The sequence below is a fragment of the Tabrizicola sp. genome (assembly GCF_022842145.1).
Lineage (GTDB): Bacteria > Pseudomonadota > Alphaproteobacteria > Rhodobacterales > Rhodobacteraceae > Tabrizicola.
Genome location: NZ_JALHQD010000003.1, coordinates 167795 through 391042 on the forward strand (window position 1 = coordinate 167795; position 223248 = coordinate 391042).

A 223248-nucleotide genomic window follows, 5' to 3' on the forward strand; every position below is an offset into this window, starting at 1 on the left:
GGCCTTAGGCGTGGTCGCGGGGTTGGGGCGGGATTGAAATTGAGCGCTGACGCGCGCCTTTTGTCTCGCCTCTGGCCTGCGGCCAACCGGCTCCGGAGAGCCTCCGGCGGGGATATTTGGGGCCAGGTGAAAGGCGGGGTTTTAGGGTACGGTGAACTGTGAGGTCTGAAGTGTGATGCGTATCCCAAAGCCGATCCTGTGGGCTGCAGGTCTTGTGCTTGGCGTCTGGTTTCTTTGGCGGATCGCCTATCCGGCATTCGACTGGCATCAGAAGCTGACGCTGGTCGTGGAAACGCCTTCGGGCGAAGTCACCGGGTCCTCGGTCAGTTCGATGCGGGTGACGATGAGGCCTGGTTTGTTCATGGACTCCCCCAGCATTGGCGTCGCGTTTTTCGGCGAGGCAGCTTTCGTCGAGGTCGCGGCGGGCCGCTATCTGTTTGCGCTGGTCAGCAATGGCGCCGGTTGGGCGAGCGACACCTTTGCGCCGATCGCAGTGGAGCGGAACTTCACTTCACGGATGCGCTTGATCGAGGCAAGCAGAGGCGATCCGGCGAAGGATATCCCCAGGGACCGGTGGCCGATGCTGGTGACGTTCGAGGACATTACCAAGCCGGAGACGGTGCGGGAGGTGGAACCGGAGGACCTTGCGGCGGTGTTTGGCGAGGGGGTGCGGTTGCAGGCGGTGAGGCTGGAGATCACGGAGGAGGCGGTGACGGAGGGGGCGTTGGATGCGCTTTTGCCGTGGCTTGAGACTTACCCGGAAGCCGCGCTGCTGCCAAAGATTGATCCGAATGACTGGTCTTTGAGGGCGACTTTACGCCACGGGGATTTCATCCGGCGACCGTAATTGGATGCGTTGGAATGGTGCGCTGTAGCGCACCCTACGATATCGCAGGGATTTCGGGGGCGAGGAGGTCGGCCAGGTCGAGGAGGATGTGCTCGTTCCCGCGGTCGGCGAGGGCCTGGATGCCGATGGGGTGCGTAGCGGTGCGGCTGGTGGTGAGGGCGAGGCCGGGTAGGCCCATGAAGGGCGGGGCGATCTGGGGCATTTGCGCCACGATCACCTTGGCGAAGGCGTTGGGGCTGCTGGTGTCGTAGTGATCGGGGAAGGGGAGTGCGCCCGAGACGGGGGTCAGGAGGACCGGCCAGTCGGTGAAGAAGGCGCGCCAGAGGCGGGCGAGGCGGGCGCGGGATTGAAGCGCGCGCATGAAGCTTTCGAGGGTGGGCGCGGGGGCGAGTCTGGTGAGTTCGCCGTGGACGAAGCTCGCGTCGGGGTCGGCCTCGCGGGCGATGGCGTCGGCGCCACCCAGGCCGAATTCGGAGAGCCAGAGGGTGAGTTGCAGCTCCATCGCCTCGCGAAAGGGCGGCAGGGTCGGGGTGCCGATGTCCCAGCCCTGGGCTTCTAGGGTCTTGGCGGCTTCGGTGAGGGCGGCCTGGATCGCGGGGTCGGTTTGCAACCCGTCGGGGGTAAGGGCAAGGGCGGCGCGTTTGGGGTAGGGCGCGGGGGAGTAGGCGGTGTGCCAGGGGTCGCGCGGGTCGGGCTGGGAGAGGGCCTGTAGCCCTAGGCGCAGGTCGGCGGCCGAGCGGGCGAGGGGGCCGGAGGTGGCCATGAGTTGCCCGCCGATCAACCTGTCACCGGCGGTGGCGTTGAAGGCGGGGACGCGGCCGAGGCCGGGGCGCAGGCCGTGGATGCCGCAGGCATAGGCCGGGTAGCGGATCGATCCTGCGATGTCGGTGCCGTGGGCGATGGCCCCGAGACCGGCGGCGGTGGCGGAGGCGGCGCCTCCGGACGATCCGCCGGGGGTGAGGGCGGGGAAGGCGGGGTTCTTCGTGGCACCGTGGAGCGCGTTGCGGGTGAACCAGCGCAAGCTGAAGGCGGGCGTGTTGGTGCGGCCGACGATCACCGCCCCGGCGCGGCGGAGGTTGGCGACGGGCGGGCTGTCCTCGGTGGCGACAAGGTCGGACTGGATGCGCAGGCCGTTCGTGGTGGCCTGGCCCTGCTGGTCGATGTTGACCTTCACGGTGACGGGGACGCCGGCGAGGGGGCCGGGGTCCTCACCGCGCGCAAGGGCTGCGTCGATGGACTGGGCGGCGGCCAGCGCTTGGTCATCCATGCGTTGCACGATGGCGTTGAGGCCGGGGTTCAGCCGGTCGATGCGGGCGAGGGTGGCCTGTGCAGCCTCGACTGCGGAAAGCTCGCGGTTGCGGATCAGGCGGGCGAGGGCTGAAGCGGTGAGGGTGGCGGGGTCCATGAACGCTCCTTCGTCAGGGCGCAGGGTGGACCGGATCGCCGGGCTTGGGAAGGGGGAGGGTGGGCGATGCGCCCACCCTACGCGGGTGCGGTGCAGGACGCCGCGCCGGCGGGTGGGCGCAAGGGTAGGGTGGGCAATGCGCCCACCGTCGCTAGCCGATCCGGTAGCTTGACGCGGTGACGCCGCCGAACAGGCCGGTGTCGTGATAGACCATCTCTGCCGTCTCGCCTTCGGCCGCGCCAAGGGCAGCGAAGAGGGGGACGAAGTGGTCTTCCTCCTTGTGGCAGGTGCGCGCGTAGGGGGCGTCCTCCCAGTGGATCAGGCGGTTGGTGCGGTCTTCCGGTGCGGCGGCCATCGTCTGGGCCAGCCAGGCGTCGAAGGCGTCGGAGGGGACCTTCGCCCCCGGTCCGAAGAGGCGCAGGTTGTGGTAGGAGAGGCCGGAGCCGACGATGAGGACACCCTCGTCGCGCAGGGGTGCGAGGGCTCGGCCAAGGGCGAAGTGTTCGGCGGGGGAGTAGCCCTTGCGGAGCGAAACCTGGAAGAGCGGCACGCTGGCGTCGGGGTACATGACGAAGGCGGGCACGAAAGTGCCATGATCATAGCCCTGTTCGGGGTCCAGCCGGACCGGCAGGCCCGCGGCGGCGATCAGGTCATGCGCCCTTTGCGCAAGGTCGGGCGCGCCGGGGGCCTTGTACTGGATCTGGAAGGTCTCGGGGGGAAAGCCGGAGTAGTCGTAGACCATCGGCGGGTGGGCCGAGGACATGACGGCGAATCTTGCGTCCTCCCAGTGACCCGAGATCATCAGGATCGCCTTGGGGCGTTCGGGCAGGTCCTTGACCATCTGGACGAAGCTGGCCTCCAGGTTTTTGAACATGGCGCGCCAGTCGGGCATCCAGGGCCAGGGGCCGCCGCCGTGGCTGATGAAATAGGTGGGCATGCGGGTCATTGCAGTCTCCATCGCCGGTTGGAAGGAAGATGGGGGATCGGGGCGGGCCGCGCAATTCCGCGCGCGGGGCGGGCTGGCGTGCGCGGATGCACAGGGCCGCGTCGCGCCTTGCATCGGCAGGGGACCGTGGCATAGTCGGGATTTGATCAATCAGCCCCGGAGACTGACCGATGAAACTGACCGCTGCTGCCCTGCTTGGCCTTGCTTCCCTGACCCTGCCTGCCCTGGCGCAGGACCTGCCGGACCTTGGCGGCCGCGAGGTCGTCGTCGTGACCGAGAACGCCTATCCGCCGCTGCAGTTCCTTGACAAGGATGGCGCCGCCGTGGGCTGGGAATATGACGCGATGGCCGAGATCGCCAAGCGGCTGAACATCACCGTGAAATATGAGAACACCAGCTGGGATGCGATGATCCCGGCGGTGTCGGAAGGCCAGTACGATCTTGGCATGACCGGGATCACCATCAAGGACGAGCGCAAGGAGAAAGTGGACTTCTCGGAGCCCTACATGCGGTCGGAAATGCTTATGATCGTGCGCGGCGACGAGGAACGCTTTACCGATGCGGCGTCCTTTGCGGCGATCCCGGAGCTGCTGGTCTCGGCCCAGCCCGGCACATCCCCCTTCTATGCGGCGATCTACAATATCCTGGACGGCAACGAGGAGAACCCTCGGGTCATCAAGTTCGAGACCTTCGGGGCCGGGCTTGAGGCGCTGAAGTCGGGCGATGTGGACCTGACGCTGTCGGATTCGACGGCGGCGAACGGCTATGTGCAGGCGTCGAATGGAGGGCTGAAGATCATCGGCGAGCCGCTGGCGTCCGAGGATTTCGGGTTCATCTTCCCCAAGGGGTCGGACCTGGTCGCGCCCGTGAACGCGGCGATTGCGTCGATGAAGGCGGACGGCACGCTGGACGGGCTGAACCAGAAGTGGTTCGTCGAGTACAAGATGGGTGAGTGAAGGGCGGCCCCCGGTCCCGAGGCCGGGGGCAACCTGATGGCCCCGAACGCCGATCCGGACAAGGACTTTCCCTGGTGGCTGGTGATCCTCGTGGTCAGCGGCCTTTGGCTTTTGTACGAGATGCTGGCGGATGAGGTCTATGCCTCGGCGCTGCGGGTGTTGTCGAAGGGGCTGGTCATCACGCTGACCGTCGCGGTGGTGGCCTACCTGGGCGCCTGCGCCATCGGGCTGGGGCTCGCGATGATGGGGCTGTCGCGGTATCTGGTCCTGCGGCAGGTGGCGCGGTTCTACATCGAGGTGATGCGGGGCGTGCCGATCATCGTCCTTCTGCTGTACGTGGCCTTCGTGCTGGTGCCGGGCGTGGTCGCGGGGGTGAATGCGCTGGCGGGCGACGAGATCATGCGGACCCGCGATGTGCCGTTGCTGTGGCGAGCGGTGCTGGCCCTGATGCTGGCCTATTCCGCTTTTCTGGCCGAGATCTTCCGGGCCGGGCTGCAGGCTGTGGACAAGGGCCAGATCGAGGCGGCGCAGTCCCTGGGTCTGAACGGCTGGCAAAGGTTCCGGCATGTTCGATTTCCACAGGCTTTTAGGCTGATCCTGCCGCCCTTGGGCAATGATTTTGTGGCAATGGTGAAAGACAGCTCGCTGGTGGCGGTGCTGGGAATCTCGGACGTCGCGCAACTGGCCAAGGTCACGGCGGCCGGAAACTTCCGATATTTCGAGACCTACAACGTGGCCGCATTCCTGTACCTGGTGATGACCATCGGACTGAGCCTGGTGTTGCGGCGGTTCGAGGCCCGGATGCGGTCGCGCGGGCGGGACGGTTCGTGAGCGGAGCGGCATTCGCCGCAAGTCCTTTGTCTCGTCGTCGGGCTTCGCCTCCTCCTCGGTCGCTGGGGGTTTTCCACCCCCAGACCCCCGGAGGATATTTGGGCAAATGTGAAAGGCCATGGGTGGACCTCGTCCGGACGCGCGCCTAGCTTGGCGGGCAAAGGAGATTTGCGATGAACGTGCTTCTGGAAAAGTGGGAAACTCCGTTCGGACTGCCTCCGTTTGCGGCGATCCGGGACGAGGACTTCGGTCCGGCCTTTGACGAGGCTTTGGCGCGGGCACGGGCGAACATCGCGGCAATTGCGGAGGGTCCGGGGACAACCTTCACTGAGGTGATCGAGGCGCTGGAGCTGGCCGAGGGCGACCTCGACCGGGTGGCCGGGGTGTTCTACAATCTGGCGGGTGCCGACAGTACCGAGGCGCGCGAGGCACTGATGCGGGAACTGGCGCCGAAAATGAGCGCTTTCTCCAGCGAGGTCACCAACAACAAGGCGCTTTGGGCGAAGATCGACGCCTTGTGGCAGGGGCGCGAAGCCTTGGGTCTGACGCCCGAACAGGGGCGGGTGCTGGAGCTATACCGGCAGATGTTCGTGCGGTCCGGCGCGGCGCTGGAGGGGGCGGCGGCAGAGCGGCTGACAGCGGTCAAGTCGCGGCTGGCGGTGCTGGGGACGGCGTTCGGGCAGAACCTGCTGGCCGATGAGCGGTCATGGTTCATGGAATTGGCGGAGGCCGATTTCACAGCCCTGCCGGGCTTCGTCCAGGACGCGGCCAAGGCGGCGGGAGCGGAAAAGGGCACCGGGCCGGTGGTGACGCTGAACCGGTCGCTGATCGTGCCGGTCCTGCAGTTTTCCCCGAACCGTGCCCTGCGCGAGAAGGCCTATGAGGCCTGGGTCGCGCGCGGGGCCAATGGGGGCGAGACGGACAACCGGGCGGTTGCGGCGGAAATCCTGGCTTTGCGGCACGAGCGGGCGCAGCTTCTCGGCTATGCCGACTTTGCCGCCTTCAAGCTGGAGCCGGAGATGGCGAAGACTCCGGCTGCGGTGCGCGACCTCTTGATGCGGGTCTGGCAGCCGGCGCGGGGCAAGGCGCTGGCGGATGCGGCGGTGCTGGAGGCGATGCTGAAAGCGGACGGGCATCCGGGGCCGCTGGAGCCCTGGGACTGGCGCTATTACAGCGAGAAGCGTCGCCGCGCCGAGCATGATCTGGATGAGGCGGTCCTGAAGCCATACCTGTCGCTGGACGCCATGCTGGGAGCGATGTTCGACTGTTCGACCCGGCTTTTCGGGCTGGAATTCCGCGAGATTGCGGGTCCGTTCTATCACCCCGACGTGCGGGGGTGGGAGGTGACCCGCGGCGGCAACCACGTCGCGGTCTTCCTGGGCGACTACTTCGCGCGGGGATCGAAGCGGTCGGGGGCCTGGTGTTCGGCGATGCGGTCGCAGCGCAAGCTGGGCGGCGAGCAGCGGCCCATCGTGGTGAACGTGTGCAACTTCGCCAAGGGCGATCCGTGCCTTCTGTCCTATGACGACGCGCGGACATTGTTCCACGAATTCGGCCATGCGCTGCATCAGATGCTGTCCGACGTGACGTATGGCTTCATCAGCGGGACCTCCGTGGCGCGCGATTTCGTGGAACTACCGAGCCAGCTTTACGAGCATTGGCTGGAGGTGCCCTCGGTCCTTGAGGCGCATGCGCGGCACCATGTGACCGGCGAGCCCATGCCCGCCGACATGCTGAAGCGGCTTCTGGATGCCGGGACCTACGACCAGGGCTTTGCCACGGTGGAGTTCGTCGCAAGCGCGATGGTGGACCTGGAGTTCCACACCGGCGCGCCGTCCGCGGATCCCTTGCAGAAGCAGGCGGAGGTGCTGGAGGCCCTGGGGATGCCGCGCGCGATCCGGATGCGCCATGCGACGCCGCATTTCGCGCATGTGTTCAGCGGCGACGGCTATTCCAGCGGGTACTACAGCTATATGTGGTCCGAAGTGATGGACGCCGACGCCTTCGCGGCCTTCGAGGAGGCGGGTGATGCGTTTGATCCGGCCACGGCGGCGCGGCTGGAGAAGTTCATCCTGTCGGCGGGCGGCTCTGAAGATGCCGAGGCTCTGTACCTGAAATTCCGGGGCCGGATGCCGGGCGTGGAACCGTTGCTGAAGGGCCGGGGTTTGCTTGAGCCGGCGTGACGCCGGGTGACGGGAGAGCTTGCTTGGACATCTTTCACAGCTGGGACCTCGATGCGGCCCTGTCGAACCTGATCACCCTGGGGGTGGCCTATCTGCTGGCGCTGCCCATCGGCTGGAACCGGGAGCGGGAGGAACGCAGCGCCGGGCTGCGGACCTTTCCCCTGGTTGCCATCGCATCCTGCGGCTTCGTCATGGTGGCGCTGGACGTGATCGGGCCGAACTCGGGCGAGCATTCGCGTATCCTGGAAGGCCTGATGACCGGGATCGGCTTCATTGGCGGGGGCGCCATCCTGAAGCAGGGCGACCAGGCCAGGGGTACGGCGACGGCGGCAAGCCTCTGGGCCACCGGGGCCATCGGCGCGGCCGTGGGGTATGGGCAACTGGACATTGCGGTGATCCTCAGCCTGGTCACGGTGCTGACGCTGATCCTGCTTACTCCGCTGCGCAGGGTCGTGCAGGACCGCGGCGAATTCGACCGGGAGGAGTCCTAGCGGCGCAGGCTGCCCGGCGGCTGGCCGAAGCGGGCGCGAAAGGCGCGGGACAGGGTGGATGGGCTGGAGAATCCGGTGCGGAGCGCGACCTCGGCGACGGGGTGGCGGGTGTCGGTCAGCATCCGGCGCGCGGCCTGCAAGCGAAGATCCAGGGCATGGGCGGCGGGCGTGGTTCCCAGCGCGGTCCGGAACAGCGTTTCCAGGCGGCGCGGGGAAACGCCGACCGCATTGGCAGTGGTGGCCGCAGGTTCCGGGGCGTCAATCCGCGCCTCCATCCGAGCAAGTGCCTGGGCCACGCGCGGGTCGAGGGTCGGGTCCTGTGCGTCCGCGATCTGCGGCTCGTGGCCGTGGCGGACCGTGGCCAGGAAGCTGGCGGCGACCTGACGCGCAAGGGCGGCACCGTGGCGGGCGCGGATCAGGTGCAGCATGAAATCGGCGGCCGGTGCTGCGCCTGCAATGGTCACCCGGTTGCGGTCGATGACGAAGCGGTCGGGCACGACATCGACATGCGGATGGGCGGCGGCGAGGTCCTCGAGATCCTCCCAGTGGACGGTGGCGCGGTGGCCGTCGAGGAGACCGGCGCGGGCCAGGACCCAGGGGGCGGCGTCGATGCCACCGACGAGCGCGAAGCGGGGCGCGATGCGGCGAAGGTCGCGGATCAGCGGGCGCGTCGCGACCTCGGCCAGACGGTAGCCGGCGATGACGATCAGGGCGTCGGCACCGGTGGCGTGGGAGAGGGGGCCGGAGGAAGGAAGCTCGATCCCGCAGGTCAGGGGCACGGGTGCGCCGTCGGGCGAGACGACGCGCCAGCGGTAAGCTTCGTGGCCGAGTTGGCGGTTGGCGTTGCGCAAGGGGTCAAGGGCCGAGGCGACCTCCAGTATCGAGGCCTGCGGCAGGACCAGAAGCGCGATGGTCAGGGGATCGCGCGCGGGTTGGAAGATGGCACTTTCCGTCATGAAGATTTCGTAAAACGCAAAGCGTGGGCTGGCAAGGGGGCTATGGTGTGGGGAAAGCCTTTGGAGGGAACCCGATGCCGCTCAACATGAACAAGGAAGTCTTCATCACCTGCGCGGTGACCGGTTCCGGTGGCACGCAGGACCGGTCCCCCCATGTTCCGCGCAGCCCCAAGCAGATCGCCGAAAGCGCCATCGCGGCGGCCAAGGCGGGCGCGGCGGTGGTGCATTGCCATGTGCGCGACCCCGAGACGGGCAAGCCGTCCCGCAAGCTGGAATACTACCGCGAGGTCACCGACCGCATCCGCGACAGCGACACCGACGTGGTGCTGAACCTGACCGCCGGGATGGGCGGCGACATGTATTTCGACGATACCGAAACGATGACGACGATGGCCGCAAGGTCCGACATGTGCGGTGCCGAAGAGCGGGTGGCGCATATCGTCGAATGCCGCCCGGAAATCTGCACGCTGGACTGCGGCACAATGAACTTCAACGAGGCCGACTACGTGATGGTCAACACGCCCGGCATGCTGCGCGACATGGCGAAGCGGATGACGGCGGCGGGTGTCAGGATCGAGATCGAGGCTTTCGACACTGGCCATCTGTGGCTGGCGAAAGAGCTGGTGAAGGAGGGCGTGATCCCGGAACCCGTGCTGGTGCAGCTTTGCATGGGCGTACCGTGGGGTGCCCCGGACGACCTGAACACCTTCATGGCGATGGTGAACAACGTCCCCGCCGGCTGGCATTTCAGCGCCTTTGGACTGGGCCGCAACGAGATGGCCTATGTCGCCGCGGCCACGATTGCGGGCGGCAACGTGCGGGTCGGGTTGGAGGACAACCTCTGGCTGGAAAAGGGCGTCCTTGCGACCAACGCCCAGCTGGTGGAACGTGCGGCGACCATCGTCGAGAACCTGGGTGCGCGGGTGATCACCCCCGCCGAGGTCCGGGCGCGGCTGAAGCTGGAAAAGCGGGCGCCGGTCACGAAATGATCGGCCTTGGACGTCCTGCTGACCGTGCTGGCGATCATGGCGGCTGGGTACGTCACCCCCGTCCTGATGCCCAACTGGCGCTGGCTGGCGGGGCTTGCGGCACTTGGGGCAGTGGCCGGACTTGCGCTGTGGTTCGGCTGGGTCGAACGTCAGACCGACGGGCTTGGGGCGGGGGTGGCGGCGCTGCTCGTCCTTTCGGTCGCGGGGGTTTTCACGCTGGGCCTTGCGGTCCGCGCGCTGGTGCTGTGGCGCGGATGGACCGGGGGCCGGGCAGCCGTGGCCACGGTGCTGGGGGCGCTTATCTGGTTGGGCGCGATCTTCTGGATGATCTGGACAAGCTAAGCCGCAAAGGCAGGGGGTAAGGATGGACAAGGTCAAGTTCACGGCGATGAAGGACGGCGATGCCGCCGATTACGCCATGCTGGACGTGCATGAGCGGGACTATGCCGCGGGGACGGCGGATCGGCTGCTGACGGCACTGGTCGAGCTGGATGAAAGCCTGTCGGGCTATCAGGTCACCCGGCTGGGCCATTCCTTGCAGGCGGCGACCCGCGCCTGGCGGGCAGGGGCGGATACCGACTGGGTGGTCGCGGCCCTGCTGCATGACATCGGCGACATCTATGCGCCCTACAATCACGACGAATACGCCGCCGCGATCCTGAAGCCCTTCGTCCGGGAACAGGTGACCTGGGTGGTGGAAAAGCACGGCGATTTCCAGCGGCTCTACTACGCCCACCACGTTGGCGGGAACCAGCATGCCCGCGACCGTTTCAAGGGCCATGCCTATTATGACGACTGCGCCCAGTTCTGCGAAGCCTGGGACCAGTCCAGCTTCGATCCCGCCTATCCGATGATGTCGGTCGCAGACTTCGCGCCCCTGGTGCGCGAGGTCTTTGCCCGCAAGGCCTATGATCCGGCCGTGATCCGGTCCGGTGAGCGGGTGCCGCTGACCGACCCCGCCCTTGCGGCCGGGCGGGCTGGATGAGGTCGTTCGCGCTGATCGCGGCGCTGGCGCTGTCGGCCTGTACCCCGGAGCCGGTCTGGGTCACGCCGGCCGGGGTGTCTTTGGGGGTGGTCGACTGCGACAGCCCGGCGCCTCTGGTGAGCGGCAAACGGGTTGAGGTGTGCCTCGCCCGTGCCATAGCCCAGACGCCGGTCGAGATCGCGCGGTGCGAAAGGGATGGCGGGCGGGTCGGACCGATCTCGCCCATCGATGACAGGTTTGCCTGCACCTACCGCAAGCCGGGGGCGGGGGTGTGAGGACATGATAGGGGACGGAAAGATGAACAGGAAAGCGGCAATCATCGGGGGCGGAGTGATCGGCGGCGGTTGGGCCGCGCGGTTCCTGCTGAACGGCTGGGATGTTGGCGTCTTCGACCCCGACCCCGAAGCCGAGCGGAAGATTGCGGCGGTGATGTCGAATGCACGGGCCGCGCTGCCTGCGCTGTCGGACGTCCCGATGCCGCCGGAGGGGAAGCTGACCTTCCACGGCACCATCGGCGAGGCGGTCGAGGGCGCGGAATATGTGCAGGAGTCGGTCAGCGAGCGGATCGAGCTGAAGCACAAGGTCTATGCCCAGTTGCAACAGGCCAATCCGGGCGTGCTGATCGGGTCCTCGACCAGCGGGTTCAAGGCCAGCGACCTGCAGAAAGGGTCGCCCGCGCCGCAGAACATCATCGTCGCGCATCCGTTCAACCCGGTCTACCTGCTTCCCTTGTCCGAGGTGTCGGGATCGGACCGGAACCCGGTCGAGGTGGTGGAAAAGACCGTGCAGATCATGAAGGACATCGGGATGTTCCCCCTGGTGATCCGGCACGAGATCGACGCCTTCATCGGCAACCGCTTTCTGGAAGCCGTCTGGCGCGAGGCGTTGTGGATGCTGAAGGACGGCATCGCCACCACCGAGGAGATCGACGAGGCGATCCGCATGGGCTTTGGCCTGCGCTGGGGGCAAATGGGCCTTTTCGAGACCTACCGAATTGCGGGCGGCGAGGCGGGGATGCGGCACTTCATGGCGCAGTTCGGCCCGGCGCTGAAATGGCCCTGGACCAAGCTGATGGATGTGCCCGAGTTCAACGAGGAACTGGTGGACCTGGTGGCCAACCAGTCCGACGCGCAGTCCGGGATGTACACGATCCGCGAGCTGGAGCGCATCCGCGACCGGAACCTCGTGGGGTTCTTGCGGTCGCTCAAGGATCGGAACTGGGGCGCGGGCAAGGTCCTGAAGGAACATGACGAACGCCGCGCCGCCGCCTTCCTCGCGCAGATGCAGACGGGCCTCGACACCTCGGCGAAGCCGGCGCCGCTGGTGATGTGGCAGGGCCAGGTCCTGCCGGGCTGGATCGACTACAATGGCCACATGACCGAGAGCCGCTACCTCTTCGCCTGCTCGGAAACCGTCGACAACTTCCTGCGGATGATCGGCGCAGGCATGGATTACGTCGAAGCCGGTCACAGCTACTACGCCGCCGAAACCCATATCCGCCACCTGGCCGAAGCCAAGCTCGGCGACCAGATCCGTGGCGAGTTGCAGATGATCAGCGCCGACGAGAAGCGCTTCCGCCACTCCGTGCGGCTCATGGTCGGCGACACCTGCGTCGCCACGGTGGAGCAGCTCTACCTCCACGTCGACATGAAGGTCGGCAAGTCCGTTCCGGCCGCGCCCGAGGTCTGGAAGAAACTGGAGACACTGGCGAATGCCCACGCCGAACTGCCCATGCCGGATGGCGCGGGCCGGGCGGTCGGGCAAAAGAAGGGATAAGCGATGGATTTCGGACTGACCGAAGAACAGCGGATGATCGTCGACACGACGCGGGCCTTCGTGGAGACCGAGCTTTATCCGCACGAACTTGCGGTGGAACGCACGGGCGTCCTGCCGGTCGAGCTGATCCGCGAGATCCAGCAAAAGGCCATCGCCGCGGGGCTTTACGCGGCCAACATGCCGGTCGAGGTCGGCGGCGCGGGGCTCGATACCTTGTCGTGGCTGCTTTACGAAAAGGAACTGGGCCGGGCGAACTATGCGCTGCACTGGACCTGCGTGGCGCGGCCGTCGAACATCCTGCTGGCGGGTAATGCCGAGCAGCGGGAGCGGTATCTGATGCCCTGCATCCGGGGAGAGACCTGGGATTGCCTGGCGATGACCGAACCCGGCGCGGGGTCGGATCTGCGGGGGATGAAGGCCTCGGCCCGCCCGGACGGCGGCGATTGGGTGCTGAACGGGACGAAGCATTTCATCAGCCACGCCGATCTGGCGGGGTTTGCGATCGTGTTCATGGCAACCGGAGAGGAACAGACGTCGCGCGGCCCGAAAAAGCTGATCACGGCGTTCTTCGTCGACAAGGGAACGCCCGGGTTCACTGTGCGCGAGGGGTATCGGAACGTCAGCCACCGGGGCTACACGAACGCGGTGCTGGAGTTCGACGATTGCCGGGTGCCTGCGGCGAACGTGCTGGGGGAGGTCCACAAGGGCTTCGAGGTGGCGAATTCCTGGCTGGGTGCGACCCGGTTGCAGGTGGCTTCGACCTGCCTTGGCCGGGCGGAGCGGGCCTTGGGTCACGCGATTGCCTATGCGGCAGAGCGCAAGCAGTTCGGGCAGGCGATCGGCAAGTTCCAGGGGGTGTCGTTCAAGCTGGCCGACATGGCGATGGAGCTGAAGGCGGCCGAGCTTCTAACGCGGGAAGCCGCGTGGAAATACGACCAGGGGACGGTGACCGAGGCCGACATGTCGATGGCCAAGCTGAAGGCGACCGAAGTGCTGGCCATGGTCGCGGATGAGGCGATCCAGATTCATGGCGGCATGGGGCTGATGGACGAGCTGCCTCTGGAGCGGATCTGGCGGGACTCACGCGTGGAGCGGATCTGGGAGGGTACCTCGGAAATCCAGCGGCACATCATCAGTCGCGAATTGCTGAGGGCGGTCGGGGGCTGAGCCGTCGGCAGCGGGGGTTTCACACCCCCGCACCCCCGTGGGATATTTGAGGACAGATGAAAGGGTTTGTTAACCTTGGCCTGCAAGAGTGATCGGGCGGTACAGGCGGGGACGCCGATGACCGCGACAGGTGAAATCCTGCCTCGGCCCGCCGGGGCAGGGAGCCATTCCCTCCATTTCATCTGTCTGAAAATATCCCGGGGGTCCGGGGGCAGCGCCCCCGGCGGATCCGGCCGGGCCGGAGGCCGCAAATGACGCGCCTTGACCGCCTGCTTCGCCCGCGCCACATCGCCGTACTTGGTGCCGGCTGGGCGCTGAATGTCATCGAGCAGTGCGCCAAGATGGGCTTCAAGGGCCCGGTCTGGCCGGTGCATCCGACCAAGTCCGAGATCGGCGGGCTGAGGGCTTATGCCTCGCTCGCCGACCTGCCAGAGCCACCCGACGCGGTCTTCATCGGGGTGAACCGCTTTGCCACCATTGATGTGGTGGCCGAGCTGGCCGCGATGGGGGCGGGGGGGGCGATCTGTTTCGCCTCGGGCTGGACCGAGGCGGGGGAGCCGGGGCTGCAGGACAAGCTGGTCGCTGCGGCGGGGGAGATGCCGATCCTCGGCCCGAACTGCTATGGGGTGATCAACTACCTTGACGGCGCGCTGCTCTGGCCGGATCAGCATGGCGGGGTTCCGGTTTCCAGCGGGGTGGCGCTGGTCAGCCAGTCGTCCAACATCGTGATCAATCTTGGCATGCAGCAGCGCGGCCTGCCGGTCGCCTATGTCGCCTGTCTGGGTAATGCGGCCGTGGTGGGTCTGGCCGAACTGACCGGCGCCCTGTTGGACGATCCGCGGGTTACGGCCGTCGGCCTATACATCGAGGGGATCGATGACGCCCCGGCCTTTGCCGCTTTGGCCGAGAAGGCGCGGGCGATGGGCAAGGGGGTTGTCGCGATCAAGTCCGGGAAGACCGAGCTTTCGCGGACCGCTGCGGCCTCGCACACGGCCTCGCTGGCGGGCGGGGGGGCGGCGTCCAGCGCCTTTCTGCGCCAGATCGGGGTGGCGGAAGTGGACAGCCCATCCGAACTGGTCGAGGCCCTGAAGATCTTTCATGTCCACGGGCCGCAGATCGGGCGGCGGCTGTGTTCGCTGTCCTGTTCCGGCGGCGAGGCGGGGCTGGTTGCGGATCTGGCCGCACCTTTCGGGCTCGCGTTTCCGCCGGTGCCGCAGGCGACGCATGACCGGTTGTTTGCCGTGCTGGGAGAGATCCCCACGATCTCCAACCCCTTGGATTACCATACCTTCATCTGGGGCGATGGCCCCAAGACCACCGAGGTTTTCACCGCGATGCTGGAGGCCTATGACGCCGGCATCTACATCATTGACGCCCCCCGGGACGATCGCTGCGATCCGTCGGGCTATGATCCCGCCTTCCGCGCCATCATCGATGCGCAGAAGGCGACCGGGAAAATCGCTTTTCCGGTCGCCTCGATGGCCGAGAACTTCGGCGAAGGCCGGGTGCAGTCTATGATGGCGGAAGGCGTCTGCGCGCTTCTGGGGCTGGAGACGGCGCTGGCGGCGATCCGTGCGGCCCAGACCGCTCCGGGTGTTGCGGGATGGCGGCCGGTGGTGGCGCTGCCCCCCCGCGAGACGCGGATGCTGTCGGAGGCGGAGGGGAAGGCTTTGCTTGCGGCGGCGGGTGTCGCGGTGCCGGGCTCTGTCACCGGGGCGACGATTGCCGAGGTCGCGGGGAGGGTGCGTTTCGGCGCGCCCTATGTGCTGAAGGGCCTTGGCTTTTCGCACAAGACCGAGGCCGGTGCGGTGCGTCTGGGGCTTGCCGCGCTGGAGGGGCAGGCCGAGATGCCGGGTGCGACCGGGTATCTGGTCGAGGAGATGGTGACCGGGGCGGTGGCCGAGGTGCTGATCGGCCTGCGGCGCGACCCGGTCTACGGGGTGACGCTGACGCTGGGCATGGGCGGGGTGACGGCCGAGGTGCTGGCGGACACGGTGACGATGGTGCTGCCGGTGAGCGAGGCTCATGTTCTGGAAGCGGCGCGGGGCTTGCGGCTTTGGCCCTTGCTGGATGGATACCGGGGGCGGGCGAAGGCGGACATGGTGGCGGTCGCGGCAATGGCGGTGCGGCTGGAGGCGCTGATGCTGGCGGACGAGGGTCTGGAAGAGATAGAAATCAATCCGGTCATGGTGCGCGAACAGGGCGCCGTGGCGGTGGATGCGTTGGTCAGGAGGATATGATGGCGATGCAAATGCGGTCCGAGGGGCCGATACTTACGCGGCGGGAAGGGGCGATCCTGGAAGTCACGCTCGACGCGCCGAAGGCGAATGCGATCAGCCTCAAGACCAGCCGTGTGATGGGGCTGGTGTTCCGGGATTTCCGCGATGACGACAGTTTGCGGGTCTGCATCCTGCGCGCGGCGGGGGAGAAGTTCTTCTGCCCCGGTTGGGACCTGAAGGCGGCGGCCGAGGGCGATGCGGTGGACGGCGACTACGGCGTAGGCGGTTTCGGCGGGTTGCAGGAGTTGCCGAACCTCAACAAGCCGGTGATTGCCGCGGTGCAGGGCATCTGCTGCGGTGGCGGGCTGGAACTGGCGCTGTCGGCGGACCTGATCCTGTGTTCCACCAACGCGACCTTCGCCTTGCCGGAAATCCGGTCTGGCACCGTGGCGGACGCGGCCAGCATCAAGCTGCCCAAGCGCATTCCGTATCACGTGGCGATGGACCTGCTTCTTACGGGGCGCTGGTTCGATGCCGAGGAGGCGCATCGCTGGGGCCTGATCAAGGAGATCTGCGCGCCGGACGAGTTGCTGGGCAAGGCCTGGGACCTGGCGCGGCTTTTGGAAAGCGGGCCGCCGCTGGTCTATGCGGCGATCAAGGAAGTGGTCCGCGAAGCGGAGGCTATGCGCTTCCAGGACGCGCTGAACCGGGTCACCAAGCGGCAGATGCCGACGGTGGACCGGCTTTATTCGTCCGAGGACCAGCTGGAGGGGGCGAAGGCGTTTGCGGAGAAGCGAGAGCCGGTCTGGAAGGGGAAGTAAAGCGGCGTGCTGGACACGCACACTTACCGTGCCTAGCCTATGAAAAGGCTGCGGAGAATGTCCGGAATGAAGAAAGTTGCTCTGGTCACGGGTGGTTCGCGTGGGATCGGGCGGGCAATTGCGCTTGATCTGGCGCGTGATCACCATGTGGCGATCACATGGCTGACGTCCGAACCTGCCGAGTTTTCGGACAGCATCCTGATAATCAGGGCCGATCTGACCAACGCCAACGTTGGGTCAGAAATCATGGAACAGGTTATGGCGCGGTTTGGCCGTCTTGACGTTATCATCAACAATGCCGGTGCCGTTGCCCCTTCTGCGCCTGACAGCTTTGATGTCAGTGCCTTGCGTGCCATGCTTGACATCAACCTGCTGGCCCCGGGAATGTTGCTTGCTGCCGCTCTGCCGCACCTGAGATCCGGTTCATCAATCGTCAACATCTCTTCAGGAAATGCAGTTTTGCCGCCACGCGGGGCCGCGATCTATGGCGCTAGCAAGGCAGCGCTGAACTTGTGGACGCGTGGGATGGCCAAAGAGCTTGGTCCTCGGGGAATTCGGGTGAATGCGGTGGCTCCGGGCGCCACCAACCTGCCTGAAGCGCCGCGTTCGCCTGAACTCACACAGCTTTTCGTCAATGACACTGCACTTGGTCGCATTGGAACACCGCTGGACGTTGCCCGCGCCGTCCGGTTCCTGGCTGGCGATGAGGCCGGATTCATCACTGGTCAAGTACTTGAGGTCTCGGGCGGATACCGCCTTTGACGCCCACCGAATTCGGGAGCCAACCATGCCCAACCACGACTACACTACCCGCATCCTTTGGACTGGCAACCGGGGCGAGGGGACGGCGCATTACAAGGGGTATGACCGGACCTGGGACATCGCGGTGCCGGGGAAGGCTGTCGTGCACTGCTCGAACGACCCGCTTCTGGGCGGTGATCCGGGCAAGATGAACCCGGAGGACCTTCTGTTGTCCGCGCTCTCGGCCTGCCACATGCTTTGGTACCTGCACTATGCCGCGGATGCGGGGATCGTGGTGACGTCCTACACCGATGCGCCGGTCGGGGTCGGCGAGGTCGGGCGCGGTGGGGCGGGGCGGTTCGTGAAGGTGACGCTGCGGCCGCATGTCGGGGTGGCTCCGGGAACTGATCTTGTGGCGGCGGAGGCGGTCCACCACCGGATCCACGAGGTCTGCTTCATCGCGCGGTCGGTGAATTTCCCGGTGGACTATGCTCCGACTTTCGAGATCGCGTCCTGAAACAGGCTGCGGTTATCAAATGGAGCGCCTTGCGGCGCGAAGTCCCTTTGTCTCGGCTTCGCGCGTGAAGGACGCGCGAAACCTCGGGCGGCCTCCGGCGGGGATATTTGCTGCCAGGTGAAAGGTTCTTGTGAGTTGGGCGACATCCCGTGTCGCGAACAAACATTCCGCCGCACTGAAGGCGCTTAGGTTGACGCTCAAAACGCCCGGGGGCCTGGATGGACGAGACCGATTACATCATCGTGGGCGCGGGGTCGGCGGGCTGCGTGCTGGCGGACCGCTTGACCGCCTCTGGCAGGCACAAGGTCACGGTGCTGGAGGCGGGCGGGTCGGATCGGCGGTTCTATGTGCAACTGCCGCTGGGCTATGGAAAGCTGTTCTACGACCCCTCGGTGAACTGGCTTTACAAGACCGAGCCGGACCCCGGGCTGGCGGGCGCGCGGGACCATTGGCCGCGGGGCAAGGTCCTGGGCGGGTCGTCCAGCATCAACGCGATGGTCTGGATCCGGGGCCACCGGGCAGATTACGAGGATTGGGGCCGCGACAATCCCGGTTGGGGCTGGGACGAGTGCCTCGCGGCCTACCGTGCGCTGGAGGACAACGAGGCGGGCGGCGATGAATGGCGCGGCGCGGGTGGGCCGCTTTTCATCTCGGCCAACCGCTCGGGTCTGCACCCGCTGGTGAAATCCTACGTCGCGGCCTGCGGCGAGAGCGGCTTGGCGGAGAACCCGGATTTCAATGGCGCCGTGCAGGAGGGTGCCGGGATCTACCAGATGACGATCCGGAATGCGCGGCGGAACTCGGCGGCGCGGGCCTTCCTGCGTCCGGCCATGAAACGGCCGAACCTGCGGGTGATCACCGGGGCGCTCGCGACGAAGGTGGTCATCGAGGGCGGTCGGGCGGTCGGCGTCGAATACCGGCAGGGCAACGCGATCCGGGTGCTGCGCGCGAGGGCCGAGGTGATCCTGGCAGGGGGGGCGATCAACTCGCCGCAGCTTTTGCAGCTTTCGGGGATCGGGCCGGGGGGGCTGTTGCAGGGGTTGGGCATTCCGGTCGTCCGGGACAACGCGAACGTCGGCGATCACCTCAGCGACCATCAGGGCATCAACTATACCTGGTCGATGAAAGTGCCGACCTACAATGACGAGCTTCGGCCTTGGTGGGGCAAGCTTCGGGCCGGTCTGCAGTACTTCATCGGCGGCGGGGGACCGCTGGCCAAGTCGATCAATCATGGCGGCGGCTTTTTCCGGACCCGGGCGGACATGGACCGGCCGAACATGCAATTGTACTTCCAGGCGTTCTCGACGCTGGTGCCGCGCGACGGAGAGCGGCCGATCCTGAACCCGGACCCCTGGTCGGGCATGTCGATCGGGCTGTCGAACTGCCGCCCGACCAGCCGGGGGCATATCCGGCTGCGAACCGCGCTGGCCGAGGATCATCCGGTGATCACGGCAAACGCGTTTTCCACCAACAACGACGTCGAAGAGATGCTGGCGGCGGTCAAGCACCTGCGCCACATCGCGGCCCAACCGGCGCTTTCGCGGCTTATCAAGGAAGAGTTGCGCCCCGGACCGGAGGTCGTGACCGACGAGGCGCTGATCGCCGACTTCCGCGCGCGGTCGGGAACGGTCTATCATCCAAGCTGCACCTGCCGGATGGGGCGGGATGCGGCAGGGTCGGTCGTGGACGCCGGCCTGAAGGTGCATGGGGTCGGCGGTCTGCGGGTGATCGACGCCAGCGCCTTCCCGAACATCATCGCCGGGAACACGAACGCTCCGGCGATGCTGATGGGCTGGAAGGGCGCGGAACAGGTGCTGGCCGACGCGCGGTGATCGTGGCGGCACCCTGATCCTGCGGGCGGTGGGCGAACCTGCCTTGCGGCAGAACCACCCACCCTACGCCCGTGCGTCAGGCCGAGCCGCCGATCAGGACGCCACGCGACTTCAGTGCGGCAAGCCAGCCGAGACCCTGGGCCGTGCCCTTGGCCGGGCGATATTCGGCGGCGATCCAGACCGGCGGGCCGCCATTGTCGATGGCATCGCAGAGGTCGGGCAGTGAGAACCCGCCGCCGCCCGGCTCGTTCCGGCCCGGAAAGCCCGCGATCTGGACGTGGTTGATGTGGTGGCGGTGGGCGGTCCAGACAGCGCCTGCATCGCCGTGGAGGCGCGCCGCGTGCCAGACGTCGTACTGGATGCCGATCCGGGGATCGGCGATGTCGTCCAGGATGCGGGCGGCCTGGTCGTAGTCGTTCAGGAAGTAGCCCGGCATGTCGTCAGGGTTCAGGGGTTCGAGGCAGAGCGTCAGATCCGGTGCCTCGGCCAAGGCCCAGGTCAGGTTTTCCGCGTAGCATTGTTCGGCCTGCGGGCCCTTGGCGACCCCGGCCATCACGTGCACGCGCGCCGCGCCCAGCCGGGTCGCGTACTCGGCCGCGCGCAGGAAACTGTCGCGGAACCGCAGTTCCATCCCCGGCACGGCAGCAAAACCCCGGTCGCCCGAGGCCCAGTCGCCGGGGGGTGTGTTGATCAGCGCCAGCGGCAGACCGTTCAGCGCCCGCTCCCAGTCGGCCATCGGCTGGTCATAGGGAAACAGCACCTCGACCCCGTCAAAGCCGCAGCGCGCCGCCCAGTCGGGGCGGTCAAGGGTGGGGACTTCGGTGAAGAGGAAGGTCAGGTTCGCGGCAAAGCGGGGCATGGGTGATCAGGGCAATTCCGACGAGGGGATAACCGGGAAAAACTGCCCCGAGGACCATATTCCGAACCACTTATGCCCGTCATGCACCTCATGGCAACCCAGATCGACCAGCCGGTAGAAGGATTTCCGGTCGATCAGCGCCCAAAGATTGCTGCGGACAAGGATATAGGGCGCAGGTTCGCCGCTGACCGGGTCCCGTTCGACCCGCAAGGGATGGTCGGGACCAAGGGTCGCCGTGTCCTCGGTCTTCGTGGTGAAGGTCAGGGTCTGGGCCTGGCCCTGGCCGGAGACGTCGAAGTCGGTGGCCAGAAGCGGGGCGTCATCGACGGTGATGCCGACCTTCTCGACCGGAGTGACCAGGAAGTAATCATCGCCTTCCCGTTTCAGGATCGAGGAGAACAGCTTGACCAGCGGTGCCCGGCCGATTGGCGTGCCGAGGTAGAACCAGGTCCCGTCGCGGGCGATGCGGATGTCGAGGTCGCCGCAGAAGGGCGGGTTCCACAGGTGGACGGGGGGAGGGCCCTTGGTGCCGGCTGCCTTGGCGGCGGCGGCAAGCGTGTCGGCATCTGGTTTCGGAGGTGTCTGCATGGGCGCGCACTCTAGCGGGGATGGGGGCTTGTGCAACGGTGGCTTTGGGGCCGAGGTTCCGACGCCGGGTTGACAGGGGTGCCTGCGCCCCGCCTGATGCCGCACATGGCCCCATTTCATCTGACGCCGCAAACTCTGGTCGGGCGCCGCTTCGGCCCCGACACCTTCGACGGCATCCGCATCGCGCTGATGGGCTTCTGCCCGCCCCCGGCAGCCTTCGGGCGCTATCCGCGCGACCGCACCCGGGACCAGCATTTCATCCATCTGGCGCCCGAAAGTGTCCGGATCGTCACGCATGGCGGGCTGCCGGTCCTGTCGCTGTCGCATGTCTACGGCGGGCCGGTCGCCTCGGCGACGGTGGAAGAGCTGGCCTGGTACGGGATCGAGCATGTGCTGGCCTACGGGCTGGCCGGGGGGCTTGGCGTGGGCGCCGCGACGGGCGAAACGCTGGGGATGGGTGCCTTTTATCTGGTGCAGGACGCGCTGGCACGGGACGGGACCACTCCGCATTATTCCGAGGCTTCGGTCATTCCGGCCGACCCGGGGCTTGTGGAACAGGTCCGCGTGGCCTGGACCGGGCCGGACCCGATCCTGCCGGTCCGCGCCGCGACCAATGACGCGATCTACCGGGAAAGCGATGCGATGCTGGACCGGTTTCGGGCAGGCGGCTGCCATGTGGTCAACCTCGACTCCGCGCATCTTTATGCGGCTAGTCTGGTGAACAGCGCCGGGCGGCGATTGCGGACCGTCCAGTGCGGGGTGGTGTCGGATGTGGTCGAACGCGACGGCAGTTTGCTAAGCGCGTTGGCCGAAATGCTGGCGAAGGGTGCGACGGGGGTGAACCCGCTGGACAAGACCGGCGAGATCGTCCGGTTCTACATCGAGACCCTGTCGCGCCGGCTGATCGACAAAATTCCTTGAGCAAGAAGCTTGGAAATCTCCTTGCTTCAGGAATTTGGCTCCCCGCTGACGCCGCTCTCACGATCATTTGTGTCAAGTCGCCTTTTGCCATTTGTGCCCGCCGGGATACTTCGCTTTAGTGGCGGGGATAGACCCTGAAGGGAGCTGAATTCATGGCCGACACCAAGGCGCTGGTCGCGGAAATCGAGACGCTGGGCGCGACGCTGGGACAGGCGAAGGCCTCGATCAACCGGCGGTTCATCGGGCAGGAGAAGGTCGTGGACCTTGTGCTGGCCTCGATGCTGTGTGGCGGCCACGCGCTGCTGGTCGGCCTGCCGGGACTGGGCAAGACGCGGCTGGTGGATACCCTGGGCACGGTGATGGGCCTGAAGGCCAACCGCATCCAGTTCACCCCGGACCTGATGCCCGCCGATATCCTGGGGTCCGAAGTGCTGGAAACCTCGGGCGAGGGGGGCCGCGCGTTCCGCTTCGTGGAAGGTCCGATCTTCTGCCAGCTTTTGATGGCCGACGAGATCAACCGCGCCTCGCCCCGGACGCAGTCGGCGCTTCTGCAGGCGATGCAGGAAAAAGAGGTCACCATCGCGGGCCAGCACCGGCCCCTGGGCCGGCCGTTCCACGTCCTTGCGACCCAGAACCCGATCGAACAGGAAGGCACCTATCCGCTGCCCGAAGCGCAGCTTGACCGCTTCCTGGTGCAGGTGGACGTCGAATACCCGACCCGCCAGACCGAGCGTGACATCCTGATCGCCACGACGGGTGCCGAAGAGGCCGAGGCGCATCAGGTCTTCACCACCGCCGAGCTGATCAACGCACAGGGCGTCATCCGCCGCATGCCGGTCGGCGAACAGGTGGTCGAGGCGATCCTTGACCTGGTGCGTGCCTGCCGTCCGGGGGAACCCGAGGGGCGGGACCTGGCCGACTCGCTCAGCTGGGGTCCCGGCCCCCGCGCCGCGCAGGCGCTGATGCTGACGGTCCGCGCGCGGGCGCTTCTGGACGGGCGGCTTGCGCCGTCGATCAGCGATGTGGCCGATCTGGCGCAGGCGGTGCTGGTGCACCGGATGGCGCTGTCCTTCGCCGCGCGCGCCCGGGGCGAGACGCTGGCCGGGATCATCTCTCGCGTGACGGCCAAGACCCTGCGTCTAGAGGCGGCGGCGTGAGTGTAGCCCCCCAGGCACGGGACGGCGACCTGCGCTCGCGCGCCGAGGCACTGGGTCAGACCCTGCCGCCCCTGCTGGCCGAGGCCGAGATGCTGGCCTCGACCGTGATGATGGGCGAACACGGGCGGCGCAGGGCAGGGCTGGGGGATGAGTTCTGGCAATACCGCCCGGCCCACCAGGGTGATTCCGCGCGGATGATCGACTGGCGGCGCTCGGCCCGGTCGGACGCCCATTTCGTGCGGGAACGCGAATGGCAGGCGGCGCAGTCGGTGACGATCTGGGTCGACCCGGCCAAGTCGATGAGCTTTACCGGCGACAAGTCCCGCGCGCCCAAGGCGGACCGGGCCAAGCTTCTGGGCCTCGCGCTGGCGGTCCTTCTCTTGCGCGGTGGCGAGAGGGTGGGCCTTGCGGGGCTGGCCGCGCCCCGCTCGGGGCGGGCGCAGCTGTTGCGGCTGGCCGCGCGGCTTTCGGGTGAGGCGGCGGATCAGGATTTCGGCGCGCCGGAAACCGAAGGCATGGTCAGCCACGGCCGCGGGGTGTTTCTGTCCGACTTCCTGGGCGACCTTTCTGGCATCGAGGCGGGCCTTGCCCGCGCCGCCGACCGTGGGGTGAAGGGGGTCCTGATCCAGGTCCTCGACCCGGCGGAAGAGGAGTTTCCCTTCGACGGCCGCACGATCTTTGAATCGATGGGTGGCACCATGCGCCACGAGACCCAGCAGGCCGGAGAGTTGCGGACCCGCTATCTGGCGCGTCTTGCCGAACGGAAGGACCGTCTGGCGACGCTGGCCCGCGCCGTGGGCTGGCACTTCTCCACGCACCACACCGGCGCGCCCGCGCAATCGGCGCTGCTTTGGGCCTATGTCGCGCTGCAGGGGGGGCGGTAGATGTTCACCCTCGGCCCTCTGGGTTTTGCGGCCCCCTGGCTGTTGGTGGCGCTGATCGCGCTGCCGGTGCTGTGGCTGCTGCTGCGCGCCGTGCCGCCCGCGCCGATCCGGCGTCGGTTTCCCGGCGTGGCGCTGCTTCTGGGCCTGAAGGACGAGGAGGCCGAGACCGACAAGACGCCGTGGTGGCTGCTTCTTCTGCGCACGCTGGCCATCGCGGCCGTCATCATCGGCTTTGCCGGGCCGGTCCTGAACCCAGACGACCGCGCACCGGGAACGGGGCCGATGCTCATCGTGGTCGACGGTGGCTGGGCCGATGCCCGCGACTGGCCGCAGCGCCTCGAGAAGATCGAGGCGCTGGTCGAAGAGGCCGGGGTGCAGGGCCGTCCCGTGGCGCTGTTGCGGCTGACCGACGCGCCGGGCGTGGTCGAGTTCCAGACCTCCGAGGCCTGGGCTGGCCGGGCCGCGGGTCTGCAGCCGCAGGCCTGGGCCCCCGCCGACTTTGCCGAGTGGGCCGAGGTCCTGCCGGACGGGGATTTCGAGACGACCTGGCTGTCCGACGGCTTGGACCATGACGGGCGCGACGCGCTTCTGTCGGCACTTCAGTCGCGCGGCGACGTGCGGGTGATCGAGAACATCCGCGCGGTTTATGGCCTGCACCCCGCACGCTTCGAGGACGGCAATGTGGTCGTCGCGGCCAGCCGGATGCCTGCGGGCGACGCGGGCTCGGTCGAGGTGGTGGCGCAAGGTCCGGACCCTTCGGGGATCGAGCGTGACCTGGGACGCGTGACGCTGGCCTTCGAAAGCGGCGCTGCACAAGCCGAAGCCGCGATGGACCTGCCGCCAGAACTGCGTAACCGGATCACGCGCTTCGTTCTGGAAGGCGCGCGGACGGCGGGGTCGGTCAGCCTGGCCGACGACAGCCTCAAGCGCCGGAAGATCGCGCTGATCCAAAGCGGCGCGGACGAGGAAACCCTGCAGCTTCTCTCGCCGCTGCACTACCTGCGCCAGGCGCTTGCACCGACGGCGGACATCATCGAGGGCAACCTGAAGGACACGCTGCTGGCCAACCCGGACGTGGTGGTCCTGGCCGATGTGGCCGAGATCGCCGGCCCGGAACGTGACGCCCTGCTGGAGTGGGTGGACAAGGGCGGCCTGCTCCTGCGTTTCGCCGGCCCGGTGCTGGCAGCCAGTGACGTGAGCCGCATCGACGAGGACCCGCTGCTGCCGGTCCGCCTGCGCGAAGGCGGCCGGACAGTGGGCGGCGCGATGAGCTGGGGTGAACCGAAGGCCCTGGCCCCGTTCCCCGAAGGCTCGCCCTTCTTCGGACTGACCGCGCCCCCCGATGTCGTGGTGCGCGAACAGGTGCTGGCGCAGCCCGACCCCGACCTGACCGAACGCACCATTGCCGCGCTGGACGACGGCACGCCCCTGATGACCCGCAAGGTGATCGGCGGCGGGCAGGTGGTGCTGGTGCACGTCACCGCCAACGCCGAATGGTCCTCGCTCCCCCTCTCGGGCCTGTTCGTGCAGATGCTGGAGCGGCTGGCAGTGTCGACCAAACCGGCCCAGCCGGAAGCCGCGGACCTGTCCGGCCAGACCTGGGTGCCGGAAGTGGTGCTGGACGCCTATGGCGCGGCGACGGACGCCGGCGAACTTCCGGGCGTCGAGGGCGAGGCGCTGGCCGAAGCCATCGCGCAGGGCCCGTCGCTGGCCTTCCAGCCCGGGCTTTATGCCGGGGCCGACCGCCGGGTGGCGCTGAACGTCCTGGGCGACGAGACGACGCTGGAGCCTGCGGTCTGGCCGCAAGGCGTCCCCGTCGACCGGCTGGAGGCGCGGGCCGTGCAGGCGCTGAAGGGCGACTTCCTGACCTTTGCGGCGGTCCTGCTGCTTCTGGACGTGCTGGCGGCGCTTTGGCTGGCGGGCCGGTTGCGCGGCCTTGCGCGCGGGACGGCCGCTGTCCTGGCGCTGGCGCTGCTGGTGGCCACCCCGCGCGAAGCGCAGGCGCAGGACACCCCCGGGCCGAACGACGACTTCGCCGTGCAGGCGACCTCCTCCGTTGTCCTTGCCTATGTGCAGACCGGCGACCCGCAGATCGACGAGCTGTCTCGGCAGGGTCTTCTGGGCCTTTCCGACAAGCTGTGGCAACGCACCTCGATCGAGCCGCTGATGCCGATGGCGGTGGACATCGAAAAGGACGAACTGGCGTTCTTCCCCTTCCTCTACTGGCCGATCTCGACCGCAGCCGCCGAACCTTCGGATGCAGCCTATGCCAAGCTGAACCAGTATCTGCGGACCGGGGGGATGATCCTCTTTGACACCCGCGACGCCGATCTTGCCGGTTTTGGCGGCGGCACCACACCTGAGGGGCAGACGCTTCAGGTGATCGCCTCTGGCCTGGACATCCCGCCGTTGGAGCAGATCCCGCTCGACCACGTCCTGACCCGCACCTTCTATCTTCTGCAGGACTTTCCCGGCCGCCATCAGGGCGGGCAGCTTTGGGTCGAGGCCGCACCGAATGCCGAGGCCGAGGCCGCCGAGGGGATGCCGTTCCGCAACCTCAACGACGGGGTGACGCCGGTGGTGATCGGCGGGGCGGACTGGGCCTCGGCCTGGGCGACGGATGACATGGGCGTGCCACTGGTCCCGATCGGGCGCGGCTTTGCCGGCGAACAGCAGCGCGAGATCGCCTACCGCTTTGGCATCAACCTCATCATGCATGTGCTGACCGGCAACTACAAATCCGACCAGGTCCATGTCCCGGCACTTCTGGAAAGGCTGGGCCAATGACCGCCTCTGTCGTCTTCGCGCCGCTGGTTTCGATGTGGCTGGTCTATGCCCTGGCCGCCGCTGCTGTGCTTGTGGTGGGTCTGGCGCTGTGGCGCGGGCTTTCGGGCTGGTGGATCCGCGCGCTGGCCCTTGGCGCGCTGGTCCTGGCCCTTGCAAACCCCGCCTTGCAGGAGGAGGAACGCCAGAACCTCTCGGACATCGTGATCCTGGTGGTCGACGAAAGCGCCAGCCAGTCGCTGGGTGACCGCGCCTCGCAGACCGAGGCTGCCATCGCTTCGGTCCAGGCCGAGATCGCGCAGATGCCGAACACGGAACTCCGCATCCACCGCGTCGGTGACGGGGACGAGGATGCCGGGACGCTGGCCATGACCGCCCTCGCCGAAGCCCTTGCCGAGGAACCCCGCGCGCGGGTGGCGGGCGCGATCCTTCTGACCGACGGTCGGGTCCACGACCTTGGCGTCGTCCCGAACCTGCCCGCGCCGCTGCAGGTCCTGCTGACGGGCCGCGAGGCCGATTGGGACCGCCGCATCGTCGTCAAGAACGCCCCCGCCTTCGCCATCATCGGCGAAGAGTTCCAGCTTGAGCTGCGCGTCGAGGACATCGGCGCCGCCCCGGCCCTGGGAGCCGAGGTCGAGCTGACCATCGCGATCGACACCGAGGAACCCGCGACCTACACCGTGCCCCTGAACGAGGATCTCGAACTGCCGGTGACGCTGCCGCATGGCGGGGCGAACGTGTTGCAATTCTCGGTCAAGCCGGTCGAAGGCGAGATCACCGACCGCAACAATGCCTCCGCCGTGCAGATCAACGGGGTGCGCGACCGGCTGCGGGTGCTTCTGATCAGTGGCGAACCCCACGCCGGGGAACGCGTCTGGCGCAACTTGTTGAAATCCGACGCGGCGGTGGATCTGGTCCACTTCACCATCCTGCGCCCCCCGGAAAAGCAGGACGGCGTGCCGGTCGACGAGCTTTCCCTCATCGCCTTCCCGACCCGCGAGCTGTTCGTCGAGAAGATCGAGGAATTCGACCTGATCATCTTCGACCGCTACCGGATGCGGGGCATCCTGCCGATGTCCTATATCGAGAATATTGTCACCTATGTCCGGGGTGGCGGCACCGTCCTTGTGGCAGCGGGGCCGGAGTTTGGCGCGGTGGACAGCCTTTACCGCTCGCCACTGGCCGAAATCCTGCCGGTCGCGCCGACCGCGCAGGTGATCGAAGAGGGGTACCGCCCTGCGCTGACCGAGCTTGGCCGCCGCCATCCCGTCACCGAGGGGCTTGAGGCCGAGGCCCCCGAAGGCGGCTGGGGCCGCTGGTTCCGGCTGATCGAGGTCGAGCAGGTCGATGGTCAGGTGCTGATGTCGGGTCCGGGTGACCGGCCGCTTCTGGTCCTGAACCGGGTCGATGCGGGTCGGGTCGCGGTGCTTGCCTCGGACCACGCCTGGCTTTGGGGCCGCGGGTATGAAGGTGGCGGCCCGCAGCTGGAACTGCTGCGCCGGCTGGCGCACTGGATGCTGAAGGAACCCGAGCTTGAGGAAGAGACGCTGACCGCCGAGGTCAAGGGCGAGGCGATGACCATCATCCGCCGGACCCTGGCCGAGGAAGACCCGGGCCCCGTCACGATCATCGGTCCTGACGGCACGACGAGCGAACTTGCCATGCCGCTGGCCGCGCCGGGCCGCTATGAGGCCGTTTTCCAGGCCCCGGTGCTGGGGCTTTATCGGCTGGAACAGGGCGCGTTGACCCGCGTGATCGCCGTTGGCCCCGCGCAGCCGCGCGAGTTTGTCGAGACCATCGCCTCGGGCGCCGACCTGGCACCCTTGGCTGATACGACCCGAGGCGGCGTCACCCGGCTGGAACCCGGCAACCCCGATATCCGCACGGTCGCCGAGGGCCGCCTTGCCGTCGGCCGCGGCTGGATCGGCATCACCCCGCGCGAGGCCTACCTTACGACTGAGGTGAACGTCGTGCCCTTCCTGCCCGCCTGGGCCTGGCTGCTGATCGCTGCCGGCCTCGCCGTGGTCGCCTGGCTGGTCGAGGGCCGCAAGGGCGCGAAGGCGGCCTGACCGGACGCTCGTCCCTTCCTTCGGTCGGCCCTCGCTGACGCCAGCGAAGAGCGACCGAAGGAAGCGATGAGCGTTGCCTGCAGAGCCCGGCCTTGGCGCGAATCGCTCCGCTTGCCATCCTGTCCGCATTTGAGAGCGGAGGGATTTGGGATGACGGACGTCGATGTCGTGATCGTGGGCGCTGGCTGCGCCGGTCTGGCCGCCGCCAAGCGGCTTCGGGCGGCGGGGCTGACCTTCCGTGTCGTCGAGGCGATGGACCGCATCGGCGGGCGCGCCCTGACCACCACCACCGACTTCGGCCTGCCCTTCGACATCGGCTGTGCCTGGCTGCATGCCGCCGACCGAAATCCCTTCTTCCCCGAAGCCGTCGCGGCAGACTGGACCCTCCAGCACCATGACATGGCCCTCGACCACCTCTGGTTCGGCCGCCGGAAAGCGACGGACGCCGAGATGGAGCGCGAGAAGCGTGCCGAGGCCGAGCTTGCCGCCTGCATCGAACGCCACAGGGGATCAAGCGACCGGCTCTCTGCCCTGGTCGAGGCCTGCCACGGTCTGCGGGTCAGCGCGACCTTTGCCGGGCCGATGGACTTCGGCGCGGATGATGACGAGATCAGCGTTACCGACTACCGCGCGGCGGCGGACCTTGATCCGAACTACTTCACCAGGGAAGGCTTCGGCGCGCTGATCCACCGCTGGGGCGCGGACGTGCCGGTCACGCTGGGCACGCCGGTCAAGCGCATCCGTTGGGATGGACCGGGGGTCGAGGTCGAAACGGCGCAGGGGACGATCCGGGCAGAGGCGGTCATCGTCACCGTCTCGACCGGGGTGCTGGCCTTCGAGGACATCGCCTTCACTCCCGACCTTCCCGACAGCCATCTGGAAGCGATCTGCGACCTGCCGATGGGGCTTCTGACCAAGATCCCGGTGAAGATCGAAGGCACGCGCCTCGGCCTGAAGCCTTTCGACGACGTGCTGATCGAACGCCACGCCCGCCACGACCTGTACTTCCTGGCCTTCCCCTTCGACACCGACCTCATGGTTGGTTTTGTCGGCGGCGACTTTGCCTGGGAGATGGAGGCGGCTGGACGTGCGGCAGCTGTCGATTTCGTCACCGACCGGCTGGTGGACATCTTCGGTTCGGATGTGCGCAAAGCCGTCGCTCATGGCAGCATGACCAACTGGTCGGCCGAACGTCATGTCCGGGGCGCCTATGCCGCCGCCCGTCCTGGGAAGGCCCATGCCCGTGAAGTGCTGAAGGATCCGGTGGGCGAAAGGATCTGGTTCGCGGGCGAAGCGCTGGCGGGTAGCCTGAAGCAGACCGCCGCCGGGGCGCGGTTGTCTGGCGAGGCGGTGGCGGGGCAGGTGGCGCTATGGCTCTCGCATCAGGATGACGCGGCGTGAGTGGCTGGCAAACTCGCGCCGTAGCAGGATGCCGGTGGCCAGTACCGTCCCCGTCAGGAGCCCCCAGGGGCCAAGCAGCCAGCCAAGCGCGGCGAGGGCGAAGTAGATCGACTTCAGGCCCCGGTTGAAGCTGCGCGCGGCCGTGATGTTGATCTCGGCCGCCTGGCCCGCGCGGTGAAAGGCGAGGCGGTCTTCCGGGTCGTTCGGGACGGCGGCCATCAGGATCGAACAATAGCCGAAGAGGCGATGCGCCCAGACGAACTTCAGCAGCGCATTGGCGAGAAACCCGATCACCGGCAGCATCTTGAGGGCCACGTCCGGCCCGGTCCCGGCCAGGGGCAGCTCGTCCGTCAGCCTTTGCACCGCCGCCGCATTGCCGATCAGCGCCACGCCACCCCCGATGGCGATCATGCAGGCACTGGCGAAGAACGCCGTCCCCTGCCGCAAGCTGTCGATCAGCGTCGCGTCGAAGATCCGGGGCTGTCGCGTGACGAAAGTCCGCATCCAGTCGCGGCGATACTCCTCCATCAGGACCGAGACCGAGGGCCGGCTTTGGGTCGGATGCTCGCTCAGCCAGCCCGAGATCAGCCAGGCCAGGACCAGCCCCGCCAACAGGAGGAGGTCAAATGTCGGAAGGCTGCCAAGGTCCATTGTCATGGCTGAACACTAGGGGCGGGGTTTTTCCTTGTCAGCAGGTGAAATTGGTTATATTTCTTTACCAGTCAGCGGGAGGTTGCCAATGGACATGCCAGCGCCGGACCTTGGGGTCATCTCGCGGAAAGCCCGCATCGTGGCGCGGTTGCGCGCGATCCTGCCCGCCGACGCGGTGATCGACGCGCTGGAGGAGTTGCGCGTCTACGAATGCGATGCGCTGACCGCCTACCGCTGCCCGCCTCTGGCCGCTGTCCTCCCGCGGACGACCGAAGAGGTCAGCGCCGTGCTGCGGGTCTGCTGGGAAGAAGGCGTGCCGGTGGTGCCGCGCGGATCGGGGACCAGCCTCGCCGGGGGCGCGATGCCGACGGCGGATTCGGTGATCCTGGGGGTCGCGCGGATGAATGCGGTGATCGAGACGGATTACGAGAACCGCTTCATCCGGGTGCAATCGGGCCGGACCAACCTGTCGGTCAGCGGCGCGGTGGAGGCGGAAGGGTTCTTCTACGCGCCCGATCCCTCCAGCCAGCTGGCCTGCGCCATTGCCGGAAACATCGCGATGAACTCCGGCGGGGCGCATTGCCTGAAATACGGCGTCACGACCAACAACCTGCTGGGCGTGACCCTGGTCAAGATGGACGGAACTGTAGTGACACTCGGCGGACCCTGGGGCGATCCGTCGGGGCTGGACCTGCTGGGCGTCGTCTGCGGGTCCGAGGGACAGCTTGGCGTGGTGACCGAGGCCTGGCTGCGCATCCTGCCGAAGCCCGAAGGCGCGCGGCCGGTGCTGGTGGGCTTCAACTCGAACGAGGTCGCCGGGGCCTGCGTGGCCGACATCATCCGGGCGGGAATCCTGCCTGTCGCCATCGAGTTCATGGACCGACCCTGCATCCGCGCCACCGAGGCCTTCGCCAAGGCCGGCTACCCGGATTGCGAGGCGCTTCTCATCATCGAGGTGGAGGGGTCGGACGCCGAGATCAGCGAACAGCTTGCCCGCATCCGTCAGATCGCCCTTGCGCATGAGCCGGTGGAGTTCCGCGAAGCCGCCGACGAGGACCAGGCCAAGCGCATCTGGCTGGGACGGAAATCGGCCTTCGGGGCGATGGGACAGATCAACGACTACATGTGCCTTGACGGCACGATCCCGGTCTCCTCGCTGGCGCATGTCCTGAAGCGGATCGGCGAGATGAGCCGCGAGTTCGGGCTGGATGTCGGCAACGTCTTCCACGCGGGCGACGGCAACATGCACCCGCTGATCCTGTTCGACGCGAACAAGCCCGGCGATCTGGAACGTTGCGAGGCCTTCGGGGCCGAAATCCTGAAGCTTTGCGTCGAAGTCGGGGGCTGCCTGACGGGCGAGCATGGCGTCGGGATCGAAAAGCGCGACCTGATGGCGGTGCAGTTCGCGCCCGAGGACATGGAAGCGCAGATGCGGGTGAAGGACGTGTTCGATCCGAAATGGCTGCTGAACCCGGCGAAGGTGTTTCCGCTGGGTATCAGTGCCGTAAGGCGCGCGGGTTGACCGCCGGGGGCCAGCCCCCGGACCCCCGGGATATTTGTGCAAAGATGAAAGGCAGGTCGATGCGGCCGACGAGCGAAGCGGAACTGGCGGAAGCCGTGGCAGGTGCCTCCGGGCCGCTTCTGGTGCGGGGCGGCGGCACGCGGACGCTGGGCCATGCCGTGGGCGAGGTGCTGGAAACCGGCGGCCTGTCGGGGGTGGAGCTTTACGAACCCGGAGCCCTGACGCTGGTGGTGAGGGCCGGGACGGCACTGGCCGAGGTGACGCAGGTGCTGGCAGGCGAACGCCAGCGGCTGGCGTTCGAGGTGCCGGACTTGCGCGGGCTTCTGGGCCGCGAGGGCGTGTCGACCATCGGGGGTGTGGTGGCGTCAAACGCCTCGGGCCCGCGGCGGGTGCAGGTCGGGGCCTGCCGGGATGCGCTTTTGGGCGTGCGCTTCGTCGACGGGGCCGGGACGGTGGTGAAGAATGGCGGGCGAGTGATGAAGAACGTCACCGGCTATGATCTGGTAAAGCTTCTGGCCGGCAGCCGGGGGACTCTGGGCGTGCTGAGCGAGGTCAGCTTCAAGGTGCAGGCCCAGCCCGAGGCCGAGGCGACGCTGATGGTCGAGGGGCTTGATGACGTGGCGGGGCTTGCGGCGCTGCGTGCGGCCCTGGGATCGCCGTTTGATGTCTCGGGGGCGGCGCGGCACGGGGGGCGGAGCCTGATCCGCGTCGAGGGGATGGCGGGATCGGTGGGGTATCGGGTTCGCGAATTGACAGCGCGGATCGGCGGCGAGATTTCGGTGGTCGAGGGCGAGGCTTCGGCGGCGCTTTGGCGGCAGGTGCGGGACGTGGTGCCCTTCCACACTCGCACGGGCGACGTCTGGCGGATTGCGACCCTTCCCACGGTGGCCGCCATGATCGTGGAGCAGCTGAAGGGCGAGGCAGTCTGGGACTGGGGCGGTGGGCTGATCTGGCTTTTGCTGGACCCCGGCCGGGGCGCTGACGTCGCGGCGGCCATCGCGGGGCGCGGACATGCCACGCTGGTCCGGGGGCAGGGCGCGCCCGCCTTCCCACCGGAGGCGCCGGAGGTTGCGGCGCTGGTCGCGGGCGTGAAGGCGAAGTTCGATCCGCGCGGAATACTCAATGCCGGGATGATGGGCTGATGCAGACGAACTTCACCGCCGAACAGTTGACCGACCCCGGCATCCAGCGGGCGAACGAGATCCTGCGCTCTTGCGTGCATTGCGGCTTCTGCACCGCGACCTGCCCGACCTATCAGGTGCTGGGCGACGAGCTCGACAGTCCCCGGGGCCGCATCTATCTGATCAAGGACATGCTGGAGGCGGGCCGCCCGGCGGATGAGAAGACCGTCAAGCACATCGACCGCTGCCTGTCCTGCCTCGCCTGCATGACCACCTGTCCCTCGGGCGTGCATTACATGCACCTCGTCGACCACGCCCGGGCGCATATCGAGAAGACCTACAAGCGCCCCCTGATGGACCGGGTCCTGCGCGCCGTTCTGGCGCGGGTGATCCCCTATCCGGGCCGCTTCAGGCTGGCGCTGCTGGCGGCCAAGATCGGCAGGCCCTTTGCCTGGATGATCCCCGACGCGCGGGTTCAGGCGATGCTGCGGATGGCCCCGAAGACGATCCCCCCGGTCAGCCGCAACGATGACCCGCAGGTCTTCCCGGCGCAAGGCGAACGGCGGATGCGAGTCGCGTTGATGACGGGCTGCGCTCAAAAGGCGCTGAACACCGACATCAACGACGCCACCATCCGGCTTTTGCGGCGGCTGGGCTGCGAGGTCGTCGTGGCGAAGGGCCAGGGCTGCTGCGGGGCCCTGACGCATCACATGGGCAAGGAGGACCTGTCCCATGCCTCCGCCGCCGCCAATATCCGCTCCTGGATAGCCGAGAAGCGGGCAGGGGGGCTGGATGCCATCGTCATCAACACCTCGGGCTGTGGGACGACGGTGAAGGACTACGGCCACATGTTCCGCACCGACCCCTTGGCCGAAGATGCAGCGACCGTGGCCGGATTGGCCAAGGATATCAGCGAAGTGCTGGTCACACTTGGCCTGCCGCAAGGTGCGCCCAAGGGGTTGCGGGTCGCCTATCATGCGGCCTGCAGCCTGCAGCACGGCCAGCAGATCAAGACCGCACCCAAAGACCTGCTGAAACGCGCCGGTTTCGAGGTGGTGGAGCCCGCCGACAGCCACCTCTGCTGTGGCAGCGCGGGCACGTACAACCTCCTCCAGCCCGAAATCAGCGCCGATCTCAAGCGCCGCAAGGTCCGGACGCTGGAGGCAAAAGCCCCCCAGGTCATCGCTGCGGGCAACATCGGCTGCATGATGCAGATCGGGTCCGGGACCACCGTTCCGGTCGTCCATACCGTCGAACTTCTCGATTGGGCCACAGGGGGGCCGAAACCGCGCGCGCTGGAGACGTGAGGGGCTTGCGCTGATCGCCGCAAATCCGCCAAAGTCCGCAGATAGCTCTGCACCCGCGCGGAAAGGGGAGGTTCCATGCGTCACCTGATCCCCGGACTTCTGGCGGCGGGGCTGGCCCTTGCAGGCATGGCCCAGGCGCAGGCTCTCGACGACGGCATGGTCAAGCTGGAAACGGCGGACGATTCGCGCGGTTGGGATGCCGTCGGCAAACTGGTCATGGGCAAGCAGGGGTTCTGCACCGGCGCCCTGATCGGCCCGCAACTGGTGCTGACCGCCGCGCATTGCCTTTACGACAAGACCACCGGGGTCCAGATGCGGCCCGAGGAGATGGAATTCCAGGCCGGCTTCCGAAATGGCCGCGCCGTGGCCTACCGCAGTGTCAGCCGCGCGGTGACGCATCCGGACTACCGCTATGGGGCGACGGACAAGATGGACCGGGTCAGCGGCGACCTGGCACTTCTGGAACTCAGCCAGCCGATCCGCCTGCCCTCGCTTGAACCTTTCGAGACCGGGGCCTCTCCGGTCCAGGGCGACGCGGTGGATGTCGTGTCCTATGCGCAATACCGCGAGGAAGCGCCGACGATCCAGCAAGCCTGCGAAGTCCTCGCCGACGAACGCAAGGCCCTGATCCTGACCTGCAGCGTTGATTTCGGCTCGTCCGGCGCGCCGGTCTTCACCTTCGTGGATGGGGTCGCCCGCGTGGTATCGGTGATCTCGGCCAAGGCCGAGGTCGATGGCCGCAAGGTCTCGGTCGCCGTTCCGCTGGCCGAGGCGCTGGTCGCCTTGCGCGCCGCGTTGGAAGACAGCCGGGCAGACTCCTTTGCGGGGGCCAAGAAGGTCACCGTGCTTTCGGGCGGCACCGGGGCGGGTGCCAAGTTCGTGCGGCCATGAGGGCGCTGCTGGCCGTGCTGCTGCTTGCCGGCCCTGCGGTGGCGCAAGAGAACTCCGGCCTGGCCGAACTGGTCACGCGGGAAGAGCTGCGCGGCTTCGAGCCCGTCGGTCGTGTCGACATCGAGAACGGCGGTTTCTGCACCGGAACGCTGATTGCCCCCGACCTGGTGCTGACCGCCGCGCATTGCGCGATGGAGCCGGGCGGCCCCATAGCCGCCGACCGGATCACCTTTCGTGCCGGACTTGCCTACGGGACTGCTCTGGTCGAAGCGCAGGTCCTGCGCACGGTCGTCGACCCGGCCTACCGCCCCGTCGATCCCGCGCCGCCCGAGATCATTGAGCGCGACGTGGCCCTGTTGCAACTGGCCGAACCGATCCCCAGCGCGCTGATCTCGCCCTATGCCGTGGCGCGGCCCACGTCCGGCGACGAGGTCAGCGTGGTGTCCTACGCCCAGGGCCGGGAAGAGGCGCTGTCCTGGCAGCGCGTCTGCCATGTGGTCGGGCGCGAAGGGCGGCTGATTGCCTTCGACTGCGAGGTCAGCTTCGGCTCGTCGGGGGCGCCGGTGCTGGATCGGTCCGGATACCGGCCAAGGATCGTCTCGATCGTCTCGGCCGGGGGCGAATATGAGGGCGAGGCGGTTTCTTTCGGCATGGAACTGCCCGCACAGGTGGACTGGCTGAAGGCCGCGCTCCGCCGGGGCGAGGTGACCAGCGAGGCAACGGCCCCAGCGGCTGCAGAGGGCGGGGCGTCCCCCTCGGCAATGCCGGGCAAGCCTGCAAAGCGCATCGTCCTTCAGGGCGAGGATGCAACCCGCCGCAGTGGCGCGCGCTTCGTCTCGCCCTAGGCGTCTTGAAACCGGATTTGCCGCTTCCTACCTGAGGGACATCCGGGTGCCATGACGGGCCCGGGCAACTGCCTTGCCCCGTTCCGGGGAAGGCCCCTGACATCGCTTCCAGGAGGATGACAATGCGCAACCTTGATTTCGCACCGCTGTACCGTGCCACCGTCGGCTTTGACCGGATCGCCGATCTGATGGACCGCGTTCTGACCACCGATGTGGCCCAGCCGACCTACCCGCCCTACAACATCGAAAAGACCGCCGAGGATGCCTATCGCATCTCGATCGCCGTTGCCGGGTTCACCCCCGACGATCTTTCGGTCGAGGTCAAGGACGGCTCGCTTTTCGTCACCGCCCGCAAGGCGGCGGAGGAGACCGGCCGCACTTACCTGCACCGCGGGATCGCCACCCGCGCGTTCGAGCGCCGCTTTGCCCTGGCCGACCACGTTCGCGTGGCGGGTGCCGTGCATGAGCATGGGATGCTTCACATCGACCTCGTCCGCGAAGTCCCCGAGGCGATGAAGCCCCGTCGGATCGAGATCGCCCGTACCCACGGCGCGACCAATGTGATCGAGGCGAAGCCCGAGCAGGTCAACTAGGACCGCGACAGCGGCAGCTTTTCCGAAGCCCGGGTTTGCGCCCGGGCTTCTTTCGTTTGTGCGCTTATGGGCCGACGGACTGCCACTGAACTGGCCGGTACTCGTGGCACTCGTCCGCTTCGCTTGGGCGCGGCTTCCAGAAAGAACGCGCTTTGAAGGTTGCGCACGCCTGTCCGGCGACGGATGAAGGGCCAAAGGAAAGGCCCGTCCCATGTCCGACCAGAAGTTGCCCCCCGACCAGATGCAGCCCGCCACTCGGGCGCTGGATGCGGGCCTGGCCCCCGATCCGGTCACCGGGGCCATCGCGCCGAACCTCGTCGCCTCTGTCAACAACACCTTCACCCCCGGCACCGCAGGCTTTTCCGCCGAAGGCGCCGACCTGACCGAACAGCCCTACCTCTACGCCCGCTGGACCAACCCCACTGTCCGGGCGCTGGAGGAACGGCTCGCGGGCCTGGAAGGGGCCGAGGATGCGCTGGCCACCGCGACCGGCGTCGCCGCTGCCGCCGCGGTCTTCCTGACCTTCCTCAACGCCGGAGACCACCTGATCGTCTCCGAGGTCTGCTATGCGGGGGTCTATGAACTCGCGACCCGCATCCTTCCCGATCTTGGCATCGCGGTCACCCCTTGCGATCTGACCGACCCCGCCGCCGTCCGCGCCGCAGTGCGCCCCACGACGCGGCTGATCCACGCCGAGACGCCCTGCAACCCGATCTTGCGGCTGACCGACCTTGCGGCCCTGAGCGCCGTCGCCCGCGAGGCCGGGGTCCTCCTCTCGGTCGACAGCACCCTCGCGACCCCGGTGATCACCCGCCCGCTGGACCACGGAGTCGACCTGGTGATCCACTCGCTGACCAAGTTCATGAACGGCCACGGCGATGCACTGGGCGGGGCCGTTATTGGCCGCAAGGACCTGATCTCCCGCATCCGCTCGCGCGCCGGGGTCTACCTGGGCGCGACGCTTTCGGCGCAGAACGCCTGGCTGATCCTGCGTGGCCTCGATACCCTTTACCCCCGGCTGCGGATGGCCAGTCAGACAGCTTCGGAACTGACCGGCTGGCTTGCCCGCCACCCCGCCATCGCCCGCGTCACCTGGCCGGGGGCCGATGATCACCCCCAGCGCGAGATTGCCCGGCGACAGATGGCCCTTGGCGGCGCGATGATCGCCTTCCAGACCCGGCAGGACCCCGCAACCCTCGCGGCCCGCATGGCCGACCGCTTCCGCATCATCCACTACGCCTTCTCGCTGGGCCACCAACGTTCGATCTGCGTGCATATCGGCACCGACGAGATCCAGCGCAGCACCTTCCGGATGGAGGGCGCTGCACTGTCGCGTTGGAAAGATTGGGCGGGCGAGGGCGTCTTCCGCCTCTCGGTCGGCCTGGAAGATCCCGCCGACCTGATTGCCGACCTCTCCCGCGTCCTCGACTGACCGCTCCTCGTTGACTTCGTCACTCGTCGCTGACCCGCGACGAGGAGACGAAGTCGAACGAGGAGCATTCCTTATAAGCCGTCAGTTCGCCGACAGGCTCTCGGCCAGCCGCATCAGGTTCACCGCCTCGATCCGGTAGCCGAAGGCATCCTCGCCCCGGTTCGCCACGGCCAGCTCAATCGCCTGATCCCAGCCCCAGTCGCCCAGGTAGACGGAACCCTGCAACAGCTGCCCGAAGCCCGCGACAGCCGCTGCAAACCGCGTCTCGGTAGAGGCCGCTTCCGCTCCGGTAATCGGCGTCTCGACCAGAGTGGACGCATCCTCACCCGGAGCCTTCCAGCGCAGCCGGAGGAAGCCAAGCTCGCTTGCCTTGCTTTTTTCCACGGCCCCGCCATAGCGCAGCGGGTCGTTCAGCAGCTCATCCGACCCCGGAGCGGTCACCTCGTAGATCGCCGTGACCTGCGTCCCGGCCCCGATCTCGCCCGCGTCCACGGCGTCGTTGTTGAAATCCTCACGCCGCAGCGCGCGGGTTTCATAGCCGATCAGCCGGTATTCCGCGACGGCGGCGGGGTTCCATTCGACCTGGATCTTCACATCGTCCGCGATGGGGAAGAGGGCTCCAGTCAACTGGTCGACCAGCACCTTCCGCGCCTCGGACAGGGTGTCGATATAGGCCGCCGTCCCGTTCCCGTTCTGCGCCAGCGACTGCATCACCGCGTCGTCCAGGTTCCCGCGTCCGAAGCCCAGCACCGACAGGTAGGTCCCGGTCTTGCGCTGCTTGGCCACGTAAGCCTCCAGCCCGTCGGGATCGCTGACCCCCACGTTGAAGTCCCCATCCGTCGCCAGCAGGATCCGCGTGACCTCGCCCTCGGCCTTCATCCCCTCGGCCACCCGATAGGCCAGTTCCAGCCCCTCGGCCCCCGCCGTGGACCCGCCCGCCATCAGGGCCTCCAGCGACGACAGGATCGCCGCGCGGTCCTTGGCAGCCGTCGGCGGCAGTACCAGCCCCGCCGATCCGGCATAGGTGACGATCGACACCTGATCCTCGGGCCGCAGTTCAGCCAGCATCAGCGACAGCGACTGCTTCAGAAGCGGCAGCTTGTTGGCATCCTCCATCGACCCCGAAGTGTCGATCAGGAACACCAGGTTCAACGGAGGCCTTGTGGCCACTTCGGGCAAGGCCCCCTGGATGCCGATGGTCACGAGCCGGGTGCCGGGGTTCCAGGGCGTCGGCATCACGGAAATCGTCGAGGCAAAGGCCGCCTCCCCCTCGGGCGCCGCATAGGCGTAGGGGAAATAGTTCACCATTTCCTCGATCCGCACCTGATCCGGCGTCGGCAGGAAGCCCCCGGTCAGCGAGGACCGCACCACGGCATAGGACGCGGTATCCACGTCGATGGAGAAGGTCGAGACCGGCTCTTCGGCCGTCACCGTCACCGGGTTTGGGGCCTCGTTGGCATAGGCTTCGGTGTTCTCGACCGGCGGCGCCAAGGCATCCGGGGCAGGGGCGGTGACATATCCCACCGTCCCGTCCAGCGCCGGTGCTTCGGCGCGCAACCGCATCTCTGTACTGGCCATCTCCTCGGCGGGCGACGCGGGCAGGGCTTCCATCTCGGCCATCGGGGCTTCGACCAGCGGTTCGGCCATTGCAGACGAGGCCGCGTCACCCTCGATTGTCCGGCCCACGTCGTCCGCCGCGACCTTGGCCTCGGGAGCCTGGGCGATCACCACCGCGCCGGGCTGGATACCGGCGTCTTCGGTCACGGCAGTGCCCTCTCCACCGGTCGGCGCGGCCGTGGTCGCGGGGGCGGCCTCGGGCGACACCACGGATTCGGTCTTCCGGGCCACCGGAGTTTCGACAACCACGGAGGGCTTGCCGATCCGCAGATCGGCGACCGGCAGGATCACCGCGACACCGATGATCAGCGCCGCGACCGAGGTGGTGGCAGCAAGGGCAGGGCGGGAGGTCAGGTAGTGGAACATGCGACGTACTCCGTTCAGGGGGGCCGCGCGGGGGCGGTCCTCACTGGAACGGGCGGGACCGGTCGATCCTTGGAAGGAGTCGTCCAGCCGGTCAAAATTTTCTATCGCAAGCTGCATCGCCCGCGCCTTCGCCTCCCCATCCGGGGCCGGTGCGGCCGTCAGCGCGCGGCGGAGGTCGTCAAGATCGTCGGTCATCTGGCGTCCTCCTTTGCCTTGGCCCGCAGGCGTTTCTTCACTTCGCTCATCCGCCAGGCGATTGTCCCTTCGGAGACACCCAGCACAACCCCCGCCTCGCCCTGGGTCATCTCTTCGCCCAGCACCAGCGCCACGGTATCCCGCAATTCCGGCGACAGCTGGGTCATCGCCTGTGCCAGCCAATCCGATGCCTCGGCCTGCACCGCGATCTCGTCCTGCCGCGCGATCTCCCAGTCACCCCAGCCCTGCGAGGCGCGCGCCCGGGTCGCTTGCCGCCGCCGCAGGTCATGCGCCGCGTTCACGACGACGCGGTAAAGCCAGGTGGTGAACTTCGCCTCGCCGCGCCAGTTTCGCAGCTTGGCGGGCAGGGCCGCACAGATGTCCTGCGTCAGATCCTCGGCCTCGGCTTTCGATCCCGTCAGCCGCCAGGCAAGCCCGTGGACGCGGTCGTAGTGCCGCCCGACCAACGTCGCAAAGGCCGCCCGGTCGCCCTGGGCAGCAGCATTGGCCAGCATCTCGTCGGGCGTGTCCATCAGCATCACTTACACAAGACGCGGGCCGAACGGCAATCCTTGGCCCCGGTCAGGAAAACCTGCATCGGGAAATCCTTTGCGCGGGTGCCGCCACCGGCTACCCTGCGGGAAATTCACTGTCCGGGTTCCCGATGCGTCTGTTTTCCCTGGTTCTGGCCCTTTGCCTTTTCGCCCCGCCGCTTGCCGCCCAGACCCTCGCGATCGCCGAGGACCCCGCCTGGGCCGACATCGAACCCATTCCCGAAGGCGACGCCTCCCTCCGCGCCGAAGTCGAGGAGGGGCAGTTCTTCCTGCTCTCCGACCACCAGATCCGCTGGGACGGCGAGGTGAAACAGTCCTGGAACCGCATCGCCACCGAGGTGACCGACCGCGCGGGGTTGGAGGAGCTGGCGACGATCCAGGTCGATTTCGATCCCGCCCGCGACGTAGCCAGCCTGACCCGGCTGAGGATCCACCGCGGCGGGCAGGTGATCGACCTCAAGCCCACCATCTCGCCCCAGGTCTACCGCCGCGAGACGCGGCTGGAGGAGGGGATCATCGACGGCACCCTTACCGCCGTTGTGCAGGTCCCGGACCTGCGGGTGGGTGACGTGCTGGAACAGGCGACGCTGCTGGAAAGCCGACCTCTCGTCGGCGGGTCCGAACGCAGCGGGTCGGTCTGGCTGGAATGGTCCACGCCCGTCGTTCTGTCGCGCACGCTTCTGACCTGGCCCAAGGACCTTGCGCTGGAACTGGGTCCCATGCCGGACCGAGTGGGCTACAGCACCACCGACATGGGCGACGGGACCATCCGCCACGAATGGCGACGGCAGAACCACATCCCGCCGCTGGAAGAAGAAGGCGTGCCGAACGAGGTCATCGGGGATGCGCTCCTTCGCTTCTCGGACAGCCGCGACTGGACGCATCTGACACAGGCCCTGGTGCCGCACTACACGCGCGACTACCCCCTGCCGCCGGATTGGGAGCCGAAGGTCGACGCCATCGCCCGCGATCACGCAACACCCGCCGACCGCGCCTATGCGGCGCTGCGCCTGGTGCAGGACGAGCTTCGCTATGTCTCGCTGTCGGTAGGTGCCGGGGGCTACTTCGCCCGCACCCCGGCCGAGGCGATTGCCGCGGGCTTCGGCGACTGCAAGGACAAGTCGCTCCTGTTGCGCGTGATCCTCTCGCGCCTCGGGATTGAGGCCGCCGTTGCGCTGACCGACCTGGATGCGGGCTACAGCCTGCCCGATGAGCTGCCGACGCCCTACGTTTTCAACCACATGATCCTGCGCGCCACGCTGGGCGGCAAGCCGGTCTGGATGGACCCGACCGGCTCGCACGAGGCCGGGGGACAGGACACTGCGACGACGCCCGACTACGGCTATGCGCTTGCCGTGACCGACGGCCCCGCGGCGCTGGAGCGGATGGCGGTCACCCCCGACGTCACCTGGGTGGTCGAGGTGCGCGAGGACTATGTCTTCTCGCTGTTTGGCGTGGTCCTCAAGGTCGAAACCCGCCACCGCAGGGGTTCAGCAGATTCGGCGCGGGCGCGCTGGGCGACGACGCCGGTCTCGCAGATCGGGCGCGATTTCCTGGGTTACTACGAAGACCGCTACCCCGGGCTTCAGATGGCAGACCCACCCCGGATGGTGGATGACCGGGAAGCGAATCTGGTGACGGTAAGTGAAAGCTATTTCCTGCCCTCTCTGGCGCTGAACCGGAACGGCCTCGGACAGGACTTCGTCTTTGCCCCCGAAGGTATGGCCGACGCTTTCCCCGACCGGATCGTCCAGCCACGCCGCCTGCCGCTTTACATCGGCGGCCCCTGGAGAGCGACGCATGAAGTGCGTGTCCAAAACGCCCCGATCGAGTTCATCGCACCCGACCCCGTGACGATCAGCAACCAGGCCTTCGACTTCGATCTGGCGACCAAGGCCGACGGCAGCGACATGGTCCTGCGCTGGAGCTACACGCCCAAGATGCGCTCGGTCCCACCGGAACAGGCGGCGGCGATCATGGCCGACATCCAGGCCCTGCGCGACGCCATCTGGTTCTCCTGGGACCTGACCCCCGAATAGATGAAAGATATCCGGCCCGGGTTGGGGGGAACCCGGGCCAGAGCCGACGACGGACCCCTTGGGGACTAGAACAGCAGCCCGTCGTAGACGCCGTAAGCCTTGGCCGTGGTCGACAGCGATGTGCCTTCGTCACGGGCATAGGCGGTGATCGCATTGTAGGTGCCGGGGCCGAACGACCCGTCGATCCCGCCGCGGTAGTAGCCCCAGGCGCGCAGGTTGCGCTGGATCGCCTTGCGCTCGCGGGCCGAATAACTTTGGAAAGCCCGCGCCGCCGGGGTCGCGTAGATCGAGGTCGTGTGCCGCGGCTCGACATAGGTGTGGCGCGGCTCGACGAAGGTCGGGGCCGGGGCGACATAGACCGGGGCCGCTCCCATCCGGGCACGGCGGTTCTTCAGAATTTCGTCGACGATCACCGCGGTGGCGACACCGGCGACAAAGCCCTGTTCCTTCTCACCCCAGGCCAGCGCAGGCGTGGCGGGAACGGCGGCGATGGTCAGCGCGGTCAGGCCGGCAATCACTGTGGCCTTGGCGTTCATGACAGAGAGCAGCATGTCGTGTCCTTTCGTGGCTCCCGGGGCAGTCCGGGGTTCGATGCCATTGGTTATGGGCACCGCGGCCACGCTAGGCAAAATCAGCCGTGCGTTAGGGGAAAACGCCGGTCTGCTATCGGATAGCTTTCGCAAGATCAGGGGGTTAGGTCAGATCGACCCACTGCGCAGCAGCGCGGAAAGGCGTCCTAAACCTTCCTCCAACCGAGCTTCCGGCCCGCCACCGGCCCCGATGCGGATATGCTGCGGCAGCCCGTAAGCCGATCCGGGCAAGAGGAAGGTCCGGTACGGCGGCTGCAGCAGGGCCCGCGCCAGCGATTCTCCGTCCGTCCCCGTGACGCGCGCAAGACCGATCAGCCCCGCCTCGGGCCGGTGCCAGCTTAACCGGGGTTCCCCTACGACAAAGGCCTCCAGCCGGTCCAGCGTGGCCGCGCCTTCGGCCCGCGCCCGGCCAAGAGCCTCGGCCAGCCGCTGGGGCCGCAGCGCCACTTCGGCGATGTGCTCACCCAGGACATTCATGATCTCCGACCCGTTCTCGCGCAGGATCATCGCGTCGCGGATCACCTCTGCCGACTGGCAGATCATCCATCCGGTCCGCAACCCTTGCAGCCCCAGCGCCTTCGAGACCGAGCCCGTGGTGATCCCGTAGGGCGTCATCCCGGCGATCGAGGGGGGCCGCGGACCCGCCCACTCCAGCCCGGCATAGACCTCGTCCACCACCAGCCAGATGCCGTGCCTGTCCGCCAAGGCAGCAAGCGCGCGCAGGTCCGCTTCGGGGATAAGCCGCCCGGTGGGGTTGTTCGGGTTGGTCAGGAAGATCATCCGCGTCTTTGGCGTGATCGCCTTTTCCACCGCCTCGGGGTCCAGCCACCAGCCGCGCGCCTCGTCCCGCGCCACCTCGACCAGCCGGACGCCGATGGCCTTGGCCATTACCCCGGCCTGCGGCCAGCCCGGCGCTTCCGTGATGATCTCGTCCCCGGCGGTCAAAATCTGGCGGAACAGAAGATAATTCGCCTCCGCCGCCCCCGCTGTGATCAACACGCTGTCCAGCGGCAGGTCCAAGCCCGCCTGCTCCAGCACCCGCTGCCGCAAAGCGGGCAAGCCAAGGAAACTCTTGCCATTCCAGTCCAGCGACAGTTCGGGGTCAAGGTCCGCCAGGAAGTCCTTCAGCCTCGGCGACCGCGCCAGCGAAAAGCCGATGAAACACTCCGGCGGTTCCTGCGCCGTCGTCTCCAAGAGGTAGTCGAACAGCTTGTGGATCGTGACCTTCATTGCCCCTCCCGGCACCCCGGACTTTTTGAAAAGTCCGCCCCGGAGCCTTCAAAGGCTCCGTCCCGATTTCTTTCAAGAAATCGGCCTCCTACCGCACGTCGCGCCCCTGGTTCAGGATGATCACGTTCCCCGATGACACATCCCCCGCAGGCGAGATCAGGAACCCCACCCAGTTCGCAATCTCCTCGGGCTGCATCGCCCGCCCATGCGGCATGGCGCTGATCGCCTTCGCCAGCACCTCCTCGGTCAGCACATTGAAAAGGGGCGTCTCGGTCATCGCCGGGGCAATCGAGTTAACCGCGATCTTCTCGCGCGCATAGCGCCGGGCGAGGTCCTTGGTCAGCGTGTCCATCGCCGCCTTCGAAGCGCGGTAGTGCGGCGGGTCGAAGACGTCGAAATTGTAGGCCCCATTGGACGAGATATTGACGATCTTCCGCACCCCCGGCCGCCCCGCCATCGCCTTCACCGCGCCCTGGCAGCAGTGGAAGCATGAAGAGAAGTTGATCGCCATCTGCCGATCCAGCTCGCTGGCCGGAATGTCCGGAAAGTCCGACATGAAACAGGTCCCGGCGTTGTTCACCAGCGCGTCCACGCCCCCGAACCGCGCGGTCAGCCGGTCGAAAAGGTCCGCAATGGCGTCGGCATCCGTCAGGTCCACCGCCTCGGCCACGAACCCGTCGCGGTCCGCCGCCATTGTCAGCAGTGCCGCCCCGTCGATGTCGACGCCCACCACCGTCAATCCGTCGGCCAGCAAACGGTCGGTGAAGGCGCGGCCCAGCCCGCCTGCGGCCCCGGTGACGACGGCGATACGGGTGGTCATGTCTGCGCTCCCTGCGATGAAGCGGCCAGCCTAGGCGAAGCCCGAGGCCGGCTCAATCCATCCCGGTGCGTTGTCAGGGTGCTTTCGGCAAAGCGTCGAAATCCGCGGCGGAGTGGCGCTCGGGAAGCTTCTCCCACTCCTCCCCCCAGGAGCGGTTGACCATCCGCCCGCGCACGACCCCCGGTCGCGCGTCGATGCGCTTGGCCCAGGCGAGAACGTGGGTGTAGCTCTCCACATCCAGGAACTCGGCCGCGTTGTAGGCCCGGCCCAGCACCAGGTTGCCGTACCAGGCAAAGATCGCCATGTCGGCCAGGGAATACTCCCCGGCCATCCATTCGTTCGTCGCCAGATGCTGGTCCAGCACGTCCAGCTGCCGCTTCGATTCCATCGCATAGCGGTTGATCGCGTATTCGATCTTCACCGGCGCATAAGCATAGAAATGCCCGAAGCCGCCGCCGAGGAAGGGGGCGGAGCCCATCTGCCAGAACAGCCAGCTGAACATCTCGGTCCGCTGCGAGGCATCCTTCGGGATGAACGCGCCCCCGAACTTTTCCGCCAGATACAGCATGATCGACGCGGACTCGAAGACCCGCTGCCCGGTGCCATGATCCATCAGCGCCGGGATCTTCGAATTCGGGTTCACCGCCACGAAGCCCGACCCGAACTGGTCGCCCTTGCCGATGTCGATCAGCCAGGCGTCGTATTCCGCATCAGAGCCCGCTTCCAGCAGCTCCTCCAGCAGGATGGTCGCCTTCACCCCGTTCGGAGTCGCCAGCGAGTAAAGCTGCAAGGGATGCTTGCCGACCGGCAATTCCTTGTCGTGCGTGGCGCCTGCGATCGGACGGTTGATGCTGGCGAAGGTACCGCCCGAGGGCTGCTCCCATTTCCAGACCTTCGGCGGGGTATAGTCATCGGACATCAGAAAACCCTTCGCGTTGCGGATCGAACAGCAAAGCTAGTGCATCCCCCCGCCCCCTGCCAGAGGTCCGGACCTGCGGGACAGGACTGCCGGAATGCACAGTGCATGAAAAAGGGCGACCCGAAGGCCGCCCTTTGCACCGATTCCCACCCGTCAGATCGACAGGCAGATGTACTTCAGCTCCATGTAGTCATCCAGCCCATGACGCGAGCCTTCGCGGCCCAGGCCCGATTGCTTGACGCCGCCGAACGGCGCCATTTCGTTCGAGATCAGGCCGGTGTTCACGCCCACCATCCCGTATTCCAGCGCCTCCTGGACCCGGGTGATCCGCCCGATGTCGCGCGCGTAGAAGTACGAGGCCAGCCCGAAGATCGTCGCGTTGGCAAGCTCGATCACCTCTTCCTCGGTGTCGAACTTGAAGAGGGGGGCCAGCGGGCCGAAGGTTTCCTCGTTGGCAACCTTCATGTCGGGTTTCACGCCGGTCACGACCGTCGGCTGGAAGAAGGTGCCGCCCAGTTCATGCCGCTTGCCGCCGGTCACGATCTTGCCGCCGCCCGCCAGTACGTCGGCGATATGCTCCTCGACCTTGTCCACCGCCGAGGCGTTGATCAGCGGGCCGGTGGTGACGCCGGCCTTGAGGCCATCGCCGATGGAAAGCTTCTCGACAGCCACCGCCAGCTTCTTGGCAAAGGCGTCATAGACCCCGGCCTGCACGTAGATCCGGTTCGCGCAGACGCAGGTCTGGCCGTTGTTGCGGAACTTCGAGATCATCGCACCCTCGACCGCCGCATCCAGATCGGCGTCGTCAAAGACGATGAAGGGCGCGTTGCCGCCCAGTTCCATGCTGCATTTCAGGATCTGGTCGGCGGCCTGCTTCAGAAGGATGCGTCCCACTTCGGTGGACCCGGTAAAGGTCAGCTTGCGGATCAGCGGGTTCTCGCAGAACTCCTTGCCGATGTCCGACGACCGCTTCGAGGTGATGACCGAGAACAGCCCCTTCGGAACCCCGGCGCGTTCTGCCAGCAAGGCCAGCGCCAAGGCCGACAGCGGAGTCTCGGCCGCTGGGCGCGCCACGAAGCCGCAGCCCGCAGCCAGTGCCGGGGCCACCTTCCGCGCGATCATCGCGTTGGGGAAGTTCCACGGCGTGATCGACGCCGCCACGCCAATCGGCTGCTTCAGCACCTGGATGCGCTTGTCGCGCTGGTGGCCGGGAATGATCTCGCCGTAGGTGCGCTTGGCTTCCTCGCCGTAGAACTCGATGTAGCTGGAGCCATAGGCGATCTCGCCCTTGGCTTCGGCCAGCGGCTTGCCCATCTCGGCGGTCAGGATCGTGGCCAGGTCATCCTGGTTCGCCATGCACATGTCGAACCACTTGCGCAGCACCTGCGCGCGTTCCTTGGCCGTGCGCGAAGCCCATTCGCGGTGCGCGGCATGGGCGGCCTTGATCGCCCGTGCCGTCTCGGCCCGGCCAAGGTTCGGCAGTTCGCAGATCACGTCGCCGCGGGCGGGGTTGGTCACCGGGAAGGTGGTGCCATCATCGGCGGCGACCCACTCACCGGCGACATAGGACTTGGTCACCAGAAGCGAGGGGTCTTTCAGAAGAGACGCAAGGTCGGTCACGGAATCGAGCATGGGGGCCTCCATTTGTTACCCGAAGGCCTGCCACGCGAGGGGGCGGATGTCCAGTTTTCCGGGCCGCGTCAGGCCAAGGTTTGATCAAATCCCCGGCAAGCTGGACTTGTCACCCCGGAGTTTTCGAAAACTCCGGACCGGAGCCTTCAAAGGCTCCGTCGCGATTTCTTCGAAGAAATCGCCTTTCCCTTACCCGTTGGCGTGCATCCGCTCGATATAGGCGCGCATTTCCTCGGCCTCGTGCCGGGCCTCGCGCAGGCCTTCCATCGCGGCTTTCAGCTCGGCCTCGGTCTGGCTGATGTGGTTCATCAACTCGGCCTCACGCTGCTCCAGATAGGCCAGGGCCTGATCCCGCAACTCTTCGGCCTCGTGCAGGGATTGCGCCAGCTTGTCCATCTCGGCCATGTCGCCGCCCTGGACCCGGGTGAAGCGGTGAAGGACCCAGTGGGTGAACCAGCCCATCGCAAAGGCGACCAGAAGGATGATGGCGGTGGCAACGACAAATTCGGTACGGTTCATTCTTCAGCCTTCAGGCCTTCAGGGCGCGCCTTGGGCGCAATGGTCTTTTCGGTCGGCGCAAGCGAGGGGCTGGTGTCCCCCGAGAAATCCGGGCCTTCAGCAGCCGCCGCCGGGGCGGAGGCGTCAGCCGGGGCAGGGCTGTTGTCCGCCGGGACAGGCTCGCCCTGGGCAGGCTCCACATCTGTTTCGGTCGCGGCAGTCCCGTCGGTTTCAGTCCCCGTTTCAGGCTCTGCCTGGGGCGCCGCTGTCGCGCCGATCAGCAGGAACTCGATCCGCCGGTTGGCCTCGCGACCCGTTTCCGACCCGTTGTCGGCAATCGGCTGGGCCTCGCCATAGCCCACCGCCGTCATGCCCGAGACATCGACGCGGCGGCCCTGCAAGGCCAGGAGCACGGCCTCGGCCCGCGCCTGGCTCAGCGCCTTGTTGCCGCCTTCCGAGCCTTGGCTGTCGGTATGCCCGCTGATCTCCATCCGCATCGCCGGGCAGTTCGACAGGATGCCCGCAAGCTCTTCCAGCACCGGGCGGGCTGTCGTGGCGATTTCGGCCGAGGCGGGCGTGAAGGTGATCTTCGTCCGCGCGATGACCGCGTTCACGTCCGCCGCACATTCCTCGGGGGTGGGCAGCGCGGCCAGCGGATCCAGCGCCTCGTCATAGCGGACATTGACGCGGAAGGTCTGCCCCTGGCCCAATGCGTCCGACAGGATCTGCGTGATCCGGCCCCGCGTCGCGGTGGACCCGGTCACGCCCGACACCTCGACCAGATCGGCGCGCACCAGAAGCTTGCCATGCTCGACCTGCGACAGCGCCTTCAGCCCGCCCAGCACCCGCACGGGCCAGCCGTCGGGCAGCGTTTCGTCCAGCCGCGTCGCGGTCAGGACCTGCGCGCCCGAAAAGGCCGACTTGGCAAAGGCATCCACGGCCTGGCGCTGCATCTCGTCGGTCAGCCGCCCGCGCAACTCGACCCGGCCGTCCTCAAGGTAGACCGCCGTGAACTCGGCCGGACCCTGCGTCGCGGTTTCCTTCTTTTCCAGCGTCGAGGTCAGCGAAAACACGTCGGGCAGCCCGGTCTCCAGCTCGCCCACCACCTTGTCGAAGGCGGCCTGCTCCACGTCGCTGCCCGCCAGCAGGGTGACATCCGCATCGGAAAAGGTGATCGATCCCGACCCCAGTTCCGTTACCGCGGCGATGCCCAGGCCCACGGCCTCGGCCCAGCGGGTGGTCGGCACGCCCAGGCCCACCTGGCAGACCGGAGCGCCCTCGACCTCTGCGGTTGCCGCTGCCCGCAGGATCTGCGCCCGCGCCCGGTCGGTGTCCGCCGAACAGCTGTCGAACCGCGCGCCCTCGGCATCCTTGACGAAGCGCAAGGTGAAGGGCGTGATGACCGGCCGCGGGGCCGAGATGTCCAGCACCAGTTGCACCCGCGCCGGAGCCAACCCGCGCAACTCGGTCTCCAGCCGCCGCTTCTGGGCCTCGCTGTCAGCGATGGCCTTGACCTCGACCCGGTCCGCCTTGACCGAGACCTTGGACAATTCCAGCCGCTCCAGCGCCGCCAGGCCGAAGGCCAGCGCCTCGTTCCAGTTCGCGGGGGCCGGGTAATCCGCCGTCTCCAGCATGTCGGGCAGTTCGGTGCCCTGCGCCAGCGCGGCCGCGGCCTCGGACAGACTGGCCTCAGTCATGCCGCCCTCGCCAGGGTTCTCCGGGATCAGGCCGCTCAGCTGCACCTCGTCCTCGGTGCGCAGCATCTCGACGGAAAACTTCGGCGCCTCGATGGCCGAGGTCGGCGCCACGTCCAGCCCATCGCGGATGCGCGAGGTATCGATCAGCGCGCCCACCATGTTCACCGCCCGAAACCGGTCTGCCTCCCGCGGTGCGGTTCCGGTCAGGCGGACCTGCAGGCCGTCGGTGGCGACGGTGATCCAGTCGATCCCGGCCTCGGCCAGCTTGGCGGTGACGACCTTCTGGGTCCGCGATTCGATCACCAGGGCCGCCCCATAGGCGACCGAGATCGTCACCCCCGCCGCCAGCAGGAATGCCAGAAGCGCAAGAGTGTTGGCGGACAGCTTGGCGATGCGGGTCAGCAACAGGACCTTCCGGAAGACTCGGGCGACCCCCGCTTCCTAGGGGTTTGACGTCAAAGGTTCAACCAAGCCATGCGGCGACGGCAAGAAACGGCAGGGGGATCAGCCCCGCATCGCGGTTCGCACGAAACACGAGGAGGCAGGACGCAGGATCGTCCAGGTCCAGCCGCCGCATCTGCCAGCCGATGTGCAAGCCCATCGCCCAGACGCCCCCCAGGGCCACGACGAAGGCCAGCGGCCGCTGCGCCTCGGCATGGGCGAGGACCACCGCCGTGGCGAAAAGGACCAGCGTCAGCGCGGCAAAGCCCCACAGCCAGCCCCGGCTCTTGTCGCCGAAAAGCCGTGCCGTCGACTTGACCCCGATCAGCGCATCGTCCTCGCGGTCCTGATGCGCATAGATCGTGTCGTAGTGGAGGGTCCAGGCGATCCCCGCGGCGTACAGCGCCACTGCTGCCGGAGGCACGGTCCCCGCATGGGCCGCCCAGGCCAGAAGCGCGCCCCAGTTGAACGCCAGCCCCAGGAAGACCTGCGGCCACCAGGTGAACCGCTTGGCAAAGGGGTAAACCGCCACCAGCGCAAGGCTTGCGACGCCCAACCCCACCGCCAGCCAGTTGTAACTGAACAGGATGCCAGCTGCCAAAAGCGCCTGCACCACCATCCATCCCAGAGCCGCCTTCACCGTCACCTGCCCCGAGGGGAGCGGGCGCGACCGCGTCCGCGCCACCTGCGCGTCGATGTCGCGGTCGGTGACATCGTTCCAGGTGCAACCCGCGCCCCGCATCAGGAACGCGCCCACACCGCAGGACAGCGCCAGCCACAGATCCCACCCCCGAAACCCGCTGACACCCCCCGCGAGGGCAATCGCCCAAAGACAGGGGATCAACAGCAGCCAGGTCCCGATCGGCCGGTCCGCTCGGCTCAGCCGCAGGTAGGGTCGCGCCGGGACCGGAGCATAAAGGTCCACCCAGTTCGCCTTTGGCGCGTCCGCCACCTGACCCACAGGTTCGGCCTCTGGCATTTCCGGCGCTTGGGTCATAGGTTCTGGCTCATGGATGCGAAGATCAGGCTCTATGTAGATCAGCCGCTTGCCCCGGGGCAAGCCGTGCGCCTTTCCCCGGACCAGGCCCACTACCTGACCGGAGTCATGCGCCTGACCGCCGGTGCCGCCATCCTCCTCTTCAACGGCCGCGACGGAGAATGGCGGGCCACCTTGGCCGACGCCAGCAAACGCGGCGCCGTTGCCCTCTGTGACATGCAGACCCGACCGCTCCGGCTTCCCCCCGACCTCTGGCTCCTCTTTGCACCGATCAAGAAGGCCCGCACCGATTTCATCGTGGAAAAGGCCGTCGAGCTTGGCGCGGCCCGCATCCTGCCCGTCCAGACCCGCCACACGAATGCCGACCGCATCCGCCAGGACCGCCTGCAAGCCCACGCCCTGGAAGCCGCCGAGCAATGCGGCGCGACCTGTGTCCCCGAGGTCGCCGAGCTGATCGCCCTCGACAAGCTCCTTGCGAAATGGCCCGAGGACCGCCGCCTTTACTGGTGCGACGAAACCGCCCTTGGCCAGCCCGCGACGATCACCCCCACCCAAGGCCCCGCTGCCATCCTCATCGGCCCCGAAGGCGGCTTCTCCGCGGACGAGGCCGCCAAGCTTCGCGCCCGCTCCAACGTCACGCCCCTGTCCCTCGGCCCCCGCATCCTGCGCGCCGACACCGCCGCCGTCGCCGCCCTCACCCTCTGGCAGGCCGCCTGCGGAGACTGGCGATGAGCTTCATCCGCCCCGAACTTCTGGACGCCGCCCACCGCTGGCGCGAGGTGATTGCGGGCGGGACCCTTGCCGCCCTCGGCACCTGGACGGCCTGGCAGGGCGGCTACTTCCTGACCCCCCTTGGCCTCTCTCTCCTTGCCCTCGGCACCGCCTGGGCGCTGACCGCCTGGCGTCGCCTCCGCTTCCAGCAGGACGGCGAAGCCCCCGGCATCGTGCGCGTCACCGAGGCCCAGGTGGCCTATTACGGCCCTCGCGTCGGCGGCTTTGTCGGCCTGCCCGAACTGTCAGAGATCCGTCTCCTCACCCTGCGCGGTCGCCGGATCTGGAAGCTGAAGCAGGGCGACGGCCAGCTTCTGCATATCCCGGTGGAATCTGATGGGGCCGAGGCGCTGTTTGACGCCTTTGCCACGCTCCCTGGCATCGACATGGCCGCCCTCGTCGCCGCCCTGGGTTCGGACGCGGCGCCCTCGGACAGCCGCGTCGTCGCTCTGGCCGAGGTCGACCGCCTGCTCTGGGCCCGCAAGGGCCCGGGCGTCGTGGTCCGCTAGTCCGGCGCACGCCAAGCAGGATTTCTGTTCAAATCCTAACAGTAGTTTAATCCGCCAGGCCAAGTGGTTGATTTCAAAGGGGATGGAATTCGCACCACGCTGGGCGGCCCCCGCCAGACCCCCCGTCAGACCCCGCGACCCCCCTTGACTTGGCCACCGCCCCGCGACACCTCTTGCCATCCGGATCCCCAGGGACCGGCCCAGCCGAAACAGCCAGAAGTCCCGGAGCCCGTCCCCATGTCCATCCCACAGTCCGGCGGCGGCCTCATCGAAAGCTTCGACCAGCTTGCTGCCTATATGGAGGCCGGCTGCAAACCCGCCGCCGACTGGCGCATCGGGGCCGAGCACGAGAAATTCGGCTGGCTGACCGACACCCGCCAGCCGCTGCCCTATGCCGGCGACCGCTCCATCTCGGCCATCTTCGCCGCCCTGGAGACCCGCTTCGGCTGGACCCCGGTCCGCGAGGGCGACAACGTGATCGGCCTGACCCGGAACGGCGCGAACGTCAGCCTGGAACCCGGCGGCCAGTTCGAGCTTTCCGGCGCGCCCCTCGCCTCCTCCCTCGACGTGGGGGCCGAACTGCAGAACCACCTCGACGAGGTCCGCCAGATCGCCGACCCGATGGGCGTCCGCTTCATGGGCATCGGTGCCGCGCCGGAATGGACGCATGACCAGATGCCGGTGATGCCCAAGGGCCGCTACCGGCTGATGACCGACTACATGGGCCGCGTCGGCACCCACGGCACGCAGATGATGTACCGGACCTGCACCGTGCAGGTGAACCTTGATTACGGCTCCGAGGCCGACTTCGTGAAGAAGATGCGCGTGGCGCTGGCCCTGCAGCCCGTGGCGACGGCGCTGTTCGCCTCATCGCCCTTCTTCGAGGGCAAGCCCAACCACCACCGCAGCTGGAGGAGCCGCATCTGGCGCGGGCTGGACGACAGCCGGACCGGGATGCTCCCCTTCGCCTTCGACCGCGAGATGGGCTTCCAGGCCTATGTCGATTGGGTCCTCGACGTGCCGATGTACTTCGTCTACCGCGACGGGAAATACATCAACGCACTCGGCCAGTCGTTCCGGGACTTCCTGAAGGGCCAGCTTCCCGCACTGCCGGGCGAGAAGCCCACGCTTTCGGACTGGGCCGACCACATGACCACCGTCTTCCCCGAAGCGCGGGCGAAGAAGTTCATCGAGATGCGCGGCGCGGACTGCGGCGACCAGGCCCATATCGCGGCTCTGCCCGCGTTCTGGGTGGGCCTGATGTACGACCAGACCGCACTGGATTCAGCTTGGGACCTGGTCAAGGGCCTCGACCAGGAAACCCGCGAGGGGCTGCGCGTCGCGGCCTCCGTCACGTCCCTGCAGGGCGAGGCGGGTGGCGTGAAGCTTCTGGACCTTGCCCGCGCCGCCGTGGGCCTGTCCCACGCCGGTCTGGTCACCCGTGGCCTGGGCGAGGAGGTGCAGCTTCTGCCTCTCGTCGAAAGCCTCAAGACAGGCCGTGTGCAGGCCGACAAATGGCTGGACCTTTACAACGGCGCCTGGGGCCAGAGCCTGACCCCGCTTTACGAGGCCGCCTCGCTTTAAGGAAGACCGATGCGCACCGAATACGACAGCGAATTGGAAGAGCGTCTGGTGCGCTACTGCGCCATCGACAGCCAAAGCGACGAGGACAGCAAGACCGCCCCCAGCACGGCGCGGCAGTTCGACATGCTGAACCTCCTGGTCGAGGAGTTGCGCGGGATCGGCGCGCAGGACGTCACGCTGACCGAGTATGGCACGGTCCTTGCGACAGTTCCGGCGACGGCGAATGGGCCGACCATCGGTTTTCTCGCCCACGTCGACACCGCGCCCGCCTTCAACGCCACCGGCGTCAAGCCGCGGGTGATCCGGGGTTACAACGGCGGGCCGATCCGCTTTCCCGACGCACACGACCTGGACCTGTCGCCTGAAGTCTCGCCCTATCTTGGCACGCGGCTTGGTCATGACATCGTGACCGCTTCGGGGACCACGCTGCTGGGTGCCGACGACAAGTCGGGGGTCGCCGTCATCATGACCGCTGCACGCCACCTGATCGCCAACTCCGACATCCCGCACGGGAAGATCCGGATCGCCTTCACCACGGACGAGGAGATCGGCCGCGGCGTCAATCCCCGGCTTGCCAAGGACATTGCCGCCGACTTCGCCTACACGCTGGATGGCGGGGCGGCGGGCGAAATCGAATATGAAAGCTTCTCGGCCGACGGCGCCGTGGTGCGGATCGAAGGCGTCTCTGTCCACCCGGGCACGGCCAAGGACAAGCTGGTCAACGCGCTGCATCTCGGTGCCAAGATCATCGCAACCCTGCCGCAGGTGCGGATGACGCCCGAGACGACCGAAGACCGCGAGGGCTTCATCATGGTCTACGAGATGCGCGGTACGGCGGCGGACTGCGAGGTTCGCCTGATCCTGCGCGATTTCGAACGCGACGGGCTGGAGGCCAAGGGGGCGCTTCTCCGTCAGGTCTGCGATGCGGTGGCCGCGACCGAACCGCGGGCCAAGCTCACCTGCGAGATCCGGCCGCAGTACCGCAACATGCGCTACTGGCTGGAAAAGGACATGGCCCCGGTCGAACTGGCGCAGGCCGCCTGCCGCGATCTGGGGGTGGAGCCGCGGTCGGTTCCGATCCGCGGTGGCACCGACGGCTCGCGCCTGACCGAGATGGGGGTGCCCTGTCCGAACCTCTTCACCGGCATGCAGGAACTGCACGGGCCGCGCGAATGGATCTCGGTGCAGGACATGGCGCTGTCGACGCGGCTGGTCCTGCGGCTTGTGGAACGCGCGGCCGAGAAGGGTTGACCGGCAAAGGTTGCTGAACGGTTAACGTCCGCAGCCAAGCCTTTGATTTCATTGGCGACCAAAACCGCGCTACGCGTGGCGGTCAGGCCTTCTTCTGCCCGATCCGCGGCTCGGTCCCGGCCTTGATCCGCTTCAGATTTTCGGAATGCCGGACATAGATCAGCACGGTCAGGACCAGCGACAGCAACAGAAGGCTGCCGTCGGTCAGCAGCGCGATCCACAGGCCCGAGCTTGCCGCTGCAACCAAGGCCGCGATTGAGGAGACCCGCCCGATGGCGGCCGTCACCAGCCAGGTCAGGCAGACCGCGGCCCCCACGACCCAGTTCAGGGCCAAGAGCAGCCCCAAGAAGGTCGCCACCCCCTTGCCGCCCTTGAAGCCCAACCAGACCGGAAAGAGGTGCCCCAGAAACGCCGCCAGTCCCGCCACCTGCGCCGCATCCTCGGCGATCAGCCAGCGGGCCAGCAGTACCGCCAGCGCGCCCTTGCCCCCATCCAGAAGCAGCGTTGCCAGGGCGGCCCGCTTGTTCCCGGTCCGCAGCACGTTCGTAGCCCCGATGTTCCCCGACCCGATCTGCCGCAGGTCGCCAAGGCCCATCCCCCGCGTCACGAGAATGCCGAACGGGATCGACCCCAGCAGGTAGCCCAGCACGGCGGTCAGCAGGAGCATCCCCTGCGAGGTCACAAGTTCAGGCATCGCTTACTCTTCGGCTGCAAAAACGCGGGTCCCGCCGACCCAGGTCGCAAGCACCTTACCCTCCATCCGCGCGCCGTCAAACGGGGTGTTCTTCGACTTCGAGCGCAGGCGGAAGCGGTCCATCAGGAAGGGCGCGTCGGGGTCGAAAAGCACAAGGTCGGCCGGCGCGCCCAGCGAGAGCCGACCTTGCGGCAGCCCAAGGCGGTTCGCGGGGTTCAGGGCCATCGCCCGGAAGAGGGCCGGCAAGTCCAGATGCCCGGCGTGGTAAAGCCGCATCGCGGCGGGCAGGAAGCTTTCCAGCGCCACAGCTCCGGGGGCCGCGTCCTCGAAAGGCAGGCGCTTGGACTCCTCGTCGGCCGGGGTGTGCATGGAACAGATGATGTCGATCGTCCCATCCGCCACCGCCGCGACCATCGCCAGCCGGTCCTGTTCCGACCGCAGGGGCGGCGTGAACTTGAAGAATGTCCGGTAGTCGCCCACGTCGAATTCGTTCAGCGTCAGGTGGTGGATCGAGGTCCCCGCCGTCACGTCCAGTCCCGAGGCCTTGGCGCGGGCCAGCGCGGGCAGCGACTTCGCCGTCGTGATCTGGTCGGCGTGGTAGCGCACGCCCGTCATCTCGACCAGCGCGAGGTCGCGTTCCAGCCCCATCCGCTCGGCCATCGGCGAAACCGCCGGGATGCCCCGCAAGGAGGCGAACTTGCCGGACGTCGCCGAGGCCCCCTGAGACAGGCCGGGGTCCTGCGGGTGGCCCACGACCAGCGCGCCCAGCGAACGGGCGTAGGTCATCGCGCGGGCCAGAGCCTTCGCTTCGGTCGAGACGCGGTAGACGTCGGAAAAGGCAATCGCGCCGGCATCGCGCAGAAAGCCGATCTCGGTCATCTCGCGCCCCTCGCGGGACTTCGTCAGCGCGGCCATGTGGCGGATGCGGACCGGAGCTTCGGTGGCGCGGCGCGTCACGAACTCCAGCACTTCGGGCGTGTCGATGGCGGGGTGTGTATCGGGCCGGGCGATGATGGTGGTGACGCCACCAGCTGCAGCAGCCGCCCCGGCCGAGCCAAAGCTTTCGCGGTGTCGCTCACCCGGCTCACCGATCTTGACGCCCAGATCGACGATCCCGGGTGCCAGGCATTTGCAGCCGCAGTCCACCACGTTGGCGCCTTTCGGGGCCTTCTCGTCGCGGGCCAGGATCAGCCCGTCCTTGACGGTCAGGCTGCCGAGGACATCCGTGCCCGCCTCCGGGTCGATCAGGCGGGCGTTGGTGAAATGGATCGTGGTCATGGGCTGTCCGTCCAGTGGTCCGGCCCGATATGCGACGGCACGGAGGGCTTGTCCACCGGAACTCACCCCAAGGCCAGCCAGAGCGCGACCAGCGCCACCAGCGCCAGCGCCAACCCCAGAAGGATGAACGCAGCCGTCGGGCGCTGCGGTGGCGGGGCGGGAAGCGGCGGCGGGGCCAGCACGCCTTCGCTGGTGGCGGTGGGCAGCGGTTCGAAATGCACCGGCGGGCGGTCTTCGCGGTAGGTCCCGATCAGCTGAAGCCGGGGATCAAGCGTCAGGACCACCTCGCGTCCGTGCAGCGCCTTGGACAGAAGGATCAGGACCGGGCCCTGGACGGCCTGAAGCCTGCCCCGATCAGCGGCGAGGGCCTCCTCCGGCACGCCCAACCCCTCGGTCAGGTATCCCGCGAGGCCGATATCCGAAAGGTCCGCCACGTCGAACAGTTCGACATGCGCGGGGTCGAGGTCGGGGTCTCCCAGAAGCGCCGGGACAAGCCGGGCCTTGTCGCGCTGAAGGTCTTCCTCGGTCAGCGCGGCCTGGAAGACGCGGACGCCCAGATGGTCGAGGGCGGGGACGGTCAGCCTGGTCACGTCCGGCCTCCGGTGATGCGGGTGGCGGTGGCGGTCGGGTCGGCCTGGTACTTGATGAGGTGGCGGTCGCCGGCAGAGGTGGTGACCTGCACAGCCCCCAGAAAGGCCCGCGCGCCCTTGATCTGCGCCCGCGGGATCGCCCGTCCCCCGGGACCTAGCAAGCGGCGGTCGGTCAGCCGCCAGGTCTCGGACAGCGCCTCGGACGCCAGGTAGGCCGCGCGGAGGCCGATGGCGATGACCGCGCCGAAGGGCCCGGCGACGGGGTAGGGGTTGCCCTGCCAGACCAGGAACAGGCCCGCGGCGGCCCCAAGGACCACGGCCATGATCAGATGCCCGCGCCAGTATGCCATGCGGTCGGCTTTGAACTCGGCCACCACCGTCTCGCCGTCTTGCAAGGGGGCGGCATGACCGTGGATGCTGTCAGGTTCGATCCGGGCCATCAGGCGATCCAGACGATGACGATGGTGAAGACGGCGATGAAGATCAGGACGGCGGTGGCCACCATGCCCCCCTGGCGCATCTCGGCTTTCGTGGGTTTGCGGTCGGGGTCGGGGGTCATGCGGTTTTGCCCTGCAGGTCGCGGATCATCCCGAACACCTTATCCGCCTCGGCGATGTTTTCGAAGCCCGCTTTCGTGGTGCCAAGGTCACCGTCCGAGTCGCGTTCCAGCCGTGCGTGCAGCCAGACGGTCCCGGCGCGTCGGCCCGGTTCCAGTTCCAGCGCGGTGGTGGGCAGGATCGGATAGACCTTGAGGCTGGGGAAGCGCCCTTGCCGGACGACGTAGGCCGCGCGGTTGGTCAGGGCATAGCGGACGTCGCGGAAGGCGGTGCGGGCTGCGATCAGCGGGCCGAAGACAAGGAAGGCCCCGAAGCTGCCAAAGGTCAGGGCAAAGGCAGCGGTGAAAAGTGCAAGGCCCGCGTCGGACATGGTTGCGGATTTGTGGAGTTGCATCAGGCCGTAAAAGAAGAGGCCAACGCCGATGATGAGGAACGGCAGGCCGAAGAGCATAAGAAAGACCGTCGCCCCGCGCCGGTGGAAGCCGGGGACTGGTGAGCCAACCCAGAGCACGGTTTCGCCGGGGTGGAGGGGGAGGGTGATCAAGGAAAGGATCCTTGGCTGTCTGCACGATCCAGACTGCGACCACCGTTGCTCTGCCAGCCTTTGGAGACGACGATCAGACGGGCGATATCATCGTCGCGCAAGGACAAGAACACGATCGGCCCAAAAGCGATCGAGCCGAACCACTTTTTGACGCCAAGTCTATGCTTCGGGAGACCTGATAACTTGGCGGACTGGAATCTGTCGAACGGATTGGAACGCAGCTTTAGCGCCTGCGACTCAGTCACGCCGTAGAACTCACGGAGCAGACCGGTCGCATGCAGAATGCAGCTCATCCAGAGAAGCGGAATGTAAAGGGCGGCAGCCACAAGCCCAAGCCAAGGCCAAAAATAGAACTTGCGGCAGAGTTTGCTCATCTGATTGCCGCACAGATCAGTGGGGGTGATGCCCTTGAAGAAGAAGTAGAGGCCTACCGAGCCGATCAAAAGCATCAGTCCAGTCCGAAACGAGTTTCGCAGGATCAGTCGCGAAAGCTGCGGTGAACCCGTCCAGATCAGCTGCTCGGTCTTGGGCAGAAACCGCTTCAAGTGCTCGCGCTGCACATCGGCATGCACGTCCCTGCCGTCAACCGGCGAAACGTTGCCCTCGCTCACGCCATCATCCCCACGATCTTCCTTCCCCGCTCGGCCCGTAGGTTCCGGGACAGCAGGTCCATGCAGGCCATGCGGACCGCCACACCCATCTCGACCTGATCCTGGATCACCGACCGGTTGATGTCGTCGGCGAGATCGCCGTCGATCTCCACCCCCCGGTTCATCGGGCCGGGGTGCATCACGATGGCCTCGGGCGAGGCGTAGGCCAGCTTTTCGGCGTCCAGACCGTAGCGGTGGTAGTATTCGCGTTCCGAGGGGATGAACCCCCCGTCCATCCGTTCCTTCTGCAGGCGCAGCATCATCACCACGTCCGCGCCCTTCAGCCCTTCGCGCATGTCGTCGAAAAGCTCGCAGCCAAAGTCCTCGACGCCCGAGGGCATCAGCGTCGGCGGCGCGATCAGGCGCAGGCGGTTTTCCATCTTGCCCAGGAGGATCAGGTTCGACCGGGCGACGCGCGAATGGGCGATGTCGCCGCAGATCGCAATCGTCAGCCGCTGGATGCGGCCCTTGGCGCGGCGGATGGTGAGCGCGTCAAGGAGGGCCTGGGTGGGGTGCTCATGCCGCCCGTCGCCCGCATTCAGGACGGCGCAATCCACCTTCTGGGCCAGCAGGTTGACGGCCCCGCTTGCCCCATGCCGGACAACCAGCAGGTCCGGGTGCATCGCGTTCAGCGTCATCGCGGTGTCGATCAGCGTCTCGCCCTTCTTCACCGACGAGTTCGCCACGGACATGTTCATCACGTCCGCCCCAAGCCGCTTTCCGGCCAGTTCGAAGGAGGACTGCGTGCGGGTCGAATTCTCGAAGAAGAGGTTGATCTGCGTCATTCCCGCCAGCACGTCGGACTGCTTCACCGTGCGGCGGTTCAGGTCGACATAGCGGTCGGCAAGGTCAAGGACGGTGGTGATCTCCAGGGGGGCAAGATGCTCGATCCCCAGAAGATGGCGGGCGCGGAAGGCCATGGTCGTCCCCTTGTCCGGTTTCCCCCTCTATCGCAAAGGCCGGGGGGCGGGGCAAGCTTCAGGATACGGGACAGGGCCCGCCGGCGTAGGAGTAATAGCTTCGGAACCCATTGGATCGGTAGGACCAGCGATAGTCGCGCTGGCCGCCGTCGTTCATCACGGTCAGGACAAGGTTTGGACGCCGCCACTCAGCCATTGGCAGGGTGAGAAGGCGCAGCTGGTCGGAGGTGGGGGTGCTGCCCTCGGGCGTGCGCAGGCAGCGGGACGCGCCGGGCAGGATTGTCTCGGCGCGGGAGAGGATGATCTGGGGATAGGTGACGCCTCCGACCAGCGTCAGGCACAGCAGCGTCGCGGAGGCAGTAACCGCCAGGCATCGCCGGCGAAGCGGCAGGCGCATGGCCGCATAGACCGCGACTGAGGCAAGGCCCGCCACGGCCAGGTGCAAGGCCAGACCCCCGGGAAGCCCGCGCAGTGCGGCGGCCAACAGGAGCGTGGCAACCACACCGGCCAGAAGCCCGTAGACCGCTGCGAGGATGTAGTCGGGTGCCAGGATGTCCCTGGAAAGGGCCGACCAGTCCAGGGGGGCCTTGGCCAGGGTCCAGAAGGCCCGGGCCGCGACACCAAGGGTGGCAAAGCCGAAGACCCACCAGAGCAGAAGGTCCTGCAGTCCATGAAAGATATCCTGGTCAAGATACGGGGTGATCGGCGTCAGCGCCTTGGACCAGACCAGTGGAAGCGCAGCCGCGGCCCAGGCGCGCAGGCCCCAGTTCAGCGGCATCAGGAAAACGGCAATCGCCAGCAGGACGAAGGGAAGAACGGTCACAGGCACGGTTCTTGATCACTTCCGCTTCAGATGTTCTTCCAGGCGCGGCATGATCTCGACGAAGTTGCAGGGGCGGTGGCGGCTGTCGAGTTGGGGTTTCAGGATCTCGTCCCAGGCATCGCGGCAGGCGCCGGGAGAGCCGGGAAGCGCGAAAAGATAGGTGCCGCCCGCAACGCCCCCGGTGGCCCGGCTTTGCACGGCGCTGGTGCCGATCTTCTGCATCGAGACGTTCGTGAAGACGGTGCCGAAGGCCTCGATTTCCTTCTCGTAGACCTCGCGGTGGGCTTCCACGGTGACATCGCGGCCGGTCAGGCCGGTGCCGCCGGTGGTCAGGATCACATCGACCTCGGGGTCGGCGATCCACTGGCGCAGGCGGGTGACGATGGCCGGTCGGTCGTCCTGGACGATGCCGCGGTCGGCCAGCACATGCCCGGCCTCTGTGAGGCGGGCGACCAGCGTATCGCCGGACTTGTCCGTCTCGGGCGTACGGGTGTCGCTGACGGTCAGGACAGCGATGCGGACCGGGTGGAAGAGCAGGGTGTCGTCGATCCGGGACATGTCAGCTCCTTGGCATCAGGGCCAGCCGCAAGGCCAGCGCGCCGAAGATGGTGGCGCTGATCCTTGCCAGCCATTTCGACAGGCCTGCGGATCGGGCGACGCGCTGGCCGATGGACCCGGCGAAAAGTCCGACCGCGCCGTTGACCACCAGGCCCCCGAACGAGAAGACGAGGCCCAGCGTCAGGAACTGCGGCGGGATCGGACGCGACGGATCGACGAACTGCGGCAGGAAGGCGAGGATGAAAAGGATCACCTTGGGGTTCAGGAGGTTGACCAGAAGCCCCTGCCAGAACGCCCGCCCGGCAGTGCTGGGGGAAACCTGGACCTTCGCCGCAAAGGGCGAGGCGCGGAGCGCCCCGACAGCAAGCCAGAGAAGATAGCCGACCCCCAACCAGCGGATCGCCTCGAAGGCCGCCGGGTGTGTCGCCAGCAGTGCGCCAAGGCCAAGCGCGGCCAGAAGGGTGTGCACCATCCCGCCAAGTGCGATGCCGAAGTTGGCAGCCATCGCGGCGCGGCGGCCGGATTTCAGACCCTGACCCAGGCAGAACATCATGTCCGCACCCGGTGTCAGGTTCAGCGCCAGACCGGCGGGGATGAAAGCCAGAAGGGTGAGCGTCTCGACCGGGAGCATCAGCGCAGCCGTGCCTGAAGCGACAGAAGGTCGGCCCAGGCCTCGCGCTTGGCGCTTGGGTTGCGCAAGAGATAGGCCGGGTGCGCCATGGGCAGGAGCGGCTTTCTTAGCGCTTGGGACCATGTACCTCGAGCGCGCAGGATCCCTTTGCCGCCGGTCAGGGCGAAGAGGGAGGTGTTGCCCACGACCACGATCACCTGCGGATCGACAAGGGCAATGTGACGCTCGACGAAGGGCAGCATCATCGCGATTTCCGCCGGTTCGGGATCGCGGTTGCCGGGGGGCCGCCAGGGCAGGACGTTGGTGATGTAGACGGCCGACCGCGCATCCGGGCTGGTGCGCGACAGGCCGATGGCCGCGAACATTCGGTCCAGAAGTTGCCCCGCACGCCCGACGAAGGGACGTCCCTCGCGGTCTTCTTCCGCGCCGGGAGCCTCACCCAGGATCAGCACCCGCGCCTTGGGATTGCCGTCCGCAAAGACGGTGTTCCGCGCGCCCTTCTTCAAATCGCACAGGTCGAAGGATGCCATCGCCGCGCTCAGATCCTCCAGGGTCGTCGACCGTTCGGCAGCGGCCCGAGCGGCGGCGACGGGGTCAGCTGCGGTGGTCGACGCCTGCGGGACAGCTGCCGCAGGAGCCTTTTGCGCCAATGGCTTGGGGGCCTCGGCTGCCAGATCGTAGCGGTTGACGGGGGCATCCAGGATTGTCTCGTCCGCGCCTGCCTCGACCTGCCAGGCAAGGGCGGCAAGGGCGGCGTGCCAGTCGTCTGCGATGTCCGCGGCGATTCCCATGCAAGGACACTAGGGCCGCACCGTCCCCGTCACAAGCCGACGGCTTAGGGAGCGGGGCAGCCCTTGACCTCGACCGCGCCGTTGGCGGCCAGGATCGTCAGGGTGATGCCCGAGCGGTCCAACGCGAAGGGCGCGCCGCTGGGCGGGACCAGTTCGGTCATGCTGATCAACTCGCCCCCACGCCGTTCGGTGACGGCCTCGGCAATCCAGACCTGACGGTCGGCCGTCTCGAAGGCGACGACTTCGGGTCGGCCCGGGTCCGGCATCCGGACGGTGGCCGTCAGGCGCAGGCCATCGGCAATCGGATCGACGGAACAGGTGACTTCGGTCACGCCGGCCTCGCCCGCTGTGGCGGCGCGCTTTGCCAGGGCTGTCCGGATTTCGGGGTCCGAAGCGCCGGGCGGGGCGAGGTCGGAGGTGAGCGAAAGGCTGGCCGGAAGGCAGATCTCGTCACAGACCCCAAGCTCGACCGCCACCGACAGACGCATCGGGCGCGCGGGGTCCTTCGGCATGATTTCCACTGGCAGAACAAGGTGATCGTGGTAGCCGATCGTCTGCATCCCGTTCAGCTCGAAGACGCTCGGGGCGGGCCAGTGGATGGTCACGGACTTGACGTTCTCGGACCTCGACCAATCGAAACTGGGGGGGATGCCTGCATCGCCGGGGCTGCGCCAGTAGGTCTTCCAGCCGGGAGCAAGCTGCATCTCCACCGCCGCCATGTGCGCGCCGTTTTCCATTTGCCATCCGGGCCTTAGCTGGGCCGACAGGACGTCGTCCTGCGTGGTGGCAAGGGCGGGGGCGGCAAGGAGGGCAAGGGTGGCGGTGTATCTGATCATGTGGGAACAATAGGAAAAGCCGGGCGGTTGGGAAATCACTTTGCGGCGAAGCGGCGTGAGCGTGACGTTTTCGCCATTGTCTCGGCGCGGCGCGGCGTTATCTTTCAATGACTTGCACAGGGGGTTCCGATGGACCTTTCCGGACAGATCCTGATTGCCATGCCCGGCATGGCCGACCCCCGGTTCGAACGGAGCGTGGTGCTGATCTGCGCGCATTCGGACGAGGGGGCGATGGGGTTGATCGTCAACAAGCCATTGGAAGAACTCAGTTTTTCCGGGCTTCTGGAGCATCTGAACATTCCCGTTGCACCCATGGGCCGCGAGATCAGCGTGCATTTCGGCGGGCCGGTGGAGCGGGGGCGGGGGTTCGTCCTGCACTCCACCGACTGGGAGCGGGGCGGGGCCGAGGGCACCATGGCGGTGCCGGGGGGTCTGGAGATGACCGCGACGATCAACGTGCTGGAGGCTTTGGCTGCGGGCGGCGGGCCGGGCAAGGCCTTGCTGGCGCTGGGATATTCCGGCTGGGGGCCGGGGCAGCTGGAGGCCGAGATCGGGCGGAACGACTGGCTGACCTGTGACGCCGCAGAGGGGTTGCTGTTTGCCGCGGACGACGCGACCAAATGGTCGGCGGCGCTGCGGGGGATGGGGATCGATCCTTTGACCCTGAGTGCGGCGGCGGGGCGAGCCTGAGGCTAGCCAAGGGACGCCGGTAAGGGGTTGGGAACGCTGGGTTAATCCGGGGATTTGGGGTGGGACGGGGGTATTCATCCCGTATTCTTTGCGTATGCATTCCGTGCATACGCGCGGGCATGGGGTGCGGCGTTAACCTTGGGGGCGAATCGGGTGTGGACTGCTTGTATTAAGCAATTGAATGCTCGATGGGTGGCTGCTTTAATTCGGCTCACGCAGGCGGTTGAGAATCGTGGAAGTTAGCTCAGCTATCGAGTCAGTGTCGAATGACTCCTTAGAGGCAAACGAGAAATCATCAAAGAATGCCAGCGTCAGCAGGAAGCATTTCTTGTCAATGTCCAATGGACCATTGTTTGGTTCATTCAACCCCAAGACAAAGGTTCTGCCAGCAGAGGTTGTGAAGCTCTGGACGAAGCACTCATCAGAATCGGAGGGGAACGCCGTTATGTCGTTTCTGACACCCTCGGAAAACATGTCTAATAGACGCGGATCAATCTTTTTGTCCTTTATCAATCCGGAGATCGAAACAAATACAAAATTGGCTTTGTTAGCATCCTGCAAGAAAAATGCTTCGAGATTCCGCAGCGCATATGTGTAGCCAATTGCTGAAGAAAATCCCGCGAGTTCTTCGTCTTCAACATAGAATACAGGCTGGAAGACTTTCACTTGGTCCGCCAGGCACTGTGTCCCACAAAGTAAAAGTCCGGCAAGATATGCGGTTTGCTTCGCCCAACTGAGTACAAATGACGGGATCACGCAATCACTCCCATTTAGCCCAAGCAGCGTAGGGTGCGCTACAGCGCACCGTCGGATGGGCGGAACGGTGCGCTGTAGCGCACCGTACAGTCACAACGGCTTCGTGTCTTTCGCACGATCGGACTTCGGCGTTCTTGCGCGTTCTCGATAGGTATCAAAGATCGTTGCGACCACGATCAGGGCCGGAGCAATGTAGAGAAGTAGGTTAAATCGCTGTGCTAGAAATCCATCCCGAGAAGCTGGCCAGAGGAAGTTGAGCAATACAACCAACACATAGAGTGCCGATGCAAAGGCGAAGGCTTTTGCGGATTTGGATCTAATCCACGACCGCATTATTTGGTCCAATCGTGCGATTTTGGCTCGTAGGGTGCGCTACAGCGCACCGTCGGGTGGTGCGCTGTAGCGCACCCTACGATGGGGGTGGCGGCGGCTCTGTCACTCCCCATAGGGCACCCAGACTGTCTTGATCTCCGTCGCCTGGGCCAGGAACGAGCGGCCTTCGGAGGTGGGGGAGAGCCAGTCGCGCGCCCTGCCGTGGTTGACCCAGGTGCGTTTGAGGTTTCCGGCGGCCTCGCGCTCGATCAGGGCGGATAGGGGGTGGGAGGAGAAGCTCCACACGGCATCCACGTCCATGTGGCCGGCGAGGGATTTGGCGAGGTCGGGTGCGGGGCCGGTGACGATGTTGACGACCCCTGCCGGGACGTCGGAGGTGTCGAGGACCTGGTAGAAGTCGTTGGCGGAGAGGGGGGCGGCACCGGGGACGAGGACGCAGGTGTTGCCCATCGCGATGGCGGGGGCCATGAGGGAGATGAGGCCGAGGAGGGGGGCCTCATCCGGGAGCAGCGCGCCGATCACGCCGACGGGTTCGTTCATCGCAAGGGCGATGCCGCGGATGGGGACGGATTTGGCGGACCCGTCGTATTTGTCGGCCCAGGCGGCGTAGGTGAAGAGGCGCTGTATGGAGGCGTCGACTTCCTGTTGGCCGGGTTTGCCGGTGAGGTCTTGGAGGCGTTGGGCGAACTCGGTGGCCCGGGCGGAGAGGTTTTCGGCGATGAAGTAGAGGACCTGGGCGCGGTTGTAGGCGGTGGTTTTCGCCCAGCCTTTGGCGGCGTGGGCGGCCTCGACCGCGTTGCGGATGTCTTTGCGGTTTCCGATGCCGACATGGCCGAGGAGTTTGCCCTTGGGGCCGTAGATGGGCTGGGAGTAGCCGGAGTCGGGGCGGGCCTGTTTGCCGCCGATGTACATCTTGGCGGTGCGGTCGAGGGTGTCGGTTTGGGGGTCTTGCGGCACCGGGATGGGTTGCGCGGGTTTCAGGGCGGCGGGTTTGAGGCTGGGTTTGAGGTAGGCCATCAGACCCTCCCATCCGCCTTCGCGCCCGAAGCCGGATTCGCGGACGCCGCCGAAGCCTGCGGCGGCGTCGAAGAGGTTGGTGGCGTTGACCCAGACGACCCCGGCTTTCAGTTTCGGGGCGATGTCGAGGGCGAGGTTGATGTTCTCGGTCCAGAGCGTCGCGGCGAGGCCGTATTTGGTGTTGTTGGCGAGTTGGACGGCTTCTTCGGGCGTGCGGAAGGTCATGGCGACGAGGACGGGGCCAAAGATTTCCTCTTGCATGAGGGGGGAAGCGGTGCCGAGGCCGGTGATGAGGGTGGGGCGGTAGAAGGAGCCTGTGCTGGGGAGGGGGCAGGGGGCCTGGTAGTGGTCGCCCTCGGGGTTTTCTTTGACCAGTCGCGTGATGGTGTCGAGCTGGATCGGGTCGACGATGGCGCCGATGTCGATGGCCTTGTCGAGGGGGTCTCCGACGCGGAGGCCGTCCATTCGGCGTTTGAGTTTGTCGTAGAAGCGGGGGGCGATGCCTTCCTGGACGAGGAGGCGGGAGCCGGCGCAGCAGACCTGGCCCTGGTTGAACCAGATCGCGTCGACGAGGCCTTCGATGGCGCTGTCGAGGTCGGCGTCGTCGAAGACGATGTAGGGGGATTTGCCGCCGAGTTCCAAGGTGAGGGCCTTGCCGGTGCCTGCTGTCGCCTCGCGGATGCGTTTGCCGACGGAGGTGGAGCCGGTGAAGGCGATCTTGTCGACTTGGGCGTCCACGAGGGCCGCGCCGGTGGTGCCGTCGCCGGTGACGATGTTGAGGACGCCTTTCGGGAGGCCCGCCTCGCGGGAGATGTCGGCGAAGAGGAGGGCGGTGAGGGGGGTGTACTCGGCGGGTTTGAGGACGACGGTGTTTCCGGCGGCGAGGGCCGGGGCGACCTTCCAGGCGAGCATGAGGAGGGGGAAGTTCCAGGGGATGATCGCGCCGCAAACGCCGAGGGGCGTGAGGTCGGGGTGTTCGGAGGGGAGCAGTTGCGCTAGGCCGGCGTGATAGGAGAAGTGGCGGGCGACGAGGGGGATGTCGATGTCGCGGGATTCGCGGATGGGTTTGCCGTTGTCGAGGGTTTCGAGTGTGGCGAGGAGGCGGGAGTGTTTTTGCGTCAGTCTTGCCAGCGCGTAGAGGTATTGCGCGCGTTTGTGGGCGGGGAGGGCGGCCCAGCCTGGTTGGGCGCGGCGGGCGGCTTTTACCGCCGCTGCCACGTCGGCTTCGGTGCCTTGGGTGACCTGAGCGAGGGGTTTGCCGGTCGCGGGGTTGGCGGTGGTGAAGGTCTCACCCGGCTTGGTGAAAGTGCCGTCGATGTAGTGGCCGAAGGTGCCGTTGTGCTTGGCGATCCAGGCGAGGGCCTCGGACGCGGACTCGGGGGCGGGGCCGTAGGCCATGCTGTCGAAGATTTCCTTGATGGTCATGGGAGGGTCCTCAGCTGCATGGGGGCGGGCTTTTGTTTGGCCTGCGCCTCCGGCGGGGATATTTGGGCAAAGATGAAAGGCTGGGCGCCGGGCATTGTCAGCCCATCGCGTGGCGGAAGCCGGCGGAGTAGTGACCGGTGAGGTGGTGTTCGAGCTGGCGTTCGATGTCGCCGAGGAGGCTGGAGGCGCCGAAGCGGAAGAGGTCGGGCTGCAGCCAGGGGTGGCCGAGTTCGTCCTTCATGAGGCTGAGGTAGACGAGGGCGTCCTTGGCCTTGGCGATTCCTCCCGCCGGTTTGTAGCCGACCTTGAAGCCGGTGCGCTCCTGGTAGTCGCGGATGCAGCGGATCATGGTGAAGGAGACGGGGAGGGTGGCGTTGACGCCTTCCTTGCCGGTGGAGGTCTTGATGAAATCGGCGCCGCCCATCATGCAGATGAGGCTGGCGCGGGCGACGTTGCGGAGGGTGCCGAGTTCGCCGGTGGCGAGGATCGCCTTGACGTGGGCGTCGCCGCAGGCTTCGCGCATGTCGCGCATCTCGTCGTAGAGGGCCTGCCAGTTCTGCGTCAGGACGTGGCGGCGGGAGATGACGATGTCGATTTCCTTGGCCCCGGCCTTCACGCTTTCGCCGATCTCGGCGATGCGAAGCTTGTAGGGCGAGAGGCCAGCGGGGAAGCCGGTGGAGACGGCGGCGACGGGGATAGAGGTGCCTTCCAGGGCGCGGACGGCGTGTTCGACCATCTCGTGGTAGACGCAGACGGCACCCACCGTGAGACCCTGCATGCCGAGCTTTTCCAGCATCCAGGGCGCGACGGGCTGGCGGGCCTTGGCGCAGAGGCGCTGGACGCGGCCGGCGGTGTCGTCGCCAGAAAGGGTGGTGAGGTCGATGAGCGAGATCGCCTTCAAAAGCCAGGCGGCCTGGTAGTCCTTCTTCACCGAGCGGCGGCCGGGCAGGGTGGCAGCGCGGCGTTCGATGGCCGAGGTGTTGGCCTGGACCGAGGCGACCCAGTCGAGGTCCAGCGCCATGCCGGGGTTCCGGGCATGGGTGACCTGCGGCAGGAGGCCCGCTTGGGCCGGAGACAGGGTGTTCATCGGACCTCCCCCAAGGTGTCGCGGCGACGATGCCATGTGGGGCGCGGTCGGGCAAGGGGCGGGCTGGCGGATTTCTGACCGGATGGTCAAATATCAGGGATCAGAGTGTTCGGGCGCGAGTGTCGCCCAGGGCTTCCCGGTGCCAGTGTCGGGAAGGTTTGCATCCGCTTCGCCGCGCAGGATCAGGGTCTTGGCGAGAAACAGGGCCGAGACCGGCGCGGTCAGGAGAAGGAAGAGGGTGATGAGAAGCTCTTGCCAGCTGATCTGACTCTGGCTGAGAAGGTCCAGCGCCGAGACCAGCAACGCCGCACCCACGCCGATCGTGGTGGCCTTGGTCGGGGCGTGCAGGCGCTGCATCGGACGGGGCAGGCGGAGAAGTCCGTAGGAGCCGACGAGCGCGAAGATGCCGCCTCCGACCAGGACGGCGGAGAGGGCGAGGTCGAGGGCCGTGTCCAGAACGGGCGTCATTCGATGATGTTCCCGCGCAGAAGGTAGCGGCAGTAGGCGACGGTGCCGACGAAGCTGGTGAGCGCGAAGAGAACGGCGACTTCAAGGTAAAGCCCGGTACCGCCCCAGATGCCATAAAGGACGACAAGCGCGATGGCGTTTATTGTCATGGTGTCGAGGACCAGCACCCGGTCAGTCACGGTCGGCGCGGTGAACAGCCGCCAGAGGTTCATCGCAAAGGCGAGCGTCAGGCAGCCGAGGAAGAACTGAAGCGCATAGGGCAGGATCATTCGAAAATCCTTTGCAGCCGGGATTCGTAGCGGGCCTTGATGTCGTCGCGCACGGCGTCGGGGTCGGGGGCATGGAGCGCGTGGACCAAAAGCGCACGGCCGCAGGCGGAGGTGTCGGCGGTCAGGGTGCCGGGGGTCATGGTGATGGTTCCGGCCAGAAGGCTGATCGCCTCGGGCGATTTCAGGTCCAGGGGCACCGTGATCCAGGCCGACTGGATCTTTGCGCGCGGCATGAAAAGGACGATGCGGGCGACCTGGAAGTTGGCGACGATCACGTCCCAAAGGACAAGGAGCGCGTAAGCGGCAAGAGCGAAGGGGCGCTTGACGCGGGGGCGGTCGGGCCACCAGGCCGAGGTCAGGAGCGGGATGATCGTCGCCAGGATGATCGCCATGACGAGACTGCCGAGCTTCCACTGGTTCACCAGGAGGAACCAGAGCACGACAAGGGTCAACGACAGGTAGGGATGCGGGAAAACGCGTCTCATGGCGCGACCTTAAGCCGGTTGGCGGCGATGTAGGCGGCGGGATCGTGCAGCGAGGCGGCGGTGGCGTCCAGCCAGCCGGTGACAGGTCCCGCGGCGAGGGTCAGCAGGACCAGGCCGGCAAGGAGGGCGAAGGTTGCGGTCAGCGCCAGGGGTTCATGCGGGGCGGGATCGGCGGGGGCGCCAGTCTCGGAGGGTTTCCAGAACAGGAGCGAGCCCGCGCGCGCGAGGCCAAGCAGCATCAGGAAGGAGGACACCAGGACGGCGGGCCAGATCGCGAAGGCCTGATCGCGCCAGGCGTCCAGGATCAGAAGCTTGCCGATGAAGCCGGACAGGGGCGGCATGCCGGCAAGCGCAACCGCGGCGGCGAGAAACAGCGAAGCGATGAGGCCGTTCTGGGCGACGGGGGCTGGGCTGGTGAGATCCAGATGCGCGCGGCGCCGCGAGACGAGGTCGGCCACAAGGAAGATCAGCGCCGTCGCCAGCGTCGAATGCAGGATGTAGTAAAGCGCGGCGCTGGTGCCCTCCGGCGTCATGTGCGCGATGGCGAGAAAGGCCGTGCCCATCGAGGCGATTGCCGCAAAGGCCGCAAGGCGCGGCAGGGTCGTTGCGCCAAGGATGCCAAGTGCGCCGATCGCCAGTGTCACAAGTGCTGCAGGCAGGAGGAAGGCCGGGATCAGCGTTCCGGTCGCGGGCAGATCGGTCGGGAAGACGAGGATGGTGAAGCGCAGGGTAGCGTAGGCGCCGACCTTGGTCATGATCGCGAAGAGGGCCGCGACTACTCCTGGCGCGTTGGCATAGGTGCCGGGAAGCCAGAACTGCAGCGGCACCAGCGCGCCCTTGATCGCGAAGACGAGGATCAGCATCACGGCCGCGACGCGGAGGAGGGCTGCGTCGCCCTCGGGCAAGGTCGGCAATTTCATCGCGAGGTCGGCCATGTTGAGCGTGCCGGTGACGCCGTAGAGGAGGGCGAGCGCGATCAGGAAAAGCGACGATCCGACCAGGTTGAAGGCGATGTACTGGATGCCCGCGCGGGTGCGGCGGTCGCCGCCGCCGTGGATCATCAGCCCGTAGGAGGCGATGAGCAGGACCTCGAAGAAGACGAAAAGGTTGAAGGCGTCGCCGGTCAGGAAGGCCCCTGCGACGCCCATCAGGAGAAAGTGGAGGAGCGGGTGGAAATGCGCGCCCTTCGCGTCCCAGCCCGAGCCGATGGCGTAAAGCGCGGTGATGAGGGCGAGGAAGGCCAGAAGCGCGACCATCAGGGCGGAGAGGCGGTCGAGGACCAGGACGATACCGAAGGGGGCGGGCCAGTCGCCCAGGAAATAGGCTTCGGGTCCGTTCTGGGTGGCGGACCACAGAAGCGCCAGGGCTATGGCGTTCAGCGCCAGGATCGCGGCCAGGCTGGCGATGCGTTGCAGGCCAAGGTGGCCGCGCAGGGCCAGCACCATCAGCGCGGCGATGAAGGCGGGCAGGACGACGGGGGCGATGATCCAGTGGGTCATGCCTGGTCCTCGTCCAGGTCGATGCGGTCGTGGCCGGCCTGCAGGTGGCCGCCGATGGCCATGATCATGATGACGGCGGTCATCCCGAACGAGATGACGATGGCGGTCAGGACAAGGGCCTGTGGCAGGGGGTCGGCGGGGGTGTCGATGGTCCCGACGATGGGGGCGGCGTTCACGGCAAGGCGGCCGGAGACGAAGATGAAGACGTTGACGGCGTAGCTGAGGAAGGTGAGCCCCAGGATCACCGGGAAGGTCCGCAGGCGCAGCATCAGATAGATACCCACGGCGGTCAGAAGGCCGATGGCCGAGGCGAGAAGGGCTTCCATCAGCGGGCCTCCTCTAGGTCGTGGGCGGTGGTGTTTGGGCCTTCGCCGGTCCGCAGGGCCAGGCGCGACAGCGAGGCCAGCGCCAGAAGGACGGCGCCGAGGACGCAGAGGAAGACGCCAAGGTCGAAGATCGCGGCGGTGGCGAGTTCGAATTCCTCCAGCGGCTCAAGGTGCACGTAGGCGAAGCCCGAGGTGAGGAAAGGCAGGCCGAAAGCCCAGGCGCCGACGCCGGAAAGCGCGGCGATCAGGACTCCCCAGCCGATCAGGACGTGATGATCGTAGCGCTGGCGGGAGTGGCTCCAGTCATAGCCCGAGGCCATGTACTGCATCAGGTAGGCGATGGAGAAGACGAGGCCCGCCACGAAGCCGCCACCGGGCAGGTTGTGGCCGCGCAGGTAGATGTAGACGCCGACCATCATCGCCATCGGCAGAAGAAGGCGGGTGGCGACGACCAGCATCATCGGGTGGCGGTCGGCGGCTTCGACCGACTTCGGAAGCGTGCCGAGGCGTGCGGTGACGGCGGGGTCGCGCAGCAGCGCCTCGGAGAGCGCGTAGATCACCAGGGCGGCGATGCCGAGGACGATGATCTCGCCGAAGGTGTCATAACCGCGGAAGTCGACGATGATGGTGTTGACGGCGTTGGTGCCGCCAGCACCGGGCTTCGATTGCGCCCAGTGGAAGGCCGAGATCGGATCGAAGGCCGGGGCACGGGTCATCATGGCATAGGCGAGCCCGCCGATGCCGAGGCCCGCGATCCCGGCAATGCCTGCGTCGCGCAGGCGGCGGCTCCGGCGGCTTTCGACGGGCGTCTCTTTCGGCAGGAAGTTCAGCGCGAGGAGCATCAGAAGCAGGGTCACGACCTCGACCGAAAGCTGGGTCAGGGCCAGGTCAGGCGCCGAGAAGAAGGCGAAGAGCGGCGCGATGAGAAGGCCGACAACGCCGGTCAGGATCAGGGCGACCAGGCGGTTGCGGTGGAGGAACGGGGTCGCAACAGCGGCGATGACCAGCACCAGCCAGAGGCCCAGGACGACCGGGTCGACGGGCAGCATGGCCCGGGTTCCCGGCACGTGCGGCGTCGCGGTCAGGAAGGCAAAAAGGGACAGTATGGCGGTGGTCAGCACGGCAAGGACCATGCTGCGGCTGAAGCGGCCGTTGTGCAGTATCCCAGTGATGGTGCGGGAGGCCTGGGCAAGGGACTCGACCACGCCGTCGAAGATGCGTTTCGCCTCGGGGCGCGGGGTGGCGTCCCACAGGGCGCGGAGCCGCGGATAGGCACCCAGCAACACCAGGCCACCACCGACGGCCGCCAGCGACATCCAGAGCGCGGCGGCTTCCAGTCCGTGCCAGTGATAGATGTTGGTGAAGATGCCGCGGCCCGTGGTGGCCGAGGCCGCCGGGTTCAGCAGCCAACCCAGCATCAGGTTCGGCATGAGGCCCACCAGCACGACCAGCACCGCCAGCAGTCCTGGGGCCGCCCAGAGCCCGAAGGCCGGATCATGCGGCTTATGCGGATAGTCGTCCCGCACTGGGCCGAGGAAGCCGTGCACGAGGAAGCGGAACGAATAAGCGACCGAGAGAAGCGCGCCGAGGGTGGCGAGGATGCCGATCATCCAGGGGTTCGGCCAGCCGACATGCGCGGCCTCCTCCAGCATCATTTCCTTGGACAGGAACCCGTTCAAGGGCGGGATGCCTGCCATGGACAGCGAGGCGATGGCGGCGATGGCGAAGGTCACCGGCATGAGGGTGCGCAGGCCGCCCAGGCGCCGAAGGTCGCGGGTGTGCGTCTCGTGGTCGACGATCCCGGCCGTCATGAAAAGCGCTGCCTTGAAGACGGCGTGGTTCAGGATATGGAAAATCGCCACCGTCGCGGCCTCGGGTGTCCCGAAGCCCAGAAGCATGGTGATCAGGCCCAGGTGGCTGACGGTCGAGAAGGCCAGGAGGGCCTTCAGGTCGTCCTTGTAGAGCGCGATCTTGGCGGCCATCACCATCGTGATGAGGCCGACCGACGTGACGATCACGAACCACTCGAAGGTGCCCGACAGGACTGGCCACATCCGCGCCATCAGGAAGATCCCGGCTTTCACCATCGTGGCCGAGTGCAGATAGGCCGAAACCGGCGTCGGTGCGGCCATCGCGTGCGGCAGCCAGAAGTGGAAGGGGAACTGCGCCGATTTGGTGAAGGCCCCGATCAGGATCAGGATCAGCGCAGGCAGGTAGTAGGGCGAGGCCTGGATGATGTCCTTGTTCTGCAGGATCACCGTCAGGTCGTAACTGCCCGCGATCTGGCCCAGGATCAGCATGCCCGCGATCATTGCCAACCCGCCGCCGCCCGTCACCGCCAGCGCCATCCGCGCGCCCTGCCGTCCTTCATGCAGGTGCTTCCAGTAGCCGATCAGCAGGAAGGAGGAGAGCGAGGTCAGTTCCCAGAAGATCAGGAGGAGGAGGATGTTGTCACTGAGAACGATCCCGACCATCGCGCCCTGGAAGAGCAGAAGGTAGGTGAAGAACTGACCCATCGGGTCGGACTTCGCGAGGTAGAAGCGGGCGTAGAGGATGATCAGCAGACCGATCCCCAGGATCAGGCCGGCGAACATCAGGCCCAGGCCATCGAGGAAGAAGTTGGCGTTCAGGCCAAGCGCGGGCAGCCATTCGATCCGGGTCTGCACCACCTCGCCGCGCAGGACAGCGGGGGCCTGCAGGGCCAGAAGGACGAGAGCGAGAAGCGTCACCGATCCCGTGGCGGCGGCGCAGGCATTGCGTCCCGCACGGATCATCAGGCCGGGAAGGAGCGCACCAAGGAAGGGAAGCGCCGCGATCAGGGCTAGGGACATGCGGTGCGGGTTCCTCGTCGTGGCGGCTGCTTGTTCGCTATCGGTCGCGTCGCGGCGGGTTTCCAATGATTTTGGTCACTGCGTCAAGGGTTGCAAGCCCCTTGCGGCGCACCACCGCAGTTTTTCGACGGGATTTCAACCGGGGAACCGTCCTCGGGGGCGCCGAACCGACCTCGGCCGGGCTGCCGCGGACGAAATGCAAGGGGGATTTGGCCCGGGTCGAGTTGGGTGGCAGCCCTGGATGGGGCTGCCACGCGAAGGTCAGGCGACCTCGGTCACGCCTTCGGGCACTTTCGCACCGGTCATGAAGGCCACGGCGTCGGACATCGAGTAATCCTGCGGCTTGATCACGCAGAGCCGGCGGCCAAGGCGGTGGATGTGGATGCGGTCGGCGACCTCGAACACGTGGGGCATGTTGTGGCTGATCAGGATGATCGGGATGCCCCGGCTGCGGACGTCGCGGATCAGTTCCAGCACCCGGCGGCTTTCCTTGACCCCCAGAGCGGCGGTGGGTTCGTCCAGGATCACGACCTTCGAGCCGAAGGCGGCGGCACGGGCCACGGCCACGCCCTGACGCTGGCCGCCCGAGAGGGTTTCCACCGCCTGGTTGATGTTCTGGATCGTCATCAGGCCCAGTTCGTTCAGCTTTTCCCGCGCGAAGGCCTGCATCTTCTGCCGGTCCAGCTGGCGGAAGACCGTGCCCATGATGCCGGGTTTGCGGATCTCGCGGCCCATGAACATGTTGTCGGCGATGGAGAGGGCGGGGGACATGGCGAGGGTCTGGTAGACCGTCTCGATCCCGGCGTTGCGCGCCTCGATGGGCGTGCGGAACTGGATCTGCTGGCCTTCCAGCCGGATCTCGCCATCGTCGGGGATCACCGCGCCCGAGATCGCCTTGATGAGCGTGGACTTCCCCGCGCCGTTGTCGCCGATGACGGCCAGGATCTCGCCCGGCATCAGCTCGAAGTCGCAGTTGTCCAGCGCGGTGACCTTGCCGTAGCGCTTCACCAGCCCGCGTGCGGTCAGAATGGGTTCCATGATGTCCTCCTCAGGCCGATACCTTGCGGATCCACTGGTCGACCGCGACGGCGGCGATGATCAGCACGCCGGTCAGCAGAACCTTCCATTGCGGGTCCGCGTTCATCATGTTCAGGCCCATCGACATGATGCCGACGATGAGCGTGCCGAAGAGCACCCCCAGGATCGAGCCGCGTCCCCCGAAGAGCGAGATGCCCCCGATCACGGTCGCGGTGATGGCCTGCAGGTTGAAGTCGGTGACCACGGTCGACGGCGAAATCGAGCCGTTGCGGCCGATGGACACCCAGGCGGCAAGGCCCGCGATGACCCCCGCCAGAGTGTAGACCCCGATCAGGACCTTCTTGGTGCTGATCCCCGCAAGTTCGGCGGCATCCGAGTCGTCGCCCACCGCATAGATGTGGCGGCCGAAGGCGGTGTGGTTCAGCATGAACCACAGCGCGACATAAAGCGCGATCATCGCGACGACACCGTAGGTCACTACGGCGGGTCCGACGCGGAAGTTCTGGCCGAAGATGTGCAGAAGCTGGGTCTGGGCGGTCAGGTCGGCCTCGCGCATCGTGGCGTTCTCGGAATAGATCAGGCAGATCGCCATGATGATGTTCCAGGTGCCTAGCGTCACGATGAACGGAGGCAGCCTGAGGCGGGCCACGAGATTGCCGTTCACGAAGCCCCAGAGGGCGGCCACCACGAAGCCCGCGATCAGTGCAAGGACTGCCGGGACAGCGAAGTCGCCGGGCGAGCCGTCGCTCAGCACCCAGTTGCCCATCACCACGAAGGAAAAGACCATGATCACGCCGATGGCGAGGTCGATGCCCGCGGTCAGCACGACCAGCGTCTGGGCCGCGGCCAGGATGCCGACGACGGCGACCTGCTGCATGACCAGCGTCAGTGTGTAGGCGCTGAAGAACCGGTCGCCCGCGAAGATGCCGAAGAAGGCGATCAGCCCGATCAGCACGATCAGCGGCACCAGCGCCGGATTGCCGTGCAGCAGGTGCTGCAGCTTGGACAGGGCCGACTTCCGTTCCTCGAAGTGGGCGACGGTCTGGTCCGCGCCCTTGCTGGCGCTTTCGAAGTCCTGTGATTGGGTCATGCCTCTGGTCCCCTCCCCATTGGTCCTGTTCATCCTGCCTCAACCTGCGGCTTGAAGAAAGGGCGGCACGTGGCCGCCCTTTCCGTTCCCTGCCGTTACCGGCGGGTCATGCCTTGGTCAGGTCTCAACCCCAGCAGAGCTCGGTGCCCTTGGTGGTGTCGATCGAGGTCACGCCTTCGGCTGGCTTGTCGGTGACAAGCGCCACACCGGTGTCGAAGAAGGCCTTGCCTTCGGTCGGAGCCGGCTTGGATCCGTCAGCGGCGAACTTGGCGATGGCTTCCACGCCCAGAGCCGCCATTGCCAGCGGGTACTGCTGCGAGGTGGCGCCGATCACGCCGTCCTTGACCGAGGCAACGCCCGGGCAGCCGCCGTCGACCGAAACGATCAGGACCTGGCTTTCCATGCCCACGGCCTTCAGCGCCTGGTAGGCGCCCACGGCTGCGGGTTCGTTGATGGTGTGGACGACGTTGATGCCCGGGTCCTTCTGGAGAAGGTTCTCCATCGCCTTGCGGCCACCCTCTTCGTTGCCGTTGGTCACGTCATGCCCGACGATGCGCGCATCATCCTCGTCGCCGATGTCGTTGGCGTCCTTCACGTCGATCCCGAAGCCCATCATGAAGCCCTGGTTGCGCAGGACGTCGACGGTCGGCTCGGACGGGGTCAGGTTCAGGAAGGCGATCTTGGCGTTGGCGGCTTCCGCACCCAGGGTCGCTGCAGCCCAGGCGCCGATCAGGCGGCCGGCTTCCAGGTTGTCGGTGGCGAAGGTCGCGTCGGCAGCGTCAGCCGGATCAAGGGGCGTGTCCAGCGCGATGACAAGGAGGCCTGCTTCGCGGGCCTTTGCCAGCGGTCCGGTGATCGCCTTGGTGTCCGAAGCGGCGATCAGGATGCCCTTGGCGCCGTCGGCGATGCAGCTTTCCACCGCAGCCACCTGGCTGTCATGGTCGCCGTCAACCTTGCCGGCGTAGGACTTCAGGGTCACGCCAAGCTCGGCGGCCTTGGCTTCGGCGCCTTCCTTCATCTTCACGAAGAAGGGGTTGGTGTCGGTCTTGGTGATCAGGCAGGCCGAGACGCCGTCCTGTGCAGAGGCGAAGCCAGCCGACAGGGCCAGCGCGCCCGCGCCCAGCAGGGCTTTGGTGATGATCTTCATGGTCTTCCTCCCAAGGTGGGGGCAGTTTCGCCCCCGTTTCGAAATTCGTGCACCGGGCCGTGAAGCCCTGCGACGGAGGACAAGAAAGCTGATTCCCTGCCTTGCGTCAAGATAATTAAATCACTCTGATTTATTATTGACAGCAGCGGCTTCCGGTCGCAGTCTGCGCCATGAAAGACCGGGGCGATCGCCTCCGTCGCGCCGTACCCGGGAGGAGGGGGAGGCCATGCTGATCGGTATACCGCCCCTCTTGGGGCCCGACTTTCTTGCGGTTCTGCGCGGCATGGGCCACGGGGACGAGCTTGCCATTGTGGATGGCAACTATCCAGCCGTTGACCACGCACGTCGGCTGGTCCGCGCCGATGGGCACGGGCTTCTGGCCGTGGTCGGGGCGGTGCTGACGGTGATGCCGCTGGATATGGCTGTCCCGGCAGCACTGTTCCGCGCCAGTCTGAACAATGACCCCGCCCAGTCGGGTGACATCCACCGCAGGATCGACGCCCTCTTTGCGCGGATGGCTCCGGGACTGGCCGTGGTGCCTTTGTCGGGCGAGGCGCTCTATCCGCGCATCCGGGCGGCACATGCGATCGTGGCGACCAGCGAGACGGCGCTGTTCGCGAACGTGATCCTCCGCAAGGGGGTTATCGGTCCGGCGGGCTGATCGCATGCAGGACGTCTCGCCCAACTCGCTGGAGGTTCTGCGCGGCACCAATCAGTCGGGCATGCGCGACCACAACGAACGTCTGGTCCTGTCGCTGGTCCGGCGGCATGGGGCGCTGGCGAAGTCCGACATCGCGCGGATGACGGGGCTCTCGGCGCAGACGGTCAGCGTGATCATGCGGGGGCTGGAGCAGGACGGGCTTCTGGAACGTGGCCAGCCGGTGCGGGGCAAGGTGGGGCAACCCTCGGTCCCGATGTCGCTGGCCGCCGAAGGGGCGTTCTTTCTGGGGCTGAAGGTTGGGCGACGGTCGGCGGACCTTGTGCTGACCGATTTCCGGGGTCGGCTGCGGGCGGCGCGGCGGAAGGTCTATCGCTATCCCACGCCGGACACGGTGGTCGGCTTCGTGCGTGAGGCGGCTCCGGCGCTGGCGAGGGAGTTGCCGGTTGCGCTGCGAAGCCGGGTGATGGGGATGGGCGTGGCGATGCCGTTCCAGCTGTGGAACTGGGTGTCGATCATCGGCGCGCCGCAGTCCGAAATGGACGCGTGGCGGACCCGCGATCTGGCGGCAGAGCTGGGGGCCGCCACGGGCCTGCCGGTCTATGTCCAGAACGACGCGACCTCGGCCTGCGGGGCGGAGCTGATCTTCGGGACGGGGGAGCGGCCGAAGGACTTCCTCTATTTCTACTTCGGGACCTTCATCGGGGGTGGGCTGGTGATGAACGGCCAGCTGTTCCTGGGGCGGACCGGCAACGCGGCGGCGGTGGGGTCGATCCAGGTACCCGCGCCGGGCGGGGGAACACGTCGGCTGATCGACCTGGCCTCGATGTCGGTGCTGGCCGAGGCGATGGAGGCGGCGGGCGAGGGGTCGGACCACCTCTGGTCGCAGCACGATCGCTGGGAGGTCTCGGAGAGGGTACTGTCGGCTTGGCTGAATCAGGCGGCAGGGGCGCTGGCCCATGCCACGCTGGCGGCGGCGGCGCTGCTGGAGATCGAGGCGGTGCTGATCGACGGGTGGATGCCTTTGGGGGTGCGGGCCGAACTGGTGCGGCGGACCCGGGGGGCGTTGCTGGGGCTGGACCTTGCCGGGATCGAGCCGCCGTTGATCCGGGAGGGGACGGTGGGGGCGGACGCCCGGGCTCTGGGGGCCGCAGCGATTCCGTTGTCGCAGAGGTATCTGATCGACCAGAACGCGGCCGTGCGGGAGGGGTAGTGCCCGCGTGTGGGCAGGGGTGCGGGGTTTTTGGATTCAAGGGGTTGGGTGTGGGCGTTTACGGTTTGGTAACGGGTGCCCCCCCACCCCAGCCCTCCCCCACGGAGGGGTGTGCGTTTGGCTGGCATTGGTGTGGGGGCCGCAAGGGAGCCCCCTCTGGCGGGCGGCCGGGGGTTTCACACCCCCGGACCCCCGTGGGATATTTGAGAACAGGCAAGAGTCGAGACAGTGTGGGGGCTGCAAGCTTATTTCATGCCCTCCAGATCAACTCTGTATCCTTGTTAGTCCGCATTATATGAATCTGGTTGATCCCGGACTTGTTGATCCTGTCGGCGGCGCGCCTAAAGTTCTGTTCATAGTTGGGCGGCGGAAGTATTGTCGCAATCTCGCGTCCAACTCTAGTAAATTGAATATTCTTCCAGCTTGACTTACTGTCGATAGAGAAAAGAATTAAAATGGAAATGTCTTCCGCTCTAAACGGGCTCCAAGCTGAGAATCCTTGGAAGACAGGATTGAACGGAGGCAAGTACTGTACAGAAGTGGTTGGGGCCATTAATCCCGCTTCTGCAAGCCTCATCCAACGAGAGTAGCCCGACCCACGGTCGAACTCTTCGGAGTAATCAACGGCTTCACCGACGCTTAGCTCCCAAACTGAGCTAAAATCTTGAGCGATTTCCTGACTGAGTTCAGAAACTGCTCTGAGCGTTGAAGCGCTGAATGCACCGGGTTGTCTTACCTCACCAGCGAGAATTCGTCCAAACAAGTCTTGAAGTCGTTCCGATGAGGCATCTTCTGCGAAACGACTGAATGTATTGAGCCAGTCTTGATCTACGTCCGACTTGGGCACTGCTGAGTCAGCATTGCTAGCGATTTGGTCTGCAGCAGCCTTGGCGATTCTTACTCGGTTTTCTGCTTTCCGGATTGCTTCGGGTAAGTAGACTTCCGCAGCCGCTTGAATCAACGATGGGTCTTCCGAGCACTTTTCTGCTACTGCCTTAGCTAAGGCCTGCGCAACAAGCGAAGTTGCAGCTGTTCGGTCTTCTACGCTCTGTGCTTTCTGGTGAAGCCATGCCGCTGGTATGCTCGTCAATCCGCCCAATAAAGTGCTTATGCTTTTGAAGAAGGATTTCTTGACGGGTTCAGGAACACCACTAACAGCTTCCGTGAGTGCCCCAAAAACACCCTTATCGTCGTTCGTCACATCAGTTTCTCCGTAGCGCTATTTGCCTTAGGCTGAGCACCTTTCAGATAAAACCACAAGTGAAACCAAGGCAGGCGTTTCACCCCCTCGCCAAATCCTCAAACAGCCGGGCCACTCCCTCCGCGCCCGGATCGTTGTGGCCCTTGAGTTTGTCGGCGGCGAGGTAGCTGGCTCGGCCTGCCTTGGCACGGGTCATTTGGGCCGTCGCGTTGGCGCCCTCGCGGGCGGCTTTTGCCGCCGCTTGGACGCCTTGAGGCAGGGCGGCGAGGGCGGGGGCTAGCGCGTCGATCATGGTGCGGTGGCCGGGGGCGGCGCCTCCCACTTGCATCACGCGGTCGAGGCCTGCAGTGAGGGCTCCGATCCAGGTTTTGCCGGAGGCCGAGGCGTCGCCTGCGGCGGCGAAGAAGATGGCGAGGAGGACCCCCGAGGAGCCTCCCATCGTCTGGCTCAACTCCATGCCGATGGCGCGGTAAAGCTGCGTCGGGTCGGCGAGGGGGAGGCGGTCGAGGGCGCTGAGAAGGGCGCGGGCGGCCCCGGAAAGGGTGCTGCCGGTGTCGCCGTCTCCCGACTTGGCGTCGAGGAGGTTCAGGTCGGATTCGATGGCGATGAGGGCTTTGCAGCAGCGTTCAATCAGGGCGCGGCGGGCGGGGTGGGCGCTGGGGACGGGCTGGATCGGTGCGAGGCCGTCGGGGAGTGGCCTTACGGCGACCGCTCCGAACGGGGAGAGGCCGGGCCAGGCATGGGGAGAGACGGGGGCAGCGAGGCTGGTCACTTGCGCGTGGTCGACCGGGAGGAGCGAGACGGAAAAGCCGTGCATGTCGAGCGAGGTCATCAGGGGGGCGGGGCCGATCATCCATTTGACGCGTCCCCCGAGGGGGGAGCGGGCGAGTTCTTCGGCGAGTACGGACATCTCTAGCGGCGTGGTGGAGCCGAGGTTGTTGAGAAGCGCCACATGGTCGCCGGGGCCGGTGTGGGGCAGGAGTTTTTCGGAGACCATCTGCATGGCCGAACGAGCGCCGGAGAAGTCGACCTGTTCGATCCCGGCCTCACCGTGGATGCCGAGGCCAAGCTCGGCCATGCCCGAGGCGATGCGGTCTTCCTTGGGCGAGCCGGGGACGGTGCAGGTGTCCAGCGACATGCCGATGGAGATCGCGCCCTTGATGGTGGCGGTGGCGGCGGCAGTGATGGTGTCGAGGTCGGCGCCGGATTCGGCCATCGCCCCGGCAATCTTGTGGACGAAGAGGGTTCCGGCGACGCCCCTTGCCTGCGGCAGGTCGGGAAGGGCGATGTCGTCGTCGACGATGACCATGCTGACCTTGAGGCCGAAGGCGCGGGCGCGCTCGGCCGCGAGGCCGAAGTTCAGCCGGTCGCCGGTGTAGTTCTTCACGATCAGGAGGCAGCCTGCCTTGCCGGTGACGGCGAGGATGCCGGCGAGGACCGCGTCGACGGAGGGGGAGGCGAAGACATCACCGCAGACGGCGGCGGTGAGCATTCCTTGGCCGACGAACCCGGCGTGGCTGGGTTCATGCCCGGAGCCGCCGCCTGATACCAGTGCCACCTTTGAGCGGTCCCAGTCGGTGCGGACGACGACGCGGATATGGGGGTAGCCGTCGAGGCGGGCGAGCTTGCCTCCGCTGGTTCTGAGAAGGCCGTCGATGGCTTCGGTGATGAGGCTCTCACGGGAGTTCATGAACTGTTTCATGGGGTTGGCCTTTCAGATGCGGGCGACTGGATACGGTTTCCGGCGGCGTCGAACCAGAGGGGGTTGTGCGGGCGGATGTGGAGGGTTTCGCCGGGTTTCAGGGCGGTGTGGGGTTCGGTCAGGGTGATGAGGCTGTGGGGGCCGAGGGCAAGGTGCAGGCGGGTCTGGTCGCCGAGGTGTTCCACCCGCGTGATGGTGGCGGGTTGGCCGTCGCCGGTGTGGATGTGTTCGGGTCTTAGGCCGATCTGCGCGGCGTTCGGGGGCGCGCCGGGGAAGGCGGCGGCGGGCAGGAGGTTGATGTGCGGCTGGCCGAGGCGGGAGGCGACGTAGGTCGAGACGGGCTCCTCGTAGATCTGGCGGGGGGTGCCGAACTGGACGAGGCGGCCGTGGTCGAGGACGCCGACGTGGGTGGCCATGGTCATCGCCTCGATCTGGTCGTGGGTCACGTAGAGGAAGGTGGCGCCCATGTCGGCGTGGATGCGCTTGAGCTCGATCCGGAGGTCGGCGCGGAGTTTGGCGTCGAGGGAGGACAGGGGTTCGTCCATCAGGTAGATGCGGGGGTTGCGGACCAGCGCGCGGCCGATGGAGACGCGCTGCATCTCGCCCCCCGACAGGGCCGTGGCCTTGTTGTCGAGCTTGTGGGGGATGCGGAGGACTTCGGCCACTTCGGCGACGCGTTTGGCGATCTGCGGTTCGGGCATCGCGATCATCGGGGAGCGGAGCGGGAAGGCGAGGTTCTCGCGGACGGTGAGGTGGGGGTAGAGGGAGTATTGCTGGAAGACCATCGCCACGTCGCGCTGGGCGGGGGTGTCTTGCAGGACGGATTGGCCGCCGATGCGGATGTCACCGGCGTCGGGTTTGTCGAGGCCGGCGATGAGGCGGAGGGTCGTGGTTTTGCCGGCTCCGGTGGGGCCGAGGAGGACGACGAAGGCGCCTGTCGGAATGGTGAGGGAGACGTTCTGCAGGGCCTGGGTGGCGCCGTAGGATTTGGACAGGTTGGAGAGCGTGACCTCAGCCATGATGGACCCCGGCGTTTGCGGCGGTGCGGAGGGCACGGCCGCTGGTGGCGTCGAAGAGCGCGAGGCGGGGGGCGTTGAGGGCGAGGCCGGTGAGGGCTCCGGCGGTGGCCGGAAGGGCGGAGGAGGTGCGGGACTTCACGGTGCCGAAGGGGGTGGAGAGGGTGACGATCTGGGTGGTGCCGAGGTATTCGACGGCCTCGATCCGGCCGCGGAGGGGGGCGGTGTCGGAGAGGGCGACGTGTTCGGGGCGCACGCCGAGGACCAATGCGCCTGAGGCGGGTTCGTGGAGTTGGGGGAGAGGGGTGGGGATGTCGCCGAGGGCGATGGTCTCGGCCCCGGCGGCGGCGGTGCCTTCGAAGCGGAGGAAGTTCATCGAGGGGCTGCCGATGAAGTCGGCGACGAAGAGGGTGGCGGGGTGGTCGTAGATGTCCTGCGGGGTGCCGAACTGTTCGACGACGCCGTGGTTCATGACGACGATCTTGTCGCCCATCTGCATCGCTTCCAGCTGGTCGTGGGTGACGTAGACGGTGGTGGCGTGCATGCGGTCGTGCAACGCGCGAAGCTCTTCGGCCATGATCTCGCGGAATTCGGCGTCGAGGGCACCGAGGGGTTCGTCCATCATGAAGGCCTTGGGGTTGCGGACGATGGCGCGGCCTAGGGCGACGCGCTGACGGTCGCCTCCGGAAAGGCCGCCGACGGGGCTGTCGAGCATGTGGTCGATGCGGAGGATCTTGGCGACCTCGGCCACCTTCTGCGCGACCTGGGCCTTCGGGACGCCCTGGCTGACCAGCGGATAGGCGATGTTCTTGCGGACGTTCATGTGCGGGTAAAGCGCGAACATCTGGAAGACCATCGCGATGTCGCGCTGACTGGCGGGGCGCTGGGAGACGTCTTCGCCGTCGATCAGGATTTCGCCGGAGGTCGGAAGCTCCAGCCCGGCGATCATGCGCAGGGTGGTGGTCTTGCCGCAGCCGGACGGGCCGAGGAGCATGAAGAACTCGCCGTCCTTGATGGTGAAGGACGAGCCCTTCACGGCGGTGAAGGCGCCGAATTCCTTGCGGAGGTTTCTGATGACGATCTCGGCCAAGGCTTACTCCGGGAAATGCGAGACGATGATGAACATCACCGTGCCGGTCAGGGTCACAAGGAAGGACCAGGTGTAGGCCCAGAGGAAGAAGGGTTGCATCAGCATCACCACGCCCAAGGCGATCAGGATGGTCGCCAGCATCTCCCACGGGCCACGGCGGAGGCGGAGGAGGCCGGAAAGGAAGGTGGTCATGGGATCCTCATGCTCGCTTCTGCCTCTGACCAGAGTCGGGAGACGATCTGGGCGGCAGGTTCTACCTGGGTGATCGCACCGACGCCGGTCCCTGCGTACAGCACGGCAGAGAGGAGCGCGCCCTCGGCACCGCGGTTGGGGGGCGTGTCAGAATAGCGGGCGATTGCCTCGGTCCCGTGGCGGTAGAGGATTTCGCCTTCGCCGGGGCGCGTGCCGGCGAGGGGACACCCGGCAGCCTCCCATGCGGCGAGGGTGTCGTTGCGCAGGGCACGGTGCGCGGCATTCCAGCCGCCGTCGAAGCAGAGCGTGTAAGCGGCGTCCCCATCGGTCGCAGCTATGATGGCCTGCTTGTAGACGTCATGGGCGCCGGATTCGGTGGAGGCGACGAACCGGGTGCCCATCATAACGCCCGCCGCGCCCTGCGTTATGGCATGAGCTATGGAGGAGCCGGTCGCGATGCCGCCTGCGGCGATGACGGGAAGGTCACCGGCTTCGTTCAAGACCTGGGGCAGGAGGGAAGCGAGCGGTGTGCTTGACTGGACATGGCCCCCGGCCTCGATGCCTTGTGCGATCAGGAAATCCACCCCAGCGTCGCGGGCCGCGCGGGCACCCAGCGGGTGGCCGACCTGAACGCCTACTTTGACCCCTGCGGAGCGGGCCCGGGCAATTCGGGCGGGATCGACGCCCCAGCTGAACGTTACGAGGGGCACTCCGGCGTCGAGTGCGGCATCAAACGCTTCGCACGGGAAATGCAGGACAAAGTTGGCGAAGAAGGGGTTGCCGTCTGCCTTGGCTTTGGTGGCGGCGATGGCTTGCGTTGCGGCGTCCGGGGTCGACCATGACAGGGCAAGGCCGCCAAGGCCACCGGCGCGCGCCACTGCGGATGCCAGCGGTGTGATCGCGCAAGAGCCTATGGGGGCCTGCACTATGGGAAGCCGCTGCCCGGTGAGCGACAGGAAGCGCCGGACCTGGGGTGAGTCGATGAGCATCATTTTCGCACCGCTCCGAAGGTGATCCCGCGCAGAAGGTGTTTGCGCAGAAGGATGGTGAAGATCATCACGGGGAGAAGGAAGAGGGTCGCCCCGGCGGCCACGGCGGGCCAGTCCTGGCCGCCGACGCCGATGATCGTGGGGATGAAGGGCGGGGCGGTCTGGGCGTTGCCGCTCGTGAGCAGGACGGCGAAGGCGTATTCGTTCCAGGCGAAGATCAGGCAGAAGATCGCGGTGGAGGCGATGCCGGTGGCGGCTTGCGGCAGGACGACTTTGCGGAAGGCCTGGAAGCGGGTGTAGCCGTCGATCAGGGCGGCCTCTTCGTATTCGCGGGGGATCTCGTCGATGAAGCCTTTCAGGAGCCAGACCGCGAGGGAGATGTTCACCCCGGTGTAGAGGAGGATCATCCCGAGATGCGTGTCCGAAAGGCCAAGCTCGCGGTACATGAGGTAGATCGGGATCGCGACAGCGATGGGGGGCATCATCCGGGTCGAGAGGATGAAGAAGAGGAGGTCGTCCTTGAGCGGGACCTTGAAGCGGCTGAACGCATAGGCGGCCAGCGTGCCTAGGATGATCGAAAGCGCGGTCGAGCCGAAGCCGATGATGACCGAGTTCAGGAAGCGTTCGCCAAAGCGGGAGGGGCCGGTGATGATGGTGCCCTGGCGGCGGGCGATTTCCTCCATGATCCCGTCGGGGGGCGGGAGGGTTTCAAGCTCGGACACGGCAGGGCGGGTGCGGGTGGTGAAAAGGTTCACGTAGCCTTCGACCGTGGGGTCGAAGAACACCTTTGGCGGATAGGAGATCGAGTCGGGGCCGGTCTTGAAGCTGGTGGAGATGATCCACACCAGCGGCAGGAGGGTGATGATCGTGTAAAGCGTGACCAGAATGCCCGCGCCCCATTTCGAGGCCTTGGAAGGTTCGGTGACGGAATAGGCGCTCATCGGTGCGCTCCTTCTTGGGCTTGGTGCCCCCCCACCCCAGCCCTCCCCCACGCGGGGGGAGGGAGGATCCTGGCAGCGCCTGTTGCGCCCAAGGGCCGGGCCGGGGCGGCTCCCCTCCCCCCGGTGGGGAGGGGTTGGAGGTGGGGGGCTGACATATGGGGCATCACCGCTCCTTCACCTTGTTGAGGGCCTTCACGTAGATCGAGGCGAGGCCGAAGACGGTGACGAAGAGGATGATGGCGTAGGCACTGGAGTAGCCGGTGCGCCATTTCTCGAAGGCTTCGCGCTTGAGGTCGATCGACGTGAGGAGGGTTTCGTCGCCGGGGCCGCCGCCGGTCAGGAGGTTGACCATGTCGAACATCTTGAAGTTCTCGATGCCGCGGAAGAGGACGGCCAGCATCAGGAAGGGCAGGACCATCGGCACGGTGATCGTCCAGAACTGCCGCCATTTGGACGCGCGGTCGACCTCGGCGGCCTCGTAGATGTAGTCGGGGATCGACCTGAGGCCCGCCAGGCAGATCAGCATCACGAAGGGCGTCCACATCCAGGTGTCGACGATGATGATCGACCAGGGGGCGAGGCCGCCGGGGCCGAGCATCGAGAAGCTGGCGGCGGGGATGCCGGTGAAGAATTCGACGATGTAGTTCACCATCCCGATCTGCGGCTGGTAGAGGAAGGTCCAGAAGTTGCCGACCACGGCGGGCGACAGCATCATCGGCACGACGATGAGGGTCGTCAGCAGGTCGTTGCCCTTGAACTTGCGGTTGATGAGCCAGGCCAGGGTGAAGCCGATCACGACCTGGAAGAACAGCGTCCAGATCAGGAAATGCGCCGTGGTGGTCATGTTCGACCAGATATCCTCGTCGGTGAGGATGCGTTCGTAATTGCGCAGGCCGACCCATTTGACTTCGGCATTGGGCTTGTTGGCGGCGTAGTTGGTGAAGGACAGGCGGATGGTCCAGATCAGCGGAAAGATGTTGATCGCGAGGAGAAGGAAGATCGTGGGGGCCACGAAGATCCAGGCGATGGCGCGGTCCGACAGGCCCCGGACCTTGCGCGCAAGGGTCGGCGGGGTGGCCTGGGCCGCGAGGTCGATGGGGTTTGCCATGATCTGATTCCGTCGGGAAATGCGCGCCAAGCCTACCCCCTTGCAGCCGCAATGAGGGAAGTTCCTGGAGGTTGCCCCCCTCCCGTTGCGGGGAGAGGGGCGGGACGTGGGGTCTTAGAGCTTGCCTTCGTCCATGAAGACTTCGGTCCAGTCTTCGATCAGGCCGTCCAGCGCCTCTTTCGCGGTGCCGTTGCCGGCGACGACGTAGTCATGGATGCGGGACTGCGATGCCTGGAGGAGCGAGGCGTAGGAGGGCTCGGCCCAGAAGTCCTTCACGATGGCCATCGAGTCCAGGAAGGTTTGCGCATAGGGCTGGCTGGTGGCGAAGGACGGGTCTTCCACCACGGCGCGCAGGCAGGAGAAGCCACCCATCGTCCACCATTTCTGCTGCACGTCCTGTTGGGCGAACCATTTGATGTAGGCCAGCGCCCCGTCCATGTTGTCGGTATTGGCGACGACCGAGATGCCCTGACCGCCAAGCTGGGCGAAACGCTCGCCGTTGGGGCCGGCGGGGTTCACCAGATAGCCGGTCTTGCCGCCGCCGACGTTGGGGTCGACCTCGAAGCCGGGCCAGGTGAAGGCGAAGTTCATCTGCATCGCGACCTGGCCGGATTTGTAGGCGTCGATGCCTTCGCCCATGTAGGTGTTCGAGGTGCCGGGGGCGACGCAGCAATCGTAGAGCGACTTGTAGAACTCCAGCCCCGCGACGGCGCCTTCGGAGTTCACGAAGCCTTCCATGTCATAGGGCTTGTCGGGGTTGTCGTATTTGAAGCCGAAGGAATACAGGACGTCCATCGCGCCCATCGTGATGCCTTCCGACCCACGCTCGGTGTAGATCGAGGCGCCGTAGATCGTCTTGCCGTCGATCTCGCGACCCTGGAAGAATTCGGCGACTTCCTTGAGTTCGGCGAAGGTGGCGGGGGGCGTCAGGTCGCGGCCGGTCTTTTCCTTGAAGGCGGCCATGATGTCCGGACGCTCGAACCAGTCCTTGCGATAGGTCCAGCCGACGACGTCACCGAAGGCGGGCAGCGACCAGTAGTTCGGGGTGTTCTTCGGCCATTCGGAATAGCCGGTCACGGTGGCGGGGACGAAGGCGTCCATCGAGATGCCTTCCTTGTCGAAGAATTCGTTCAGCTTGAGGTACCAGCCGTTTTCGGCCGCGCCCCCGATCCACTGGCTGTCGCCGATCATCAGGTCGCAAAGCTGTCCGCCCGAATTCAGTTCGTTCAGCATGCGGTCGGCGAAGTTGGGCCACGGCACGAATTCGAAGTTCATCTTGGTGCCAGACTGGGCCTCGAAGTCCTTGCTGAGTTCGACGAGCGCGTTCGCCGGGTCCCAGGCGGCCCAGCAGAGGGTCAGTTCGTTGGCTTGCGCATTGGCCTGGGATGCCCAGGCGAGGGCAATAGCCGCCGATGCGGCCAGAGAAGTCCGTGTCATGCATTCCTCCCGGTGGTTGAGTTTGGACCCGTGCGGATGCCGGGCCTTCTTCGGATTGCAGGGACCATAGTCACCGGTGTGCGGGCCTGTAAAGGAAATTTGAGGAACGTACCTCAGAAAATCTCCGCGGCATTGTTCAAAGCGATTTGACCGGTGGATCAGGCGACGGCGCTGGTGGGCTAGATTGCCGAATCGGCCGCGGCGGGAAGGTTCTCGCGCAGGACGATTTCGATTCGGATCTGCTCTTGGCCCTCGTCCAGCGGCAGGTTGTCGGCCTTGGCGCGCAGGACGCGCAGGGTGGAGCGGGCGAGGTGGCCGAGGTTCTGGGTGATGACGGCGGTGATTTCGCCGGAAGAGAGGGCTTGCCGGGAATGCGGGGTCAGCTCGTGGCAGATGACGGTCAGTTTTCCAGAAAGACCAAGTTCGCCAATTACTTGAGTCAAGGCCCGGTGGCCGTCCCCCATCGCGTAGATGCCGCGGATTCCGGGGGTGTTGGCCAAGCGCTCGGCCACGGCGAGCCGTAGAAGCCGGCTGGAACCATGGGTCTCCAGCGAGGGGAGGGGCTCGACCGCAGGAAAGTCGCGCAAGAGCACTTCGTCGAACCCTCGGCGGCGTTCGATCATGTCGCGGGCGAGAAGCGAAGAGCCAAGGACCAGGACCTGCCCGGTCGTCCCGAGAAACCGGCCCATCAGCACCCCGGCGGTCCGACCGGCTGCACGGTTGTCGACGCCGATGAAGTGGTCGCGTCCGGTCGTGGGCAGGTCCGAGACAAGCGCCACCACGGGAACGCCCTTGGTCCGCAAGGAGCGCACCGCGTCGCGCAGGACCGGGGTTTCCGGCGCCATCAGCGCCACGCCGGCATAGCCACGCCCCGGCATGCCGGCCAGGAGTGCTGCCAGCGCGTGTGGGTCTTCGGCAGGAAAGCGGTGCAGGACAAGCTCTACCCGGCTGGTGGCTGCGGCCTGGCCCGCCTCTTGCAGGGCTGCCGCAAGTGATTGAATGAATTGGCTTTCCGTGTCGGGCAATATCGCGGCCATCCGGTAGGTCCGGCTGCGTGCGAGGTTCGCTGCGGTCAGGTCACGGACGTAGCCCAGCCGTGCAATGGCGTCGTTGACCGCGGTGACGGTCTTTTCCCGCACCCCTGGACGGGCGTTCAGAACCCGGTCGACGGTGGCCAGACTGACGCCTGCCTCCCGCGCGATGTCGTTCACAGTGGGCCGCAACAACGCTCTCCAGTTCTTTCGGCGACTATCCGACGGCCCCTGAGGTACGTCAATCACGAAACCGGCGGCGCGGGTGCCGATTCCGCTTCAACTCGGGCCTCTCTCCGGTGCATCCTGTGGCCCGATGGGGGAGGATACCAATGCGCACTTTGCTTCTTTTCGGCGACAGCAATACTCACGGCACGATGCCTTTGCCAGACCTTGGCTTCGGCGGTCGTTTCGACCGGGACGAGCGCTGGGCCGGTCGGCTGGCAAAGCTTTTGCCCGATTGGGACGTGATCGCCGAGGGTCATCCGGGCCGCACCACGGTGCATGACGACCCGGTGGAAGGCGCACACCGGAATGGGTTGACCGTGCTGCCCGCGCTTCTGGAGAGCCACAAGGCGGTGGATGTGGTCCTGATCATGCTGGGGACCAATGACCTGAAAGAGCGGTTTTCGGTGAACGCCTGCGACGTCGCCCTTTCGCTGGAGCGGCTGGTGCGGGTGATCCTCGCCTCGGGCGCGGGGCCGGGGAATGGGGCGCCGGGGGTGCTGCTGGTCGCGCCGCCGCCGATCCTGGAGGTCGGCTGTCTGGCGGGCATGTTCGCCGGTGGGGCGGCGAAATCGGCAGCCCTGGCGGCAGAAATCGAGGCCGCGGCCAAGCGCGTCGGCGTGCCGTTCCTGGATGCGGGCAAGGTTGTGCAGGTGTCTTTGGTGGACGGGATCCACTACGATGCCGCGGCGAACCCGGCGCTGGCCGAGGCTTTTGCGGCAGCGATCAGGGCGCATTTCCCCGCATGATGGCGGTTTTCGGCTGGATCGGCGCGGGTTCGGGGCGCAACATCACGGCAGGAGGTGCCCTATGACCCAGCACGACCCCTCGCTTGCCATTGCCGAACTGCGCGCCAATGTCTCGGTGCCCTTCGAACGGGCGCGGGCGATGCCGAAGTCGGTCTACACCTCGCCGGATTTCGCCAAGGCCGAGGAGGAGCACATCTTCGCGCAGGAGTGGCTGTGCGCGGGGCGGGCGGATGCCTTGCCGAACCCCGGCGATTATCTGACGATGACGATATCCGGTGAGCCGGTGATCATCCTGCGCGACCGCGAAGGCGTCTTGCGCGGGATGTCCAACGTCTGCCGCCACCGGATGAGCACTTTGCTGGAAGGCCGGGGGAATGTGCGGTCGATCGTCTGCCCGTACCACGCCTGGACTTACAACCTGGATGGCTCGCTTAGGGGCGCCCCGGCGATGGCGCGCAATGATGCGTTCTGCAAGGAGGACGTGAAGCTGCCGTCGGTCCGGGTCGAGGATTGGCAGGGCTGGATCATGGTGACGCTTTCGCCGGACGCGCCGCCGGTGGCGGAGCGGTTGGCGGGGGTGGACCGGCTGGTCGGGCATCTGCCGATGGCGGGCTACCGCGAGGTCTTCCGCGAGGAGTTCCGCTGGGACACCAACTGGAAGGTGCTCGCCGAGAATTTCATGGAAAGCTACCACCTGCCGGTCTGCCATGCGGGGACCATCGGCGGGGCCTCGGACCTGAACAAGATGGAATGTCCCGAGGGGGAAGCGGCGTTCAACTACCACTGGATCGTGAAGAACGACCTGGTGCCGCTGGCCCTTGCGCATCCGTCGAACACGGTCTTGCAGGGCGATGACCGGCGGATCACCTGGCTGCTGGCGATCTACCCCGCGCTTCTGATCACCCTGACGCCGGGATATTTCTGGTACCTGTCGCTGACGCCGGATGGGCCTGGCTCGGTCCGCGTGCTGTTTGGCGGCGGGATGAGTGCGGAATGGATGGCGGACCCTGGAGCGGAGGCGCATCTCGCATCGGTCAAGGCGCTTCTGGACGACGTGAATGTCGAGGACAAGGGCTGCGTCGAGAAGGTGTGGCAGGGGCTGTGCGCGGGGATGTCGTCGCCGGGACCGCTGAGCCATCTGGAGCGGCCGAACTACGATTTTGCCCGCTATATCGCCAGCCGGATGCCATAGGGGTTGACCCTGCCGCCCGGCGCGTCACCTATCCGCGCATGACTCAACATGCCCTGATCGTGGCCCACGGCCAGCCCTCCGACCCTCGCCCTGCCGGGGCCGCGCTGGAGGCTTTGGCGGCGCAGGTTCAGGCGCTGATGCCCGGCTGGTCGGTCGGTGCGGCGACGCTGGCCGAGGAGGGCGCGATTGCGCGGGCGGTCGGGGGACGACCGGGGGGCGTGGTCTTCCCGATGTTCATGACGGGGGGCTGGTTCACCCGCGTGCAGATCCCGAAGAAGCTGGTGGAGGCGGGTGCAGCGGGCTGGGTGGTGCTGGAGCCATTCGGCTGCGACCCGCTGGTGCACGACCTGTGTGTGACGCTGGTGCGCGAGGCGGGGGCGGGCGAGGTGATCCTTGCGGCGCACGGGTCGTTCAAGTCCTCGGTTCCGTCGGACATTGCGCGGCACGTGGCGGGGCGGATTGCGGCGGAGACGCGGGCCGAGGTTGCGGCAGGCTTCATCGACCAGGAGCCGCAATTGGCCTCGCTGACCGGGCGGGCGGGGGTCTGCCTGCCGTTCTTCGCGGCCGAGGGTGGGCATGTGAGCGACGACATCCCGGCGGCGTTGGCGCAGGCGGGGTTCGCGGGGCGCATCCTGCCGCCGGTGGGGCTGGATGGCCGCGTGCCGGGGATCATCGCGGCTGCGATTGCGCGGGGCGTGCCGGTCTGTGCCGAGGCCTGCCGATGGGCGCGGTGAGCCGGATCCTTTGAAGGATCCGGTCCGATTTCTTTGAAGAAATTGGCGCCCGGTGTCAGACCGTGTGCAGGTAGAGGTCGAAGTCGACTTCGCTGACCGTCCGCATCACGCGCCCGTATTCGGCAGCCATGATCGCGGTGAAGGTGCGGTGCATGTCTTCCCCCAGCGCGTCCTTCAGGAAATCTGACCGCTTGGCCGCGTCGATGGCGGATTTCCAGTCGGTCGGGATCGCGGCGCTGCCTTCGTCCTCATAGCCGTTGCCGGTGGTTTCCGGGCCGGGGTCGATCTTTTCGTGCATGCCCTTGCGGACACCGGCCAGCACCGTGGCCGCGACCAGATAGGGGTTCGCGTCCACGCCCGCGGGGCGGTGTTCGATCCGGCGGGCCTTGATGTCACCGGCCGGGATGCGCAGCGCGACGGAGCGGTTGTTGACGCCCCAGGTCGGGCTGACGGGCGCGTAGGACTGGCTGGCGAAGCGGCGCCAGGAGTTGGCATGGGGGGCGAAGACCAGCATCGACTCGGCCATCGTCTGCTTCAACCCGCCAAGGGCATGGAGGATGGTGGGGTTCCACTGGCCCTCGTTTTTCTCGATGAAGACGTTGTGGCCCGTGTCGTCCAAGAGCGAGACGTGGAAGTGCATGCCCGAACCGGCGTAGTTCTCGTTCGGCTTGGCCATGAAGCAGGCGACGACGCCATGCGCGCGGGCCTGTGCGCGGACGATGCGCTTGAGGCGCATCAGGTCGTCGGCGGCCTGCATCACGTTTTCCCGGTAGTGCAGGGTGAGTTCGTACTGGCCGGGCGCGTATTCGGAAATCAGGGTTTCGGCCTTGATGCCGGCCTTTGCCGCGCCGGCGTAGATGTCGCTGAAAAGGGGCAGCATCCCGTGCAGGTGGTCCACCGAATAGACCTCGGTCTTGCGGGACGAGCGGCGGTCAAGGACGTCGCGGGCGGGCTGCATCTTGCCGTCCGGGCCGCGTTCGGGGTCGAGGAGGAAGAATTCGAGTTCGAAGGCTCCCGCCGGGTGTAGGCCTTCGGCGGCCAGCGCGTCCACCTGCCGCTGCAGCGCGTGGCGGGGGTCGCTGGTCATTGCCAAGCCGTCGAGCATGTACATCGACATGAACACCTCGCCGCGCGGGGGGGTGGTGTTGTGCAGGGGCTTCAGCGTGCCGGGGATCGGCCAGGCGCGCAGGTCGCCGTCGCCCTGGTCCCAGATCAGGCCGGTTTCGTGCACATCCTCGCCACAGATGTCGAGGCCGAGGATGGAGATAGGGAGGTGGCGGCCATTGTTGTAAAAAGACAAAAGCTCATGCCGCCGGATGATCTTTCCCCGGCCGATGCCGTTGGCGTCATGCAGGATAATGTCAAATGCTTCGATGTCCGGATGCGCGGCGAGGAAGGCTTCCGCCTCGGCTGCGGTGGAACCGGAGGGGCTGGTCTGGGGCATGGGTCAGGCCTTGAAGAGTTCGGTGAGGATGGCGTCGAAGCTGGCGATCAGTCGGTCGACCTGGGCCTTCTTCGTCGCGGGGCTGATCAGCATCATGTTGTGGAACGGCGCAATAAGCGTGCCGCGGTTGATGAGCCCGGTGTGGATCGCGGCCTCGACCCGAGGCTGGTGGGCATGGCCCGCTTGCGTGCCGTTCTTCAGCGGGCCGGGGGCGCAGATGAATTCCACTCGCGCGCCGACGCGGACGACGTGCCAGGGGGCACGGTGGGTGTCGATGCTGCGGGCCAGGCCGTGGGAGAGGCGTTCGGCCAGCTTCTCCATATGGGCGTAGTTGTCCGGGGTCATCACCTGCGACAGGGTGGCGACGAGGCAGGCGAATTGCATCGGGTTGGCGGAGAGGGTCGTGCCCATGCCGGTGCGGCCGGGCTCGCGTCTGGCATCCGCGTCCGCGTACCGCTTCGCGGTGTCGTCGGTCAGGCCCCAGACGGCGGTGGGCATCCCGCCCGCCACGCATTTGCCGACGACGAAGATGTCGGGGCGGAGGGAATGTACCCGCGTGTAGCCGCCAAGGCCGGAGGAGATGGTGTGCGTCTCGTCGATGATGAGAAGCGCGCCGTATTTCAGGGAAAGCTGGCGGAGGCCGTCGTGGAAGCCCGCGTCGGGCAGGACCATGCAGGAGTTGGTCATCACCGGCTCGGTCAGGATCGCGGCGACGTCGCCTTGGGCAAGCGCCGCTTCGACGCTGGCGAGGTCGTTGAACTCCGCGCAGACGGCGGTTTGGGTGAGGTCGTTCACCTGGCCGAGAAGGCCGGGGGAGTTGACCGTCTTGCCGTTCTCCAGGGAGACGAAGGTGTCGTCCACCGTGCCGTGGTAGCAGCCGTTGAAGACGAGGACCTTGGGCTTGCCGGTGATCGCGCGGGCAACGCGGAGGGCGAAGCGGTTGGCGTCGGTCGCGGTGGTGGCGATTTGCCAGCGGAAGGGGCCGAAGCGGTCGGTCAGAAGGCGCCCGGCCTCCAGCGCGGCTTCGGTCGGCAGCATGTAGGTCAGGCCGCGGCGGGCTTGGTGGCGGATGGCTTTCGCCACGGGCGGCGGGGAGTGGCCGAACATCGACCCGGTGTCGCCAAGGCAGAAGTCGTCAAGCTTGATGCCGTCGATATCCTCGATCCGGGCGCCTTGGGCTTTGGCCACCAGCGGCAGGTGCGGCATGGGCCAGTCGGCCATCCAGTGCATCGGCACGCCGCCAAGGAAGTTACCCGCGCCCTTTTCCAGATATTTCAAGGATTTGGGGCGGGCCTTGGCGTAGGTCTCGGCTTCGCGGCGGGCGAAGGCGGCAAGGCGGTCGATCGAAATACCGGCGATGGTTTCATGAGACATGGCAGGCCCCGGGAACTGTCGCTGCGTTTATGCCGGAATTTGATCAAATAGCAAGCGGGGGCGCGTCGTTCGTCTTCGACTTCTCCTCGCCTGGCGTTCAGCGAGGAGCGACGAAGTCGACGACGAGCCGGGGGTCAGGCCCAGCGACCCTCGAAATCTTCGGGCACCAGAAGGTTGTGGCGGCCCATGTTCCGGACATCCCGCTCACCGCAGAGCGCCATCGTGATGTCCATTTCCTTCCGGATGACCTCCAGCGCCTTGGTCACGCCCGCCTCACCCATGGCCCCCAGGCCGTGGATATAGGCGCGGCCGATCATCGTGCCCTTGGCCCCCAGGGACAGCGCCTTCAACACGTCCTGGCCGGAACGGATGCCGCCATCCATCCAGACTTCGGTCCGGTCGCCGATGGCGCGGACGATGGAGGGGAGCATGCGGATCGAGGACAGCGCGCCGTCCAGCTGCCGTCCGCCGTGGTTCGACACGATCACCGCGTCGGCCCCGACATCGGCGGCCATTTTCGCGTCTTCGGCGTCGAGCACGCCCTTCAGGATGAAGGTGCCCTTCCACTTGTCGCGAAGGCGGGCGACCTTGCCCCAGTCAAGCTTGGGGTCGAACTGTTCGTTCGCCCAGGCGGCCAGGTTCGACAGGTCCTTCACGCCCTTCACATGGCCCACGACGTTGCGAAAGCTGCGACGCGGGGTCTTCAGCATCCCCAGCGACCAGCGCGGTTTCATCGCCATGTTGATCAGGTTCGGAATCGTGATTCGGGGCGGAGAGGTCAGGCCGTTCTTCAGGTCCTTGTGGCGCTGGCCCAGCAACTGGAGATCCAACGTCACGACCAGCGCCGAGCACTTCGCGGCCCGCGCGCGCTCAATGATGGCATCGACGAAATCCTCGTCGCGCATCACGTAGATCTGGAACCAGAAGGGGTCGGGGCTGTGCGCCGCCACGTCCTCGATCGAACAGATCGACATGGTGGACAACGTATAGGGCACCCCGGCCTTGGCAGCGGCGCGGGCGGCGTGGATCTCGCCATCGGGGTGCTGCATCCCGGTCGAGCCGACCGGGGCAAGTGCCACGGGCATCGAGACTTTCTGGCCGGCCATCGTGCTTTCCAGGGTCCGCCCTGTCAGATCGCGGGCGACGCGCTGGCGAAAGCGGATCTGCGCGAAGTCCGAGGTGTTCTCTCGGAAGGTCTGTTCGGTGTAGCTGCCGCTTTCGCAGTAGTCCCAGAACATCTGCGGCGTGCGCTTCTGGTGCAGGCGCTTCAGGTCCTCGATGCAGGTGATGACGGGCATTTGGGTCCCCCAGATTGGTCATCTTTGGTTACCAATCCACAGGCGTGGGTGCAATCAAAATGCGGACTTGCATTTGGTGCGATATCGTATCAGATAGTCCGAAATCGTATCAGATGGAGATCGAACATGACATTGTCCCGCCGCAAGACGCTTGCCCTGCTTGGAGGTGGCGTCATCCTTGCCGCCACCGGCGCGTTGGGGTCCATTGCCACTCGGAAGCCCCGCACGGCGCTGCTGCCCTGGGGGCAGGCGGGGCAGGGTGAGGACGCGCGGCATCGCGCTTTGTCCTGGGCGCTGCTGGCGCCGAACCCGCACAATCGCCAGCCCTGGCTGGTCGACTTGCGCGAAGCGGGGGTGGTCACGCTTTACGTCGATACCGCGAAGCTGCTGCCCCACACGGACCCCTTCAACCGGCAAATTACCATCGGCCTCGGCTGCTTTCTGGAGCTGATGCGGATGGCGGCCAGCCATGACGGCCAGCGGGTGGAGATCACGCCCTTCCCGCAAGGGTACGACGACCGCGCTCTGGACGCCCGTCCCGTGGCCCGTGCGGTATTCACGCCCGATCCCTCGGTCTCGCCCGACCCGCTTTTCGTCCATGCCTTGGACCGCCGGTCGAACAAGGAACCCTACGACACTGCCCGCCCCTTGCCTGATGGCACGCTGGAGAAGCTGGCCGTTGGCACCACCGCCCGCTTCGGCGGGACCCTGGATCCCAAGGAGGTCGCGGATTGGCGCGCCTTCACGCGAGAGGCGCTGCGGATCGAGATCGAGACGCCGCGCACCTACAAGGAGTCGGTCGACCTGTTCCGGATCGGCCGCGCCGAGGTGGATGCGAACCCCGACGGGATCGACTTCACCGGGCCCCTGTTTGAAGTGCTGGGGGCAACCGGGCTCATGACGCGGGACTCTGTGCTGGACACCTCCTCGCAGGCTTATCAGGCGGGGTTGGATGCGGTCTATGCCAATACCGATACGGCGATGGGCCATGTCTGGCTGGTGACGCCCGGCAACGCGCGCATCGACCAGATCGCCACGGGCGCGGATTGGCTGCGTGTGAACCTGGCGGCGACGGCGGCGGGGGTGGCGTTCCAGCCGCTGAGCCAGGCCTTGCAGGAGTATCCCGAGATGGCGGCGCTTCATGCGGACCTGCACGCGAGGCTTGCACCGACCGGCGGGACGGTCCAGATGTTGGCGCGTATCGGCTATGGTCCGACAGTGGAGCCCAGCCCGCGCTGGCCTTTGGAAGCAAAGATCCTGGATGCCTGAAACCCCGGAAGACACCTTCAACGCGTTTTTCCTGGAGGTTGGAATCCTGGCCCAACTGAGCCGCGCCCTGTTCGAGGCGCGGCTGCCCCCCGGCTTTACCCTGCCGCAGTTCACGGTGCTGAACCACCTGGTCCGGGTGAGGGATGGCCGCACGCCGCTGGACCTTGCGCGGGCGTTTCAGGTGCCGAAGACCTCGATGACCCACAGTCTTGCCGTGCTGGAGCGGCACGGACTGGTCGAGATGCGGCCGAACGCCAAGGACGGGCGGTCGAAATGCGTGTTCATCACCGAAACCGGGCGGGCGTTTCGGCAAAAGGCGCTGGAGGCGATCACGCCCGACATGGCCGCCCTTGCCGCCCGCTTCCCCGCCGCCCGGCTGGCCGAAGCCCTGCCGGTTCTGACCGACCTGCGGCAGATCATGGACGCGATGCGCGACGTCTAGCTGTCGATCACCTGACGCAGAAGTGCATCAAGCTGATCGAAGGCCGCACTGCCCAGCTTTTCCCGCCACCGCGTCTCGATTTCAGCCTTGATCCGGTCGGCATCGCGCATCGCCGCCTCGCCCTGCGGCGTCAGACGGACCCAGCGGGCGCGGGCGTCGGTGGGGTCGGGTCCGCGCATCAGGATGCCGTCGGCCACCAGTTCGTCGACGAATTGCTGCACCGCCTGCTTGGTCAGCCGTGCGCGGTCCACCAGATCGCCCTGCCGCAGGCCCTTGGGTCCGATGTGCACCATCAGGTTGCCCCGCGCCTGCCCGAACCAGGCATGACCTGCCGCCACCATCGCCTCGGTGAAGTCCTTGCGCCAGACCTGCGATGCCCGCCAGAGGGTCCAGCCGATGTGGTCGGGCAGTTCGGACATTGCGGCTCCGGTAGTCAAGCTACTTGACAAGTTCGGTGGGGCTGGGCATTAGTCAAGCTACTAGACCAATTGCGGTCGGTTGCCAAGCGCTGGGCAATCCCGGCGGAAAAAGGATTTCGCGATGAGAGTTCTTGAGACAGACGTGTTGGAGGTTCTGCTGCCGGGTTTCACCCATCACATCGACATCGGCCAGGACACCGATGCGAAGATGAGCTTCGGCGCGGGCGGGTTGGCCCAGATGGTGCTGCCGGGCAAGCCGCCGATGAACGGTGAGTGGACGCCGCGTCCGGACGGCTATCAGGTCGCTTGGACGAACGGGCCTGTCGGCGCCTGGAAGATCGGGCACGAGGCCGGGCGGCTGACCTACATCGACCCCACGGGCCGCGAGGTCGGCACGGTCACCCGGATCGAACCGATCCAGCCCTGGAATTGAAGCATCGAGCGGGGCCGCGCAGGGCCCCGCCCCTCAGGCCGAATGTGCGCCGTCGGCCAGCGCCTTGACCTTGGCCAGCACATCGGCCACCGGAACGCCCGCGCCGATGTCCTTGACGATGGCGGACCCCACGACGCAGCCATCCGCCACACTGGCAATGTTGCGCGCCTGTTCGGGCGTGTTGATGCCGAATCCGACGATGATCGGCAGATCGGTCGAGCGCTTGATGCGCGCAACTTCGGGCGCCACATCGGTGGCCACGGCTGCGGCCGCTCCGGTGATCCCGGTGACCGAGACGTAGTAGACGAAGCCCGACGTGTTCTGCAGCACTTTCGGCAGGCGCTTGGCGTCGGTGGTCGGAGTCGCGAGGCGGATGAAGTTGAGGCCCGCCTTCTGCGCCGGGATGCAGAGCTCGTCATCCTCCTCGGGCGGCAGGTCGACGACGATCAGGCCGTCGATCCCGGCCTCGGTCGCGTCGGTCAGGAAGCGGTCGACGCCGCGGGAATAGATCGGGTTGTAGTAGCCCATCAGGACGATGGGGGTCTTGCTGTCGCCCTTGCGGAAGGCGCGGACCAAGTTCAGGACCTTGTCCATCGTCATGCCGCCTTCCAGCGCGCGCTGGCCGGCCGCCTGGATCGTCGGGCCGTCAGCCATCGGGTCAGTGAAGGGCATCCCCAGTTCGATCACATCGACACCGGCAGCGGGCAGGCCCTGCATCACGGCAAGGCTCGTCGCCTCGTCGGGATCGCCGCCCATGATATAGGCGACGAAGGCCTTCTTCCCCTCGGCCTTCAGCCGCGCGAAGGTGTCGTCGATCCGTGTCATGGCTGTCCCCCCTGAAGCAGTGACCCCGGATGTGCCACGGGCACACCCGGGAAATCAATGGGGGTTGGGCCCTAGAGCGGGCCGTTGTTCCGGCTCACTCCTGGATCGACTGCAGATACATCGCCAGCGACAGGATCCGGCCCCGAACCTCGACCACCGAGCTGTAGTCGCTGCCGCCGGTCACCGAGCTTGCGGAGTAGAGGCTGCCGAAGACCGGCATCGGCCCGCCGTGTGCCCGAACCCCCGTGCGCCCGTCGATGATCTGGATAACGTCGAGCATCGGGAACACGCCGTCGTTTGCCGCCGCCAAGCCGGTCAGGGCCGGGGTTTCAATGTTGAGCAGCTGGCTCAGCTCTCCGCCACTTTTGCCGCTGGCGCCGTGGCAGCCGGAACAGGATTCCTGATAAAGCCGCGCGCCGACGTCCGTCTCGTCGGCCAGAGCGGGCGACAGGGCGGACAAAGCGATGGCGAGCGCGGGCAGTGCTTGCTTGAACATGTCTTTTCTCCTGCGGTTTTGGTCAGCGCGAGGTATTCGCGGCGAACAGTCCAAGGTTTGGCGATGCGGGAGAATGGCCGCCATGACGCAGGTCATTTGGTGATATGAAGATATGAAAACATTTCCGGAGGACTTTGGCGCTGGGGCAAGTCGGTGCAGCTTGATCCCGGCCCGCCCTGCCCGTAGAAGGCCTCGGATCGCCAATGGAGGGTCGCATGGGTTTCAGGATGGGCATTGTCGGACTGCCGAACGTGGGCAAGTCCACCCTCTTCAACGCGCTGACCCGCACGGCGGCGGCGCAGGCGGCGAACTTTCCGTTCTGCACCATCGAGCCGAACGTGGGAGAGGTCTCGGTTCCCGACCCGCGGCTGGACAAACTGGCCGCCATCGCCGGGTCGAAGCAGATCATCCCGACGCGGATGACCTTCGTCGACATCGCGGGGCTGGTCCGGGGTGCCTCGAAGGGGGAGGGGCTGGGCAATCAGTTCCTGGCCAACATCCGCGAATGCGATGCCATCGCCCATGTGCTGCGCTGTTTTGAAGACGGGGACATCACCCATGTCGAGGGCCGGATCGACCCGGTGGCCGATGCCGAGACGATCGAGACCGAACTGATGCTGGCGGACCTTGAATCGGTCGAGCGCCGGCTGACCGCGCTGGGCAAGAAGCTGCGGGGCGGGGATCAGGACACGCTGGACCAGGACCGTCTCTTGCGCGCGGCTCTGGCGGCGCTGGAGGCCGGGAAACCCGCACGCACGCTGAAAATCGCCGAGGACGACCGCAAGCAGTGGCGGATGTTGCAGCTTCTGACCGCGAAGCCGGTGCTGTATGTCTGCAACGTCGAGGAGGCCTTGGCGGCTTCGGGGAATTCGCAGTCAGCCCGGGTGGCGGAGATGGCGGCGGCGCAGGGCGCGGCGTCGGTGGTGATCTCGGCCCGGATCGAGGAGGAGCTGGCGCAGCTTCCCGAGGACGAGGCGGCGATGTTCCTGGAGGAGATGGGGCTGCACGAAGCCGGGCTGGATCGCCTTATCAAGGCGGGCTACGCGCTGCTGGGATTGCAGACCTACTTCACCGTGGGGCCGAAGGAAGCGCGGGCCTGGACGATCACCAAGGGAACGCTCGCGCCGCAGGCGGCGGGGGTGATCCACGGGGACTTCGAGAAGGGGTTCATCCGGGCCGAGACGGTCGCCTACGACGACTACATCGCCGGGAACGGCGAGGCGGGGGCCAAGGAAGCGGGCAAGTTCCGGGTCGAGGGGAAGACCTACGAGGTGAAGGACGGGGACGTGCTGCACTTCCTCTTCAACGGCTGAGCGCCACGCGTGGGCGAGTTTTCGGGGCCAGCGATTTCAAGGGGTTGGCTGCGGGCATTAGGGGTTTGTTAGGGGGTTGGGGAGTCGGGTGAACTCCGGCCTACGCGGTTGCCGGGTGACCGAGCCTGGCTAACCTTGTCTTAACCGCCGGCTGGCAAGGTGGGGACAAGAGAGTCGGGGCAAGCCCCGACCTACAATCCGAAGTCGGGGCCGGTAGGCGTGTGGGACGCTCGTCGATGACTTCGTCACTCCTCGCCGGCGGGATCAACCGACGAGGAGACGAGGTCGAACGAGGAGGCCCGTGGTTCAGACCCCCGCCGGGTTGTCCACTTCGCCGCCCATCTCTTTCAGGTCCTGATAGCGGTCGCCGATGCGGTGGTGGGGGCGGCCTCCGAGGGAGGCACCCAAAGCGATGACCAGTTCGTCGTGGCCGGGGGCGTCGGGGATACTGAACTGGACGGTCAGATAGTGCGAGCGGCGGCCGGCGTCGTGTTTGTCCATCAGGGGGATCTGGATCTGCGTGTTGGCCGGGCCGCGGGTGTTGGTGAAACCGAGGTAGGTCTTGGCGCCCACCGCCTCACGGTAGAAGTTGCCGAACCGCAGGGTGTGGATCAGGGCGGAGCAGTGTTCCAGCTCGCAGGCCGTGCCGCAGAGGGCGGCCTTGCCGTAGCCCTCGATCTTGTCGCCGCCGCCGGCAAGGCGGATCAGGCGGTCGGTGAGGAGTTGGCCCAAGGCGGGGCCCATGCGGCCGATTTCGGGTCCCAGGTCCTGCACGAAGCCGCGGCCGTACCAGGGGTTCGTCACCACGGCGGCGACGGCGATCATGCGCAGGGGCGGGGTGCAGGCGTGGCCGCCGTCGGAGACGGTATCCTCGTCATAGGTGACAAGCTTGCGGAGTTCGGGGAGGGTTTGCGTGAGGGACATGGGTGGGTTCCTTTCTCAGGCGCCGATCTGGCGGGTTTGGCCCGTGGATTCGGTGCCGTGGTAGATGGAGAAGCTGCCGTTCCGGAAATCGTCGGCATAGCGTGCCAGCATCTGCGCCTCGGCCGGATTGGCGACCTGCGCCTGCGCAAGGTCGGCCAGGGGCACGATGCGGAAGCCCGGCGGCAGGGTTCCGGAGACCTGGCCGTGGTAATAGACCGCGTGGCCGCCCGTCGTGCGGTCGTCGAAGGTGGCGTAGACGAAGTCGATTTCCGGGCTGAGGCCGAGGGACGCGAGCTTGGCGGTCAGGCTGTCGAGCGTGGGTTCCGGCGCGAGGGGCAGGCGGAGCTGGCCGCCCTCGTCCCTGAGAAGCACACCGTTGTTGCAGGCCAGCACCGCGCCAAGGCGGCTGCCCTTGGTCGCGGCGGCGGCTTCGGCGAGGTCCTTCTCGATGCCGATGGAGAAGTAGTTGCCACGGAAGTAGCCCAGCGGTTGGCCTTCGGCGGCGGCGAAGTGCTCGACGCGGCCGATCAGGATCAGGTGGTCGCCGGCGTCGACAAGCTGGTGGCGGGCACAGGTGAACTGGGCGAGCGCGCCGTCGACGAGCGGCATGTCGGCCGGGCCGGGGCTCCAGGCGCAGTGGTCGAACTTGTCGGGCGCGCGGGAGGCGAAGAGGCCGGAGACGGCCTTTTGGTCCTGGGCCAGGATGTTGACGGCGAAGTGGGGCGCCTCGGCGAAGACCTCGGCAGAATGGGCGGTCTTGGCGAGGCAGACGAGGAGGAGGGCCGGGTCGAGGGAGACCGAGGTGAAGCTGTTTGCGGTGAAGCCCCGGGGCGTGCCGTCGGGCTGGCGGGTGGTGATGACGGTGACGCCGGTGGCGAAGGCGCCGAAGGCGTTGCGGAGGGCCTTGGGGTCGTGGGTCATCGCAGCACCTCGGTCAGGAAGTCGACCACGGGTCGGTTCACGGCCGGTGGGTCCTCGGCCAGCGCCATGTGACGCAGGCCCTTCAGGATGACAAGCCGCGCGCGGGGGATTTCGGTGGCGATGGCGATGCTCATCTCGGGCGAGTTGCCGTGATCCTCGTCGCCGGTGAGGACGAGGGTGGGCAGGGTGAGGGGCGGGGTGGGGGCGACGATCTCGTCCACGCCATGCGCGAGGATGCGGTAGAGTTTGACGTAGACCTCACGCTGGTTGGCGAGGATCCACTGGCGGGTCAGGTCCATCAGGTCGGGGCGGGAGGCCTGGGCGGCCTCGGTGTACCAGCGTTGCAGGGCAAGCTCGACGGTGGCTTCGGGGCCCTGCTCTTCGGCCTGTGTCACGCGGAAAAGGATGGCGGCTTGCTGCTTTTCGGTCCGCTTGTAGGCGGAGTGGAGGATCACGAGGGCCGTGGTGCGGTCGCGGTGGTCCTGCGCGAAGCGGCGGGCGATCATGCCGCCGAGGGAGAAACCGACGATGGCGGCGTGGTCGATTTCCAGGTGGTCGAGGAGGTGCGCCAGTTGGTCGGCAAGGTCCTTGAGAGTGGGCTGGCCCTCGGGCGGGGCGGTCTGCCCGTGGCCGATCAGGTCGTAGGTCAGGACGCGGAATTTCGACAGGTCGGGCAGGAGCCACTGCCAGACAGCGCGGGTCAGGCCGAGGCCGTGGATCAGGACGACGGTGGGGGCGTCCTCGGGGCCGGTCAGGTCGTAGGTGGTGCCGTTGAAGATCATGGGCGGGGCTTCCAGGCGATGACTTCGACCTCGACGCGGATGTCGACGAGGAAGTCGCTGACAAGGGCGGAGCGGGCGGGCGGGTTCGACGGGAAGTACGCGCCGTAGACCGCATTGAAGCCGGGGAAGTCGGCGCGGTCCTTCAGCCAGACCATCGTCTTCACCACGTCGTCGCGGGTGCAGCCGGCTTCCGCAAGCGTCTCGGTGATCCGGTCGAGGCAGGCGCGGGTCTGGTCCTCGATCGTGCCGGTGGTCAGGACTGCGCCGCCCACCATCGGGACCTGGCCGGTCAGGAAGACGAAGTCGCCCGCGCGGACGGCTTTCGACAGCGAAAGCTGCCGGCCGTTGATGACGAGGGGGCCGCCGATGATTTCCTTGGGCATTGGGTCCTCCGTGGGGGTCCGGTTTGCCATTGCCGGTGCGGGGTGGGTTTCGAATTTTCGTCAGGCGGTGGCGAAAAATCGGAAACGTGACGGGTTCGATGGCCGCATGACTGGGAAGGATCACGGGGCAGTTCAGCCGTGAAGTCACCTGCGAAGATCACTGGGGAGCGGCATGGACGAGATCAGGCACTGCCGAATGCTGATTGACGGAGAGTGGGTTTCCGCTTCCGACGGGGCAGTTTTTCCCAGCGTCTCGCCGGTGACGGGCAAGGTCTGGGCCGAAGTGCCGGAGGCGACTGGCAGGGACGTGGACCGGGCGGTGCGGGCGGCGGACCGGGCGTTGAGCGGGCCCTGGGGGGCGATGACGCCTTCGGCCCGCGGCAAGTGCCTGCGCAGGCTGGGGGATCTCTTGGCGGAAGCGTCGGAGGAGCTGGGGCGGGCGGAGACGCTGGATACCGGCAAGATGCTGAAGGAAACGCGCTGGCAGGCGAAATACATCGCGGAGTTCTTCCATTTCTATGCCGGGGCGGCGGACAAGCTGTCGGGCGAGGTGCTGCCAATCGACAAGCCGGACATGCTGGTCTTTACCAACCGCGAACCGCTGGGCGTGGTGGCGGCGGTGGTGCCGTGGAACTCGCAGCTGTTTCTCTCGGCGGTAAAGCTGGGGCCGGCGCTGGCGGCGGGGAATACGGTGGTCTTGAAGGTGTCGGAGCATGCTTCGGTGCCGATGCTGGAGTTCGGGAAGTTGATCGAGGCGGCGGGGTTCCCGGCCGGTGTGGTGAACATCATCAGCGGGCATGGCGAGGTGGGGCGGGTGCTGACCTCTCATCCCCTGGTCGCGCGGATTGCGTTCACGGGTGGGCCGGAGACGGCGCGGCATATCGTGCGGAATTCGGCGGAGAATTTCGCGGAGGTGTCGCTGGAGCTGGGCGGCAAGTCGCCCTTCGTGGTCTTCGAGGATGCCGACCTGGAAAGCGCAGTGAATGGCTGCGTGGCGGGGATCTTCGGCGCGACGGGTCAAAGCTGCGTCGCGGGGTCGCGGTTGATCGTGCATGAGGCGGTGGCTGACGAGTTTCTGGCGCGGCTGGTGGCGGCGGCGCGGGCGATCCGGATCGGGGACCCACTGGAGGACGAGACGCAGATGGGGCCTTTGTGCACCGACGCGCAGGTGCGACACATCGAGGCGCAAGTGGCTTTGGCGGTGACGGAAGGGGCGAAGGTCCTGACCGGGGGCAAGCAGCCCGCGCTGGGGGGGACCTATTATGAGCCGACGATTGTTGACTGCCCCTCGGCGGACCTGACCATCGTGGATACGGAGCTGTTCGGGCCGGTGCTGTCGGTCCTGCGGTTCAGGGACGAGGCGGAAGCTGTCGCGCTGGCGAACCGGTCGGAGCACGGCCTTGCGGCGGGGGTTTTCACGCTGAACGGCGCGCGGCAGATGCGGGTGGCGAAGGCCATCCGCGCCGGGATCGTCTGGGTCAACACCTACCGCGCCGTGTCGCCCATTGCGGCCTTCGGCGGCGTCAAGGGCTCGGGCTACGGGCGCGAAAGCGGCTTTCAGGCCATGTACGACTACACCCGGCCCAAGACGATCTGGGTCAACACCTCATCCGAGCCCATCGCCAACCCCTTCGTGATGCGCTGATTTCTTTGGGAGACTGAAATGAAGTTTCATCTGGCGATCAACATGGAGCGGATCGACGACTCGCTGAACATGAAGGATGTGGCCAAGCACACGCTGGAGATGGTGCAGATGGCCGATCAGGGCGGCTTTCGCATCGCCTGGGCGGCGGAACATCACGCGCTGGAGATGACCATCGCGCCGAACCCGTTTTCGATCCTGACCTGGTGGGCGGAGCATACTAGCGACATCCGTCTGGGGACGGCCGTCATCGCGGCGCCCTACTGGCATCCGATCAAGGCGGCGGGGGAGGCGGCGTTTGTCGACCTCATCTCAGGCGGGCGGCTGGAGTTCGGCATCGGCTCGGGCGCCTATCAGCGCGAGTTCGACCGGATGCGGCCGGGGCTGAAGCAGACCGACGCCTGGCGCTACATGCAGGAGATGCTGCCGGTGATCCGGGCGCTGTGGCAGGGCGATTACGCGCATGAGGGAGAGCAATGGTCGTTCCCGGCCTCGACCTCGGTGCCGAAGCCGGTGCAGGCCGAGGTCCCGGTCTGGGTCGCGGCGCGGGCGCCGATCACCTATGACTATGCGGTCAAGCATGGCTGCAACATCCAGTCCTGGCCACTGACCCGCGACATGGGCGAGGCGCAGCTTTACATGGACCGGATGGCCGAGGCGCTGGCGAACAATCCGGGCAAGAAGCGGCCGGTGATGGCGATGATGCGGCACACGGCGGTCTATGACCGCAAGGAGGACTGGATGGTCCCGGTGCGCGCGGCGCAGCGGCAGCTCAGCCAGTTCGAGAACCTGTTCAAGAACATGGGCGACGTGGAGAACGGCTTTCCGAAGTCGATCCCCTTCGATCAGCTGGGCAACCGGGCGGAGTATGATCCGGAGATGCTGAACCGGAACCTGATGTTCGGGACACCCGACGAGGTAATCGCCAAGCTGAAGCTCTATGAGGCGATCGGGGTGGATGAGTTCATCTATTACGCCTCGCTGGGCCTGGGGCTGGCAGAGCAGAAACGGTCGATGGAGCTGTTCTGCAAGGAGGTCATTCCGGCGTTCTCGTAATCGCCGCTCGTCGATGACTGCGTCACTCCTCGCTCGCGTGCTCCGACGAGGAGACGACGTCGAACGAGGAGGATTTGTCCCGGACCGCGCGGGCGGTGCGGTGTTGCAGGGTTTCCAGATAGCTGGTGAGAGTGCCGGGCCAGGACGGCGTCGCTTCGGACGGGCGCCAGCCCTGGCGGTAGTCGCTGGGGCGGCGGTCGAAGCATTTGCGGAAGGCGGACGCGAAGTGGCTGAGGGCGTTGAAGCCGGTGGCCGTGGCGATTTCGCGGACCGTCAGCTTGGTGGCGATCAAGAGGACGCGGGCATGCTGCAACCGGACGAGCGTGCCGAACTGCACGACAGAGCAGCCGAGGCCGCGGTGGAACTGGCGTTCAAGCTGGCGTTGGGAAAGGCCGAGGCGTTGGGCGATCTCGGGGATGGGGAGCGGGTCGGCGATGTTCGCCTCGATCAGGGCGATGGCTTTTTGCAGGGTCGGTGAGAACTGGTCGGTCCCCTGACCAAGGGTGCGGCGCTGGGGGGCCTCGGGCGGGCGCATCGGCTGGTGCAGCATCTGGTCGGCGACCTCGCCTGCCATGCCGTCGCCGTGCTGGCGGGCGATCTGGCGGAGCATGAAGTCCGCCCCGCCGAGGCCACCGGCGCAAGAGAGGATGGGGCCGTCGAGGGTGTAGAGCTGTTCGAGGAGGGGCACGTCGGGGTAGCGCTCCTGAAAGCCGGGGGCCCAGGACCAGTGGGTCGCGATGGGAGTGGCGGTCAGGAGGCCGGCCTTCGCCAGAAGGTAGCAGCCGAGTTCCACCGCGCAGAGGCGGGCGCCCTCGCGCGACTGGCGGCGGAGCCAGGCGGCGAGGTCGCGGTTCGTGTAGTCCTCCGCCCCCCAGGAGGCGAGGGCGCAGATGAGCTCGCCCCGGCGGGGCCGGTCGGAGAGGGGCTGGGCGGTGATGGAGAGGCCGTTCGAGGCGGGGATCTCGGCGCCGTCGGGGGAGAGGATCTCCCATTGATAGAGTGGCTCGGGGGCGAGGTAGTTGGCGACCCTCAGGGGCTCGATCAGGGAGATCAGGGTCGCCATGTTGAAGCGGGGGACGATGACGAAGGTGACCCGCGTCACCGGGGCGACGGGGGTCCGCAGGGCGGGGGTGGAGATGCGGTTTTCCGTCATGCCAAGCAGGATAGCCGTCGGAATACCGGCAGGGAAGGGCGGTGAGCGCCACGCTGGACAGGTTTTGCGGCCCTTGGAAACCAAGGGCCTGGCCGTGGACGTTCAGGGCGGGTTAACCCTGCGCCGTCAGTACCACATGTCCTGCATCGACTCCTTGCGGCGGGTCATAAAGTCCTGCAGGGCCTCGTCGGTGCCTGCATCCAGCGGGGGGGCCTCATACTCGCGCAGGATCTTCTTCCAGCGGGTGTTGGCGCGCTGGGCGTAGTCGATGCCGCCCTGTTCGTCCCAGGTCTCCCACGGCTGGTTGTCGTCCAAAGCCGAGTCCCAGTAGGCGGTTTCATAGTGTTTCAGCGTGTGCTGGGTCGAGAAGAGGTGCTGGCCGGGGCCGAGTTCATTCAGGGCGTCAAAGGCAAGGGTGTCCTCATTCACCTGCATCCCGTCCAGGTAAGCGTGGAGCGCGCCGCAGATGTCGGTGTCCATCACGACCTTTTCGTAGGACATGGACAGAAGGCCGTCGAGGAAACCCGCGGAATGGAGGACGTAGTTCGCGCCACCCTGAACAGCGGACATCATCGACATCATGCTTTGCCACATGGCCTGACCGTCCGGCAGCTTGGAGGTCGAGAAGTTCCCGGCACAGCGCAGGGGCAGGTTCAGGCGGCGGGCAAGCTGGCCCATCGCAAGGGAGCCGATGGCGGGTTCGGGCGTGCCGAAGGTGGGCGAGCCGGTTTTCAGCGACATCGATGAGAAGAACGAGGCGAGGATCACCGGGGCGCCGGGGCGGGTCAGTTGGGCCAGGGCGCAGGAGGCCATCGATTCGGCGAGGCCCTGGGCGACCATCCCGGCGATGGTCAGGGGGGCGACGGCCCCGCCGAGGAGGAAGGGCAGGTGGATGGAGCCCTGGTTCGCGGCGGCGTAGGTGCGGATGCCGGCGGCGGTGACGCCGTCGATCACCAGCGGCGAGGTGGTGTTGAAGTTGCCCATCACGACGCAGTTCTGGTCGGTGAAGGCCTCGCCGAACAGGATGCGGGCCATCTCCACGCTGTCGGCGGCGCGGTCGGGCGCGGTGATGGAACCGAGGAAGCCGCGGTCGGAATAGCGGATGTGGCTGTAGACCATGTCGAGGTGGCGCTTGTTCACCGGGACGTCGGTGGGTTCACACACCGTGCCGCCGGAGTGGTGGAGCCAGGGCGAGGACTGGGCGAGTTTGATGAAATTCTGGAAGTCCTCGATCGTGCCGTAGCGGCGGCCACGGTCGAGGTCCATCACGAAGGGCGAGCCGTAGGAGGGCGCGAAGACGACGTTGTTCCCGCCGATCTGGACGTTGTTGGCCGGGTTCCGCGCGTGCTGGGTGAATACGGGGGGGGCGGTCTTCAGGATTTCGCGCAGCATGGTCGGCGGGAACTTGATCCGCCAGATGTTCTGGGTGGTCTCGGTCACCTCGGCGCCGGCGGCCTTGTAAAGCTGCATCGCCTCGACGTCGTCGCGCAACTCGATGCCGATCTCGGCCAGGATGCGGTCGGCGGTGGCTTCGATCTTCGACAGGCTTTCGTCGGACAGGATGTCGTAGGTCGGGATGCCGCGGACGATGTAGGGGCGGCTGACGCCTGCCTCGACGCCGACGCGGGCGTCGCGCATCTTCTGCCGCCCGCCGCGCTGCCGCTTTTCCGGGATGTCGCCGTCCGCCATGATCTTCGTCCTTCGATAAGCCAGGCTTCGATAAGTCGGGGCCATGTTAACCGGCGCGAGGGGCGGCGTGACGCTGGAAAAGCCTGATAGAGTTGATAAGCTGGGTTTATGGAAACCCTGCGCAGTTTGGTGCCGTCGATCAACGCCCTTGTCGTCTTCGAGGCGGCGGGGCGGCATGGCAGCTTCACGGCGGCGGCGCGGGAATTGCGGATGACGCAGGCGGCGGTGTCCTATGCGATCCACCGGCTGGAGGAGCATCTGGGGACGGCGCTGTTCCTGCGTGAGCATCGGCGGGTGCGGCTTTCGGCGGCGGGGGCGCGGTTTCATGCCGACGTGGCGATCGGGCTGTCGCATATCCAACGCTCTGCCCGTGATCTGCGGACGGCGGCAGAAGGGCATGTGACGCTGTCCTGCTCGACCGCCTTTGCGGCCTTCTGGATGGTGCCCCGGATGGCGCAGCTGCGCGCGGACCTGCCGCAGATCGACCTGCGCATCCAGACCGGGGACCACGATCTGGACCTGGTGGGCGAGGGGATTCCGCTGGGCGTCAGGGGCGGCAATCCGGCGGACTGGCCGCAATATGCGGCGGTGCCGCTGGCGGCGGAGGAGATCTGGCCGGTCTGCGGGGCGTCTTATCTGGCGGGGCGGGAGCGGCCGTCCGGCCCGGAAGAGTTGCTGGGCCATCAGCTGATCCACCTGGAGGAGCCGTTCCGGCAGGCGGCGACCTGGCGGGACTGGTTTGCTTCCGTGGGGGTCGAGGGGCGGCGGGTGCCGAAGGGCTTGCAGATCAACGATTATGTGCTGGTGGTGCAGTCGGTGATTGCCGGGCAGGGCGTGGCGCTGGGCTGGCGGCATCTGGTGGAGGGGCTGGTGGGGCAGGGTGTGCTGGTGCGGCTGACGGACCATGCGCTGGTGACGGGGATGGACTTCCACGTCATCTGGCCGCGCGAGGCGACGCTGGCCCGCCCGGCGCTGGAGGTGCGGGACTGGCTGCTGGCGCAGGCGCGGGGTTAGCGGTCTGAGAGGGCGTGGGTGAGGCAGGCGCCGGTCTCGAAGTATGCGGCCTGGACGGCGGGGGCGGTCTCTCGGTGCTGATGGACCGGGGCGAGGGGCAGGGGGTCTTCGCTGCCGGTCAGAAGCGCGCGGGCGGTTTCGGTGCCGAAGACGGTGCCGGGGCCGATGCCGCGGCCGGAGTAGCCGAAGATCGCATAGGCCTCGGGTCCGAAGGCGACGATCTTGGGGATATGGTCGCCGGTCATGGCGATGCGGCCGCTCCAGCCGTGGGTGAGAGGGATGTCTTTCAGCGCGGGGTAAAGGGCGGCAAGCTTGCGGCGCGCCCAGGCGGCGTGGAGGCTAGCGCCGGGGCCGGTGCCGTTGCCGATGCCGCCGATGATGAGCCGCCCGGCGTGGTCGCGGCGGACCGAGGACATGACGAGCGCGGTGTCCCAGCAGCCTTCTTTGCCGGGGAGGATGCTGTCGAGGAGGGCGGGGGGCAGGGGGTCGGTGGCATATTGGCAGTAGTGGACCGGAACGAAGGCGGGCTGGAAGGCCGGGCCGAGGGTCTGGTGGTAGGCGTTGGTCGCGACCAGCAGGCGGCGGGCGCTCAGTGTGTGGGGGCCGGAGGTGATGTGCCAGAGGTCGGCCTGGCGGGTGACGGAGTGGACGGGGCTTTTCTCGTGCAGATGCGCCTTGGCTTCTGTGGCGGCGCGGGCCAGTCCGCTTACGTAAGCGAGCGGCTGGATCGTCCCGGCGCGGGGATCGAAGAGCGCGCCGTGGAAGGCGGTGGAGCCGGTGCGGCGGGTGGTTTCCGTGGCGTCGAGGAGGTCCAGCGGCGCGCCCATCGCGCGGCCCTGGCGGTGGCGGTCGGTCAGGTCGGCCATCCCCTTCGGCGCGTGGGCGAGATGGAGGGTGCCGTTGCGGGTGGGCTCGCAATCGATGGCCTCGCGCTCGATCAGGGCGAAGACGCGGGACGGGGCCTCGGCGAGGGTGGTGAGGAGTTTGGTGCCCTGGGCCTCTCCCATCTGGGCGCGGACGGTGTCGGGGGGGAGCCAGAGGCCTGCGTTCACCAGCCCGACGTTGCGGCCCGATCCGCCGTGGCCGATGGTTTCCGCCTCTAGCAGGCAGACGGATGCGCCGTCGCGCGCGGCCTGAAGTGCCGCGGCGCATCCGGTGAAGCCGCCGCCGATGATGGCGAGGTCCACCGTGCGGTCGGCGTCCAAAGGCGGGGCGGCGAAGGTTTCCCTTGCGGTGGTGCGCCAGAGGTTCTCAGAGGTCAAAGCGGACCCCTTGGGCCAGCGGCAGGCTGGTCGAGTAGTTCACGGTCGAGGTCTGCCGCCGCATGTAGCCCTTCCAGGCGTCCGAGCCGCTTTCGCGCCCGCCGCCGGTTTCCTTCTCGCCCCCAAAAGCCCCGCCGATTTCCGCGCCCGAGGGGCCGATGTTGACGTTGGCGATGCCGCAGTCGGACCCCGCGGCGGAGAGGAAGGTCTCGGCCTCGCGCAGGTTCAGGGTGAAGATGCAGGAGGAGAGGCCCTGGGGGACGTCGTTCTGGAGTGCGATCGCGTCGTCGAAGTGATCGTAGGTCAGGACGTAAAGGATGGGCGCGAAGGTTTCCTCGCGGACGGTGGCGGTCTGGGCGGGCATCTCGACGAGGGCGGGGGTGACATAGGCGCCGGCGGGGACTCCTTCGGTGACGGGCTGGCCGCCGTGGACCACGCCACCCTCGGCGCGGGCGCGGTCGAGTTGGGCGAGCATCCGGTCGCGGGCGGCCTGGTCGACGAGGGGGCCGATCAGGGTGCCTTCGGCGCGTGGGTCGCCGATGGGGAGGCTCGCGTAGGCCTTGGTCAGGCGGGCCACCAGGTCGTCGCGGATGGAGCGGTGGACGATCAGGCGGCGGAGCGAGGTGCAGCGCTGGCCCGCGGTGCCGACGGCGCCGAAGACGATGGCGCGGACGGCCATGTCGAGGTCGGCGGAGGGGGCGACGATCATCGCGTTGTTGCCGCCGAGTTCAAGGATCGGGCGGCCCCAGCGGGCGGCGACCTTGGGGCCGACGATGCCGCCCATGCGGGTCGATCCGGTGGCCGAGAGGACGGGGACGTCGGGGCTGTCGACGAGGGCCGCGCCGATGTCGGGGCCACCGATGACGAGTTGGCAGAGGCCCTCCGGCGCGTCGCCGAAGCGGGCCAGCGCACGGTCCATGATCCGCATGGTGGCCAGCGCGGTGAGCGGGGTCTTTTCCGACGGCTTCCAGATCACCGGGTTGCCGCACACGAGGGCGAGGGCCGCGTTCCACGACCAGACGGCGACGGGGAAGTTGAAGGCGCTGATGACGCCGACGGGTCCGATCGGGTGCCAGGTTTCGGCCATGCGGTGGCCGGGGCGTTCGGAGGCGATGGTCAACCCGTAAAGCTGGCGGGAAAGGCCCACGGCGAAGTCGCAGATGTCGATCATCTCCTGCACTTCGCCAAGGCCTTCGGAGGTGATCTTGCCGACCTCCAGTGTCACGAGGGCGCCAAGGTCGGCCTTGGCGGCGCGAAGTTCTTCGCCGAGGAGGCGGACGAGTTCGCCCCGCCGCGGGGCGGGGACGGTGCGCCACTGGGCGAAGGCGGATTTGGCGCGGGCGATGATGGTGGGCATCTCGGAGGCGGGGGTTTCGTGGACCCGCGCGAGCTCGGCGCCGTCGATGGGGGAGCGGACGGCGAGGGTGCCTCCGGTCAGGTCGGCCGGGCTCAGGCCTGCGGCGGAAAGTGTGGCGGAATGGGTCATGTCTTGGCTCCTTCATGGGTCGCAAGGGCGCGCTGATCGGGCAGCCCCATTGCGACCAGCATCGGCCTTGCGGCCTGTTGGGTCTGGAAATCGGATTTGCTGCCCATCCCGCGCCACTCAGCCAGGATCAGGGATTGGGCGACGGCCCCGCCCAGCGTGGTGCCGGGGCCGGTGACGATGAAAAGGTCGGGGGCGAATTCGTGGGCGGCGGTGCGGATGGCGGCGGTGAAGTCGTAGGTCTGGGTCACCTGATGGCCGAGGGTGTAGGCGTGGAGGGTTTGCGGGTCCACCGTGCCGGGCCACCAGATCGCGCCGCGCCCGTCGATCAGGGGGAGGTGCGGTTGGGTGAGAAGGCTAGGGGGCAGGGCCGCGCGGCCTTGCGCGGCGACGGGGGCTTGCAGGGCGGTGTGGAAGGCGGCGTGGTTGCCGAGGCGCATCGGGAAGCGGGTTTGCACGGGGTCGACCGAGGATTCGAACGCCTTCAGACCGGCCTCGTTCCCGGCGATCACCAGAAGGCCGCCGAGGTCGATGGAGAGGGCGAGGACGTGGTCGCGGCGGGTGGCGATGTCGTCCACCAGCGCGAGGATGGCGGCCTTGCGGGTGGGGCGGGGGACCCAGTCCTCGTCGACCCAAGGGTAGACGGTCTGCCCGCCGATCAGGGCGGATTGCATCAGGCTGCCCATTGTGTTGGCGATGGTGAAGCCGTCCTCGGGCGTCACCGCCCCGGCGCAGGCAAGGGCCGAGTACCAGCCCATCGAATTGCCGGTGACGGCGACGACGTCGATGCCTTGGCGGTCGAGCGAGAGGAAGTCGCCGAGTGTGGCGGCGTAGATCAGGGCGCTGGCATTGTCGCCGCGGGTGTGGCGGGCGAGAGTGAAGCGGTCGGCGCTGTCGAGGGCGGTGAGGGTGTCCTGGCCCTCGGCGGTGCGAAGGGCGTCGAAGCGGGAGAGGAGGCTTGCGTCGGGGAAGTGACGGGAGAGGTAGCCGAGTTCGGTCGCGTTGTAGGTGCCGCGACCGGGGCAGATGACGACGGCGGTCTTGCGGGTCATTTGGCACCTGTCAGGGCGCGGGCGGTGGCGAGGATCTGGTCTTTCGAGGGCATGGTGGCCGCATAGGCGGGGCCGGTGGCGATGAAGCTGTCTTCGGCGGTCAGGCGGGCGAGGGGGGTGCCGGGGGCCGCCTCGTGGAAGTGGGCCATCAGGCCTTCCGCCACGCCGCCGGTATGGCGGGTCTCGTCGACGATCAGGATGTGTTTGCAGCCTTTGACGGCTGCGGTCAGGGCCTGTTTCGGGAGCGGAGAGAGCCAGCGGGTGTCGATGATCCGGGTCTTGAGGCCTGCCGCCTCCAGTTCGGGCCGAGCCTGGTGAGAGAGGTAGCAGCCGTTGCCGAAGGTGACGATGGCGAGGTCGGTGCCCTCGCCGTCGATGCCGACTTCGCCGAGACGGATCGACTTTGACGGATCGGGGTAACGTCGCATCCAGCCGCCGTCCTTGTCGGCGTGAAGGTCGCGCATCGGGTAAAGTGCGATGGGCTCGACGAAGACGACGACGCGCTGTTCCTCGCGCGCGAGACGCACGCATTCGCGCAGCATCATCGCGGCGTCGGCACCGTTCGAGGGGACGGCAAGAAGCACGCCGGGGATATCGCGCAGGACGGCCAGCGAGTTGTCGTTGTGGAAATGCCCGCCGAAACCCTTCTGGTAGCCAAGGCCCGCGATGCGGATGACCATCGGGTTGGTGAACTGGCCATTGGAGAAGAAGGGCAGCGTCGCAGCCTCGCCCCGGATCTGATCTTCGGCATTGTGGACGTAGGCGAGGAACTGGATTTCCGGCATCGGTACGAAGCCATTCTGCGCCATGCCGATGGCGAGGCCGAGGATGGATTGTTCGTCGAGGAGAGTGTCGATCATCCGGTCGGGGCCGAAGCGCTGGGTCAGCTTCTGGGTGACGCCGTAGACGCCGCCCTTGCGGCCCACATCCTCGCCCATCATCACGATCTCGGGGTGGGTCAGCATCAGGTCGGTCAGCGCCCAGTTGATGAGGCGGGACATGATTTGCGGCTCCGCCATTGCCTTTAGGTCGGCGCCGAAGGCCTGTTCGCGGGCCTGTGGTGACGGGCCGTTCGTTGGGCGGTTGTCGCGGCGGGGCGGGATGATGGCGGACATCACCTCGGGTGCGGTCTTCAGGCGGGGGCGGGTGACGGCCTCGGCCGCGACGCGGGCGATGCGGTCGGCGGTGTCCTGGTAGATGGCCAGCGCCTGGTCGGGGGTCAGGGCACCGGCCTGGTCCAGCAGGCGGACGGAGTGGAGGAGGGGGTCGTTGGCTTCCTCGGCCTCCACCTCCTCACGGGGGAGGTAGGTCGTGGGCATGTCGGCCCCGGCGTGGCCGTAAAGGCGGATGGTGCGGACGTGGAGGAAGGCGGGTTTCTTCCGGGTGCGGACGTAGTCGGCTGCGGCCAGCGCGGTGGCGTAGGTGTCGTAGATGTCCAGCCCGTCGCAGACGAAGTATTTCAGGCCGGGGCGATTGGCGAAGGTGGCGGCGATCCAGCCGGTCGGGGTCCTGGTGGAGATGCCGATGCCGTTGTCCTCGCAACAGAAGAGGAGGGGGAGGGGGACGGACTGGTAGCTGGTCCACTGCGCGGTGTTGAAGGCGCCTTGTGCGGTGGAGTGGTTGGCCGAGGCGTCGCCGAAGCTGCAATAGGCGATGGCGTCGTCGGGGAGGATGGCGTGTTCGGGGCGGTGGCGGCGGGCGGCGGCATTGGCATACGCGGCGCCGACGGCCTTTGGCAGGTGGCTGGCGATGGTCGAGGTCTGCGGCGGGATCATCAGCGGGCGGCTGCCAAGGACCTTGTGCCTGCCGCCGGAGATCGGGTCCTCGGACGACGAGGCGAAGGAGAGAAGCATGTCGCGGGCGATGGTCTGGCCGGGGACCTGTTCGGCCCGCGCGATCTGGAAGGCGGCGTCGCGGTAGTGGAGGAAGGCGATGTCGGTGGGGCGCAGGGCGGCGGCGACGGCGGCAAGGCCTTCGTGGCCCGAGGAGCCGATGGTGTAGAAGCCTTGCCCCGCGCGCTGCATGGCGCGGCTTTGGCGGTCCAAAGCGCGGCTGAGGCAGGCGGAGCGGTAGAGAGAGACGGCAAGCGTCGGGGGCAGCGGGCCGGATGGGGCACGGCCGGGGGGCAGGTCGCGGGCGGCGACACGGCGCAGGAAGTTGTCGTGGACGATGTCGCAGCGGTCCATCAGCGCGCCTTTCGCAGGGCCGGTCGCACCGACTGCAAATGTTGCGCTCCGCGCTGAAACGCGGGATCGGCGAACCGCTTGGGCATGGTGATCTTTCCTGGCATTCCGGACTGCTGCTCCAGTCTATCTGGCCAGCGCCACGAAAATGAGCGACATGTTGGTCACTATCCTGGAGAAAAACTCACATGATTGCACCGCGCCGGTTCCTGCCCTCGATCAGTTCGCTTCTGGCGCTGGAGGCCGTCGACCGGCTTGGGAGTGCCACTGCCGCCGCCGAGGAACTGGCGCTGACCCATTCCGCGGTCAGCAGACAGCTGAAGACATTGCAGGACCAGATCGGCGTCACGCTGATGCGGCGCGAAGGCAAGGGTCTGGCGCTGACGCCGACCGGGGTCGACTATGCGGCGTCGGTCAGGGATTATCTGCAGGACCTGGCGCGGGCGGGCCTGAAGATCCGCGCGGCGGGCGAACAGTCAAGCCTGAACATCGCGGTCCTGCCGGCCTTCGGGACGCATTGGCTCTTGCCCCGGCTGCGGCAGTTCACGGCGGACAATCCCGACATCATCATCAACTTCGGGACCCGACTGTCGGCCTTCGACTTCACGCGCGAGCCGTTCGATGCGGCGATCCACTTTGGCGGCGCGGACTGGCCGGGGGTCAGCAGCCTGGAGCTGGCCCGTGAGCGGGTGATCCCGGCCTGCGCGCCGGACCTGGTGCCGGAAGATCCGGCCACTCCGCAGGACCTGCTGGCGCTGCCGCTTTTGCACCTGGAAAGCCGGCCCGGTGCCTGGGAGGACTGGTTCGCCCGCCAAGGCTGCCCGGCCGGTCACCTGCGCGGGATGCTGTTCGACCAGTTTGCCCAGATGGCCGAGGCGGCGGCGCTGGGCTTCGGGGTGGCGCTGCTGCCGGCGTTTCTGGCCGAGGCCGAGTTCAAGTCGGGTCGTCTGCGTCCGGCGATCGACCGTTATACCGAGGTCGACGGTGCCTATCACATGGTCTGGCCGCAGTTGCGCCCGCCCAGCCGGTCGCTGGCGAAGCTGTTGAAATGGCTGCAATCCCAGGCGGGCGGATGATCTGAGGCGGCGCGGTGCCACCGGCCAAAGCGAGGCCTCAGGCAGAGATGAACTCCCGCACGAAGGGGCTCGCGGGGCGGGCGCGGATGTCCTGCGGCTTGCCGATCTGTTCGATCTTTCCCATCGACATGACCACCACCAGATCGGCGAGTTCCATCGCCTCTTCCTGATCGTGGGTCACGAAAACGGTGGTCAGGCCGGTGGTGTCATGGATGTCGCGCAGGCCCTGGCGAAGTTCCTTGCGGACCTTGGCGTCGAGCGCGCCAAAGGGTTCGTCCAGCAGCAGCATCCGGGGTTCGATCGCAAGGGCGCGGGCAAGGGCCACGCGCTGGCGCTGGCCGCCCGAAAGCTGGCTGGGATAGCGCGCGCCGATGTCGGGAAGCTGGATCAGCTCCAGGAGTTTGGTCACGCGGCGGGCGATCTCGGCCCTGGTCGGGCGCGAGGCGCGGGGGCGGGCGTTCAGGCCGTAGGCGATGTTGTCGAAGACCGTCATGTGGCGAAAGAGGGCGTAGGACTGGAAGACGAAGCCCGCGCGCCGTTCCTGGACGGTCAGGCCGGTGGCATCCTGTCCGTCGAAGAGGACGCGGCCCGAGGTGGGAAATTCAAGCCCGCCAAGGATGCGCAAGAGCGTCGTCTTGCCGGACCCCGATGGGCCGAGGAGAGCCACCAGCGCGCCCGAGGGAATGGCAAGTGACACCGGCTGCAGGGCCGCGGTGCTGCCGAAGGCTTTGGAAATCTCGTCGATCTCGATGTGCATGGGGAGCCTCCTAGTGGCGATGGGTCGCGGCAAGCTGGTCGGCATGGCGCAGTTCCAGAAGTGTCTTGAGGAGAAGCGTGACCAGCGCGAGCAGCGTCAGGACCGCGGCCAGGCTGAAGGCCGCGACGGCGAGGTATTCCTGGTAAAGCATCTCGATCGTGGTCGGGATCGTCGCCGTCTCGCCGCGAATCTTGCCCGAAACGACGGCGACAGCACCGAATTCACCCATCGCGCGGGCGTTGCAGAGAAGGACGCCGTACAGGAGCGCCCAGCGGATGTTGGGCAGCGTCACGGTCCAGAACACCCGCCAGCCCGAGGCGCCAAGGGTCAGGGCGACCTCTTCCTCGGCGCGACCCTGTTCGATCATCACCGGGATCAGCTCGCGCGCGACGAAGGGGAAGGTCACGAACATGGTGGCCAGGATGATGCCGGGCAGGGCGAAGACGACGGGAAAGCCGTTGGCCACCAGCCAGCCGCCGATCAGGCTGTTGGTGCCGAACATCAGCACGATGCACAGGCCCGCGACGACGGGCGAGACGCTGAACGGCAGGTCGATCAGCGTGATCAGGAAGGCTTTGCCGCGAAAGTCGAACTTGGTGATGAACCAGGCCGCCGCGACGCCGAAAATGGCGTTCAGCGGGACCGAGATCGCGGCGATGGTCAGGGTGAGACGGATCGCGTCACGGGCGTCCGGCGAGGCCAGGCTTTGCAGCGATGCCCCGACCCCGTCGGCCAGCGCCTCGATGAAGACCGCGACAAGGGGCGCGAAGACGAGGATGGTCAGACCAACGCAGGCGACGGCGATCAGCGTCAGGCGGGCGGCGGGGCTTTCCTGGGTCGCCGGGCGAAATCGGGGACGGGCCTCTGTGCGGGTTGCGTCAGACATAGCCAATCCTCCTGCGGCTCCAGACCTGGATGAGGTTGATCACGAGAAGCATGGCGAAGCTGATCAGAAGCATGGCGATGCCGATGGCGGCGGCCGCGTCATAGTCGAATTCCTCCAGCTGGATGATGATGAGGAGGGGCGCGATTTCGGTCACCAGCGGGATGTTTCCGGCGATGAAGATGACCGATCCGTATTCTCCGACCGCCCGTGCCAGTGCCAGGGCAAAGCCGGTCAGCGCGGCGGGGGTGAGCATCGGCAGGATGACGTGGCGCAGCGTGTAAAGGCGCGAGGCCCCCAGCGTGGCCGAGGCTTCCTCGACCTCGCGCTCGATCTCTTCGATGACGGGCTGGACGGTGCGGGTGACGAAGGGCAGGCCGACGAAGACGAGGGCGATGAAGATGCCCCACTGCGTGTAGGCGATCTTCCAGCCGATCTCGGCTGCGAGAGCTCCGAACGCGCCGTTCGGGGCGTAAAGCGCAGTCAGGGAGATCCCGGCGACGGCGGTGGGCAGGGCGAAGGGCAGATCGACGGCCGCGTCCAGGAGGCGGCGGCCGGGGAAGCGGTAGCGGACCAGGACCCAGGCCAGAAGGACGCCGAAGACAAGGTTGAAGAGCGCGGCAAAGAGCGACAGGCGGAACGAAAGCTCCAGCGCCGCCCAGACGCGTTCGCGGTTCACCGTGTCCCAGATCCCTGCCAGACCGTAGTTGGCGCCCTTCAGAAGAAGGGCGCCGATGGGCAGCAGGACGACAAGCGACAGCATCGTCAGGGTGATCCCCATGCTGAGGCCGAGACCGGGCATGGGGGAGCGGTGGATGAGGGGTCTGCCCATTGGTCGGATGCTCACTTCGGCACGTAGATCTGGTCGAAGATCCCGCCGTCGCCGAAGTGTTCCGGCTGCACCTTGGCCCAGCCGCCGAAGCTGGCGATGTCAACCAGTTCAAGCTGCGGGAAGCGGGCGACATCCTCGGGCGCGGCCTTGGAGGTATCCCAGGCGCGGTAGAAGTGCTTGAAGGCCAAGGCCTGCCCTTCGGGCGAGTAGAGGTAGTTCAGGTAGGCCTCGGCCAGCTTGCGCTGGTCATCGGTCTTGATATTGCCTTCGACGAGCGCGACCGGCGGTTCGGCAAGGACGCTGACCGAGGGGACCACGATGTCGAACTGATCCTCGCCGATCTCTTTCAGCGCGAGATAGGCCTCGTTCTCCCAGGCCAGAAGCACGTCACCGATGCCGCGCTGGGCGAAGGTGGTCGTCGACCCGCGCGCGCCGTTGTCCAGGACGGGGACGTTGCGGTAAAGGGAGCCCACGAATTCCTTCGGGTCGCGGCCGTTCTTTTCGGCCCAGGCCCAGGCGGCCAGGTAGTTCCACCGCGCCCCGCCGCTGGTCTTGGGGTTCGGCGTGATCACCTGTACGCCTTCGGCCACCAGATCGCCCCAGTCCTTGATGCCCCTGGGGTTCCCCTCGCGGACGAGGAAGACGATCGTGCTGGTATAGGGCGAAGAGTTGTTGGGCAGTTTCGACTGCCAGTCGGCGGGCAGCCTCCCGGCTTCGGCGATCTTGTCGATGTCGCTGGCCAGGGCCAGCGTCACGACCTGCGCTGCAAGGCCGTCGATCACCGCGCGGGCCTGGCTGCCGGAGCCGCCGTGGCTGACCTCGATCTCGGGGGCGGGGTTGCCTTGGGCGGTCCAGTAGGCGGCGAAGGCTTCGTTCAACTCGCGGTAAAGTTCGCGCGTCGGGTCGTAGCTGACATTGAGCAGCGTCTCGGCCTGGACCGTGGACGGCGCCGCGCCAAGGCCGAGCGTGGCGAGTGCGGTCGCGGCCAGGAGGCTGCGCAGACGGCTGAAGCGCCAGTGGCGCAGTGCCTTGGGGGCCTGATCGACCAGGCTGTGGGGGAACGCGGCTGCGGTCATCGTCCATCTCCTTCGCGTGGCGGCGAGGTCCATGTGGCCTGCCGATGCCTAAATAACGACAGGGATGGTCGAGTATTGCAAAGGAAAATTCACGCTAAAGTCAGTCGTGCTTATAGAAAAACGTTCTCCGCGCGCCTTGAGGGGTGCCGCCGCGTATTACTCTGTGTAATGAATGCTTTAGGCGCCCGGCGTGCCGGCCAGTAGCTGGTCCGCCACCTCTGTGGACCGCAGCATGTCCTGCAAGGTCAGCGAGTCGATCATCACCAGATAGGACCAGAACACTTCGGCAAAGACCTTGCGGATCCGGCAGGTGGCTTCGTCGGCGCAGTCCTCGCAGCGCTGATAGTGCCGGCGCGACAGGCAGGGCAGGGGCGCAATCGGCCCGTCGATCGTGCGGAGGAGTTCGGAGATCGAAATCTCGTACGGCTTGCGGACCAGCACATAGCCGCCCGACCGCCCCCGGATCGACGCGATCACACCCGCGTTGCGCACCTCGAGCAGGATATGTTCCAGAAAGCGCTTCGGGGTGTCCGACCGGCGGGCGATCTCTTCGATCGTCAGCGGCTCGGGCTGTCCCTTGGCGGCTTCGTCTGCCAGGGCCAAAAGCGCCTTCAGGGCATATTTCATCTTCTGAGTGATCATGTGGAAGAGTTACGCGCCGCATTATCCAGAATCAACATCGCCTTGCTGCAGGGGTGGCCGGACCGCCGCGACTGCCCCGAAATTCTGCCTGGAGGATGGTCGAAAACAGGCGGTGGGCCTTTCGCCGGTATACACGATAAAGCTAGTAGACATTAAATCGATATGGTGCATGCTGGACGGCGGACCCGCACTGCCACAAGGAAGGGATCACCGGATGACCGGCCTTGACCTGATCGACCGCAAGATCGTTGCCGAGCTGATGCGCGATGCGACGCTGCCTATCGCCCAGATCGCCGACAAGGCGGGCCTGTCGCAGACGCCATGCTGGAAGCGCATCCAGAAGCTGGAGGCGCTGGGGGTTCTGACCGGGCGCGTCGCGCTGGCTGATCCCGCCAAGCTGGGCTTCGGCCTGACCATCTTTGTCGGCATCGAGGCGCCCGACCATTCCCCCGACTGGCGCGAGGCCTTTGCCCGAGCGGTCGACAGCATTCCCGAGATCATGGAAGTCTACCGGATGGCGGGAGAGCTGGACTATCTGTTGCGGATCGCGGTAGCCGACATGGCCGCCTATGACGCGCTTTACAAGCGGCTGACCGACGCGGTGCCGATCAAGAACGTGACCTCGCATTTCGCGATGGAGCGGATGAAGTTCACCACCGCCTACCCGGTCGATACGAAAAGCAGGTGAGGCGTCGATGCCGGGGCTTGGCCGGATCGTGTGAACCCCCAGATGCGAGACAGGATTTCCAACCTGCTTGAACGGGTGCCTGCCGGATACGCTGCTTGACACCCTCCGTCGCGACCCCTATCGACACCGGCCCTGCGGACCACAAGGAATACGAGCATGGCTGAACGAGCACTCGGGCTTGGGGTCGACTTCGGCACGTCAAATACCGCGGCAGGCTACATGTCCGACGGCAGGCCGCGTCTCATCCAGTTCGCGTCGGGCCGGACCACGATCCCGACGACCTTCTTCTTCGACTATGACGCGCGCGAGATGCTGATCGGCGAACCGGCCAACCAGGCGCTCCTCGAGGGTGTCGAAGGGCGCTTCATGCGGGCATTGAAGCGCGTGTTGGGCACCAGCCTCATGCATGAGCGCCGACAGATCCTGAACGAGCGGGTGACCTTCGTCGAGATCATCAGCCGCTTTCTGGCGCAGGTGAAGGCGCGGGCCGAGGCCGAGGCTGGCGTGATCTTCGACCGCGTCGTGTCGGGGCGGCCCGTGGTGTTTCATGGCGTCGGCGATCCCCGGGAAGCCGCAGCCGAGGCGGATCTGCGTGCCTGCTATCTGGCGGCGGGCTTCCGTGACGTGGAGTTCATGCCCGAGCCGCAGGCTGCCGCCATCGCCAGCGGCGCGCTGGAGCAAAGCGCATCCATCGGCCTGATCGTCGATGTGGGCGGCGGCACGTCGGACTTCTCGCTGTTCCGGTCCGGTCGGGAGGGGGTGACCATCCTTGCCAATCACGGTGTCCGCATTGGCGGGACGGATTTCGACCGCTCCATCAGCATCGACCGGGTGATGCCGCTTCTGGGCAAGGGCACCGAGTTGCGCAAGATCATGGGACCCGGCAGTTCGCCCACCCCGAATGCCATCTTCAACGATCTGGCGACCTGGGAGTTGATCCCGTTCCTTTACACGCCGCAGAACCGACGGTTGGCAACGGAAATGGCGCGGCTGGCGCATCAGCCGGACAAGCTTTCCCGCCTGGCGAAGGTTCTGGAAGACGAGTTGGGGCACGAGATGAGCTTTGCGGTGGAGCGCGGCAAGATCGCGGCCAACGGCGGCGCGGAGCGGGCTGCCATCCTGCTTGACCAGATAGAGCCCGGCCTGGCGGTCCCCCTGTCGGCAGAAGCCTTGGGCGCAAGCCTGGTGCAGCATGCCGACGCGCTGGCCGAGGGCTCGCGCGAGACCTTGAGGATTGCGGGCATGGATGTCACCCGCGTCGAGAAGGTGGTTTACGTCGGCGGCTCCAGCCTGATGTCGATGGTCTCGCAGACCATGAAGGAACAATTTCCTCAGGCCGCCCACGCGTTCAGCGATGTCTTCACGGCAGTTGCAGATGGGCTTGCCATCGCTGCAGGTGCACCGCGTTGACTTGTCGCGGAAGCGCGGTGCCGGGTCTCATGCGGTAGGCCGGGCCCGTCAGGGGCCGAAGGGTTCGCCGAGCGACGCCACGCCGTTGACCTTGAGCAGTCGCTTGTTCGACGTGATGATGCCGAGGACAACGATGGTGACGATGTAGGGCAGGCTCGACAACAGCTGTGACGGCACCGCCCAACCCTCCGTCTGCGCGACAAGGCTGGCCAGCGACAGCGCGCCGAAGAGCAGGGCTCCGAAGAATATCCGGCCGGTAAGCCAGATGCCGAACACCACCAGCGCCAAGGCGATCCATCCGCGTCCGGCGATCATTCCGTCGGCCCAGAGCGGGGTATAGACCGTGGCGGCATAGGCCCCGGCAAAGCCAGCCATCGCCCCGCCGAACACCACCGCCCCAAGCCGCAGCGCGGTGACCCGGTAGCCGATGGCGCGCGCGGCGGCGGGGTTCTCGCCGATGGCGCGCAGGATTAGGCCCAGGCGCGAATAGCGGAACATCGCCCAGATCGCCGCGGTCGCGATGAGCGACAGCCAGACGATGATGTCCTGGCTGAACATGCCTCCCACCACCGGCAGGTCCGACAGGCCGGGAAAGGCCAGCTTTGGCAGGCCGGTGATCGTCAGACTTTCGTAGGAATTGCCGACCAGCGACGACAGGCCCTGGCCAAGGATGCCGACGGCCAGGCCAACCGCGACCTGATTGGCGCGCAGTCCCAGCGCCAGACCCGCAAAGACCAGTGCCAGCCCGACCCCCACCAGGCCCGCCGCTAGAAAGGCCGCGACATGGCCGCCGCCCTCGTAGACCACGATGAAACCGATCGCGGCGCCAAGGGCCATCATCCCTTCCAGCCCGAGGTTCAGCACCCCGGCCCGCTCCACCACCAACTCGCCCAGTGCGGCAAGCAGAAACGGAGTGGCCGCCGCCAGCATTCCGGCCAGGATGAATTCGATCCCGCTCATGCCGGTGCTCCTCCTGTCCGGACGAGGCGGAAGCGGACGAAGGTTATGGCGGCAAGATAGAAGACCAGGAGACTGCCCTGAAACACCCGGACGGCTGCAACGGGCAAGTCGGCGGAGACCATTGCGTTGTCGCCACCGATGTAGAGCGCCGCCATCAGGAAGGATGACGCGACGATGCCCAGGGGATGCAGCCCGCCCAGATAGGCCACGATGATGGCCGCATAGCCGTATCCCGTTGAGATAGACCGTTGCAGCTGCCCGATTGGGCCGGCGACTTCGGCAGCACCGGCCAGCCCGGCCGCAAAGCCGCCGATCAGCAGCGAGAGCCAGATCGCGCGGGACTGCGAAAAACCGGCATAGGTCGCGGCCTTGGGGGCAAGACCGCCGACCAGGAACTGATAGCAGCCGAAACTGCGCTGCATGTAGATCCAGGCCAGAAGTGCCGCCAGAAAGGCCAGCAAAAGCGAGACATTGACCCGCGTGCCGGGAAACAGGATCGGGATCATCGCATCATACTGGAACATGACGGACTGCGGGAAATTGAAGCCCATCGGGTCCTTCCACGGACCAAGGAGCAGGTAGTTCAGCAGCTGGACGGCAATCAGGCTCATCATCAGGGTGACGAGGATTTCGTTCGCGTTCAGCCTGACGCGCCAGAAGGCCGGAACAACCGCCCACAGCGCCCCGCCGATGGCCCCCATCACCAGCATCGCAGGCCAGATCCAGCCGCCCGTCGCCTGTGGGAAATAGACCGGGATGGCCGAGGCGAAGATCGCGCCCAGAATGAATTGGCCTTCGGCCCCGATGTTGAAGACCTTGGCCCGGAACCCGATTGCCAGCCCTTGGGCAATCAGCAGAAGCGGCGCGGTCTTCAACAGGACTTCGGAAAAGCCGGACCATGTCATGAAGGGTTCCAGCAGCAGGGCATAGAAGACTGCGCCCGGGTCCTTCCCCATCGCCACGAACAGGATCAGGTTCGACAGGATGGCCGCAAACAGCGCCAGAAGCGGGGCTGCCACAGCCATGCGCCGCGAGGCGCGGTCCCGGCGGACAAGGCGGATCACGCGACCACCGAAGCTGAGCCGATCATCCAGCGACCGATCTCTTCCGGCCTTGTGCTGCGCGGGTCAAGGCTGGGGGACAGTGACCCCTTGTGCAGAACCTGGATGCGGTCGCAAATTTCGAACAACTCTTCCAACTCCTCCGAGATGACCAGAACCGCGACGCCGGCATTTCGCATCTTGACCAGCCTGTGCCGGATCGCGGTCGCAGCGCCGATATCCACGCCCCAGGTCGGCTGGGCGACAAACAGGAGGCGCGGGTTCAGCGAAATCTCGCGCCCCATGATGAATTTCTGCAGGTTCCCGCCCGAAAGCGATCCCGCCTCGGCCTCGGGACCCGAGGTGCGGACGTCGAAATCCGCGATGCAGGCGGCGGTGAACCTGGCTTCGGCCTGACGGTCGATAAGGCCGCGCTTCAAGAGGCCCAGGGGGTGGGCCGTCAGAAGGCTGTTGTCGGCCAGAGTCATGTCCGGCACAGCACCGCGGCCAAGGCGTTCTTCGGGGACAAAGGCAAGGCCCAGAGCCCGACGCGCCGCAGGTCCAAGGTGGCCGACCGGCTTGTCCATCATGCGGATTTCATCGCGCCGTGATGCAGGCAGAAGCGTTTCGCCGGAGATAAGGCGCGACATTTCGGCCTGTCCATTGCCCGAAATGCCCGCGATCCCCAGAATCTCTCCCGCGTGCAGGCGCAGGGATACCCCCGCCAGAGTGACCCCGAACGGATCGTCTGGTTGATGGTCCAGGGCCGTCAGTTCCAACCGCATCTCACCCTTCGGCATGGGGGCCAGATGCAGGGGCGCGGGCATGTCGCGCCCGATCATCATGCGGGCAAGATCGTGGCTATCGTGGTCGCGCGGATCGACATCCCCGGTGACCCTCCCGCCCCGCAGGATCGTGGCGCGGTCACAAAGCGCGCGAATTTCATCCAGCTTGTGCGAAATGAACAGGATCGACACACCGCCGTCGCGCAGACGGCGCAAGGTCTCGAACAGCAGACCCACGGCTTGGGGCGGTAGAACGCTGGTCGGCTCGTCCAGGATCAGAAGGCGGGGTTCGGTCAGCAGACACCGGATGATCTCCACCCGTTGCCGTTCGCCCACCGACAGCGCGTGGACATGGGCGAAGGGGTCGACCACCAGCCCGAAGTCCTGCCCCAAGGCCCGGATGCGGGCGGCGAGGTCGACCTTTGACCCCGGAACGATCAGCGAGATGTTCTCCACCACAGTCAGGGTTTCAAACAGCGAAAAGTGCTGGAACACCATGCCGATGCCAAGGCGCCGCGCCTCGGCGGGCGAGGTCAGATGAACGGGTTCGCCGTTCCAGTGCATCTCGCCTTCGTCGGGGCGCTCTACTCCGTAGATCAGCTTCATCAAGGTCGATTTGCCCGCGCCGTTCTCGCCCAGGATCGCGTGGATGGACCCTGCGGCCACGTCCAGATCGATGGCGGAATTCGCCACGGTCTGGCCGTAGGTCTTGGTCATCTTGCGAAGAGAGAGCAGCGGCGCGGGCATGGGGATTACTGCGGCAACGGCGTCGTGACGCCTTTGACGTGCCAATCCATGGCGATGATGTCAGCGTCTGCCAGGGCAACGCCTGCAGCCACACCTTCGCTGTCATCGGCCTTGGTGATCGGCCCGGTGAACGGGTTGAAGCTGCCATCAGCGATTTTGGCCTCGGCCTCGGTGATCCTGGTCATCACCTCGGCGGGGATGTCGGAACTCCAATCCACCACGGCGACGACCTTGTCGGCCACGCCGAGGAAGGCATTCGCGCCCACGAAACTGCCCGCGACATGGGCATCGACCGAGGCCTTGAAGAAGGGCGACCAATCCGTGGCCACGCAGCCAAGATACTTGGTCGGCGCGTATTTCTTCATCGACGAGTTCAGGTTGAAGGCGTGGACACCCGCCTCTTCGCAGGCTGCGATGACCGAGGGCGTGTCCTGCGCGTTCGAGAAGATCACGTCGCAGCCCTGCGCGATCAGGGCCTTGGCGGCTTCCTGTTCCTTGGCGGGGTCGAACCAGGTGTTGACCCAGACCACCGACACTTCGACAGCCGGGTTCACGGCCTGGGCGCCCAGCGTGAAGGCATTGACCGAGGTGATCAGTTCGGGAATGGCGAAGGCCGACACCGAGCCAAGCTTGCCGGTTTTCGACACGGCCGCCGCGGCCATGCCCAGAAGATAGGTGCCCTGGAAGTATTTCGCCGCGAAGGGCGAGAAGTTCGGGGCGACCATGAAGCCCGAGGCATGGAGCACGGTGACCGACGGGTCACGCTTGGCGATCTGCATCGCACCGTTCTGATAGCCGAAGGACCCGGCGATCAGCACCTTGTTTCCGTCGGCCACGGCCTTGTTCATGATGCGGTCGGCGTCGGGGCCTTCGGCGATGTTTTCCAGAATGGTGAAGGTCACGGCGTCCCCATAGGCCGCCTTGATCGGGTCGAGCCCTAGGGCCAGCGTGTGCGACCAGCCGACGTCGCCCAGCGGCGAGGGCAGGACGAGTGCGATGCCGAGCGGCTCGGCGGCGCTGGCCCCCCGCGCAGAGATGGCCGCAGCGATGGCGGCAAAGGCCGAGGTCTGAAGGAAGGTCCGTCTGGCGATCATGGTTGTGTCTCCTGTTGGGTGTTTTTCACGCGTCTATTGTGGCCAGCGCGGCTTCCGCCTCGGCAGCCATTTCTGCTTCGTCGAGGCCCGGGAATTCCCCCTTGGCCCAAATGATGCGTCCGTTGACCATGGTCAGGTCGGTCGGCATGCCGATGCCCACCTTGGCGATCAGGCTGGCCGGGTCGTGGCGGGTGCCGACGTAATCCATCCGGCGGGTGTCGATGGCGAACAGGTCCGCAGCCATGCCGGGGGCGAGACGACCGATGTCCTTGCGGCCCAGAAGGGACGCGCCGCCCGTGGTGGCATAGCCCAGAAAGTCACGCGGTTCCGGCACGGGATGGGCGCGCTTTGATGCCACAAGGCATTGCAACATGTAGGCCGAGTGGATGCAGTGCATCAGATTCGAGTTGTCGTTCGAGGCCGCCCCGTCGCAGCCCAGACCCAGCCGCACGCCATGCGCCGCCATCGCGGGGATGTCGGTCACCTCGGCCCCGACCAGATAGACCGGCTCCGGGCAATGCGACACGCCGGTGCCCGAGGCCGCCATCTGGCGGAGTTCGGTGTCCGTCAACTCCCAGCAATGGGCGTAGAAGGTGTCGGGTCCGGCAAAGCCGATCTGTTCCAGATAGTCCACCGTCCGCATCCCGTGGCGGGAGGCGATCACCGGGCTTTCGCCTTCACCGACATGGGTGTGCAGGAACACGCGCTTGTCTCGGGCAAGGGCCACGGATTCGACGAAGGTTTCCCGGTAGCAGTTCACCGGCTGGCAGGGGGACACCACCACTCGCGCCATGCTGAAGGGGTTCGGATCGTGGTAGGTGTCAATCAGCCGCGCGCAATCGGCGATGAATTCGTCGGTCGATTCCAGCATCTCGTCCGGGATGGTCGACCCTTCTGACTTGGGCAGGGTATTGCCGCCGCGCCCGGCATGAAAGCGCAGCCCGATCTTCGCCGCGGCTTCGAACTGGCGGTCGACGATCCGTTTTCCGGCATGGCGCGGAAAGTTGTACTGATGGTCGAAGGCCGTGGTGCAGCCGTGCTTGGCCAGTTCCGCCATCGCGGTGACCGAAGAGTGGTAGAAGCAATCCTCGGTCAGGCGCGAGAAGATCGGGTAGATCAGGTCCAGCCATTCGATCACCGACAGCTTGGTCCAGTCCAGATCGGCGCGGTTGCGCACGAAGGTCTGGAAGAAGTGGTGATGGGTGTTCACGAGGCCAGGGTAAAGGAACCAGCCCCGCGCGTCGATGACGTCGGTGCCGGGCGGGGGGACAAGGTTCTTGCCGATGGCGGTGATCTTCGGCCCCTCGACCAGAAGGTCCACATCGCGCAGCACGGTCTGCGGGTCGCAAACGACGGCGGCACAGCCTTTGAAGAGATGGGCGGTCATTGGCTGGTGCCCGTGGGTTCGGGCTTCAATTCATGCAGGCGGTGGATGCCCGGCATTTCGATGAACCGCGGCAGGGCGCGCAGGAACCGGGTCCACAGGCGGATCGTCGGGTAGGGATCGGTCGAGATGCCGCCATCCGGGGCCAGCATGGGATGCGGGAAACAGGCGATATCTGCCAGCGTGGGCCGGTCTCCCGCCAGAAACGCATCGCCGCGCAACCGCGCCTCGATCAGGGCACTCTCCAGTTCGCGCAGGGCGGCGACACCGGCCTTGCGGCAGGCGTCGATGTCGGCGGGCTTTTGCAGCATGTCATGGGTCCGTGCCTTGCCGATGCTGGCCGACAGCCGGTGCCCGAACGCCAGCCACTGCGCCACGCGCGCCCGCATGACCGGGGTGTCATCGCCCAGCCAGTCCGGCCCGTGGCTTGCGGCCACATAGGTCAGGATCGCAGCGGATTCCGTCAAGATCAGGTCGCCGTCTTCCAGAACGGGGATCGTGCCCGCCGGATTGATCCGAAGGAAGGCTGCACTGCGGTGTTCCCCGCCCGGGTGAAAGTCGACCGCACGCAGGTCAAGCCGTGCGCCCACCAGCGCGGCCAGAAGCCGAACCTTGTAGCAGTCCGGGCTGAGGACGTAGTCGTACAGGATCATGCCGCCACCAATTGCGCGCCATAGGTGTAGCCGCGCCGCTTCAGCCAGCGCCGATAGGCGATTGAGGTGAGGTCGGCCCGCGTCGGAATCTCCAGCCCCGGGTCCAGCGGCAACAGGCTGGGCTGCTGATTTTCCAGTATCGAGCGGTCCTGCAGGAAGATCGTCTGCTGGAAATGGATCAGGTCGGTCAGCGGTGTCGTGTCGTCAAACAACGCCATCCACGGCCAGACTTCGCAGAGCGTCTCGGTCAGGGGCTGCACGAAAAGGGTGATCACGTCCCATTCACCGGGACGCGGCGGGCAGGTCTTGTACAGCACCGAGACGGTGGGCGCAGGCACCCGGTACATGTATTCGGTGGTGATCCCGCCGGCCGCCGATTTCGCCGCTTGCGGCTGATAGAACTGCACTTTTGTCGCCCAGACCTCATCCACCTCGTCGCGGATGGCCACGTCGTAGCGGCCCACCTCGGTATGCGGCTCGGCGCCCAGGATATCGGTGTGCACGAAGGGGAAATGCGCGATGTCGAGGAAGTTCTCGACCGCGCGCAGGGGTGAGCATTTGACGCGGACCAGACCGACATCGACCAGACGCCGTCCGGGCTGGTCCGCTTCCGGAATGTCGAACAGCGGCCGCGCAGGAACACCTGGACAGGTCCAGACATGGCCATAGCGGGCCTGTGATGGCAGCACCCGGTTGGACGCAGTGACCAGCGGCTGGTCGTCCTGCAGCGTCACGCGGATCGGTTCACCCAACAGGAGCGTGTCGCGGGCCCCGTGGTGCAACTGGCTGACCAAGGCCACCGGATACCATTCGTCGCGGACGGGGTCGGTCATGCGAACGCCTCCTCTGCCCGCCGCCGCAAGCCTTCGAGCCCGCGCGACACCTCTATCTGGGCGGAAGGGGAGGCCGTGGCCTCTGCCAGGGCGTGAAGCGCAAAGCGGCCCTGGGGCAGGGGCTGCACGAGGATCGTCACCATCATGCCAGACAGCTGGCCACGCGCGACCGGACCGGACACCGAAAAGCCGGCAGCGTCCCAGTCCACCGCCGCCTCGACGGTAAGCGACCGCAGGGGCGTTCCTTCGACGGTGGGCGGCAGGGCATCGGTGGCTTGCGTTACAACCCAGACCACGCCGCCGCTCTCCATCGCGTGGAAGACCGGCACCCGGATCGCTTCGGGCGGAACAAGGTCCGGATGGGCCGGAATTCGCAGGCAGTGGCCATCGGAGCCATAGCTCCAGCCGTGGTAGATGCAGGACAGCGCCTCGCCCCGTACGAAGCCGTGCGACAGGCGCATGCCACGGTGCGGGCAACGGTCGGCCCAGGCCGCCAGACGGCCCGTTGCACTGCGCCACAGCGCCAGTTGGGTCCCGTCGACACAGACGGGCATCACACACAATCGCGGAAGGTCACGCGCCAGCGCAACGGGAGTCCAGGCAGCAGTCATTCGTTCGGTTTCCGTCAAACGGCCTTCGGGTCACGCTATGCCGACTACGGATGACTGTCCTGCCGGGACGGGTGGCCGGGGCGGTCGCCAAAAGGAATCGGGCGTCATGCCTGATTGTTAGACGGGACCGCCCAATAAGTAACCAAATTGTGAGGGGCAAAAGGTCAGGGGACGTCCGCATTCTCCAGCCGCTGCCGGGCGATCGCTTCGACCCAGACGTCGATCGGACCCAGGGAAACGCCCAGTTCCATTGCGTCGATCAGGTCAGCCGGCCCGCTCAGGGTGATTTCCACTTGCCCGTCGGCCCGCCGCACGGGAACCCCGCGAAGCCCAAGGCGCTGCATGTGCCGGACGATCCAGGGCAGGAAGCTTTCGGCCTCCAGATCGCCCTCGATGGTGAACCGTTCGACCGCCAAGGCGCCACTCTCCGTCTGCAAGGCAAAGCATGGCAGCAATAGCTTCCGGAGCAAGGAGCTTCCAGAGCCGGCTTGCTGGACATGAACCGACGCGCCTTCGCGGCGGCGTCAGGTCGGCTTCAGGTTTCCCGGAACGATCTGCGGAAATAGTCGGTGAACGGTTTGACCAGATAAGACAGCGGCGTGCGGTCGCCGGTGCGGATGAACGCGTCCACCGGCATGCCCGGAATGATCTCGATGTCACCGTCTTGCAGGTTTCGGTCGTCGATCGAAACTTCCGCACGGTAGTAGGTCATACCGGTTCGTTCGTCGGTCAAGGCATCCGCCGACACCAGATTAACGCGACCGGTCACCTCTGGCGTCGTGCGCGCGGCAAGGGAGAGAAATGCCAGACGCACCTCCTGCCCAAGGCGCACCTCGTCGACATGCGTGGCCGGAACACGAACGGCAACCAGGAGAGGGCGGTCTTGCGGGACGATGAACATCAGCGGATCGGCTGACTTGATCACGGACTGCGGACTGGTCACCCGCAGGCCGAAGACGATACCTGCCGCCGGCGCGCGGATGTCCAGACGTCCGATACGCTCGGCCAAGGCGCGGTGCCGTTCAGAAAGTTCAAGCTCGCGCGCGGCAATATCGCGCAGTTCAAGCTCGGCCCCTTCGCGCAGCTGCGTGGCAAGGCCACGGATCTCGATCTCGATCTCGGTGATGCGGCTTGCAGCCTCGGCCTGGGCGGCGGTCAGCTCTCCGACGCGGCCACGCTGTTGAGCCAGTTCCCGTTCTATCTCGGACACCCGCGCGGCTTGGGTCAGGCCTTTTGCCAGCAAGTCGCGCTGGGCCTTCAGGTCGGCGGCAAGGAGTGCCACCTGGATGTCCACGGCCTTCTGCTGCGCCTCGATCCCGTCCAGCTGATTGCCGATCTGCCCGATCCGCTTTCGGCGTTGGTCCGTCGACTGCTCCAGCGTCTCGCGATGGGCGGCAAAAAGGCTTGCCTGCCCATCGACCAGTTCGGTGACGTCCTGGCGGAGCGAGGCCGCCTGCACGAGGTTGGCAGGAAAGGTCACGGCTGGCGCATCATCGCGCTCTGCCTCCAGCCGCGCGCGGCGCGCACTGACTTCATGCAACTGGTTCTCGACGATGGTCAGTTCGGACTGCAGTTGGCTTCCATCAAGCCGCAGAAGCACATCGCCCGGACGGACCTCGGCTCCCTCCTCGACAAGAACTTCGGTTACCACACCGCCGTCGACATGCTGCACAACCTGACGGCTATGGGCGACCTCGATCTGTCCCGGGGCGATGATGGCACCGGAAACGGTTGTCAGCACGGACCAGGCGCCCAGCCCCCCACCCAGCAGGGCCAGGGTCAGGAATCCCGCGAACAAGGGTCCCCGTGCAGACCATTTGATGACCTGTCCGCTCATGACGCACCCACGGCTGGTTTGAGGATCTCGGTGTGATTGCGGACAAGTTCGCGCAGGACCTGGTCCCGCGGGCCAAATCCCTTGCGAACACCGTCTTCCAGAACCAGGAGAAGGTCGCATTCCTGGATCGCCGCCGGGCGGTGCGCCATGATCAGGACGGACTTTCCTTCGGCTTTCATCGCCCGGATTGCCGCATTCATGGCAGCCGAGCCGTCGTTGTCGAGATTGGAGTTCGGCTCGTCGAGGATAAGGAGGACCGGATCGCCATAGAGCGCCCGCGCAAGTCCGATCCGCTGGATCTGGCCGCCCGAGAGCCTGCTGCCCGCCGCCGAGACGCGGGTATCGTAGCCATCGGGCAACTTCAAGATCATGGAGTGCGCATCGGCTTTCTTGGCAGCCGCAACGACGCGTTCGCTATCCGGCTCTGGATCAAGCCGGGCGATGTTGTCGGCAATCGTGCCGTCGAAGAGCGTGATCCGCTGCGGGAGGTAGCCAAGAAGCCGGCCAAGGGTGTCGGGGTCGTACTGATCCAGCGTTGCCCCATCCAGGCGGATCTTCCCGGCCAGCGGCCGCCAGACCCCCGTCAGGGCCCGCGCCAGCGTCGACTTTCCGGCCCCGGAAGCGCCGATGACACCGATGGCCTGCCCCGGCTCCAGCCGGAAGCTGAGCATCCGCAGAATGGCACCGGGTTCGCCCGGCGCGCCGACACTCAGGCTTTCCACGTCCAGAAGGGCGCGCGGTCGCGGCAGAGCAGTCCGGGGAACCGACTGCGGAACCCGGGACAGCAGCATCGACAGCCGCTTCCACGCCTCGTGAGCGCGTTGCGCCAGGGACCACTGGCCGACGATTGTCTCGATCGGGGCCAAGGCCCGGCCCATGAGGATTGAGCTTGCGATCATCGCCCCCGAGGTGAGTTCGCCCTGCAGGACCAGCCAGGCGCCCATTCCAAGCATCGCCGACTGCAGGAACAGGCGGAAGGTCTTGGTGATGGAGCCGAAGATCCCGATGACCCCGGCGGCCGCGATCGCCTTCTGCAGGGCCACACGCCGCGACACTTGCCAGCGGTCGAACCCGGCACCGGACATCCCGAGCGCCTGCATGGTTTCGGCCTCGGACTTCAGCTGGTCGGAAAACCGTTCGGATTGCACGGACGCCTGACCCGCCTCGATCTGCGCGCCGCGCGACAGGATCTGGTTCAGCAAGGTCAGGCAGACCAGCAAAGCACCACCGCCAAAAGCAAGCCAGCCCAGGAAAGGATGGAAGATGAAGACCGCGGCACAGAAGAAGGGCGCCCAGGGCAAATCCATCAGCGCCAGCACGACCGGGGAGGCCAGGAAGGACCGGACCGCCTCCAGATCCCGCTGCGCGACGACGGCGGCCGCGTCATTCGGCGCAAGGGCCGAGACCTGCAACGAGGCGCTGAACACGCGCCGGTCCAGACGGTCCTGAAACCGTGCGCCCACAATCGCCATAACCCTGGTGCGGGTGAACTCGAGCACCCCCATGGCCAGAAAGAGGCCGACCATGAGGACCGTAAGCGCGACCAGCGTCTCCTCGGATCGGCTGCCCAGAACCCGGTCATAGACCTGCAGCATGTAAAGCGGCCCGGTCAGCATCAGGGCGTTCACGACAAGGCTGAACAGGATCGCCGACCAGATCAGGCCAACCGCCTCGCTTCGTGCGGCGCGAAGCTCTCTGGCGCCGTGCGCCGCTGTGTTGTTGTCCAAAATGGATCACCGAATGGTTGTGGGCATGGTTCCTCTGCACCGCGCTTTTGGCCGGGTGCATCGGGGGTGACGCTGCGCGAAACTGATCGGGCGAGGGCTCTCTCGCTGGTCGGAACCCGAGTCGCAACCGCCCGGACGCCCGGCCGGGGCATTGCAGCAACATCCCGGCCGAAACCTGCCTACAACCTGAGGTTGAGCATGGTCAAGTGCCTTAACACGCAGTATGGGGTTCTGGTTCCGTAGCGAATGAAATATTTTTCTTCAGCCGAAGACGCCGCTATCCGACGCCTGGTCCGACCCGCGTTCCAAGCTGTCGACAGCGTCGGCGCGCAACGCCGCCGGCGCGACCCGCCGAGCCTCCGGTTGATCCCGTGTCGTGCCACCTGCGGGTGGCCTGTGTACGCATGCCCAGTTCGGGCCTCACACCAATCAGGATTACTAAAGTGTCATACAATGCCTCGCCCCCGGCGATTCCGCCGGGTCTGTTCCGCGCTGCCTTCTTTTCGCTGATCTCGCCTGTGCGCGGTCTGTCGTCCGCCACCCGTGGTGACCATTCGGCCCTGGTGGCCCAGCCATGATCGTCACGCTTGGTACGACGGCTGCACAGTTGCAGAACCTGATCAACACCGCAGCGGCGGGAACGACGCTTCAACTTGAAGCGGGGCATTACAAGTTTGACCGCACCATAGTGGTGGACCGGGACGACATCACGGTCGTCGGGGCGGGGTCGGGCAAGACCTTCATCGATGTGCCGTCCGGCCTGGGAGAAGAAGCTTTCCAGATCGGCAGCGGCTCCAGAACGGGCGCCTACAAGCTGAGCAGCGACGTGGCGGAAGGCGGTCAGGTCATGACGCTGTCCGGCTCTCACAGCTTCGTCGCGGGCGACTATGTCTATCTGTCACGCGAAAGCACTGCCGCGTTCTACCAGGAGATCGGCGATACGACCTGGGCCAGGACCGACGTGCCCCTGCGCACCTCGATCGTGAAGGTCGCCGCGGTGGACGGCGCGAAGATCACCCTCGCGTCGGGTGTGCACTTCGATTTCACGGTCGGCGAAACGACGATCAGCGAAATCAGCATGGCCGAAAGGGTGAAGGTCGGCGGCTTCACCGTGGATTACGGTCTCGTCCCGGCGAATCCGTCCAGTTTCACGAACACGCTCAGCGCCTACGACCGCAACGCGGTGATCGAGGCGGATGGAACGGCTGGGCTGGTTCTCTTCGACATCACCTCGCACGACGTGCCCTCGCTGGGGGTCAACATCGCCAGCAGCACGAATGCAAAAGTCGACACCATCACGATGACCGGCGCGCACAACAAGGCGGACGGCGGCAATGGCTACGCCCTGCAGATCCGCGATGTCTATGACAGCAGCTTTACCAATCTTCACGACCAGGACATGCGGCATTCCGTGGTCTTCGCGTCGTGGACCTCGGCCGCCGGGAACTTTGTGCACGTGGCGCAGACCGACCGGGACATCAATTTCCACGGCGGGCGGGATCACGGCAACGTCGTGGTGGTCGACCGGTCGCTCAGGGATGCGAATTCCGACATCATCTCGCCGACGCTGTTCGTGAACACCGCAGGCACGCATTACGGCTCGGTCACGGATGCCACGGCCAACAAGGTGACCTTCGGGACCGTGGAAGGCACCCGGTTGGCCGATGTCGTGACTGGCTACGACAGCGGTTCGCGACTGGACGGCAAGGGCGGCAATGACAGCCTGACAGGCGGTGCAGGCAACGACATGCTGATCGGTGGATCGGGAAATGATACGCTGAAGGGCATGGCAGGCGTGGACATCGCCAAATACTCCGGCAATCACGCCAACTTCACCATAACGGCCAAGGGCGGCGGCACTTTCGAGGTCCATGACAGGGTGGGCAACCAGGCGCTTGATCTGGTCTCATCGGTCGAGTGGCTGGTGTTCGACGACAAGGTGCTGGACCTGCGCGACATGTCGGTCAAGGCGCTTTCCGCGGTCAATGGAGTCTTCAGCGGAGCGGGGACCTGGCAGGCCGCGAGCATTGCGCCCGAACCGGCGCTGACGCTTGCCGGCACGACGTCCAACGACGTCTTCACCGTCTCCAGCAGCAGCACCATCGTGGCAGGATTGGCCGGGTGCGATACGGTTCGGTCTTCGGCAAGCTTCACGATGTCGACGGACGTCGAGAAACTGGAACTGACCGGAACCGCCGCCATCAACGGCACCGGTAACTTGAATGCCGATATCATGACCGGCAACTCCGCCGCCAATATCCTGAGCGGTATGGCGGGGGCTGACAGACTGACCGGGAACGACGGCAACGATACCCTGCTTGGCGGGGCTGGCGATGATCTGCTTTTCGGCTGCGCAGGCAATGACCGGTTGGACGGCGGTGCGGGGCAAGACAGGCTGACCGGCGGGGCAGGGGCTGACGTGTTCGTCTTCGCGCTGGCCTCGGACACCGCGCGCGCAAAAAGCGACAAGGTGCTGGATTTCCAGACCGGGGTGGACAAGATCGACCTGTCGGCGATCGACGCCGATACCTCTGTTGCGGGCGATCAGGCCTTTGTCTTCGGATCATCCGCCGCCGGTGTTGCCTCGCTTTGGATGAGCAGCGGTTACATCTTCGGCGATACCAACAATGACGGCACGGCAGATCTCGCGATCTATGTGACGGGAACCGTGGCGCAAACAGACTTCCTCTTCTGACCGCAAGTCGTTCATTTGCTGGCCTTCAAGCCGAATAAAAAGCTGCGGACCAAGCAGCTTTTGACCGGCTGGCCGGGCGAAGGTGGGTCGGATGCGGTTGGTGCTGAGTGACGAACTTCAGTGTGTTGCCCGACCCCCGAACACCACTCTCCTCACCCTCCTCACCCTCCGTGACCATCAACGAGGCGAAAGCTGCGCGCGAGGAGCGAAGGCGGATAACCGCGACAGCGGCGCTGAACAGTTTCGGTTACCAATCCTTGATCGGCTGCCGCTCTTGGGGCGCGGTGATCCGGATGTGGTATCGTCTGGCCGAGAAGTAGCGCAGGCGGCGGACCATCTCACCCTCATTCCGGCATGGAAACTGACGCCACACTGGCATCACGGCCTGCGGATAGAGTTCTTCTTTAGATCAAGGCGATAGATGGTGCTGCAAGAGAGGATTGAAGTTTCCCTTCTCCACACGGATCTCCCCGTATGTCATTGTTTTATATTAATTATCCAAAATCTGTGCTAGCTCGACCTGACAAGAAGACTAGCACAAACACTAGCACAACCGTGTCCGCTCTAAGCTCATCTCCGACACCGAAATCAGTCACACGGCAAGTACGTGTCGAAACACTTCAGCGTTGACACCAACCCAGAGGGGACATGACGCGAGGAGGCCACAAAAAGGCAAGCTCAGCTTTGGACGTTGTCGCAGCTCCGCGCTTGACGGTCCTTTTTTTTATTGTACGTAATACTCTGTCTGGTGGCTGCATACAACAAACGACATGTCTAAAATGCCGAGGGCTAGATTATGTAACCGCTCGAGGATGACTTCTTTGATTTGACTCGGAAGAACGATATACCGTCGTAGGTAAGAGTTTTTGAGTCCCTAAAGATAGTCATCACAACACAATCCGTAGTCCCTACAAAACCATCAGCAACGGAGTATGCAATTACACGGCAATTCCCCGCTATATCCGGCGAACGATCTAGGTCTCTTCTGTCCATCAGGTTGATCAGAACGACGAACTGCCTATCATTGATGACGTACTTTGAATGCTCTCCTTGCTTGGACCTACCACCACCGCCGGAACGCCAACGGGAGATTCTAGATTGCAGTTTCGCCAATGCCGGTGGGGGCTGATTCATAATTGTGAATAGAATATCAAACTTATGTCGATCAATTGACGGGTGGCCAGCGTACACTTCATCGGAGATCAACTTCCACCTTGGGGGTAGTGAGACACCCACCAAAGCCGAATTTGCACGATCCTCCCTTGGAATCTTAGTGGTACGAACAAGATCGTCGGCCTGAAAAAGTAATACAGTTTGATCACGCGTGCCTTCTCCAAGCACACAAAATCCATTGGTTAAGTACATCGACAGAAGATCTTGCTCATCACCAATAAAGTCCAAGACCTCTTCGAGTGTGTAACGTCTACTTAGATAGTGGCCGAATGAAACTTCGCTATCGAGATACTTTGATATCATGAACAGCTCACCCAAAGATATTGAAGGAGCCCACTTCGTCGTGCTATCAATCATACCTAGGCGCTCGAAGAATCTCCGCCCCGCTGTGAGGGAAGCGAGCCCTTCAATCGTAATGCCAAAGCGATAGACTGCCTTTGGCTTGGTTAGGTCGATTAGAACGGGCTTGCCCGTCGTTTTCTCCCATAGACTAGCACGGGGACCATACTCGTTAAGGTACGCTTGCATCCTCATGGACTGTTCTGCAGGTTCAACAAAAAGCTCGCGAAGTGTCTTCTTTAATGCCTCTGGGCCACCTCTTCGTGCTGGTTCTCTAATCTTTCCAGACTTTGCCTCAAATATGAAGATTTGATTTCCAAGTATGGCAACGGTGTCGTGCTCGTAGATTTTCCCGTCTGTCGGATCCTTCCATTGCAGTGAGCGTATAACGGTTGCTGACGGCAATGCTTTGCTCACCACTTCGAAAATGAGTTCTTCGAGTGCTTCCGCACGCGCGTCAGAGAGCGCTGCTGCAGTCAGTCGATCCTCAGGTATAAGGCTCTCAATAATTCTAAATGGGAATGCGAAGGGTATCTGAGGCAAGGCCGTAAAGTATTTGCTTGAAGCGGTTTCAATGAATGGTCTGTTCCAAACAGGGTTGTTCATAAACAAGTGCTCAAAGGACTGGTCGAAAAGGTCTCCGGGCCTGTGCGACAGAGCTTTGAAGGTGTCCTTCTCTAGTTCGGATAACCCTTCGGAATTTATTGTAAATATCCATTCGTGGGAAATCTCAGTAAGCTGAAATGCAAGGTTTCTAAGTGTCTCTAAATCCGTCCTCTCGCTGTCGACACGCTTCCAAGTCTTGGCCGCCAGTGGACATACGTCTACGTAGAAATCGACAATACCTTGAACCGCTTCTTTGGTAGTTGCCTCAAGGAGGGCTTGCACTTTGTCATAGTGGTCGCCTAGGCGGACGGCGATCTTGTCCACTTCTTTAACTATCGAGCGAAAGCGCGCCCTCAGTTCACTGAACTCTTTCGTCTTTTGGTCGAACTTCGTTGCTATTCTGTCAACGACTATGAGGCAGACTTCGCGATCAAAGATGAAGCGGTAATGCAGTGTTTGAGCGCGTGTTCTATTAGCTAGTTCAGAGAACGGATCAGTGCGGTCTGCCTTCTGCTTTCCTATGAAAGACTCAAGAGTTGCTTCGGCTGCTTTCCATGTTCTAAGCAAGCTATGCGGTGATGGTGGAATGCGACGACTCGTCTGAAGCTGCATCAAGAATGTTGCTTGAAGAATTTCAAGTGCGGCAAGGGGGACCGTGGTCGGCCCGCTCTTCTTCGCAGATCCTTCTAGAGTGCACTGAGTAGCGGTTCGAGATAAGAGACTGATAGGATCATGAATCCGTATAGCCGTCTCAATAGTAGACCTATTTTCTTGGAATTCATTTTCCCAGTTCGCAGGTTCAGTTACGTCGCCTGTCTCAGCACCAAAATCCCTAAGCATCTCGTAGCCGTGGAGATAGATTTTGGAGTTTCCCAGTTTTTTCATTCTCTTTCTCTCGATCGTTTAATGCAGCTTTTCTATTGCAAAAAGCTACTGCAGAAACTCCGAATATTGGAGCCAGAAGGGAACTACTGCACGGACTGCTGTGAACCTTGTAGATGGGTTCACAGAACGTAATCATGGAGAGCGCTGAGAATGGCGTCTCGGAACATAGCTGAAACTATGGTAGGTACCGTCCGCCTTTTAGGCCCGGAGCAACTCTCAGCAGTCTCAAATTCGGCTTGACGCCCGAAGTTGTAAAGTGGGTTGCACGCCAGTGCACGATTTTTTTTATGTCTCAAGCGCAAGGTTGGCATTCCTTGAGAAGCCGGTTGACTTCGACTTGGGGCTCAAAATGTTGCTATGCAACCCGTTTGCAGCAACTGCTGACTGTTTCCGGCCCGACCCCATACCCCCAGATGGGTCCCCCCAGATCCTCGTGAGAAGCGTCACAGCACAGATGATCGGTCGAGCAGTCTGGCCTGTACGTTCGCGACGGTCGCAGCATGCCACACGCCGCCGCGCGCCGTCTTGATGCCACGGCGATTCAATTCGCCTGCGATCTTGTGCAGGGTGGTGTGTCCGGCTGCCCGCACGTCTGCCAGTATCTCCATAAGATCAGCCGCAAAGGCGTCAGCCTTGGCTTTCCTAGCTTTGTTAGAGGCCGCGTTACCCTTGCCTGCCCGCCGCAGGGCAGCCGCGCCATTGGGGTTGCCTAAGCGCGTTCCACGGGCCTTTGCAGCTTGCAGAGCGGCAACGGTTCTGGCGCTGATTGCGCGCGCCTCCTCTTCGGCAATAATGCTTTTGATGCCGATAGTTAACGGCGTCGTGTGTTGATCGTCGCAACATACGAAGTCTACGCCTGAGTCGCGTAGGTTTAAGAGGAAGGCAGCGTTTCTTCCCAGCCTGTCGAGCTTCGCAATGACCAAGCGCGAGCCGGTCACGCGGGCTTGTCGCAGCGCCTTCGCCAGTTCCGGGCGGGAGTTGTTCCGGCCCGACTCCACCTCCACAAAGCTGCCCATAATGGTGGCATGGTGTTGGGCCGCCTAAGCGGCAATAGCGGACTTCTGAGCGTCCAACCCGAGTCCAGAGTCTGCCTGTGACTGCATGCTGACTCTGATGTAGCTGACGACTTTCATGGTTCGGGGCCGCTTCAGGTTTGGCGTAATGTCCGTTAGGCCGTTTTATACACTCCACCAGCATGATTCGCGAGTCGTTTCAATAGCTTCCGTGAAAATGGGCCGCGATTTTGCGGCGGTGCGCCCAATTATGCAACCGTACAAGAAAAGTTGCTGTAACGCAGGTCGAGGGCGGCTGCGGGGGTATCCAGCTGGGCGGGGGGGGGGTGGCGTTTCTTGGCTGTTCAAGAATCTTCGGATGGTTTACACTTGACATGAACACAACAAGAACAAATATGCGGGCAGTGACCAACGATGACCGGAAGCAGGTGGGTGAAGGCACTTGGCTACATCGCGGCGTTCGTAGGGGGGTTGGTGGCATGGTACTTCTTGTCTGCGATGGGGTTCTTTTACAGCGGTGATCTACCCACCCCTGTATTTCCGGCTGACAACAGCGTTGCCACGTATCTGAGCTTTCTGTCTGTAATGATGACTGCAGTAACTGTGGTGCTTGCCGTGCTGGGTATCGGGATAGGCATTGTTGCGGTATTCACCTTCGCCGGTATCCGTGAGGAGATTCAGAAGGTCGCGACCAAGATCACTTCGGATGCCGATGAGCGTCTAGAAGAGGCTCTGACTGCGGTCGAAAAGAAGGTTGACGGCCTGTTGTCGGAGGAAGTCATCCAAGCCCGCGTTGATCAGGTGGCAATGTCGCTCCGACAGACACCCAGCGTCGCGGAGCTGGAAGAGGATTTCGACAAAGAAGATGACGGAAACCGCTAGGAGGAAACTACATGTCAAAGGAACTCTCTAGGGTGCTCGGGCAGCAGCGGGAAATCATAGAACATTACCTATCAGAGTATCCAGTGAAGCTTGGGCAGATGGCGCGGGACCTAGGGGTAGATATAAAGGTGGCCAGTCTGGGCACAGGGATTTCAGGAAGGATTGCCCTTGAGGGTGGACGCTACGTGATACGTGTAAACCGAAACGAGGCGCGAGAGCGTCAACGGTTTACTATTGGCCATGAGCTTGCCCATTTCCTTCTACATCGGCATATAATCGATAGTTCGCCGGATGGCATCACGGACACTGTCCTGTATCGATCTGGCGCGCCCGAGAGGATTGAGTTTGAGGCCAACCGACTGGCCGCAGAACTCGTCATGCCGATGTCTCTCATTGAAAGAGAACTAAGAGAGAACTTTGGGGGCCTTGTTACAGAGGTCACCATCGAAGGTCTTGCTTCCCTTTTTGAAGTGTCGAAAGCTGCCATGGAGATCAAGCTTTCCACTCTGATTGAAGCCTAACGAGATACCATGGTCCTAGACAACAAGACCTACGTCCCTACGCTGGCCATCCGTGCCAGTGAAATGAACGGTCTGGAATTCTTGCCGGGTGCAACGAAGGAAAGGATGACACCTTGTATCCTTCTCGCCCCGTGGGCCAATGCCCTTACACTTCAGAAGGCTGTGGATAGGGTCGAGAAGGCTTTCCGGCACCAGCATTACCTGCTCGACATTGATAGGGACTATGAATTCAGCAACCTAGAAAGCGGACCGCAGCAAGAGTTAGTCGCCTTGCTCAACCCTGCGAACGCGTTCGAAAACTGGTGCCGGTTTGTCGAGGATCATGAATGGGTCTTGCCTTGCGTGCAGACACGAGGGCAGAGTGCAGCCGAAATACGCAGACAGATAGAGCGTTTTCAGGGCGCGGGGCGCTCCTACTGCATGCGTATCTTTATGGGCCGAGTTCCTAGCAACATTTCTGATGTCGTAGCTGCATTTGCCGCATCTGGTGCGGCAGACTACTCTATAATTCTAGAAGGCGGTTGGACGCAGGACCCTCTGAGCCTAGCATCTTGGTTTGACGGCATGATTGGCGGGCATCTGCAGGTGATCGATGCCACTGTCCCCATAGTCCTTTCTTGCACCTCAATGCCGAAAATGTACTCAGACTACGACAGGGGAGTTTACAAGGTCCCGTTCTCAAATCGACAACTGATAGATCAAATCCGACTGCGTCGGTCTAACCGCGCTCGGATCATCTATGGGGATTGGGGGAGCACGCGCCCGCGAGAGCCGGGTGGGTTTGCTACCCGCCCTCTGGATCGGGTGGATTATCCGACTGGTGATGCTTGGTACATCGCGCGGAACAAGGATGACGCGTGGGACTTTCGGCTTGCCGCTCAAGCGATACTTGCCAGCGGTGAATGGGAAGGTGATCTCGACATTTGGGGAGAGGAGATGATCGAGAACACGGCTATTAGCCCTGCATTAGGTATCGATACGCCACAGAAGAATGTCGCATCTCGGGTAAACATCCATCTTCATCGGCAGGCCTTCTTCGGTACAGGCGATCTTGGTAGCTTGAATCTCGATGAGGATTGGCAGGACTAATCCGCACGGAACGCACGGACTGAAACTCCACCAGTCCGTGCGGGGGGCTGTCCAGAACTTTCATGTTTACCAATGCCTTAAAAGTCTCGCACGGACTACACGGACTACACGGAGTAAAAATAGAGTGTCTTTCTTCTAATTCACTTTGACCTCTCTCACGCTTGCTCTGTGCGCCTCGTGGCAGGCAATTCCTAGCCCGTCATATATCCTCCGTGCAGTCCTTGCAGTCCGTGCGGATGTGTAAGTATCTGCGACGTAACGATTAACTTGGCGAAGTCCGCACGGACAACCCCCATTCAGTCAGTGCGGTTGTCCGTGCGGACTTTAGAAAGGCCGCTGACGCGGCCCATGTCTCACTCACCCACTCTCGGCTTACCACCCAACTGAGTCGGCGGCGGCACCCCCAGCGCGAGCCTGTCGATCCGGATGTTCGTCACCCTGCCGCCACCACATTCCGGCGGAAGGTTCGTCCACTTGCGGTTGCTACCCGACATAACCAATGCCCCGGCATCGCGAAGAGCCTTGAGCAAGCCATCCACGGTGCCACTCAGCCCCATAGCGCGCATGTTGATCTTGTCTGCGATCAAGACGATATGCGTGTCAGTGGTCCAACCCCACCGCTCGCGATACAGACGGGCGTCGGGGTCGCTGGCATTGGTGAGGTGGACGCCATCTGCCCCGGCGAACCAAGACCGGAAGCCGTCCAGCATGGACGCTTCGCCCTCGGTTGCCTTGCCTTCGTCCGACGCCCGGAACGTCTGCCACGCGGTGAGGATAGCCGCCCGAACCTTGTCTGCATCTGTCAGGAGTCCAGCTTCACACGCCAGCTCCCCTGCGATCTGAACAAGAGCGAAAACCTTCGCCGCCTCACGCTGGGCAGGGATCGCGGTCGGACCTGCCAGCTTCTCTGCCGCGTCTGCAATGTTCTTCCGGATGGTATGGCCCTTCTTGTGCCAGCCCCCAACGATCAGCCATCGCACGAAAGCCGGTCCAGCAAGTCCGTAGTTCCGCTGGATACCCTCGATCTTCGCCACTACGTCCGCGCTGACGCGCGCAACGCCCGTCACGTTCACATCTGGATACCGTCTCGACAGCCCGGCCCGATACTCTACGCCCGCCGCCGTGATTGTGTCTTTCAGGGTCCGTTCCGACGACAACAACATGAACGTGCGGAACGTAGCTGTTTCACCCAAACCGGCGGCTGCTGTGGTGCCTGCCATCCGGCTCTTACCGGCCCCGCCAGACACGCCATAGAGGATGCCTGACAGCGCCTGCGGTTGCTGCATGGCCGCTAGATCGTCCAGACCGCCGAAAGCTTCTGAGGCACGGCTGGCGATCACCTCGACCGCATTAGCGGTCGTGTTAGCGGGGTAGAAGACGCCCTGCGACGGGTAGGGCGTCGCCCATGCAGTCGCGCCAAGCAAGAGCGCCGTGGACTTTCCCCGCGCGGCCTCGCCCGAGAAGTTCATGCCGCAACCCGACGCTTCCGCCAGAGCCATCAGCGGCCCGACGAAACCGGAACATGCTCCGATCACCCAATGGAAGTTCGGCGGCAAGGATTCATCGCCGTTCTGGATGTCTGCGAAGGCGGCTTCTGTCGCGTCCTTCCATCCGTCCAGCGTTCCTGCCGATGCTCGGTCTGTCACAGTAGCGACGGTCGAAAGTCGGAAAGGCTGCCCGCCCTCAGTCGCGGTGATGTATTCGCCGGTCGGGGCCAGATATCCCATGATCACCCCGCCACGATCCCGAACCCATCCGGGACGGGGGACAGTCGGGACATGGCGCTGGGGGTGAATCTGGCGGAACAGGTTCAGGATCGGTTCGCGGCTCTTTCTCGATACGAACAAGGTCATCCCGGCATCTGCCAGAAGTTCCAGAACACCGCCGCCGCCGTCCCTGATCAGGTCGGCCCTACGCAAGGTGACCTCAACCTCGGCCCCGTTCTCATTCTGAAAACTGATGATCCTGCCAGCGCCGGAATCCCCTGCAACGTTGGAAGCCCGCCCGATCACGTCGAAACGCTGGCAGAGCGGTATGTCGCTGCCGTCTTCCTTCCCGTCCGGCCCCCAGATCGTCCCGCCCTTGATGGTGAAAGCTCTTGGCAGCCAATCTCCGACAGGTTCGAACCCGGAGTCATCATCGCTCACGGGGTCGCCGTCTTCTTCGTCAATCTCTTCGTTCGACTGCGGCACGTATGGGCCCGGCAGCAGGCAGGACTCGTCAAACCAACCTTCCGACAGGGCCTTGTGCAGCATGTCCAGCCGGTCGTGAGTATCCTTGCACCCGTGCTTACAGTTCCAGACAAACCCAGTGCCGCCGTCGCCGTCCTGCACATGACACCCAGTGTCCGTGGGGTCGCCCGCGTTGCTATGCCATTCGTCAAAGGGGCATTCGACGACTACGATGTTGCCGTTGATTTTTCGCACCTTGTCTGGGGCTTCGGCCTGCAACAGCTCCCCGATTTCCAGCCGGTGGGCGTACTTCGCTGCCCATTTCCGAATGGGTATTCCGCCGATCTCGCGGTCATCCACCTTCGCGCCCGCGCCCGCCAGTTCGAAGGCGTTCTTCACGCCGCCCCTGTCCAATTCCGGCATGTCTGCCAAGGTCAGACCGCGCCCCCGTATTACGTCCAGTGCGAAGTCGCCCCCGCGCGGGTGGGAAGGCATGTAGAAGACGCGCGACACGTCCAAGCAGGCTTCGTCCGCAAGGAGGTCCAGCTTGTGGGCAAGGCCACGTACCAGCCGCGCATAGCGGTCCTGTTGCGCTCGCTGCATTGGTGCGAGCGAACCAATCAACAGGGGCTGGGCGAGGGGGAACAAAAGCCGATACTTCTGCAACGGCGAATGACGATAGACGATCTGGACTCCGTCTTCGTCATGGTCCTGCCCGTCAATCTCTACCGTGGCCAGAACGTCAGGCCGCAGTTTCGGAGCGAGGTAGGATCGAAGCTCGCCCGTGGTCGGGTCGCGTTCGATCTTGAGCGCACGTAGTACCGTGTCGCGCTTCACCTTCGAAGTCTCAGTACCATCGCGGAAGGACGTATAAGCAACGCAGGCAAATCCGGCGGCTTCGATCCGATCAAGAGCGGCGCTGTAGTCGTCGCCGGAGTCAACGTCGATACCGACCATCTCCACCGACTTCATACCGTTCGCCTTCCTGCGGACGTACTTCGACCCCGCCGCCTCACCAAACACGATAGGAAAGTACCCTTTCACCCGCCGCTCTGCATGCTGCGTCAACCCGCCATCGGGACCGCCTGCCAACCAAGCTCGGAATGGGACAGGCGTACTGTTCTTCCAATCACTTTGCTTGGCGTCCCGGTCCCGGTACTTCGGCAACAGGAGGGTCATGGGTCTAGCAAGCAAGGCCCGCCATTCGGGCGAGTCGTTCCCGCTGACGCGGGCAGAGTTCAGTACGGCGTCGCCACTACTCAGAAGCGGGTCGTCATCTTCGATCAGGGCAAAGTCAGAGGCAGTCTGTTTGTTCAAGGGGTCAGGTCCTTTCTTGGTCTAGGTCAGGGTGGCCAGCCGTTCGGCAGTTTCGTGGATTCGGCGCGAGAGTTTCAGGACGTCCGCCAGCCGGGGAATTCCGCGAACTGAAGCGTCGTGAAGGGCGACGGACTGGATCACAAGCTCCGCCTCTTGCTGATCTTGGGTCTGGTCTTTCGGCGTTCTGTGCAAGGCAACTACGTTCATGGTGTTTCCTATGTGTGCGTTCACGCAGGTCCGGTCTGTGGGGCCACCATATCTCACATCATGCGGTACTCTGTCAACTGAGAGTTCTTGTAAGCTGTTGTTTTCAATAAATAAGCTTGAAGCTGAATTTGAGGCCTGCCCGGGACCGGCCCGCTAAGCTCGCCTATTAGCTTGAAGCCGAAACATGAATTCGGCTTGAAGACGAGACATTTTCGCACACGTCATTCGGTGAAGCAGCTGTTGGCGGACGAACCCTTGGCCCACATGGGCGGGAAGGTTGTCACGGCACCCGCCCAGATCATGGCTTCCGCCTCTTCGGCCAGCCTTTCAAGTTCGGCGGCATGCTGTTCGGCTGACCATCGACTCCTGACAGCGCTGGACAGCTTCCAGATGCGTTTTCGTTCGGCTTCCGCGCGTTCGCGCTCCCGGCGATTCACGCTCGGGCCATGGTCCAGAGGACTCCCGCCGGGTCCAGTGAAAGGATAATCTGTTCCATGCGCCCTCGGATCGGCGACAGGTCTACAACCCGCTCATCTTGACCAAGAGGCACATTCGCAGGGCGTTCGTAATAGTCGCCATTGGAGTCGATTTTGAAGCCGCAACATCCTGCAATAAGATGGGCGATGCGAGGTAGACCGCAGCATGCGGCCCTCCACGCTTCCACCTCCAAGAGAAGCGGACAGGTGCGCAGTTTGATACGGGAGTCCAGCAAGGCGGACAGTTCGTCCACAACGGACGTTTCGACAGTCGTGTAAGTATCGGAAGCCCAGCGGGCCATGGTGATTTTCCTTAGATTGGGTGGGGGTGGCGGGCCGTTTACTGACCCGCCCATGCGCCGTGCTCAGAGCACATCGGCGCTCGGCTGGACGCCCCGCGTCCAAGCCCTACAGGGCCGATAGACGGCCCTGCTGCTGAGCTTAGGTGTGACGATTCACGGCCCTATCATGCGCGCGTAGAAGTCGGTTGCGCCCGTCCGCCGTTATCGTCTGCGGCGGGAACAACGCCGCCATGACTGCCCGGTACTCGTCCGCTGTCACCGTCCCGCCTCCCACAAAGGGGCGGACGCTGTCCCGGCGCGGCGGGCCGAATGCGGCAAACCGCGACAAGTCGGGGTGTTGTTCGAGGTAGTCCAGAATCTCACGAACGCGGGCGGTCATGCGAGGCCCCACTCGCGAGCCAAATGCAAGCGCATTGAGGGCGAGCTGACCTGTCGGAGGGCTAGGAGTCGGGTCGACTCCTCTTCCGCCGTCATCTGGTGTTTCGGCTTCGCCACTTCTTGGGCCCGGCGCTCCGCTTCGATCTGGTGCCCCACCGCGAGTCTTTGGTGGGGGTTCTTGGCGAGTGTCTTGTGCAGGTCGGACTCCGCATCATGCAACTGCCGCTGCACCTCGTGGGCACGCAACTGGGCCTGTAGTTCGGGCAGACGCTTTGCCTCTTCCAATGCGCCCCCGGCGTCGTGCTCCGAAAGCACGAAAAGCCGTACCGAAGGGAGGTATTCGACCTGATCGCGGGTCAGCGTCAGACCCTCGGCGCGAGCGTCTGCAATCAGCTTATCGCTGATCAGGTCCAGCCTCGCACGCTCGCGGGCGGTCAGTTCAATCTCAGCCATCCTATGCGGCCTCCTCATCGTTTCGCTTCATTCTCGCGCGGGCATCTCTGGCCTCATCTTCGGCCAAAAGCTGGTCGAACGCGGCTCTGTCGGCTTTTGCTAGGGCGTGGGCTTCCTGTTCTGTGAGGTGTTCGGCCCTCAGGGCATGGGTCAGCATTTCCGGGTCTGACCAAGCGCGCGTCAGCCTCGCCATTGCCGCTTTCCTTGCCCCTTCCGGGTACGGAAGGGCGGCGTCGAATTCCAGCATTAGGAAGGCTCCGTAGGACGCCTGTACGCGCGCCTGTAGGGCCTCAAGTTCGGTTGTGTGGTTAGGCATAAAGAGCTGTCGTCCTTACTGAGTGGGTGTCATTTTCTGTAGGATTCGGGCCGTCCCCGGCTTCGGTCAAAAGGGGTGTAATCAGCCGGTCCAGCGCGTCGCGGTTCAGCCGTCCAGCCGCCTTGAGGTGCCCGGCCAATGGCGTGGCGGCGAAGGGCTTCTGTCCGGGTCACCACATGCCTACCAATTCAGCCTCAAGCGGCGCTGTCTGGTGCAGGATTCCGAAGGCGTTGGCGAAGTCCGGCATGAAAGGCAGCCCTCGCTTTGACCCGGTAACGACATACGGAAGCAACGAGTCCGCCATCGCGAGCAAAACCCGGTGGCGTTCCGCATCCCGGATTAGGACAGCGCTTCTCAGGTTGTCGGAGAGGGCCTGAAAGTACGAAACTCTAACGTTGTGCAGCCGTTCGGCCATCGCCGGATCAGCCGTCAGAAACCGTTCCAGCCGCCGGGCGGCGGGCAGGACTTCGTCCCCCCGACATACAAAAAGCCGTCCGATACTGCGGCCTCAATCAACGGCGCGGCATGGCTGCGGTCACGCAGCCGGGGCAGCACATCGGTCAGGGCGAAGAGTTGATTGCGAAGCCCGACGCGCGGGCATCCCCGCAATCGCCGGGACGCGGTATCTCGGTTACATCCGCAGGCGGCGGCGTATCTATCAAGGGTAGTCTGGAGGGCCATAGATTGTTCTTGACTTTCTGAATTTTCCTTCCGCTAAGCTACCACAATACGCAAAGAATTGCGAATCACCGCGAACAACGGTTTTTAGGACAGATCTACTGACCTAATTTTGGAGATTGTGGCTTGGATTTCGATGACGCCGTCAGAGAAGCGGCGCGAAGGGCACAAGAAGCCACCGCGCTCACAATGAAGAATTTTTCGCTTAGCAATGTGGTTGATGAAGATGACATCACCGGCCACTTGGCAGGGACGCTGTCGGCAAAGTTATCGGGAGAAATCGAAGGTCTGACGTGGGACACGAAGGTTCTCAGGCATCGTTCAGGAAAAGCAGGTCAGGAAAAAGCCTTTGGGGCTGATCTACTGCTTCACGTTAGGTTCGACACCCCGGAACGGACCTACTCAAAAGGGGTTCTCGTACAATCAAAGCGTGTTGAGCCAAGTATTTCGATGAGCCTCTCAGAGCATGTGCGTCTAGTTCAGCAATGTAAAGTCATGCTGGGACACACCCCTGCAGCCTTTGTTTTCGATTACACTCGGAAAGATATGCGGGTCGGCGCAGCAGTCCGAATTGCTGGAACGAACTTCCGAGAACTGTATTCGGAATGCACGCTCACTTCCTACCGTTTCTTCCGCCTTCTCTTTGAATGCCCAATCGGCGATAGCAGAATCACTCCTCAGCTCGTTGACAGCCACCTAGACCTTGTGCGTGGGGCAGATGCTGCACCAATTGTGGTCGATATTTCTGCCAAGTCTTCAATTGAACGCCGCCGTCGGAGATAAACAGCAGGATAGACACCCGAGATCGTGGCGGAGGTTTGGGGTGTCGCTATGCCGACGCGTCCGTCACTTCGCCCGGCGACGATCCTTCGCAACTACGAACCCGGCCTTGCCAAGGATAACGACCGCTATCCCCGCGACCCATCCCGCAAGCCAAGCGTAGATCGGTACAGCCGTACCCATCAGAGCAAGCCCCATGTTACCGATCAATGCGGTTAGAAGAATGCCGCATAGGACTGGCACCACGAGCAAGGCCTGTACGAAGAGCGAGCGACGCCGGTACCAGCGCCAGACGGCGGACAGGATGAGGCGAAGGCGTTTCATGTCGGACTCCGGCAGTTCAACTCAATCCCTCACATACTTTGCCACCCGTTCCAATGCCTCAAGCTTTTCGGCTAGCAGGTCATCCCCGCCGTAACCCGCTTCAGTCGGGTCCTCGCCGTCCAGACGCCCTGCGATCAGCCGTCGCGTTTCCTTGTCGATCTTCGCCCGGCGGGCGGCGTCGGTCCATGAGTGGCGAAGGGAATGGAAGACTAGGCCGGGCTGTTTCAGTTTCAGGGGGTCGCGAACCTTCCGGGCGAACCTGTGACCATAGCGCTCGGTCAACCGCCCGCGCTTATCCGGCTCCACTTCGCCCCGATGCACGCGCTTCTGTTTGTCTTTTACATCTTCGAGGAACAGGAAATGTCCACCCGCCTTACGGCGGCGATCTACCAAGTCGAGAAAGCCCGCTTCGATAATGGGTGTGGGCAAGGGTACAACCCGCATTGAATGCTTGTTCTTGACCTTCTGTGCCGGGTCGTCGTCTGTGATTTCGATTACATGAATGTTGCCGACTAGCCGGACATTGCTCACAAGCATCTGCCCCAGTTCCTCGCGCCTCGCACCAAGGTACGCCGCCAACAGGGGCAACCAATGGTCTATCAGGTCGGAGTCGTAGGTAGAGCGAGACTGGTCAATGATCTTCCCGACCTGTTCCGGCGTGAAGGGCAGGGTCTTCTGCTCGTTCTGCGTGCTAAACTTCTCTTTCGGCTTCCGGGCCTGAAACCCTGCGAAAGGGTCGGCTTGGGTAAGCCCGGCCTGATTGAGTGCATACTTACTCAGGGACTTCATATGATCCGAATAGCGGGTCCGGACCTTCGGACTGATCAGGGGCAGCTTGTCGCGTTCCGCCCGCTCAACGGCCTTGCGGATGGTCAGCTTCCGAAGTTCGTGATCATTGGTCAGGGGGAACCCGGTCAGGACTTCGTCAAACTGATCAAGGTGGCGGCGTTCCCACTTCGTAACCGGCATGTCGCCATGGAGTTCAACCCACCGCCGAACGGTCCGCATCAGGTCTTCCCGGTTCTGAACGGTCCAGCCCTTGGCCTTGGTGAAGGCCTCTGCAAGCGCGTGAATCCCATCGCCGCTTTCATCTATCCCCTTCGGCGGAGCGGGTACTTTCTCGCCTATCGCGTCGGCAACGCGCTTCAAGCGGCGTGTCTCCCCGGTGAGGGTCGCTATGACTGCTTCCGATTCCCGCGCCTCCACTGCTTCCGCAACTCGCAAGACGTGTTCCGGCGTGTCGGTCGTCGCGCGCGTCAGCGCGGTTTCTGCCCCAGCCCCGGCAAGGGTGAAGGCGGCTTGCATTCGGTATGACCGGATCGTGTCGAGTAGTCTTTCTGGCCCGCCGATCTCTGCCAACAGGTCTCGGTCTTCCTGTCCAAGTGTTCCAAGGATGCGGTCTCGGTCTGCCAGACGGTGAGCTTCCTTCACCTTCCGGTCAAAGATGACACGCTGTTCCCGGACCTGCTTTTCAGCTTCTTTGGGATCGGACGTGCGCAGCGTTCCGCGCATAATACCTGCCGGGAAGGCGGGGTAGCTGGCCTGAATCGCCTTCGGAATGGGGAGGTTGAAATGGTAAGTGGAACCCCGGACCTGTGTCCCTGCCACCTTCGGAAATGCCATGCTTTCGGCCTTTGTGCTAACCCATATTAACACAAAAGTTAGCACAGAAGTTGACACAAACAAGACCTGCAAGACCCTGTTTTTGCTAACCTACGGATATCCTAGGGAAGAAAATGGTGCTGCAAGAGAGGATTGAACTCTCGACCTCTCCCTTACCAAGGGAGTGCTCTACCACTGAGCTACTGCAGCGCCGTTGATGGGCGGGTGATTAGTCGTATTCCAAACGGGGCGCAAGGGGGATTTGGCGGGATTCCTGACCGTCTCTGGACCCGTCGGGCACCTTGGGGTAGAAGCCTTGGCCATGCGCAGCCCTTCGGACCCGCCTGATCGCGAAAAGGCCCGGAAACCGGCAAGCCCGCCCAGCCGCGATGATCGGCTCAAGGCGGCCTTGAAGGCCAACATGGCGCGCCGGAAGGCACAGGCAAGGGCGAGGGGTGCTGCAGACGCGCCCGGAGAACCCGAGAAAAAGGAGTAGGGCAGATGGATTCGATTCTGGTGCGCGGCAATGGGGCCCTGTCGGGGGCGATCCCGATCGCGGGGGCAAAGAATGCGTGCCTGACGCTGATGCCGGCGACCCTTCTGTCGGACGAGCCGCTGACGCTGACCAACGCGCCGCGCCTGTCGGACATCCGCACGATGACGCAGCTTCTGCAGTCGCTGGGGGCCGAGGTCGCCAGCCTGCAGGACGGGCTGGTCCTGGCGCTGTCGTCGCATTCGATCACCAATTTCAAGGCCGACTACGACATCGTCCGCAAGATGCGCGCCTCGATCCTTGTGCTTGGCCCGATGCTGGCCCGCTACGGCGCGGCGACGGTGTCGCTTCCCGGCGGCTGTGCCATCGGGGCGCGGCCGGTCGACCTGCACCTCAGGGCGCTGGAGGCGATGGGGGCCGAGCTTGACCTGCGTGACGGCTATGTCCACGCCAAGGCCCCCGGCGGCCGCCTCAAGGGCGCTGTCGTGGAGTTCCCCTTCGTCTCGGTCGGGGCCACGGAAAATGCGCTGATGGCGGCGACGCTGGCCAAGGGGACCACGGTCCTGAAGAACGCCGCGCGCGAACCCGAGATTGTCGATCTTGCCCGCTGCCTGAAGAAGATGGGTGCCAAGATCGACGGCGAGGGCACCTCGGAGATCACGATCGAGGGCACCGACCGTCTGGGGGGGGCCACTCACCAGGTGGTGACCGACCGGATCGAGCTTGGGACCTACATGCTGGTCCCCGCGATCTGCGGGGGCGAGGTGGAATGCATCGGCGGCACCTTGGAACTGGTCGGCGCCTTCGCCGAAAAGCTGGATGAGGCCGGGGTTTCGGTGACGCAGACCAACCGGGGGCTGAAGGTTGCGCGCAAGAACGGCCGGGTCAAGGCCGTGGACGTGATGACCGAACCCTTCCCCGGATTCCCCACCGATCTGCAGGCGCAGATGATGGCGCTTCTTTGCACCGCCGAGGGCACGTCGGTGCTGGAGGAAAAGATCTTCGAGAACCGCTTCATGCACGCCCCGGAACTGATCCGCATGGGTGCCAGGATCGACGTCCATGGCGGCACCGCCACCGTCACCGGCGTCGAAAAGCTGAAGGGTGCGCCGGTCATGGCGACCGACCTGCGGGCCAGTGTCTCGCTGATCCTTGCCGGGTTGGCGGCGGAAGGCGAAACCGTAGTCTCGCGCGTCTATCACCTGGATCGCGGGTATGAACGGGTGGAAGAAAAGCTCCGCGCCTGCGGGGCTCATATCGAGCGCATCCAGGCATGACCGACGCGACATTCCAGGAAGGTGGCGAAGCCCCCCTGCGCCTTGTGGCGCAGGATGCCGAGGATCTGAAAGTCATCTCGACCCTGGTGCAGGACGCCGTGCTTCCGATGACCGAGCTGAAGTTCGACGCCAAGCGCCACCGCTTCGCGCTGATGCTGAACCGCTTCCGCTGGGAGGACCGGTCCCAGGCCGAGCAGGTGGGACGCCCTTACGAACGGGTCCGTTCGGTGCTTGTGGTCGAGAATGTTCTAAAAGTGCAAAGCTTTGGCTTTGATCGGGCAGATCAGGACCTGGTATTGTCGCTTTTGTCCTTGGACTTCACCGCCGGAGAGGAAGGTGCCGGTCGTCTGACGCTCACGCTTGCGGGCGACGGAGCGATCGCTCTGGATGTCGAGGCGCTGGAAGTCCGGCTGGATGATGTGACCCGGCCCTATCGCGCACCGTCTGGCAAGGTCCCGCGCCACGACTAGGCAGGGGCCACAGGTCATTGAAGACTTTTGCAAGTTCCTGCGAAGGAATTTGGCCCGCGCCACCAGCCTTGAGCCTGACCTTGCACCGCGCTATCTGACCCCGACAAGCCGGAGGCCGCGATGCCCGTTTTCCTGACCACCACCGACCCGGATTTCGAAACCGCCTTCGCCGCCCTTCTGGGCCAGAAGCGGGAAGAGGCCGAGGACGTCGACCAGGCCGTCGCCACCATCATCGCGGATGTCCGGACCCGCGGCGATCAGGCGGTGATCGACCTTACTGCCCGGTTCGACCGGCTGGCCCTGACCCCCGAGACGCTTGCCTTCACGCCTGCCGAGATCGCGGCGGAGATCGCAAGGGTCAGTCCCGAAGACCGCGCCGCGCTGGATCTGGCGGCCGAGCGAATCCGCGCCTACCACGCCCGGCAGAAGCCGCAGGACGAAAGCTGGACCGACAGCGCCGGGGCCACGCTGGGCTGGCGCTGGACGCCGGTTTCTGCGGCGGGCCTGTATGTGCCCGGCGGCACGGCGTCCTATCCTTCCAGCGTGCTGATGAACGCCATTCCGGCCAAGGTCGCGGGCGTCGAGCGCCTTGCGATCGCCTGCCCCACGCCGGACGGCAAGGTGAACCCGCTGGTCCTTCTGGCCGCCCAGATTGCCGGGGTGGACGTCATCTACCGCATCGGCGGGGCGCAGGCCGTGGCGGCGCTGGCTTACGGGACCGAAACCATCGCTGCGGTGGACAAGATCACCGGCCCGGGCAACGCCTTCGTCGCCGCCGCCAAGCGCCGGGTCTTCGGCCGCGTCGGCATCGACATGATCGCCGGCCCGTCCGAAATCCTGGTGATCGCCGATGCCGACAACGACCCCGACTGGATCGCGCTGGACCTGCTAAGCCAGGCCGAACACGACGAAAGCGCGCAGTCGATCCTGATCACCCCCAGCGCCGCCTTTGGCGATGCGGTGGCCAGGGCCGTCGCCAAACGGCTGGAAACGCTGGAGCGCCGCGCCATAGCTGGGGCCTCCTGGGCGCAGAACGGCGCGGTGATCGTCACACGCGACCTGTCCGAGGCGGCGGCGCTATCCAACCGCGTCGCCCCCGAGCATCTGGAGCTTTGCGTGCCCGACCCCGAGGCACTGGCCCAGGAAATCACCCATGCCGGCGCGATTTTCCTTGGCCAGTACACGCCCGAGGCCATCGGCGATTACATCGGGGGTCCGAACCATGTCCTGCCGACGGCGCGGTCGGCGCGCTTTTCGTCGGGGCTGTCCGTGCTGGACTTCATGAAGCGCACCACACTGGCGAAGATGACGCCCGAGGCGCTGAAGGCCATCGGCCCTGCCGCGGAACGGTTGGCAAAGTCGGAAAGCCTGGAGGCGCATGGCCTGTCGGTCCGCGCCCGGCTGGACCGTCTGAACGGCTGACGTCGGGGCCAGGACTGCTTTACCACTGCGACGGAGAGGTGCAGGGTAGCCGGAACCGAAAGGCCCGCCATGCCCACGCTTTACTACTCGCGCAACCCGAACCCCCGCCTTGCCGCCGCGGTCGCCCGCTATCTTGACGCGCCGGTAACGCTGGAATGGGCCGCCCCCTTCGACCCCGACCAGGCCCCCTTTTTCCTGACCCTGAACCCCGCCCAGAGCATCCCCATCCTGGTGGAGGACGACACCCCGCCCCTGTGGGAAGCCGATGCCATCGCCTGCCGACTGTCGCAGCTTGCCGGCTCGGACTTCTGGCGTCAGGGCCGGGATCAGCCCGACATGATCCGCTGGATCAGTTGGGGAAAAGAGAATTTCGTCCGCGCCTGCGACATGGTGCAGTTCGAACTGGGGACCAAACGGCGCTATCATATCGGGCCCAGCGACCTTGCGATGATTGCCGAGGGAACCGCCCGCTTCCACGAGGCCGCCCCGATCCTTGACCGCCACCTGGAAGCCCGCGACTGGCTGACCGGCACCACCCCCAGCCACGCCGACTTCCGCATGGCGAGTTTCCTGCCCTTCAACGGCATCATGCGGCTGCCGCTGTCGGACTATCCCGCGCTTGACGCCTGGTACGCCCGGCTGGCCGCAATCCCCGCCTGGGCTGACCCGTTCCAGGGCCTGAACACCCCCGAACTGCCCCCGGTCCCCGCTTGACCCAGCCCGCATCGTCATTGCATCACGGGCGGAACGCCCGGGGACCTCACATGAACCGCATCTGCCAGATCGACATCGACGAGAAGGGCCTTGTGCGCCCGACACCCGAGATCGAACAGGAACGCCGCGTCGCGATCTACGACCTCCTGGAGGAAAACTCCTTCATCCCCGCCCGACGCCCCGACCGCGAGATGCCCGAAGGCCCCTACCGCGTCCTCCTGGCGATCCGCGAGGGTCGGCTGGTCTTCGACATCGCCACCGAAGGCGGAGAGAAGGCCGCCGAATTCCACCTTTCGCTCGGGCCGTTCAAGCAGGTGGTGAAGGACTACTTCCAGATCTGCGAAAGCTATTTCGATGCGGTGAAACGCCTGCCTCCCAGCCAGATCGAGGCGATCGACATGGCCCGGCGCGGCATCCACAACGAGGGTGCGTCGATCCTGCGCGAACGGCTGGGCGGCAAGGCCGAGGTCGACACCGACACCGCGCGCCGGCTCTTCACCCTGATCTGCGTCCTGCACTGGGGCTGACGCTTTGAGCGATTTCCCCCAGTCGGTGCTGTTCTGTTGCGACCACAACGCCGTGCGCTCCCCGATGGCCGAGGGGCTGATGAAGCAGATGTACGGCCAGCGCGCCTATGTCCAATCCGCCGGGGTGAAGAACGACATGGAGGTCGACGGCTTTTCCGTCGCGGTCTGCCAGGAGTTGGGGATCGAACTCAGCCGCCACCGCTCGCGCAGCTTCGAAGAGATGAAGGACTGGGGTGATGATCTCAGCCAGTTCGACCTGATCATCGCACTCTCCCCCGCCAGCCAGCGCATGGCACTGGAGTTGACCCGCTTCCACCATCTGGCCGTCGAATACTGGCCGATCCTCGACCCAACCGGCCTTGGCGAAACGCGCGAGGCGAAGCTTGCGGCCTACCGTCAGGCGAGGGACCAGATCCGCACGCGGATGCTGGACCGTTTCGGCCCCCCAACCGAAACCGGCGAGACCGGGTCCGTCACAGCCTAGGGTGGGCGATCCGCCCACCGCCCTCATTCCGCCGCCAGCGCCATCTTTCCTGCGATGACTCGCGGCAGGGCGCCCTCGATCCAGCCGACCAGCGCCACAACATGCGCCGCCGCCTCGCGGCCAAGCGGGGTCAGTTCGTAATCCACATGCGGCGGCACCACCTGATGCGCCGTCCGCAGCACGAACCCGTCCGCCTCCAGGTCCTTCAGGGTCTGGCTCAGCATCCGCTCGCTCACCCCACCGACCTTCCGCCGCAACTCGGCAAACCGGTGCGACCCCGTCGCCAGGGCCACCATCACCAGCGTGCCCCACCGGTTCGTCAGGTGGTTCAATATCGTGCGCGACGGGCATTCCGCCGCCAGCACGTTCGCCAGCTTCAATCCGTCCAGCAAGACCTGTGCGTCCCGGTCCATCATGCTGTGCGCTCCTTCGGCATACTAACAGATTTGTGCGTACTTCCTTTTCGTAAGTAAACCCGTATGTCTCCTCGTGTCAACCAAAAGGAGCATCCCCATGACCATCGCCATCACCGGAGCCACCGGCCAGCTCGGCCGCCTTGCCATCGCCGCCCTCAAGGCCCGGGGTGCTGCCCCCATCGCGCTGGCCCGCGACCCGGCCAAGGCCGCGGACCTGAGCGTCGAGACGCGCGCCTTCGACTACACCACGGCCGATCCCGCCGCGTTGAAGGGAGTGCGCACCCTCATCCTCATTTCGTCGAACGATCTCAGCGACCGCGTTGCACAGCACAAGCGCGTCATTTCGGCCGCAAAGACGGCAGGCGTCACGCGCATCGTCTATACCTCGCTCCTGAAAGGCGCGGCGAACCAGATGCAACTGGCGCTGGACCATGGTCCGACCGAAGCGGCCCTGATCGACAGCGGCATCGCCCATACGGTGCTGCGGAACGGCTGGTACACCGAGAATTACACCGGTGCCCTCGGCGCCGTTGTGGAACATGGCGCCATGATCGGCGCGGCGGGCGAAGGGCAGGTGTCCTCGGCGGCCCGCAAGGACTATGCCGAAGCGATTGCCGTGGTGGCACTGGACGACGGCCATGCGGGGCAGGTTTATGAGCTTGCAGGCGATGCCGCGCACAGCGGGGCCGATCTGGCTGCGGCGGTGGCCAGCGCGACGGGCAAGCCGGTGGCCTATGTGAACCTGCCAGAGGCGGGCTATGCCGCGGCGCTGGAAGGATTTGGCCTGCCGCCGATCCTGGCGGGTGCACTCGCCAATAGCGAAACCTGGGCTGCGAAGGGCGCACTTTACGACGACAGCCGCACGCTCTCGCGCCTGATTGGCCGCCCGACGACCCCCATCGCCGAAACCATCGCGGCCGCGCTCTAAGCGCCTTTAGCCCACGGGGCGGGGTGTTTCGGTGCCCCGCCTAACCGCGCTTCTTGCGGGCAAAGACCTTGCGAAAGCGCGTCCGGTTGGTCTGGATGAACAGATCGAACGGCGCGCCCAGGCGACCCGCCCCGTCCAGCAGATAGATCACCCCGGCCACCGCTGCCAAAGCCGCTCCCAGGGTGTTGACGATGAAATCCCCCATCGTGTCGGGAAGTCCGGACTTCATCATGTTGAAGCCGAAGAGAGTGTCCATCGCGTATTCGAAGACCTCCCACAGCACGCCCACGGTCATTGCCAGGCAGAAGGACAAGACCCCCACCGCCCAGGGCGGGGCAGCATAACGGTCGCCCTGGAACAGCATGAAGACCAGAAGGAACCCCAGGATGCCGAAACCCATCGCCGAGCCGAAGTGCAGCGCCAGGTCCCACCACCAGAACCGGTCGTAGAAATCCTGGATCTCGCCCAGATACAGCGTGGCCAGCACGAAAAGCGCGATGGCTGCCAGGAAGCTTGGCGGCAGGCTGAGGCCGACGCGATTGGCAAGCGTCCCGGGCAGGAAGGTCAGCACCAGTGCGGCCAGAGTGACGAAGACCGCCGGCCAGACCCCGCCCCAGATGGCCACCAGGGCTTCCCCAGCCAGCAAAAGCCGGATGCCGTTCAGAACGATGGTCGATGGCGCCGACATTCCACCTCTCCCGATCCCGGTCCCATCCCCTATATTGGGACCATGACCTCTGATTCAAAGCCCAGCCTGCGCGTGGCGTCCTGGAATATCCGCAAGGGTCTTGGCACCGACCTGCGTCGGGACGCGGACCGGGTGCTGGCAGGGATCGCCGCGCTGAAGGCCGACATCGTGGCGCTGCAAGAGGCCGATTTCCGGCTGGGTGACCGGCCCTCGGCCCTGCCACGCGACCGGATCGGCGCCTTGACCGGTCTCGTGCCCCTGCCGATCGGCCGCAATGCCGTCAGTCTTGGCTGGCACGGAAATGCGCTTCTGGCCCGGCCCGGCATCCGTGTCTGCGGGTTGGAGCATCTCGACCTGCCCGGGCACGAACCGCGCGGCGCGGTGATCGTCGATCTCGACACGCCGGCACCGCTGCGGGTGGTGGCGGTCCATCTCGGCCTCTTCCGCGCCGCCCGCCGCCGTCAGCTCGATGCGATCCGCGCCGCCCTCCAACGCCACCCGGTGCGGCCCACGGTGATCCTTGGCGATTTCAACGAACGCTCGCAGCGCGTGGGCCTCGGGCGCATCGCCGGATCCTTCGCGATCCTGCCCACCGCCCCGACCTTCCCGTCGCGCCGTCCCTTCCTGCCGCTGGACCGGATCGTCCATTCCCTGGACCTGGAGCTTGTGCCCCTGATCCATCCGCGCAGCGTCGGCCCGCAAGCCTCCGACCACCTTCCGCTTCTGGCGGACCTGCGCTGGCGCTAGGCCGCCGCCTGGTCCGTCCCTCAGCCTTTCACTTTTGCCCAAATATCCCCGCGCGGAGCGCATCTCCGAGCCGTTGCGCGTCCTTCACGCGCAAAGGGCGAGACACAGGCTTGCGCGCCAGCGCTCCTTTTTGAAACCGATCCCGAAAGCGCCAACTTGCCCGGTCGGGACCCGCCGCCGAAAACGCGCGCCGTAGTCTCCGGATACTCCCAGCCTGGACAGATCAGGGAATGATCTCGAACCGGTCGACGTCCACCATCCCCATATCGGTGATCTTCAGGTGCGGGATCACCGGCAGGGCCAGGAAGGCCAACTGCAGGAACGGCTCCTCCAGCACCACCCCCAGCGACCGCGCCGCCGCCCGCAACTTCACCAACTCCTCCCGCACCTCCTCGAAGCTGAGCAGGCTCATCAGCCCCGCGACCGGCAGCGGCAGCTCGGCCAGGACCCGCCCGCCTTCCACGACCACGAAGCCCCCCTCGATCTCCACCAGTCGGTTCGCCGCGAGTGCCATATCCGTGTAATCAGCCCCCACCACCGCGATGTTGTGGTGATCGTGACAGACGGTCGAGCCGATCGCCCCGCGTGCCAACCCGAACCCCTTCACGAACCCCGTCGCCCGGTTCCCGTTCACCCCATGCCGCTCGATCACCGCGATCTTCACCAGATCACGGGCAATGTCCGGCCGCTTGTCCCCATCCTCGGGCGCGATCTCGAAGGTCAGGTGTTCGGTGATGATCTTGCCCGGCAGGATGCCGATCACCGGCGTCTCGACCCGGTTGCCGCCGGTCCGGAACTGCGCCGCCTCGATCTTCGCCGACTTCACCGAATGCCGCGCCACCGGCTCGGTCAAGCTTCGGCGCGCAAAGGCCGCATCATCCGCCACCACCCCACCCGCCAGCACCAGGCTGGCGTTGCACCTCTCCAGACTGTCGATCACCACGATGTCCGCGCGCTTGCCCGGTGCGATCAGCCCGCGGTCCTTCAGCCCGAATGCCTCCGCCGCCGACAGCGACGCCGCTCGGTAGACCGCCAGCGGGGTGGCCCCCAACTGAAGGGCGGTCCGGATCATGTAGTCCAGATGCCCATGCTCGCCGATGTCCAGGGGGTTCCGGTCGTCCGTACAGAAGGCAAGGTAGGGCGAGAACCGTTCCGTCAGCAGCCCCGCCAGCGCGTGCAGGTCCTTCGAGACCGACCCTTCCCGGATCAGCACCCGCATCCCCTTGCGCAGCTTTTCCAGCCCCTCGTCGAAGCTTGTCGCCTCGTGCTCGGTCCGGATTCCCGCCGCGATATAGCCGTTGAGGTCATTGCCGCGCAGCAGGGGCGCATGGCCGTCGATGTGCCGCCCCTGGAAGGCTTGCAGCTTCTCCAGGCAGTCGGGGTCCTTCATCAGGACACCGGGATAGTTCATGAACTCGGCAAGCCCGATCACCTTCGGATGGTCCATGAAGGGCATCAGGTCTTGGGCCGACAGACGCGCGCCCGTCGTCTCCATATGGGTCGAGGGCACGCAGGACGACAGCTGCACCCGCAGGTCCATTACCAGCTGCGACGCGGACTCAAGAAAGAACCGGATACCCTTGGTCCCGCAGACATTCGCGATCTCGTGCGGATCGCAGATCGCCGTCGTCACGCCCCGAGGCGTCACGCAGCGATCAAACTCGTGCGGCGTCACCAGCGAGGATTCCACGTGCAGATGCGTGTCGATGAAACCGGGCACCAGCACGCGGCCGGACACGTCGATCTCCCGCACGCCGGAGTATGCGCCGAACACCCCCACGATGGTGTCGCCACAGATTGCAACGTCGGTTACCACCAGATCGCCGGTAATCAGGTCGAACACCCGCCCGCCCTTCAGCACCAGATCGGCGGGGACCAGACCACGGCCCTGATCAATTCTGCCTTCCAACGACGCTTTCGCCATGGCGTTCTCCTTTCCGATAAGGGAACCTGAAACTGCCCCCGGCGTCCAGCCATACCGACCCCAGCGGAACTCTTCGATGCAAGCTGCCGAGCCACGCCCGACGCGACCCCTGCGCGGGATCACCTTCAAGCTCTGTTCGGTTCTCGTGTTCATCGGCATGGCTTCGCTGATCAAGGCGACCTCCGCGCATGTTCCGGCAGGGCAGGCGGTGTTCTTCCGGTCGGCCTTCGCCATTCCGGTCATCATGATCTGGCTGGCATGGCGGCGCGAGCTGACCACCGGCCTGCGGACGGCGAACCCCGTCGGCCACCTGTGGCGGGGTGTGGTGGGGACCATCTCGATGGGTCTGGGCTTTGCCGGGCTTGGCTACCTGCCGCTGCCCGAAGTCACCGCCATCGGCTATGCGGCCCCTCTGCTGACCGTCATCTTCGCCGCGATGTTCCTGGGTGAGGAGGTGCGGCTCTTCCGCATCTCCTGCGTCGCGTTGGGCATGGTCGGCGTCCTGATCGTGCTCTTGCCGCGTCTGTCGATCGGACCCGGCAGCGCCAGCATGACCGAGGCTTTCGGGGCGATGCTGGTGCTTGGAAGTGCAGTTTTCACGGCGCTGGCTCAGGTGTTCGTCCGCAAGCTGGTGCACTCGGAAAGCACCGCCGCCATCGTCTTCTACTTTTCGCTGACCGCGACGGCCCTGTCGCTGATCACCCTGCCGTTCGGCTGGGTGTGGCCGACGCCGCTCGAGACGGCGCTTCTGGTCCTTGCCGGCCTCCTGGGCGGGGTCGGGCAGATCCTCCTGACCTCCAGCTACCGCGAGGCGGATGCGTCGCTGGTCGCGCCTTTCGATTATGCGTCGATGATCTTTGCGCTGGCCATCGGCTACTTCGTCTTCGCCGAGATCCCAAGCTGGACGATGCTTGGCGGGGCTGCGCTGATCGTGACGGCAGGTATCCTGATCATCTGGCGCGAACACAAGCTGGGCATCGAACGCGCCAAGCAGCGCAAGGCGATGACGCCGCAAGGGTAACCTTCTCGTTCGACGTCGACTTGTCGTCGGTGCGCCCCGCGAGGAGAAGCCGCAGGCGCACGAGGAGCGCCAGTCACAGCCCCAGCTTGTCCACCACCCAGACGCCCATCGCCTGCACCATGTCGTCCCGCCAGGACAGCGGGCCGGGCTTGTAAAGGGCCGAGCCCAAGGCGCGCTGCTGCTTTTCCAGGATGCCGACGTCTTCCTTAGCCACCCGCTCCCAGCGGTCGTAATAGGGCGCGGCGCGGGTTTCGAAGTCGGGGTGCGCCAAGCGGCTTTCGGGGAAACAGCCGCCGACCTCCAGAAGCGTGCGGTTCTCGCTGACCGGGCGGGTGTTCAGCCACCACAGGCAATCCTGCGCGACGGCGAACTGCACGGTGGGGAAGACCACGGTGAAGTAGGTGCCCTGGCGCGCATCCTCATCCAGGCCGGGGATTGGATCGAAGGGCGGCACCTCGTCGGACAGCGTCGCGATCGACCGGCCCGAGATCACCTGAATGGCAATCCAGTCGCCTTCAGTCTTCGGCGAGCGGGACTGTTGCGCGCCGACCGTGTTCTTGTGGACGATCCCGGTGTGATAGGTCTCGACCGCGTTCTCCAGGATCAGTTTCCAGTTGCAGGCGACGTCCAGCGTGACCCGCCAGGTGCACCGCATCTGGCCCAGCTTGTGGCTGGCCATCCGGTCCGGAAAGTCGCCCAGATGTTCACGCAACGACGGCCCCTCTCGGGTGAAGCGGGCGAAGACAAAGCCCTCCCACTGGTCCAGGTCCAGCGCCACCAGCCCGTTCTCGACCTTGTCGAACCCCTCGGCGTCCTTCATGTCCGGGCAGCCGTACAGGCGTCCGTCGTTCAGGTAGCTCCAGGCGTGGTAGGGGCAGGTGATGCGGCCCCCGACGTTGCCGGACCCTTCCAGCAGGAGCGACCCCCGGTGGCGGCAGTAGTTGGCAAAGCAGCGCATCTGGCCGTCGTTCCCCCGGATCAGCACGATTGGCCCGCCGGGGCTGTCGAAGGCGCGGTAGTCACCCGGCTGGGAAAGCTCCTCGGCCCGGCACAGGAAGAACCAGTGTTTCAGGAATACCCGCTCACGTTCGGCCTTGAAGATCGCCGGGTCAGTGTAAAACCCCGCCGGCATCGACCGGGCGCGGCTCAAGGGCTCGGTGGCGGCGGCGATCTCGGCGCGGTCAAGGCTCATCTGCGACTCCCTTCAGTGGCCGAAGTGTGCCGCCATCGGCCTGCGTCTGACAAGCCTGTGACTCGGGCCAAAGACGATACCCCGTGCAAAGCCGATGCGGCAGGTCTAGGATCGGTTTGCGCCCATGAGGGGCGGCCAGGAAAGGGACAACATGGCCAAGGGCATGAACAAGCGCAAGGAAGTGAAGAAGCCGAAGAAAGAGGCTGCAAAGGCCCCGATCAAGGTGGCGTCGAGCGCCTCCAAGGTGACGATCTCGCCGGGCAAGGAAAAGGACTAGGCCTTTCGCGCGGCGGCCAGCACCAGAAAGCCGCCCGCCAGCGCCCAGTTCTTCACGAAGATCGACATCTGCCAGCCATCCTGCGGCAGAAAGTGGAACAGGCTGGTCAGCGCGCAGTAACCCGCCGCGACCAGCGCCGCGCGCCGCACGGTGGGCGGCCAGATCAGTCCCAGGGCCAGGTCCAGGTTCAGCATAAGGGCGGGCCAGACCAGCCAGCCCGGCGCCGCGTACCCGGCCAGCAAGCCTTGCGCGGCAGCCGGTGCCAGCGCCTTTTGCACAGCGCCCGCCAGAAACAGCGCCGCCAGCAGGATACGTCCCGCAAGGTCCATCTTCGCCTCCCTTTGTCTCCGGAAGCTACGCAGGTTCGGCGGGTAAGTTGCGTAGGGTGGGCGATCCGCCCACCGCCGGTCAGAAGACCTCCTTCACCGCCTCCATCGCGACGTAGGTCGAGGTGCTGGCGACATGGGGCAGGGCGCTGATCACCTCGCCCAGGACCCGGCGGTAGCTCTGGATGTCGGCGGTGCGCACCTTCAGAAGGTAGTCGAAGCTGGAAGCCATCATGTGGCACTGCTCGACCTCGGGCACCACCAGCACGGCCTTGTTGAACGCCGTCAGCGCGGCCTCGCGCGTGTCAGAGAGCCGCACCTCGACGAAGGCCACATGCGACTGGCCCATCTTGATCGGGTCCAGGATCGCGCGGTAGCCGGTGATGATGCCCGCTTCCTCCAGCCGTTTCATCCGGGCCTGGGTCGGTGACTTTGACAATCCGATCCGGCGCGCCAGTTCTACAGCAGCAATGCGGCCTTCGGTCTGCAGGACCCGCAGGATAGCCAGGTCGAAACGGTCCAGATCGGCGCGGTCGTTCGGCATGGTTTTTCCTTGGTTTTCCCCAACTCCTGCCCGCATAACACATGATCTTCAGGAAAACAGCCTGCGAATTTCGGGTTATGCTGGGCGGAAAGAAAGGTGCCTGCCATGAAAACCCAGACCTCCCCCTCTGCCTGGTCCGTCATCACCACGGGCGCCCTGACGGACGAGACGGCATTGGTGCAGCGCCTGGTGGCCGAGGCGGCGCTGGACGCCCCCGCCCGCGCCGCCATCGTGGCCGAGGGCGCCGATCTGGTGCGGCGCATTCGGGCCAGCGCGAAGCCGGGATTGATGGAAGTCTTTCTCGCGGAATACGGCCTTTCCACTGACGAGGGCATCGCCCTGATGTGCCTGGCCGAGGCACTGCTGCGGGTCCCCGACGCCGAGACGATGGACGCCCTGATCGAGGACAAGATCGCCCCCTCCAACTGGGGCCGGCATCTGGGCAAGTCGGCCTCGTCGCTGGTCAATGCCTCCACCTGGGCACTGATGCTGACCGGCAAGGTGCTGGACGACGCCGAAGGCGGCATCACCCGCCACCTCCGCGCCGCCGTCAAGCGGCTGGGCGAACCGGTGATCCGCACCGCCGTCTCCCGCGCGATGAAGGAAATGGGCCGCAACTTCGTCTTGGGCGAGACGATCGACAAGGCGATGGACCGCGCGGAAGAGCTGGAGGCCAAGGGCTATACCTACAGCTACGACATGCTGGGCGAGGCCGCGCGAACGGAAGGCGACGCGCGGCGTTACCACCTGTCCTATTCCCGCGCGATCACCGCCATTGCGCGCGCCGCCAAGGGCAACGACATCCGCACCAATCCCGGCATCTCGGTGAAGCTCTCGGCCCTCCACCCCCGTTATGAGGTCGCCAAGCGCGAAAGGGTCATGGAGGAACTGGTCCCCCGTGTCCGCGCGCTGGCGTCGCTCGCCAAGGCCGCGGGCCTGGGTTTCAACATCGACGCCGAGGAAGCCGACCGCCTTGCCCTGTCGCTGGAGGTGATCGAAGCCACGCTCTCGGACCCCGCGCTGAAGGGGTGGGAGGGGTTCGGAGTCGTCGTCCAGGCTTACGGTCGCCGGGCCGGGGCCGTGATCGACTGGCTGCACGCGCTGGCAACAAGGCTTGACCGCAAGATCATGGTGCGCCTCGTCAAGGGCGCCTATTGGGACGCCGAGGTGAAGCGGGCGCAGGTCATGGGGCTGGAAAGCTTTCCCGTCTTCACCCGCAAGCAGTCCACGGACGCAAGCTACATCGCCAACGCCCGCAAGCTGCTGTCGCGGACCGACCGCATCTACCCGCAGTTCGCCACCCACAACGCCCATACCGTCGCGGCGATCCTGCACATCGCCAAGGCGCAGGGGCTGACCGCGATGGACTACGAATTCCAGCGCCTGCATGGCATGGGCGAACGGCTGCACGACATCGTCCTGACGGACAACGCCACCCGCTGCCGGATCTACGCCCCCGTCGGCGCGCACCGCGACCTTCTGGCCTACCTCGTCCGCCGACTGCTGGAGAACGGGGCCAACTCCAGCTTCGTCAATCAGATCGTCGATGAGGACGTGGCCCCCGAAGCCGTCGCCGCCTGCCCCCTGACGACCGTGGAGGCCTTGCAGGCCATCCCCAGCCCGGCGCTGAAGACGGGTCCCAACCTCTTTGCAGGACGCAAGAACTCCCAAGGCTGGGACCTGACCGACACCGCCGATCTGCAAGCCATCGAAACCGCCCGCGCGCCCCATGCAGAGGCGCGCATCGACGCCGCCCCGCGCCTTGCGGGACGGGTCGTCGGCGGCCAGCAACTTGCGGTCCTGAACCCCGCGACGGGCGCGCTGGTCGGCCATGTCATGACGGCGGGCCTGCCGGACGTGGACACCGCCCTGCGTCTGGCAGAGCCTTGGGCCGCCGCCCCCCCGGAACGCGCAACCGTGCTGAACCGCGCCGCCGACCGGATGGAACAGGACTTCGGACGCATCTTCGCGCTCTTGTCGCGCGAGGCGGGCAAAACCCTCGCCGACGCCGTCGCCGAACTGCGCGAGGCGGTGGATTTCCTGCGCTACTACGCCAGCCAGATCGCCCAGCCCCACCCCGCGCGCGGCGTCTTCGCCTGCATCAGCCCCTGGAACTTCCCGCTCGCCATCTTCTGCGGCCAGATCGGCGCGGCGCTGGCTGCCGGAAACGCGGTCCTTGCCAAACCCGCCGAGCAGACGCCGCTCATCGCCACCCTCGCCGTCGACCACCTGCTCGCCGCCGGAGTGCCCGCGACCGCGCTCCAACTTTTGCCCGGCGACGGCACGGTGGGTGCAGCACTGACCCGCGACCCCCGCGTGAGCGGCGTGGCCTTCACCGGCTCGACCGAGACGGCGCAGGCGATCCGACGCAGCATGGCCGACCACCTCTACCCCACCGCGCCGCTGATCGCGGAAACCGGTGGGCTCAATGCCATGCTGGTCGACTCCACCGCGCTGCCGGAACAGGCCGTGCGCGACATCATCGCCTCCAGCTTCCAGTCAGCCGGCCAGCGGTGTTCCGCCCTACGCTGCCTTTACGTGCAAGAGGACGTGGCCCACACCGTCAGTGAAATGCTGTTCGGCGCGATTGAGGACCTGAGCCTCGGCGATCCCTGGCACCTTGCAACCGACATCGGCCCGGTGATCGACGCCGAGGCGCAGGCGGGCATCCGCGCCTATGTCGACGCCGCGCGGGCCGAGGGGCGGGTCCTGAAGGAACTTTTGGCGCCGGGGCAGGGGACCTTCATCGCGCCCACGGTTCTGAAGGTCAAAGGCATCCAGGACATGCCGAAGGAAATCTTCGGTCCCGTCCTGCACATCGCCACCTTCAAGGCCTCCGAGATCGACCGCGTCATCGCGGCCATCAATGCCACCGGCTACGGGCTGACCTTCGGCCTGCACTCCCGCATCGACGACCGGGTGCAGCACATCGTCGACGGGATGCAGGTCGGCAATACCTACGTCAACCGCAACCAGATCGGCGCGGTGGTGGGAAGCCAGCCCTTCGGCGGCGAGGGGCTGTCAGGCACCGGACCCAAGGCGGGCGGCCCGCATTACCTGACGCGGTTCACCAAAGCACCGACGCCAGCGGCTGGCGCGGACGATGCCACCACGGCCCCTGACGCTGCCGCAAAAGCCCTGTCCGCGCCCTGGCCCGCCACCGCCCCGCAGGTCCAGGACATGCCTGGGCCCACTGGCGAATCGAACCGTCTGTCCATGACCCCTCGACTGCCGATCCTGTGCCTCGGCCCCAGCCGGGCCACGGCACTGGCGCAGGCCGAGGCGCTGCGCAAGCTGGGTGGTCATGCCGTCGAAGCGCCCGGCCTGGCGCCGGACGCGCTGAAGACGCTGCAAGGTTTCTCCGGCGCGGTCTGGTGGGGCGAGGCCGAGGCGGGCCGCCCTTACGCCCGGGCCCTCGCCCAGCGGCAAGGTCCGATCCTGCCGCTGATCGCCGTACCGGACGCGGGCCATGCGCAGCTGGAGCGCCATCTCTGCATCGATACCACGGCCTCAGGCGGCAATGCCCAGCTTCTGGCTGAGGTAGCCGAAGGCTGACGGCGCCGAATGACCGCCCTGGCAGCGCGCCAGGGCGTACAGCGTGCAATCCGCACCGCCGTTGGCGTAGGTCAGCCGAGCATTCAGCGGCCGCGCAGCAGGTTGCAGACTTGCCGAAAGTTGCAATCTTGAACACGGTGTTTCTCATCCCACTGGGTTGCCCGCCCTCAGGTGCGGTGGTGGGACGCTTCGCAGCGCCCGTTTATTCTCCCTGTGCCCGCCTGATTGTGCGGCCATCATCGCCCAAGACGACATGCGCCACGTCACAAGCCGCAGCTACGCCTTGACGGAGCCCGGCCTATCGGGAAGGCTCCGCGCATGTTTCCGATCCGCGACCACAACCCCTCGGGCCAGACCCCCTTTGTCACTTTCGCGCTGATCGCGATCAACATCCTGGTTTTCCTGGGCTATTTCCTGTCGCTGGACGAATACCAGCTGGGCGAGTTCTTCTGGACCTGGGGCCTGATCCCCGCCCGCTTCCTGTCCGGCGACGGGCTGGAGACGATCCTGACCTCGATGTTCCTGCACGGCGGCTGGCTGCATCTGGCGGGCAACATGCTGTTCCTGTGGATCTATGGCGACAATCTGGAAGAGGAGATGGGGCACTTCGGCTTCCTTCTCTTCTACCTCGCCTGCGGCATTGCCGCGGGCCTCGCGCAGGCGCTGCCCGATCCGGGGTCGGTCGTACCGATGGTCGGGGCCTCCGGCGCCATCGCGGGGGTGATGGGGGGCTACCTCCTGCTCTTCCCCAAGGCCAAGGTCGACGTTCTGTTCATCTTCATCATCTTCTTCCGGATCTTCGCCATCCCCGCCTGGATCGTCCTGAGCATCTGGCTGGCGATCCAGATCTTCTCGGGTGTCTCGACCCCCGGCGACCTTGGCGGCGTGGCCTACTGGGCGCATGTCGGCGGCTTTGTCGCGGGCCTGGCGCTGACGCTTCCGGTGTGGCTGCGCCGGGGGGCGCAGGAGTTCTGGCAGCGGACTGATGGCCATCCGCCGCATCCGGAAACCCAGTTCGAAGCCGCCCGCTCCAACGTCCCCCTGGTCCGCCGTCGCCGCTGAGACGCTTTGCGGATCAGCCGCCCGCGCGTAGGATCAGGGGCGGGAGGCTTCCGCGATGCTTCGCCCGATCCTGTTTGCCGCCTGCCTTGTTCAGCCCGCCCATGCGGACTGCCGTCTGGCGCTGGCGCTGGCGGTGGATGTCTCGCGGTCGATCGATTCGCAGGACTATGTGATCCAGACCGAAGGCCTTGCCGGGGCCCTGTCCGACAAGGACGTCCGCGCCGCGATCTTCGGACCCGAGGGCAATGTGGCACTGGCGATCTACTACTGGTCGGGACGCGGCTATCAGGACCTGATCCAGCCTTGGGTGATCCTGGACAACCCCGAGGCGCTGGACGCCGCGATCTGGGAGGTCCGCCGCACCCCGCGCCCGGCCGCTCCCTTGGCCACCGCGTTGGGCGACGCGCTCAGCTATGGTCTTGACCTGATGTCCGACGCCCCCGACTGCGAGCGCCGGGTGATCGACGTGGCCGGAGACGGGCGCAGCAACGACGGCATCTCTGTCGCCCGCACCTACGAGCGTGAGGATTTCACCGGGATCACCGTCAACGGACTGGCCGTGGGCGAGCATGAAACCGACATCCTGGACTATTACGCGGGCGAGGTGATCCGCGGCCCGGGCGCCTTTGTCGAGCTTGCACCACGCCAGGAAGATTATCCCGATGCGCTCCGCCGCAAGCTTCTGCGCGAGCTTCACGGGCCGATGATCGGACGCCTTTCGGCGCCGTTGTCCAACGGTTGACCGCAAAGCGCCACAGATGCGGGAATCCCGACCTGATTTTCGCCGGTTTTCCGTTGACTGATGCAGTAGTCCGGGAATTCTTGCCGGGGCATTGATCTTGTGTATTCGGAGGTTTCCATGCGCCGCCATTTTGCCGCGCTTCTCTTCACCCTGTCGCTTCTACCCGGGGCCGCCCAGGCCGAAAGGGTCGTGGCCCATGTCTCGATCACGTCGCAACTGATGAAGGTCTACCACGAGGGGCGGCTCCTGTTCACCTGGCCGGTCTCGACCGCCAAGCCGGGCAAGATCACGCCCGCCGGCACCTACGCGCCCGAGTTCCTGTCGAAGAACCATCGCTCGCGCCGCTACAACAACGCACCGATGCCCTTCGCGATCTTCTATGACGGCAACTATGCCATCCACGGCACCGACCAGATCAAGCGTCTGGGCAACCCTGCCTCGAACGGCTGTGTGCGACTGCACCCGGACAACGCGAAGATCCTCTTCGAGATGGTGAAGGCCGAAGGGATGGACAACATGCGCGTCGTGATCGTCCAGTAGGGACGCGGGCAGGCGGCCCTTTGCGTCGCGGAAAGCAACCGCTAGCCGCGGGAGCGCAGGTTCTTCATCGACGCGCGGCCGCGCGCCGTCGCAAGATCATGCACCAGCATCCCGACCAGGGCCGCCGTCGCGAACAGCGCGCCATCGCCAAGGAACTGCCCGCCAGCGACCAGCGCCGTCCCCGGCGAAAAGCCCGAAAGCCCCCAACCCAGCCCGAAGATCAGGCTTCCCGCGACAAGCCTTGCGTCAAGACCTTCGGCTTCAGCGGGAACCGACGGGCCGGGGAGGAGGGGCTGCCCAAGCCGCCGGTGCAGGCGCACCCCGATGAAGGCAACGGCAATCGCCGCAAGAAGTGCCAGGCCAAAGCTCGGGTCCCAGTCCGGACCGGGGCGCAGAAAGGCCTGCACCCGCGCGGGGTCGGCCAGACCCGAGAGGATGAGGCCGCCTCCGCAAAGCAGCCCGCAGGCCAGTGCCGCAAGCCGGATCATGGCGCCACCGTGCCGCTGCGGACCCAGCCGGACGCCATCACACCAACGAGCCCGCCCAGAAGGAGGCAAACCACGGCAACCAGCGCCCGCTTCGACAGCCGCGCGAGCCCAAGGATCGCCTGCCCGCTGATGCCGGTGCTGCCAAGACGCGCGCCAAAGCCGGCAAGCAGCCCGGCCACCAGAACAAGCGGTACATTGGTTGCGCCGCCGGCGTCCGGCAGAGGCACCCAGATCTGCCAGATCGTCGGCGCCAGAACCATCCCGGCCAGAAACGCGATGCTGGCCGCCGCCAGACCCTCGTTTCCGCCCAGAAGGCTGCCCAGCATGTCGGACAGATTCATTGCGCGCCCGGTCAGCACCAAGAGAAGTGCTGCGGAAAGACCGACAAGCCCGCCCCCGATCACCGTGGCGCCCGGCGCGGTCAGTAGCCAATCAAGGATCATCTGGCCTCCCCTCAGCTCCAATGCCGTCCCAGAATGCCCGGTTCCGGCGGCAAAGCAAATCAAAGCGTAGGATCACGCCGGCGAAGCCCATGCCGGCACTTCACTTCGCGGCGTCCCGCGTGTATGCCCGCCCGACTTCTTCAGACCCGTTTCCCCGAACGCCTGACAGATCCCGACCGCCGTGAACCGACCGGAGTGAAGCCCATGCAAGGCAGTGCCAACCTGAACCTGATGATCAAGGCCGCCCGCAAGGCGGGGCGCTCGCTGGTCAAGGACTTCCGCGAGGTTGAAAACCTTCAGGTCTCGACCAAGGGTCCGGGGGATTTTGTCACCAAGGCCGACCGCGAGGCCGAGCGGATGATCAAGGAGGAACTCCTTGCCGGCCGCCCGACCTATGGCTGGATCGGGGAAGAGACGGGCATGACCGCCGGCGCCGACCCGACCCGCCGCTGGATCGTCGATCCTCTCGACGGGACCACGAACTTCCTGCACGGGATGCCGCATTGGGCCGTGTCGATCGCGCTGGAGCACAAGGGCGAGATCGTCTCCGCCGTCGTCTACGACCCCGCCAAGGACGAGATGTTCTGGGCCGAAAAGGGCGCCGGCTGCTGGCTGAACGACAACCGCCGCCTGCGGGTGTCCGGTCGCCGGGCGATGCACGAGGCGGTGTTCGCGACGGGCGTGCCCTTCGGTGCCAAATCCACGCTGCCCGCCACGCTGAAGGACCTCGGGCGCCTGATGCCCGCCTGCGCCGGCGTGCGCCGCTGGGGTGCGGCCTCGCTGGACCTCGCCTACGTCGCCGCTGGCCGCTTCGACGGCTATTGGGAACGTGAGCTGTCGGTCTGGGACATTGCGGCGGGGGTGCTTCTGGTCAAGGAAGCCGGCGGCCTGGTCGAGGGCCTGCGCGAAGGCACCGATCCGCTCGACGGCGCGCTGATCGCCGCGAACGATGGGCTTTTCAAGCCGTTGGCGGACACGATCCGCGCCTGACGCCCGCCTTCGACGTCGTCACTCCTCGCAGGGCCCACCGACGAGAAGACGAAGTCGCACGAGGAGGCGTCACCCGCGCTGCAGTTTCACCGGCTCGGACCGCGCCAGCCGCAGGAAATGCGCCATGTAGGGTTTGGCCGCATCCTCTTCCCGCGTCGCCGCATACATCCGCTTGGTCACCACCTCCGGCCCCAAGGGCCGCGTGATGTAATCGGCGTTCGTCTTCACCTCGCGCATCACCCAGTCCGGCAGCACCGCGACCCCCCGGTTCGATCCGACCAGCATCAGGATCACCGCCGTCAACTCGGCTGTCCGTTGCGCCCGGGGCTCCACTTTCGCCGGCGTCAGGAGTTCGGTGAACACGTCCAGCTTGTCCCGGCTGACCGGGTAGGTGATCAGCAACTGGTCGCGGAAGTCCTCGGCGGTGATGAATTCCTTCGCGGCCAAGGGGTTCTGCGCGGACCCCACGAACGTCGGGTGATAGTCGAACAGGGGGTTGAACACGATTCCCGGCGGTGGCTCCCGATCTGAACTGATCACCAGGTCCACATCCTCGCGGTTCAGCGCCGGCAGGGCCTCGAACGCCAGCCCCGCGCGGATATCCACGTCGATCTCGGGCCAGGCGTGGCGGAACATCTCCAGCACCGGGAAAAGCCAGTCGAAACAGGCGTGGCACTCGATGGCGATGTGCAGCCGTCCCGTCCGCCCGGCCCGCAAGCTGCGGAACTCCTCCTCCATCGCGTCGATCTCGGGCAGGATGCGCTCGGCCGCTCGCAGCATCCTGACCCCAGCCGCCGACAGGCGCATCGGTTTCGACCGACGCACGAACAGCTCCATCCCGGCCTGCGCTTCCAGCCCCGCCACCTGATGCGACAAGGCGGATTGCGTCATGTTCAGCACATCCGCCGCCCGCGCGAGGCCCCCGGCCTGCTGGATGGCCCGGATCGTTCGCAGGTGACGCAACTCGATGTACATGAACCAGCCTCATGAAGATGGTGAGAATTATGAATTGGTCTCACATGATGCGATCTGCGACAAGAGGGTCATTGAAGGAGACCACCAATGACCAACGCGCCCCGCATCAGCTTTGAATTCTTCCCGCCGCAGTCGCTGGACGCCTCGTTCCGGCTGTGGGAAACGGTGCAGGCGCTGGCCCCGATGCAGCCCTCCTTCGTCTCGGTCACCTATGGCGCGGGCGGCACCACCCGCACCCTGACTCATGAGGCGGTCTCGACCATCCACCGCAACTACGGCCTGCCCGTTGCCGCGCACCTCACCTGCGTCGATGCCACCCGGACCGAGACGCTGGCCATCGCCGAGGCCTATGCCGCTGCCGGCGTGACCGAGATCGTCGCCCTGCGCGGTGATGCACCGAAGGGCGCGCAACGCTTTGTCCCGCACCCCTTGGGCTTTGCCAACTCGGTGGAATTGGTGGAAAAGCTGGCCCGCACCGGCAAGTTCAAGATCCGTGTCGGCGCCTACCCTGAGCCGCATCCCGATGCCGCCGACAAGACCTCTGACGTGACCTGGCTCAAGCGCAAGATCGACGCCGGGGCCTCCAGCGCGATCACCCAGTTCTTCTTCGACGCCGACACCTTCTTCCGCTTCCGCGATGCCTGCACCAAGGCCGGGATCACCGCCCCGATCATCCCCGGCATCCTGCCGATCACCTCGTGGGAAGGTGCCAAGAAATTTGCCCGCCGCTGCGGGACCAGCGTTCCGCAGAAGCTGGACGAAGCCTTCGCCACCGCCGCCCGCGACGGGCGCGAGGAGCTGCTGGCCCTCACCCATGCGACCCAGCTTTGCGACAAACTGATCCAGGGCGGCGTTGAAGACCTGCACTTCTACACCCTGAACCGCCCGCACCTGACCCGCGAGGTCGTCCGCGCGCTTGGCATCCAGCCGCAGGTGGTGCTGGAAAAAGTCGCCTGACATCCGCCCCTCAGGGGCAACCGTCGTCTCCCTGGGCGGCTTTCCGACCTGTCCCCACAGTGCCCCGGAAAGCCGCCACCTTTTTGCCCGTTGCTGCCCGTTTTGTCAGTTGCTGGGGGGGGCATATCGGCTAATCTCGCGCGACCCTTAGTGCGGACGATCACATGCCGAAGCTTGTCACCCTTCTCAACGGCCCGAACCTCAATCTCCTCGGCCTCCGCCAGCCCGAAATCTACGGTCGCGAGACTTTGGACGACGTGGTCGCTCGCGTTGCCGACCTCGCCGAAGAGCTTGGGCTGACCGTCCGCGCCCAGCAGTCGAACCACGAGGGCCAACTCGTCGACTGGATCCACGCAGCGCGGGGGACCTCCGCCGCGATCATCATCAACCCCGGTGCCTATTCCCACACCTCCATCGCGATCCTGGACGCGCTGAACGCCTACGATGGCCCGGTGATCGAGGTCCACATCTCCAACATCCACAAGCGCGAGGCGTTCCGGCACCACTCCTACGTCTCGGCCCGCGCCGACGGGGTGATCGCGGGCTGCGGGACCGAGGGCTACCTCCTCGCGCTGCGCCGGATCGCCTCGCTTCTGAAGGCATGACCGACCGCTTCCGCTGGCACCCCGAGGCCTGGCTCTTCGATAGCGCGGGATCAGAAGTTCTGCCCGGCTGTCCACCACCCCCATCGCCTCCCCACCTGGGGGAACCGCCCGCGTCGGGCAGCATCTTTCCCGACACCCCGCAAGGCCTCGCCGCCGCCATCGGCCACCCCGCCTTCCGCATCGGCGCGCCCGACCAGCCATCGCCCAATCCGCACAGCCAACCGATCCTGGAAACCCTCACCTCCGGCTCCACCGGCCAGCCGCGCCGCATCCTTCGCACCCAAGGCTCCTGGACTGCCAGCTTTGCCGTCAACGCCAGCCTTGGCATCGGCCCCGGCGCACAGGTCGCCACCTTGGGCCGCCTGATCCACTCACTCTCTCTCTACGGCGCGATCGAGGGCCTGCATCTGGGCGCGCAGGTTCACCTTCTCAGCGACCTGCGTCCCGACCGGCAACGCACCGCCCTGGCACAGCGCCAGATCACCCACCTCTACGCCACCCCCGCGCAACTGCGTCTGATCCTCGGACCCGGCACGCTCCCCGCCCTCCGCCTGATCCTCGTCGGCGGCTCCAAGCTTGACCCCACCCTCCGCGCCGCCCTCACCATCCTCGCGCCCAACGCCCAGGTCCGCGAGTTCTACGGTGCCGCCGAGACCAGCTTCATCACCCTCGCCGACGAAACCACCCCCGACGCCTCGGTCGGCCGCCCCTATCCCCGCGTCGACCTCCATCTCGACCCGACCGGAGAAGTCTGGGTCAAAAGCCCCTACCTCTTTCTCGACTATGCCTTTCACATTTGCCCAAATATCCCCGCCGGAGGCGCGTCCGAGCCGGTTGCGCGTCCTTCACGCGCAGAGGCGAGACAAAAGGAACGCGCGCCAGCGCTCCATTCAACTCCCGCCGCTACCCGCTGGCGCGACGGCTGGCTTTCCGTGGGCGAGATCGGCGAGTTGCGGGACGGCTACCTCTACCTCAAAGGCCGCGCGGGTCGCATGGTAACGGTGGCCGACCAGAACGTCTTCCCCGAAGAAATCGAAGCGCTCCTGCACAGCTTTCCCGGCGTCACCCGTGCCGCCGTCCTGCCCGTCCCGGACGCCAAACGCGGCCATGCCCTCGTCTCCGTCCTGCAAGGCGACCCGATGCAGGAACCCGCGATCCTGGCCACCCTGCGCCGGGAACTCGGCCCGCTCATATCCCCGAAGTCCCTGATCTGGCGGCAGGACTGGCCCATGCTTGCCTCCGGCAAGACCGACTTCAAGGCGCTGGAGGAAGTGCTATGGCGCGTCTGATCGCCGCCCGCCGCACTGCCGTCGTCCCGCGCAACGGGGCTTTCGCGCGGCTTTCGCTGGAGGACCTCGCCGCCCCGGTCCTGCAAGCCTGCCTCGCCGATGCCGGGATCGATGCCGCCCGGGTCGATGAGGTCATCCTGTCCAACGCCCTCGGCGCGGGCGGCAACCCGGCGCGCCGCGCGGCCCTTGCCGCAGGCCTTCCCGACCGGGTCGCGGGCCTGACCATCGACCGGCAATGTGCGGGCGGCCTTGATGCCATCCTCCTCGCCAGGGCCCTGATCGACTCCGGTGCCGCCGAGGTCATCCTGGCGGGGGGCGTCGAAAGCTACTCCCGCCGTCCCCTGCGTCTCAGAACCGACCCGGACGGCGGGACGCCGACGCCGTACGACCAGGCCCCCTTCACCCCTTGGCCGGACCGTGACCCCGACATGACCCAGGCCGCCGAGGCGCTTGCCCGGCGTCTGAACATGTCCCGCGACCGCCAGGAAAGCTGGGCCATCCGAAGCCACGCCAATGCGCTTGCGGCTGACCAGTCCGCTGAGATCCTCTCCCTGAACGGCATCGCCCGCGACACCTTCCCGCGCGTCCTGACACCACGGCTCTTCGCAAAGGCCCCCGTCCTGACCGGCAGCATCACCGCCGCGACCGCCGCCGTCGCGGCCGACGCCGCCGCAGTCTGCCTCGTCGTCTCGGACCGGATCGCGCAGGGCAGGGGCCTCGCGCTCCTTGGCGGCGCATCCGTGGGAGGCAACCCCGAAGAGCCCGGACTGGCCCCCGTCGCCGCCATCCGGCGCATCTGGGGCGGTGAACCGCTGGCTCAGGCCGAGATCATGGAGGCCTACGCGGTCCAGGCCCTTGCCGTTATCGACAGCGCAGGCCTTGACCCGCAGATCGTCAATCCAGGCGGGGGCGGGCTGGCCCGGGGCCACCCCATCGGCGCGTCGGGCGCAATCCTTGCGGTGCGGCTCTTCCACGGCCTGCAACAGGGCCGGGGCCTCGCGGCCATCGCGGCGGCAGGCGGGATCGGGACGGCGCTTCTCGTCGAAGCCTCAGGCGCGTGACAAAAGCGAGGCGGGACGCATCCGCGCCAGGCTTTGCGTCACGAGACCCGCGATGACCGCCTTGACCGCATCGCCCGGCAGGAAGGCAAAGGACAGGAAGGCCGCCTCGGACAGCGTCTTGCCAAGGACCAGCGCCATGCCCACGATCCCGAAGACATAAAGCACCCCGATCCCGCCGATGACCGAGGCTGCGGTGGCCGCCACGGCAGGGGAAAGCGTGGTCCGCTCCATCACCCAGCCCGCGACGAAGGCGGCGACCGGAAAGCCGACCAGGAAGCCGACGGACGGCCCGGCAAAGACCCCGATCCCGCCGCGCCCGCCCGACAGGAGCGGCAGGCCGGCCGCGACCAGCGCCAGGAACAGAAGCACCGCCAAGGCACCGCGCCTGGCTCCAAGCACCGTGCCGCACAGCATGATGCCCAGAGACTGCGCCGTGATCGGAACCCCCGCCGCAAGGTCAAGCTTCGGCACCAGTCCCAGCACGGCAATCAGCGCTGCAAAAAGGGCGATGTGAGTCAGGTTGCGTTCCATGCGGTCCTCCGAAGGTCCCGCCCTTTAACCTGCACCGCCCCGCGCCCGCAAGGCTTCGGCCACCCGATCTGCATCGTCCAAAGCCGCCAGCGTCGCTGGAACCATCACCCGCCAGCGCGGCGCGCGGGGCGACCGCGCGGTCCAGGATTGCCGGATCAGGCCCATCCGGTCCAGCATGACGGGGATGAACCGGATCACCAAGGCAAAGGCCAGCGCCAGCCGCCGCGGTGGCAGGATCGGCGACAGGGGCCGCGCCAGCCGCTCGAACACCGCCAGCATGTCCGACAGCCGCGTGGTCATCGTCACGAAATTCGCCAAGGCCACGGCGGACACCATCCGAAGCAGGATCGCAGCACCCTGCACAACCTCTGCGGCCCACAGATGCCAAAGCCCGACGATCAGCACAAAGGGCCAAAGCGGCCAAAGCTGGCGCAATCCGGCCTGCGAGAACGCGACACCCCCGGTCAGATACAGGAAGGCGGTCCCGGCAAACGCCCCGGCCAGCAGCCAGGGCGAACCCACCAGGAAAAGCGCCGTTGTCACGACGGCCAGCGCGGCCAGCTTTCCCCCGGCAGGCAGCCGATGCGCCCAGGTCTCAACCGGCGAGGTCAGCGTCAGCATCGCGCGCTCCGATCCTGGCCATCTCGGCGGTAAAGGCGGGCAGCACCTCAACCGGGGGGCCATCGGCGACCACGCGGCCCGCCTCCAGCCACAGCACGCGGTCAGCCTCCGCCAGTACAGCGGGGTCATGCGTGATCGTCACCAGCCGCTGCGGCAGGGCAGCAAAACGCCGGGCCAGCCGCGCCTGCGTCGGCAGGTCCAGGCCGGCCAATGGTTCATCCAGCAGGATCGTGCGCGGCTGCATCAAGAGGACCGACAGAAGGCAAAGGTAATGCCGCTGCCCCTGGCTCAGGTTGGTGACCGGAGCCTTCGCCCAATGCGCGCGCCCTTCGGCGCGAAGCAGGTCCGCAACCATATCCGCAGCCTCGACAGCCGTCCGACCTTGCTGCCGAAGGCCAAAGGCCAGTTCTTCTTCGACCGTCGGAAACAGGATCTGATGGTCGGGATTCTGGAACAGGATACCCAGCGCCGCCAAAGCGGCCTTCCGGTCGGTGAAGGGATCGATCCCGTCCACCCGAACCGTCCCGGCATCCGGAGCAATCAGCCCCGCGATCAGGCGCAGAAGCGTGGTCTTGCCGGACCCGTTCCGCCCCAGCACCCCGATCCGCGCCTCGGTCAACCGGAGCGTCAGGCCGTCCAGCACCTTGCGACCGCCCAGACTTGCGCCAGCGGAGGTCAGTTCGATGCCGGGGGAAAGCTCGGACATAGGCGGCCTGAATGCGGATTGCCCGCTCTTCTAGCCGCTTCACCCCCCGTCCGAAAGGGGTCTGCCCCGGCCCGCGATGGGGCCGGGGCGAAGGTCTTAGCGGCAGTCCGCGATGAAGCGGTTGCCGTACTGGTCGCGGTAGTAGCACTTGCCGGTGCGCTGCGGGACGGGCCCAAGCAGCTGCGAGGCGGCAACGCCGACCACGGCACCGACGATGGCGCCCTTTTCGCGGTCGTCACCCGACGACACCGCAGCACCTACGGCAGCACCGCCGACGGCACCCAGAGCCGCATTCTGCTCGGCAGGCGTGCAGGCTGCGATCGGGAGGGCCAGCAGGGGAAGGGTCAGAAGGAAACGTTTCATGGGATTACTCCAGTTGTGAGTCTGCGGACGGACAGTACCTGTCTGCCCCCCGCCTTGCGCCATGAATTGACGCGATGCGCGGAAACCGACCGATCCGTTGCTGTGCTTACAACCCGCAATCGCCGAAAGGGTTCCGCGCAGCGCCCTACTGCCGCGCTGCCGCGATCGACGCCTCCAGAATGTCCATCGCTTCGGCAAAATGCGCGTCAGGGATGGTGATTGGCGCCAAGAAGCGAACAACGTTGCCGTAAACGCCGCAGGTCAGCAGCAGAAGTCCGCGCTTCAGCGCCTCCAGCCGCACCCGCCCGGTAAAGCCCGCATCGGGCTCCTTGGTGCCGGGGTTCGCGAATTCCACCGCCACCATGAAGCCGGGGCCCCGGATGTCGATGATCTCGGGCGCGGTAGCGCGGATCGCCTCCAGCCGCTGCTTCAGGCGGCTGCCAAGCTCGTTCGCCCGGCCGCAGAGGTCTTCCTCCTCGATCACGTCCAGCACGGCATTGGCCGCGGCAATGCCCAGCGGGTTGCCGGCATAGGTCCCGCCCAGGCCGCCGGGATTGGCCGCATCCATCAGCTCGGCCTTGCCGGTGACCGCCGCCAGCGGCAACCCACCCGCCAGCCCCTTGGCCATCGTCGTCAGGTCGGCGGCAACGCCATGCGCTTCCATCGCGAACAGCGCGCCCGTCCGTGCAAAGCCCGTCTGCACCTCGTCGGCGATCATCACGATGCCATGCTGGTCGCAAAGCGCGCGGATCGCCCGCACCAGGTCCGTGGGCGCGGGATAGAACCCGCCCTCGCCCTGCACGGGCTCAAAAATGATCGCGGCGACACGTGCCGGGTCGAGGTCGGCCTTGAACAGCTTCTCGATCCCCGCCATCGCGTCCTTGGTCGAAATGCCATGCGGCGCCATCGGGAAGGGCACGTGGAAGACGTCGGGCATCATCGACCCGAAACCCTTCTTGTAGGGCTCGACCTTGCCGGTCAGCGACATTCCCATGAAGGTCCTGCCGTGGAACCCGCCGCCGAAGGCGATGACGGCGTTGCGGCCCGTGGCGATGCGGGCGATCTTGATCGCGTTCTCGCAGGCCTCGGCCCCGGTGGTGACGAAGATCGTCTTCTTCTTCCACGGCCCCGGCACCTTGTCATTCAGACGCTCGGCCAGGCGAATGTAGTTCTCGTAGGGCATCACCTGGTGGCAGGTGTGGGTGAACTTGGTCATCTGGTTCGCCACCGCCGCCATCACCTTCGGGTGGCAGTGCCCGGTGTTCACCACCGCGATCCCGGCCGCAAAGTCGATGTAGCGGTTGCCCTCGATGTCCCAGACCTCGGAGTTCAGCGCCCTATCTGCATAGATCTGGGTCATCATCCCCACCCCGCGCGAGATGGCATCGTCGCGGCGCTTGGCTACTTCGGCGTTCAGCATGGTTCCAGCTCCCTGAAGGACCCCGCCCGAGTCGTTTGTCCGGCCCCAGGGTCACGTTGCTTCCATTTGATCAAATAAGCGACGCAGGTTCAAGACTGACCGCTCAAGACGGCCTTCAGATTTCGTTAACCACTTCCGATGCAGAGTGCCCAGGCGAACGAGGCGAGGCAGCGGATGGCAGACGGGCAGCTTTCGAACCCCACACACCCCACACCCCAGACGAAGGATGACCGTCTCGACCGGCTGCGCCTCGTTCGCTCCCGCAGGGTCGGCGCGGTGACGTTCCACAGGCTTCTGGCCGAACATGGGTCGGCCCGTGCGGCATTGAACGCCTTGCCGGCGATCGCCAGGGCCGCCGGCGTCGCAGAGTATGAGGTCTGCCCGCTGGGCGTCGTTCAGGCCGAACTGAAGCAGGGCCGCGTGCTGGGTGCGACCCTTCTCGTGCATGGCGATCCTGACTATCCGCAGGCGCTCCTCGACATTCCCGATGCCCCGCCCGTCCTCTGGGCCTTGGGCGACATTTCCTTGTTGAACCGCCCCGCCATCGGCATGGTCGGTGCCCGCAACGCCTCGTCTCTTGGCGTCCGCATGGCGCGACGGTTGGGCGCCGGTCTGTCCGAGGCCGGATTTACCGTCGTCTCCGGCCTTGCCCGCGGGATCGACACGGCCGCCCACGAAGCCGCGCTTGAGGCTGAAGGCCGCACCGTCGCCGTCATGGCCGGTGGCATTGACGTGATCTATCCGTCCGAGAACACCGCCCTTGCCACCGCGATCGACGCGGCGGGCTGCCGGATCAGCGAACACCCCCCCGGTCTGGAGCCTCAGGCCCGCCACTTCCCCTTGCGCAACCGCATCGTGGCAGGCCTCTCCCGCGCCGTGATCGTGGTCGAGGCGGCCGCGAAATCCGGCAGCTTGATCACCGCCCGCGCCGCGTTGGACTATGGCCGCGAGGTCATGGCGGTCCCCGGCCACCCCTTCGATGCCCGCGCGTCCGGCTGCAACATGCTGATCCGCGACGGCGCGCTGCTTGTCCGTGGCCCCCAAGACGTGCTGGAAGCGCTTGGCGCCCCGACAGACGGCACGCCCGAACCCCAAATGCGCCTTGCCCCGTTGCCCGGCTCTCCGACGCCCCAGCGCCCGCTGAAAGAGGTGGCCCTCCTCCATTCGATGATCCTCAACCGCCTGGGTCCCAGCCCCTTGGCCGAGGACCAGCTGATGCGCGACCTCAACGTCACCTCCGCCCAGCTTGCGCCCGAACTTCTGACGCTGGAGCTTGACGGTCGCATCGCCCGCCAGCCCGGCGGCCTTCTGGCGCGGGTGGAATAGGGTGGGCGATCCGCCCACCGCCCGACCAAAAGGCCGATTCGACGGATCTGGTTAACGACGGCTGCGACATACGCGCGTATGCATCGAATGCATACCGAAAGCATATGCCGGGAATAGGCCGGATCTTGCCACGGTGACGCCAGTTAATCCTGCGTTCACAAGGCATTGTGGTGCGCCACCTTCCCCATGTCCCGCTGCCTTACCCTGCGCCGTTCACCTTCCCCGAACCTTCGCTCCGGCCCCCTTCCCACGGCACCTCCTCCTGACCCCCGGTTGACAAGCCTCCCGCTTCGCCCACATGTTGCCCCGCCATTTGCCGGCCCGGGAGTTTCAGGAACACATGCCAGTCGTCGTCGTGGAATCCCCCGCCAAAGCCAAGACAATCAACAAGTATCTCGGCCCCGACTTCGTCGTTCTCGCCTCCTACGGCCACGTCCGCGACCTTCCGGCAAAGGACGGCTCCGTCGATCCCGCGAACGGTTTCGACATGCTGTGGGAAGTTTCCCCCGAGTCGAAAAAGCACATCCGCGCGATCACCGAGGCCTTGAAGACCGACGACACCCTGATCCTCGCCACCGACCCCGACCGTGAGGGTGAAGCGATCAGCTGGCACTTGAAGGAAGCCCTGCAAGGCAGCCTGAAGAAAGGTAAAAAAGTCGCCCGCGTCACCTTCAACGCCATCACCAAGGACGCGGTGACCAAGGCGATGAAAGAGCCGCGCGACATCGACACGCCCTTGGTCGAAGCCTATCTCGCACGCCGCGCGCTGGACTACCTCGTCGGCTTCACCCTCTCGCCTGTCCTGTGGCGGAAACTTCCCGGCGCCAGGTCCGCGGGCCGCGTCCAATCCGTCTGCCTCCGCCTGATCGTCGAGCGCGAGATGGAGGTCGAGGCCTTCAAGGCCCAGGAATACTGGACCGTCAAAGCCGTCTTCCGTACCCCCCGCGGGCAGGAGTTCGAGGCCGGGATGGTCACCCTTGGCGGCAGAAAGCTGACCAAGTTCGACATCCCCACCGCCACCGCCGCCGAGCTTGCCGTCGAGGCAGCAAAGCACCGTGATTTCAAGGTGATGTCGGTCGAATCGAAGCCCGCGACGCGCAACCCCTGGCCGCCCTTCATGACCTCGACCCTCCAGCAGGAGGCTTCCCGCAAATATGGCATGGGCGCCAAACAATGCATGAACGCCGCGCAACGCCTCTATGAGGCGGGGTACATTACCTACATGCGGACCGACGGCATCGACATGGCCCCCGAAGCGGTGATGGCCACCCGCGACGAGATCAAGCGTCGCTTCGGCGAGGATTACGTCCCCGCCAGCCCGCGCATGTACAAGAACAAGGCCAAGAATGCGCAGGAAGCGCATGAATGCATCCGCCCGACAGAGATGGGGCTCGGGCCGGAAAAGATCCGCGTCGAGGATGACCAGAGAAAGCTCTACGACCTGATCTGGAAGCGCACAATCTCCTCCCAGATGGCCGCCGCGCGTCTGGAGCGGACTGCGGTCGACATTGCCTCGTCCGATGGCGAAGTGGCGTTTCGGGCGAACGGGCAGGTCGTTCTCTTCGACGGCTACCTCAAGGTCTACGATCAGGGCCGCGATGACGAAGACGATGAGGAAGGCCGCCTGCCGCAGGTCATGCAGGGCGAAAAGCTGGACAAGGGCGGCATCACGCCCGAGCAGCACTTCACCCAGCCCCCGCCGCGCTACACCGAAGCGACGCTGGTCAAGCGGATGGAAGAGTTGGGGATCGGTCGCCCATCGACCTATGCCTCGGTCCTGACCACCATCGTTGACCGGGAATACGTCCGGAAGGACAAGAACCGGCTTTTCCCCGAGGACAAGGGGCGGCTTGTGACGGCCTTCCTGTCCAATTTCTTCAAGCGGTATGTGGAGTATGACTTCACTGCCGATCTTGAGACCGAACTCGACGACGTCTCTGCCGGCGACCGCGATTACAAGGACGTGCTGACCCGCTTCTGGCGCGACTTTTCGGCGGCCGTGGCCGAAACGGCGGACCTTCGGATTGGCGAGGTGCTGGACAAGCTGGACGAGTTCCTGGCCCCCCACCTTTACCCGGCGCGGGCCGATGGCAGCGACCCAAGGGTCTGCCCGACCTGCGGGACGGGGCGGCTGCATCTGAAAACGGCCCGCTCTGGCGGGGCGTTCATCGGTTGCGGCAACTATCCGGAGTGCCGGTATACCCGGCCCATCGCGGGGGATTCCGAGGGTGCCGCGTCAGACGGGCGCATTCTGGGGCAGGACGAAAACGGGGTCGAGATTTCGATGCGGGCGGGCCGGTTCGGCCCCTATGTCCAGCGCGGTGAGGCGACAGAGGCGCAGCCAAAGCCGGACCGGGCGAGCCTCCCGAAAGGCTGGACGCCGGACGGGCTGACGCTGGAACGGGCACTGGCCTTGCTGTCGCTTCCGCGAGAGGTGGGCAAGCACCCCGAGGACGGCCAGCCGGTCGAGGCCGCCATCGGCAGGTTCGGGCCCTATGTGAAGCATGGATCGGTCTATGCAAACATTCCCGACGTCGAGGAAGTCTTCACCATCGGGATGAACCGGGCGATGGAAGTGCTGGCCCAGAAGGCCACGCGGGGCGGACGGGCGGCGCCTGCCGGGCCGCTGCGGTCGCTTGGGGCGCACCCGGATGGGGGCGAGATCCAGGTTATGCCCGGCAAGTACGGGCCTTACGTGAAGTGGGAAAAGGTCAACGCGACGCTGCCGAAGGGGGTGGAGCCGGAGGCCGTCACGCTGGAGGAAGCTTTGGTCCTGATCGCCGAGAAGGCGGGGAAGTCCGGCGGGAAGAAGAAGGCCGCGCCGAAGAAGGCGGCGGCAAAACCGGCGGCGAAGAAGGCTCCGGCAAAGGCGGGGGCTGCGAAGAAAGCCCCGGCGAAGAAGGCACCGGCGAAGAAGGCCCCGGCGAAAAAGGCAGGCGCCGCGGCGGAATGAGCGCCCACGGTGGCACGCCGGGATGATCCTTTGAAATCAACCGGTTGGTAGCGGTCGTTCAGGGTTTCTTAACTTGTGAAGACCGGGAGCGCGTCTGACGCCGGGCCAAAAATCTTCGAAGATTTTTGCACGGAATTTTCGAAAATTCCGGCTCCCGGTCGGTCAACCGTTGCGCGGGTTCAGCAGGCGGCCCATCACGTCAGCTGACCTTATCACCCCTAGCCGGGTGCCGCCCTCGGCCACCACCAGGGTCGAGGCCCCGCCGCGCAAAGCCTCCATCACCGTCTTGACCGGGGTTTCCGGTCCGACTTCCTGACCCTCGCCCGGCCCGCTGACCATCACGTCCCGCGCGGTCAGCACACCCAAGGGGTTCATGTGGGCCACGAACTCGGCGACGTAGTCGGACACGGGATTGGCGATGATCTCGCGGGCGGTGCCGCATTGGACGATCCGGCCGCCTTCCATCAGCGCGATGCGGTTGCCGATCTTGAACGCCTCGTCCAGGTCGTGACTGACGAAGATGATCGTGCGTTTCAGCTTGGCTTGCAGGTCCAGAAGCTCGTCCTGCAGCTTGGCGCGGATCAGGGGGTCGAGGGCGGAAAACGGCTCGTCCATCAGAAGGATCGGCGCTTCAGTGACGAAGGCGCGGGCAAGGCCGACGCGCTGCTGCATGCCGCCCGAAAGCTCGCCCACCCGACGCTCGGCCCATTGGCTGAGGTTCACCAGTTGCAACTGCGCATCGACGCGGGGACCGCGCTCTTCGGGTGATATGCCCGCAAGCTCCAGCCCCAGGCCGACATTTTCGCGCACCGTGCGCCAGGGAAGAAGGCCGAACTGCTGGAACACCATCGCGACCCGGGTCGCGCGCAGGCGGCGGAGCGACGCGGGGTCGGCCTTGGTGACCGACACCATCCTGTCGCCGTCGTTGATCCGGACCTCACCGCGCACCACGGGGTTCAAGGCGTTCACGCCCCGCAGAAGGGTGGACTTGCCCGAGCCGGAAAGCCCCATCAGAACAAGGATTTCGCCGGTCGCGACGGTGAGGCTGCAGTCGTGCACCCCCAGCACCTGGCCGGTGGCCTGCTGCACCTCGGACCGGGATTGACCCTGGTCCATGAGAGGCATGGCGCGTTCCGGGTGGTCGCCGAAGACGATGGAGACGCGGTCGAATTCTACTGCGGGCAGGGTCATGTGCGGGTCACCCGAAGCATGCGGTCAAGCAGGATGGCAAGGGCGACGATCACGGCCCCGGCCTCGAACCCCTGGTCGGGACGGACGCGGTTTAGCGCCTCGACCACCGGGACGCCCAGGCCAGCGGCGCCTACCCAAGCGGAGATCACGACCATCGAGAGCGACAGCATGATGGTCTGGTTCAGGCCCGCCATGATCTGCGGGAAGGCGTAAGGGAGTTCGACCTTGTACAGCACCTGCCTGGGGGTGGCACCAAAGGCGGTTGCGGCCTCCAGCAGAGCGGTGGGGGTGGTGGAGACGCCAAGGTGCGTGAGGCGGATCGACGTGGGCACCACGAAGATGATCGAGGCGAAAAGCGCCGGAACCACCCCGATGCCGAACAGGATGACGAAGGGGATCAGGTAGACCGGAGCGGGCAGGGTCTGCATCAGGTCAAGGACCGGCTGCATCGCCTGATACATCCGGGGCCGGTGGGCAGCGGCGACGCCGATCGGCACGCCAAGCGCCATGCAGATCGCGCAGACGAAGGCGACGAGGCCCAAGGTCTCGGTCGTCTTGTCCCAGTAGCCCTGATTGATGATGTAGAGAAAGCCGACAAGGACGATGACCACGGGCTGCCAGCGGCGCTGGATGACCCAAGTCAGGGCCATGAAAAGCGCGACGACGACCAAGGGGGCAAGGCTTTCCGGCAGGGCGGGCACGGCGACCCCGGCGATCCGCAGGCCAAGGATCAGCACAAGCCCGACCCCGGCCACGACGCCCATGTCGCGGTATCGCCGCAGGATGGCGAGCACAAGAACGGCCACAACCAGCGCCAGCACGTCAAGCGGCGGTTCCTGCAAGAGACCGATCAGCCCTTCGATGGCGCTTTCGGTGGCGTCACCGAAGTCCTTGAAGTTTTCCTTGAAGTTCAGTTTCAGCCAGTCGAACGCGATCTTTGCCGCCTTGCCGACCGGAATTTCCCATGCTGTCAGGAATTCCATCCGTCCCCCGTCACGAAAAAGGCCCCGAACCGTGGTTCGGGGCCGCGCTGGTTACTGGAGGGCGGCCGTAACGGCAGCCTTGGCGTCACCGCCGTCCTTGGTGGTCACACCGTCAAGCCAGCCTTCCCAGGCGGTTGAGTTGGCGGCGAGCCAGGCCTTGGCCGCATCGCGCGGGTCGGTGCCGTCGTTCAGGATCGCGCCCATGATCTCGTTTTCCATCGGCAGTGAGAAGGCGAGGTTTTGCAGGAACTTGCCCTGGTTCGGGCATTCCGCGACATAGCCCGCGCGGGTGTTGGTCGCGACGGTCGCGCCGCCAAAGTTGGGGCCAAAGTAGTCGTCGCCGCCGGTCAGGTAGGTCATCTTGAAGTTGGCGTTCATCGGGTGGGGTTCCCAGCCGAGGAAGATGATGGGCGCGCCTTCGGCGTCCTTGTTGGCGACCTCGGCCAGCATGCCCTGTTCGGAGGATTCGACGACCTCGAAGCCGTCAAGCCCGAAGGGACCCGAAGCGATCATGTCCTGGATCAGGCGGTTGCCGTCGTTGCCGGGCTCGATCCCGTAGATCTGGCCTTCCAGCGCGTCCTTGTGCGTGGCGATATCCTTGAAATCCTTGATGCCAAGCGCGGCACCGGCCTCGTTGGTCGCCAGGGTGTACTTCGCGCCTTCAAGGTTGGTGCGGACGGTGTCCACGGTGCCCGCGTCGCGGTAGGGGGCGATGTCAGCCTCCATCGTGGGCATCCAGTTGCCAAGGAACACGTCGATGTCCCCCTCGGCAAGGCCGGTATAGGTGACAGGGACGGCGAGGACCTTGGTCTCGGTCTCATACCCCAGCGCCTCGAGAACGAGGGTGGTCGCGGCCGTCGTGGCGGTGATGTCGGTCCAGCCGACGTCGGAAAACACGATCTTGTCGCAGCCTTCGGCAAAGGCAGATCCGGCCATTGCGAAGGTGACAGCGCTCGTGAGGAGGGTGGATCGGATGGTCATGGCAGGCTCCCCGTATTTTTGTTGATTGACGAGTCAATAAACTTCGCCCTTATTCGGTTTGGCAAGAGTTTTCTGGGGCCGCACCGAATGCCGAAGCTTGGAATGGAGCCTATCCGCAAGGAAGCGTTGGTAAAAGCCACCATTGTCGAGATCGGCAGGGTGGGGTCTCTGGACGTGACGGTCAGCCAGATCGCCAAGCGGGCGGGGATGTCTTCTGCGCTGGCGCACCATTATTTCGGCTCGAAGGAAGAGATGTTTCTGGCCGCGATGCGCCACATCATGACGCTTTACGGCGCGGAAGTGCGGGGTGCCCTGGCGGCGGCCGAGGGGCCGGAGGGGCGGATCCGGGCGATTCTGCGGGCGTCGTTCAGCCCCGGCAACTTCCGGCGCGAGGCGGTGGGCGCCTGGCTGAACTTCTGGGTGCTGGCGCAGACGGTGCCCGAGGCGAAGCGGCTTCTGGCGGTCTACCAGCGGCGGCTGCGGTCGAACCTGGTGGCGGGGCTTCGGCCCCTGGCGGGCGTGCGGGCCGAGGCGATTGCCGAATCGCTGGGGGCGCTGATCGACGGTTTGTACCTGCGTGAGGTTTTGAAATCGGGGGCCCCGGACGGGGCATTGGCGGTGGGGATGGCGCTGCGCCACCTTGACGCGGAACTGGCGCGGGGGGCCTGAGATGCACGCGGATTATGTGATCGTGGGCGCAGGCTCGGCGGGCTGCGCGATGGCCTACCGGCTGGCCGAGGCGGGCAAGCGGGTGACGGTGATCGAACATGGCGGGTCCGACGCGGGGCCGTTCATCCAGATGCCGGGGGCCTTAAGCTATCCGATGAACATGGGGCTCTACGACTGGGGGTTCGCGACCGAGCCCGAGCCGCATCTGGGCGGCCGGGTTCTGGCGACACCGCGGGGCAAGGTCATTGGCGGCTCCTCGTCCATCAACGGGATGGTCTATGTCCGTGGCCACGCGAAGGACTTCGACACCTGGGCCGAGATGGGCGCGGATGGCTGGGCCTATGCCGATGTGCTGCCGTATTTCAAGCGGATGGAGCAGTCGCACGGCGGGTCCGGGCCAGAGTTCCGGGGGACGGACGGGCCACTGCACATCTCGCGCGGACCACGGGAAAACCCTCTCTTCGACGCCTTCATCGAGGCGGGGCGCCAGGCGGGCTATCCGGTGACGACGGATTACAACGGCCGACAGCAGGAAGGCTTTGGCCCCTTTGAAGCGACGATCCACAAGGGGCGGCGCTGGTCGGCGGCGAATGCCTATCTGAAACCCGCGATGGCGGGGGGAAATGTGCAGATCGTCCGGGGCTTTGCCCGCAAGGTCGTGATGGAAGGCAAGCGCGCGGTCGGGGTCGAGATCGACACCCGCGCGGGGCGGCAGGTGATCCGGGCGGGCAGGGAGGTGATCCTTGCCGCGTCCTCGATCAATTCGCCCAAGCTTCTGATGCTGTCGGGGATCGGACCTGCGGCGCATCTGAAAGAGCATGGGATCGACGTGATCGCGGATCGCGCCGGCGTCGGGGCGAACCTGCAGGACCACCTGGAAATCTACATGCAGTTCGCGGCCAGCCAGCCGATCACCCTGTACAAATACTGGAACCTCTGGGGCAAGGCCTGGGTCGGGGCGCAGTGGCTGCTGACGGGCAAGGGGCTTGGCGCCTCAAACCAGTTCGAGGCCTGCGCCTTCATCCGGTCGAAGGCGGGCGTCGAATATCCCGATATCCAGTACCATTTCCTGCCCATTGCCGTCCGCTACGATGGCAAGGCCGTGGCCGCCGGGCATGGGTTCCAGGCGCATGTGGGGCCGATGCGGTCGAAGTCGCGCGGCTCGATCACGCTGCGGTCGGGCAACCCCGCGGACGCGCCGGTCATCCGGTTCAACTACATGTCGCACCCCGAAGACTGGGAGGATTTCCGCACCTCGATCCGGCTCACGCGGGAAATCTTCGGGCAGGAGGCGTTCAAGCCGTATCTGAAGGGTGAACTGCAGCCCGGAACCCAGGTCCAGGATGACGTCCAGCTGGACGATTTTCTCCGCGATCATGTCGAAAGCGCCTATCACCCCTGTGGCACCGCCCGGATGGGCCGGGCGTCCGACCCGATGGCGGTGGTCGATCCGGAATGCCGGGTGATTGGCGTCGAAGGTCTGCGCGTGGCCGACTCGTCGATCTTCCCGCAGGTCACGAATGGCAACCTGAACGGGCCTTCGATCATGACCGGTGAGAAGGCGGCGGATCATATTCTTGGCCGCACGCCCCTGCCGGCATCGAACCTGGAACCGTGGATCAACCCGAACTGGCGCGTCTCGCAGCGGTAATGGGATCAGCCGCGCGCGACTTGATCCCGGTCAAAGCCTGACCGGCTTGGACCCTTTAGACTGACGGGGACAGTCAAAAAGGAGACAGGCATGTCGAACACCCCGCACACGCTGCATGAGGAATTCCCGGCAGAAGCGCAGAAGATCAGCGCATTGAAGGTCGCAGACCCGCATTTCGCCGGTCTGCTGATCGAGTACGATCTGGTCAACGACAAGGTGCATCGGTCGGAAGCGCGGCTGGATCTGCTGACCGAGACCGAGGAAGAAACCCTGCGCAAGGTGCGGTCGCGGCTGAAGGACCAGATCGCGGCGGCGCTGCGGAAGTAGGCGGCTTCTTTTCCGGCTTCGTCGCCTACTTGCAGGGGCGGCGGGGCTAGCCGATCTCGTATGGCAGGATGTCCCGGGCGTTCGGGTTGATCTTCAAGCGCCCTTCCAGCGGTGGAACGCTGCGCTGGTGGCAGTTCACGCGTTCGCAGATCCGGCAGGAAATGCCGATGGGCTCGAACCGGCCTTTCAGGTCAAGACCGTCGGAGTAGACCAGTTGCGGGGCGTGCTGCACTTCGCAGCCAAGCCCGATGGCATAGCGGCGGACCGGGGCCAGGAACGCTCCGGCAGGTTTCGAGACATCGCGGGCCAGGCACAGGTAGCGGACACCGTCTGGCGTTTCCGCCAGTTGGCGCAGGAACTGGCCCGGCGTCTCGAAAGCCTGGTGGACGTTCCACAAGGGGCAGGCCCCGCCGAAGCGGGCGAATTGCAGGCGCGTCGAGGAGTGGCGCTTGGTGATCGTTCCCGCCTGATCGACGCGGACGAAGAAGAACGGGATCCCCTTGGCGCCGGGTCTTTGCATCGTGGAAAGCCGGTGGCCCACCTGTTCGATCGAGGCGCCGAAGATATCGGCAAGGCGCTCCAGATCGTGGCGGACCTCCTGGGCGATGGTCAGGAAGGCGCGGTACGGCAGGAGGGCGGCCCCGGCGAAATAGTTGGCAAGTCCGATCTTGGCAATATCGCGCGCTTCGGGCGTGGAAAAGCGGGCGAGGTCGAGGGTGGCTTCCAGGAGATCGTTCTGGGTCAGAAGGGCGATCTGGTGCAGAAGCTGGAAGCGCTGCGAGGGACCTGATGCACGGGCCGAGATGTCCAGACGGCGGGCAGCAGGGTCATAGTGACGAAGCGGAGCGGTGTTGGAATAGTGCAGGCTGATGCCAGCGCGCTTGAGCAGATCCTGGGCCAGGATTTCTACAGGCTTTCCATTGGTTGCGGAGGTCGCGAAATGTTCCGCCGCGCGGTCGATGGCATCCAGGTAATTGTCGCAATAGTGAAAGAAGTCGCGAACCTCTTCCCATGCTGACGGGCGCATCGAGGCATCTTCGCGACCTAAAGCCTCGTCCAGAGAGGCCAGGCGCTCGTGCGTCTGGCGGTAGGCGCGGTGGAGGTCAAGGAAGGCGCGCGCCAGCGCGGGCGCGTTCGATGCGGCAAGGCGCAGGTCCGCCAGGGGCGGCGTGGCGGTGGTGAAGACCGGATCGGCCAGTGCCTCGCGCATGTCGGTGACAAGGCGTTCGCTTTCGCCGACGGTCAGTTCGGTGACGTCGAGGCCGAATTCCTGCGCCAGGGCGAGGACCACGGCGGCACTGACGGGCCGGTGGTTGTTCTCCATCTGGTTGAGGTAGGGCAGCGATACCGAAAGCTTGTCGGCGAAGGCCTTCTGGGTCAGCGACAGACGTCCGCGGATCTCGCGCAGTTTGACACCGGCGTAAAGCTTCTGGATCGCCATTTTCACCTCTTTGCAAAGCTATGGGGCGCTTTGCAAAGGTCCGTCAATGGGGATGTCAGGCCACACCGATCTGGCGCGCGCGGCGGATGACGAAAAGGATGGAGACGACGGACGCGACCGAGGACGCGAGCATCAGGAGGATGAGCGGCATCTCTGACGAGCCGGGGCCTAACAGGATGCCCGCAAGTGCTGCCAATGCTGCCCCGCCGCCGATCAGGATCGCGCCGCCCAGGCCCGAGGCGGTGCCGGCAAGGTCGGGGCGCACCGACAGCATCCCCGCGTTGGCGTTGGGCAGGCAGATGCCATTGCCAAGGCCCATGAAGACGGTCAGGCCGAAGAAGGTGGTGGGACCGGACAGGCCCGCAAGGGTCAGAAGGGTCAGCATGGCAAGGCCAAGCGACGTGACCGTGCAGCCGATCAGGATCATCCGGTTCATGCCGATGCGGACGGAGTAGCGTCCGGCAAAGAAGTTGCCCAACGCATAACCGATGGCCGTCAGGGCAAAAAGCGCGCCGACATGTGTCGAGGACAAGCCGTAAATCTTGTCGCCGACGTAAGGCGCTCCGCCGAGGTAGGCGAAGAAGCAACCCGAGGCGAAGGCGGCCGAAAGCGTGTAGCCCCAGAACCTGCGTGAGGTGAGGAGGGTGGGGTAGGTCCGGATCTGCTCGCGTAGACTGACGCGGCGGAGGGTCGCGGTTTCGCCGAGGTCGGCCCAGACCAGGGCCAAGGTTGCGAGCCCGAGGATCAGGAGAAGCGCGAAGTTGGCCTTCCAGCCGTAGAAATCGTCCAGGACGCCGCCGATGACGGGGCCGATCATGGGCACCAGGCTCATCCCCATCGTGACATAGCCGATCATGCTGGCGGCCTGGGCATCGGCGACCATGTCGCGGACGACGGCTCGGGACAGGACCATGCCGGCGGCGATCACCGCCTGTGCCATGCGGAAGATCAGGAACCAGGTGGCGGTGGGGGCGAGGAGGGTGCCCACCGTCGCCAGAAGAAACAGGACCAGCGACCAGATCAGGACAGCACGGCGGCCGTAACGGTCCGAGATCGGGCCGATGACGATCTGCAGAAGCGCCGAAAGAAGGAGGTAAAGTGCCACCGACTGCTGCATCAGGCCGTAAGAGACGCCGAAGTAGGTTGCCATTCCCGGCAGCGAGGGCAGGAAGATGTTCATCGTCAGGGCCGAAAGCCCGGCCATGAGAATGAGGGTGACGATCTTCGGGGGCGTCGTCCGGTCTAGAAATACGGCGTCTTGCATGGGGAACGGCTACGCCTGCGGTTCGGGTTTGTCCACGGGGCCGGGGGTGGGGAAACCCGACGTCACGTCCATTTGTAGAAAATGAAGAACGCCCCCGCTCCGATGAACGCGAAGCCGACAAGGTGGTTCCAGTGCAACGGTTCTTTCAGGTAGAGGACCGAAAAGACGGCGAAGACGGAAAGGGTGATGATCTCCTGGATCGTCTTCAGTTCGGCGGCGGAAAAGTAGCCGTGACCGATACGGTTTGCCGGTACCTGCAAGACGTATTCGAAGAAGGCGATTCCCCAGGACACAAGGATCACGGTGATCAGCGCGCTTTCCTTGAACTTCAGGTGCCCATACCAGGCAAAGGTCATGAAGACGTTCGAGGCAAGCAGCAGGCCAATTGTCACGACGGGGATGGGCAGGTTCAGCATGATGTCCTCGGGGTTTCTTGCGCGTAGTGGGCATAGCGCGGCGGGCGATTGACGGCCAATTGTTTGCAACTTCGCAATTTGACGCAGACTGGTTGGACTCAATATGCAAATTTTCTCATTCGTGCTTCTCGCAGATGCAGCGTTCCCCTAGATTGCCGCGAACCATCAACCGTGGGGGAGCGCGCGATGAAGGATATTCTGGGAGAGCTTGAGGGTCGTCGTGCCGCCGCGCGCGCCGGTGGGGGCGAACGTCGCGTGGCCGCGCAGCACGCCAAGGGCAAGTTGACAGCGCGCGAGCGGATCGAGTTGCTGCTGGACGAAGGGTCGTTCGAAGAATTCGACATGTTCGTCGCCCACCGCTGCACCGACTTTGGCATGGAAAAGGACCGGCCCGCGGGCGATGGCGTCGTGACCGGCTGGGGCACGATCAACGGCCGGCAGGTCTATGTCTTCAGCCAGGACTTCACGGTGATGGGTGGCTCGGTGTCCGAGACCCATGCCGGGAAGATTTGCAAGATCATGGACATGGCGATGCAGAATGGCGCGCCGGTCATCGGGATCAACGATTCCGGCGGGGCGCGCATCCAGGAGGGTGTCGCCTCGCTGGCGGCCTACGGCGAGGTGTTCCAGCGCAACATCGAAGCCTCGGGCGTCGTGCCGCAGATTTCCCTCATCATGGGGCCTTGCGCCGGTGGGGCGGTCTATTCCCCGGCGATGACCGACTTCATCTTCATGGTGAAGGACTCCAGCTACATGTTCGTCACCGGCCCCGATGTGGTGAAGACCGTGACGAACGAGGTGGTGACGGCCGAGGAGTTGGGCGGGGCATCAACCCACACCCGCAAGTCGTCGGTCGCCGACGGCGCCTTCGAGAACGACGTCGAGGCGCTGGCCGAGGTGCGGCGGCTGTTCGACTTCCTGCCGCTGAACAACCGGCAGAAGGCACCGGTCCGGCCGTTCTTCGACGATCCGTCGCGGATCGAATCCAGTCTAGACACCTTGGTGCCCGATAACCCGAACCAGCCCTACGACATGAAGGAACTGATCGCGAAGGTCGCCGACGAGGGCGATTTCTTCGAGGTGCAGAAGGATTTCGCGGGCAACATCATCATCGGCTTCATCCGGCTTGAGGGCCAGACGGTGGGCGTGGTGGCGAACCAGCCGATGGTCTTGGCCGGGTGTCTTGACATCGACGCCAGCCGCAAGGCCGCCCGCTTCGTCCGGTTCTGCGATGCTTTCGAGATCCCGATCCTGACTTTCGTCGACGTGCCGGGCTTCCTGCCGGGGACGGGGCAGGAGTACGGCGGCGTCATCAAGCACGGCGCGAAGCTTCTGTTTGCCTACGGCGAGGCGACTGTGCCGAAGGTCACGGTCCTGACCCGCAAGACCTATGGCGGGGCCTATGTGGTCATGGCGTCCAAGCACCTGAAGGCAGATTTCAACTATGCCTGGCCCACCGCCGAGGTCGCCGTGATGGGCGCGAAGGGGGCGGTGGAGATCCTGTATCGCTCCGAACTTGGCGAGCCGGAAAAGATCGCAGCACGGGTCAAGGACTACGAGGACCGTTTCGCCAACCCCTTCGTGGCGGCGGAAAAGGGCTTCATCGACGAGGTGATCATGCCGCATTCGACCCGCCGCCGGGTGGCGCGCGCCTTCGCGGCGCTTCGGGGCAAGAAGGCGGTCATGCCCTGGAAGAAGCACGACAATATCCCGCTTTGACCATGCAGTACACCCGGACCCTTTCTGTCCTCCTTCTGGCTGCCCTGGTGGCGGTTTCGGGCTGTCAGGACGACACGACGGCGGGGCCGACGGTCGAGGTTCCGTCGGGCCGCACGCTTTCGCTGATCGACGTCATCACCAACGCCCCGGGACCAGAGGGTGCCGCGGCGCGCTTTCGCTTCCTGGCCGCGGGGCTGACGTCCGAAGACGCCGAGGCCTCGTCAGCCGACATGCAGGTGGTTTGCGACAGCTTTGCGCTGGAACGGACGGACGGTATGGTGCCGGAACCCCAGCAGATCATCATCTCGTTTGCCAGTGCCGCCGTCCCCTTTGGTGAAGCGGCTCCCGATGTGGTCCAATTCTTCGAATCCTTCCGGATCGAGAACGGTGCCTGCGTCTGGGAGGTATTCTGATGCCGTTCCGGTTGCCACATATGGATTTTCCTGCTGGCCTTGCACAATGGGCTGATGTAGGAACGCCACAGGTCGGGAACTTGGTCTGGCTGACATACCAAACCGGATCTCTTTCGGTTAGGGTGGCGACGGGCCGGGCCAAATCGGCCTTCAACAGCGAACAGGTGCCGGATTGCCGCGAGGGGTCCGAAGCACCAAAAGAAAGATGGAGTAGAGGATGTCGAAGAGCGCACGTCTCGTTCTGGTTCTGGCAATGGTTTCGGCTATCGCCGCCTGCGCCAAAAAAGAAGAAGTTGTTGTCGAGCCGGTCATGCCGGAAGTCGCCGACACCGGCAAGTACAAGTAATCTTCCGGAGCGGGCCTGCCTGCCTTCGCAGGCTAGGCCCGCACCAATCCCTCGCCTCCTGCGCATCGGCGCGGTCTGCAGGCAAAACTGTCCCGACATTGCTGGTCTGATCTGCGGCCTATGGGCTGCGCCGCCGCTTTCGCCTATCCGTGCTGTCGACTGCCATGACAGGAGACAGACCAGATGCTGAAGCACCGCGGTTTTCCCGGCCGGATGCCGGGCACCGATTTCCAGTTCACCATCCGCCGCGCCAACGTGAAAGAGGGCGCGACCAAGCTGATCAAGCGCGAGCGGTACAAGGATCGCAAGCACGTGGACCGGCTGGCCGATGCGGCCTTCATGGCCGCACTTTGGCAGTGTTTCGGGGAAGAACCGTTCGAGCGTGGCAATCTAGATGCCGGGCGGCTTTCCTGGCTCTTCGGGCGCGAGGTAATACCTGCGGAAGACCCGTTCGACCCTAGTTCCTACTATGCGCTGCTGCGGATCGACGTGAAGCGCGCTGAAGCCGCTTTCCCTCAGGTCTTCGCGCCCGATGCGCCGGACGCGCTGGGGAATGACTGGGACGAGGAGGAAGACTAGGCATGAAATTGCCGACGCCCCAGTCCTTTTGGCATGGATTTGCCCAACGTCTGGGCGGCGTTTGCATAGCATTTGCAATGGTATCTGCGGCGCGCCATTGTCTCTTTGCGTGTCACTGGCAGTCAGGTCATGGCGCGCGCACTCAACGTTGTTACCCTTCCCCTACCCTTCGGTCCGGCCCGTCCCAGGCCGGACCGATCCTTATGGGCGGATCTGGTGACGATTGCGTGGGCCGCCAGAAAAATTGCTTTCAAATCCGTGCTGTTGCGGTAGAATCTTCCGCAATAACAACAAAACAACGAGGCAGTACCCCATGCGCAAGTCGCTTATCGTCTTCGCTCTTCTCTCTACGTCCCTGGCCGGCTGCATGCAGGACCCGGCGTCGCGCGGCATGGCCGGCGCGGCGGCTGGCGCGCTTGTCGCTGACGCGCTGGACGAAAACATGCTGGCCGGCGCCGCACTTGGCGGGATGGCCGGACTTGCCACCTGTGGCATCGAGCTGGGCTTGCCGCCCTGCAACTCGGGCTACTGAGTCAGCTGTAGTTCTGGCCGCCTTCGGGCGGCTTCAAACCGACACAAGGACCATCCGGGCTGACCGCCCGGGTGGTCCTTTTTCTTTGCGCCTGATGGGGGGAGCCGATGTTTGACAAGATCCTGATCGCCAACCGGGGCGAGATCGCCTGCCGCGTGATCAAGACTGCACGCAAGATGGGGATCAAGACGGTGGCGGTCTATTCCGACGCCGACCGCAATGCGCTGCATGTGAAGATGGCGGACGAAGCGGTGCATATCGGGCCGCCCCCCGCCGCGCAGTCCTACATCGTGATCGACAAGATCATGGACGCCATCCGCCATACCGGCGCGCAGGCGGTGCATCCGGGCTATGGCTTCCTGTCGGAGAACATGAACTTCGCCGCCGCTCTGGAGGCCGCAGGGGTGGTCTTCGTCGGACCTCCCAGCCCGGCCATCGAGGCGATGGGGGACAAGATCACCTCGAAGAAGCTGGCGATGGAGGCGGGGGTTTCCACGGTGCCGGGCTACATGGGCCTGATCGCGGATGCGGACGAGGCGGTGAAGATCTCGGGTCAGATCGGTTATCCCGTGATGATCAAGGCCAGCGCGGGCGGCGGCGGCAAGGGGATGCGGATCGCCTGGAACGAGGGCGAGGTTGCCGAAGGCTTCCAGTCCTCGAAGAACGAGGCGGCGGCATCGTTCGGCGATGACCGCATCTTCATCGAGAAGTTCGTCACCCAGCCGCGCCACATCGAAATTCAGGTGCTCGCCGACAAGCACGGCAACTGCGTCTATCTGCATGAGCGGGAATGTTCGATCCAGCGCCGGAACCAGAAGGTCATCGAAGAGGCCCCCTCGCCGTTCCTGGACGAAGCCACCCGGAAGGCGATGGGCGAACAGGCCTGCGCTTTGGCAAAGGCCGTGGGCTATACCAGCGCCGGGACGGTGGAGTTCATCGTCGATGGCAACCGCAACTTCTACTTCCTTGAAATGAATACCCGTCTGCAGGTCGAACACCCGGTGACGGAACTGATCACCGGCGTTGACCTCGTCGAACAGATGATCCGCGTGGCGGACGGCCAGCCGCTGCCCTTCAAGCAGTCGGACCTCAAGATCCACGGCTGGGCGATGGAAAGCCGCCTTTACGCCGAGGACCCCTACCGGAACTTCCTGCCCTCCATCGGTCGTCTCACCCGCTACCGGCCCCCGGTCGAAGGTTGCACCGAACGCGGCGGCGTCGTGCGCAACGATACCGGCGTCTACGAGGGCGGCGAGATCAGCATGTTCTACGACCCGATGATCGCCAAGCTCTGCACCTGGGGTCCGACCCGCGCCGATGCCATCGAAGAGATGCGGCTGGCACTGGACACGTTCGAAGTGGAAGGCATCGGTCACAACCTGCCGTTCTGTTCCGCCGTGATGGACCACCCGCGCTTTGCCAGTGGCAACATCACCACGGCCTTCATTGCCGAGGAATATGAGGGTGGTTTCACCGGGGCCACACTGGACTCTTCGCTGCTGCGGCGCGTGGCTGCCGCGGCGGCGGCGATGAACCGGGTCGCGGAAATCCGGCGCACGCGGATTTCCGGCACGATGGACAACCACACCCGCCGCGTTGGCGACGACTGGGTCGTCACGCTGCAAGGTGAAAGCTGGCCGGTGACGATCAAGGCCGACCCAGCGGGTTCGACCGTGGTGTTCGAGGACGGCACCGACCTGCGGGTGGAAAGCGACTGGTCGCCGGGCCAGCCCCTCGCCCGCCTGACGGTTGGCGGCGAGCCTTTGGTCATCAAGACGGCCAAGGTCCCCATGGGTTTCCGGATGCGGCTGCGCGGCGCGGACCTGAAGGTCCACGTCCAAAGCCCGCGTCAGAAGGCGCTGGCGGGTCTGATGCTGGAGAAGTCCCCGCCGGACACCTCGAAATTCCTCCTCTGCCCGATGCCGGGTCTGGTGGTGAAGATCGCGGTTTCCGAGGGCGAGGAGGTCCAGGAGGGCCAGGCTTTGGCGACGGTCGAGGCGATGAAGATGGAGAACATCCTGAAGGCCGAGCGGAGGGGCGTAGTCAAGACCATCAAGGCCAGCGCCGGCGCCAGCCTGCGGGTCGACGATGTGATCCTGGAGTTCGAATGACGCAGCACAGGTCAGGCCGGGGGCGATTTCTTCGAAGAAATCGTGTCGGAGCCTTGGAAGGCTCCGCTGCGGAGTTTTCGAAAACTCCGCTTTACCGCCCCGCCGGGCTCTTCTCCAGCGACTCGGACCGGGCGATCGGCATCTTCTCGATGGAGTTGACGATCTCGCGCCCGTCCCAGGGCAGGGGCTTGCGGATCATCGGCTTCCAGTCCTTGTCCATCAGCACCAGCGAAAAGCCTCGGGGTCGCAGCTTCTGGCGCAAGCTGGAAGCGGTCGCGGGATCGGTGTCGGTGATGAGGATCACGTCGCGGGCGTCAAGCTCGGCGTAGTAGCGCTTCAAAAGCTCCATCTGCCGCACGAAGGCGGGATCGTTGGGGCTGTCGGCAAAGACGATCACCGGGCGGCGCAGGAAGAGAAGGTCGGCTTCGACCACCTCGGACGCAGGAACGGGGCCGAAGGCGGGAACGACGGCAGGGGCCTCATCGGCCCCGGCGGGTAAGGTTAGCGCCGGGATGGCAAGGGCCAGGACGGCGAGGAAAGAACGACGGGCGATAAGCTGCATGGCCTTCATATAGGGGGCATTCGGCAAAAGCCCAAGCGCGCGGAAGCGTCGCGGATTGGAGAGTGTGATGACGGACCTGAAGGCATGGGAGGCGCTGGCCTCGAAAGAGTTGAAGGGCAAGGGCCCGGAGGCCCTGAACTGGCAGACGCTGGAGGGGATCACGGTCAAGCCGCTATACACGGCCGCCGATGTGGAGGGCTTGCCGCAGATGGGCGAGCTGCCGGGCGTGGCACCCTTCACGCGGGGGGTACGGGCGACGATGTATGCCGGGCGGCCCTGGACGATCCGGCAATATGCCGGGTTCTCGACCGCCGAGGAGTCGAACGCGTTCTACCGCAAGGCCTTGGCGGGCGGGCAGCAGGGGGTCTCGGTGGCCTTCGATCTGGCGACGCACCGGGGGTATGACTCGGATCACCCGCGGGTCGTGGGGGATGTAGGCAAGGCCGGGGTGGCGATTGACAGCGTCGAGGACATGAAGATCCTCTTCGACGGCATCCCCTTGGAAAAGATCAGCGTTTCCATGACGATGAACGGGGCCGTGATCCCGATCCTGGCCAGTTTCATCGTGGCGGGCGAAGAGCAAGGCGTGTCGCGGGCGGACCTGTCGGGGACGATCCAGAACGACATCCTGAAAGAATTCATGGTGCGGAACACCTACATCTACCCGCCCGAGCCTTCGATGCGGATCATCGCGGACATCATCGAGTTCACCTCGGCCGAGATGCCGAAGTTCAACTCGATTTCCATCAGCGGCTACCACATGCAGGAAGCCGGGGCGAACCTGGTGCAGGAGCTGGCCTTCACGCTGGCCGACGGCAAGGAATATGTCCGCACCGCCATCGAACGCGGGATGGACGTCGACGATTTCGCCGGGCGGCTGTCGTTCTTCTTCGCCATCGGGATGAACTTCTTCATGGAGGTCGCCAAGCTGCGCGCCGCGCGGATGCTGTGGCACCGGATCATGGACGACTTCGGGGCGAAGAAGACCTCCAGCCTGATGCTGCGGACGCATTGCCAGACCTCGGGCGTGTCCTTGCAGGAGCAGGACCCCTACAACAACGTGATCCGCACGGCCTATGAGGCGATGGCGGCGGTTCTTGGGGGCACTCAATCCCTGCATACGAACGCGCTGGACGAGGCGATTGCCTTGCCGACCGAGTTCGCGGCGCGGATTGCCCGGAATACCCAACTAATCTTGCAGGAGGAGACGGGGATCACCCATGTCGTCGATCCTCTGGCGGGGTCCTACTACGTGGAAAGCCTGACGAACCAGCTTGCCGAACAGGCGTGGAAGTTGATCGAAGAGGTCGAGGCGATGGGCGGCATGACCAAGGCGGTGGCCTCGGGGATGCCGAAGCTGCGGATCGAGGAGTCGGCTGCCCGCAGGCAGGCGATGATCGACCGGGGCGAGGAGGTGATCGTCGGGGTCAACAAGTACCGCAAGGACAAGGAAGACCCGATCGACATCCGCGACATCGACAACGGTGCAGTGCGCGACGCTCAGGTCGCGCGGCTGAAGACGGTGCGGGGCTCGCGCGACGAGGCGCGGTGCCAGGCGGCGCTGGCGGAGTTGACGCGGCGGGCGGGTGAGGGTGGCAACCTACTGGAAGCGGCGGTGGAGGCGGCCCGCGCCAGGGCCTCGGTCGGGGAGATATCGGACGCAATGGAAAAGGTGTTCGGGCGGCATCGGGCCGAGGTGAAGACCCTGGCGGGGGTCTATGGCGCGGCCTACGAGGGGGACGCCGGGTTCCAGCAGATCCAGCAGGACGTGGAGGCCTTTGCGGAGGCCGAGGGTCGGCGGCCGCGGATGCTGGTCGTGAAGATGGGGCAGGACGGGCATGACCGGGGGGCTAAGGTGATCGCCACGGCCTTTGCTGACATCGGGTTCGATGTCGACGTGGGGCCGCTGTTCCAGACGCCCGAGGAAGCGGCGCAGGACGCGATTGACAACGATGTCCATGTGATCGGGATCTCCAGCCAGGCGGCGGGGCACAAGACGCTGGCTCCGAAGCTGATCGAGGTGCTGAAGGCGCGGGGGGCGGGGGATATTCTGGTCATCTGCGGGGGGGTCATTCCGCAGCAGGACTATGATTTCCTGAAGGGGGCCGGGGTGAAGGCGATCTTCGGGCCGGGGACCAACATTCCCGCGGCGGCGAAGGAGATCCTGGATCTGATCCGCGCGGCGCGGGGGTAGGCACCGCGCGTGGTGCGGAGGTTCGCGGCCATGAATTCAAGCACTTGGCTGCGGGCATTCATGGGGTGTTAACCTGAATTCGGGCGGTCAGCCAGGCAGCTGGCCTCCCCCTTCAGGCCGGGGCCAGACGCGCAAAGACGCCGATGCAGTCGTACTTGCGGTCCGGCGGAAGCCGCGCCGAGCGGGCAAGAAGCGCGAAGGAGTTGAGCAGGCTGCGGTGCGGACTGGCAACGCCCTCATTTGCCAGCATGGTGTGGATCTGGTTTTCCCAGGCCCGCCAGCCAGTGGTGAAGTGCCGGGTATAGCCGTGATGGTTCAGGTCGAAGACCGTCAGCCCCGCCGCGTTGCACAGGCCGGTCAGCGACGATCTGGTGAAGAAATGCAGGTGCCGGGGCACGTCCAGCATCTCGGATATCTGTGCGAGGGTCCGGAAATAGACCGAACCGCAGTTCGGCACCTCGCAATAGAGGATGCCCGAGGGCGACAGGAGGTCGCGGATCGACGTCAGGGCCTTCAACGGGTCGCGGCAATGTTCCAGCACATGCGTCATGGTGACAAGATCGAAGCGCTGGCTGGCAAGCGCTTCGGGCAGGTCCTCGGCGGTGCCGGGCAGCACATCAAGCCCCTTCGACGCCGCCACGGCACGCGCCTTCGGGTCTGGTTCGACCGCGACCAGCCGACGCCCGCCTCCCGCCAGCGCTGCCAGGAAGTCGCCATTGCCGCAGCCGATGTCCAGCACCGACTGCGCCCCCGCTGCGCGCCGAAGCAGGCCCGGTGCGTCCATCAAGGTGCCACTGTCGTTGAGATAGGCGCATTTCAGCAGCACGCGGTCCATGAGCCCCGGCCTGACGTCCGGCATGTGCGACGCACCGCTGGTGTAATAGGCAGAGAGGTCATAGGCCGCCAGAAGTGCCGCATCGTCCGGCTGCCGCAGGGTCGTGCCAAGGTCGCAGGCGTCACACCAGACCAGCGATCCCGTCCCGACCGGCGCACGCTTCTTGGCATCGACCGGCATGGTCAGCCAAGGTCGAAGACCGGTTGTCGGCGTGCCGCAAAGCGGGCAGTGATCTGCCTTGGCGGTCATGTCTGAGCCCCCCTGGATACCGGTGCTTGCTGGTCCTTTGTCCCTTCCCGTGCCGATTGTGGCCCGGGCCCTTCCAGATCACGTGGGGTGATGGGGACGCCTTTTCAAGCCATCGGCGACCGTTCCAGATGAACCGGATGGACAAGGTGCCGCGCCAGTCCTGCGGCCGTGGAAAGCGGCCGGTCCTGGCGCCTTAAAGCTCGATTTCGCCGTTCCGGCCGGGCTGCGGCTCTGCCTGCGGGTCAGGCCGGGACTCGGGCGCGGTTTCGGGCGCAGTTTCCGGAGCAGTTTCGGGCGCAGTCTTGGGGGACAGGGGCGCGTTGCGGCGGATCAGGATGTCGCCGTTCGGCAGCACGACCGGCATGTCATAGTTGGTGAAGTCATCCACCAGCGCGAAAAGTTCGGTGATCTTCGGGCCAATCTCTTCGCCCAAGCCCTCAAGCACCGGGGCCATCTGCTCCAGCGCCTGGCTCATCTCTGCGATGGCGGGCTCTGCCTCGGTCATGAAGCCACGGAAGAGAAGCTTGGCACCTTCCTCCATCAGGCTGAAACCGTTCTCCTCGGCTTCTGCTTCGGGGGTGGCGGGAGCTTCCTGCGCAAGGACAGGAGTGGCGGCAAGGATCAGGGCGAGTGCGAGTTTCATGAGGCGCATATGGGAAGCGCCAGGGGTGTTGTCAAACCCTCGAGGGCAGGACGCCGAAGGGCAGGTCAATAGTCACCGGAAAATGGTCCGACGCCTGCAAAAGCGCCTCGCGCAGTTCGGGGACATCCATCACACCGGGGTCGTTGAACGGATGCCAGATGCGCCATTTGGGCTGCTGGGCGGCAAGGTCGGGCGAGACCATGACGAAATCGAGAAGCGCCTCGAAGAACCGTTTTTGCGGCGCGATGTAGAAGCGCGCGGTGGTGGGAGCCAGACCGACCCGGCGTTGCAGGGCCATCGCTGCATGGGGATCGGACAGAGTTAAAGCCGGGTCGGGCGTGGTGCCAAGAACGATCTCGACCCCGGAATGGCCGAACAGCTTTTCGAATTCGTCGATGCCGGGGCCGTCGTTGAAATCGCCCATCACGATCAGGCTGTCGCCCTGCGCCAGATGAGCCTCGACCCGCTGGCGGAGCCAGAGGCACTGGGCAAGCTGCTTGCGGCGGTTCTCGATCGACAGGCGGATCTGCGCTTCGCGCCCGACGGCACCGTAGGGGTTCTTCGACTTGGCGTGGACGCCGATGAGCCGCAGCTTCACGCCTTCGGCGGTGGTCACCGCAAGCTCGAACGGCGGCTTGGAAAAGCGGATCGTCTCGCTGATGTTGTCGGCATCAAGGTCGTAGCGGAAGGTGGTGTCGAAGCGGGGCGCCTCATGCGAGCCGTGGCTGGTCGACGGCGCGCCTTGCGGATCGTGGCGGGCGGTCAGGCGGTCGGGGTCGTAGAGGAACGCGATTTCCTGTTCCGTGTCAGAGGGATAGCCGATCAGCGCGCGATGGGCCCGCAGGCCGGCGGCCTTGGCGAAGGTTTCCAGCGCGCGGGCGGTGGACCGCTTGCCGTTGGTGTCCGGGGCCTCGATGATCATGACGCCGTCGGCATCCAGTGCGGTGAACACGATGGCCAGCGCGGCCAGCTGTTCGCCGCGGCTAAGCTTGTAGCGACTGGAGGGGGCGTGGTCGTCCAGCATCCGGCCATGGTCATCGAACAGCGCGTTGAACCATTCGACGTTGTAGGTGGCAAGCCGCAGGGGCCGGGTCATGCGGCCGCCTTGGCGGAGATTTCGCGCCAGGCTTCGTTGATCAACTGCAACCGGCGTTCGGCCAGTTTCATTGCCTCGGGCGGGACGCCGCGGGATTGCAGGACGTCGGGGTGGGTGTCGCGGACGAGGTCCTTCCAGGCCTTGCGGGCAGCGTCCTTCGGCGCGTCGCGGGGCAGGCCGAGGACGTCGTAGGGGTCGCGCGGGGCGCCTTCGACAAGGCGCGAGCGGACGATGTTGAAGCAGCGGTCGTCCAGCCCGAAGGCGTCGGCGACATGGAAAAGGAAGGCGTCCTCGCCGGCGTGGTAGGAGCCGTCGGCAATGGCGATCTGGAAGAGGGCCTCGAGGATGTCGACCAGGACGTGGTGGTCGTCGGCGCAGATGCGGTGGCCGTCGGGGTTGAAGAGGCGGGCGATCTTGCGGGCATAGGCGTCAAAACCCGCGACATCCTGGCGGGCCAGGTCGTAGACCCGTGCGGCGTGCTGTTCCTCGCCCTCGGGGAAGGTGAAGATGCGGCGGAAGGCGGTGACCTCGTCGCGGGTCACGGTGCCGTCGGCCTTGGCCATCTTGGCACCAAGCGCGAGGACGGCGATGGTGAAGCCAATGGAGTGTTCCGGTGCGGGATCGTTGCGCAGGCGGTCGAAGACCACGGACAAGGGCTCGCCCTTGGCGAGGGCGGCGAGGGCCTCGGTAATGCGGGTCCAGATCGACATGGGGGGACTTTATCGCGGCGAATGGCAGATGTCAGAGGAATTTCTGCATCAGCACAAGGTCCATGTAGCGGCCGAACTTGAAGCCGGCTTCGTGGATGGTGGCGATGTGGCGGTAGCCAAGGCGGGCGTGGAAGGCGCGGCCTTCGGGGTTTTCGCCCGAGACGCCGGCGATCATCTGGTGGGCACCGCGGGCGCGGGCGTGGCCTTCGACGGCGGTCATCAGCGCGCGCCCGATCCCGCGGCCGTGGGTGCCGGGAAGGAGGGAGATCGAATGCTCCATGCAGGTGCGGTAGCCCTCGCCGCCACGGAACTGGCCGTAGCTGGCCTGGCCGAGAAGCGTGTCACCCATCGCCGCGACAAGGAAGGCGTGGCCGGAGGCTGCCTTGGCGGCGATCATGCCGAGGATGTCGTCCTCGGACTTCGGGACCGGGTTGAAGGTGACGGCGGTGGTCTCGATCCAGTGGTTGAGGAGTGCGGCGAGAGCCTTGGCGTCGGCGGGTTCGGCGGGGCGGATCATGTCAGGACGCGGAGACCTTGCGGCGTGTCGAAGGTTGCTCGGAGCGAGCGGTAGGGGCCAAGCCGGACGTGCAGGCGGGGGTCGGCTAGGCCCTCGAGGGCGGCTTGCAGGGCCGGGGCGTCGGGGTGGGTGATGTCCAGCCGGGTCAGGCGGATGCCGTGGTCCCGCAGGGTGCGCGCGGGGTGAAGGTCGCCCTGCCACTGGATCAGCGCGGGAAAGCAGTCGTCGAAAGGAAGCTTGCCCAAGGCAGGCACGGCAAAGCGCCAGCGGTAGTCGCCGCGGGCAAGGTCAGTGGCGGTGCCCGTGCCCTCGGGCGCGGCAGCCAGGGCGGCATCCAGGTCGTCGGTCCGGCAGATCCAGTTCGTCAGGCGGGGCGGACCCTGGAAATGGTCGAGGTCGAACCAGCGGGGATGGGGGGGGCTGGCGGCCTCGGGGTCGATGGCGATGACTTCGAGGTAAAGGTCGCCAAGTCCCAGAAGGCGGTTGTGCGTGCCCATGTGCGGGTGCTTGCCCCCGCCTGTCAGCGGCACGCCAAGCGTCGCCTCTACCCAAGCGGCACCTTCTTCCAGCGTCGCGGCGGAGACGGCAAGGTGATCAAGCTGCAGCATCACTCGACGGCTTTCAGCACGACCTTGGTCTGCGCCTTCAGGGACAGCGCCAAGGCGGCGAAACGGGCCTGCGCGACCTCGCCAAAAAGGCCGAGGCCGTCTTCAGTCAGGGCCAGGGTCAACTGGCGCTTCTTGAGGTTCCAGCGCAATTCGCCGGCCTGGGTCGGATCGCCGATCGAGAACATTGCCCCGAACCGCATCGCCTTGCCCAGTGCCTCGGCCTCCTGGATGTCGGTTTCGCTCAGCAGGCGGAAGAGCGGCTCCATCCTGCTGCCGGCTCGGCTGTTCTTGTAACGGTGGAGGAGCGCCAGGCCCAGGAACACCCGGCCGGGGTGGTCAAGGCCGCCAAGGTTCGCGCGGGTCGCGTTGTCGAAGCACGCTTCGGCGCGGTAGTCGGGGTGGGCGCGCCAGGTGGTGTCGTGCAGCAGGCACGCGGCCTTGACGAGACGCAGACGCTCCTGCGTCGCCCCCTTGAAGAGGGGTTCGAGAAAGCTGAACAGCTTCTTTCCGAAGCCCGGGATGCGCGCCTGGGTAAGCTCGGTCATCCGCGCCGCCTCGATCAGGGGGTCGCGGGCGCGCAGGCGTTCGGGCATCTGTTCGTAAAGCAGCCCCTCGCGGATGCCATAGGCCGAGACATCGATCTCGGAGGGTTTCAGCACGCGGATGATCTCGCGCAGGACCTCGCAGGCGAGGGGGACCAGCTCCATCCGTTCAGCACTGGTGCCGGTGCGGCCCCGCAGGGCGGGCAGGTCGGTGGTCTGCAGCCAGTCCAGCGTGGCAAGAAGCCCCTCGGGCGTCATGCGGTATTCGTGCAGCACGGTCAGCGGGTAATTCCGCCGCTCCATGTCCAGCCGCGCGATGACCCGCCAGCTGCCCCCGACAAGGTAGATGCGGTCCGCGTCGGGCTTGATGTCGCGGATGGCGGCTTCCAAGATCGCGTCGATATGCGCCTTGCGCTTTTTGGGGTCGGCCGAAACCTGTTGCAGACGGAACGGGCCCAGCGGCGTCGAAACCCGATGGCCGACGCGGCCGTTGCCGATGCGGGCAAGTTCCATGGAATTGCCGCCGATGTCGCAGACGATGCCCTTGGCGTCGGGCCAGCCCAAGAGGACGCCCTGGGCCGAGAGCCGCGCCTCTTCGTCGCCGTCGATGACGTGGAGCCGAAGGCCGGTCTCGCGCAGGACGCGGGCCTGGAATTCGGGGCCGTCCTCGGCTTCACGGGTGGCGGCGGTGGCGACGACGGTGAAGGGGGAGATGTCCATGCCCTTGGCCAGAAGCGAGAACCGCTTCAGGGCGGACACGGCGCGTTCCTTGCCTTCGGGGTTCAGCCGCCCGGTCTGCGCGAGGCCCTTGCCCAGGCCGCACATGATCTTTTCGTTGTAGAAATAGGCCGGGCTGCGCGCGGCCCCATCGAAGACCACCATGCGGACCGAGTTCGAGCCGACATCGACCACCCCGACCCGCGACAGCGCGCGGGCGGAAGGGTCGTCGAACAGCGGTTTGCCGAAGGGGCCCCAATCGCCCGCATCGTCGTCATCGGGAAGGGCGGCGTGTCCGTCAGCGGCCATCAGAAGAATCCCCCGGGGTCTTGCGGCGGCATCGTGCAGGCCCGCGCCTGAAGGGTCAACCGTCGGGCCGGATTGCGGTTCCGTCTATCGCTTCGGCTTGGGCGCAGGCTTCTGGCCGATGACGCGTGCAGCTTCGGCGGCGGCGCGCAGTTCCTCGGCGATTTCCTCGGCTTCCTCGGGGTCGAAATCGAGCGGCAGTTCGATCCCGCCCTCGGCCTCGACATAGATGCGGACCATGCCGGCGTCGGTCGGCCCGATCTGCAGGTTGGCGGCGACTTCGCTGGAGTTGTTGATGCCCATGATCCGTGCTCCCGGCTTTGCGGCGGGGGTAGCGGGCGATGCGGCGCGGTGCAAGGAAAAACCGCCCCGCGGGGCTGGCGAAGGTGCTTGCAATTCGGGGGGAGGGGGTCTAAATCGCGCCTCGAGTGCAGCTTTAGCTCAGTTGGTTAGAGCACCAGATTGTGGATCTGGGGGTCCCCCGTTCGAGCCGGGGAAGCTGTACCATCACTCAATCCCCCCAAGTTTGGAATCACTCGCCTGTTGGTGCGGGGCAACTCTTGTCCGGCTTTCCATTTCCGACATGACACTGGGGTCTGCGGTAACTGTTCCAGTCAGTCCGTCGTTGCAATGGATATCCCCAAGCTGTCCTCGCACATGGCTGCTAGCCTGGTGGCCCCGCCGGCCGACGCGCCGGGCTGAAGCGGCTCGCAGGACCAATCTCCGGAACATTTCCGTCACGGCGAAGGTTGTCGGCCGGTCATAGAAGGAACACGGACATGAAACACACAGCTGCCATTCTTTGCCTCTTCGTCGGTCTGACCGGTCCCTTGCCTGCGGTGGCCCAGACCACCGAAGCCGCAGTTGCCGCCAAGGAAGAGGACCTGGCCAAGGCGGTGACCGACCCGGCGGCCTTTGCCCGTCTGGCGGCCTCGTCCAACATGCTGGAGATCGAGTCCAGCACGCTTGCGCTTGAGCGCAGCCAGAACGCCGATGTCCAGGCCTTTGCCCAGAAGATGATCGATGACCACACGGCTGCAGGCGAGAAGATGCAGGCGGCCGCGAAGGAGGCCGGGGTCGAGGTTCCGACCGAGATGAACGAGGCCGACCAGCAGGCGCTGCAGGCCTTGCAGGACGCGGGCGAGTTCGACCAGGCCTATCTGGACCTGCAGACCAAGGCCCATGACGAGGCGGTGAGCCTGTTCGAGGCCTTCTCGACCGGGGCCGAGGACAGCGCGCTGCGCGGCTTTGCCAGCGAGACGCTGCCCAAGTTGCAGGAGCACCAGACCCAGGCCCGCGACCTGAACGGCGCCTGATCTCATGGCGCTTGGGCAAAAGGGTGCCGGTCCCGGACGTGCCGGGGCCGCGCAAGGTGGTTCCGGGAGTGGCCGGCAGGGCGATGAACCAGGGCGTTCGGCCAACCCGGACCGCCTGCGCCAGCTGATCGACCGGGGCGAGGGTGGGGACAAGATCGACTATCCCGACCCCGCCGCAGCGCCGCTGGGCACCGATGACGAAGCGGGGGGCCACCCGATTACGCAAGAGCAGCTGGACATCGCGATGAAGGCCGAAATCCGGTCGTCGGGCGGATCGGCCCCGGCCCAGTCCGGTCGGCAAGAGAACGGCCCGGCCAACCTGCGCTTCGTGCTGGTGCTTGTCCTGATCGGTGTCGTGCTGATCGCGGTTACGGCGGCCATGACCTGACGTGGTCGCTGGCTCCTTGGTCGCGCCGCAACCCCTCGCATCCGGTGAAGGTGTTTCCGGCACCCGCCGGTTGACAGAATCATCCCCCGGGGTCAGAAGCCGCTGCGCCTTCCGCGCACGGCCCCCCGAGGGATGTTGCCACCATGACCCGCCCCACAGAAGATCAGACCTTCCTGCGCGCCACCGCAGTCATACCCCGCGGTGTGGCGCATTTTCATCTGACGGGGCCGGTCACCACGCAAGCCTTCGCCTTCCTGGCGCTGCCGCGCTTCACGCTTCTGGCATTCTCGTCGGCCATCGAACCCCTGCGGATCGCCAACCAGCTGACCCAGCAGCCGCTTTACCGCTGGAAGCTGGTCAGCATGGACGGCAAGCCCGTCGAAAGCTCGGCCGGTGTGCGGATCGAGGTGGATCAGGGGCTGGAGCCACTGACCCGCGAGACCACGGCCATCGTCTGCTCGGGCACCGATGCCAGCCAGGCGGCGGATCGCAAGGTGCTGAACTGGCTGCGCGAGCATTCCCGCAAGGGCGGTGGCTTGGGGGCGATCTGCACCGGGGCCTACACGCTGGCCCGGGCGGGACTTCTGGGAGACGACTCTCCTGCGGTCCACTGGGAGAACCGTCCGGCCTTCCGCGAACTTTATGATGTGGAGCCGCTGCAGCAGATCTACGTCATCGGGCGCAAGCATTTCTCATGCGCGGGGGGCGAGGCGGGGGTTGACCTGATGCTGGCGCTGATCGCGCAGGATCACGGCCAGAAGCTGGCAGACTCGGTGGCAGAGATGTGCCTGCACAGCCGTCGGCGCGAGGCCAACGCCACGCAGAAGACGGCCTATCCGGCACCGATGCTGACGCGCAACCCGGGGATCGCCCGGGTGATTGCCGCCATGAAAGCCAACATCTCAACCCCTCTGGGACAGGACGAACTGGCCGAAACCTTCGGCCGCACCCGCCGTCACCTGGAGCGGATCTTCAAGTCCGTCCTGCAGGAGACGCCAAAGGGCTATTACCTGGGCCTGCGGCTGGAAGAGGCGCGGAACCTGCTGGCCGACACCACGCTGTCGATCCTGGAGGTGGCCATCGCCACCGGCTTCAACTCGCGGTCCAGCTTTTCCAAGGCCTACAAGAAACGCTTCGGGATGAGCCCGGCCCGCTACCGCTGACCTGCGCGTCGCCGGGGCTGCCTTGGCTGGCGCTGCTGCCTGCCATGACCGCAGGGCGGACCAGATTTGCACTGCGGCGCATCCCCATCCCCGGACTTCACCCTTCCCGGGCCCGCAGCTAAGGTGCCGGCCCCGAAGTGCCACCGACGTGACGAGGATTCGCATGAGCCTGACCCAGATCCCCCGCCTGATCGCCACGGAAATCGCGGCGACGCCCCAGCAGGTCACGGCGGCGGTAGAGCTTCTGGACGGGGGTGCCACGGTCCCCTTCATCGCGCGCTACCGCAAGGAAGTGACGGGGGGCCTCGATGACACGCAGCTGCGCAAGCTGGAGGAACGGCTGGGCTACCTGCGCGAGCTTGAGGCGCGGCGGGCGGCGATCCTGTCCTCGATCACCGAGCAGGGGAAACTGACCGATGCGCTGGCGAAGTCGATCACCGGAGCGGTGACGAAGGCCGAACTGGAAGACATCTACCTGCCCTACAAGCCCAAGCGCCGCACCAAGGCGATGATCGCCCGCGAGGCGGGGTTACAGGGGTTGGTGGACGCCATTCTGGCGGACCGGTCGGCGGACCCGGTGGAATTGGCGGGCGGGTTCCTGTCGGAAGCGTTTCCCGATGCCAAGACGGCGCTGGAGGGGGCGCGGGATATCGTGGCCGAAGGGCTTTCGGAGGATGCCTCGCTTTTGGGTCGTCTGCGCGACCACATGCGCAAGGTCGGCAAGCTGGCTGCGAAGGGGGTGGCGGGCAAGGAGGTCGCGGGGGCGAAGTTCTCGGACTATTTCGCGCATATCGAGGATTTCAGCCGGGTTCCCAGCCATCGCGCGCTGGCGATGTTCCGGGGGCGGAACGAGGAGTTCCTGACCCTGGACCTTGAGGTGGACGCGGACAGCCCGCGCGGCGAAAGCCCGTCCGAGCGGGCCTGTGGCGCGGCGCTCGGGGCCTCGGGCTCGGGTCCGGGCGACAAGTGGCTGCGCGATGCGGCGGCCTGGGCCTGGCGGGTGAAGCTGAAGACCAGCCTGACGCTGGACCTGATGGCGGAACTGCGCGAGGCGGCCGAGGCCGAAGCGATCCGGGTCTTCGCACGCAATCTGAAGGACCTGCTGCTGGCCGCTCCTGCCGGGGGGAAGGCGACGATGGGCCTTGATCCGGGCATCCGAACCGGGGTGAAGGTCGCGGTCGTGGACGCGACGGGCAAGGTCGTGGCGACGGATACGGTCTATCCGTTCCAGCCGAAGAACGACGTGCGCGGGGCTCAGGTCGCCATCGCGCGTCTGATCGGGCAGCATGGGGTGAAGCTGATCTCTATCGGGAACGGCACCGGCAGCCGGGAGACCGAGAAGCTGGTGGCGGACCTGCTGGCGCTGCTGCCAGCGGGCGCGGAAAAGCCGACGAAGGTGATCGTGTCCGAAGCCGGGGCCTCGGTCTATTCGGCCTCCGAACTGGCCGCGCGGGAGTTTCCTGATCTGGACGTGTCATTGCGCGGGGCCGTGTCGATTGCGCGCCGCTTGCAGGACCCGCTGGCGGAACTGGTGAAGATCGAACCAAAGGCGATCGGCGTGGGGCAGTACCAGCATGACGTGGACCAGCACCGCCTGGGCAAGTCGCTGGAAGCGGTGGTCGAGGACGCGGTGAACGCGGTCGGCGTCGACCTGAACACCGCCTCCGCCCCCTTGCTGGCGCGGGTCTCGGGCGTCGGGCCGGGGCTTGCCGAGGCTATCGTGGCGCATCGGGACCAGAACGGGCCGTTTGCCACACGGAGGGAGTTGCTGAAGGTCGCGCGCCTGGGGCCGAAGGCCTTCGAGCAGGCGGCGGGGTTCCTGCGGATCACCGGGGGGAAAGAGCCGCTGGATGCATCCTCGGTTCACCCGGAAGCCTATGATGTCGCGCGGAAGATCGTTGCGGCCTGCGGGCGGGACATCCGGGCGGTCATGGCGGATGGCTCGGCGTTGAAAGCGCTGAACCCGGCGAGTTTCGTGGACGAGCGGTTCGGCCTGCCCACGGTGAAGGACATCCTGTCGGAACTGGAAAAACCGGGGCGCGATCCGCGGCCGTCATTCAAGACTGCGACCTTTGCCGAAGGGGTGGACCAGATCGGCGACCTCAAGCCCGGCATGGTGCTGGAGGGGACCGTGACCAACGTCGCGGCCTTCGGGGCCTTTGTGGATATTGGCGTGCATCAGGACGGGCTGGTGCATGTGAGCCAGTTGTCGGACACATTCGTGAAGGACCCCCATGCGGTGGTGAAGGCCGGGGATGTGGTCAAGGTCCGGGTGGTAGAGGTCGACGTGCCACGGAAGCGGATCGGGCTGACGATGAAGTCGGACGGCGGGGCCTCGGCCAAGGATCAGGCGCGCGAGCGGACTCTGGCGACGAAACCGGTGCGGGGGCCGATGCAGAGCGGGCCGCAGAGTGGGGGCAATGCTTTCGCCGACGCGTTGAAGGGCAAGTTTACACGGTAAGCGCCGGAATTTTCGAAAATTCCGGTTCGGAGCCTTTGAAGGCTCCGGTCCGATTTCTTCGAAGAAATCGGTGCGCGGTATCAGGCCGCGGCGCCACCGACAGTCAGGCCCTGGATCATCAGGGTCGGCTGGCCCACGCCGACCGGGACCCATTGCCCCGCCTTGCCGCAGTTGCCGATGCCTGGGTCAAGCTTCAGGTCGTTGCCGATGGCGCGGATGCCCATCAGCGCGGTGGCTCCGTCACCGATCAGGGTGGCACCCTTCACCGCCTCGCCCACCACACCGTTGCGGACGCGGTAGGCCTCGGTGCAGGAGAAGACGAACTTGCCCGAGGTGATGTCGACCTGCCCGCCGCCAAAGCCCACGGCATAGATGCCGTCCTTCAGGCTGGCGACAATCCCCGCCGGGTCGTCCTTGCCCGAAAGCATGTAGGTGTTGGTCATCCGCGGCATCGGGATATGCGCAAAGCTTTGGCGCCGCCCGTTGCCAGTGGGCGCCACGCCCATCAGGCGAGCGTTCTGGCGGTCCTGCATGTAGCCGACGAGCACTCCGTCGTCGATGAGGACGTTCTTGGCGGAGGGGGTGCCTTCGTCGTCGATGGAGATCGAGCCACGGCGGTCGGGGATTGTACCATCATCCAGAACAGTGACGCCTTTGGAGGCGATCTGTTTCCCCAACAGTCCGGCAAAGGCCGAGGTTTCCTTGCGGTTAAAGTCGCCCTCCAGCCCGTGGCCGATCGCCTCGTGCAGCAGGATGCCGGGCCAGCCGGGGCCGAGGACGACGTCCATCACGCCCGCCGGGGCATCGACCGCGCCAAGGTTGACCTGGGCAATGCGCAGCGCCTCGGCGATCATCGGCTTCCAGCTTTCGGGCGACATCAGTTGCGCCAGACCGTGGCGACCACCTTGCCCGGTGCCGCCCTGTTCGCGGCGGCCGCCGTCTTCCAGCATGACGCTGACGTTGATCCGCGCCATCGGGCGGATGTCGGCGATGCGGGTGCCCTCAGGGCGAAGGATCTCGACCTCTTGCAGGCTGGCGGAGAGCGTGGCGGAGACCTGGACGACGCGGGGGTCAAGGGCGCGGGCATAGGCGTCCAACTCGCGCAGCAGTTCGATCTTCACCGGGAAGGCGGCGTCGGCCATCGGGTCGTCGGCGCGGTAGAGGCGGGTGTTCGTGCCACGTGGCGGGGCCGCAAGGGTGCCGCCACCGGCGCCCACGGCAAGGCGGGCGGTTTCGGCCGCGCGGCGGAGCGAGGTCTCGGTGATTTCGGTCGAGTGGGCGTAGCCAGCAACCTCGCCCCGCACGGCGCGGAGGCCGAAACCCTGGCTCGCGTCATAGGTCGCCTGCCGGATGCGGCCATCGTCCAGCACGATGGACTCGGCCCGGCGGCGTTCCAGGAACAGCTCGCCATCGTCCGCCCCGTCGGTCGCGGCGCGCAGGGTCGCCAGGGCAACGGCCTCGTCCAGATGGGTCTCGAACGGGCGGAAGGGGGCGTCGGTCATGGGAGGGGGCTTTCTGGAAGGGCAGGATGCAGAGATGGGCCGCGACGGGGACAGGGTCAAGGTGTCATGACCCGGTCGATGAAATCCGCCCCCGCGGCCCAGGTGGCGGGATCGAACAGCGCCTCGTGCCCGACGGGGCCGAGGGAGAGGAAGGTCTTGGGGTCCGGTGCGGCATTGTACAGTCGCTGGCCGAAGACCGGGGGCACGACGTTATCCCGCTCGCCGTGCAGGATCAGAAGCGGCGCGCGGATGCTGGCGATGTGGTCGCGCGAGCGGAACTGGTCCTTCATCAAGAGACCCACGGGAAGCCAGGGATAGGCCGCGCGGGCAAGATCGACGGCGGCGGAGAAGGGGGCCTGCAGCACCACGGCGCCGACGGGGTTGGCGGCGGAAAGCTGGACAGCGACCCCGGTGCCGAGGGATTCGCCGACCAGGACGATACGGTCGGGCGGAAGGCCCTGGCTGCGCAGATGGTCGTATGCGGCTTTCGCATCCGCCAGAAGGCCGGTTTCCGTGGGCGACCCGCTGGAGCCGCCATACCCGCGCCAGGACAGGAAGGTCACGCCGTAGCCGCGCGACTGGTAGAAGGCGAAGCGGTCGGCCCGGTCCGCGATCTCGCCGCCGTTGCCATGCAGGAACAGTATCGTGGGCCGGTCCGCGCGGGCGGAACTGGACCAGACCACGACCGTCTCGCCATCCGGGGTGGCAAGGTCCACCCGCGTCAAATCGGCAAGGCCCACAGCCTGTGGCGAGGGATCGCGGCGGGTGGGGAAATACTGCAACTCGCGCTGCCAGAGAAACATGGCAGACAACAGGCTTGCATAGAGAACGCCGAAGGTGACGAGGGTCAGCTTGAGGATCGCCAGAGCATTTGCCTCCCGGGTCAAACGCGCGATTTGTCGCGATGGTTTTGCTTGTCGCGGTCAAGCTAATATGGTTTGAGGGCCGTGGGAAACAGCGGGATTCTGACCACCTGTCAGGTCCCTTGAAAGTGGCGCCAAGCCGCGACGTGAACGGGAACAAAAGCATGCGTCTTTCGACAATGATCGGCGGGATCGCCGCAGTAGGGATGACCACGCTGGTGGCCGGATCGGCCCTTGCGCAGCAAACTCTTGAAATCATTGGGCAGCCGGTGCCGGGCGGGATCGACTTCCAGCCCTCGGCGACCGAGCTGAAGCACGACATCGTCTGGCTGGACACGATGATCAACTACATCATCGGCGCGATCGTGATCTTCGTGACCGGGCTTCTGATCTACACGGTCATCCGCTTCAACCAGCGCGCCAATCCGACGCCGGCACGCTTCACCCACAACAGCCCGCTGGAAGTGGCGTGGACGATCGTCCCGATCGTGATCCTGGTCTTCATCGGCGCCTTCTCGCTGCCGATCCTGTTCAAGCAGCAGGAAATTCCGGTGGGCGAGGTCACCATC

The 223248-nt window shown here is 65.8% G+C and carries 213 protein-coding genes, 2 tRNA genes and 1 pseudogene (1 of these 216 running past the window's edge); 92 read left to right on the forward strand and 124 right to left on the reverse strand.

The window, feature by feature from the left end:
- Positions 1–361: 361 nt before the first annotated feature.
- Entirely contained in the window at positions 362–847 is a 486-nt protein-coding gene (locus Q0C42_RS08985; RefSeq protein WP_295074499.1) for a hypothetical protein, read from the forward strand.
- Between the two features lie 34 nt (positions 848–881).
- On the opposite strand, the gene Q0C42_RS08990 is transcribed toward Q0C42_RS08985, so the two are convergent.
- Positions 882–2252, reverse strand: a complete 1371-nt coding sequence (locus Q0C42_RS08990; protein ID WP_295074500.1) for an amidase — start codon at positions 2250–2252, stop codon at positions 882–884.
- A 151-nt stretch (positions 2253–2403) separates the two neighbouring features.
- Entirely contained in the window at positions 2404–3198 is a 795-nt protein-coding gene (locus tag Q0C42_RS08995) for a class III extradiol ring-cleavage dioxygenase (protein ID WP_295074501.1), read from the reverse strand.
- Between the two features lie 170 nt (positions 3199–3368).
- On the opposite strand from Q0C42_RS08995, the gene Q0C42_RS09000 reads away from it, so the two are divergent.
- The 4 genes from Q0C42_RS09000 (at position 3369) to Q0C42_RS09015 (ending at position 7659) form a co-directional block, all read left to right on the forward strand.
- Positions 3369–4154 carry a transporter substrate-binding domain-containing protein gene (locus Q0C42_RS09000; protein ID WP_295074502.1) on the forward strand — a complete coding sequence of 262 codons (786 nt, stop codon included), beginning with the start codon at positions 3369–3371 and terminating at the stop codon, positions 4152–4154.
- A 36-nt stretch (positions 4155–4190) separates the two neighbouring features.
- Positions 4191–4985, forward strand: a complete 795-nt coding sequence (locus Q0C42_RS09005; protein WP_295074503.1) for an amino acid ABC transporter permease — start codon at positions 4191–4193, stop codon at positions 4983–4985.
- 173 nt (positions 4986–5158) lie between these two features.
- Positions 5159–7168: a M3 family metallopeptidase gene (locus Q0C42_RS09010; RefSeq protein ID WP_295074504.1), complete on the forward strand. Its 2010-nt coding sequence runs from the start codon at positions 5159–5161 to the stop codon at positions 7166–7168.
- 23 nt (positions 7169–7191) lie between these two features.
- Entirely contained in the window at positions 7192–7659 is a 468-nt protein-coding gene (locus tag Q0C42_RS09015) for an MgtC/SapB family protein (RefSeq protein WP_295074505.1), read from the forward strand.
- Here the strand turns inward: Q0C42_RS09015 and Q0C42_RS09020 are convergent.
- A complete protein-coding gene (locus Q0C42_RS09020) occupies positions 7656–8615 on the reverse strand; it encodes a GlxA family transcriptional regulator (protein WP_295074506.1) in 960 nt (319 codons plus the stop codon). The genes Q0C42_RS09015 and Q0C42_RS09020 overlap by 4 nt on opposite strands.
- 74 nt (positions 8616–8689) lie before the next feature.
- Here Q0C42_RS09020 and Q0C42_RS09025 point away from each other — a divergent pair, with 74 nt between their 5' ends.
- The 11 genes from Q0C42_RS09025 (at position 8690) to Q0C42_RS09075 (ending at position 19662) form a co-directional block, all read left to right on the forward strand.
- The gene (locus Q0C42_RS09025; protein ID WP_295074507.1) at positions 8690–9604 is read left to right on the forward strand and encodes a 3-keto-5-aminohexanoate cleavage protein; all 915 of its coding nucleotides are present in this window, start codon (positions 8690–8692) and stop codon (positions 9602–9604) included.
- A 6-nt stretch (positions 9605–9610) separates the two neighbouring features.
- Entirely contained in the window at positions 9611–9946 is a 336-nt protein-coding gene (locus Q0C42_RS09030; RefSeq protein WP_295074508.1) for a hypothetical protein, read from the forward strand.
- A gap of 22 nt (positions 9947–9968) precedes the next feature.
- Positions 9969–10589, forward strand: coding sequence for an HD domain-containing protein (locus tag Q0C42_RS09035; RefSeq protein WP_295074509.1), 621 nt, complete (start codon positions 9969–9971; stop codon positions 10587–10589).
- Positions 10586–10864 carry a hypothetical protein gene (locus Q0C42_RS09040; protein ID WP_295074510.1) on the forward strand — a complete coding sequence of 93 codons (279 nt, stop codon included), beginning with the start codon at positions 10586–10588 and terminating at the stop codon, positions 10862–10864. Before Q0C42_RS09035 ends, Q0C42_RS09040 begins: the two co-directional genes overlap by 4 nt.
- A 22-nt stretch (positions 10865–10886) precedes the next feature.
- Positions 10887–12365: a carnitine 3-dehydrogenase gene (locus Q0C42_RS09045; protein ID WP_295074511.1), complete on the forward strand. Its 1479-nt coding sequence runs from the start codon at positions 10887–10889 to the stop codon at positions 12363–12365.
- 3 nt (positions 12366–12368) lie between these two features.
- On the forward strand, positions 12369–13532 hold the full coding sequence (locus Q0C42_RS09050; RefSeq protein WP_295074512.1) for an acyl-CoA dehydrogenase family protein: 1164 nt from the start codon (positions 12369–12371) through the stop codon (positions 13530–13532).
- A gap of 251 nt (positions 13533–13783) precedes the next feature.
- Complete coding sequence (locus Q0C42_RS09055) at positions 13784–15772, forward strand: acetate--CoA ligase family protein (RefSeq protein ID WP_295074513.1); 1989 nt, start codon at positions 13784–13786, stop codon at positions 15770–15772.
- Positions 15772–16572 carry a carnitinyl-CoA dehydratase gene (locus tag Q0C42_RS09060; RefSeq protein WP_295074514.1) on the forward strand — a complete coding sequence of 267 codons (801 nt, stop codon included), beginning with the start codon at positions 15772–15774 and terminating at the stop codon, positions 16570–16572. Before Q0C42_RS09055 ends, Q0C42_RS09060 begins: the two co-directional genes overlap by 1 nt.
- Positions 16573–16638: 66 nt before the next feature.
- Entirely contained in the window at positions 16639–17334 is a 696-nt protein-coding gene (locus Q0C42_RS09065) for an SDR family NAD(P)-dependent oxidoreductase (protein WP_295074515.1), read from the forward strand.
- Between the two features lie 25 nt (positions 17335–17359).
- A complete protein-coding gene (locus Q0C42_RS09070) occupies positions 17360–17830 on the forward strand; it encodes an OsmC family protein (RefSeq protein ID WP_295074516.1) in 471 nt (156 codons plus the stop codon).
- A gap of 218 nt (positions 17831–18048) precedes the next feature.
- A complete protein-coding gene (locus Q0C42_RS09075) occupies positions 18049–19662 on the forward strand; it encodes a GMC family oxidoreductase (protein ID WP_295074517.1) in 1614 nt (537 codons plus the stop codon).
- 76 nt (positions 19663–19738) lie between these two features.
- Here the strand turns inward: Q0C42_RS09075 and Q0C42_RS09080 are convergent, their stop codons facing one another.
- Both Q0C42_RS09080 and Q0C42_RS09085 read right to left on the reverse strand, forming a co-directional pair.
- Positions 19739–20521: a TIM barrel protein gene (locus Q0C42_RS09080; RefSeq protein WP_295074518.1), complete on the reverse strand. Its 783-nt coding sequence runs from the start codon at positions 20519–20521 to the stop codon at positions 19739–19741.
- Positions 20522–20527: 6 nt separating this feature from the next.
- On the reverse strand, positions 20528–21109 hold the full coding sequence (locus Q0C42_RS09085) for a DUF1285 domain-containing protein (protein WP_295074519.1): 582 nt from the start codon (positions 21107–21109) through the stop codon (positions 20528–20530).
- 105 nt (positions 21110–21214) lie between these two features.
- Between Q0C42_RS09085 and Q0C42_RS09090 the strand changes: the two genes are divergently transcribed.
- The 6 genes from Q0C42_RS09090 to Q0C42_RS09115 all read left to right on the forward strand — a co-directional run bounded on the left by Q0C42_RS09090 (position 21215) and on the right by Q0C42_RS09115 (position 30325).
- The gene (locus Q0C42_RS09090; protein ID WP_295074520.1) at positions 21215–22030 is read left to right on the forward strand and encodes a hypothetical protein; all 816 of its coding nucleotides are present in this window, start codon (positions 21215–21217) and stop codon (positions 22028–22030) included.
- A 152-nt stretch (positions 22031–22182) separates the two neighbouring features.
- Positions 22183–23187: a MoxR family ATPase gene (locus tag Q0C42_RS09095; protein ID WP_295074521.1), complete on the forward strand. Its 1005-nt coding sequence runs from the start codon at positions 22183–22185 to the stop codon at positions 23185–23187.
- Positions 23184–24071 carry a DUF58 domain-containing protein gene (locus tag Q0C42_RS09100; protein ID WP_295074522.1) on the forward strand — a complete coding sequence of 296 codons (888 nt, stop codon included), beginning with the start codon at positions 23184–23186 and terminating at the stop codon, positions 24069–24071. Before Q0C42_RS09095 ends, Q0C42_RS09100 begins: the two co-directional genes overlap by 4 nt.
- Entirely contained in the window at positions 24072–26858 is a 2787-nt protein-coding gene (locus tag Q0C42_RS09105) for a DUF4159 domain-containing protein (RefSeq protein WP_295074523.1), read from the forward strand.
- The gene (locus Q0C42_RS09110; RefSeq protein WP_295074524.1) at positions 26855–28924 is read left to right on the forward strand and encodes a hypothetical protein; all 2070 of its coding nucleotides are present in this window, start codon (positions 26855–26857) and stop codon (positions 28922–28924) included. The genes Q0C42_RS09105 and Q0C42_RS09110 overlap by 4 nt, the downstream gene beginning before the upstream one ends.
- A gap of 150 nt (positions 28925–29074) precedes the next feature.
- The gene (locus tag Q0C42_RS09115) at positions 29075–30325 is read left to right on the forward strand and encodes an NAD(P)/FAD-dependent oxidoreductase (protein ID WP_295074525.1); all 1251 of its coding nucleotides are present in this window, start codon (positions 29075–29077) and stop codon (positions 30323–30325) included.
- Here Q0C42_RS09115 and Q0C42_RS09120 read toward each other — a convergent pair.
- On the reverse strand, positions 30293–30982 hold the full coding sequence (locus Q0C42_RS09120; protein WP_295074526.1) for a DUF599 domain-containing protein: 690 nt from the start codon (positions 30980–30982) through the stop codon (positions 30293–30295). The genes Q0C42_RS09115 and Q0C42_RS09120 overlap by 33 nt on opposite strands.
- 82 nt (positions 30983–31064) lie before the next feature.
- On the opposite strand from Q0C42_RS09120, the gene Q0C42_RS09125 reads away from it, so the two are divergent.
- The 7 genes from Q0C42_RS09125 (at position 31065) to Q0C42_RS09155 (ending at position 38687) form a co-directional block, all read left to right on the forward strand.
- Complete coding sequence (locus Q0C42_RS09125) at positions 31065–32498, forward strand: FAD-linked oxidase C-terminal domain-containing protein (RefSeq protein ID WP_295074527.1); 1434 nt, start codon at positions 31065–31067, stop codon at positions 32496–32498.
- 59 nt (positions 32499–32557) lie between these two features.
- Entirely contained in the window at positions 32558–33640 is a 1083-nt protein-coding gene (locus tag Q0C42_RS09130) for an FAD-binding protein (RefSeq protein WP_295074528.1), read from the forward strand.
- Positions 33640–34926 (forward strand): glycolate oxidase subunit GlcF, encoded by a 1287-nt coding sequence (glcF, locus tag Q0C42_RS09135; RefSeq protein ID WP_295074529.1) that lies wholly within the window; start codon positions 33640–33642, stop codon positions 34924–34926. Before Q0C42_RS09130 ends, glcF begins: the two co-directional genes overlap by 1 nt.
- Before the next feature lie 75 nt (positions 34927–35001).
- A complete protein-coding gene (locus Q0C42_RS09140; protein ID WP_295074530.1) occupies positions 35002–35817 on the forward strand; it encodes a trypsin-like serine protease in 816 nt (271 codons plus the stop codon).
- Entirely contained in the window at positions 35814–36662 is an 849-nt protein-coding gene (locus tag Q0C42_RS09145; RefSeq protein ID WP_295074531.1) for a serine protease, read from the forward strand. The genes Q0C42_RS09140 and Q0C42_RS09145 overlap by 4 nt, the downstream gene beginning before the upstream one ends.
- A gap of 122 nt (positions 36663–36784) precedes the next feature.
- Positions 36785–37255: an Hsp20 family protein gene (locus tag Q0C42_RS09150; RefSeq protein ID WP_295074532.1), complete on the forward strand. Its 471-nt coding sequence runs from the start codon at positions 36785–36787 to the stop codon at positions 37253–37255.
- A 211-nt stretch (positions 37256–37466) separates the two neighbouring features.
- Positions 37467–38687, forward strand: coding sequence for an aminotransferase class I/II-fold pyridoxal phosphate-dependent enzyme (locus tag Q0C42_RS09155; RefSeq protein ID WP_295074533.1), 1221 nt, complete (start codon positions 37467–37469; stop codon positions 38685–38687).
- A gap of 81 nt (positions 38688–38768) precedes the next feature.
- On the opposite strand, the gene Q0C42_RS09160 is transcribed toward Q0C42_RS09155, so the two are convergent.
- Together Q0C42_RS09160 and Q0C42_RS09165 are read right to left on the reverse strand one after the other, a co-directional pair.
- The gene (locus Q0C42_RS09160) at positions 38769–40865 is read right to left on the reverse strand and encodes a VWA domain-containing protein (RefSeq protein ID WP_295074534.1); all 2097 of its coding nucleotides are present in this window, start codon (positions 40863–40865) and stop codon (positions 38769–38771) included.
- Positions 40862–41398, reverse strand: coding sequence for an RNA polymerase sigma factor (locus Q0C42_RS09165; RefSeq protein WP_295074535.1), 537 nt, complete (start codon positions 41396–41398; stop codon positions 40862–40864). Before Q0C42_RS09165 ends, Q0C42_RS09160 begins: the two co-directional genes overlap by 4 nt.
- A gap of 131 nt (positions 41399–41529) precedes the next feature.
- On the opposite strand from Q0C42_RS09165, the gene Q0C42_RS09170 reads away from it, so the two are divergent.
- Positions 41530–43458, forward strand: coding sequence for a DUF3857 domain-containing transglutaminase family protein (locus Q0C42_RS09170; protein ID WP_295074536.1), 1929 nt, complete (start codon positions 41530–41532; stop codon positions 43456–43458).
- A 65-nt stretch (positions 43459–43523) separates the two neighbouring features.
- Here Q0C42_RS09170 and Q0C42_RS09175 read toward each other — a convergent pair whose 3' ends face one another.
- The 8 genes from Q0C42_RS09175 to ubiA form a co-directional block, all read right to left on the reverse strand.
- Entirely contained in the window at positions 43524–44009 is a 486-nt protein-coding gene (locus tag Q0C42_RS09175; RefSeq protein WP_295074537.1) for a peptidoglycan-binding domain-containing protein, read from the reverse strand.
- A 147-nt stretch (positions 44010–44156) separates the two neighbouring features.
- Positions 44157–45278, reverse strand: a complete 1122-nt coding sequence (locus Q0C42_RS09180) for a pyridoxal phosphate-dependent aminotransferase (RefSeq protein ID WP_295074538.1) — start codon at positions 45276–45278, stop codon at positions 44157–44159.
- An 88-nt stretch (positions 45279–45366) separates the two neighbouring features.
- Positions 45367–46098: an SDR family NAD(P)-dependent oxidoreductase gene (locus Q0C42_RS09185; RefSeq protein WP_295074539.1), complete on the reverse strand. Its 732-nt coding sequence runs from the start codon at positions 46096–46098 to the stop codon at positions 45367–45369.
- A gap of 73 nt (positions 46099–46171) precedes the next feature.
- Entirely contained in the window at positions 46172–47017 is an 846-nt protein-coding gene (yghU, locus tag Q0C42_RS09190) for a glutathione-dependent disulfide-bond oxidoreductase (protein WP_295074540.1), read from the reverse strand.
- 153 nt (positions 47018–47170) lie between these two features.
- Positions 47171–48649: an NAD-dependent succinate-semialdehyde dehydrogenase gene (locus tag Q0C42_RS09195; protein ID WP_295074541.1), complete on the reverse strand. Its 1479-nt coding sequence runs from the start codon at positions 48647–48649 to the stop codon at positions 47171–47173.
- Positions 48650–48838: 189 nt separating this feature from the next.
- Positions 48839–49168 carry a hypothetical protein gene (locus Q0C42_RS09200; protein WP_295074542.1) on the reverse strand — a complete coding sequence of 110 codons (330 nt, stop codon included), beginning with the start codon at positions 49166–49168 and terminating at the stop codon, positions 48839–48841.
- Positions 49165–51249: an OmpA family protein gene (locus Q0C42_RS09205; RefSeq protein ID WP_295074543.1), complete on the reverse strand. Its 2085-nt coding sequence runs from the start codon at positions 51247–51249 to the stop codon at positions 49165–49167. The genes Q0C42_RS09200 and Q0C42_RS09205 overlap by 4 nt, the downstream gene beginning before the upstream one ends.
- A gap of 58 nt (positions 51250–51307) precedes the next feature.
- Positions 51308–52282, reverse strand: a complete 975-nt coding sequence (gene ubiA / locus Q0C42_RS09210; RefSeq protein ID WP_295074544.1) for a 4-hydroxybenzoate octaprenyltransferase — start codon at positions 52280–52282, stop codon at positions 51308–51310.
- Positions 52283–52294: 12 nt separating this feature from the next.
- Here ubiA and Q0C42_RS09215 point away from each other — a divergent pair, with 12 nt between their 5' ends.
- The 4 genes from Q0C42_RS09215 to pepT all read left to right on the forward strand — a co-directional run bounded on the left by Q0C42_RS09215 (position 52295) and on the right by pepT (position 56397).
- Positions 52295–53014 (forward strand): 16S rRNA (uracil(1498)-N(3))-methyltransferase, encoded by a 720-nt coding sequence (locus Q0C42_RS09215; RefSeq protein ID WP_295074545.1) that lies wholly within the window; start codon positions 52295–52297, stop codon positions 53012–53014.
- Positions 53011–53562, forward strand: coding sequence for a hypothetical protein (locus Q0C42_RS09220; RefSeq protein ID WP_295074546.1), 552 nt, complete (start codon positions 53011–53013; stop codon positions 53560–53562). The genes Q0C42_RS09215 and Q0C42_RS09220 overlap by 4 nt, the downstream gene beginning before the upstream one ends.
- Positions 53563–53799: 237 nt before the next feature.
- Complete coding sequence (locus tag Q0C42_RS09225) at positions 53800–55146, forward strand: glutamate--cysteine ligase (RefSeq protein WP_295074547.1); 1347 nt, start codon at positions 53800–53802, stop codon at positions 55144–55146.
- Positions 55147–55155: 9 nt separating this feature from the next.
- Positions 55156–56397, forward strand: coding sequence for a peptidase T (gene pepT / locus Q0C42_RS09230; protein WP_295074548.1), 1242 nt, complete (start codon positions 55156–55158; stop codon positions 56395–56397).
- An 82-nt stretch (positions 56398–56479) separates the two neighbouring features.
- Here pepT and plsY read toward each other — a convergent pair whose 3' ends face one another.
- From plsY to Q0C42_RS09290, 12 genes are all read right to left on the reverse strand, one after another.
- Positions 56480–57091: a glycerol-3-phosphate 1-O-acyltransferase PlsY gene (gene plsY / locus Q0C42_RS09235; protein WP_295074549.1), complete on the reverse strand. Its 612-nt coding sequence runs from the start codon at positions 57089–57091 to the stop codon at positions 56480–56482.
- A 3-nt stretch (positions 57092–57094) separates the two neighbouring features.
- Positions 57095–58369 (reverse strand): dihydroorotase, encoded by a 1275-nt coding sequence (pyrC, locus tag Q0C42_RS09240; RefSeq protein WP_295074550.1) that lies wholly within the window; start codon positions 58367–58369, stop codon positions 57095–57097.
- A 62-nt stretch (positions 58370–58431) separates the two neighbouring features.
- On the reverse strand, positions 58432–58959 hold the full coding sequence (locus Q0C42_RS09245) for a hypothetical protein (RefSeq protein ID WP_295074551.1): 528 nt from the start codon (positions 58957–58959) through the stop codon (positions 58432–58434).
- Positions 58956–59399 (reverse strand): hypothetical protein, encoded by a 444-nt coding sequence (locus tag Q0C42_RS09250; RefSeq protein ID WP_295074552.1) that lies wholly within the window; start codon positions 59397–59399, stop codon positions 58956–58958. The genes Q0C42_RS09245 and Q0C42_RS09250 overlap by 4 nt, the downstream gene beginning before the upstream one ends.
- A gap of 115 nt (positions 59400–59514) precedes the next feature.
- The gene (locus Q0C42_RS09255; protein WP_295074553.1) at positions 59515–60060 is read right to left on the reverse strand and encodes a hypothetical protein; all 546 of its coding nucleotides are present in this window, start codon (positions 60058–60060) and stop codon (positions 59515–59517) included.
- Positions 60057–60671: a hypothetical protein gene (locus tag Q0C42_RS09260; protein WP_295074554.1), complete on the reverse strand. Its 615-nt coding sequence runs from the start codon at positions 60669–60671 to the stop codon at positions 60057–60059. Before Q0C42_RS09260 ends, Q0C42_RS09255 begins: the two co-directional genes overlap by 4 nt.
- Positions 60668–61630 (reverse strand): aspartate carbamoyltransferase catalytic subunit, encoded by a 963-nt coding sequence (locus tag Q0C42_RS09265; RefSeq protein WP_295074555.1) that lies wholly within the window; start codon positions 61628–61630, stop codon positions 60668–60670. The genes Q0C42_RS09260 and Q0C42_RS09265 overlap by 4 nt, the downstream gene beginning before the upstream one ends.
- A gap of 58 nt (positions 61631–61688) precedes the next feature.
- A complete protein-coding gene (locus tag Q0C42_RS09270) occupies positions 61689–62459 on the reverse strand; it encodes a hypothetical protein (RefSeq protein WP_295074556.1) in 771 nt (256 codons plus the stop codon).
- Positions 62460–62468: 9 nt separating this feature from the next.
- Positions 62469–63011, reverse strand: a complete 543-nt coding sequence (gene moaB / locus Q0C42_RS09275; RefSeq protein WP_295074557.1) for a molybdenum cofactor biosynthesis protein B — start codon at positions 63009–63011, stop codon at positions 62469–62471.
- A gap of 1 nt (position 63012) precedes the next feature.
- Positions 63013–63642, reverse strand: a complete 630-nt coding sequence (locus Q0C42_RS09280) for a LysE family translocator (RefSeq protein ID WP_295074558.1) — start codon at positions 63640–63642, stop codon at positions 63013–63015.
- Positions 63642–64433 carry a uracil-DNA glycosylase gene (locus Q0C42_RS09285; protein ID WP_295074559.1) on the reverse strand — a complete coding sequence of 264 codons (792 nt, stop codon included), beginning with the start codon at positions 64431–64433 and terminating at the stop codon, positions 63642–63644. The genes Q0C42_RS09280 and Q0C42_RS09285 overlap by 1 nt, the downstream gene beginning before the upstream one ends.
- A gap of 44 nt (positions 64434–64477) precedes the next feature.
- On the reverse strand, positions 64478–65269 hold the full coding sequence (locus Q0C42_RS09290) for a protein-disulfide reductase DsbD domain-containing protein (RefSeq protein WP_295074560.1): 792 nt from the start codon (positions 65267–65269) through the stop codon (positions 64478–64480).
- Between the two features lie 129 nt (positions 65270–65398).
- Between Q0C42_RS09290 and Q0C42_RS09295 the strand changes: the two genes are divergently transcribed.
- A complete protein-coding gene (locus Q0C42_RS09295; protein WP_295074561.1) occupies positions 65399–65959 on the forward strand; it encodes a YqgE/AlgH family protein in 561 nt (186 codons plus the stop codon).
- 201 nt (positions 65960–66160) lie between these two features.
- Here Q0C42_RS09295 and Q0C42_RS09300 read toward each other — a convergent pair whose 3' ends face one another.
- From Q0C42_RS09300 to Q0C42_RS09355, 12 genes are all read right to left on the reverse strand, one after another.
- Entirely contained in the window at positions 66161–66715 is a 555-nt protein-coding gene (locus tag Q0C42_RS09300; protein WP_295074562.1) for a hypothetical protein, read from the reverse strand.
- A 435-nt stretch (positions 66716–67150) separates the two neighbouring features.
- Positions 67151–69490 (reverse strand): aldehyde dehydrogenase family protein, encoded by a 2340-nt coding sequence (locus tag Q0C42_RS09305; protein WP_295074563.1) that lies wholly within the window; start codon positions 69488–69490, stop codon positions 67151–67153.
- A 97-nt stretch (positions 69491–69587) separates the two neighbouring features.
- Positions 69588–70577 (reverse strand): deoxyribose-phosphate aldolase, encoded by a 990-nt coding sequence (gene deoC, locus Q0C42_RS09310; RefSeq protein WP_295074564.1) that lies wholly within the window; start codon positions 70575–70577, stop codon positions 69588–69590.
- Positions 70578–70670: 93 nt separating this feature from the next.
- Positions 70671–71045 carry a monovalent cation/H(+) antiporter subunit G gene (gene mnhG / locus Q0C42_RS09315; protein ID WP_295074565.1) on the reverse strand — a complete coding sequence of 125 codons (375 nt, stop codon included), beginning with the start codon at positions 71043–71045 and terminating at the stop codon, positions 70671–70673.
- Positions 71042–71314, reverse strand: coding sequence for a K+/H+ antiporter subunit F (locus tag Q0C42_RS09320; protein ID WP_295074566.1), 273 nt, complete (start codon positions 71312–71314; stop codon positions 71042–71044). The genes mnhG and Q0C42_RS09320 overlap by 4 nt, the downstream gene beginning before the upstream one ends.
- Complete coding sequence (locus Q0C42_RS09325; protein ID WP_295074567.1) at positions 71311–71799, reverse strand: Na+/H+ antiporter subunit E; 489 nt, start codon at positions 71797–71799, stop codon at positions 71311–71313. Before Q0C42_RS09325 ends, Q0C42_RS09320 begins: the two co-directional genes overlap by 4 nt.
- Positions 71796–73298: a monovalent cation/H+ antiporter subunit D gene (locus Q0C42_RS09330; RefSeq protein ID WP_295074568.1), complete on the reverse strand. Its 1503-nt coding sequence runs from the start codon at positions 73296–73298 to the stop codon at positions 71796–71798. Before Q0C42_RS09330 ends, Q0C42_RS09325 begins: the two co-directional genes overlap by 4 nt.
- A complete protein-coding gene (locus Q0C42_RS09335; RefSeq protein WP_295074569.1) occupies positions 73295–73624 on the reverse strand; it encodes a Na+/H+ antiporter subunit C in 330 nt (109 codons plus the stop codon). Before Q0C42_RS09335 ends, Q0C42_RS09330 begins: the two co-directional genes overlap by 4 nt.
- Positions 73624–76455 carry a monovalent cation/H+ antiporter subunit A gene (locus tag Q0C42_RS09340; RefSeq protein ID WP_295074570.1) on the reverse strand — a complete coding sequence of 944 codons (2832 nt, stop codon included), beginning with the start codon at positions 76453–76455 and terminating at the stop codon, positions 73624–73626. The genes Q0C42_RS09335 and Q0C42_RS09340 overlap by 1 nt, the downstream gene beginning before the upstream one ends.
- 261 nt (positions 76456–76716) lie before the next feature.
- Positions 76717–77493, reverse strand: a complete 777-nt coding sequence (locus tag Q0C42_RS09345; RefSeq protein WP_295074571.1) for an ATP-binding cassette domain-containing protein — start codon at positions 77491–77493, stop codon at positions 76717–76719.
- Positions 77494–77503: 10 nt separating this feature from the next.
- Positions 77504–78583, reverse strand: coding sequence for an ABC transporter permease (locus tag Q0C42_RS09350; protein WP_295074572.1), 1080 nt, complete (start codon positions 78581–78583; stop codon positions 77504–77506).
- A gap of 124 nt (positions 78584–78707) precedes the next feature.
- Positions 78708–79730, reverse strand: coding sequence for a substrate-binding domain-containing protein (locus Q0C42_RS09355; protein ID WP_295074573.1), 1023 nt, complete (start codon positions 79728–79730; stop codon positions 78708–78710).
- Positions 79731–79956: 226 nt separating this feature from the next.
- On the opposite strand from Q0C42_RS09355, the gene Q0C42_RS09360 reads away from it, so the two are divergent.
- A complete protein-coding gene (locus Q0C42_RS09360; RefSeq protein ID WP_295074574.1) occupies positions 79957–80391 on the forward strand; it encodes an RbsD/FucU domain-containing protein in 435 nt (144 codons plus the stop codon).
- Positions 80392–80395: 4 nt separating this feature from the next.
- Complete coding sequence (locus tag Q0C42_RS09365; protein WP_295074575.1) at positions 80396–81601, forward strand: ROK family transcriptional regulator; 1206 nt, start codon at positions 80396–80398, stop codon at positions 81599–81601.
- 250 nt (positions 81602–81851) lie between these two features.
- On the opposite strand, the gene Q0C42_RS09370 is transcribed toward Q0C42_RS09365, so the two are convergent.
- From Q0C42_RS09370 to Q0C42_RS09415, 10 genes are all read right to left on the reverse strand, one after another.
- Positions 81852–82802 (reverse strand): DUF2806 domain-containing protein, encoded by a 951-nt coding sequence (locus Q0C42_RS09370; RefSeq protein ID WP_295074576.1) that lies wholly within the window; start codon positions 82800–82802, stop codon positions 81852–81854.
- A gap of 79 nt (positions 82803–82881) precedes the next feature.
- Complete coding sequence (locus Q0C42_RS09375) at positions 82882–84504, reverse strand: dihydroxyacetone kinase subunit DhaK (RefSeq protein WP_295074577.1); 1623 nt, start codon at positions 84502–84504, stop codon at positions 82882–82884.
- On the reverse strand, positions 84501–85523 hold the full coding sequence (locus Q0C42_RS09380; RefSeq protein ID WP_295074578.1) for an ABC transporter ATP-binding protein: 1023 nt from the start codon (positions 85521–85523) through the stop codon (positions 84501–84503). The genes Q0C42_RS09375 and Q0C42_RS09380 overlap by 4 nt, the downstream gene beginning before the upstream one ends.
- Positions 85516–86610, reverse strand: a complete 1095-nt coding sequence (locus Q0C42_RS09385; RefSeq protein ID WP_295074579.1) for an ABC transporter ATP-binding protein — start codon at positions 86608–86610, stop codon at positions 85516–85518. The genes Q0C42_RS09380 and Q0C42_RS09385 overlap by 8 nt, the downstream gene beginning before the upstream one ends.
- 3 nt (positions 86611–86613) lie before the next feature.
- Complete coding sequence (locus tag Q0C42_RS09390; RefSeq protein ID WP_295074580.1) at positions 86614–86802, reverse strand: hypothetical protein; 189 nt, start codon at positions 86800–86802, stop codon at positions 86614–86616.
- Positions 86799–87794 (reverse strand): nitronate monooxygenase, encoded by a 996-nt coding sequence (locus Q0C42_RS09395; RefSeq protein WP_295074581.1) that lies wholly within the window; start codon positions 87792–87794, stop codon positions 86799–86801. Before Q0C42_RS09395 ends, Q0C42_RS09390 begins: the two co-directional genes overlap by 4 nt.
- Positions 87791–88732, reverse strand: a complete 942-nt coding sequence (locus Q0C42_RS09400; RefSeq protein WP_295074582.1) for a carbohydrate ABC transporter permease — start codon at positions 88730–88732, stop codon at positions 87791–87793. The genes Q0C42_RS09395 and Q0C42_RS09400 overlap by 4 nt, the downstream gene beginning before the upstream one ends.
- 163 nt (positions 88733–88895) lie before the next feature.
- Positions 88896–89843 (reverse strand): carbohydrate ABC transporter permease, encoded by a 948-nt coding sequence (locus Q0C42_RS09405; protein ID WP_295075317.1) that lies wholly within the window; start codon positions 89841–89843, stop codon positions 88896–88898.
- A 111-nt stretch (positions 89844–89954) separates the two neighbouring features.
- Positions 89955–91277 (reverse strand): extracellular solute-binding protein, encoded by a 1323-nt coding sequence (locus Q0C42_RS09410; protein ID WP_295074583.1) that lies wholly within the window; start codon positions 91275–91277, stop codon positions 89955–89957.
- A gap of 179 nt (positions 91278–91456) precedes the next feature.
- Positions 91457–92500 carry a LacI family DNA-binding transcriptional regulator gene (locus Q0C42_RS09415; protein ID WP_295074584.1) on the reverse strand — a complete coding sequence of 348 codons (1044 nt, stop codon included), beginning with the start codon at positions 92498–92500 and terminating at the stop codon, positions 91457–91459.
- Between the two features lie 140 nt (positions 92501–92640).
- Here Q0C42_RS09415 and Q0C42_RS09420 point away from each other — a divergent pair, with 140 nt between their 5' ends.
- The 3 genes from Q0C42_RS09420 to Q0C42_RS09430 all read left to right on the forward strand — a co-directional run bounded on the left by Q0C42_RS09420 (position 92641) and on the right by Q0C42_RS09430 (position 95208).
- On the forward strand, positions 92641–93282 hold the full coding sequence (locus Q0C42_RS09420; protein ID WP_295074585.1) for a GDSL-type esterase/lipase family protein: 642 nt from the start codon (positions 92641–92643) through the stop codon (positions 93280–93282).
- 61 nt (positions 93283–93343) lie between these two features.
- Positions 93344–94474, forward strand: coding sequence for an SRPBCC family protein (locus Q0C42_RS09425; protein ID WP_295074586.1), 1131 nt, complete (start codon positions 93344–93346; stop codon positions 94472–94474).
- A gap of 38 nt (positions 94475–94512) precedes the next feature.
- Positions 94513–95208 (forward strand): CbiX/SirB N-terminal domain-containing protein, encoded by a 696-nt coding sequence (locus tag Q0C42_RS09430; RefSeq protein WP_295074587.1) that lies wholly within the window; start codon positions 94513–94515, stop codon positions 95206–95208.
- A 55-nt stretch (positions 95209–95263) separates the two neighbouring features.
- Here Q0C42_RS09430 and Q0C42_RS09435 read toward each other — a convergent pair whose 3' ends face one another.
- The 3 genes from Q0C42_RS09435 to Q0C42_RS09445 all read right to left on the reverse strand — a co-directional run bounded on the left by Q0C42_RS09435 (position 95264) and on the right by Q0C42_RS09445 (position 99324).
- A complete protein-coding gene (locus Q0C42_RS09435; RefSeq protein ID WP_295074588.1) occupies positions 95264–96652 on the reverse strand; it encodes a glutamine synthetase family protein in 1389 nt (462 codons plus the stop codon).
- Between the two features lie 3 nt (positions 96653–96655).
- Positions 96656–98026 (reverse strand): aspartate aminotransferase family protein, encoded by a 1371-nt coding sequence (locus tag Q0C42_RS09440; RefSeq protein ID WP_295074589.1) that lies wholly within the window; start codon positions 98024–98026, stop codon positions 96656–96658.
- A gap of 134 nt (positions 98027–98160) precedes the next feature.
- Positions 98161–99324 (reverse strand): alpha-hydroxy acid oxidase, encoded by a 1164-nt coding sequence (locus Q0C42_RS09445; RefSeq protein WP_295074590.1) that lies wholly within the window; start codon positions 99322–99324, stop codon positions 98161–98163.
- Between the two features lie 126 nt (positions 99325–99450).
- On the opposite strand from Q0C42_RS09445, the gene Q0C42_RS09450 reads away from it, so the two are divergent.
- Both Q0C42_RS09450 and Q0C42_RS09455 read left to right on the forward strand, forming a co-directional pair.
- Complete coding sequence (locus Q0C42_RS09450; protein ID WP_295074591.1) at positions 99451–100593, forward strand: twin-arginine translocation pathway signal protein; 1143 nt, start codon at positions 99451–99453, stop codon at positions 100591–100593.
- Entirely contained in the window at positions 100586–101035 is a 450-nt protein-coding gene (locus Q0C42_RS09455) for a MarR family transcriptional regulator (protein WP_295074592.1), read from the forward strand. The genes Q0C42_RS09450 and Q0C42_RS09455 overlap by 8 nt, the downstream gene beginning before the upstream one ends.
- Here the strand turns inward: Q0C42_RS09455 and Q0C42_RS09460 are convergent.
- Positions 101032–101454, reverse strand: a complete 423-nt coding sequence (locus Q0C42_RS09460; RefSeq protein WP_295074593.1) for a MarR family winged helix-turn-helix transcriptional regulator — start codon at positions 101452–101454, stop codon at positions 101032–101034. The genes Q0C42_RS09455 and Q0C42_RS09460 overlap by 4 nt on opposite strands.
- A gap of 121 nt (positions 101455–101575) precedes the next feature.
- Here Q0C42_RS09460 and Q0C42_RS09465 point away from each other — a divergent pair, with 121 nt between their 5' ends.
- A complete protein-coding gene (locus tag Q0C42_RS09465) occupies positions 101576–101887 on the forward strand; it encodes a hypothetical protein (protein WP_295074594.1) in 312 nt (103 codons plus the stop codon).
- A gap of 33 nt (positions 101888–101920) precedes the next feature.
- On the opposite strand, the gene trpA is transcribed toward Q0C42_RS09465, so the two are convergent.
- Positions 101921–102712 (reverse strand): tryptophan synthase subunit alpha, encoded by a 792-nt coding sequence (gene trpA / locus Q0C42_RS09470; RefSeq protein ID WP_295074595.1) that lies wholly within the window; start codon positions 102710–102712, stop codon positions 101921–101923.
- Positions 102713–102806: 94 nt separating this feature from the next.
- Positions 102807–103208, reverse strand: a complete 402-nt coding sequence (locus tag Q0C42_RS09475; protein ID WP_295074596.1) for a c-type cytochrome — start codon at positions 103206–103208, stop codon at positions 102807–102809.
- A 215-nt stretch (positions 103209–103423) separates the two neighbouring features.
- On the opposite strand from Q0C42_RS09475, the gene ychF reads away from it, so the two are divergent.
- On the forward strand, positions 103424–104521 hold the full coding sequence (ychF, locus tag Q0C42_RS09480; RefSeq protein ID WP_295074597.1) for a redox-regulated ATPase YchF: 1098 nt from the start codon (positions 103424–103426) through the stop codon (positions 104519–104521).
- A gap of 306 nt (positions 104522–104827) precedes the next feature.
- Here ychF and Q0C42_RS09485 read toward each other — a convergent pair whose 3' ends face one another.
- From Q0C42_RS09485 to Q0C42_RS09500, 4 genes are read right to left on the reverse strand one after another with little or no spacing between them, the layout of a single operon-like run.
- Complete coding sequence (locus tag Q0C42_RS09485) at positions 104828–105445, reverse strand: amino acid synthesis family protein (protein WP_295074598.1); 618 nt, start codon at positions 105443–105445, stop codon at positions 104828–104830.
- Between the two features lie 15 nt (positions 105446–105460).
- The gene (locus Q0C42_RS09490) at positions 105461–106366 is read right to left on the reverse strand and encodes a flavin reductase family protein (protein WP_295074599.1); all 906 of its coding nucleotides are present in this window, start codon (positions 106364–106366) and stop codon (positions 105461–105463) included.
- Positions 106363–107148: an alpha/beta fold hydrolase gene (locus tag Q0C42_RS09495; RefSeq protein ID WP_295074600.1), complete on the reverse strand. Its 786-nt coding sequence runs from the start codon at positions 107146–107148 to the stop codon at positions 106363–106365. The genes Q0C42_RS09490 and Q0C42_RS09495 overlap by 4 nt, the downstream gene beginning before the upstream one ends.
- A complete protein-coding gene (locus Q0C42_RS09500) occupies positions 107145–107531 on the reverse strand; it encodes a RidA family protein (RefSeq protein ID WP_295074601.1) in 387 nt (128 codons plus the stop codon). The genes Q0C42_RS09495 and Q0C42_RS09500 overlap by 4 nt, the downstream gene beginning before the upstream one ends.
- 172 nt (positions 107532–107703) lie before the next feature.
- Between Q0C42_RS09500 and Q0C42_RS09505 the strand changes: the two genes are divergently transcribed.
- Positions 107704–109176, forward strand: coding sequence for an aldehyde dehydrogenase (locus tag Q0C42_RS09505; RefSeq protein ID WP_295074602.1), 1473 nt, complete (start codon positions 107704–107706; stop codon positions 109174–109176).
- An 18-nt stretch (positions 109177–109194) separates the two neighbouring features.
- Positions 109195–110229 carry an LLM class flavin-dependent oxidoreductase gene (locus tag Q0C42_RS09510; protein WP_295074603.1) on the forward strand — a complete coding sequence of 345 codons (1035 nt, stop codon included), beginning with the start codon at positions 109195–109197 and terminating at the stop codon, positions 110227–110229.
- A gap of 22 nt (positions 110230–110251) precedes the next feature.
- On the opposite strand, the gene Q0C42_RS09515 is transcribed toward Q0C42_RS09510, so the two are convergent.
- Together Q0C42_RS09515 and Q0C42_RS09520 are read right to left on the reverse strand one after the other, a co-directional pair.
- Complete coding sequence (locus tag Q0C42_RS09515) at positions 110252–111382, reverse strand: GlxA family transcriptional regulator (protein ID WP_295074604.1); 1131 nt, start codon at positions 111380–111382, stop codon at positions 110252–110254.
- A 126-nt stretch (positions 111383–111508) separates the two neighbouring features.
- Entirely contained in the window at positions 111509–113071 is a 1563-nt protein-coding gene (locus tag Q0C42_RS09520) for a trimethylamine methyltransferase family protein (protein WP_295074605.1), read from the reverse strand.
- A gap of 108 nt (positions 113072–113179) precedes the next feature.
- On the opposite strand from Q0C42_RS09520, the gene Q0C42_RS09525 reads away from it, so the two are divergent.
- Positions 113180–114085 (forward strand): LysR substrate-binding domain-containing protein, encoded by a 906-nt coding sequence (locus tag Q0C42_RS09525; RefSeq protein WP_295074606.1) that lies wholly within the window; start codon positions 113180–113182, stop codon positions 114083–114085.
- Here Q0C42_RS09525 and Q0C42_RS09530 read toward each other — a convergent pair.
- The 4 genes from Q0C42_RS09530 to Q0C42_RS09545 are packed head-to-tail and all read right to left on the reverse strand — an operon-like array spanning position 114082 to position 120068.
- Complete coding sequence (locus Q0C42_RS09530; protein WP_295074607.1) at positions 114082–115347, reverse strand: FAD-binding oxidoreductase; 1266 nt, start codon at positions 115345–115347, stop codon at positions 114082–114084. The genes Q0C42_RS09525 and Q0C42_RS09530 overlap by 4 nt on opposite strands.
- Positions 115337–116833: an aldehyde dehydrogenase family protein gene (locus tag Q0C42_RS09535; RefSeq protein ID WP_295074608.1), complete on the reverse strand. Its 1497-nt coding sequence runs from the start codon at positions 116831–116833 to the stop codon at positions 115337–115339. Before Q0C42_RS09535 ends, Q0C42_RS09530 begins: the two co-directional genes overlap by 11 nt.
- A complete protein-coding gene (locus Q0C42_RS09540) occupies positions 116830–117882 on the reverse strand; it encodes an ACP S-malonyltransferase (protein WP_295074609.1) in 1053 nt (350 codons plus the stop codon). Before Q0C42_RS09540 ends, Q0C42_RS09535 begins: the two co-directional genes overlap by 4 nt.
- Positions 117879–120068: a thiamine pyrophosphate-dependent enzyme gene (locus Q0C42_RS09545; RefSeq protein ID WP_295074610.1), complete on the reverse strand. Its 2190-nt coding sequence runs from the start codon at positions 120066–120068 to the stop codon at positions 117879–117881. Before Q0C42_RS09545 ends, Q0C42_RS09540 begins: the two co-directional genes overlap by 4 nt.
- A 185-nt stretch (positions 120069–120253) precedes the next feature.
- On the opposite strand from Q0C42_RS09545, the gene Q0C42_RS09550 reads away from it, so the two are divergent.
- Positions 120254–121141, forward strand: a complete 888-nt coding sequence (locus Q0C42_RS09550; RefSeq protein ID WP_295074611.1) for a LysR substrate-binding domain-containing protein — start codon at positions 120254–120256, stop codon at positions 121139–121141.
- 37 nt (positions 121142–121178) lie between these two features.
- Here the strand turns inward: Q0C42_RS09550 and Q0C42_RS09555 are convergent, their stop codons facing one another.
- The 5 genes from Q0C42_RS09555 to Q0C42_RS09575 all read right to left on the reverse strand — a co-directional run bounded on the left by Q0C42_RS09555 (position 121179) and on the right by Q0C42_RS09575 (position 125331).
- A complete protein-coding gene (locus Q0C42_RS09555) occupies positions 121179–121898 on the reverse strand; it encodes a sulfate ABC transporter ATP-binding protein (protein WP_295074612.1) in 720 nt (239 codons plus the stop codon).
- A gap of 10 nt (positions 121899–121908) precedes the next feature.
- Complete coding sequence (cysW, locus tag Q0C42_RS09560; protein WP_295074613.1) at positions 121909–122784, reverse strand: sulfate ABC transporter permease subunit CysW; 876 nt, start codon at positions 122782–122784, stop codon at positions 121909–121911.
- The gene (gene cysT / locus Q0C42_RS09565) at positions 122777–123613 is read right to left on the reverse strand and encodes a sulfate ABC transporter permease subunit CysT (RefSeq protein WP_295074614.1); all 837 of its coding nucleotides are present in this window, start codon (positions 123611–123613) and stop codon (positions 122777–122779) included. Before cysT ends, cysW begins: the two co-directional genes overlap by 8 nt.
- Positions 123614–123624: 11 nt before the next feature.
- Complete coding sequence (locus Q0C42_RS09570; protein WP_295074615.1) at positions 123625–124689, reverse strand: sulfate ABC transporter substrate-binding protein; 1065 nt, start codon at positions 124687–124689, stop codon at positions 123625–123627.
- Positions 124690–124866: 177 nt separating this feature from the next.
- Positions 124867–125331, reverse strand: a complete 465-nt coding sequence (locus Q0C42_RS09575) for an Rrf2 family transcriptional regulator (protein ID WP_295074616.1) — start codon at positions 125329–125331, stop codon at positions 124867–124869.
- A gap of 214 nt (positions 125332–125545) precedes the next feature.
- Here Q0C42_RS09575 and Q0C42_RS09580 point away from each other — a divergent pair, with 214 nt between their 5' ends.
- Both Q0C42_RS09580 and Q0C42_RS09585 read left to right on the forward strand, forming a co-directional pair.
- Positions 125546–126019, forward strand: coding sequence for an Lrp/AsnC family transcriptional regulator (locus Q0C42_RS09580; protein ID WP_295074617.1), 474 nt, complete (start codon positions 125546–125548; stop codon positions 126017–126019).
- Positions 126020–126175: 156 nt separating this feature from the next.
- Positions 126176–127429: an Hsp70 family protein gene (locus tag Q0C42_RS09585; RefSeq protein ID WP_295074618.1), complete on the forward strand. Its 1254-nt coding sequence runs from the start codon at positions 126176–126178 to the stop codon at positions 127427–127429.
- Positions 127430–127477: 48 nt separating this feature from the next.
- Here Q0C42_RS09585 and Q0C42_RS09590 read toward each other — a convergent pair whose 3' ends face one another.
- The 11 genes from Q0C42_RS09590 to Q0C42_RS09640 all read right to left on the reverse strand — a co-directional run bounded on the left by Q0C42_RS09590 (position 127478) and on the right by Q0C42_RS09640 (position 139100).
- A complete protein-coding gene (locus tag Q0C42_RS09590) occupies positions 127478–128389 on the reverse strand; it encodes an ABC transporter permease (protein WP_295074619.1) in 912 nt (303 codons plus the stop codon).
- The gene (locus Q0C42_RS09595; RefSeq protein WP_295074620.1) at positions 128386–129414 is read right to left on the reverse strand and encodes an ABC transporter permease; all 1029 of its coding nucleotides are present in this window, start codon (positions 129412–129414) and stop codon (positions 128386–128388) included. Before Q0C42_RS09595 ends, Q0C42_RS09590 begins: the two co-directional genes overlap by 4 nt.
- A 35-nt stretch (positions 129415–129449) precedes the next feature.
- The gene (locus tag Q0C42_RS09600; RefSeq protein WP_295074621.1) at positions 129450–130961 is read right to left on the reverse strand and encodes an ABC transporter ATP-binding protein; all 1512 of its coding nucleotides are present in this window, start codon (positions 130959–130961) and stop codon (positions 129450–129452) included.
- A gap of 5 nt (positions 130962–130966) precedes the next feature.
- On the reverse strand, positions 130967–132055 hold the full coding sequence (locus tag Q0C42_RS09605) for a BMP family ABC transporter substrate-binding protein (RefSeq protein ID WP_295074622.1): 1089 nt from the start codon (positions 132053–132055) through the stop codon (positions 130967–130969).
- A gap of 25 nt (positions 132056–132080) precedes the next feature.
- A complete protein-coding gene (locus tag Q0C42_RS09610) occupies positions 132081–133442 on the reverse strand; it encodes an amidohydrolase (protein ID WP_295074623.1) in 1362 nt (453 codons plus the stop codon).
- Entirely contained in the window at positions 133439–134092 is a 654-nt protein-coding gene (locus Q0C42_RS09615; protein WP_295074624.1) for a glutathione S-transferase family protein, read from the reverse strand. Before Q0C42_RS09615 ends, Q0C42_RS09610 begins: the two co-directional genes overlap by 4 nt.
- The gene (locus Q0C42_RS09620; RefSeq protein WP_295074625.1) at positions 134089–134925 is read right to left on the reverse strand and encodes an aromatic ring-hydroxylating dioxygenase subunit alpha; all 837 of its coding nucleotides are present in this window, start codon (positions 134923–134925) and stop codon (positions 134089–134091) included. The genes Q0C42_RS09615 and Q0C42_RS09620 overlap by 4 nt, the downstream gene beginning before the upstream one ends.
- Positions 134922–135536: a Rieske 2Fe-2S domain-containing protein gene (locus tag Q0C42_RS09625; protein WP_295074626.1), complete on the reverse strand. Its 615-nt coding sequence runs from the start codon at positions 135534–135536 to the stop codon at positions 134922–134924. The genes Q0C42_RS09620 and Q0C42_RS09625 overlap by 4 nt, the downstream gene beginning before the upstream one ends.
- A gap of 164 nt (positions 135537–135700) precedes the next feature.
- A complete protein-coding gene (locus Q0C42_RS09630; protein ID WP_295074627.1) occupies positions 135701–135973 on the reverse strand; it encodes an acylphosphatase in 273 nt (90 codons plus the stop codon).
- Positions 135974–136071: 98 nt separating this feature from the next.
- On the reverse strand, positions 136072–137373 hold the full coding sequence (locus Q0C42_RS09635; RefSeq protein ID WP_295074628.1) for an HlyD family type I secretion periplasmic adaptor subunit: 1302 nt from the start codon (positions 137371–137373) through the stop codon (positions 136072–136074).
- A complete protein-coding gene (locus tag Q0C42_RS09640; RefSeq protein ID WP_295074629.1) occupies positions 137370–139100 on the reverse strand; it encodes a type I secretion system permease/ATPase in 1731 nt (576 codons plus the stop codon). The genes Q0C42_RS09635 and Q0C42_RS09640 overlap by 4 nt, the downstream gene beginning before the upstream one ends.
- A gap of 574 nt (positions 139101–139674) precedes the next feature.
- On the opposite strand from Q0C42_RS09640, the gene Q0C42_RS09645 reads away from it, so the two are divergent.
- Entirely contained in the window at positions 139675–141795 is a 2121-nt protein-coding gene (locus tag Q0C42_RS09645; protein ID WP_295074630.1) for a calcium-binding protein, read from the forward strand.
- Positions 141796–142584: 789 nt separating this feature from the next.
- Here the strand turns inward: Q0C42_RS09645 and Q0C42_RS09650 are convergent.
- The 3 genes and pseudogenes from Q0C42_RS09650 to Q0C42_RS21625 all read right to left on the reverse strand — a co-directional run.
- Positions 142585–144798, reverse strand: coding sequence for a hypothetical protein (locus Q0C42_RS09650; protein WP_295074631.1), 2214 nt, complete (start codon positions 144796–144798; stop codon positions 142585–142587).
- 443 nt (positions 144799–145241) lie between these two features.
- Positions 145242–145541 carry a recombinase-like helix-turn-helix domain-containing protein gene (locus tag Q0C42_RS21620; protein WP_367115730.1) on the reverse strand — a complete coding sequence of 100 codons (300 nt, stop codon included), beginning with the start codon at positions 145539–145541 and terminating at the stop codon, positions 145242–145244.
- Positions 145527–145820, reverse strand: a pseudogene (locus tag Q0C42_RS21625) (recombinase family protein); the annotation flags it as partial. The gene Q0C42_RS21620 and the pseudogene Q0C42_RS21625, both read right to left, overlap by 15 nt.
- Positions 145821–146243: 423 nt before the next feature.
- Between Q0C42_RS21625 and Q0C42_RS09660 the strand changes: the two are divergent.
- Genes Q0C42_RS09660 through Q0C42_RS09670 form a run of 3 tightly spaced genes read left to right on the forward strand, consistent with a single transcriptional unit; the run spans position 146244 to position 148303 of the window.
- Positions 146244–146693, forward strand: a complete 450-nt coding sequence (locus Q0C42_RS09660; protein ID WP_295074632.1) for a hypothetical protein — start codon at positions 146244–146246, stop codon at positions 146691–146693.
- Positions 146694–146704: 11 nt separating this feature from the next.
- The gene (locus tag Q0C42_RS09665; RefSeq protein ID WP_295074633.1) at positions 146705–147214 is read left to right on the forward strand and encodes an ImmA/IrrE family metallo-endopeptidase; all 510 of its coding nucleotides are present in this window, start codon (positions 146705–146707) and stop codon (positions 147212–147214) included.
- A 9-nt stretch (positions 147215–147223) separates the two neighbouring features.
- On the forward strand, positions 147224–148303 hold the full coding sequence (locus Q0C42_RS09670) for a beta family protein (RefSeq protein ID WP_295074634.1): 1080 nt from the start codon (positions 147224–147226) through the stop codon (positions 148301–148303).
- Positions 148304–148656: 353 nt separating this feature from the next.
- Here Q0C42_RS09670 and Q0C42_RS09675 read toward each other — a convergent pair whose 3' ends face one another.
- From Q0C42_RS09675 to Q0C42_RS09695, 5 genes are all read right to left on the reverse strand, one after another.
- Positions 148657–151791, reverse strand: a complete 3135-nt coding sequence (locus tag Q0C42_RS09675) for a DUF927 domain-containing protein (RefSeq protein WP_295074635.1) — start codon at positions 151789–151791, stop codon at positions 148657–148659.
- A 21-nt stretch (positions 151792–151812) separates the two neighbouring features.
- Positions 151813–151998, reverse strand: a complete 186-nt coding sequence (locus Q0C42_RS09680; protein WP_295074636.1) for a hypothetical protein — start codon at positions 151996–151998, stop codon at positions 151813–151815.
- Positions 151999–152431: 433 nt separating this feature from the next.
- Complete coding sequence (locus Q0C42_RS09685) at positions 152432–152776, reverse strand: hypothetical protein (protein ID WP_295074637.1); 345 nt, start codon at positions 152774–152776, stop codon at positions 152432–152434.
- 375 nt (positions 152777–153151) lie between these two features.
- Complete coding sequence (locus tag Q0C42_RS09690) at positions 153152–153607, reverse strand: hypothetical protein (protein WP_295074638.1); 456 nt, start codon at positions 153605–153607, stop codon at positions 153152–153154.
- 1 nt (position 153608) lies between these two features.
- The gene (locus Q0C42_RS09695; protein WP_295074639.1) at positions 153609–153854 is read right to left on the reverse strand and encodes a hypothetical protein; all 246 of its coding nucleotides are present in this window, start codon (positions 153852–153854) and stop codon (positions 153609–153611) included.
- A gap of 873 nt (positions 153855–154727) precedes the next feature.
- On the opposite strand from Q0C42_RS09695, the gene Q0C42_RS09700 reads away from it, so the two are divergent.
- Entirely contained in the window at positions 154728–155384 is a 657-nt protein-coding gene (locus tag Q0C42_RS09700; protein WP_295074640.1) for a hypothetical protein, read from the forward strand.
- A 63-nt stretch (positions 155385–155447) separates the two neighbouring features.
- Here the strand turns inward: Q0C42_RS09700 and Q0C42_RS09705 are convergent, their stop codons facing one another.
- From Q0C42_RS09705 to Q0C42_RS09715, 3 genes are all read right to left on the reverse strand, one after another.
- A complete protein-coding gene (locus Q0C42_RS09705; protein WP_295074641.1) occupies positions 155448–155705 on the reverse strand; it encodes a hypothetical protein in 258 nt (85 codons plus the stop codon).
- A 21-nt stretch (positions 155706–155726) separates the two neighbouring features.
- Entirely contained in the window at positions 155727–157328 is a 1602-nt protein-coding gene (locus Q0C42_RS09710) for a site-specific integrase (protein WP_295074642.1), read from the reverse strand.
- Positions 157329–157442: 114 nt separating this feature from the next.
- Positions 157443–157517, reverse strand: a tRNA-Thr gene (locus Q0C42_RS09715).
- Positions 157518–157808: 291 nt separating this feature from the next.
- Here Q0C42_RS09715 and murA point away from each other — a divergent pair.
- The 6 genes from murA (at position 157809) to Q0C42_RS09745 (ending at position 162694) form a co-directional block, all read left to right on the forward strand.
- Positions 157809–159077, forward strand: a complete 1269-nt coding sequence (gene murA / locus Q0C42_RS09720) for a UDP-N-acetylglucosamine 1-carboxyvinyltransferase (protein ID WP_295074643.1) — start codon at positions 157809–157811, stop codon at positions 159075–159077.
- On the forward strand, positions 159074–159547 hold the full coding sequence (locus tag Q0C42_RS09725) for a DUF2948 family protein (RefSeq protein WP_295074644.1): 474 nt from the start codon (positions 159074–159076) through the stop codon (positions 159545–159547). The genes murA and Q0C42_RS09725 overlap by 4 nt, the downstream gene beginning before the upstream one ends.
- Positions 159548–159667: 120 nt before the next feature.
- Complete coding sequence (gene hisD / locus Q0C42_RS09730) at positions 159668–160969, forward strand: histidinol dehydrogenase (RefSeq protein ID WP_295074645.1); 1302 nt, start codon at positions 159668–159670, stop codon at positions 160967–160969.
- 69 nt (positions 160970–161038) lie between these two features.
- Positions 161039–161683, forward strand: coding sequence for a glutathione S-transferase family protein (locus Q0C42_RS09735; RefSeq protein WP_295074646.1), 645 nt, complete (start codon positions 161039–161041; stop codon positions 161681–161683).
- Positions 161684–161733: 50 nt separating this feature from the next.
- Positions 161734–162210, forward strand: coding sequence for a UPF0262 family protein (locus tag Q0C42_RS09740; RefSeq protein ID WP_295074647.1), 477 nt, complete (start codon positions 161734–161736; stop codon positions 162208–162210).
- Between the two features lie 4 nt (positions 162211–162214).
- Entirely contained in the window at positions 162215–162694 is a 480-nt protein-coding gene (locus tag Q0C42_RS09745; protein ID WP_295074648.1) for a low molecular weight phosphatase family protein, read from the forward strand.
- 23 nt (positions 162695–162717) lie between these two features.
- On the opposite strand, the gene Q0C42_RS09750 is transcribed toward Q0C42_RS09745, so the two are convergent.
- A complete protein-coding gene (locus tag Q0C42_RS09750) occupies positions 162718–163110 on the reverse strand; it encodes a helix-turn-helix domain-containing protein (protein ID WP_295074649.1) in 393 nt (130 codons plus the stop codon).
- A 97-nt stretch (positions 163111–163207) separates the two neighbouring features.
- On the opposite strand from Q0C42_RS09750, the gene Q0C42_RS09755 reads away from it, so the two are divergent.
- Positions 163208–164038, forward strand: a complete 831-nt coding sequence (locus tag Q0C42_RS09755; RefSeq protein ID WP_295074650.1) for an SDR family oxidoreductase — start codon at positions 163208–163210, stop codon at positions 164036–164038.
- 40 nt (positions 164039–164078) lie between these two features.
- On the opposite strand, the gene Q0C42_RS09760 is transcribed toward Q0C42_RS09755, so the two are convergent.
- Positions 164079–164726 carry a hypothetical protein gene (locus Q0C42_RS09760; protein ID WP_295074651.1) on the reverse strand — a complete coding sequence of 216 codons (648 nt, stop codon included), beginning with the start codon at positions 164724–164726 and terminating at the stop codon, positions 164079–164081.
- Between the two features lie 42 nt (positions 164727–164768).
- Between Q0C42_RS09760 and Q0C42_RS09765 the strand changes: the two genes are divergently transcribed.
- Entirely contained in the window at positions 164769–165473 is a 705-nt protein-coding gene (locus tag Q0C42_RS09765; protein ID WP_295074652.1) for an endonuclease/exonuclease/phosphatase family protein, read from the forward strand.
- Positions 165474–165696: 223 nt separating this feature from the next.
- On the opposite strand, the gene ade is transcribed toward Q0C42_RS09765, so the two are convergent.
- Complete coding sequence (gene ade, locus Q0C42_RS09770; RefSeq protein ID WP_295074653.1) at positions 165697–167397, reverse strand: adenine deaminase; 1701 nt, start codon at positions 167395–167397, stop codon at positions 165697–165699.
- Between the two features lie 76 nt (positions 167398–167473).
- Between ade and Q0C42_RS09775 the strand changes: the two genes are divergently transcribed.
- Positions 167474–168418, forward strand: coding sequence for a DMT family transporter (locus tag Q0C42_RS09775; protein ID WP_295074654.1), 945 nt, complete (start codon positions 167474–167476; stop codon positions 168416–168418).
- Between the two features lie 73 nt (positions 168419–168491).
- On the opposite strand, the gene Q0C42_RS09780 is transcribed toward Q0C42_RS09775, so the two are convergent.
- Positions 168492–169610, reverse strand: coding sequence for an aromatic ring-hydroxylating dioxygenase subunit alpha (locus tag Q0C42_RS09780; protein ID WP_295074655.1), 1119 nt, complete (start codon positions 169608–169610; stop codon positions 168492–168494).
- Between the two features lie 151 nt (positions 169611–169761).
- Here Q0C42_RS09780 and Q0C42_RS09785 point away from each other — a divergent pair, with 151 nt between their 5' ends.
- Positions 169762–169887: a hypothetical protein gene (locus tag Q0C42_RS09785; protein WP_295074656.1), complete on the forward strand. Its 126-nt coding sequence runs from the start codon at positions 169762–169764 to the stop codon at positions 169885–169887.
- Here the strand turns inward: Q0C42_RS09785 and Q0C42_RS09790 are convergent.
- Positions 169884–170216, reverse strand: a complete 333-nt coding sequence (locus Q0C42_RS09790; protein WP_295074657.1) for a DoxX protein — start codon at positions 170214–170216, stop codon at positions 169884–169886. The genes Q0C42_RS09785 and Q0C42_RS09790 overlap by 4 nt on opposite strands.
- 79 nt (positions 170217–170295) lie before the next feature.
- Positions 170296–170757, reverse strand: coding sequence for an Lrp/AsnC ligand binding domain-containing protein (locus Q0C42_RS09795; RefSeq protein WP_295074658.1), 462 nt, complete (start codon positions 170755–170757; stop codon positions 170296–170298).
- A gap of 105 nt (positions 170758–170862) precedes the next feature.
- Between Q0C42_RS09795 and putA the strand changes: the two genes are divergently transcribed.
- The 4 genes from putA to Q0C42_RS09815 all read left to right on the forward strand — a co-directional run bounded on the left by putA (position 170863) and on the right by Q0C42_RS09815 (position 176656).
- Positions 170863–174312 (forward strand): bifunctional proline dehydrogenase/L-glutamate gamma-semialdehyde dehydrogenase PutA, encoded by a 3450-nt coding sequence (gene putA / locus Q0C42_RS09800; protein WP_295074659.1) that lies wholly within the window; start codon positions 170863–170865, stop codon positions 174310–174312.
- Between the two features lie 318 nt (positions 174313–174630).
- On the forward strand, positions 174631–175374 hold the full coding sequence (locus Q0C42_RS09805; protein WP_295074660.1) for a rhomboid family intramembrane serine protease: 744 nt from the start codon (positions 174631–174633) through the stop codon (positions 175372–175374).
- 55 nt (positions 175375–175429) lie between these two features.
- A complete protein-coding gene (locus tag Q0C42_RS09810) occupies positions 175430–176116 on the forward strand; it encodes a DUF1194 domain-containing protein (protein ID WP_295074661.1) in 687 nt (228 codons plus the stop codon).
- Between the two features lie 117 nt (positions 176117–176233).
- Positions 176234–176656: a L,D-transpeptidase gene (locus Q0C42_RS09815; protein WP_295074662.1), complete on the forward strand. Its 423-nt coding sequence runs from the start codon at positions 176234–176236 to the stop codon at positions 176654–176656.
- 41 nt (positions 176657–176697) lie between these two features.
- Here the strand turns inward: Q0C42_RS09815 and Q0C42_RS09820 are convergent, their stop codons facing one another.
- Together Q0C42_RS09820 and Q0C42_RS09825 are read right to left on the reverse strand one after the other, a co-directional pair.
- Positions 176698–177144, reverse strand: coding sequence for a DUF6691 family protein (locus Q0C42_RS09820; protein WP_295074663.1), 447 nt, complete (start codon positions 177142–177144; stop codon positions 176698–176700).
- A complete protein-coding gene (locus Q0C42_RS09825) occupies positions 177141–177587 on the reverse strand; it encodes a hypothetical protein (protein ID WP_295074664.1) in 447 nt (148 codons plus the stop codon). Before Q0C42_RS09825 ends, Q0C42_RS09820 begins: the two co-directional genes overlap by 4 nt.
- 204 nt (positions 177588–177791) lie before the next feature.
- Between Q0C42_RS09825 and Q0C42_RS09830 the strand changes: the two genes are divergently transcribed.
- Positions 177792–178577, forward strand: coding sequence for an inositol monophosphatase family protein (locus Q0C42_RS09830; protein WP_295074665.1), 786 nt, complete (start codon positions 177792–177794; stop codon positions 178575–178577).
- Between the two features lie 69 nt (positions 178578–178646).
- Here Q0C42_RS09830 and Q0C42_RS09835 read toward each other — a convergent pair whose 3' ends face one another.
- Positions 178647–179552 (reverse strand): LysR family transcriptional regulator, encoded by a 906-nt coding sequence (locus tag Q0C42_RS09835; RefSeq protein ID WP_295074666.1) that lies wholly within the window; start codon positions 179550–179552, stop codon positions 178647–178649.
- 87 nt (positions 179553–179639) lie between these two features.
- Here Q0C42_RS09835 and metF point away from each other — a divergent pair, with 87 nt between their 5' ends.
- The 4 genes from metF (at position 179640) to Q0C42_RS09855 (ending at position 183464) form a co-directional block, all read left to right on the forward strand.
- Complete coding sequence (gene metF, locus Q0C42_RS09840; protein ID WP_295074667.1) at positions 179640–180509, forward strand: methylenetetrahydrofolate reductase [NAD(P)H]; 870 nt, start codon at positions 179640–179642, stop codon at positions 180507–180509.
- Positions 180510–180673: 164 nt separating this feature from the next.
- Complete coding sequence (aroQ, locus tag Q0C42_RS09845) at positions 180674–181114, forward strand: type II 3-dehydroquinate dehydratase (RefSeq protein WP_295074668.1); 441 nt, start codon at positions 180674–180676, stop codon at positions 181112–181114.
- Positions 181111–182403: an AMP-binding protein gene (locus Q0C42_RS09850; RefSeq protein WP_295074669.1), complete on the forward strand. Its 1293-nt coding sequence runs from the start codon at positions 181111–181113 to the stop codon at positions 182401–182403. Before aroQ ends, Q0C42_RS09850 begins: the two co-directional genes overlap by 4 nt.
- Complete coding sequence (locus Q0C42_RS09855; protein ID WP_295074670.1) at positions 182391–183464, forward strand: thiolase family protein; 1074 nt, start codon at positions 182391–182393, stop codon at positions 183462–183464. Before Q0C42_RS09850 ends, Q0C42_RS09855 begins: the two co-directional genes overlap by 13 nt.
- Here Q0C42_RS09855 and Q0C42_RS09860 read toward each other — a convergent pair.
- The 5 genes from Q0C42_RS09860 to Q0C42_RS09880 all read right to left on the reverse strand — a co-directional run bounded on the left by Q0C42_RS09860 (position 183453) and on the right by Q0C42_RS09880 (position 187105).
- A complete protein-coding gene (locus Q0C42_RS09860; protein ID WP_295074671.1) occupies positions 183453–183995 on the reverse strand; it encodes a biotin transporter BioY in 543 nt (180 codons plus the stop codon). The two genes, Q0C42_RS09855 and Q0C42_RS09860, sit on opposite strands and share 12 nt — an antisense overlap.
- A gap of 24 nt (positions 183996–184019) precedes the next feature.
- Positions 184020–184616 (reverse strand): energy-coupling factor transporter transmembrane protein EcfT, encoded by a 597-nt coding sequence (locus tag Q0C42_RS09865; RefSeq protein ID WP_295074673.1) that lies wholly within the window; start codon positions 184614–184616, stop codon positions 184020–184022.
- Complete coding sequence (locus Q0C42_RS09870; protein ID WP_295074675.1) at positions 184591–185322, reverse strand: energy-coupling factor ABC transporter ATP-binding protein; 732 nt, start codon at positions 185320–185322, stop codon at positions 184591–184593. The genes Q0C42_RS09865 and Q0C42_RS09870 overlap by 26 nt, the downstream gene beginning before the upstream one ends.
- 96 nt (positions 185323–185418) lie before the next feature.
- On the reverse strand, positions 185419–185685 hold the full coding sequence (locus Q0C42_RS09875) for a glycine zipper 2TM domain-containing protein (protein ID WP_295074677.1): 267 nt from the start codon (positions 185683–185685) through the stop codon (positions 185419–185421).
- Positions 185686–185830: 145 nt separating this feature from the next.
- Positions 185831–187105, reverse strand: coding sequence for a 4-aminobutyrate--2-oxoglutarate transaminase (locus Q0C42_RS09880; RefSeq protein ID WP_295074679.1), 1275 nt, complete (start codon positions 187103–187105; stop codon positions 185831–185833).
- A 174-nt stretch (positions 187106–187279) separates the two neighbouring features.
- On the opposite strand from Q0C42_RS09880, the gene dprA reads away from it, so the two are divergent.
- Positions 187280–188431, forward strand: coding sequence for a DNA-processing protein DprA (gene dprA / locus Q0C42_RS09885; protein ID WP_295075320.1), 1152 nt, complete (start codon positions 187280–187282; stop codon positions 188429–188431).
- A 340-nt stretch (positions 188432–188771) separates the two neighbouring features.
- Complete coding sequence (gene topA / locus Q0C42_RS09890) at positions 188772–191384, forward strand: type I DNA topoisomerase (RefSeq protein WP_295074681.1); 2613 nt, start codon at positions 188772–188774, stop codon at positions 191382–191384.
- 162 nt (positions 191385–191546) lie between these two features.
- Here topA and choV read toward each other — a convergent pair whose 3' ends face one another.
- From choV to choX, 3 genes are read right to left on the reverse strand one after another with little or no spacing between them, the layout of a single operon-like run.
- Positions 191547–192569, reverse strand: a complete 1023-nt coding sequence (gene choV, locus Q0C42_RS09895; protein WP_295075323.1) for a choline ABC transporter ATP-binding protein — start codon at positions 192567–192569, stop codon at positions 191547–191549.
- A gap of 2 nt (positions 192570–192571) precedes the next feature.
- Positions 192572–193558, reverse strand: coding sequence for an ABC transporter permease subunit (locus Q0C42_RS09900; RefSeq protein ID WP_295074683.1), 987 nt, complete (start codon positions 193556–193558; stop codon positions 192572–192574).
- Between the two features lie 51 nt (positions 193559–193609).
- Positions 193610–194539, reverse strand: coding sequence for a choline ABC transporter substrate-binding protein (gene choX / locus Q0C42_RS09905; RefSeq protein ID WP_295074685.1), 930 nt, complete (start codon positions 194537–194539; stop codon positions 193610–193612).
- An 87-nt stretch (positions 194540–194626) separates the two neighbouring features.
- On the opposite strand from choX, the gene betI reads away from it, so the two are divergent.
- The 3 genes from betI to Q0C42_RS09920 all read left to right on the forward strand — a co-directional run bounded on the left by betI (position 194627) and on the right by Q0C42_RS09920 (position 197186).
- Positions 194627–195208, forward strand: a complete 582-nt coding sequence (gene betI, locus Q0C42_RS09910; RefSeq protein WP_295074687.1) for a transcriptional regulator BetI — start codon at positions 194627–194629, stop codon at positions 195206–195208.
- Between the two features lies 1 nt (position 195209).
- Complete coding sequence (gene betA / locus Q0C42_RS09915) at positions 195210–196859, forward strand: choline dehydrogenase (protein WP_295074689.1); 1650 nt, start codon at positions 195210–195212, stop codon at positions 196857–196859.
- 90 nt (positions 196860–196949) lie between these two features.
- Positions 196950–197186, forward strand: a complete 237-nt coding sequence (locus tag Q0C42_RS09920; protein WP_295074691.1) for a DUF465 domain-containing protein — start codon at positions 196950–196952, stop codon at positions 197184–197186.
- A gap of 46 nt (positions 197187–197232) precedes the next feature.
- Here the strand turns inward: Q0C42_RS09920 and Q0C42_RS09925 are convergent, their stop codons facing one another.
- From Q0C42_RS09925 to Q0C42_RS09935, 3 genes are all read right to left on the reverse strand, one after another.
- Positions 197233–198627: a short-chain fatty acyl-CoA regulator family protein gene (locus tag Q0C42_RS09925; protein ID WP_295074693.1), complete on the reverse strand. Its 1395-nt coding sequence runs from the start codon at positions 198625–198627 to the stop codon at positions 197233–197235.
- Between the two features lie 55 nt (positions 198628–198682).
- The gene (locus tag Q0C42_RS09930; protein ID WP_295074695.1) at positions 198683–199891 is read right to left on the reverse strand and encodes a multidrug effflux MFS transporter; all 1209 of its coding nucleotides are present in this window, start codon (positions 199889–199891) and stop codon (positions 198683–198685) included.
- A 62-nt stretch (positions 199892–199953) separates the two neighbouring features.
- Positions 199954–200307 carry a DMT family protein gene (locus Q0C42_RS09935; protein WP_295074697.1) on the reverse strand — a complete coding sequence of 118 codons (354 nt, stop codon included), beginning with the start codon at positions 200305–200307 and terminating at the stop codon, positions 199954–199956.
- A 186-nt stretch (positions 200308–200493) separates the two neighbouring features.
- Here Q0C42_RS09935 and Q0C42_RS09940 point away from each other — a divergent pair, with 186 nt between their 5' ends.
- The 6 genes from Q0C42_RS09940 (at position 200494) to Q0C42_RS09965 (ending at position 206007) form a co-directional block, all read left to right on the forward strand.
- On the forward strand, positions 200494–202026 hold the full coding sequence (locus Q0C42_RS09940) for an acyl-CoA carboxylase subunit beta (RefSeq protein WP_295074699.1): 1533 nt from the start codon (positions 200494–200496) through the stop codon (positions 202024–202026).
- A gap of 2 nt (positions 202027–202028) precedes the next feature.
- Positions 202029–202439, forward strand: coding sequence for a DUF6497 family protein (locus Q0C42_RS09945; RefSeq protein ID WP_295074701.1), 411 nt, complete (start codon positions 202029–202031; stop codon positions 202437–202439).
- A gap of 217 nt (positions 202440–202656) precedes the next feature.
- Positions 202657–202785 (forward strand): hypothetical protein, encoded by a 129-nt coding sequence (locus tag Q0C42_RS09950; protein ID WP_295074703.1) that lies wholly within the window; start codon positions 202657–202659, stop codon positions 202783–202785.
- A gap of 183 nt (positions 202786–202968) precedes the next feature.
- A complete protein-coding gene (locus Q0C42_RS09955) occupies positions 202969–203364 on the forward strand; it encodes a hypothetical protein (RefSeq protein ID WP_295074705.1) in 396 nt (131 codons plus the stop codon).
- Between the two features lie 313 nt (positions 203365–203677).
- Positions 203678–203896 carry a hypothetical protein gene (locus tag Q0C42_RS09960; protein ID WP_295074707.1) on the forward strand — a complete coding sequence of 73 codons (219 nt, stop codon included), beginning with the start codon at positions 203678–203680 and terminating at the stop codon, positions 203894–203896.
- 107 nt (positions 203897–204003) lie between these two features.
- The gene (locus Q0C42_RS09965) at positions 204004–206007 is read left to right on the forward strand and encodes an acetyl/propionyl/methylcrotonyl-CoA carboxylase subunit alpha (protein ID WP_295074709.1); all 2004 of its coding nucleotides are present in this window, start codon (positions 204004–204006) and stop codon (positions 206005–206007) included.
- 91 nt (positions 206008–206098) lie between these two features.
- Here Q0C42_RS09965 and Q0C42_RS09970 read toward each other — a convergent pair whose 3' ends face one another.
- Positions 206099–206569: a DUF4174 domain-containing protein gene (locus tag Q0C42_RS09970; protein WP_295074711.1), complete on the reverse strand. Its 471-nt coding sequence runs from the start codon at positions 206567–206569 to the stop codon at positions 206099–206101.
- A 67-nt stretch (positions 206570–206636) separates the two neighbouring features.
- Between Q0C42_RS09970 and scpA the strand changes: the two genes are divergently transcribed.
- Positions 206637–208763 (forward strand): methylmalonyl-CoA mutase, encoded by a 2127-nt coding sequence (gene scpA, locus Q0C42_RS09975; protein WP_295074713.1) that lies wholly within the window; start codon positions 206637–206639, stop codon positions 208761–208763.
- A gap of 112 nt (positions 208764–208875) precedes the next feature.
- On the opposite strand, the gene Q0C42_RS09980 is transcribed toward scpA, so the two are convergent.
- The 8 genes from Q0C42_RS09980 to Q0C42_RS10015 all read right to left on the reverse strand — a co-directional run bounded on the left by Q0C42_RS09980 (position 208876) and on the right by Q0C42_RS10015 (position 215289).
- Positions 208876–209847: a class I SAM-dependent methyltransferase gene (locus Q0C42_RS09980; protein WP_295074715.1), complete on the reverse strand. Its 972-nt coding sequence runs from the start codon at positions 209845–209847 to the stop codon at positions 208876–208878.
- A gap of 193 nt (positions 209848–210040) precedes the next feature.
- Positions 210041–210490, reverse strand: coding sequence for a hypothetical protein (locus Q0C42_RS09985; protein ID WP_295074717.1), 450 nt, complete (start codon positions 210488–210490; stop codon positions 210041–210043).
- A gap of 31 nt (positions 210491–210521) precedes the next feature.
- Positions 210522–211586 carry an endonuclease/exonuclease/phosphatase family protein gene (locus Q0C42_RS09990; protein WP_295074719.1) on the reverse strand — a complete coding sequence of 355 codons (1065 nt, stop codon included), beginning with the start codon at positions 211584–211586 and terminating at the stop codon, positions 210522–210524.
- A complete protein-coding gene (locus Q0C42_RS09995) occupies positions 211583–212296 on the reverse strand; it encodes a molecular chaperone DjiA (protein ID WP_295074721.1) in 714 nt (237 codons plus the stop codon). The genes Q0C42_RS09990 and Q0C42_RS09995 overlap by 4 nt, the downstream gene beginning before the upstream one ends.
- Before the next feature lie 31 nt (positions 212297–212327).
- Complete coding sequence (locus Q0C42_RS10000) at positions 212328–212813, reverse strand: GNAT family N-acetyltransferase (RefSeq protein WP_295074723.1); 486 nt, start codon at positions 212811–212813, stop codon at positions 212328–212330.
- Entirely contained in the window at positions 212810–213421 is a 612-nt protein-coding gene (locus tag Q0C42_RS10005; protein ID WP_295074725.1) for a VOC family protein, read from the reverse strand. Before Q0C42_RS10005 ends, Q0C42_RS10000 begins: the two co-directional genes overlap by 4 nt.
- Positions 213421–214989 carry a Ppx/GppA family phosphatase gene (locus tag Q0C42_RS10010; protein ID WP_295074727.1) on the reverse strand — a complete coding sequence of 523 codons (1569 nt, stop codon included), beginning with the start codon at positions 214987–214989 and terminating at the stop codon, positions 213421–213423. Before Q0C42_RS10010 ends, Q0C42_RS10005 begins: the two co-directional genes overlap by 1 nt.
- Before the next feature lie 84 nt (positions 214990–215073).
- A complete protein-coding gene (locus tag Q0C42_RS10015) occupies positions 215074–215289 on the reverse strand; it encodes a DUF6324 family protein (RefSeq protein ID WP_295074729.1) in 216 nt (71 codons plus the stop codon).
- Positions 215290–215416: 127 nt separating this feature from the next.
- Here Q0C42_RS10015 and Q0C42_RS10020 point away from each other — a divergent pair.
- From Q0C42_RS10020 to Q0C42_RS10040, 5 genes are all read left to right on the forward strand, one after another.
- Positions 215417–215493: transfer RNA gene (locus Q0C42_RS10020), tRNA-His, on the forward strand.
- A gap of 272 nt (positions 215494–215765) precedes the next feature.
- On the forward strand, positions 215766–216302 hold the full coding sequence (locus tag Q0C42_RS10025; protein ID WP_295074731.1) for a DUF4142 domain-containing protein: 537 nt from the start codon (positions 215766–215768) through the stop codon (positions 216300–216302).
- Between the two features lie 4 nt (positions 216303–216306).
- Entirely contained in the window at positions 216307–216690 is a 384-nt protein-coding gene (locus tag Q0C42_RS10030; protein ID WP_295074733.1) for a hypothetical protein, read from the forward strand.
- A 143-nt stretch (positions 216691–216833) separates the two neighbouring features.
- A complete protein-coding gene (locus Q0C42_RS10035) occupies positions 216834–217853 on the forward strand; it encodes a GlxA family transcriptional regulator (RefSeq protein WP_295074735.1) in 1020 nt (339 codons plus the stop codon).
- A gap of 163 nt (positions 217854–218016) precedes the next feature.
- Positions 218017–220314 carry a Tex family protein gene (locus tag Q0C42_RS10040; protein ID WP_295074737.1) on the forward strand — a complete coding sequence of 766 codons (2298 nt, stop codon included), beginning with the start codon at positions 218017–218019 and terminating at the stop codon, positions 220312–220314.
- Positions 220315–220394: 80 nt separating this feature from the next.
- Here Q0C42_RS10040 and tldD read toward each other — a convergent pair whose 3' ends face one another.
- Together tldD and Q0C42_RS10050 are read right to left on the reverse strand one after the other, a co-directional pair.
- Entirely contained in the window at positions 220395–221816 is a 1422-nt protein-coding gene (gene tldD / locus Q0C42_RS10045) for a metalloprotease TldD (RefSeq protein ID WP_295074740.1), read from the reverse strand.
- Positions 221817–221872: 56 nt separating this feature from the next.
- Positions 221873–222703: an alpha/beta fold hydrolase gene (locus Q0C42_RS10050; RefSeq protein ID WP_295074742.1), complete on the reverse strand. Its 831-nt coding sequence runs from the start codon at positions 222701–222703 to the stop codon at positions 221873–221875.
- A 140-nt stretch (positions 222704–222843) separates the two neighbouring features.
- Here Q0C42_RS10050 and coxB point away from each other — a divergent pair, with 140 nt between their 5' ends.
- Positions 222844–223248: the beginning of a cytochrome c oxidase subunit II gene (gene coxB, locus Q0C42_RS10055; protein ID WP_295074744.1), read on the forward strand. The gene runs 507 nt beyond the window's last position; the window shows 405 of its 912 coding nt (coding positions 1–405); the start codon lies at positions 222844–222846; its stop codon lies beyond the right edge, outside the window.

What these genes read in the sequence shown, in the direction of transcription:
- Q0C42_RS09265 (WP_295074555.1), bottom strand. Translation starts at nt 61,630, where the DNA reads ATGGCCTTCCGCGCCCGCCATCTTCTGGGGATCGAGCATCTTGCCCCC.
- Q0C42_RS09830 (WP_295074665.1), top strand. Translation starts at nt 177,792, where the DNA reads ATGCAAGGCAGTGCCAACCTGAACCTGATGATCAAGGCCGCCCGCAAG.
- Q0C42_RS09130 (WP_295074528.1), top strand. Translation starts at nt 32,558, where the DNA reads ATGCGGCCGACGAGCGAAGCGGAACTGGCGGAAGCCGTGGCAGGTGCC.
- Q0C42_RS09020 (WP_295074506.1), bottom strand. Translation starts at nt 8,615, where the DNA reads ATGACGGAAAGTGCCATCTTCCAACCCGCGCGCGATCCCCTGACCATC.
- Q0C42_RS09740 (WP_295074647.1), top strand. Translation starts at nt 161,734, where the DNA reads ATGAACCGCATCTGCCAGATCGACATCGACGAGAAGGGCCTTGTGCGC.
- Q0C42_RS09440 (WP_295074589.1), bottom strand. Translation starts at nt 98,026, where the DNA reads ATGTCTCATGAAACCATCGCCGGTATTTCGATCGACCGCCTTGCCGCC.
- Q0C42_RS09765 (WP_295074652.1), top strand. Translation starts at nt 164,769, where the DNA reads ATGACCTCTGATTCAAAGCCCAGCCTGCGCGTGGCGTCCTGGAATATC.
- Q0C42_RS09455 (WP_295074592.1), top strand. Translation starts at nt 100,586, where the DNA reads ATGCCTGAAACCCCGGAAGACACCTTCAACGCGTTTTTCCTGGAGGTT.
- Q0C42_RS09900 (WP_295074683.1), bottom strand. Translation starts at nt 193,558, where the DNA reads ATGGAATTCCTGACAGCATGGGAAATTCCGGTCGGCAAGGCGGCAAAG.
- Q0C42_RS09325 (WP_295074567.1), bottom strand. Translation starts at nt 71,799, where the DNA reads ATGAGACGCGTTTTCCCGCATCCCTACCTGTCGTTGACCCTTGTCGTG.
- Q0C42_RS09000 (WP_295074502.1), top strand. Translation starts at nt 3,369, where the DNA reads ATGAAACTGACCGCTGCTGCCCTGCTTGGCCTTGCTTCCCTGACCCTG.
- trpA (WP_295074595.1), bottom strand. Translation starts at nt 102,712, where the DNA reads ATGACACGGATCGACGACACCTTCGCGCGGCTGAAGGCCGAGGGGAAG.
- Q0C42_RS09870 (WP_295074675.1), bottom strand. Translation starts at nt 185,322, where the DNA reads ATGTCCGAGCTTTCCCCCGGCATCGAACTGACCTCCGCTGGCGCAAGT.
- Q0C42_RS09570 (WP_295074615.1), bottom strand. Translation starts at nt 124,689, where the DNA reads ATGACCGCAGCCGCGTTCCCCCACAGCCTGGTCGATCAGGCCCCCAAG.
- Q0C42_RS09505 (WP_295074602.1), top strand. Translation starts at nt 107,704, where the DNA reads ATGGACGAGATCAGGCACTGCCGAATGCTGATTGACGGAGAGTGGGTT.
- Q0C42_RS09490 (WP_295074599.1), bottom strand. Translation starts at nt 106,366, where the DNA reads ATGACCCACGACCCCAAGGCCCTCCGCAACGCCTTCGGCGCCTTCGCC.
- Q0C42_RS09485 (WP_295074598.1), bottom strand. Translation starts at nt 105,445, where the DNA reads ATGTCCCTCACGCAAACCCTCCCCGAACTCCGCAAGCTTGTCACCTAT.
- Q0C42_RS09635 (WP_295074628.1), bottom strand. Translation starts at nt 137,373, where the DNA reads ATGAGCGGACAGGTCATCAAATGGTCTGCACGGGGACCCTTGTTCGCG.
- Q0C42_RS09880 (WP_295074679.1), bottom strand. Translation starts at nt 187,105, where the DNA reads ATGCTGAACGCCGAAGTAGCCAAGCGCCGCGACGATGCCATCTCGCGC.
- moaB (WP_295074557.1), bottom strand. Translation starts at nt 63,011, where the DNA reads ATGTCCCGGATCGACGACACCCTGCTCTTCCACCCGGTCCGCATCGCT.
- Q0C42_RS09535 (WP_295074608.1), bottom strand. Translation starts at nt 116,833, where the DNA reads ATGACCCATTCCGCCACACTTTCCGCCGCAGGCCTGAGCCCGGCCGAC.
- Q0C42_RS09475 (WP_295074596.1), bottom strand. Translation starts at nt 103,208, where the DNA reads ATGTTCAAGCAAGCACTGCCCGCGCTCGCCATCGCTTTGTCCGCCCTG.
- Q0C42_RS09575 (WP_295074616.1), bottom strand. Translation starts at nt 125,331, where the DNA reads ATGATCACTCAGAAGATGAAATATGCCCTGAAGGCGCTTTTGGCCCTG.
- Q0C42_RS09140 (WP_295074530.1), top strand. Translation starts at nt 35,002, where the DNA reads ATGCGTCACCTGATCCCCGGACTTCTGGCGGCGGGGCTGGCCCTTGCA.
- Q0C42_RS09450 (WP_295074591.1), top strand. Translation starts at nt 99,451, where the DNA reads ATGACATTGTCCCGCCGCAAGACGCTTGCCCTGCTTGGAGGTGGCGTC.
- Q0C42_RS09110 (WP_295074524.1), top strand. Translation starts at nt 26,855, where the DNA reads ATGACCGCCTCTGTCGTCTTCGCGCCGCTGGTTTCGATGTGGCTGGTC.
- Q0C42_RS09965 (WP_295074709.1), top strand. Translation starts at nt 204,004, where the DNA reads ATGTTTGACAAGATCCTGATCGCCAACCGGGGCGAGATCGCCTGCCGC.
- Q0C42_RS09820 (WP_295074663.1), bottom strand. Translation starts at nt 177,144, where the DNA reads ATGATCCGGCTTGCGGCACTGGCCTGCGGGCTGCTTTGCGGAGGCGGC.
- Q0C42_RS09500 (WP_295074601.1), bottom strand. Translation starts at nt 107,531, where the DNA reads ATGCCCAAGGAAATCATCGGCGGCCCCCTCGTCATCAACGGCCGGCAG.
- Q0C42_RS09645 (WP_295074630.1), top strand. Translation starts at nt 139,675, where the DNA reads ATGATCGTCACGCTTGGTACGACGGCTGCACAGTTGCAGAACCTGATC.
- Q0C42_RS08990 (WP_295074500.1), bottom strand. Translation starts at nt 2,252, where the DNA reads ATGGACCCCGCCACCCTCACCGCTTCAGCCCTCGCCCGCCTGATCCGC.
- Q0C42_RS09860 (WP_295074671.1), bottom strand. Translation starts at nt 183,995, where the DNA reads ATGGAACGCAACCTGACTCACATCGCCCTTTTTGCAGCGCTGATTGCC.
- Q0C42_RS09930 (WP_295074695.1), bottom strand. Translation starts at nt 199,891, where the DNA reads ATGCAAGACGCCGTATTTCTAGACCGGACGACGCCCCCGAAGATCGTC.
- Q0C42_RS09525 (WP_295074606.1), top strand. Translation starts at nt 113,180, where the DNA reads ATGGAAACCCTGCGCAGTTTGGTGCCGTCGATCAACGCCCTTGTCGTC.
- Q0C42_RS09180 (WP_295074538.1), bottom strand. Translation starts at nt 45,278, where the DNA reads ATGAAGGTCACGATCCACAAGCTGTTCGACTACCTCTTGGAGACGACG.
- Q0C42_RS09185 (WP_295074539.1), bottom strand. Translation starts at nt 46,098, where the DNA reads ATGACCACCCGTATCGCCGTCGTCACCGGGGCCGCAGGCGGGCTGGGC.
- Q0C42_RS09825 (WP_295074664.1), bottom strand. Translation starts at nt 177,587, where the DNA reads ATGATCCTTGATTGGCTACTGACCGCGCCGGGCGCCACGGTGATCGGG.
- Q0C42_RS09585 (WP_295074618.1), top strand. Translation starts at nt 126,176, where the DNA reads ATGGCTGAACGAGCACTCGGGCTTGGGGTCGACTTCGGCACGTCAAAT.
- Q0C42_RS09590 (WP_295074619.1), bottom strand. Translation starts at nt 128,389, where the DNA reads ATGAGCGGGATCGAATTCATCCTGGCCGGAATGCTGGCGGCGGCCACT.
- glcF (WP_295074529.1), top strand. Translation starts at nt 33,640, where the DNA reads ATGCAGACGAACTTCACCGCCGAACAGTTGACCGACCCCGGCATCCAG.
- Q0C42_RS09070 (WP_295074516.1), top strand. Translation starts at nt 17,360, where the DNA reads ATGCCCAACCACGACTACACTACCCGCATCCTTTGGACTGGCAACCGG.
- Q0C42_RS09865 (WP_295074673.1), bottom strand. Translation starts at nt 184,616, where the DNA reads ATGCTGACGCTGACCTCGCCGGTTGAGACCTGGGCGCATCGGCTGCCT.
- Q0C42_RS09465 (WP_295074594.1), top strand. Translation starts at nt 101,576, where the DNA reads ATGAGAGTTCTTGAGACAGACGTGTTGGAGGTTCTGCTGCCGGGTTTC.
- Q0C42_RS09555 (WP_295074612.1), bottom strand. Translation starts at nt 121,898, where the DNA reads ATGCACATCGAGATCGACGAGATTTCCAAAGCCTTCGGCAGCACCGCG.
- Q0C42_RS09290 (WP_295074560.1), bottom strand. Translation starts at nt 65,269, where the DNA reads ATGATCAGATACACCGCCACCCTTGCCCTCCTTGCCGCCCCCGCCCTT.
- Q0C42_RS09320 (WP_295074566.1), bottom strand. Translation starts at nt 71,314, where the DNA reads ATGATCCTGCCCTATGCGCTTCAGTTCTTCCTCGGCTGCCTGACGCTC.
- Q0C42_RS09055 (WP_295074513.1), top strand. Translation starts at nt 13,784, where the DNA reads ATGACGCGCCTTGACCGCCTGCTTCGCCCGCGCCACATCGCCGTACTT.
- Q0C42_RS09735 (WP_295074646.1), top strand. Translation starts at nt 161,039, where the DNA reads ATGCCCACGCTTTACTACTCGCGCAACCCGAACCCCCGCCTTGCCGCC.
- Q0C42_RS09985 (WP_295074717.1), bottom strand. Translation starts at nt 210,490, where the DNA reads ATGAAACTCGCACTCGCCCTGATCCTTGCCGCCACTCCTGTCCTTGCG.
- Q0C42_RS09250 (WP_295074552.1), bottom strand. Translation starts at nt 59,399, where the DNA reads ATGGCCCGGATCGAACCTGACAGCATCCACGGTCATGCCGCCCCCTTG.
- Q0C42_RS09960 (WP_295074707.1), top strand. Translation starts at nt 203,678, where the DNA reads ATGCGCAAGTCGCTTATCGTCTTCGCTCTTCTCTCTACGTCCCTGGCC.
- ychF (WP_295074597.1), top strand. Translation starts at nt 103,424, where the DNA reads ATGGGTTTCAGGATGGGCATTGTCGGACTGCCGAACGTGGGCAAGTCC.
- Q0C42_RS09815 (WP_295074662.1), top strand. Translation starts at nt 176,234, where the DNA reads ATGCGCCGCCATTTTGCCGCGCTTCTCTTCACCCTGTCGCTTCTACCC.
- Q0C42_RS09580 (WP_295074617.1), top strand. Translation starts at nt 125,546, where the DNA reads ATGACCGGCCTTGACCTGATCGACCGCAAGATCGTTGCCGAGCTGATG.
- Q0C42_RS09220 (WP_295074546.1), top strand. Translation starts at nt 53,011, where the DNA reads ATGAGCTTCATCCGCCCCGAACTTCTGGACGCCGCCCACCGCTGGCGC.
- pyrC (WP_295074550.1), bottom strand. Translation starts at nt 58,369, where the DNA reads ATGACCACGATCCATTTCACCAACGCCCGCCTGATCGACCCGGAGGCG.
- Q0C42_RS09935 (WP_295074697.1), bottom strand. Translation starts at nt 200,307, where the DNA reads ATGCTGAACCTGCCCATCCCCGTCGTGACAATTGGCCTGCTGCTTGCC.
- Q0C42_RS09625 (WP_295074626.1), bottom strand. Translation starts at nt 135,536, where the DNA reads ATGACTGCTGCCTGGACTCCCGTTGCGCTGGCGCGTGACCTTCCGCGA.
- Q0C42_RS09420 (WP_295074585.1), top strand. Translation starts at nt 92,641, where the DNA reads ATGCGCACTTTGCTTCTTTTCGGCGACAGCAATACTCACGGCACGATG.
- Q0C42_RS09155 (WP_295074533.1), top strand. Translation starts at nt 37,467, where the DNA reads ATGTCCGACCAGAAGTTGCCCCCCGACCAGATGCAGCCCGCCACTCGG.
- Q0C42_RS09145 (WP_295074531.1), top strand. Translation starts at nt 35,814, where the DNA reads ATGAGGGCGCTGCTGGCCGTGCTGCTGCTTGCCGGCCCTGCGGTGGCG.
- Q0C42_RS09670 (WP_295074634.1), top strand. Translation starts at nt 147,224, where the DNA reads ATGGTCCTAGACAACAAGACCTACGTCCCTACGCTGGCCATCCGTGCC.
- Q0C42_RS09695 (WP_295074639.1), bottom strand. Translation starts at nt 153,854, where the DNA reads ATGCTGGAATTCGACGCCGCCCTTCCGTACCCGGAAGGGGCAAGGAAA.
- Q0C42_RS09150 (WP_295074532.1), top strand. Translation starts at nt 36,785, where the DNA reads ATGCGCAACCTTGATTTCGCACCGCTGTACCGTGCCACCGTCGGCTTT.
- Q0C42_RS09215 (WP_295074545.1), top strand. Translation starts at nt 52,295, where the DNA reads ATGGATGCGAAGATCAGGCTCTATGTAGATCAGCCGCTTGCCCCGGGG.
- Q0C42_RS09090 (WP_295074520.1), top strand. Translation starts at nt 21,215, where the DNA reads ATGGCCCCATTTCATCTGACGCCGCAAACTCTGGTCGGGCGCCGCTTC.
- Q0C42_RS10010 (WP_295074727.1), bottom strand. Translation starts at nt 214,989, where the DNA reads ATGGCCGCTGACGGACACGCCGCCCTTCCCGATGACGACGATGCGGGC.
- Q0C42_RS09195 (WP_295074541.1), bottom strand. Translation starts at nt 48,649, where the DNA reads ATGCTCGATTCCGTGACCGACCTTGCGTCTCTTCTGAAAGACCCCTCG.
- Q0C42_RS09460 (WP_295074593.1), bottom strand. Translation starts at nt 101,454, where the DNA reads ATGTCCGAACTGCCCGACCACATCGGCTGGACCCTCTGGCGGGCATCG.
- Q0C42_RS09170 (WP_295074536.1), top strand. Translation starts at nt 41,530, where the DNA reads ATGCGTCTGTTTTCCCTGGTTCTGGCCCTTTGCCTTTTCGCCCCGCCG.
- Q0C42_RS09025 (WP_295074507.1), top strand. Translation starts at nt 8,690, where the DNA reads ATGCCGCTCAACATGAACAAGGAAGTCTTCATCACCTGCGCGGTGACC.
- metF (WP_295074667.1), top strand. Translation starts at nt 179,640, where the DNA reads ATGACCAACGCGCCCCGCATCAGCTTTGAATTCTTCCCGCCGCAGTCG.
- Q0C42_RS10030 (WP_295074733.1), top strand. Translation starts at nt 216,307, where the DNA reads ATGGCGCTTGGGCAAAAGGGTGCCGGTCCCGGACGTGCCGGGGCCGCG.
- Q0C42_RS09785 (WP_295074656.1), top strand. Translation starts at nt 169,762, where the DNA reads ATGGCCAAGGGCATGAACAAGCGCAAGGAAGTGAAGAAGCCGAAGAAA.
- Q0C42_RS09125 (WP_295074527.1), top strand. Translation starts at nt 31,065, where the DNA reads ATGGACATGCCAGCGCCGGACCTTGGGGTCATCTCGCGGAAAGCCCGC.
- Q0C42_RS09010 (WP_295074504.1), top strand. Translation starts at nt 5,159, where the DNA reads ATGAACGTGCTTCTGGAAAAGTGGGAAACTCCGTTCGGACTGCCTCCG.
- Q0C42_RS10005 (WP_295074725.1), bottom strand. Translation starts at nt 213,421, where the DNA reads ATGCTGCAGCTTGATCACCTTGCCGTCTCCGCCGCGACGCTGGAAGAA.
- Q0C42_RS09615 (WP_295074624.1), bottom strand. Translation starts at nt 134,092, where the DNA reads ATGATCCTGTACGACTACGTCCTCAGCCCGGACTGCTACAAGGTTCGG.
- Q0C42_RS09380 (WP_295074578.1), bottom strand. Translation starts at nt 85,523, where the DNA reads ATGGCTGAGGTCACGCTCTCCAACCTGTCCAAATCCTACGGCGCCACC.
- Q0C42_RS09360 (WP_295074574.1), top strand. Translation starts at nt 79,957, where the DNA reads ATGCTGATCGGTATACCGCCCCTCTTGGGGCCCGACTTTCTTGCGGTT.
- Q0C42_RS09350 (WP_295074572.1), bottom strand. Translation starts at nt 78,583, where the DNA reads ATGACCCAATCACAGGACTTCGAAAGCGCCAGCAAGGGCGCGGACCAG.
- Q0C42_RS09925 (WP_295074693.1), bottom strand. Translation starts at nt 198,627, where the DNA reads ATGGCGATCCAGAAGCTTTACGCCGGTGTCAAACTGCGCGAGATCCGC.
- Q0C42_RS09650 (WP_295074631.1), bottom strand. Translation starts at nt 144,798, where the DNA reads ATGAAAAAACTGGGAAACTCCAAAATCTATCTCCACGGCTACGAGATG.
- Q0C42_RS09045 (WP_295074511.1), top strand. Translation starts at nt 10,887, where the DNA reads ATGAACAGGAAAGCGGCAATCATCGGGGGCGGAGTGATCGGCGGCGGT.
- Q0C42_RS09295 (WP_295074561.1), top strand. Translation starts at nt 65,399, where the DNA reads ATGGACCTTTCCGGACAGATCCTGATTGCCATGCCCGGCATGGCCGAC.
- Q0C42_RS09285 (WP_295074559.1), bottom strand. Translation starts at nt 64,433, where the DNA reads ATGGGAATCGCCGCGGACATCGCAGACGACTGGCACGCCGCCCTTGCC.
- Q0C42_RS09065 (WP_295074515.1), top strand. Translation starts at nt 16,639, where the DNA reads ATGAAGAAAGTTGCTCTGGTCACGGGTGGTTCGCGTGGGATCGGGCGG.
- Q0C42_RS09995 (WP_295074721.1), bottom strand. Translation starts at nt 212,296, where the DNA reads ATGTCGATCTGGACCCGCATTACCGAGGCCCTCGCCGCCCTCGCCAAG.
- Q0C42_RS09365 (WP_295074575.1), top strand. Translation starts at nt 80,396, where the DNA reads ATGCAGGACGTCTCGCCCAACTCGCTGGAGGTTCTGCGCGGCACCAAT.
- Q0C42_RS09330 (WP_295074568.1), bottom strand. Translation starts at nt 73,298, where the DNA reads ATGACCCACTGGATCATCGCCCCCGTCGTCCTGCCCGCCTTCATCGCC.
- betA (WP_295074689.1), top strand. Translation starts at nt 195,210, where the DNA reads ATGCACGCGGATTATGTGATCGTGGGCGCAGGCTCGGCGGGCTGCGCG.
- Q0C42_RS09400 (WP_295074582.1), bottom strand. Translation starts at nt 88,732, where the DNA reads ATGAGCGCCTATTCCGTCACCGAACCTTCCAAGGCCTCGAAATGGGGC.
- pepT (WP_295074548.1), top strand. Translation starts at nt 55,156, where the DNA reads ATGCGCACCGAATACGACAGCGAATTGGAAGAGCGTCTGGTGCGCTAC.
- plsY (WP_295074549.1), bottom strand. Translation starts at nt 57,091, where the DNA reads ATGCCTGAACTTGTGACCTCGCAGGGGATGCTCCTGCTGACCGCCGTG.
- cysT (WP_295074614.1), bottom strand. Translation starts at nt 123,613, where the DNA reads ATGGGCAGACCCCTCATCCACCGCTCCCCCATGCCCGGTCTCGGCCTC.
- Q0C42_RS09510 (WP_295074603.1), top strand. Translation starts at nt 109,195, where the DNA reads ATGAAGTTTCATCTGGCGATCAACATGGAGCGGATCGACGACTCGCTG.
- Q0C42_RS09515 (WP_295074604.1), bottom strand. Translation starts at nt 111,382, where the DNA reads ATGACGGAAAACCGCATCTCCACCCCCGCCCTGCGGACCCCCGTCGCC.
- Q0C42_RS09990 (WP_295074719.1), bottom strand. Translation starts at nt 211,586, where the DNA reads ATGACCCGGCCCCTGCGGCTTGCCACCTACAACGTCGAATGGTTCAAC.
- deoC (WP_295074564.1), bottom strand. Translation starts at nt 70,577, where the DNA reads ATGAACACCCTGTCTCCGGCCCAAGCGGGCCTCCTGCCGCAGGTCACC.
- Q0C42_RS09395 (WP_295074581.1), bottom strand. Translation starts at nt 87,794, where the DNA reads ATGATGCTCATCGACTCACCCCAGGTCCGGCGCTTCCTGTCGCTCACC.
- Q0C42_RS10035 (WP_295074735.1), top strand. Translation starts at nt 216,834, where the DNA reads ATGACCCGCCCCACAGAAGATCAGACCTTCCTGCGCGCCACCGCAGTC.
- ubiA (WP_295074544.1), bottom strand. Translation starts at nt 52,282, where the DNA reads ATGACCCAAGCGCCGGAAATGCCAGAGGCCGAACCTGTGGGTCAGGTG.
- Q0C42_RS09545 (WP_295074610.1), bottom strand. Translation starts at nt 120,068, where the DNA reads ATGGACCGCTGCGACATCGTCCACGACAACTTCCTGCGCCGTGTCGCC.
- Q0C42_RS10015 (WP_295074729.1), bottom strand. Translation starts at nt 215,289, where the DNA reads ATGGGCATCAACAACTCCAGCGAAGTCGCCGCCAACCTGCAGATCGGG.
- Q0C42_RS09685 (WP_295074637.1), bottom strand. Translation starts at nt 152,776, where the DNA reads ATGGCCCGCTGGGCTTCCGATACTTACACGACTGTCGAAACGTCCGTT.
- Q0C42_RS09810 (WP_295074661.1), top strand. Translation starts at nt 175,430, where the DNA reads ATGCTTCGCCCGATCCTGTTTGCCGCCTGCCTTGTTCAGCCCGCCCAT.
- Q0C42_RS09760 (WP_295074651.1), bottom strand. Translation starts at nt 164,726, where the DNA reads ATGTCGGCGCCATCGACCATCGTTCTGAACGGCATCCGGCTTTTGCTG.
- Q0C42_RS09790 (WP_295074657.1), bottom strand. Translation starts at nt 170,216, where the DNA reads ATGGACCTTGCGGGACGTATCCTGCTGGCGGCGCTGTTTCTGGCGGGC.
- yghU (WP_295074540.1), bottom strand. Translation starts at nt 47,017, where the DNA reads ATGTCCGATGACTATACCCCGCCGAAGGTCTGGAAATGGGAGCAGCCC.
- mnhG (WP_295074565.1), bottom strand. Translation starts at nt 71,045, where the DNA reads ATGACGCCCGTTCTGGACACGGCCCTCGACCTCGCCCTCTCCGCCGTC.
- Q0C42_RS09665 (WP_295074633.1), top strand. Translation starts at nt 146,705, where the DNA reads ATGTCAAAGGAACTCTCTAGGGTGCTCGGGCAGCAGCGGGAAATCATA.
- Q0C42_RS09920 (WP_295074691.1), top strand. Translation starts at nt 196,950, where the DNA reads ATGTCGAACACCCCGCACACGCTGCATGAGGAATTCCCGGCAGAAGCG.
- Q0C42_RS09595 (WP_295074620.1), bottom strand. Translation starts at nt 129,414, where the DNA reads ATGGCTGTGGCAGCCCCGCTTCTGGCGCTGTTTGCGGCCATCCTGTCG.
- Q0C42_RS09040 (WP_295074510.1), top strand. Translation starts at nt 10,586, where the DNA reads ATGAGGTCGTTCGCGCTGATCGCGGCGCTGGCGCTGTCGGCCTGTACC.
- Q0C42_RS09795 (WP_295074658.1), bottom strand. Translation starts at nt 170,757, where the DNA reads ATGCCGAACGACCGCGCCGATCTGGACCGTTTCGACCTGGCTATCCTG.
- Q0C42_RS09980 (WP_295074715.1), bottom strand. Translation starts at nt 209,847, where the DNA reads ATGACCGCCAAGGCAGATCACTGCCCGCTTTGCGGCACGCCGACAACC.
- Q0C42_RS09710 (WP_295074642.1), bottom strand. Translation starts at nt 157,328, where the DNA reads ATGGCATTTCCGAAGGTGGCAGGGACACAGGTCCGGGGTTCCACTTAC.
- Q0C42_RS10040 (WP_295074737.1), top strand. Translation starts at nt 218,017, where the DNA reads ATGAGCCTGACCCAGATCCCCCGCCTGATCGCCACGGAAATCGCGGCG.
- Q0C42_RS09375 (WP_295074577.1), bottom strand. Translation starts at nt 84,504, where the DNA reads ATGAAACAGTTCATGAACTCCCGTGAGAGCCTCATCACCGAAGCCATC.
- Q0C42_RS09165 (WP_295074535.1), bottom strand. Translation starts at nt 41,398, where the DNA reads ATGGACACGCCCGACGAGATGCTGGCCAATGCTGCTGCCCAGGGCGAC.
- Q0C42_RS09620 (WP_295074625.1), bottom strand. Translation starts at nt 134,925, where the DNA reads ATGACCGACCCCGTCCGCGACGAATGGTATCCGGTGGCCTTGGTCAGC.
- Q0C42_RS09755 (WP_295074650.1), top strand. Translation starts at nt 163,208, where the DNA reads ATGACCATCGCCATCACCGGAGCCACCGGCCAGCTCGGCCGCCTTGCC.
- tldD (WP_295074740.1), bottom strand. Translation starts at nt 221,816, where the DNA reads ATGACCGACGCCCCCTTCCGCCCGTTCGAGACCCATCTGGACGAGGCC.
- Q0C42_RS09200 (WP_295074542.1), bottom strand. Translation starts at nt 49,168, where the DNA reads ATGAACCGTACCGAATTTGTCGTTGCCACCGCCATCATCCTTCTGGTC.
- Q0C42_RS09750 (WP_295074649.1), bottom strand. Translation starts at nt 163,110, where the DNA reads ATGATGGACCGGGACGCACAGGTCTTGCTGGACGGATTGAAGCTGGCG.
- Q0C42_RS09075 (WP_295074517.1), top strand. Translation starts at nt 18,049, where the DNA reads ATGGACGAGACCGATTACATCATCGTGGGCGCGGGGTCGGCGGGCTGC.
- Q0C42_RS09335 (WP_295074569.1), bottom strand. Translation starts at nt 73,624, where the DNA reads ATGGAAGCCCTTCTCGCCTCGGCCATCGGCCTTCTGACCGCCGTGGGT.
- Q0C42_RS09600 (WP_295074621.1), bottom strand. Translation starts at nt 130,961, where the DNA reads ATGCCCGCGCCGCTGCTCTCTCTTCGCAAGATGACCAAGACCTACGGC.
- Q0C42_RS09035 (WP_295074509.1), top strand. Translation starts at nt 9,969, where the DNA reads ATGGACAAGGTCAAGTTCACGGCGATGAAGGACGGCGATGCCGCCGAT.
- choX (WP_295074685.1), bottom strand. Translation starts at nt 194,539, where the DNA reads ATGACCATCCGATCCACCCTCCTCACGAGCGCTGTCACCTTCGCAATG.
- dprA (WP_295075320.1), top strand. Translation starts at nt 187,280, where the DNA reads ATGGCAGACGGGCAGCTTTCGAACCCCACACACCCCACACCCCAGACG.
- Q0C42_RS09540 (WP_295074609.1), bottom strand. Translation starts at nt 117,882, where the DNA reads ATGACCCGCAAGACCGCCGTCGTCATCTGCCCCGGTCGCGGCACCTAC.
- Q0C42_RS09225 (WP_295074547.1), top strand. Translation starts at nt 53,800, where the DNA reads ATGTCCATCCCACAGTCCGGCGGCGGCCTCATCGAAAGCTTCGACCAG.
- Q0C42_RS09410 (WP_295074583.1), bottom strand. Translation starts at nt 91,277, where the DNA reads ATGACACGGACTTCTCTGGCCGCATCGGCGGCTATTGCCCTCGCCTGG.
- Q0C42_RS09875 (WP_295074677.1), bottom strand. Translation starts at nt 185,685, where the DNA reads ATGAAACGTTTCCTTCTGACCCTTCCCCTGCTGGCCCTCCCGATCGCA.
- Q0C42_RS09940 (WP_295074699.1), top strand. Translation starts at nt 200,494, where the DNA reads ATGAAGGATATTCTGGGAGAGCTTGAGGGTCGTCGTGCCGCCGCGCGC.
- Q0C42_RS09115 (WP_295074525.1), top strand. Translation starts at nt 29,075, where the DNA reads ATGACGGACGTCGATGTCGTGATCGTGGGCGCTGGCTGCGCCGGTCTG.
- Q0C42_RS09445 (WP_295074590.1), bottom strand. Translation starts at nt 99,324, where the DNA reads ATGCCCGTCATCACCTGCATCGAGGACCTGAAGCGCCTGCACCAGAAG.
- Q0C42_RS09680 (WP_295074636.1), bottom strand. Translation starts at nt 151,998, where the DNA reads ATGAACGTAGTTGCCTTGCACAGAACGCCGAAAGACCAGACCCAAGAT.
- Q0C42_RS09305 (WP_295074563.1), bottom strand. Translation starts at nt 69,490, where the DNA reads ATGACCATCAAGGAAATCTTCGACAGCATGGCCTACGGCCCCGCCCCC.
- betI (WP_295074687.1), top strand. Translation starts at nt 194,627, where the DNA reads ATGCCGAAGCTTGGAATGGAGCCTATCCGCAAGGAAGCGTTGGTAAAA.
- Q0C42_RS09690 (WP_295074638.1), bottom strand. Translation starts at nt 153,607, where the DNA reads ATGGCTGAGATTGAACTGACCGCCCGCGAGCGTGCGAGGCTGGACCTG.
- Q0C42_RS09095 (WP_295074521.1), top strand. Translation starts at nt 22,183, where the DNA reads ATGGCCGACACCAAGGCGCTGGTCGCGGAAATCGAGACGCTGGGCGCG.
- Q0C42_RS09705 (WP_295074641.1), bottom strand. Translation starts at nt 155,705, where the DNA reads ATGAAACGCCTTCGCCTCATCCTGTCCGCCGTCTGGCGCTGGTACCGG.
- Q0C42_RS09805 (WP_295074660.1), top strand. Translation starts at nt 174,631, where the DNA reads ATGTTTCCGATCCGCGACCACAACCCCTCGGGCCAGACCCCCTTTGTC.
- Q0C42_RS09355 (WP_295074573.1), bottom strand. Translation starts at nt 79,730, where the DNA reads ATGAAGATCATCACCAAAGCCCTGCTGGGCGCGGGCGCGCTGGCCCTG.
- Q0C42_RS09725 (WP_295074644.1), top strand. Translation starts at nt 159,074, where the DNA reads ATGACCGACGCGACATTCCAGGAAGGTGGCGAAGCCCCCCTGCGCCTT.
- Q0C42_RS09945 (WP_295074701.1), top strand. Translation starts at nt 202,029, where the DNA reads ATGCAGTACACCCGGACCCTTTCTGTCCTCCTTCTGGCTGCCCTGGTG.
- Q0C42_RS09950 (WP_295074703.1), top strand. Translation starts at nt 202,657, where the DNA reads ATGTCGAAGAGCGCACGTCTCGTTCTGGTTCTGGCAATGGTTTCGGCT.
- Q0C42_RS10000 (WP_295074723.1), bottom strand. Translation starts at nt 212,813, where the DNA reads ATGATCCGCCCCGCCGAACCCGCCGACGCCAAGGCTCTCGCCGCACTC.
- Q0C42_RS09050 (WP_295074512.1), top strand. Translation starts at nt 12,369, where the DNA reads ATGGATTTCGGACTGACCGAAGAACAGCGGATGATCGTCGACACGACG.
- ade (WP_295074653.1), bottom strand. Translation starts at nt 167,397, where the DNA reads ATGGCGAAAGCGTCGTTGGAAGGCAGAATTGATCAGGGCCGTGGTCTG.
- scpA (WP_295074713.1), top strand. Translation starts at nt 206,637, where the DNA reads ATGACGGACCTGAAGGCATGGGAGGCGCTGGCCTCGAAAGAGTTGAAG.
- Q0C42_RS09390 (WP_295074580.1), bottom strand. Translation starts at nt 86,802, where the DNA reads ATGACCACCTTCCTTTCCGGCCTCCTCCGCCTCCGCCGTGGCCCGTGG.
- Q0C42_RS09005 (WP_295074503.1), top strand. Translation starts at nt 4,191, where the DNA reads ATGGCCCCGAACGCCGATCCGGACAAGGACTTTCCCTGGTGGCTGGTG.
- hisD (WP_295074645.1), top strand. Translation starts at nt 159,668, where the DNA reads ATGCCCGTTTTCCTGACCACCACCGACCCGGATTTCGAAACCGCCTTC.
- aroQ (WP_295074668.1), top strand. Translation starts at nt 180,674, where the DNA reads ATGCCGAAGCTTGTCACCCTTCTCAACGGCCCGAACCTCAATCTCCTC.
- Q0C42_RS09780 (WP_295074655.1), bottom strand. Translation starts at nt 169,610, where the DNA reads ATGAGCCTTGACCGCGCCGAGATCGCCGCCGCCACCGAGCCCTTGAGC.
- Q0C42_RS09160 (WP_295074534.1), bottom strand. Translation starts at nt 40,865, where the DNA reads ATGACCGACGATCTTGACGACCTCCGCCGCGCGCTGACGGCCGCACCG.
- Q0C42_RS09080 (WP_295074518.1), bottom strand. Translation starts at nt 20,521, where the DNA reads ATGCCCCGCTTTGCCGCGAACCTGACCTTCCTCTTCACCGAAGTCCCC.
- Q0C42_RS09775 (WP_295074654.1), top strand. Translation starts at nt 167,474, where the DNA reads ATGCAAGCTGCCGAGCCACGCCCGACGCGACCCCTGCGCGGGATCACC.
- Q0C42_RS09520 (WP_295074605.1), bottom strand. Translation starts at nt 113,071, where the DNA reads ATGGCGGACGGCGACATCCCGGAAAAGCGGCAGCGCGGCGGGCGGCAG.
- Q0C42_RS09610 (WP_295074623.1), bottom strand. Translation starts at nt 133,442, where the DNA reads ATGACCGCCCATCTCTTCAAAGGCTGTGCCGCCGTCGTTTGCGACCCG.
- Q0C42_RS09060 (WP_295074514.1), top strand. Translation starts at nt 15,772, where the DNA reads ATGGCGATGCAAATGCGGTCCGAGGGGCCGATACTTACGCGGCGGGAA.
- Q0C42_RS09105 (WP_295074523.1), top strand. Translation starts at nt 24,072, where the DNA reads ATGTTCACCCTCGGCCCTCTGGGTTTTGCGGCCCCCTGGCTGTTGGTG.
- Q0C42_RS09855 (WP_295074670.1), top strand. Translation starts at nt 182,391, where the DNA reads ATGGCGCGTCTGATCGCCGCCCGCCGCACTGCCGTCGTCCCGCGCAAC.
- Q0C42_RS09085 (WP_295074519.1), bottom strand. Translation starts at nt 21,109, where the DNA reads ATGCAGACACCTCCGAAACCAGATGCCGACACGCTTGCCGCCGCCGCC.
- Q0C42_RS08995 (WP_295074501.1), bottom strand. Translation starts at nt 3,198, where the DNA reads ATGACCCGCATGCCCACCTATTTCATCAGCCACGGCGGCGGCCCCTGG.
- Q0C42_RS09605 (WP_295074622.1), bottom strand. Translation starts at nt 132,055, where the DNA reads ATGATCGCCAGACGGACCTTCCTTCAGACCTCGGCCTTTGCCGCCATC.
- Q0C42_RS09280 (WP_295074558.1), bottom strand. Translation starts at nt 63,642, where the DNA reads ATGCTCCCGGTCGAGACGCTCACCCTTCTGGCTTTCATCCCCGCCGGT.
- cysW (WP_295074613.1), bottom strand. Translation starts at nt 122,784, where the DNA reads ATGTCTGACGCAACCCGCACAGAGGCCCGTCCCCGATTTCGCCCGGCG.
- Q0C42_RS09120 (WP_295074526.1), bottom strand. Translation starts at nt 30,982, where the DNA reads ATGACAATGGACCTTGGCAGCCTTCCGACATTTGACCTCCTCCTGTTG.
- Q0C42_RS09550 (WP_295074611.1), top strand. Translation starts at nt 120,254, where the DNA reads ATGATTGCACCGCGCCGGTTCCTGCCCTCGATCAGTTCGCTTCTGGCG.
- Q0C42_RS09850 (WP_295074669.1), top strand. Translation starts at nt 181,111, where the DNA reads ATGACCGACCGCTTCCGCTGGCACCCCGAGGCCTGGCTCTTCGATAGC.
- topA (WP_295074681.1), top strand. Translation starts at nt 188,772, where the DNA reads ATGCCAGTCGTCGTCGTGGAATCCCCCGCCAAAGCCAAGACAATCAAC.
- Q0C42_RS09340 (WP_295074570.1), bottom strand. Translation starts at nt 76,455, where the DNA reads ATGTCCCTAGCCCTGATCGCGGCGCTTCCCTTCCTTGGTGCGCTCCTT.
- Q0C42_RS09430 (WP_295074587.1), top strand. Translation starts at nt 94,513, where the DNA reads ATGACTCAACATGCCCTGATCGTGGCCCACGGCCAGCCCTCCGACCCT.
- Q0C42_RS09835 (WP_295074666.1), bottom strand. Translation starts at nt 179,552, where the DNA reads ATGTACATCGAGTTGCGTCACCTGCGAACGATCCGGGCCATCCAGCAG.
- Q0C42_RS09425 (WP_295074586.1), top strand. Translation starts at nt 93,344, where the DNA reads ATGACCCAGCACGACCCCTCGCTTGCCATTGCCGAACTGCGCGCCAAT.
- putA (WP_295074659.1), top strand. Translation starts at nt 170,863, where the DNA reads ATGAAAACCCAGACCTCCCCCTCTGCCTGGTCCGTCATCACCACGGGC.
- Q0C42_RS09175 (WP_295074537.1), bottom strand. Translation starts at nt 44,009, where the DNA reads ATGCTGCTCTCTGTCATGAACGCCAAGGCCACAGTGATTGCCGGCCTG.
- Q0C42_RS09955 (WP_295074705.1), top strand. Translation starts at nt 202,969, where the DNA reads ATGCTGAAGCACCGCGGTTTTCCCGGCCGGATGCCGGGCACCGATTTC.
- Q0C42_RS09970 (WP_295074711.1), bottom strand. Translation starts at nt 206,569, where the DNA reads ATGCAGCTTATCGCCCGTCGTTCTTTCCTCGCCGTCCTGGCCCTTGCC.
- murA (WP_295074643.1), top strand. Translation starts at nt 157,809, where the DNA reads ATGGATTCGATTCTGGTGCGCGGCAATGGGGCCCTGTCGGGGGCGATC.
- Q0C42_RS08985 (WP_295074499.1), top strand. Translation starts at nt 362, where the DNA reads ATGGACTCCCCCAGCATTGGCGTCGCGTTTTTCGGCGAGGCAGCTTTC.
- Q0C42_RS09495 (WP_295074600.1), bottom strand. Translation starts at nt 107,148, where the DNA reads ATGATCTTCAACGGCACCACCTACGACCTGACCGGCCCCGAGGACGCC.
- Q0C42_RS09345 (WP_295074571.1), bottom strand. Translation starts at nt 77,493, where the DNA reads ATGGAACCCATTCTGACCGCACGCGGGCTGGTGAAGCGCTACGGCAAG.
- Q0C42_RS10025 (WP_295074731.1), top strand. Translation starts at nt 215,766, where the DNA reads ATGAAACACACAGCTGCCATTCTTTGCCTCTTCGTCGGTCTGACCGGT.
- Q0C42_RS09435 (WP_295074588.1), bottom strand. Translation starts at nt 96,652, where the DNA reads ATGCCCCAGACCAGCCCCTCCGGTTCCACCGCAGCCGAGGCGGAAGCC.